A 179,240-nucleotide genomic window follows, 5' to 3' on the forward strand; every position below is an offset into this window, starting at 1 on the left:
CGAAACAGGCAAGCGAGGTTGCGTAGTCGTGAGCGGGCACATGGCGGGGAGGGGCTGCCTGCCGAAATCCCGCCGCAAGCCGGGCGGCTTCCTGAAACAGAGATGCAATTGCCGACATCGGATCCCCCTTGCTGCCGCCGATCCTGCGGGGCCTGCCCCCCTCGAAGCTGGTTGCCGCCGCTATCCAATCTAGCCGATATCGCCGGCGCTGTCTTGGCCGAGCCTCTCGCCAATGGGGCAGCCGGGAATAGCAGCCGCGACGCGCGGCGAGGCGTCGCGAGGCTGGCCGGCTTTCGGCCGCGCCTGACATCCGTGCCCAGGCCGCGCGCAGGGCCTTTGCATGGTCGGCATACTGGAGGATCTAAGTGACGGCGGTAGCCGCCATTGGCGCGTCTCGCCTTTGCCGGGATACTTAAGATAAATCGAGCAATGCGGGAGTTGTTTCCTGATTCCCTCCAATAACAACTTATAATCTGCTGCAGATTTCTAAAATTATTAACATATGCTTAAAATCTATTGCGTTTTCTCTAAGTATCGTTCAATGATGCGGAAATATCATTCGCGCCGCTGTCAAGGCCGGTCTGCCAATCAGCGAGGGATATGCACTGAAGTATTTTGTTCTCTACACGCTGGTGTGCTCTGTGGTCGGGATAGTTCTTCTCGTCGTTATCCATCAGGTTGCACCCTTCAAAATGGACGGGCCGAACGATCAAGCGACCAATTGGTCAGCCGATGAACCGGCGACCGGGTCAGCCGATAAATCGGCGACCGGGTCTCCCGATGAAACGGCGACCGGGTCTCCCGATGAAACGGCGACGGGATCAACCGATCAGCCGGATAATCTGGTCGTGCGGTCGACGCGCGAACTGAGTGAGCGACCGGGCGCCCAGCCGCCCGATCAATGGGACCTTCGGCCAACGAACCAACCGGGGGCCCAGCCATCCGATCAATCGGGCGTCCGCAAGGGCGGCCGGGTGGGAACTCCTGCTCAATAGTTGCAACGGAGCACCCGCCTCGTCCTTCGAGGTCCCCGCGGGGCGCCCCAGGATGAGGCTCTCTTGGCGCTGGCGCGATGTAGCCGGGAGCAAACCACGGCAATCCACCGCCTGTTATTGGCGCGGCATCTTCCAACGTCTCTCATCTTAAGGCGCGTAGCCCATAGGACGGCCTCGAAGGGCACGCCGCGGCGCTGCTTCTTGCATCTGGCTGCAGCCGGAGTATCCGCCTCGTCCTTCGAGGCCCCTGCGGAGCGCCTTAGGATGAGGCTCTCTTGGTGCTGGCACGAGCCGGTGGCGTAATCGTCGCCGCGCGCAAAACGCGGCAATCCACCGGCTGTCACTGGAGCTCGGCATCTTCCAACGTCCCTCATCCTGAGGCGCGTAGCCCATAGGGCGGAGCCTCGAAGGGCACGCCGCAGCGCTGCTTCTTGCGTCGGCCGGAGCTCTCTGCAATGACGATGGCTGAGATATCCCACGAGGTCCCCCGATGGATGCAGGCGGCGCGACGATCAGGCTTATCCAGGCAGATGAAGTGGAGGTTTTCCGGCGTATCCGTCTGGAAGCGCTGCGCGCCGAGCCGTCCTCTTTTGCAAGCCGCTATGAAGATTGGGAGGTTTTGTTCGACGAGGAGTGGGCCAATCGCCTGACCGAGCCGGTTTTCATTGCGTTCCAGGACGGCGAACCCGTCGGCATCATGGGACTGTTTCGCCAGCGGCCGAGCAAGATGGCCCATCGCGCCACGATCGTCATGGTCTATGTCCGTGCCAACCTGCGTGGAACGGGTCTTGCCGGGAAGCTGCTGGCGGCGGTTTCCGATCACGCGCGCGATATCGGCGTCCGGCAGCTGGAACTCTTCGTCAGCGCGGAGAACCCGGCGGCGATCCGGTTCTATCAGCGGCAGGGCTTTGCCGAGATCGGCAGAATCCCGGGCGGCGTCCTGGAGGAGGGCAGGGAGATAGACGACGTCATGATGGCGCGGCGTTTGAGCGGGTAGGATCATGGACGTCGGAGGATGCCTCACCCAACGAGGCGGTGGAGCCTGCCGTGCCCAAGGACGGAGGCGCATGAATTTACCCGACCTCTTGACCTCAAGCGGGGTTGGGGTTGCAGCATGTCCGGCACCAACTGGAGGTTCGGCGGTGACGAAAATTTTGCGCGACGAGGATCTTGGGGGCGGCGGGTTGATGGCGGTCGCGATCGATGCGCTCGAGACCGCTTTTCTCGCGCGAGCCGGCAATCGGCTGATCTCTCCGCCCCGGCATCATGTCTCGTTTCCCGATCGCGGCGATCTCGTCTTCACGGTCGGCGGCATCCTCGGCGACAAACCGCTCGCGGGCTTCCGGGTCTATGAAACATTCGAAGGGGCGGAGCATTCGCAGATCGTTGCGGTCTGGTCGGCCGATGACGCCAGGCTGAAGGGCATTGTGCTCGGAGAACGGCTCGGCAACCTCAGGACCGGCGCGATCGGAGGTCTCGCCATTCGACATCTCAGCGCGCCGGATGCCAGGATCGTCGGGGTTGTCGGCAGCGGAGCGCAAGCGCGAACTCAGCTTGCCGCGGCCGCCGCCGTTCGAAAACTGGACGGTGCCCGCGTCTACAGCCGCGACGAGAAAAATCGCATCGCCTTCGCAAGCGAGATGCAGCACGCCTTGGGCCTTGATATCGAGCTTGCCGACAGCGCTCGGGAAGCCGTTGCCGACGCCGACATCGTCATCTGCGCGACGACCAGCCAAACGCCGGTCGTCCACGCGCGTGATTTGAAGCCCGGCGTGCATGTCAACACCGTCGGCCCGAAAACGCTTCAGGGACACGAGCTCGGCCTGGACATCGCCGATGCCGCAGCCGTGATCGCGACGGATTCTCCCGAACAGGCGCATGCCTACGCTTCGCCCTTTTTCCTCGCCGGCTCCGGCAACGAAGTTCGCATGGCCGACCTTGCCGACATCATGGCCGGGAAAGCGGCCGGGCGGGGATCGCCCGAGGAGATCACTCTGTTTTGCTCCGTAGGCCTTGCCGGAACCGAAGTCATCGTTGCTTCTGCGGTCATCGATAAGTTGGGTGTGCCGGGTTAGATTTTGATTCAGGAGCGGGTTTCAAGTCCTTGTTTTCATCCAGGTCATCGCTGGGATTTCAGGTCGCAGGATTTGCGACGAGGGCAGGGAGATCGACGACGTAAATCGCAGGGGCGGCATCCACTTGGAATTTGAGTCAAGGACGCGCGTGAAGACTCTGTTCACTCGGTCTGTTCGCCCCTTCTGCCGACAGGCCCAGGACATCCCGCATGCCATATTCGCCGGGCGCGCGCCCTGCTATCCAGCGGGCGGCGGCAAGCGCGCCGCGGGCAAACATGCCGCGATCGAGCGCCGAATGCGAGAGCGTTACGACTTCCTCGGCGGCGGCAAAGAGCACGCTGTGTTCGCCGACAAGCCCGCCGGCGCGCAAGACGGCGAAGCCGATCTCGCCGGGCGGCCGCTCGCCGGTGATGCCGTCGCGCCCGCGCCGCTCGACGGATGAAAGGGAAACGCCACGGCCTCCGGCGGCTGCTTCGCCGAGCATCAGCGCCGTGCCGGACGGCGCGTCGATCTTCCTGTTGTGATGGGCCTCGAGGATTTCGATATCCCAGCCATGCGCAGGAAGGGCGCGGGCCGCCTGGGCGACGAGGCCGACCAGCATGTTGACGCCGATGGAGAAGTTGCCGGAGCGCAGGATCGGAATCCTCCGGGCAGCACCCGCGATCCGTTCCAGCTCATCCGGCTCGAAACCCGTCGCACCGATCACCAGCGCCGGCCCGCCGGCCGAAGCGCAGAAGCCGGCAAGTTCGGCGGCAGCGCTTCCCGTCGTGAAATCCAGGATCACGTCGGCCGCCGTGATCGCGGCCGAACGATCGATCAGTCCGGCACCCATGGAGCCCTCACGGCCGATGCCGCCGACGAAGACAAAAGCCGGATCGGCCGCCAGCAGCGGCAGGATGGCGCGACCCATGCGGCCGTTCGCGCCGGCGACGGCTATTTTGATTGGTGGGCTCACGGTCTTTCCTTGGCTCGCGATATTTTCGACGGGAGGGTTGTTTGCATCCGGCATTCACAGGAGAGGGAATTTGCAACTACCGCATTCGGCTCCTCGCGCAAAGCCGGATCTCTTCTGGCCGACTGGCGCTACCAGTTGCCGGGGTCAGCGGTGTGATCGATGCTGGCGAATTCATCGGCCTTTTGCCGATCCAGCTTCACCTCTGTGGTCGCCTTCGTCTCGTCGGTGACCGCGTAGCGGTCGGGGACCGGTCCCCTCGATAGTTCCTGATACAGGAGCAAGGCGGCTTCCTCGGCGGTGTCGGCCTCGATTTCCCGGGTGATGGTGACGGTGAACTTGTGCATGGCTTGGGGCCTTCTCGAGCGTCGCGCAGGCGTGTGTGCAGCTTGCCCAGTCTGCCACGAGTTTTGTGTCAAGGACACAAAAAGCGCGTCGCTTAGAATTTGATTCATGCGACGGTCGCAGGTCTTTGTTTTTATATAGGCCGTCGTGGCAGAACCGCTGCACCCGTTGGGTGAATTCGGCCGAGGAGGAGAGATCATGCGCCTGAACCAGGTGACCGTGACCATGCCTGACCTCGATGCAGGCTGGAACTTCTACTGCACCCTCGGTCTCAAGCCTGTCGTTGACGCCCGTCCGCGGTATGCGCGCTTCGTTTGCCCTGATGGGGACAGCACTTTCTCCCTGCATCAGGGCGAAAGTGGCGGTGGTGGGACCACAGTATACTTCGAGTGCGAAAGCCTGGACGAAACGGTCGGCAGTCTCGGCGAGGCCGGCCTTCACTTCGTAAGCGGCCCCGAGGACAAGAGTTGGCTCTGGCGCGAGGCAGAGCTCCTCGACCCCGGCGGTAACCGCGTCATCCTTTATTTTGCAGGATCGAACCGCGTCGATCCGCCGTGGCGGGTGGATCAAGGCCGCAGATCCGAGTAGGGACCTCGGCGCCCGCCGCGGCGCCAATGTAGTCGCAGGTGTCGATCTCCGACATCACGCTGCGCCACAAATCGGCAAAGACCTTAGCAGGCCGCTGCGGTCACCCGGACATAAACCCTTATTGTGGACTCAGGAGGGATATCGTATCGGCCGAAGCGCTTACCATACTGAATTCACGATCGCAAAGGCGATAGAATCCGTTTTGGGGAACGGGCAGTTCCAACATTTCCCGTTTTGAAAGGCGGAATATACACCGCGTACCAGTCTGCCAAACAGTCCGTGAGAAATCGCGACTGTCGGTCCACGTATTCCTGAAATCCAGTCCTTCGCCCGGGCACAGGCGTCGTCAAAGCTCTCCCCGTCGGGAGATTTGAAATACCAATCAAAAGCGTCGGACCCGTCCAGCATTCCCGGAAACTCGTTGTCGATCTCGAATTTGGTCATGCCGTCCCAAGAGCCGGTGGTCACCTCCATGAGCCGCGGTTCCGGACGAGCCGCCAGCGGCAATAGCCGGCCGATGCGGGCCGCAGTCTGCTGCGTTCTGCCGAGAGGGCTGAGGTGGAGCTGGAACGATTGTTCGCTGCCGGCAATTTCCTTCCTCAGAAGCTTCGCCATTTGTTCGGCCTGTTCGATACCGCGCTCTGTCAGTGGTGAATCTTTTTGACCCTGAAACCGACCTAAAGTGTTCCAAATGGTCTCGCCGTGGCGAAGCAGGTAAATCATTGGCGTTGTCCTTGATGAAACAATTGGCTGAACTGCCCGCCCGAGGCGCGGTTGTAGCAGCTAAGTGATGCGACAGGTCAGCGATGAGCGCAACTGATGCGACCCGATGAACCGGGTCTTCTGCTGTCGGCGAAAGAAGGTACTTCGACAACGCTCGGCAGTGGCCGCGTGAAATCGCTCGGACCGGACTGGAGAAAGACGGTTTGCCTCTTAGTTTCAGAACGGAAATGTAAGCGAAGAGCGAGAGAGGATCACGCAATGGCAAAGAACACGATCTGCGTATGGTACGACAAGGACGCTGAGGCTGCTGCCCGGTTCTATGCCGCGACGTTTCCCGACAGCGCGGTCGGCGCCGTCATTCGTGCGCCGGGAGACTATCCCGATGGGAAGCAGGGTGACGTGCTGGTTGTTGAATTCACCGTTGCGGGTATCCCCTGCATCGGCCTGAACGGCGGTCCCACGTTCAAACACAATGAGGCTTTCTCCTTTCAGATCGCAACCGACACTCAGGAAGAAACCGATCGTTACTGGAACGCCATCGTCGGCAATGGCGGCCAGGAAAGCGAGTGCGGCTGGTGCAAGGACAGGTGGGGTGTGTCGTGGCAAATTACGCCGCGCGTCCTCTCCGAAGCGCTGGCGGCGGGTGGCGCTCAGGCAAAGCGTGCTTTCGATGCGATGATGACCATGAGGAAGATCGACGTCGCGGCGATCGAGGCGGCGCGGCGCGGCTGAGGCGGCCTGACGCAGAACGATCTCCGACCAAAGCGTCGCATCTGGCGGGTGTCGATCTTCGCGGTCGCCGGACCCGTGGCAGGCTGTCAGAACCAGAGATCGCCTACACAGCGCCCTTTGGACGGAAGGTCCCCAAACGTCTCCAGGCCGTCGAAATGATCGATGGGCAGATCCCGGACGAGATCCGGCGGCGCAAGCCGCAGGTTGACGGCCATGCGCCGGCGACCATCCTTTTGAAGCCGCAAGCCGCGCCAACTCAAGACACAAGCGCAGGATGGACAAAACAATATTTCGAGAGACGACGTGTCCCTGCCGGTGCGGGTGTAGGAGGCGGTCTGCCCCGCGAGCGCGATACGCTCTTCTTCGTAATCATAGGCCCACAGAGCGCCGTAGCGCCGGCAGAGCGTGCAGTTGCAGGCGGTGATCGAGCCGGGATCACCTTTGAGCGTCCAACTCGCCTTGCCGCAATGACATGAGCCCGTCAGCATGACGTCCGTCCGATCCTGCTTCCTGTTCCATGACGGCATCCTGCCTCAACGGCGCGATGACCGCAATTGGGCGATCCGGGTGTGAAGATCGGCGGCGCAAGTGCCCGCTTTTGGCGGGGCTGTCCTACTTTTGCTGCGGGCGCCGGTTTTATGGATCGCGTTTATCCATGGATGCCTGCAGGAGTCTTGCGAGCCAGGCCCCGCCTTCGTCCCGCACGGCCGCCTTCGGCGTGGTTACGTTCATCGGACTGAAACGATCGGCTGAATGGGGTGCCTTGCTTCCTCGTGCTCGCGGACCGGGTTTCGCGACAACGTCTGTTGGGAAATTTCTGAAATTTCTAATTGAGATCACGGCCAGAAGGTGGTTTTCTGCGATCCAGCGTAGCTGAGTCCACGCCTCCTCCCGATCTTGATCCGAGTGGCCCATGTCGATCTCCGATGCGATCTATCGTCCCTTCGAAACCTTGATCCGTCCGCTCGACATTCCCTACCGGCCACTGCCGTCGAAGGGACCCGTGGCGGTTCTTTTGCATTTCATCGCGATGTTTCGAGGTGTTCTGATTGCGCTCGCGCTCGCCTCCATGGCGATCGAAGCCATCAATCTGACGATCGTCTGGGGGCTTTCTGTCATCGTCGACGGTGTGACTCAAAAGGGCGCGTCTACCTTCCTGCTCGACGAATGGCCGCTGCTTGCCTTCCTCGGCCTGCTGATCTTTCCAGGCATGCCGATCGCCTCGTTTCTGCTCAACACTTTCAACTCGCATACGCTCGGCGTCGGTATGCCAGCCGCCATCCAATGGCAGGGTCACAAGGCGGTGGAGCGGCAGGATCTTGCCTTTTTTCAGGATCTTTTTGCCGGACAGGTCGCCTCGCGCCTGTCGCAGGTCGCGTCCTCCGTCCAACAGCAGATCATAGTCGCCTTCCAGGCTGTCCCACGCTTCCTGCTGCAGATGGTCGGCTCAGTGATGCTGCTCATGAGCCTGTCCTGGCAGCTCGCCTTGCCTGTTATCGTCTGGATCGCGCTCAATGTGGCATTGGCCATCAGGATGGCGCCGACCTTTGCCGAACGTTCGCGTAGCACCGCCAAGCAGCGCAGCCTGGTGGCCGGCGCCATCACCGATCTCTACACCAACATGCAGATGATCAAGCAGTTTGCCGCCGAAGACAGCGAAGCGGGCGCTATCCGCCGCATCATTCAGAAATCCATGCAGACGCAGCACAGCGAGCAACGCATCTACCGCACGTCGGAATTGATCGTGGTGGCGCTCAACATGGCGCTCTGGCTGGCCATGCTTTCGATCGGTTTTTCGGGTCTCGTCCGCGGCTTTCTGACGGTTGGCGAGTTTGTGGGCGCGGTCTATATCCTCCAGCGGCTGTCCGGGCACACCTTCACCTTTCTGCAGATGGGTCAGCAGATCTTCCAGGCAATCGGTACGATCAAGGATGCCATGCCCGTCCTGACGACGCCGCCCACCATCACCGATCGGCTGGACGCGGAAAGCCTGATTGTCAGCCGTGGGGAGGTCCGTTTTGAAAACGTCGGCTTTGCCTACACGTCCGGCAAGCCTGTCATCGATCACCTTTCGCTGACGATCCGGCCCGGCGAAAAGGTGGGTCTGGTTGGCCTCTCCGGGGCCGGCAAGACGACGCTCGCAAACCTGCTGTTGCGCTTCTACGACATCGGCGACGGCGCGATCCTGATCGACGGGCAGGACATCCGCGCGGTCACGCAGGCAAGCCTTCGCCGCGCCATCGGCGTCATCGCGCAGGACGTCGCGCTGCTGCACCGTTCGGTCGGCGACAATATCCGCTACGGCCGGCCGGAGGCGACGCGGGACGAGATCGAAGCGGTGGCGAAGATGGCCAGTGCCGATGGCTTCATTGCCGATCTTGCCGATGGCGAGGGCCGCAAGGGTTATGACGCTTTCGTCGGCGACCGCGGCATCAAACTGTCAGGCGGCCAGCGGCAGCGTGTCGCCATCGCCCGCGTTCTCCTGAAGGATGCGCCGATCCTGGTGCTCGACGAGGCGACGTCAGCTCTCGACAGCGAATCCGAGGCCGTCATCCAGGAAAGGCTGAACCTCGTCATGGAGGGAAAGACGGTGATCGCCATTGCACACCGCCTGTCGACCATTGCCAGGATGGACAGGATCGTCGTGCTCGATCATGGACGCATCGTGGAGGAGGGCAGGCCGGAGGAACTGGTCGAACAGGATGGCTTGTTTGCCCGCCTGTGGAAACGCCAGACTGGCGGTTTCATTCCCGAAGAGATCGACGACGCCTTGCCGGGCTCGTCTGAGACCTGAGCGAATGGGGCTACGGCGCCATAGGCGCTTGTGCTACGGGCGCTGCCATCCATCTCCCTCATTCCTGTGCCCGTCACAGGAATCCAGCCACCGCGCGTCAGCGCGGTGAATGACTCAATGCGACGGTTGCAAAAGTCTCCCGCGCCCAAGGACTTGGGCGCACTGGATTCCTGTGACATTCCTCGGGCAAAGCCCGAGGAAGGGAATGAGGGAAGGGAGGAGACGTGATCAGCCCATCGTCCGCTCACCAAGACCCGTATCCCCCACGCCGGGATGACGTCAGCGGACCAAGAGCAGGCGGCCGCCGGCGATATGGCGCTGGCCACGCCAGGTGCCGCTGTCGTGGGCGATGGGGGCAACACCGACGAGGGCTGCGAGTTTCTTGTCGTCGATGTCGCCGAGTTCCGGCAGTTCGGCGATGAGCACGGCGGCGCTGACCTCGCCGATGCCCGGCACGGTCAGCAGCAGGTCGCGGCGTGCGGCCATGTCGGGCTCGGCCTCGATGGCGAGCGCGATGGCGGCATCGACGCGGGCGAGCTGGGCCTTGAGGGCGGCGAGGGTCTCGCCGATCAGGGCTGCGACGGCTTGCGGGGCATGTTCGAGGCGGTTCTTCTCGGCAACCGCCATGTCGATGAGCTGGCGGCGGCGAGCGACAAGGGCAGCAAGCGCGATGCGGCCGTCGTCGATATGGGGGATCTGTGCCGGCCGCATCGCTCGGGCGAAGTGGAGGGTGACGCGGGCGTCGACCTGATCGGACTTGGCCAGCCGCCCGCTGGCCCTGGCGAAATCGCGCACCTGGCGGGGATTGACGACGGCGACGGCAATGCCGGCGGCCATCAGCGTCCTGACGATCGCCATCTCGTAACCGCCGGTGGCCTCGACGACGACAAGCTCTGCGCCGGCCACCGCCGTTGCCAGCGCGGCCCGGCCTGGCACATCATTGTCGAAGCGGACAACGGTGCGTTTGCCCTCGACGGCAACGTCGAGATGGGCCTTCGAGACATCGATGCCGACCATGAAAGCTTGCGCGACATGCATGACTGCTCCTCCTTGCAACGCGGGCTCAAAGCCCAGACAACCGTTCGAGCCAAGACATGGCGACGGAGATGCTCGCTGAGGCACGAGTTCAAGACCCGAGGATGACACGCATCTCCGTCGCTCAGCCCCATTATACAGCAACGGCAACGTACAAGGATAAGGGATGTTGGAGGGTGCCGCGCTCAAGGATAGGGCGGCGGAGGAGGGATGTCTTCAATGTTGGTGCCCGCGGTGGCACTGTTCCATCTAACGGTTGCGCCAATGCCCAAGAGAGCCTCATCCTGAGGCGCCCCGGAGGGGCCTCGAAGGACGGGGCGGGTGCTCGGCGTGGCGGCAACATTGATGCAAGAAGCAGAGTTGCGGCGTGTCCTTCGAGACTCCGCCCTTTGGGCTGCTCGCTTCAGGATGAGGGCTGTGGAGGATGCCGCACCCTGATAGAAGCATTGGTGGATGCCGCGTTTCCAAATAAATGCATGGGGAATGCTGCGGTTCGCTTTCGCCTGCCGCGCTACTCGACAAGCCCGAAGATAGGGCCGTAGCCGCCGTGCCAGGACCAGTCGTTGAGGCCCATGTCAGGGTTGTAAAGCCCGACGCCGTGTCCGCCATCGAGAAACAAGGCATCGGGGCATTTCAAACGGTCGCGGAAGAGCCGTGCGAAATCGTGGAAATTGACCCCGTCTTCGCTGATTGCGAAGCGAATGGTGCGGCCCGTACAGACGCCGACGCCGCTCCGCCGGGTCCGGTCCGTCGAGCCGAGGATGAAGATCGGGTTCAGCGTGTTGGCGATAACCAGCATCGGGCCGGATTGGGTGGCGAACCGCGCCTTGGGCCGACGCTTCAAAAATTCAGCGGTCGGGAGTATCCCGGCGCTGGTCTCACCCAGAAAGAACACGCCGTTTGGCTTTTTGTAGAAATTCGGCACCTGACCGGCGGCGCTTTCGGCCTCCGTCGTATTGGCGGGCTGCAATTCCCTGGCGTTCTCGATATAAAGTCCCATCGGTGAAAAATCCGCCCGGTACATCCCCGCGTTGACGGCGAAAGCCAGCGTTTTCCCCTCGGCGCGAACGGCTTCGGCAAGGCTTGAAAAAGTCCGGTATGGCGCCCCGTCGGCGTTCTTCCAGAACAATCGCAGGTCGGCTTTATCAGGTTCCAGCGTGCAGACGACGTATTTCGCCTCTTCGAAGATTTGCTGCTCGCATGGTTGCGCATGCGCCTGATGCACGGATGTTATCGTTGCTGCCAGGATGATGGCTGCCGCAAGCACGCCGTGTCTGAGATAGGTCATCGGTGCCACGTCCGCTCTTTCATGTCGCCAATGAAGCGTTTATTTATGAGATTGCAATAGTTTGATGGAGCGGGATGTGGCTCCCGGCCCATTGCATCGCCCGACTATGCTGTATTCCAAGGCTGACGGGACAACACGAGGGAGAGCGGTAATGGTTGGGAAATTTCTGAAGCGCGGTGCGATCATCGACACGATAAAGAGCGAAGAGAAAATGAACGCTCTGCAAAAACGGACAGGGCAAAGCAGGTATCACGTTGATGTGGTGCCATGCGGGTGTCCCGATGATAATTGCGGCGCATTTCATGTTCTCAGGACAGAGCGTCCGCTTCCATCCGTTGAAAAGGCTGAACAAATTCTCCGATCACATCGACGGTAGAAGAAATTAGCTGAAAAACGATACGCCTATTCCGAACGTGGAAAAGGCGAAGGTTCATTCTGTTGATCTGCAAGCCTTTCGACGGCGAGCCGGCAAGCGCCGGAAACGGCTCGATGGTCGGTTTCATGGCCAAGACCCCGCCGGCTTCATCCATCTCCGGACGCGTTCAACCAGGATTGCTTCAATCCTGTTGCGGATAGAGATGCGGGGCCATCGATCCCTACCAGGCAGTACGGGCGGTGCCGAGTGCCGTCGTGTGAGAGGACGAGACGTGGGCGACGTAGGCCTTGAGCGAGACGACGCAGTTTCCCGGACAGCTGAGCTTGTGCAACGTCAAGTGTTTCAGCAAAGCCTCCGCGTCGCGCTCTTCGGTGAGCGGAAATGTCATAGTCATGCGGGTTCCTCCAGCGAATAGACCGAGCATCTGTAGAAGTAATGTCTAAATTCTTTTGCGCTGCAACAAGAAAATTTTAATGATAAAATTAAAATCGATTAACTCTGAAGTGGATTTTTTTAAAATCGTTTGAAATTAGCTGCGCCATTTCCATGGGAACCTGAGCTGTTTGAGCGCGAGGGAAAATCCGGAGTACGGCCCCAACGGGAGCGGAGCTGAAGCGCTCGAAACGACGGCTTTGATGTAGACGTCGACAAGGGGTGAGGAAGGTGCTTGATGGGTTGTGAGCATCAAGCACGCCGGCTGGCGGCAGGCGCTCATCGTCCGTTGCGGGCTGCCCAGCTCCTGAGCCGCAAGCCATTGAGCCTGATGAAGCCTTCGGCATCATGATGATCATAGGCGACGGCGCTTTCCTCGAAGGTGACGAGGTCGGCGGAATAGAGTGAGCAGGGTGAGGTGCGGGAAATGACCGAGGCGCTTCCCTTATAGAGCCTGACCGCTACTTCGCCGCTGACGAAGGTCTGGCTTCGGTCGATCAGCGCCTGCAGCATGTCCCGCTCGGGCGCAAACCAGAAACCGTTGTAGATCAGCTCGGCGTAGCGCGGCATGATCTCATCCTTCAGATGTCCGGCGGCACGATCGAGCGTGATCGATTCAATGCCGCGATGCGCGGCAAGCAGGATCGTGCCTCCAGGCGTCTCGTACACGCCCCTCGACTTCATGCCGATGAAGCGGTTTTCGACGAGATCGAGCCGTCCGACGCCATGCCGGCCGCCGCGGCCATTGAGTTCGGTGAGCAGTGTTGCCGGCGTCATCGCATGGCCGTTCAAAGAAGCCGGGTTGCCGCTTTCGAAGCCGATGGTGACGATCTCGGGGACATCGGGAGCGTCGAGGGGATCGACAGTGCGCTGATAGATATAATCGGGCGCGACTTCCGCCGGATCTTCGAGAATCTTGCCTTCGGTCGAGGTGTGCAGCAGGTTGGCGTCGGTCGAGAACGGCGCCTCGCCGCGCTTGTCGCTCGGCACCGGGATCTGGTGCTTCTCGGCATATTCGAGAAGCTGCGTGCGGGAGCGGATGTTCCATTGGCGCCAGGGAGCAATCACCTCAAGCGACGGATCGAGCGCATTGACAGCCAGCTCGAACCGGACCTGGTCATTGCCCTTGCCTGTCGCACCGTGGGCAACGGCATCCGCGCCAACCTCCCGGGCTATGGCGACCAGATGCTTGGCAATCAACGGCCGTGCGATGGAACTGCCGAGAAGATATTGTCCCTCATAGAGCGCGTTCGCCCGCAGCATCGGAAAGACGAAATCGCGGACGAATTCCTCCCGCAGATCGACGATGCGGATATCCTTGACCCCGGACATTGCCGCCTTTGCCCGCACCGGCCCGAGCTCCTCGCCTTGGCCGAGATCGGCGGTGAAGGTCACGACCTCGCATCCGTAAGTCTCCTGCAACCATTTGAGAATGATCGAGGTGTCCAGCCCGCCCGAATAAGCCAGCACGATTTTCTGTATGTTTTTCGCCACCAGTCCATCTCCGATTTAACGAGAAGAATGATAGGCCAGTTCACACGCAATGAGCTTGCAAAGCTTCTTCAAAATGACAGAAGTTTGGCATATTCTGCCATCATGGAAATAATTGGAGCTATGAAATGCCAACCACGTTGGACCCTATCGATGGCCATATCCTGCGGGTGCTTCAGCGTGACGGGCGTATTTCGAATGTCGAGCTGGCAAAGGAGGTGGGGCTCTCGCCTTCGCCCTGCCTGCGCCGCGTGCGCCTTTTGGAAGAGGCCGGGATCATCGATCGCTACGTTGCCGTGCTGGACCCGGCAAAGGTCGGGGCGGGGCTGACGGTTTTTGCCCGCGTGTGGTTCAAGACCCAAGATGCCGAGGTGACGCTCCGCTTCGGAGAAGCCGTGAGGCGGTTTCCCGAGGTGATGGAATGTTACCTGACGACGGGGGAATGCGATGCCGTGCTTCGGATCGTCACCGCCGATCTGCATAGCTACTGGCGTTTCCAGGCCGATCATCTGACGCGCATACCGAGCGTCCTCAGCGTCAAGACCGACGTGCCGATGGAAACACTGAAGCGGAGCTACGAACTGCCGTTGCGATAGGCGTCGTTCTTCAGCCTGCGGCCCCTTGGAGGCGTGGTGTGCCAACCGCAGGCACGCCGATCAGCCTTCATCCTGAGGCGTGGAGGCCCTTGGGTCGGAGCCTGAGGCTGGAGGGAGATGGCCGTTCGGCTTAGCGGCAAGGCACGCGGCTCCCTGGGGATATCGCTTGGGGCGACGGCAGCGGCGATTGCCGAACTTCCTTCATCATTGCATGGGTGCAGACGGCGGAAATCCGCCGTCTGCACCTTGCCCGCTGTTACGCCTTCAGCGCCGCGGCATAGTCGGCTGCGTAAGTCTTCAGCGAACGCGGCGCCTTGCCGGTCAGCGTCTCGACATCGCCGGTAACGACGGCCGTCCAGCCCTGGCGGACCGGATAGAAGATCGAAGCGAGGAAGCTCGCATAGTCGGCCGGCACGCCGGCGCCGGTGAGAATGCCGATGAAGGCTTCGTCCGTGATGGCGTTGTAAGCGATCGGCTTGCCGGTGGCTTCGGAGAGGATTGCCGCGGCTTGCGTATAGGAGAGGGCTTCCGGTCCGGTCAGATTGAACGCCTTGCCGTCGAAGGTGGTGGAGGTGAGGGCGGCGACGGCGCTTGCCGCGATGTCGCGGGCGTCGATGAAGCTCGACTTGCCGTCTGCGGCCGGAAGCGCGATCTGGCCATGGTCGATGCCGGGTTTCCAGAAGGTGTGGAAATTGTCGGCGAACCAGTTCGGGCGCAGGACGACGTAAGGTGTTCCTGATTTCTCCAGCGCGATCTCGACCTGGCGGTAGGGAATGGAGTCGTCGGCATCGACGCCGATCACGCTCTGGAACACCACCTTGACCTTGCGGCTGGCGGCCGCTTCGATGACGGGCAGCAGCAGGCCTTTGGCATCGACATAGCCGGAAGGCAGAAGCACATAGGCGCGGTCGACGCCCTCGAAGGCCGGGCCATGGGTTTCCGGCTTGCCATGGTCGAAGACGACGCCTTCGGCGCCGGCCACGGGCTTGCCGGTGCGGGAGGCGGCCTTGACGGTCTCGCCCTTGGCCAGAAGCCCATCCACCACATGCCTGCCGACTGTGCCCGTCGCGCCGAGAACGAGAATCTTGTTGCTCATGTCACTCTCCTAGGTATCTACTGGAAACTATCTTCCCGTGAGATAGATACAGGTAAATTCGGATTGGAAAAGAGAGCACTTTTTTGTCACCTGGTTTCCTCCTGGAAACCGGGCGGGAAGGAAAAGAGATGACGGCGATACAACAGGCTTACAATGTTTATGAGGATCGCTGCCCGACGCGGCTGGTGCTGGACCGGCTGGCGGATAAATGGGCGCTGCTCATTCTCGACCGGCTGGAAGGCGGGCCGGTGCGTTTCAATCACATCCGCCGCGACATCAAGGGCATATCGCAAAAAGTTCTTTCGCAGACGCTGCGGAAGCTGGAGCGCGACGGGTTGATCTCGCGCTCGATCTTCCCGACCGTGCCGGTGACCGTCGAATATGCGCTGATGCCGCTGGGCCGCACCCTGACGGATACCGTTTCCGCCCTTGCCCACTGGGCAGAGAAAAATATGGATGCCATCGTTGCGGCCCAACGTGCTTATGACCAAACCCATGCGGCTTGACGTTGGGTGCAACCCGGATTTTGGAAATGGCCTGTAGTGGCCGATGAGGTTTATTCGCCCGGGTGGGAAAGCAGATGATGGGCAGGCGTATCTCCCTTCCTTGCCGCTCGGCGTGGCAGGTGTTCCGGCTGTTGATGGATGCAAGCAGCGGCGCTGCCGTGTGTCCTTCAAGGCTTCGCCCTTTGGGCTGCGCGCCTCAGGATGAGGGACGTTGGAGGATGCCGCGCTTCCAATAGAGATGTTGGAGAATGCCGCACCAGGGCTGAAGGGGCCTCATTCCGAGGTGCGAACCGCTGAAGGGGCTCTCACCAAACTCTTCCGTAATGGCGGTAATGGTTGCATCCGCGTTTGGCGGACGCGCCACCGTTTCTAATGGGACCAGCGAGAGGATCACTCGACCTGGATATGAATATGGTCGTCGTGGCGGGCGGCGCGGCAGCCTTGGAAGCGGACATGGCTGTCGGTGATCCCAAGCGCATTCTTCAGATGCGGCTCGATGAAAATCTTCTGCAGGCCGAAGCGCGCGACGCCTTCGCTGGTCAGCCAGCGGACCGCGGCCGACGTCCGCTGCTCTTCGATCCGATAGGCCGGAAACAACGGCTGCAGCGCGTCGAAATCCCAGCGGGTGGTGAGCCAGTCGTGGCGGCCTTCGCAGGGTAATTCGTCGCCGGGCGCGGGTTCTTCGAAAGCGAAATAGCCGATCGGGGAGCGGGTGATGCCATTCAGGAAGGTGCCGTCCGCATCCTTGTAATAATAGGCGAAGTCGAGCTTCTTGCCATCGGCATGCGACAGATGCGGCAGCAGCGGAAAGCCGTTTAAGAAGGGGAAATTTGCATCCAACGCGATGGTGACGGTTCCGGGGAACTCCTCGTCCATGTGGGCGGCTAGCGCCTTTGCCAGGTCGCGCACGTCTGAGGTGACGTAGTTGCGGTTCAGCAGGCAATAGATCGGGGAGCGGACCACGAGCCTGTCGGTGGTGTTTGACACGCAGGAGAGGGGAACCCGCCCGAACATCGGAGCTGCGAGGCCTGCTGCGAACGACGCACTGCCATAGCAAAGCATGAAGATGGCGAGCTTCGCCAGAAAGCGCCGGATGCCCCAGGCGCGCGACGCGGCCAGCGCGATGAGATAGGCGAGGCCGCCGATCTGGGTGAGCAGCGTCAGGATGACGACGATCAGGGCGTGGAGGATAAAGCGAAGCACCGGGCAGCCTTGCGGTAGGGAAGTTGCATTGCCATAGGGGAGGGAGCGGGGTTGCGCAAGGTGGTCGGCGCGCCGGCCTCGTCCTTCGAGCCAATGGGGCATCCTCCAACGCCGCTCATGCTGAGGCGGTGGCCCCTCGAAGCACGCTCCGCAGCGCCGCTCCTTGCAAGTCCGCTTTTGGCGCTCTGAATTGACAGTGGAATTTATCTGACTTAAGTCAGATAATATGGTTTATGACCCCGTCTCTCGCGTCCGTCGCTTCAACCGTGCCGTCACCTCCGAAGTCGGTGCTCTCGATACGTCTTTCCTCGGACGCGGGCGTCCGCTGGGCGCAGCGCGCGTGCTCAACTCGATCGGCCGGGGACAATCGGATGTTGCGGTGATCCGCGATTACCTCGGCCTCGACTCGGGCTTGATGAGCCGTCTGCTGCGCAGCCTGGAAGAGGAGGGGCTCATCGAGACGGTGCCGAACCCTCAGGACGCGCGTCGCCGCGTCGCCGGATTGACCGAAGCCGGCCGGTCCGAGTTTCAGGCTTATGAAGCGCTTTCCGATGCGCAGGCGAAATCATTTCTGGCGCGACATCGCCACCCGGAAGAACTTCTGCGCGCCATGGATATCGTTGCTTCCTCGCTGAGACGCGACCAGATCGTGCTTGAGGAGAAGGATCCTCGCCACCAGGATGCCAGCTATTGCCTGAGCGAATATTACGGCGAACTTGCGCGCCGTTTCGAGAAAGGTTTCGATGTATCGCTTTCCCGCGATCCCGATGCCAGGGATATGGCCCGTCCGCGCGGTGCGTTCCTGGTGGCCATGTTGGATGAGCTCCCGATCGGCTGTGTCGGGTTGAAGGGCGACGGCGGCGACGTCGCGGAGATCAAAAGGCTGTGGGTCGCCCCATCCGCGCGTGGCCTCGGGCTCGCAAAACGCCTGATGACATCAGTCGAGAACATCGCCCGCGAGCTCCGCGTCAAGCGCCTGCGTCTGGATACGAATAGCGCGCTGGCCGAGGCGCAGAAGCTCTATCGCGGAACCGGCTGGAATGAGATCGACCGTTTCAACGACGATCCCTACCCGGACACGTTCTTCGAAAAGCGCCTTTAGCCAAGCGAGTTCGATCGGGCTGAGCGCCCGCCTCGCCCCTTCGCGCGGCATCCTCCACCGTCCCTCATCCTGAGGCGCGCAGCCCATAGGGCGAAGCCTCGAAGGACGTGCCGCAGCGCTGCTCCTTGCTCCCTCCGGGACGGGTTCAATGGATCGATGGTCCTACTGGTGGTTCAACTGCTTCGATAGCTCGGCAAAAAGCTTGTCGTGGTCCGTGTTCATCTGGACGAGATCGACGGCAATGGTGATGGCGCGGCGCCCTTCGATGCTGTCAATGTCGAGCTTCCTCTCGCAGCACCATTGCCGAACGGCATCGGTGACGACTGTTATTTCATCATCGTTGAGTGAGATGAGCGATAAAAGCATCGTCGTGCCCTCCATGAAGCGGCAAGAGCACCTATGGTCTCTCAAGCGGTCGTGCCGATGCCGATGGGCCGATGGCGCTGACTCTACGCTCATTCGCCAACAACACCACAGAATTTTGACACAGTTTGGCGCCGGCCTGGTGTCCGCGGGGCGGCGCGATCGGTGCCCCGTTCGTTCCTGAGGCAATCAGACCGGTACCTGCCAAGACTGCTTGATCTTCTGCATCGGGATTTCCGTCTTGATGTTGCGAACGCCTTCGATGCGGCCGAGATGCTCCATCTGGATTCGCCTGTAGCCTTCCAGATCGGGGGCACGACCCGGAGGATGAATCGCAATCTCCGGCCATCAGATGGCATTCGACGATCTGGGGCAGCTTATCTCACGCGCATCGGCGGCTATCTCTTCCTGTGCAACCGCACGCTCGGCCGCGCCTGCGTATCGTCATGGAGCGCGCTCCCGGCTGCGTGCTGATCACCGTCATCGCGCTCGACTTCGTGACCGGCCGGCGGATCTGGTTGCTCTCGGCGTGACGATGCTGGTGGCAGCCAAACTGCCGGTGCTTCCGACCGTCGTGATTGTCATAGAAGCAACCCGCTCGTCGGGGTTGCTTCTGCTCCGACCGCCGCCGTCGTCCCCTCTCGGGTCCTTCCTCGGTGCCGCCGCAGGCACCCTGCGGCGTGCGCTGGCGTGAAGGATACCGACCGGCGGCTGGTTATTTCGCCAGCACGATATGCGTGGCGTGTTCGGTCGCGACATGTTCGACGACGCGGAAGCCGAGGGCGGGCAAGTCGATGCCTGCGAACATCGCTTCGCCCTTGCCGAGGACGACGGGCGAGATCGCAAAATGCAATTCGTCGATCAGGCCGGCCTGCAGATATTGGCGGACGGTGCTGACGCCGCCGCCGATCTTGACGTCCTTGTCGCCTGCGGCCGCTTGCGCCTTGTCGAGTGCCTCCTGGATGCCACCAGTGATGAAGTGGAACGTCGTGCCGCCCTCCATCACGATCGGTTCGCGCGGGTGGTGCGTCAGAATAAAGGTCGGCGCGTGGTAGGGCGGGTTCGGCCCCCACCAGCCCTTCCAAGCCTCGTCAGGCCAATCGCCGCGAATGGGGCCGAACATGTTCCGTCCGAGGATGAAGGCGCCGAAATTGGCCATGCCGCGGGCGGCGTAATCCTCGTCGACACCTGACGAACCGTCGTCCTTTCCCATCATCGCCCGGAAGGTGCGGGTGTGGAAGAACCATTGGAACATTTCCGGCCCCCGCTTTCCCAGCGGATCGTTTATGCTCTGCTCCGGTCCGGCGCCGAAACCATCCACGGAAAGGGAAAACGCTGCAACACGCACCTTGGACATGCTTTCCTCCATCTGATTTCATATTGAAACTAGTTGCGTTGTCGCATAAGCGATCCTATATTGCAACCGGTTTTTATGGGAGAAAATTCGTGGATATCGAACTACGGTCGGGCTGCCCGATCAACCTGACGATGGAAGTGCTGGGCGACCGGTGGAGCCTCATCATCATCAGGGACATCATGTTTGGCAACCGCCGCCATTTCCGCGAGCTTCTGACCCATTCGGAGGAGGGGATCGCCTCCAACATTCTGGCCGCCAGGCTGAAGCGTCTGCTCTCGCTCGGGTTCATCAGCAAGCGGGACGATCCGAGCCACAGCCAGAAAGCAATCTACAGCCTGACCGAACCGGCGATCCAGCTCGTGCCCGTCTTCGCGATGATCGGCGCCTGGGGACGGCGCCATCTGCCGGTGAGCGAGGAGCTCAGCATCCGCGCTGAGCTTCTTGAAAAAGGCGGACCGCCGCTCTGGGGGGAGTTTATGGAGGATCTCCGGCAGATCCATGTCGTCGATCCGATCGGCGGCGCCAACGGCACCTGCACCTCGCCGGTGCTGACGAAGCTGACGGCGGCATTCCTCGAGGTCTGCGCGAGATCGTCGTCGCAGGCGTCCTGACGCCGGCTGGCCCGGTCAGCCGCCGGCGCCCTGATATTTGCCGGTGGCGTAGCGCCAGTGAGCGATAGCCAGCAAGACCCAGATCGGCCCGGCGGCAAGAGACACCGGCCCGGCCCAGTCCCCGAGGATCGGGATGGGCTTGCCGAGCAGGGCGCCGACCGGAACGGAACTGGTCAGCGCCAGCGGGACTGCGGTTATGAGGATGAGCTGTATGCCGCCAGGAAAAATATTGAGCGGGTAGCGGTTCAACTCCCAAAAGCCGAAGAAGATCGAGAACAAGTGGTTGGACCGCACCCAGATCAGCGCCGTGGCGCCGATCATGGTGATGAGCGCACCCGTCACGAGCGTCGCGCTGAGAAGTGCGGCAATGAAGAATGACGCGGACCAGACCGACCAAGCGAAGTCGACGGACAGAACTGCCCAAGCCATCAGCGCCACTGCGAGGATGATGTGGCCGGCATAGCTGATATTGAGGCCGGAAAAAACCAGATAGGCCCAAGGGCTGAAAGGTTTGACCAGTAGCGTGTCGTAAGTGCCGAGCCGCACCAGTTCTTCGAGCTCGCGCAGCTGCACGAAGCTCATCGCAGCGCCGAGCGAATAAGCCAGCAGTTGGAAGCTGAACAGCAGCGCAAGCTCTGGCCAGGTCCAGCCGCCGAGGGTGTCGAAGCGGGCAAGCAGGATGCCGATGGTGGCGAAGACGCTGCCATAGGAGAGGATCTGCGCAAAACGATCGAGCCAGAAAGCGCCGCGATATTCCATCTTGGAGCGGACGTGCATCCGAACCAGCAGCGGAAGGACGCGCAGATGATGCATGAGCATGATCAGCCTCCCTGCACGGTGATGCGGCCGGAGGCGCAGCGCCACAGCCAAAGGACCCCACAAAGGAACAAGGCGGCCCAGCCGAGACCCAGGCCGAGATGAAGCCAGATCTCGGCCGGAGAAAGCCGGCCGAGATAGACGGCATTGGGGTAATAGACGATCCAGGCGAAGGGCAGGTGGCGGGCAACCGTGGCCAGAGGTTCGGGGAAGAACCAGAAGGGCACCAGCAGGCCTGAGAACAGTTGCAGCAGGGCGCCGAGGATCCAGTCCAGCGAGAAGCTGGTCATCAGCCAGAAGGCCACGAGGCCGAAAAGCGCTGATATCAGGAACAGCAGCGTAAAGGACAGCGCCCAGAAGGCGACGAACATTACCGCATGGAACAGGCTTGCCGGCGGCAGCATGCCGTAAAACAAGGCGGTGAAGGCGACGGTCGGAATGACCTGTGTTGCCAGGCGGTAGAAAAAGCTGCCGCATTCGTTGGCGAAGAGATAGAGCGGATAGGACAGGGGCTTGAGCAGCCAGATCGCGACATCGCCGGTTTTGAGCGACCGGCCGATCTCGCCGATGATCCTTTCAGGGCGGGTCGCACCCATCACGGCGCCGCCGAGCAAGGCATAGGTCACCATCTGCTGCAGGGAGACCCCGTCGACCACGATTGCGCCGACGCCGGCATAGGCCGCCTGCCAGATGGCGACGCGCGCGAAGACCTGCACGAGTTTGCCGAAGATGTTGGCCCATACTTCGTTGCGGTAGGCGAGCTGCGAATGGAAGGCACTGCGCGCGAAGGCGAAATAGGCGCTCATGATGCCCGGGCCTTGGCATTGCTACGCTGGTCGGCGTTGCGGCGCTGGTAGAAGGTGCGGATGACCTCTTCGATGTCGGGCTCGTGCAGCGCCACATCCTTGAGGTCGCGCCCGCTACCCACCTCCGATAGGATTGCGACCAGCGAGATGTCTTCACGCTCGATGAGATAGTTTTTGCGCAAGCCTTCGTCGCTGACGAGGGTCGCGGTGCGCAACGACAGCGGTCCGGGGTCGCTGGCAAATTCGAGTGTCAGCCGCCGAGCCGAGCCCAATGCCGCGCGCAGGCTCTTCAACTCACCGTCGAAGATGAGCCTGCTATGATCGACCATGATCAGCCGCGGGCAGATGGTCTCGATGTCCTGCAGGTCATGGGTGGTGAGGATAATGGTGACGCCGCGCTCACGGTTGATCTCGGCGAGAAAACGCCGCACCGCATCCTTGGCGACCACATCAAGCCCGATGGTCGGCTCGTCCAGAAAGAGGATCTTGGGATCGTGCAGCAGCGACATCACGATCTCGGCGCGCATGCGCTGGCCGAGGCTGAGCTGGCGCACCGCGCGGTCGAGAAACGGCGTGAGATCGAGCAACTCGCTGAAGCGCCGGAGGTTGTCCGCATAGCGGGCAACGGGGATGTCATAGATGTGCTGGTGCAAGGTAAAACTGTCGACCAGCGGCAGGTCCCACCACAGCTGGCTGCGCTGGCCGAAAACGACGCCGATCTCGCGCGCATTGTCCATCCGCTTGAGATGCGGCGTCCGGCCGAGTACCGAGAGCGTGCCGGCGCTGGGCACCAGGATACCGGTCATCATTTTGATCATCGTCGATTTGCCGGCGCCATTGGGGCCGAGATAACCAACGGCTTCGCCCGCCGTGATGTCGAAACCGATATCGGAAACGGCCAGAACTTCGGTATATTCGTTGGTCACCAACGTCTTCAGGGCGCCGAGCAGGCCCGGAAATCTCTTGTGCTGCCGGAAGCGTTTGCTGACGCCCCGTGCCTCGATCAAAGCCGTCATATGCATTTCCCGCCGATTCGGCAGCTGTGAGGATTGGGAACCCAGGCTAACGCGGGGCTCGGCCAGTGCAAGCAAAAGTCGCTTTTGGCCATCACGCAATTGAGCAATTCAGAGTTCCGCGGCCGCTCTAGCCTTTTGCGTTGACAGCCATGATCAATCGATTCCTGTTAGGGGCCATGAAGATCCTCGCCATATCCGGCAGCGCCCGGCGCAATTCCACCAATACGGCAATGCTGCGGGCTGTTGGCGCCGTTGCGCCAGATGAAATCGAGATGGCGATCTTCGACGGCGTGGGCGGTTTGCCGGTATTCTCGCCTGATCTCGAGGGGGAATTTCTACCGGAGGCGGTGCGGGATTTCATTAAGGCGATCGCTCAGAGCGACGGGGTGATCATTGCCAGCCCGGAATATGTGCGATCCATCCCCGGCGGGCTGAAGAATGCGATCGACTGGCTCGTCTCGGGAGATGAGATCGTCCACAAGCCGATCGCGCTGCTGCACGCATCGCATCGGGGCGACGACATGCTGGCCGGTCTTCGCACCATCCTTGCGACCATCACCGACCGGTTCGCCGGCGATATCTTCCTCCGGCTTCCTCTGATGAAACTGGAACCGGCCGATGTGTCCATGACCGTCGAAACCGCGGAGAACCGCTCCAAGGTGCAGGCCTATCTTCAGGCCTTCTCGGCCTATTGCGTGGCAGGCAGCCAGACCGCCTGAGACTCACACTCCATCATCGCACCTCCCCGCAACCTACTGGAATGATGCGCGGCGGCGCCGATACCGGGACCAGCACTCAGCCCGCCCCAGGCTGACGGGACGGTGACGGAGCAAAGCAGGCAAGGCTTGTGCTCCGTCCGTCTGGAAATCCGCCACGCATTTCACGTCAGTCGGCGGCTCCGGGCTTCAACCAGAAATACAGTTTGATCTGATCGGGCCTATCGGAGGAATGCGGGCCGCGCATGAACAATTCGCCGCCATTGCGTTCGATCACGCGCCGCGAGGCGTGGTTGTAGTTACAGAGGATGGTGAGGCGGTCGAGACCTTCCTCTGCCGCCACGGCCAAAAGTAGAGTGAGGGCGGTCGTCGCGTGGCCATTGCGCTGTTTCCACGGCACGACGGAATATCCCAAATGGCCCGACACGTCGGGCGGCAGCTCCTCGGTGCCTGGTTGAAAACGCAGGCTGATGCTGCCGCAGAATTCGCCGTCCGAGATCCAGAACAGACGGGTGGTCAGCGGCGGCGATGCCGATCCGGCGCGCCGCCTGCCATCCGCAATGAGATCGTCGAGAAACCGCGATCTGTCCTGGCGCAGCCGCTGGAGCTCGCCGCGAATATAGGCTGCGTCGCCGGCGCGGCGCGGATCGGGAGACCAGCCGGCGGCGAGCGCCGCTTCGAAGCCCGACAGGTTTTCCTGATCCGGCGGCAGCAGGACGATGCGGCCGGCTGGTTTTGCTGGATCTCCAGATGTCATTTTGTGCCTGGAGCATTTCCGTTTTTCTTCGAATCACAAAAATGCTCTATCTCTTTGTTTTCGCGCAATTCCGGACGGAAAACCGCTTCACACTTTTCCTGGAATTGCTTTAGGTTTGTGCCGCCTAACCAATCAATCTTGGCCGCTCAGGCAAGCACGACCGGCCGGCGATTGGAAGCCGTGCAGGGGCTTTCGGCCATCAAAAAGCCCCGCATCTTCATGCGAGGCTTGCTCTGATGGATGGACCGGACTAGCGGCACTGGCGGCGCGGGCCGTAGTTCGGCTGGTAGGTGTTGTCATAGGCGCGGTAGGACCGATAGCGGCTGTAGCAATATTCGGCGTGCGAGCTGTAGCTACGTGAAGAATAGGCGCGCGGCTGCGAGGCGATGATGCCACCGATGATGGCGCCGGCGGCCAGGCCGCCGATGATGGCGCCGCTATTGTCATGACGGCGATATCGGCGATCGTAGCGGCGATCCCAGCCGTAACGATCATCTCGATAGTAGCGGTCACCTCGATAGTGGCGGTCACCTCGATAGTCGCGGTTGCCTCGATAGTGTCGGTCGCGGGAGTATCTGCGGGTGTCGCCATAGTTGGAGCAGACGATGGAGTATGGATTGCAGCCGACAGTCATGATCCGGGCATCGGTATTTCCTGGCCCGGGCTGGGCCGCTGATTGCACCGGGCTCGGCACGAAGGCCGGACCTGCCGAGGCCGGCATTCCGGAGAAGGCCGTCGCTATCGACAGAGCAATAATGGCCAATCTGTTCATTTCACTCACCTTGGGTAAACGGATGTATCGGAGGGATAACGCAGCGGAAGGGAATTGGTTTCATTTTGGGATGGATGGGGCGATGTATGTGCGCATCCGCTAACGGATGGGATAAGGCGGCGCTTTGGCCGACGCCCGTCGATGCAGAGGCGCGTCCCTGCCGGAGACTGGAGCAAATGCTAAATTTGAGCGTATGCGGATGGCGCGTTATCAGCCTCATCTTCCACCGGCCAGCAATCGAAGCTGGTTCTCGTCATGCACACCTTGCCGGTAAAGCTCGATGATGAGAGCGCCGAGGCGGTCGGCTTCCGCGCCTGATCTGTCGATATTGAGCCCGTTGCAGAGGGCTTCGTGGACACGCCTGCACACATCAAGGTCTTCGGATGCGAGCGGTTCGTCACGCGTACTGAACAGCTTGTCTGACATCGCGATCTGCCCCTTTTTCGATGCCGTGAATCGCTATCGAAAAAAAAGATAATTTCGCGATCTTGGCTCTGCAAGACGGGCGAAAGTCTGAAATACAAAAACAATTCGTGACGCGCGGGAAGATGCCGACAAGGGGGGCGGCATGGGTATCAGATCCATGGGCGCATCGGCGCGACAGGGGGAGATCTACTTGGTTGCGGGGTCCTTGCCGCTCTGCTGCGACAGGCGCAGCTCCTTCAGCCGCTTGGTTTTCTCCCGGCGAGCCCTCTGCTCCGCCTCGATAGTTTCCTTGGCGGCTCGCTCGGTGTTTTCGAAGCGATCCTGCCGATAAGCCTTTGATGAGGGTTCACGTTCTCTTGTCATGGCCGCTAAACGCAAATCGGCGAAAACGGTTTCATGGGAAAATGCGTAACTGGCCGTCAATCGATCGACGTGGCCCGTGTCAAAGCCATCGTGACAGCCGGGCGCCCTCGTGGCGCCCGGCAACATCACAGATCAACCCTTGATGAAGGCGAGGATGTCGGGATTGATGATGTCGGCATGGGTGGTGCACATGCCGTGCGGGAATTTCTCGTAGACCTTCAGCGTCGCGTTCTGCAGCAGCTTGGACGAGAGCAGGGCGGAGTCGGCGATCGGCACGATCTGGTCGTCGTCGCCGTGCATGACGAAGGTCGGCACGGTGATGATCTTCAGGTCTTCGGTGAAGTTGGTTTCCGAAAACGCCTTGATGCCGTCGTAATGCGCCTTGGCGCCGCCGATCATGCCTTGGCGCCACCAATTGTTGATGATTGGCTCCGACACTTTCGCGCCCGGCCGGTTGAAGCTGTAGAATGGACCGGCCGGCAGGTCGCGATAGAATTGGGCGCGGTTGGCGGCGAGCTGCCTGCGCAGGTCGTCGAAGACCTCGATCGGCAGGCCGCCGGGATTGGCATCCGTTTTCACCATGATCGGCGGCACGGCGCCGATGATGACGAGCTTGGCGACGCGACCCTGCGGCTGGCCATGGCGGGCGACATAATGGGTCGCTTCGCCGCCGCCGGTGGAGTGGCCGATATGGATGGTGTTCCTGAGATCGAGATGCTCGACGACGGCTGCGGCATCGGCGGCGTAATGATCCATGTCGTGACCGTCGCCCACCTGGGTGGAGCGGCCGTGGCCGCGCCGGTCATGGGCCACGACCCGGTAGCCCTTCTCGAGGAAGAACAGCATCTGAGCATCCCAGTCATCGGAGCAGAGCGGCCAGCCGTGATGGAACATGATCGGCTGGGCGGTCTTCGGCCCCCAATCCTTGTAGAAGATCTCGACGCCGTCCTTGGTGGTGACTGTGCTCATCTTTTGACTCCCTTGGTTGGGTTGGATTGGATGAAGGCGGGCTGAAATTTGCACCGTTGCCGGCAAAATTGACAAGGCCATAGGCACGGCTGCGCGGGGTGAGGTTGGAATATGCTGATGTTATCATCAAGCTATTCTTTATATTCAATTGACATAACAGAATTTTGTGTTGGACCGGGATACTTCGCTCAAGAGAGCCTCCCCGGAGGTGCGCAGGCCAAGGGCCGGAGCCTCGAAAGGCGAGGCGGGTGCTCGGCTGTCAGAGGCGATATGCGCGAAGCGGCGCTGCGCATGTCATAGGCTTCGCGCGCCTCATCAGGATGAAGGACGTTGGAGGATGCCGCATTGCAGGCAGCCCCCGGCGCTCACTTGAACGCGGATCGACGCCCAACCATCTAATCCTCACACAACAGCACCATGGCAAACCGTCGCAACCGCGACCGCTTCGCCGGCGGCGGAACGGCCGTTACTGCCGCCTGAGGATCAAACAATGGGTTACATGGACAAGGACATCGCGCCCCAGGATGACGGGGCGTTGATCGATGCCTATTCGCAATCGGTCGCAGCAGCAGTCGACATCGTCGGGCCGGCGGTCAGCCGGATCGAGAGGGTGGGTGGCCGGCAGGGGCATGGTTCGGGCTTCGCCATTTCGCCTGATGGCCTGATCATCACCAACAGCCACGTCGTCGACGACGCCAAGGCCGTTCGCATTACCACGCCCGATGGCTTCGTTACCGAGGGTCGGGTGCTCGGCCGCGATGTGGATACCGATATCGCCCTCATTCGCGCCAATACCAGCACCGGCGCCTGGGCGAAGCTCGGAGATTCCCAGCGCCTGCGCAGGGGCCATATCGCCATCGCGATCGGAAACCCGCTCGGCTTCGAATGGACGGTTACCGCCGGCATCGTCTCGGCGCTTGGACGGTCGATGCGGGCGGCCAGCGGCCGGCTGATGGAAGATGTCATCCAGACCGATGCGGCGCTCAATCCCGGCAATTCAGGCGGGCCGCTGGTGTCTTCCAGCGGCGAGGTCATCGGCGTCAACACCGCCATCATCCAGGGCGCGCAGAGCATCGCCTTTGCCGTGGCGTCGAATACCGCCAATTTCGTCGTTTCGGAGATTCTCCGCTACGGCCAGGTGCGGCGTGCCTTCATCGGTATATCAGGCGACACCATCGTGCTGCCGCGCCGGGTGGCGCTTGCCGCGGGCACGGCGCAGACGACCTCCGTTCGCATTCGGCGGGTCGAGCCGGAGGGGCCGGCGGCAAAGGGAGGGCTGCAGGAGGGCGACTATATCCTCGCCATCGACGGCAGCCCGGTCGGCGGCGTCGATGATATCGTCCGATTGATGGATGGCAGCCGGATCGGCAGGGAGACGGAGATCCTGGTGTTTTCGGTGGCGGGCCGGATCGAGAAGAAGATTTTGCTGCCGATGGCGCGCTCATGACGCCGCATCGGCGCCATGACAAAACACCACTTCGCGTCAGGCGCTGACTGCCTCCTGTTCCGTCCCTGAAAAATCCACCGCGGCAAAGGCTGCGGCCAGCACTTGCGGCCCGGCACCGCCTTTGGCCGCGTCGGTCGAGAGGATCTGGCGGTAGCGCCTGGCGCCGGGCAGGCCGGTGAAGAGGCCGACCATGTGGCGGGCCACGTGCTGCAGCCGACCGCCGCTGGCGATATGGCGTTCGGCATAGGCCATCATCCGGCCGCAGAGCGCCTCCCAGTCCGGTTCGGCTGCCGGCGCGCCAAAGAAGCGCTGGTCGATGTCGGCAAGGATGGCGGCATTCTGGTAGGCGGCACGGCCGAGCATGACGCCGTCGACATGTTCGAGGTGGGCTGCGGCTTCATCCAGCGTGCGGATGCCGCCATTGATGCCGATGAAGACATCGGGCCAGCGCTGTTTCATCCGGTAGACGATCTCATAATCGAGCGGCGGGATCTCGCGGTTCTCCTTGGGGCTCAGGCCCTTCAGCCAGGCCTTGCGCGCATGGATCCAGATCGCGTCGGCGCCGGCATCGAGGACGCGGGTGATCAGCTCGGGCAGCGCCTGTTCCGGCTCCTGCTCGTCGACGCCGATCCGGCATTTCACCGTCACCGGCACGGTCGCAACCCTCTTCATCGCGGCGATGCACTCGGCCACCGTTTCCGGCGTCAGCATCAGGCAGGCGCCGAAGGTGCCTGATTGCACGCGGTCGGAGGGGCAGCCGACATTGAGGTTGATCTCGTCATAGCCATAGGGCTCGGCGATCGTCACCGCCTCGGCAAGCTTTTTGGGGTCCGACCCGCCGAGCTGCAGCGCCAGCGGGTGCTCCGCGGCGTCATGGCCGAGCAGCCGGTCGCGCGGGCCGTGGATGATCGCATCGGCCACCACCATCTCGGTATAGAGCAGCGCCTGCCGGCTGATCTGGCGGTGGAAATAGCGGCAATGCCGATCCGTCCAGTCGATCATCGGGGCCACGGCGAAAATCGGCCTGCTATACGTCATCGACGTTCCATTGTTCCTTGGTTCGCATGGTGCCATTGCATCGCGCGGTCTACGCCCTACGGGCGGGATCATCCATCAGCGCGCATATAACACTTGGCCGTGCGATCGACAAATGACTGCCGGTCGACACGAAACAGAAACGGCGCCCCTTGCGGAGCGCCGTTCATGCCGCGTGAGCGGAAATCTGACTTACGAAGCCGAGATGTTGACGGCCTTCGGGCCCTTGCCCATACGGTCCGGCTCGGTGTCGAAGGTAACCTGCTGGCCTTCGCGCAGCGACTGGATGCCAGAAGCCTGCAGCGCAGAGATATGGACGAAAACGTCCTTAGCGCCGCCGTCCGGCGTGATGAAACCAAAACCCTTGTCCTGGTTGAAGAATTTTACGGTGCCCTTGGTGGCCATTGGGATCGTCCTTTTCCCTTAGTCTGTGTAGTATCCGCGCCCCCGAGAGGAAGCGGACGGCTTTAGCTTTCGCCCCGATTGATTGGGACGAAGGGTCAGTCGGAGAAGTCACGTACGGGGAAAGAACGTCTACGTAGGCGGGTAGTCCCGCGCCGCCTTCCAAACGGAAGGGATTACCACATCAGTCCAGTCACCGGCATGCAAATGCCCGAGTAGGTGAATTGGTGCCAGCTTTTCGGGCAAAAGGCAAGCGGGATTATTTTGGCATGCCTGCATCGATGGCGGGAAACGCCGAAGATTCAGATACTTGAGGAAGAGTTAGCGGATTCTTGCACGGCTGTGCCATATCGGGATTCTGTGCCGGAATGAGATGAGCGGCAGATTCGATAGCCGGGCATGGATTTTGCCGGGGCCTGTCGGGAATATAGAGGCACCGCGATCAGCCCTCATGGTGAGGGTGAGAAGCGATCCGCGAAGCGGAGCGATCGATCCAGTGAATCGATGAACGTAGGGTCTGTCTCGAACCACGAGGGCGGGTGTATGCCGATATCGGAGATGAGACGCAGGTGGCCGCCCCGTCCTTCGAGGCCCCTTACGGGGCACCTCAGGATGAGGCGGAGAGACGTGGCAGCAGACAGACGACCAGCTCTCATCAGCCCCTTACTGCGCATCCCCCAGCAACCCGCTCAGGCTCCACGGATTATCGCCCTTCTGGTTGGCGATGTCGTCCACCTTCCAGCCGCCGTGTTCGCGCACCAGGCTATAGAAGAGTGTGACCTCCTGGCCGTTTTCGAACTCCACTTCCACCTCGGCCTTGTCATCCAGCAGGATCGGCTGGCCGATCCTGACGTCGCTCGCCACGCCATCCTGGCCCGCGATGACAGGATCGAAATCGATGGCGCCGGCATCACCTTCCGGCGTGTTGTCGAGATCGGCCTGGAGGAGCCCGTTCAGATGGTCGGAGAAGAAGACCGAATAGGGCGAGGGCGCCTCGGCATCGCTGTTGTCGGTGTTGTAGCTGTAGAGCGCCTTGAGCAGCGCCTTCGGCGTCTTGTAGGTCTCCGCCGATGCGGGCAAGGCTGCGAGCGCCGACACGGCGAGGGCGAGAATGAATGTGGGCAGACGCATGCGGCTCTCCTCCGATGAGTGAGGAATCATAGCTGAAACGGGCGTCGAGGTGCAGCGGCATTTTGGAAAGGGGTTGCCCGGGAGCGGCTGGGCCTTGCCGTCTCCGGCTGGTATTTGTGGCGATCACCAGCAAGTTCGGCCGGTGGGACTCACCGCAAGGGAAGTCCCACCTTTTGTCGAGATCATCGGTGACGCATCTCTGCGTCCAACCGCCATCCCTCGGCGTTTAGATCAGCGCTTCATGCGACAGGGCCGAAACCGACGGCTCGAAGACGTCCTTCACCGCGAGCGTGAAATCGTGGCTGGTGACGTTGCCGGCCGCGTCATAGGCTTCGGCGGTGAAGGTCAGGCTGTGGGTGCTTTCGAAGTCGATCGCAGCCTTGGTCTGGATCTTGTTGCCGACGAGCTTGAAGATGCCGTCCGCATCATCGATCAGCCGCCACTTCACGGCGCTACCCTCAGGATCGATTGCCGAGAGAAGGCCGACCGAGGTGCCGATCGCGACATTCTCGGAGATCGAGCTGCGCGAGAAGGAGAGGTTGGTCGGCGCCTTGTTGACGGGGGCTTCGTTGACGTCGAGGACGTTGATCGTGATGTCCTTCTCGACCGTGACCTTGCCGTCCGAGACGGCGACCTTGATCGTGTGCGACTTGTCCGTCTCGTAGTCCAGTGCCTTCGAGGTGACGACGCGATTGCCCTTTATCCGGAAGTGATCGTCGGCGCCGTCAAGCAGTGTGTAGGTCAGGGTGTCGCCATCGGCGTCCTTGGCGCTGAGCAGGCCGACCGTCGTCCAGATCGGCGTGTCCTCGGACAGGGCGGTTTTTGAGAGCTGGATATTGGTCGGTGCGTTATTGGTGCTCGTGAAGGTTTGCGTGGTGAAGTCATAGACACCATCGGCAAAACGGGCGAATTCGACGTCGATCAACGTATCCTTGCCTTCCAGGGCGCTGGTCAGGATATGATCGCCGTTGTTCATCGCGAAGGAATAGTTGGCGAAATTGCCGGAGAAAACTGCCATGTCGAGGCCCGCGCCGCCGTCGAAAATGTCGTTGCCGTGGGTGCTCGTAAACTCGTCGTCTCCGCCGCCGGTCTTGACGTCAATGGCAGAGACATCGCCGGCAATAACAGCACCGAGATCCCCCAGTTCGTCGGAAAGATCGAGGTGGGCGCCGTCCGTTAATGACAACAAGACGGCATAGTTGTCGGTGGAATTGTTCGCAAAGACGATCTTGTCGAAGCTTTCGAACTGCGCGGACGAACCGGCGATCACGTAGCCATACGTTTCAAAGATTTCAACGTTCTTGATCATTAGGCCCGTTAGCGTAGGAGCACGCAGGATATCAATCCCGCTGCCGCCATCAATCGCTCCGGACAGCACGCCACCGGATGTCTGCACGATTATGGCGTCGTTACCCTCGCCCGCATCGATCTCTAAGACTTCCGGGTAAACGCCGAAAGATTCACCATCGAAGATCGAATCGTCGCCTGCTCCACCCCTTATGACATCCTTCCCGAAGCCGCCGTTGATTTGGTCGTTACCTTCACCGCCGGTCAGCGCGTCATCTCCACCATAGCCATTGAGGACGTCATCGCCGGCGCGGCCATCGAAAACATCATTGCCATCGGTACCTGATAATTGGTCATTGCCCGCATCCGTCGTAACATCGATGCTGGTAACCGCCGCATAGATTTGGACTCCGCTAGTACCTAATTTGCCGGAAAGGTCGGTATGTGCGCTGCCCGACAGCCTCAAGACGATGTCAGAGTTGCTGTTCTGGGCTACAATCTTATCGAAGTTGTCAAATTGTGCGGCCGATCCTGTAACTCCGAGTTCCCCAGCCTCGAGAACCTCAAAATTCTTGATCGTCAGACCAGTAAGAAAGCTGGCTCGCAGCGTGTCGGCACCGTCGCCGCCGTCGATGGTTCCGGACACGCTGGCGTTGATGCTGTTTGATAAACTCACGGTGTCATTGCCAACGCCCGCGTCAATGTCGAAGACCTCAGGGTTAACAGAATAATAAAAACCATCCTCTATCGTGTCGTCGCCCGCGCCGCCACGGATGATGTCGTCTCCAAGGTGGCCAAAGAGCTGGTCGCTACCCTCGCCACCAAAAAGGGCGTCATTTCCATCGCCACCGTCGATCAAATCGTCTCCGGCTCCACCACTCAGAGTGTCTGCGCCGGCACGACCGGAAATGGCGTCGTTGCCGCCGCCTGTTGTGATCGTATTGGCACTGTCCGAGCCGAACACGTCTGCCGAGACCGAACCCAACTCGTCAGCAAGGTCTGCCGTGCTGGAGTCGGAGACTGACAGAGCGATCCTTGCGAGGGGACTAGTGGCGGAGTAGCGGATGACGTCATACGCTTCAAATTCAGCGCCAGTCTTGGTAACAGGCCCGTCGTACACGTTCAGAATATTCAAAGCCATATTTTAACTTTCCAGAAGATGCATTGCGCTCTGTCAGAACGGTTGGTGTCTTTTCTTCCGTTCCCGGTAATGCTCGTTCAAACGGGTGCGCCGACGCTTTCTGTCGGCTTGCCTAATTTTTCCGAGCCGTTGCAGGAGGTAGATCTGTTTCGAGCAATGGCGGTGTTGCGGCTAAATCAACGCCTCATGCGACAAGTTCGAAACCGACAGCTCGAAGACGTCCTTCACGGCGAGCGTGAAATCGTGGCTGGTGACGTTTCCGGCCGCGTCATAGGCTTCGGCGGTGAAGGTCAGGCTATGGGTGCTTTCGAAGTCGATCGCAGCCTTGGTCTGGATCTTGTTGCCGACGAGCTTGAAGATGCCGTCCGCGTCATCCGTCAGCCGCCACTTCACGGCGCTACCCTCAGGATCGATTGCCGAGAGAAGGCCGACCGAGGTGCCGATCGAGACGTTCTCGGAGATCGAACTGCGCGAGAAGGAGAGGTTGGTCGGCGCCTTGTTGACCGGCGCTTCGTTGACGTCGAGCACGTTGATCGTGATGTCCTTCTCGACCGTGACCTTGCCGTCGGAAACGGCGACCTTGATCGTGTGCGACTTGTCCGTCTCGTAGTCCAGTGCCTTCGAGGTGACGATGCGATTGCCCTTTATCCGGAAGTGATCGTCGGCGCCGTCAAGCAGTGTGTAGGTCAGGGTGTCGCCATCGGCGTCCTTGGCGCTGAGCAGGCCGACCGTGGTCCAAATCGGCGTGTCCTCGGACAGGGCGGTTTTCGACAGCTGGATATTGGTCGGTGCGTGAATAATTGGCGAAATTACCTGAGAAGATCGCGGTATCGATGCCGGCGCCGCCATTGATGGTGTCGTTGCCGGCACCCCCGGTCAGTTTGTCATTGCCGGCCTCGCCATTGATGATGTCGTTGCCGCCGCTGCCGTCGAAAATGTCGTTGCCGTCGGTGCCAAAAAACTCATCGTCGCCGCCGCCGGTCTTGACATCAATACCGGAGGCATAGCCGTGGATGAAAGATCCGCGATCTCCCAACTCGTCGGAAAGATCGAGGTGGGCACTGTCCGTCAGTGCCAATGAGGGATTAAAATTGTGGACGGAATCGGTCGACCAGACGATCTTGTCAAAGCTTTCGAGCTGCGCGCTTGAACCGGCGACCCAAACGCCCGCCGTTTCAAGGATTTCGATGTTCTTAATCGTCAGGCCCAGCAGCGACGGGGCACGTAGCGTATCGATCCCGGCGCCGCCATCGATCGTTCCGGACAGTGAAACGAATGTATCCACGGTTATGGCATCGTTGCCGTCGCCCGCATCGATGTTATAGACCGCAGGGGTAAAGCTGAAGCGGTCATCATCGGAGATCGTATCGTTGCCTGCGCCGCCTCTGATGACGTCATTTCCGACGTCGCCCCAAAGCATGTCATTGCCATCCCCACCATTCAGCGCGTCATTGCCAACTCCGCCCTGGATCAGATCGTCTCCGGCGCCCGTCGTGATCGTGTTGTCACCGCTCGAGCCGGTCACATTCGCGGAAACCGAGCCCAATTCGTCGGCCAGATCTGCCACGCCGGAATCTGAGATGGCGAGGGTGACGGCGGCGAGGGGGCTGGCTTCAGAGTCGCGGATAACGTCGTAAGCTTCGAACTCAGCGCCGGTCTTGGTAACTGTGGCGCCGTTCGTGTCCAGAATATTCAAGGCCATATATGTCTTTCCCCAAAAGATGCGTTGTACTCGGCAATATGAGACATCCGCGAAAGAACTGTTTTATTGCTCAGCGGACGACAACCCCTCGGGGATCTATGCCGATCCCCGATTAAGTTTTCAATGCAAAATTGTGTCTTTTCATTGCCTTTTTATGAAAAATTAAGGATGAAACACTGTGGAAACAAATTTTAATTTGAGAACTCAAAGACATACTTTGGTCTCCTAAATGGCATTACCTTTCATTTTCGGGTAGGATGCTCTCGCGAAGATTGTGCTTTCAGCGAGGTCTTTGCCGGTGCCGTGCCGTACGACCATCCGCGTCACTATCGCAGGTTGGTTCTGGCTTCGACTTGTTCCGGCTTCCCACGCGGGAGACCTCACATGAGTTTGATGAGTCCTGCCTTCGTCGGCCTGAAACCGCAGGCGCGGTAGAAGCCGGTCAGGTGCGGCTCGAAATCGACATGCAGCCACTCGGCGCCGCGCTCCCGCGCAACCCTTGTCGCCTCCCGGACCAGCCGCGTGGCGATGCCTTGCCTTCGCATGTCGGGGTGGACCGATGTATCGAGGATGAAGGCATGGATGCCGCCATCCCAGGCGACGTTGATGAAGCCGACAAGCCTGTCGTCGTGGTAGGCGCCGATATGGGCGAGGCTGCGGGAGAGGATGGGCGTGAAGTCGCGCGGGGCCGGGGTGCCCCAGGCGGCGGACCAAAGGGTGTTGAGTTCGGCGGCGGAGGGGAAGGGGTCGATGCGGAGTTCTGGCATGGGCGTTCCGGTTCCTTCATCGAGAAACTCTCCGGGATTGCTTCTCCGCCAGTTTTGCCGGTTTCGCAATGGGTTGATTGTTGCGTCGAACCGGCTCTCTCTCAGCCTCGACATAAGGCCGCCAATTCTCCTCGGTCATTCCCGAGCTTGTCACAGGAATGCAGCCATTGTCCTTCTGTGCGGCGAATGGCTCTCAACGCAAAAGGATCTCGCGTCCGAGATCCGAGCGGCCAAGGGCATTGTTGAAGGAGCACAACTGACGCTTTGTTGACGATGGCCGGGCTGAGAACATAATCGGAACATCTAATATTCTCAGCCGGTAGAGAGAGCTTATGTGCGGACGCATCTTCGTCAAGACATCGCTTGAAGAACTGATCAGCAATTTCGCCCTTGCCGTCAAGGGCGGGGATATCGACGGGCTTGGAAACCGCTTTCCCCGTTGGAATGGCGCCCCGTCGCAAGATTATCCTATCATCATCAGGGACATCATCCGCGAACCCGATACGTCAGGCCCGATATTCGTGACTGCGCGCTGGGGTTTGATGCCTCCCTGGGCCAAGCCCGGCGGCAGGCCGCCGCCGGTCAATGTTCGATGCGAGACGATCGGCTCCAACGGCATGTCCCGTTCGGCATACCGGTCGCGCCGCTGCCTGGTGCCGATCAACGGCTTCTTCGAATGGAAGGACATTCACGGCACCGGCAAGAACAAGCAACCCTATGCCATCGCGATGAAGGACGGCTCTCCCTTTGCGCTCGCCGGGATCTGGGAGACGTGGAAGGACGACAATGCGGTGTCGATCCGCAACTTCGCCATCGTTACCTGCGAGCCGAACGAGATGATGGCGGCGATTCACGACCGCATGCCCGTCATTCTGCATCGCGAGGATTACGAGAGGTGGCTGTCAGCTGAGCCCGATCCCGGAGATCTCATGACACCGTTCCCGGCCGAGCTGATGACGATGTGGAAGATCGGCCGCGGCGTCGGCTCGCCGAGGAATGACGGGCCTGAGATCATCGAGGAAGTCGAGGACGATCCGGAACCGACGCTGATCTAAACAAATCAGGCAATGGCGCGTCGCAGTTTGCGTCCGCAATTGCTCTGACTCTCACTGGCTCGGGCGGGAGCCATTCACGAAACCATGCGGCAGAAAACATCCTCGCGAGGAGAGGACCACGCATGCAAGACGATATCGGAACGCTGTTAAGGTCGTTCCTCAACAATGTCCTTCGCCGCCAGACACAGCGCCGGATCCGGGATTTCGGCGGCTATGAGATCGGCAAGCGCCGGAAGCTTGATGTCATCGACGCGATTGCCGGCGACGCGGCCGATTTCCTCTGCACCTATCTCGACATCAAGGCGAACGGCCGGCCGGCCACCAGGGAAGGTGTCGCCTTGGCGATCGCACAGGCGTTGCGGAATGTGTCCGATGAACTCGCCTACAGGCTGACATCACGCCAGGACGAAGCGTGGAGTGTTGTCTGCGAGTCGGTCGCTGTCTTTCTGGAAGGCTGCATGGCGTTCGACCGGAAACCCTATGACGGCTCGCTGACGGCGCGATCGGACTATAACGGCTGGAAGAGCTGGGAAATGATCATCAGCGGCGAGCGGCCCAGGGGCAAATGGCGCCACGCGTGGAAGGAAAAGCCGGGCGACGATTTCATCGGCTTTGACGGCGATGCCTGCATGGGGCGGATTTTCAGGATCAATCTGACCGGATCCGACGAGCGCTGGTACTGGCTGATCGCGGCCGATGGCAGCCCACGGCTGGGATGGCCGGCGGCGGGCTATGAGGCGAGCGCCAGAAGTGCGGCCTGTCGGGTGGAGCGGATTTATTTTGCGCTGGTGGCTGGGGAGGGGAGGGTTTTGTCTGGGTGAGTGGGGGAAGAGCGAAGGCGGCGCTGGGATAGATGGAACTGTTGGCTCCCTGCTAGGTTGGCGGCAATGGCAACCACCTCTCCTCCGTCATTCCTGTGCTTGTCACAGGAATCCAGTGCGCCCCAGTCCTTGGGCGCGGGAGAAGCCTTGATCAAGTTAGAGTCATTCACCGCGCGGACGCGCGGTGGCTGGATTCCTGTGACGAGCACAGGAATGAGGGAGGAGAAGGCAGTGGCCGCCAATTACTCCGCATCATCCGGTAACGTACTCAAACTCCACGGGTCCTCGTCCTGCTGGTTGGCGATATCCTCCACCTTTCATGTTCCTTCACCAGCGTAAGGGAGTGTCGCCGCTTCATCGTTGCGGAGCTGAGAGGCAGTCACAAGAAGCGGAGCGGCGATAACCTAAACATGCGCCCATATTTTCCGCAGTGACACTCCAAGGCATTCAGTTATCTTCCGATCCTGTTCCTCGGTGGTATCTCCGATGCCTGGATTGTGGGCCTCGAGAGCAAAGCGGCCGAACGCGGCGGGCCAGATATACCGCAAGTCGTTCAATGATACGGTGGCGCCGCAGCAAGGAGCCACGGTGCTGAGGTCCTTAAACCCATCGGCAGAAGCGGTTTCCATCGCGTCTCCCCACCATTCCTCGGCATCCGCACCGCAGGCGCTGCACTCCACTCCAGACCAGTTTTCGCCGGGATCGTAGAACGTGACCTCATCCTCGAAGCTCGATTTTACTTCATTCGCCCCGGGGACGATTGTTTCCAGCAAGGAGACCGCCTTGGTGGCGTTTTCCGGAGAGGGTTGCCAATACGGGTCGGCGGGGACGTAGCGTAGGATGGTGTCGGACATTGTTGATTTCTTCTAGGTAATCCTGAGAGACCGCATTCAACCCAAATATTGGGTTTTAGATAGCTTTAACCTTCGCCAGCAATCGCGTCCCACCTTCGGTAGCTGCATTTGCGATAAATGCGTTGATTTTCAAGGATCTTGTTTTGGGGATATCCATTAAAGGGTATTTATCTGGTCTACAGAATGACTACCATCACACGAAGCGCCAGCACCTTTGCTCGCTGAAGGCTAAAATCATGAGAATTATAAATCAAGTCAGCCTGCGCTATTACAAGAGCATTGGTGCATGCGTTGTTGATCTGTCTGATTTAACCGTTTTGGTCGGTCCCAACGGTAGTGGGAAAAGCAATTTTATCGATTCGCTTAACTTCGTATCTGACGCTTTAAATTCGACGCTCGACTTCGCTATTCGTCAACGGTCGGGGTTATCGGCAGTGCGAAAGCGCTCTGGCGGACATCCCACAAATTTTGCGATTAAACTTCGGATATCGCTGCTTTCTGGCCGAAATGCCACCTATTCATTTCAGGTCGGCGCTGCGGCCGATGGATCGCATAAAGTGCAGAAAGAGTATTTATCGGTGTCTGACGAGGGGATCGGATTAACCGAGATCAAGTATGAAAATGGCCAGAAGATTTTCAGCTCGGAGAGTATTGCCCCGGAAAATTTGTCCGATGATAGGCTTTCTTTGCAGTTACTTTCAAGTATAAGGCCGGTCCGCGAGGTTTTCGATGCGCTGTCAACAATGCGATTCTACAATATTTATCCGGAGGATTTTAGGCTTCCGTTAGCTCACGACAGTGGGGAGTTTTTGCTCAGAACGGGAAAGAACATTGCCTCAGTCATCAGGAATATGGAGGCCAATTATCCTTACGAATTTGGAAGAATCCGTGAGTATATGAGCCAAATTGTAGAGCAATTAGAGGGCATACAGCATAAAAATCTGGGACCCTCCGAAACAATCGAATTCCTTCAGCGGGTGGTTGGTCAAAAAAATCCATGGCGATTCTTCGCCTCTCAGATGTCTGACGGGACACTTCGATCGCTGGGCATCCTCGTTGCCCTGTTTCAGCGTTCTTCAAGTAGCCACGGAAACATCTTGCTTGGCATTGAAGAGCCCGAGTCAACGATTCATCCGGCGGCATGCGCTGTAATCACGGATGCGATAGTGGAGGCATCTAAAAGTAAACAAATTCTTATAACCACGCACAGTCCAGATCTTATAGATCATCAAGCTGTAGGGATAGATAACATAAGAATTGTCCGGTCAAATGATGGGGACACGACAATATTGCCGGCTGACAGCGCAAGTAAAGAGGTAGTGAGAAGAAACTTAATGAGCCCGGGAGATTTGCTTCGAAAAAATCAGCTTGAGCCAGACCGAACGAAACCTGTTCAATTCAACTTCTGGAACAACTGATGCTCTACATATTTCCAATCGTCGAGGGTCAGGGGGATGAGCGGGCTATTCCGGTCCTAATACGGAATTTATTGAACAACCGATTTGAACATTATGAAGTTGAAGTTCTTCATCCTTACCGAATGCCTAAGGGGAAAATGAAGCAAGCCTCGGAATGGCTCCCAGTCTCTACGCTCGTTTTCAACCGACTGAGCGAAAGAGTGGCGGCACCGGCCGACAAGGGCTTAGTTTTGGTGATGTGTGACTCTGATGATGACTGCCCTGTCGAACTCAAGACGACAATACAGCAGAACGTCGCGGCCTCCCCGGATAAGATAGAATTGCATTTTGTGGCGCCATTACGGGAGTATGAAACTTGGTTCCTGTCGGCAGTTCAATCTTTTGCTGGTCACCAAGATTGCGTAGACCCGATCCCCAATGTTGACAACTTAGATCAAATTAGAGATGCGAAGGGTTATTTTGAGCGACATATTCTTAAACCGAAAAGGTTTTATTCAGAAACCGTCGATCAGGCTAAATTTAGCTCGATAATAGATTTTTCAATCTTCCCGGAGGATAACTGCCGCTCCTTAAAACGTTTTGTTGATATCTTCGCGAGAATTCTTCAGTGAGCATATCTGTATTTAATGCAGACTACGGGCCCCGCTCAAGCCATTACCGTCCCGGCCGCCCAGTCTTCCCCTTCGTCCGCCCCTTGCGCTTCTGTTCACCTGGGTCCTCATAGCTCCCCACGCCCGTCTTCCCGCGGACGACCGGCCGCACGTCATCGCGCTCCGGCTGGCCTTCCAGCAGCGGTGAAAACCGCTTGGTGCCCTTGGCGGCATCCGGCTTTTCCGGCACGTGGCCAATGACCGGCTTTTCTGTTCGGCCGACGGTCATTTCGTCTAGGTCGTTTTTGCGGAAGAGGCTCTTCCTGGCGGGTTCGGCGATGTCGCGGCCCATGTCGTCCAGGTCCGGCTTGCGGAAGAGGGGCGTGGTCATGTCGGTGCCTGGGCCCATGTCGTCGAGGCTGGGTCTTGAGAAGTAGGAGGTTCCACGCCCGCCCTCGTGGTTCGAGACGGCCCCCTGGGCCTCCTCAGCATGAGGGCTGCTGCTGGAGGCCGCCGCTTTGCCCTTGCCGTTGGCGCGGCCGCCTTTTCCTTCCATCGCCTTCGCTTCCTCGCGGGCCATCGGGTCGTCCATGGCGGCGAGTTCCACGGCCTTGAGGCGTTTGATTTCGTCGCGGAGGCGGGCGGCTTTTTCGAAGTCGAGGTCGGCGGCGGCGTCGCGCATGCTCTTTTCGAGCGCGTTGAGATGGGTCTGCAGGTTGTTGCCGACAAGGTTGCCGCCATCGGCGAAGCCCTTGCCCGAGACGCCCGAGATATCGGCGCGGACGTGGTCGCGCTCATAGACGGAGTCGAGGATGTCGGAGATCCTGGCCTTCACCGATTCCGGGGTGATGCCGTGTTCCTGGTTATAGATCATCTGCTTTTCGCGGCGGCGGCCGGTTTCCTCCATCGCCCGCTTCATCGAGCCGGTGACCTGGTCGGCATAGAGGATGACCTTGCCGTCGACGTTACGGGCGGCGCGGCCGATCGTCTGGATCAGCGAGGTTTCGGAGCGCAGGAAGCCTTCCTTGTCGGCGTCGAGGATGGCGACGAAGCCGCATTCGGGAATGTCGAGGCCTTCGCGCAAAAGGTTGATGCCAACCAGCACGTCGAAGGCGCCGAGGCGGAGATCGCGGAGGATTTCGATACGCTCCAGCGTGTCGATGTCGGAGTGCATGTAGCGCACGCGGACGCCCTGCTCATGCAGATATTCGGTCAGGTCCTCGGCCATGCGCTTGGTCAGCACGGTGCAGAGGGTGCGGTAGCCCTTGGCCGCGGTCTCGCGGATCTCGCCGAGCACGTCGTCGACCTGGCTGCGGGCCGAGCGAACCTCGACCGGCGGGTCGATCAGGCCGGTTGGGCGGATCACCTGCTCGGCGAAGACGCCGCCCGACTGCTCCATCTCCCAGCCGCCGGGAGTGGCCGAAACGGCGATGGTGTCGGGGCGCATGGCGTCCCATTCCTCGAAGCGCAGCGGCCGGTTGTCCATGCAGGAGGGCAGGCGGAAACCGTATTCGGCCAGCGTCGCCTTGCGCCTGAAGTCGCCCCGGTACATGCCGCCGATCTGTGGCACGGTGACATGGCTTTCGTCGATGAAGACGAGGGCGTTGTCGGGGATGTATTCGAACAGCGTCGGCGGGGGATCGCCGGGGTCGCGGCCGGTGAGGTAGCGCGAATAGTTCTCGATACCCTGGCAGGAGCCGGTGGCTTCGAGCATTTCGATATCGTAGCGGGTGCGCTGCTCCAGGCGCTGGGCCTCCAGCAGGCGGCCGGCCTTTTCCAGCTCGGCGAGGCGGAGCCTGAGCTCCTCCTTGATCGACTTGATGGCGCCATTCAGCGTCGGGCGGGGGGTGACATAGTGCGAATTGGCGTAGATCTTCACCGATTTGAGGTCGCCGACCTTCTGGCCGGTGAGCGGATCGAACTCGGTGATGGCGTCGATCTCGTCGCCGAACATCGAGATGCGCCAGGCGGCATCCTCAAGGTGGGCGGGGAAGAGTTCGATCGTGTCGCCGCGCACGCGAAAACTGCCGCGGGTGAAATCCATGTCGCGGCGCTTGTATTGCTGGGCGACGAGGTCGGCCAGCAGCTGGCGCTGGTCCAGCCGGTCGCCGACCGACATCTGGAAGGTCATCGCCGTATAGGTCTCGACCGAGCCGATACCATAGATGCAGGAGACCGAGGCGACGATGATGCAGTCGTCGCGCTCCAGCAGCGAGCGCGTCGCCGAGTGGCGCATGCGGTCGATCTGCTCGTTGATCGAGCTTTCCTTCTCGATATAGGTGTCGGAGCGCGGCACATAGGCTTCCGGCTGGTAATAGTCGTAATAGGAAACGAAATATTCCACCGCATTGTCGGGGAAGAAATTCTTGAATTCGGAATAGAGCTGGGCGGCCAGCGTCTTGTTGGGCGCCAGGATGACGGCGGGGCGCTGCGTCGCCTCGATCACCTTGGCCATGGTGAAGGTCTTGCCGGAGCCGGTGACGCCGAGCAGCACCTGGCTGCGGTCGCCATTCTCCAGCCCCTCGACGAGATCGCGGATGGCCGTGGGCTGGTCGCCGGCCGGCTCGTAGTCCGACTGCATGCGGATGGCGATGCCGCCTTCGGATTTTTCCGGCCGGGCAGGGCGGTGCGGTGTCCAGATCTTGCCGTTCTTGTGCAGCGGATTGCCGCTCTCGATCAGCGCAGACAGCGCCTCGACCGTGGCGGTGACGGCGGTGCCGGCCTGCAGCGACGAGGCCTCCTCCAGCGTCGTATCCATGCCGGAGACGGGATTGAGGCCGGCGGCCGCGCGCGTCTTCGGGTCGGTCGAGCCGCCCATCGAGGTGCCTCTCGCCGATTTCGAGGCGGCGATCTCCACCTTCTTGCGGTGCTTGCCGGCTTTCGAGGCGATCTGCCGCTGTGTCTCGACGCCCGAGGCCTCGGCATCGGCCTCCAGCTGCTTCACCCAATCGGCAACGGAGCCGGAGAGGGGCGCTCCTTCGAAGGACGATTGCGGAGCTTCCTCGAAGCCATTCGGGGCGGGGGATTTCTTCGGAGATTTGGCCATGGCGGGAATATGGAGAGAGTCAGCGCGAAAGTGAAGAGGGAAAGAGTACAAAAGGGAAACGAACTGTGTGTTCGGAAGTTGGAATAATTTGGGGGCGCTTAGCTCACGGCTTGGAGAAGATTACTGTACCTTTGCACCAATAGCGATCATGCCTTCTCAAGGCTTGGTTTCTGTCTTGCACTGCATGTTCGCATTGAAGAAATTGAGATGAATGCCAAGTTTTTCGTCAACACTGCTGAGCTGCACGTTGACGCTTTCCCCAGAGGATGAAGTGAATCTGACATCGATATTCGATATCCATGTCGGCCCAACCGGGAATGTCACAATGGTCGTTGCCGGCTCGCCATATTCTATTCGAAAGTCTTGCACGATCAATGCGAAGTCATGAAGTCCGCCATCGCGATGCTGTTGGATGGAGGCGACTTTGTCGTCGCATACGAAAAGACTGAGATTGGATCCTTCCACTAGCCAATTACCGGGAAGGAAAGAAGAAAGCTCCTTCAATTTCCAACCTTTTTCACTCGCATTCTGCTGGGCGTCGGCAAACGAGCTACCCAATTTGAAGTCGTGCAAGTCGTCCAGTGTTTGCGCGCAAGCTGCGCCGCTTGAGAGCGCCGTCAAGGCAATAGCAAAGCCGAAAATTAAACGCTGGCCATAGGGCATGAAGGCCATCCCCGTAAAGTGCTCGAACCACAGGCTATCAATTTTCGTAGCCTATCTTGTAAGTAGCTATCTTACCTGCAATTCCGCTTCTGGTAGAAATGTCTAGACTCATTCCCTCGAGAGATTGGCAATCGCTAAATGGCCATTCGATCTCAAAATCCAAAGGATCGAAGTTCATCACCGAATAGAAGTCTGCCCCAACGAGGTAAAGGCTGACATAGCTCATGCTCAAAGGGTCATCCAATTCGACGCCAGAGATCCGTTTTTTGTCGCGCACCCGATATGGTTGAGCTCCGCCTTCGGCGGAGTAACAAAGCGCGTCAAATCTATACTGGTTATTTTTCAAAATATCCCGAAACTTGAATTTTCCTTCACCATTGCTCCAAAGATGAAAATTCAGATAGTTTGGCTCCGCAAATGCATAATTCGGCCTATATGGGCCAGACGAGTGTTCGCCCCAAAGGAACGCGGTGACCAAAGCGAAGGCAAGCAATAAAATCCGAACAATATTTGCCAAATATTTTCTCCAGCGTGCTTTCGAAGCAAGATATATATTTTTATGTACTTAATCGCGAGCCGCGCAACATCAGGCGGCGTGCAACAGAAACGATCGGCAATCGCTCCAGAGAACTCCGTTGACTGGCCGCCCTAACCACCTAATCCACATCTGCCTCACAGAAATCAGCCACATCGTTATGCCGTTGAGCATGATCGAGATATTCAGGCGGAACGCGAGGTGTCAATCAGGCTGACAGTGCTGACCCCGGTTACCGGAATCGAATCCGCTTTCGGAAGTACCGACCCACAAATAAAAGTCTGTGGTTGAAAGCTGGGCCGCCTCCCGCAATGCGCGCGGCGATGTTACAGCTGCTGCGGGAATTGGGGACCGAAAATTTCATGAACAAGATCATCATTGCATTCGCAGCGACCGCGGCACTTGCCGGCTGCGCCAAACGTCCTGACGCCATCGTCCAGGTCGATATTCCGATGGCGGCCTATACAAATCTCAGTTGCCAGGCGCTCGGCGTGGAACTCAAGAAAGAGAAGGCCAAGCTCGACGACCTTTCCAAGCAGCAGATCAGCGCAGCGAACGGCGATGCTTTCGGCGTCTTCCTCGTTGGCGTCCCTATCGGCAGCGTCGCCGGAGGCGACAAGGAAGGGGAAATTGCTGCGTCCAAAGGCAAGGTCTCGGCCATGCAGTCCGCCGGCATGAGCAAGGGCTGCAAGCTGTCAGGTTGACAGCCGGTGCCCACCCGCATTGCCCTTCGAGGTCCCCGGCCTGGCACATCATTGTCGAAGCGGACAACGGTGCGTTTGCCCTCGACGGCAACGTCGAGATGGGCCTTCGAGACATCGATGCCGACCATGAAAGCTTGCGCGACATGCATGACTGCTCCTCCTTGCAACGCGGGCTCAAAGCCCAGACAACCGTTCGAGCCAAGACATGGCGACGGAGATGCTCGCTGAGGCACGAGTTCAAGACCCGAGGATGACACGCATCTCCGTCGCTCAGCCCCATTATACAGCAACGGCAACGTACAAGGATGAGGCTCTCTTGGGAGCGGGACAGTGGCCAACCTCCGCCTCGCACTGGAACGAGATCGGTTTTCCGCAGTTAGTTTCCTGTCAAATCAGCTACAGGTACCACTGCCATTAGCGACCATTCCGCCTTCTGGAAAAAACCGATCTCCATCGATCTCGATAGCGGCGAACGAATGGTTCTCCGCTCGCCGCAGGATGCGCTTTACGCACTCGTCTCCGACTGGCCGGTCAAGGGCGGCGTCCATCAGCAGCGGGCGGTCGATTTCTGCCGTGCCTGGCTTGCCGGCCGCATGCCGGCCGAGACGGTGCGGCAGGCCTTTATCCTGGCGGCGCTGGAAGCCGGGGTGGCGATCCACGATGATGATGAAGACGGGGCCGGAAGCTCTGTTTTGAATCCCTCAGTGTAGGCGCGCCGACACTGATATATCCGCGTCACGCGGCCGGCATCCTGCAGCCGCAATAATATTCCGATGATGTATTGCAAATATTATTCTCGCTGTGTTTGTAGGAATAGGCAGCGTTTATTTGCGCTCCGATTCTTTTAGGGATTCAGCTAAATGAAAATGAAAGTCCTTGTTTGCGCCGCGCTGCTGGCTCTCGCCGGCTGCAATTCGCCGGTGTCGCAATCCGTTGCGGATTCCCAGCGTCCTCCCTCGAGTGACGTCCGGCAGAATTTCATCAACATCGTGTTCAAGAGAACCTACCGGCACGAAGCGGGAGAAGTCGTATGGGCCCGTATCTCCAGCGTGGTTCTGCTCGATCCTGAAAAAAAGATCTATGCTTATTGCGTGCGGGTGGTGCCCAAGCGCAGCTGGGGAGACTGGGCCTATCTCGGCGTCTCCTTCACGGATGGCAAAATATTGGGCGCGACGGTGAATGATAATCGCTGCCGCGACAAGCGGCTGCGTTACTACCCGTTTCCTGAGATGAACGGCATGAAGACCTGACAGGGCGAGGGCTCCGGCCGCGTCGCCGTTCGAGGCTTTGTTGAGCGGCGGCGCGACATGCTTCCAGCATTGCGGGGGCGCGGCATTCTCCAACCTTCCTCATGCGGAGTGCTTAGCCGCAGGGCGGAGCCTCGAAGTACGGGATGTGACGTTGCTGCTTGCAGCCATCGCCTTTTGGAAAAGGCCGATCTATCGACGTCGAAATAGGAGATTCAACTGAATGAAGATCAAATTCATTGCTTACGCTGCCCTGCTGGCACTGGCCGGCTGCCAAACTCCTGCGCCGCAATCCGTTGCAGATTCCCAGCGTCCGCCCTCCAACGCGGTCCGACGCGAGTACGTCGATGCTCTGCGGGGAACCATTAAAGCGGGGAACTTCGTAAAGGCCGAGATTTCCAGCGTGGTTCTGCTTGATCCGCAAAAGCAGATATATGCTTATTGTACGCGGACGACGGAACGTGCCTACCCAAACTGGTCCTATATCGGCGTGGGCTTGCAGCACGACATGATATTGTACCTGAAAAAGGACGACTACCGCTGCCACGACAAGCGGCTGCGTTACTATGATTTTCCGGAACTGCGGAACATGAAGTACTGAGGCAGAGGCGGGGGTCTTTGCCAGCCTCGCCGGTCCCTTTCGGACGCCATCAAAACCAGAGATACCTCACGCAACGGCCATCGAAGGATGTCGTCTAATGTGTCGAGGCCATCGAAATGGTCGATCGGCAGTCGGCGGCGAGTTCCGGGGCCGCTGGTTGACGGCCGGGCAGAACAGTATTTCGAGCGACGGGTTTCTTGCCGGAGTGGGTGTAGGAGGCGGTCCCTAAGCGAACTGCGCATTGCGCAGTCCGCGAGGCACACTTTGCTCAAGCAAACACGGCTTCCCTGGAATGATCCGCCGTCGGCGCTTTGCAATACCACACCAGCACTGCAATCGTTCCGATGGGAGCTAATAGTCCGAGAAGCTGGTGCCATCCGCTCCGGTTGACGTCGTGAAGGCGTCGTGCCGCCATGGCGATCGACGGAAGAAACGTGGCCAGAGACCAGATCCGATTCAAGGTTTCGCTCCGATCGACGACATACAAAGCGATCCCGACGAGAAGGACGAAGAGCGTCGAATACCAGAACTCCGATCGGCTCGCTCTGCCGCTGAAGGTCACATAATTCTTGAAGTAGCTTGCGATCGCCTGGCCGAAACCCATGGCCTGCGGCAGGCCGCCGAAGCGGTTCGGCCCGGCCGGCGGTTTTCTGAAGATGAAGATCAATGGCACGCCGATCAGGATCAAGACGATCAACCAGTGAAACAGAGAAAAACTGCCCATGAGATACCCCAGCTGTTAGAACAGCTTAGAGATAAGCGATGTTTGTTTCCGGAGGATTAACTTGCTTGTGATCCGATGTGTTTCGCAATCACAGCTTGTGAAATTGCGGCTGACATGTTGACGGAGCGATGATGTTTTGAGCAGGCGGCAATCGCAATCGCAATCGCAGTCGCTCAGCGCTTGAGCAGCACGCTTGCCTGCACCGGCTGCTCGATGCCCTTCAGCGCCAGCATACGCGTTTCTGCGCCCGCCGCGAGGTCGGGAGCTTTGGCGGCCGTCTCGGCCGAGACTAGGATCTCCCCGGCTGCGGCCTGGGATTCCAGCCTTGCGGCCTGGTTGACGACGCCGCCGATCGCGGTGAAATCGCTGCGGAAGGTCGAGAATTCGCCGATCTGGACCTCGCCGGAATGGATGCCGACGCCGACGCCGAGGGTGCGGCCGGGCAATAGCTCGAGCGCCAGGCTGCTCAGCGCCGCGGCGCAGTTCCGCTGTATCTGCTGCCCGGCCAAGATCGCGGCGGCGGCGTGATCCTTGCTGACGATCGGGAAGTTGAAGATCGCCATCAGGCCGTCGCCCATCTGCTTGTTGACGATACCGTGATGCGCCCAGATCGCCTGGGCGCAGCGATCCTGGAACAGGCTGACGATTTCGCTGAGCTGCACCGCCTCGATGCGCTCGGAAAGATCGGTAAAGCCCCGGATATCGGCAAACAGGATAGTGGCGTCGACGGTGATCTGGCGCTGCTTCTTGACATATTGGAAGGAGCGCTCGCAGATCGTGCAGATATCGGGGTTCATCTTGCTGCGGGTGATGCCGAAGGCGCGGAAAGGCAAAGCCAGCGGGCCGCCGATCGGGATCGGCATATGCATCTGGTCCCAACAGCCGCGGCAGATTCTGGCGCTGCCGTGCCTGGCCGGCTCATTTGTTGAGGCTGTCGTCATATCGAACAATCCGTCGCCCAGAGCATGATGCCGAAACGTGAGAGCGGTTTTCTCATGACATCATGCTCTCACTCTCTAATGTGGAACAGGAAGACTTCAGGCCGACCCGACCTAAAATCATCTTGTTCTCGCCAAGGAACAAGCTTCCGCTACTCGCCTGCTTTTGGCAACTCTCCCGATCATCGAAGTCGACGAGGGCTCGAATTATTTCGTGCGGCGCCATTCTTATCGGGCAGATCACCGCTAGGTCGAATATCGCGCGACCCGGCGATAGCATCGTGATGGGACCTACTGTAGGATGTTGTTAACAATACATTCGCTCTCCAGGAAAGACCGGGGATGGAGCGCCGTCTTGCAGCAATCCTGATCGCCGATGTCGTCGGTTACAGTCGATTGAGCCAGATCGACGAGGAGGGCACGCGTGCGCGTTTCCAGGCGGATCAGGATGATGTCTTCGAGCCGGCGATCGAGCGACATCACGGCCGGCTGGTCAAAACCATGGGCGATGGTTTGCTGGTCGAATTCCAGAGTGTGGTCGATGCCTTGCGTTGCGCGGCGGCGGTTCAGCAACGGAAAGCCACCCGCAATGCCGCAGCCCTCCCGCAACACCGGCTCGAGTTCCGGATCGGCATCAATCTCGGCGATATCATCGTCGAGGGCTGGGATATCCAGGGCGACGGCGTCAATGTCGCCGATCGCGTGCAGGCGCTGGCGGAACCGGGCGGCATCGTCATATCGGGAACGACCTACGACCAGGTGAAATCGAAAGTCCCGGTCGGTTTCGCTTCGCTCGGCGAGCAGCGGTTGAAGGGCATCACCGAACCGGTCCGGGTCTATCGCGTCCTGCTCGATCCCGTCGCCGCCGGCAAAACGCTGAGAACCCGCCGGCGCCTGCCGATGCGGCCCCTCGTTGCAGGCATCGCGGCGGCCGTCATCCTCTCTCTCGCCGGAGCGGCGCTCTGGTGGCAGCCGTGGATCCCGGCAAGATCCCCGGGGCTCGGCGAACGTTTCGCCTATCCGCTGCCGGACAAGCCGTCGGTCGCAGTTCTGCCCTTTATCAATGTCAGCGGCGATACCGAGCACGACCATCTCGCCGAGGGATTGACGGATGATCTGATCACCGAATTGTCCAAAGTATCGGGCCTCTTCGTCATCGCCCGCCATTCGGTCTTCGCCCTCCAGGGCTCCGTCGGCAAGATCCAGGATGTGGCCGCCGAACTCGGCGTTCACTATGTGCTCGAAGGGACATTGCAGCGGGCCGGGCCGCAGCTGCGGATCAATGTCAAGCTGATCGATGCGGTCACCGGCCTGTCGCTCTGGGCGGAGCGCTACGACCGCCAGTATACCGATCTCTTTGCCGTTCAGGACGATGTGATCGGCAAGATCATTGCGGCGCTGTCGGTCAAGCTCAGTGCGCGCGAGCGCGACCAACTGGCTCGAATCCCGACTGAAAATCTCGAAGCCTATGATTATTACATGAGGGCCGAGCAGGAGGGCTTCATTTTCAGGGATGTCGATACCTATCGCCGTACGCTCTCCTTCTATCAGAAGGCGATCGATCTCGATCCGGGCTTTGCCAATGCCCATGCGGGAATTGCGCGCGTCGCCGTCGATGTCTGGCGCAACGACTACAACTACCTCTGGTCGGCCGCCGTTGCCCGCAAGATCGCCTATGACGCCGCCGGACAGGCGCTCAAGCTCGATCCCAACAATGCCAGGGCGCATACGGTCCTTGCCCTGCTGCAATGGGTGGATGGGCGCGAGACGGAGGCCAGGAATTCCGCCAATATGGCCGTCGCGATGCAGCCGAACGATGCCGAGGCCGCCGCCAATCTCGCGCTCATTCTGGTCCACACCGGAGATAGCGGCCAGGCCGTCACCGAGATGGAAAAGGCCTTGCGGCTCGACCCATCGCCGGCGTCGAGTTTTCAACTGCTGGCGGGGATCGTCTTTTATACCGCGGGCGACGACCAGCGGGCGATCTCGCTGATAGAGCCGACGCTCGGCAACCTGCCGAAGGTCGAGCCGGCGCGCGAATATCTGGCGGCTGCCTATGCGGATCAGGGCAATGACACCAGGGCCGCGACGGAGAGGGCAAAGCTGCTGGAGCTCTTCCCGGAAAGCAATCTGACCTATTACGGCTATCTCTATGATTATTGGCGGGACGGCGATCTGCAGCGTCATCTGGCTGGATTGCGAAAAGCCGGCATTCCCGAATGGCCTTTCGGTTTTACGGGCAATCAGGCCGACAGGCTTGGCGAGGCGGACCTGCGCACTCTCGTCGACGGCAAGAGCTGGACCGGCAAACACAAGAACGGCACGGATTTCATCCAGTATTTCGACAAGGATGGAAATACCGCCTATCGCAGCGCCAATACCAACATCACCGGCACGATCGAGGTGCGCGGCGACAGCCTCTGCGAAAAATTCGACGGCTATTTCCTCGACCGGATGGTGTGCGGATATGTTTACCGCAACACCACAGGCGAGCAGGGCGACAGGCCCTATATCCACGTCACGCCGCGCGCCCTGACGTTCTTTTCGTCAGCGCCCTGACGTGCCGGGCGATGCGGCTTCATTTCGTCGCCGGCTGCTGCCAGACGGTGTGCATCTTCTCCGAAATCAGTGTCTGCTGAACTTCGGACCAATGCTTCTTGGAGTCGGTCACTTTGGTGGGGTTTTTCTCCATGCCTTCCGCCGCGCCGGGATCATAGCTGAGATACAGCTTGCCATCGATGATCCGCCAGGCTTTCGGATCGATGTTGGTGGTCACCGTTCCAAAGGACACGCCATCGGCGCAATAGCCGCCATATTGCGGTGCGTATCTGGAAGGATCGCCCTTGAAGAGGTCGCGATTTTCAGCGCTGGAGAAATGCCAGGTGGCGCCAAGCCAGCGGTAGGAATATTCCTTGGACCCTTCGACGGCCTGGTTTTCGGTGAAATAGGCGACCGGGTCGTAGCCCTTGATTGCGATATCGCCGAAATAGCCGGTATTGACCAATTCTTCAGCCCCTGCGGGCCGCGTGAAGGAGAGCAGCATGACCGCAGCGCCCAGAGCCATTGCCGTCAGCATTCCGTATTTTTGCATATGGTAAGACATAAGATGCTCCGTTTCCGGATGCGGTCTTTTACTCCGGCGAAAGCCTATTGCCGTTTGGTGCATTCCTTGTAGAGCGGTTCGCCGACAAGCTCGGCTTTCTGGCAGACCGCTCCCGCTTCCATGAGTAATTTTGCCGTATCCCAATGCGCCCGCCACCCGGCTTGAGTGAGGGGCGTATAGCCGTTTCTTTCGGTCGCCTCGACGTCTGCATCCTTCGTCAACAGAAAGGCGACGACGTCGGCGTGGCCCTCCTCGGCGGCACCATGCAATGGCGACATCTGGTAGAAATTCTTGCTGTCGTTGACATCAGCCCCGTCTGCGACAAGCAGTTCCACCACCTTCAGATTTCCTGCATAGGCTGCAGCATGCAATGCAGTCAGGCCGCCTTTGTTGCGAGCTTCAATGTCGGCGCCGCGGTCCAGCAAAAGAGCCACGACATCGGCATGCCCCGCCAAAGAGGCTATGATCAGCGCCGGCTCACCCGCCTCATTGGACTCCGACACATCGGAGCCTTGGTCGAGCAACTGTTTGACGCGGACGACATCGCCGTCCTTGGCCGCTTCATCCAAAGGGCCAGCCGATGATGGCACGGCGCCGATGAGAAGCGCAGCCAAAGTCGCGATATGAATATTCACGGGCACGATCTCGGCTTGATTGGCGTTTGCATGCGCCGTTTTGTGGCGTTTTAGCACGCGTCCCATTCGTAAACAAGATTGTGCTAATGGATGCGCGCCCGGCCGACACCACTCATGCGCCGCGCGGCTGCGACCAACGGTTCCGGGGAATACGGTCACACTTGTTACTCCCCCTGTTCGATTTCCGATGCGAAACTATCTCAGACCAATGCGCGATGGACCGGCCTCCAAGCCCGGGAATTCGCCCCAATGAGGAGATCGAAGCCATGACTGCTTCAGCCGAGAATGGAAAAAGCGGACAACCCATGCACAAGCCACCGGTCGTGTCGCCGCAGGCCTGGGAAGCTGCCTGGAAGCAGATGCTCGTCAAGGAAAAGGCCCAGAGCCGCGCCCGGGACGCGCTTGCCGCCGAGCGCCGGCGGATGCCGTGGATGGCCGTGGAGAAGGATTACGCATTCGAGGGGCCGCAGGGCAGGCTCAGCCTGCGCGAGCTGTTTGAGGGGCGGCACCAGCTCATCCTCTACCGCGCCTTCTACGAGCCCGGCGTGTTCGGCTGGCCGGAGCATGCCTGCCGCGGCTGCTCGATGGTGGCCGACCAAGTCGCCCATGTCGCCCATCTCAACGCCCGCGACACCACCCTGGTTTTCGCCTCGCGCGCGCCGCAGGCCGATATTGCGCGGCTGAAAGCGCGGATGGGCTGGACGCATCCGTGGGTCACGATCACCGACAGCTTCGACAAGGACTTCGGCGTCGACGAATGGCACGGCACCAACGTGTTCTACCGCGACGGTGAACGCATCTTCCGCACCTATTTCGTCAATAATCGTGGCGACGAGCAGATGGGCGGCACCTGGAACTACCTCGACATCACGCCGCTCGGCCGCCAGGAGGTCTGGGAGGATTCGCCGGAGGGTTATCCGCAGACCCCGACCTACAAGTGGTGGAACTGGAACGACGCTTATGTCGCCGACGCCGAACCCGACAAGAAATGGGTTGAGGTATCGGATGCCGGGGAGGCGGCGTTTCGGGCTGAAAGTGGGAAATCATGAGCGTGCCTGTCGATCGCTCTGCGCAGTATGGCACGGGCGGGGGATAAGCGCCCATGCCGCCATCCGCATTTGCCCAGGCCGGTGGTCAGCCCATCGGCTGGCTCCCGCAAAGGGATCAGCAACGGGCGATCGGTGGCGGCACGGTGCAACGGACGATCAGGCGCAACGACGTTATTGAACGGTGGCACGTGACGCCGTGAAATAAATTCAATGCAAAGTGGAAACATTCGGCGGGAGGATGCGTTGTACCCGTTGCCGGCAGCTTGCCCGCAATGTTGATGAGGGAGGCTATATATGAACGTCCTGATCGTTGAAGATGAGAATATTATCGCGCTGGAACTCGAACGCATTGCGCAGGAGGCGGGGCACCAGACAATCGGGCCGGTCTCGACGATGGAGCAGGCTCTCGCCCACGCGCAAAGAAGCGATGTTGCCCTCGTCGATCTCAGTCTCTCCGATGGGATGACCGGCGCCCAGCTTGCACGCCGGCTGATCGACCGCCACCGGGTCGACGTCATCTTCGTGACCGGTCGTCCCGAGAATGTCGGTCACGGCATCGAAGGCGCGCTTGACGTGGTCTCCAAGCCCTTCACCGACGAGAGGATCGCCGGCGCACTCTCGCGGGCGGAGGCGGCCCGACGCAAAGATTTCGACAGCAGCAAGGCCGTGCTGTCATAGTGAAATCGGCCGCGCTCGGCGGCCGATGCCTTCTGGAGGAGATAGTTCTGTGAAGCACGTGCTCATGGCCGTTCTCTTCGCCCTTTCGGCCTGCGCCAGCTCAGGAAACCAGCAGCCTCTTCCGGGCAGCCTGACCTATGGCGGAAAAGTCGTCTCTTCGCCCTATCGCCCGGGAACGGTGGTCAAGAATACATTTCTTGGCGATTTCGGTTATCGCGTCTTCGAGACCTACGTCGTTCAGCCCGACGGGACGCTCAGGCTGACGTCCCAAAGCACGGGGCCGGACTTCCTTTGGCAGTGAGAGAGGATAGCGACATCCCGGCAGATGTCGGGGCTAAGGCGACACGATCACAAATTCGTCGTTCCCGCTGGTTCCCGCATTCAGCCGGCTGGCCGCAAGTTCGATGAAGGTCTTGACCAAAGGCGGCAGGTGCCGGCTGCTGGGATAAACGACGTACAGGCCGCCGACCGGGGTCGCGTAACCGTCGAGAACGCGGCACAGCCGGCCGTCCTTGATGCAGGCCTGGCCGACTCCGTAGGGCAGCTGGGCGATGCCGTAGCCGGCGATCGCGGCGGCCATGACCGCCTGCATTTCATTGGCGGCGAAACGTCCCGAGACCGTGACCGTCTCCCGGCCGTGCGGGCCTTCGAGCAGCCACGGCGTATGGGCAGATTGGCCGGCGATGACGCAGTCGTGGCGGGTGAGATCCGCCGGGTGGTCGGGCGTGCCGCAGCGGGCTACGTATTCGGGGCTGGCGCAGAGGATTCTGTGCGTCGAGCCGAGCTTGCGGGCGATCAGCGTCGAATCCTCGAGGATGCCGGTGCGGAAGGCGAGGTCTATGCCGTTTTCGACAAGGTTCAGCCTGTCGTCGGTCAGCCGCAGTTCGACCCTCGTCTTCGGGTAGGTCGAAAGAAAATCGAAGATCGCCTCCTGAAGGAAGTGACCGCCGAAGCCGACGGGTGCCGATATGCGGATGGTGCCGGCAGGCTCTGCCCGTGCTTCGGCGAGCCGCAGGTTGGCACCCTCGATCGTGCGCAGCGCCTGGCTGCTCTCTTCATAATAGAGGCGGCCAGCATCCGTCAGGTTGAGGCTGCGGGTGGTGCGTTGCAGCAGCCGGACGCCGAGTTCGCGCTCGAGGGCGGCGATGCGGCGGCTGACCGTCGTCTTCGGCATGCCGAGCAGGCGTGCGGCGGCCGTGAAGCTGCCGGCCTCGATGACGCGGGCGAAGATCATGATATCGTTGAGATCGAGCATTGTATCCTGAGATGGCACGATGTTTCTCAACTATAGACCATTATGGTTCAATGCGACAGGCCCTAACTTTGCTGCATCCGTCACAACAAGGAGCAGACAGATGAGCAACACACGAAACGTTCTGGTCACGGGCGCCACCGGCCAGCAGGGCGGCGCGGTCGTGCGCGCCCTGATCGCGCGGGGACACCGTGTCAAGGCGATCAGCCGCCGGCCGGACAGCGAAGGGGCCAAACGGCTGGCCGCGGCGGGAGTCGAGGTCATCGCCGGCGATCTCAACGACGGCGCATCCGTGGTAAAGGCCGCAAGCGGCGTCGACACGATCTTCCTGATGGGCAGCAGCTACGAGGCCGGGACGGAGGCGGAAACCCGCCAGGGCATCACGGTCGCGGATGCGGCAAAGGCCGCCGGCATCGGCCACCTGATCTATTCCTCCGTCGCCGATGCCGACAAGAAGACCGGCATTCCGCATTTCGACAGCAAGTATCTGGTCGAGAAGCACATCGCCGGCCTCGGCATTCCCTATACGATCAGCGCGCCCGTCGCCTTTATGGAGAATACTGTGGCGCCATGGGCGATCGACGGGCTGCGCCAGGGCGTCTACGCCGCCGCACTGCCGCCGACGCGCGTGCTGCAGCAGATTACCATCGATGACATCGGCGCTTTCGTCGCCGCACTGGCCGAGCGGCGCGAGCAGGTGTTCGGGAAGCGTTTTGATATTGCCGGCGACGAATTGTCGGGTCATGAGCAGGCGAAGATCCTGTCGGAGGTCCTCGGCCGTCCGATGCGCTACCAGGAACTGCCGATCGCCGTCATGCGGCAGCAGAGCGAGGATGCCGCGCTGATGTTCGAATGGTTCGACCGCACCGGCTACGATGCCGGCATCGCCGCCCTGCGCCGGGATTTTCCTGAGGTCGGCTGGCATAGCTATGCCGATTGGGCGAATGGGTTTGATTGGAGTGTGCTTGATAAGGCGGCTGGGTGAGGTTGCCTTGCATCGGAATGTCTCCGGCAGGTGATTTTCAATAGAAGCGGATCGACAGGGCTTCGCTTCACGGCCATTTTGAAAGAGAGGCGGCGCTTGGCGCCTCCTCCACCACAGGCGGGCGCCTGGGCGCCTAGCCTTGCCGCTGCCTCCTGGGAGACGTCCGCTTGCACAGTCGCCGGCGAATCCTATTGTTTGACGGCAAACCTGCGTCCTTGAAAGGGAGGCTTCGATGCCGTCGAGTTTCAATGTTGAAAGTGCGGATGGTTATGAACGGCTAATGGGGCGTTGGAGCAGGAGGCTGGCGCCGATGCTGATCGATTTCGCCGGCCTTGCGGACGGTGATCGTGAGCTCGATGTCGGCTGCGGCACCGGCAGCCTGACATTTACTTTGGCGGAAGCGTCTGGCCTGCGAGAGATCGTCGCCGTCGACTATTCGCCGGTTTTCGTCGAGGCGGCGACGCGGCGCAATAGCGATCCGCGGATCACCATTCGGCAGGCCGATGCCTGCGCGCTCCCTTTCGAGGACGGCCGCTTCGACCGGGCGATGTCGCTGCTCGTGCTGCATTTCGTGCCCGAAGCGGGAAAGGCGGTGTCCGAGATGGCCCGCGTCGTGCGCCCGGGCGGCCTGGTCGCGGCAGCCGTCTGGGATCATTACGGCGGCATGTCGGGAATGCGGATGATGTGGGACACGGCGGCGATGCTTGACGAGCATGCATTGCCGTTGCGGCGCAAATATTGTTTCCAGCCAATGATGCGGCCTGGGGAGATGAAGGAGAGCTTTGTTAGCCAGGGCCTTGTCGACGTCGAGGAGACGTCGCTGCTGATCCGGATGGAATACGGCTCCTTCGAGGACTATTGGGGGCCGATCGCCATAGGCGAGGGACCGCTTGGCAAGTATGTCTGGGGCCTCGAGTCAGCGAAGCGAAAAGCGCTCGGCGTTGCTATGAGAGCCGCATATGAAGCCGGCGAGCCGGATGGGCCGCGTTCGTTTGCGTCGGTGGCGTGGGCGTGCCGGGGCAGGGTGCCGGGCTAGAGCTAGGCATAGCGTTTTCGCTGGGCTGCCTTTGGTGCGTATGGCGGCAACATCCAAGAGAGCCTCATCCTGAGGCGCCCCGTGGGGGCCTCGAAGGACGAGGCGAGTGCTCCGACTTCAGAGGCGATGTGGATGCAGGGAGCGTTGCGGCGTGTCCTTCGAGGCTTCGCCCTATGGGCTACGCGCCTCAGGATGAGGGATGTTGGAGGGTGCCGCGCCCAAGGGCAGGGCGCTGGCCGGTCGTATGCCTGCGACAAGGGGCCGCGTGGGACGTCAGCCGATCACGCCAATCGTGATGGAACAGTGGCAGGATGGCTGACGTTGTTGCCCGCTGTCGCCGACGGTGAACGCTATCGTCGACTGCGTCACCCGCCCATTTCGGGCATCCCTTCCGACGGCATCCGGAATTGCCCGCCTCGCCGCCGCTTTCGGACGGAGGAATATCAGATGTCCGCTTTGGAAAGCCTGCGCCTGTTGACGCCGCAGCAGCGCAACACCGTCATCGCCAGCTATCTCGGCTGGACGCTCGACGCCTTCGATTTCTTCATTCTCGTCTTCGTTCTCAAATATATCGCCGAGGAATTTCATACCGACGTTCCCGCCGTCTCGGTGGCGATCCTTTTGACGCTCGCGATGCGGGCGCTCGGTGCGCTGATCTTTGGCCTTGCTGCCGACCGCTACGGGCGGCGCATCACGCTGATGGCCGACGTGCTGCTCTATTCGCTGTTCGAATTCATGACCGGCTTCTCCACCGGGCTCACCATGTTCCTGGTGCTCCGGGCGCTCTACGGCATCGCCATGGGCGGGGAATGGGGCGTCGGCGCCTCGCTCGTCATGGAGACGGTGCCGGAGCAGAGCCGCGGCATCGTCTTGGGCATCCTGCAGGCGGGTTATCCGTCGGGCTATCTGATCGCCTCCATCGTGTTCTTCCTGCTCTTTCCCGTCATCGGCTGGCGCGGCATGTTCTTCGTCGGCGCGCTGCCGGCGCTCTTGGTACTCTACATCAGACGCAATGTCGAGGAGAGCCCGGCCTTCCTGAAACGGCAGGCCGAGGGGCGGCGGCCATTCCTGACGGTCTTGCGCGAAAACATTCCGCTGTTTCTCTGGGCGGTGCTTTTGATGACGGCGTTCAACTTCTTCAGTCATGGCACGCAAGATATTTACCCGACCTTCCTGGAAACCCAGCGCAACTATTCGAGCTACACGGTCGGCGCCATCGCCATCGTCTACAATATCGGCGCGATCTGCGGCGGGCTGTTCTTCGGGGCGCTGTCGCAGCGGATCGGTCGCAAGCGGGCGATCGTCATCGCCGCGCTGATCGCCGTGCCGGTCGCGCCGCTCTGGGCCTATGCGCCGGGCCCCGTGCTGCTCGCCATCGGCGCCTTCCTGATGCAGTTCTTCGTCCAGGGCGCCTGGGGCATCGTGCCAGTGCATCTGAACGAGCTGTCGCCGGATGAGGTGCGCGGTACCTTTCCGGGCTTCGCCTACCAGCTCGGCAACCTGCTCGCCTCCGGCAATGCAACGCTGCAGGCTGGTCTCGCCGCTCGCTGGGACGGCGACTACGCCTATGCACTGCTGATCGTCGCGGCGGTGGTGGCGTTAATCGCCGCGGCTCTTGCCGGCTTCGGCTACGAAAAGAAGGATGTCCGCTTCGGCACGGAGGAGGCCGAGGAGCCGCATGGCGCGATGCGAATCTAGCGCTGCCGGCGGCTTAAGAGGCCGGTGGCTGATGTCGCCGGCCTTTCTTTGTGCCTTACTGCCCAGGCAACAGAGCCTTTCAACTCTTCACCACTTTGCAGGCGCAGATGCGATCGTAAAAGGTCTGTCCTCGCCAGAAGATGAGGGGCAAGAACCACCATATCAGGGCAGCTATACCCAGGATGATCTCGAACATTGCGGCACCATTGTCCAAAATTGTGTATCCGTCGCGGGACATATGGAGCAACGTGTCGAAGTCTTCCGTGGGAAAGACCGGAAACGCAAAAGCGGCAGCGATGAAAAGCAGATACGGGCTGAATTTCAGGATCTCTCGTCCAAACTCGATGCCAAGGCCGGGGTTTTTACCGTCGACGGATTGGACTCTCAGGCCTAGCAGCTTTTTTCCGATCGTGCGGCGGCCATTTGCGGAAAAATAGGCAAAAGCCAACGCAAGAAGTGCAATGTTGACGATGCCGGAGATCACGCTGGGGTATACGGATACGGTTCCGACCACCGGATTACCGTCCGCGTCGACAGGGACGGCCAGCCACTGGGCCGATGTCCCGTACTCCGTTTGGCGAGAGACGCCCGTCTGCAGGTATCTTTGCTTTTCCGAACCGATTTGGCTGACTTCGCAGATCTGATTGATGCGAACTTCCCCCGGTTTCAACGGCCATCCGACGTCAATTCGCTTTGCAAGCTGATCCGGCACCTCCACGCTGCACTGTGTGTAACTCCAGCCGGCAAAACGGAAGTCCAGGGGAATAACTGTTGAAATGCAGTAGACGGCTATGAGAATGACAGCCTGAAAGATGATGATGTCGACGATACAGGCCACGGCGCGTCGCCAGAAGTGGCGGGAAGGCAAAGTAGCGTATTGCGGCATCTGCGGTGTCGTGTCCATGTCGCCCCCTATGTATCCGCGCAACCTAGTCCGGCAGGTTGATTCGTTTCAACAAGAAGTGGAAAAATGCACGGTCTTTTTGAGAGAAACGCCGTGCTCACGCTAAAGTCCGGTTTCGGTGCAATTTCTGCGCTAGGAAGGCGAACCGCCGCAGGACCTCCGTGCCATCCGCATCGTGTCCGTGGCGTGAGGTCGCACCCGTTCCGGGGCTTGCCGCCGGGCGGGGGCATGCTAGGTAAGGCCCGCCGGTATCTCGCCGGATCAGTTTTCCTTCACAGCCCCGAGTTAGCCCATGTCGTTTTCTCCCGCCGCCGTCTGGCCCGTCGTCATGCTGTTTGCTTCCAACATCTTCATGACCTTTGCCTGGTACGGGCATCTCAAGCATAAAAGCAGCGCCATCTTCCTGGCCATCATCGTCAGCTGGGGGATCGCATTCTTCGAATATTGCCTGGCGGTGCCGGCCAACCGTATCGGCTCGGCGGTCTATACGACGGCACAGTTGAAGACGATGCAGGAGGTGATCACGCTGATCGTCTTTTCCGGCTTCTCGATCTTCTGGCTCGGCGAGAACCTGACCTGGAACCACGCGATCGGCTTCGCCCTGATCGCGATCGGAGCATCCTTCATCTTCCGTGCATAAACTTCAGCCTTTTCAACAGATTACAAATCGTCCATGTCGCGATATCGCCGCATTTCCTACAGATTGCGGTCGCAATCGGCTGGCAGCCTGTCACCTCAAGCTTTTTGTTTTGCGCAATTCCGGGCGCAAAACCGCTGTGCACTTTTGCTGGAATTGCTTCAGCAGTGATCAGGAGGTGAACTGCCATGAGCCTGTCTTTCCCGACGATGGCGGCGATCCGGTTCGGCTATGGCTTGCGGCCGGGTGAGGCGCCGCCTGACAGCAAGGACGAGCTCATCGGCCAGCTGCGCGAGGCGGCGGCTGTGATGCCGGACTTTCCTCTCGGCGGCGCCGATATGCGCCACCGGGCGATCCTCAGCCTGCAGGCCCAGCTGAAGCAGATCCGGGAAGACGCCAAGACGGTGACCGACGACACGACGCAGCGCGAGATGCGCAAGGGCGTGCAGCGTCAGGCGCAGCAGCAGTTCCAGCACGATTCGAACCTGCGGCTGATGCAGGCGGTGCTGTCGCCCTACGGTTTCTATGAGCGGCTGGCGACCTTCTGGACCGATCATTTCTCCACCAGCGCCAATAAGAGCCTGCCGATGCGTCTCATCGTGCCGCTCTACGAGGCCGAGGCGATCCGGCCGTTCATTTCGGGCAGGTTCGGCGATCTGCTGCGCAGCGCCACCGCTCATCCCGCCATGCTGATCTATCTCGACCAGGCGGATTCGCTCGGGCCGGATTCGGCCGGCGGCATCAAGCGCAACAAGGGGCTGAACGAAAATCTCGGCCGCGAGCTGCTGGAACTGCACACGCTCGGCGCCGGCAGCGGTTACACCCAGGCGGATGTCACGGCGGCGGCCATGGTGCTGACGGGGCTCACCATCGACCGCAAGGAAATGGACATCGCCTTCCGGCCGAATATATCGGAGCCCGGCACGCATGCGGTGCTCGGCGTCAGCTATGGCGGGCGCAGGCGCTCGCGCGACGATTATCTCGATATGCTCGACGATCTCGCCGTCCATCCGAAAACGGCGGCGCATATCAGCCGCAAACTGGCGGTGCATTTCGTCTCCGACCAGCCCGACGAGGGCATGGTGTCCGATATGGCTGCGGCCTGGAAGAAGACGGATGGCGATCTCACGGCCGTCTATACCGCCATGCTCGACCATCCCGCCGCCTGGCGCGACGAGGGCGCCAAGGCGCGCCAGCCCTTCGATTATGTCGTTGCGGGTCTCAGGGCGTTGAATGCGGGGCCGGTCAACGGCGTCGTCGGCAGCTTCCTGGCGGCCAACCAGCAGGGCACTGAAGAGGGCGACATGGCGGCGAATACGCCTGGCATGGCAGGGGCGCCGGTGACGACGGATCCCGCCGACGAGGCAAGAGACAAGCGCCTCAAGGCCTTCCGGACGGCACGGGCGCTGGGCCAGGGCGCGTTGAAGCGCATGGGCCAGCCGACCTGGCTGCCGCCGAGCCCGGCCGGCTTCGAGGAAGGCTTTTCGGCCTGGATCACCGGCAGCCAACTCGCCGAGCGGCTGGCCTGGGCAAGGCGGGCCGCAGCGCAGTTCGGCCGCGACGAAGATCCGCGCGAATTTCTGAAATCGACGCTTGCCGATGCGGCGCGCGACGAGACGATCCGCGTGGTGTCGCAGGCGCCGAACAAGATCAGCGGGCTGACGCTGGTGCTGGCATCCCCCGAATTCAATCGCCGATAGGAGCGTCTGCCCATGAGCCAGATCCTGCTTTCCCGCCGCGGCTTTCTGACGTCGGCCTGCTGTCTTGCCGCCGCCCCCGCCTTCACGCCGGTCACTTTCGCGGCGATGCCGGGTGACAACCGCTTCGTCACCATCGTGCTGCGCGGCGCGATGGACGGGCTGGACCTTGTGCAGCCCTATGGCGATGCCGGTTTTGCCGCGCTCAGGCCAACCCTGGCGCTGACGCCGGATACCGGGCTTCTCGATCTCGATGGGCATTTCGGCCTCAATCCCGCCGCCGCCGAACTGATGCCGCTGTGGAAGAGCCGGGAGCTCGCCTTCGTGCATGCGGTGTCGACGCCCTATCGCGACCAGCGCAGCCATTTCGACGGGCAGGACATGCTGGAGTCAGGCGGCGAGCATGTCGCCGAGGAAAAGACCGGCTGGCTGAACCGGGCGCTCGCCGTCATTCCACGCTCGGATGCGCGCAGGGCGATCGACGTCAACACTTCGACAGAGCTGATCCTTTCCGGGCCGAACAATGTCGATGTCTGGGCCTCGGATTCCAATCTGGAGCCGGCGCGCGACGAGATGCAGTTCCTGGCGCGGCTCTATGCCGGCGATCCGCCGTTTGCCGCAGCACTCGCCGAGGCGACGCGGGCCGACACCGCTTCGATGATGATCGGGCCGGATGGCCAGCACGGTGAGAAGACCGCCGATCTGGCGGCGCTCGCCGGCAATATGTTGAAGGGCGACTACCGCATCGCCAGCTTCTCGATATCAGGCTGGGACACGCATATCGGCCAGGCCGGCCAGTTCAAGCGGCCGGTGCAGGACCTTGCGCAGGCGATCAACACGCTGAAGACCACGCTCGGGCCGGAGATCTGGGCAAAGACGGTGGTGCTTGCCATGACCGAATTCGGCCGCACTGTCCGCCAGAACGGCTCAGCCGGCACCGACCACGGCACCGGCGGCTGTGCGCTGCTATCAGGCGGCGCCATCAACGGCGGCCGCATTCTCGGCCGCTGGCCCGGCGTCGGTGACGGCCAGCTGCTCGACGACCGCGACCTGATGCCGACGGCGGATGTGCGCGAGGTGGCGGCGGCGATGCTTTATCGGCAGTTCGATGTGAGTGCGGATGATTTGACGGGGAAGATTTTCCCGGGGCTGGGGTTTGATAAGGGGTCGCAGTTTTTGAAAGTGTGAGGGGTGGGAGCAATCAATCTAGGAGCGATTGTTGCGTCGAACGGCTTGAGCTGGCAAAGGGCCGTGGAGGCACAACCTCTCCTCCGTCATTCCTGTGCTTGTCACAGGAATCCAGTGCGCCCAAGTCTTTGGGCGCGAGAGACCTTCTACACGGATAACAGTTATTCACGGCGCAGACGCGCCGTGGCTGGATTCCTGTGACGAGCACAGGAATGAGGAGAGGTAAGTGTCTGCCGCTGCCTGGCCTTTCGCTTGCGCTCAAGGCGTTCGTCGCTAAAGCCGCGAATGCGCTGAGCGTTAGCGAAGGGCAGGTCAGCGGCATCGATCGAGTCGACCCTACCGGCCGGTCATCTTCAGCGCTGCCTCGGGAAGCCGCTCGCCCTGAACCTCGATGCTGGCCAGGGCTGCGTCGATTTCGGCGAGGTCGTCGGGCAGGAGGTCGATGTCGACAGCCCCGAGATTCTCTTCCAGCCGATGCTGCTTCGTCGTTCCCGGGATCGGGACGATCCATGGTTTTTGGGCCAGCAGCCAGGAGAGGGCGATCTGCGCGGGTGTTGCGCCCTTGCGGTCGCCAATCCGTTTGATCAGGTCGACGAGCGCAAAATTGGCCTTGCGCGCCTCCGGTGAGAAGCGCGGTACGCTGTTGCGGAAATCGCTCGCATCGAACTTGGTGTTTTCGTCGATCTTGCCGGTGAGGAAGCCGGCGCCGAGCGGGCTGAAGGGCACGAAGCCGATGCCGAGTTCCTGCAGGGCCGGCAGCAGTTCCGCCTCGGGGCCGCGCCAGAAGAGTGAATATTCGCTCTGGACGGCCGTCACCTTCTGGACGGCATGGGCGCGGCGGATCGTCTGAACGCCGGCTTCGGACAGGCCGAAATGTCTAACCTTGCCGGCTGCGATCAAGTCCTTGACGGCGCCGGCCACATCTTCGATCGGCACGTCGGGATCGACGCGGTGCTGGTAGAACAGGTCTATGCGATCCGTCTTCAGGCGGCGCAGACAAGCATCGGCGACCGCCTTGACGTGCTCGGGGCGACTGTTGGTGCCGCCGCGGCGTTTGCCGGTCTGCAGATCGATATCGAAGCCGAATTTGGTGGCGATGACCAGCTGGTCGCGGATCGGTGCAAGCGCCTTGCCGACAAGCTCTTCATTGACGAAAGGGCCATAGGCTTCGGCCGTGTCGAACAAGGTCACGCCCAGCTGATGGGCGGTGCGCATCAATCTGATCATCTCGCCTTCGTCGGCAGGCGGGCCGTAAGCTGAGCTCATGCTCATGCAGCCGAGACCGAGGGCTGAGACTTCGAGATCGCCGATATTGCGTGTTTTCATGGTCGTGTCCGTTCGTGGCTTTGTGTGAGGGTGAGGGCGCCGGCTCAGTATCGCCGGCCGGCCAGTCGAGTTGACGTGAACTTAATCCTCATGGCAGCTTTCGATAAGATGTTGTAATGCGCATAGACCTATAAGGCGGACTAATGAATGCCCCAGGACAACAACTTCAACGACCTCGTCGCCTTTCTCACGGTCGCCAGAGAACGTAGCTTCACCAAGGCGGCCGCCAAGCTCGGCGTATCGCAATCGGCGTTGAGCCAGACGGTGCGCGGCCTCGAAGAGAAGCTTGGGCTTCGCCTTTTGACCCGCACGACCAGAAGTGTGTCGCCGACACAGGCAGGAGAACGCCTGCTGGAACGGGTCGGGCCGAGATTTGAAGAAATCCAGTTCGAGATCGCCGCCTTAAGCGAAATGCGCGAGCGGCCGGCCGGCACCATTCGCATCACGGCAGGCGAGCATCCTGCGATTTCCGTTCTCGCCCCGGCATTGGCGCGGTTTCTTCCTCATAATCCTGATATCAAGGTCGAGGTGATCGTCGACTACGGCCTGACCGACATCGTCGCCGAGCGCTACGACGCCGGCATCCGGCTCGGCGAGCATCTGGCAAAGGACATGATCGCGGTCCGGATCGGTCCCGAAATATGCATGGCAGTTGTTGGAGCGCCCTCTTATTTCGAGCACCATCCGCGCCCTGATATCCCGCAGGATCTGACGGCTCACAACTGCATCAACATGCGGCTGCCGACACACGGATCGATATATCCCTGGGAATTCGAGAAGGATGGACGTGAACTGCGCGTCCGTGTCGAGGGCCAGACGGTGTTCAACAACATCGCCATGCGGATCGGCGCCGCGCTGGACGGGCTGGGACTGGCCTACATGCCTGAGGACCAGGTTCAGTCCTACATTGAAGACGGGCGGCTGATCCGGGTTCTCAAGGACTGGTGCCAGCCTTTCCCAGGATACCATCTCTACTATCCGAACAGGCGGCATGCATCTCCCGCCTTCACCCTGTTCGTCGATGCGCTACGCTATAGAGGAAAGTAGTGCCGATTTTATTCCATCACGGCTTATCAACAGCTTGTGATTAATTAGTCCGCCTAATAGACCCTAGCTGTCCGAGGCGTCTAATCCTTTCGGTCCGATGCCGTTACCTTCTCGCCATCTGAAACGAAGCGAGACGCCGACATGCGATATGGATTGTCCAACACCCTGGCCGCATTGCTGCTTGCCTCGGCGCAGCTTGCCGCGACATTGGCGACGGCTGCCGATGCGGTAAAGCCTGAGCCGTTGGTCATCCAGGAGCAAGGCAGTTTTGCCGTCGGGGGAACGAGTACGTCAGCGCCTGGAGCCTTCGATCCGCTGAAACCTCTCGATCCAGCAGGCCAGACCTATCACGGCGATCATGCCTTTGCCTTCTATCAGGTGCCGGTGAACCCGCGCCGCTACCCGATCGTGATGTGGCACGGTGCGGGGCAATTCTCCAAGACCTGGGAGACGACGCCCGACGGCCGCGAAGGCTTCCAGAACATCTTCCTGCGTCGAGGCTTCTCCACCTATCTCGTCGACCAGCCGCGCCGGGGCGGCGCCGGACGGAGCATGGCCGAGACGACAGTGAAGCCGACCCCGGACGAGCAGCTCTGGTTCAACCAGTTTCGCGTCGGCATCTGGCCGAGCTATTTCGACGGCGTGCAATTCTCCCGTGATCCGGAAGCGCTGAACCAGTATTTTCGGGCGATGACGCCGAATACCGGGCCGTTCGACATGGAGGTCGTGTCAAATGCGGTGGCAAAGCTGTTCGAAAAGATCGGCCCGGGCATCCTCTTCACCCACTCGCAGGGCGGCGGACCCGGCTGGCTGACGGCCATCAAGAGCGATAGGGTCAAGGCCATCGTCGCCTTCGAACCCGGCAGCGGCTTCGTGTTCCCGGCAGGCGAGGTCCCCGCCGACATGCCGAGCGCCTTCGATACGCTGAAGGGCGTGCCGGTGCCAATGGACGATTTTCTCAAGCTGACGAAGATTCCGATCGTCATCTATTACGGGACAACATTCCAGATCAGCCGACGACGATGCCGGCGCAAGACAGCTGGCGGGTGCGCCTGGCAATGGCTCGCCTGTGGCGGGACACGGTGAACAGGCATGGCGGCGATGTCACCGTCGTGCACCTGCCGGAGATCGGCATCCGCGGCAACACCCACTTCGCGTTCTCCGACCTGAACAACGTAGAGATCGCCGATCTGGTCTCGACGTTTCTCCGCGAGAAGAAGCTCGATTGATCCCCGCGAATTCTTCGCGGCATCCGCCTGATCCTGAAAATTATGAGGCGAAATCCATGAAACATCTGTTGGGAAACCTAATGCTGTCGGCCAGCATGGTGCTGGCCGCGCTGCCCGGCGTCGCCAACGCTCAGACACCGGCCGAAGGCGACGACAAGTCCAGCCGCTCGCGCGCCCAGCAGCTGATGGGCGCCACCGCGCCGAAGCTGGCCGAACTGACCGACGATGTGCTTTACGGCGATATATGGGAGCGCCCCCAGCTGTCGAAACGGGACCGCAGCCTCATCACCGTTGCCGCGCTGATCGCTATAAACCGGCCCGACCAACTCAGGTCCCATCTCAGCATCGCCCGCCAGAACGGCGTGACCGAGGACGAGCTGATCGAGACGATCACCCATCTTGCCTTCTATGCCGGCTGGCCGAATGCGGTCTCCGCCGTCGCCATCGCGAAAGACGTTTTCGCAAGTGAATGAGACGAGCGGCCTTCCGCTTCTGCCGGAGCCGCTCGCCCGAACATTTTTCGTACAAAAACAGGAAAGACATCCATGCGTCATCTCCTCCAACGCATTCCCATTCTCTTTGCCGTGGCCGGCACAGTTATTCTCGTCGGCTGGCAAGTCGACGCCGAGCCGAACCGGACGACGCTGCCCGAATTGGCAGGCCTCGTTCACTATGCGACCGTCAGGCGCGGCAACGTGACCGAGCACATCATGACGACGAACGAAGCTATCCAGGCCGTGAAGAACGGGCAGCCTGTTCCCGCGGGCACGCACTTCGTGCTGGTCGATTACCGCGACGGGGAAATCTATCGCACCTTCGTCATGGAAAAGGGTTCCGGCTGGGGCGGCGACTATGACGAAGACCGTCGTACCGGCGACTGGCAGTTCCAATGGTTCAAGCCGGATGGCAGCGTCAACATGGCCGAAAACACGGCGCGATGCCAGTCCTGTCATTCGTCCAGAGCTGACGAAGACTTCCTCTATACCCTCGATGCTCTCAAGGAATTTAACGGAGCCGTCATTGACTAGGCCGGATCGAATCTCCGGCGAGGGCGTCGCATCGTGAGTCCTTTTTTCGTGATCCGCCTCCTGCTCGACTTCACCGCCGCCGGGCTGCTTTTGGCCGCGCTCGCCTACTGGTGGCTCGACAATACCTCGCATGAGCTGATCGGCACCGGCATGTTCATCCTTCTCCTATCGCACAACGTCTTTAACAGGCGGTGGTGGGCGAGGCTTCTTAAGGCGGCGCGCGGCAAGCCGAGTTTTCTGACAATCGCGTCGAATATCTCGATTGCCCTGGCGATATCAGCTTTGCTGGTGACCAGCGTGCTGATTTCCCGCACCGCGTTTGCGTTCTTTCCCTTGAGCGGCGGGCCGACGGCGCGGGAAATTCACATCCTTGCGGCCTATTGGGCGTTCATCCTCGCAGCCGTCCATCTCGGCCTTCACTGGTCGATGATCATGGCTGTCATCGGCAGGCTTTTGCGGGTCGGTGGCCCGAACGCGATCAGGACCGCTGTCCTTCGAGGGATCGCAGGCGCGATAGTGGCGTGCGGTATCCACGGCATGCTCGTCATGGGAATCGGGGATAGGCTCGTGGGCCGGCCGTCGATCGATTTTTGGGACTTTCAGGAATCGACCGCGGGCTTCTTTTTGCATCACATCGCGATCCTCGGGGCGTGCGCGTGCGCTGCGCATTATGCAGCGGTGTGGCTTCGATGGGGGCGTGCGGCGCTCGGCCTTTTGTGACAGCACTGTACGAAGGGGTGGAAGGCGGGCACACGGACCAGCCTTCATGGTGAGGAGGCCCGAAGGGCCGTCTCGAACCACGGGGGCGGGTGGCTGGGCGCCACGCCGGCATCCGCATTTGCGAAGCGGGTGGCCAGCCCCGTCCTTCGACGCCCCTGCGGGGCTCCTCAGGATGAGGCTGGAGAGAGGGCGCGGGCTTGAGGTAAGGGTTTGTGGAGTTTGTGGCTGCCCGGCCCTTCGCTTGGGCTCAGGGCGTTCGTCGCTGCAATCGATTCACTGGATCGATTGCTCGGGCTTCGCCCGACCGCTCCTCACCCCAGCACATCATAAAGCCGGAAGATGAAACTCACCTGGTAGACCAGGTTGGCGATGATGAAGACCGTGTGGAAGCGGCGGTTGGGGGTCCAGGCGGCGATGGCGCAGAGGATGATGTAGACGATATTGCGGGCGGGATATTCCCAGCCGAGCGAGAGGATGCGCGCATGGCCCTTGATCGCCGTGTCGAGGATATCGATGGCGTAGGTGAGGCCGAGGACGCCGAAGAACCATTTGCGCCGCGAGATGAAATATTCCTCGTAGCCGCCATACTCGTCGAGGCTCGCCGGAAAGAGCAGGGCGCAGAGCAGGAAGAACAGGCTGCAGAAGCAGACGAGGAAGAGATAGATGCCGAAGCCGATCGCAGGTACAGCCTGCAGGCGGTATTCCCACCACCAGATATGGATGATGAACAGGAACAGCGACAGCGCCCAACCGAGATGGACGGGGTAGACCTTCGCCTTGCCGGGATGCTGGACGATGCCGGCAACGCCGGTCAGCAGCCTCGCCAGTGAGAGGCTGACGACCATGCCCATCACCACCTTGATGTGAAGAAAGACCTCCGGCGAGCTGACCGTTTCCATGCCGTCGATCCCCCCCCGCCTGTCACTCCTCGGGGACTTGCTTCGGTTTGCCCTCTTCGTCGAGCGCCACCATGATGAAGGTGCCGGCCGTGACCTTTTCCATCTTGGCGTAACGCGAGCGATGCGCCCAGGCTTCGACGATCAGCGTGATCGAGGTGCGGCCGACACGCTCGACATCGGTATAGACCGACAGCGTGTCGCCGATCTTGACCGGCAGTTCGAAGGCCATTTCCTTGACTGCGGCGGTGACGACGCGGCCTTTGGCGCGCTCGGCGGCGCGGATGCCGGAGGCAAGGTCCATCTGCGCCATGACCCAGCCGCCGAAGATATCGCCGGCCGGATTGGCATCGCCGGGCATGGCAAGCGTGCGCAGCGTCAGTTCGCCTCTCGGCTTGGCGGTGTCGGTCATGGAAGGTTCCCTCAATATCCGGATACGATTCTGCAGCCAAGGTTAGGCGAACTCCGTGTCCGCACCAATCCTTTTTGCTGATTGCCGGCGGCGGTGGAAATATGGCAGCTCACGCCGATTTAAATCTCCTTCAATTTCAGTCGGTTGAATTTTGCAGTCGTTGTCTCACCTAACGTTATGTGAGGTTGCTCTAATTTAACTTTACCGTCCGGTAATTCAGCTGTTCCAGTATGTGACGGATTGCAAATGTAAGAATCGCCGGGAAGCTCATGCGCAACGTCAAGATTTCCACCCGCCTTTACTGCCTCGTCGGCTTCACGCTTGCCGTGCTTGCGGCGACCATGGTCTTCTTTCTGAACTATTCCTATTCCGAGCTGCAAGCGGAGCGGAAGGCGGGGCTGGAGAAGATGGAGGCGACGGCGCTCGGTATCTTCGACAAATATTACAAGATGGAGCAGGCGGGCGTGATGACCCGCGAGCAGGCGCAGGCAGCGGCCAAGGACGTGATCGGTGCGATGCGCTATGGCACGGACGGTTACTTCTGGATCAACGACATGCGTCCCGCCATGGTGATGCACCCCATCAAGCCGCAGTTGAACGGCACCGACATCTCGCAGATGAAGGACCCGAACGGCAAGTTCCTGTTCGTCGAATTCGTCAACAAGGTCAAGAAGGACGGCAAGGGCTTCGTCGATTATTATTGGCCGAAGCCGGGCGCCGATGAGCCGGTTCTCAAATATTCCTATGTTGCCGGTTTCGAGCCCTGGGGCTGGATCGTCGGCACCGGCGTTTACGCCGATGACCTTGCCGCGCTCTATCGCCAGAATGCGATCTGGGCGGCGGTCCTCTGCCTGCTTGGCGCGGCCGCCACGGTTGCCATCGCATATGCCATCGTGCGCAGCGTGACGGCGCCGATCGCCCGGCTGAAGACGGCGATGAATGCGATTGCGGAAGAAGAAGCATCGGTGGAAATCGCCGGCAGCGAGTGCCGCGACGAGATCGGCCAGATGGCCAAGGCGCTGCTGGTGCTGCGCGATTCCGTCGACGAGCGCAGCGCGTTGCGCGGACGGGAAGACGAACGGCAGCAGCAGATCGAAGAAGAACGCCGCGGCAACGAGGCAAGCCTGCGTTCGGCTTCCGAGCGGCAGACCCGTGCGATGCAGGCGATCGGCGTCGGCCTGGAGAAGCTCGCAGGCGGCGACCTGACGGTTGCGATCGGCGATATCGGCGAGGATTACGCCAAGCTCAGGGGCGATTTCAACGCCGCCGTCGATGCGCTGAACGGCGTCATCCATGCAATCGCCGAATCGAGCCATGTCGTCAACGAAAGTGCTTCCGATATCAGCGAGGCGACCGGCAATCTGTCGAAGCGGACGGAACAGCAGGCGGCGGCTCTCGAAGAGACGGCGGCAGCGCTCGACGAGATCACCGCGACGGTCAAAACGGCATCCGAGCGGGCGAACGAGGCGCGCGAGATGGTGGCCGAAACCAAAGCGAGCGCCGGCCGCTCCGGCGATATCGTCCGCAATGCGGTAACGGCGATGGGCCGGATCGAGGAATCGTCGAGCCGCATCAACCAGATCATCTCGGTGATCGACGAGATCGCCTTCCAGACGAACCTGCTGGCGCTGAATGCCGGGGTCGAGGCGGCGCGGGCAGGTGAGGCGGGCCGCGGCTTTGCGGTCGTCGCCCAGGAAGTGCGCGAACTCGCCCAGCGTTCGGCCAATGCGGCCAAGGAGATCAAGGAACTGATCAGCCGCTCGGCGGCGGAAGTCGAGGGCGGGGTGGCACTGGTGCGCTCGACCGGCGACGCGCTGCTGGAGATCGAGTCGCTGGTCAATAAGGTCAACGACCACGTCGCCTCGATTGCGACGGCGGCGCGCGAACAGTCGACGGGGCTCAACGAGATCAATGGTTCCGTCAACCATATGGACCAGATGACGCAGCAGAATGCGGCCATGGTCGAGGAGACGACGGCGGCAAGCCGCACACTCGCCGATGAGAGCACCCAGCTGAAGACGCTGCTTTCGAACTTCCGCCTGCGTGGGGCAGGGCAATCGCTTGAAGCCCGATACACACGGGCAGCGTGAGTTAAAGACAGATGAAACGACAGATGAAAGGCCGCGGAAGCGGCCTTTTTCATTTCCGTCGCGTTCAGATTGTGCCGGTAAGTTTTCGTTCACCGTTTTTAATTAAAATTGGACCGAGTTTTTTTGGTCACTGCCGGCCTGCGGAAGCGATAAGAGTATGGCGTTTGTTTCCTTTCCTCGGCGATCCCTTTTGCCTGTGCTGCTTTCGGTGGCGCTGACGACCTGTTCGATCAGCGATGGGCTGGTGCCGCCGGCCAATGTCGACAGCGGCACCAGGGTCAGCTCGATCTCGCCGGCACGGGGGGCGGCGCGCATGGCGCCTTCCGTCCGGATGGCGCCGGTGGAGAGCCAGGCCTCCTATCCCGTTTCCAGCGCGCCTGTCGGCAATAGCCAGGGTTCCGTCGATTATCTCGATACGCCGAACCTTGCCGGCACCGGTCATGCAGCACCGGCGGCGCGCAGCGCGCCGGGGTCGGCGGGCGCACGGGGTGCGCGCGGACTGCCGATGATCGACAGCGACGAGGCGCTGGCTGCAGGCCAGCCGAGCGGCAACTGGGGCGGCACACAGAACCTTGCGATCCCTTCCGGCGGCGTCAACATGGATGACGAGCTCGGAGCCGAGCCGGTCGTCGGCCTGGCGCAGGAGCAACAGCAGCAGATCGCCGAGGGCAACGCCACCGAACCCGTCGTCGACGGCATCGGCACCGACAATCCGATGCAGCTGAACCAGCCCGCACCGCGGGCCCTGCGGCAACCCATGCCGCAGCCGGCGGCAGAAGCGCAGATGAGCCGGGCGCCTGCCTGGAGCGACGGCAGCCCGGTCGTGGCGCCGGCCCGTGTTCCCGAAGAGGATGAGAGCGAAGAGGTCGCGATGCTGCGGCCGAACAATCCGATGATGAGCGAACCGGCAGCACCCGTCGATCCCAGCGTCATGCCGGCCTCCGAGCTTGCCTGCCGGCGCGAGCTGAAGCGCATGGGCGTGCTCTTCGACGACAAGCCGCCGATCTCGCAAGGCCCGGCCTGCCAGGTTCCGTATCCGGTGTCGCTAAAGGGGCTTTCCGGCAATATCGGCGTGCAGCCGGCCGTGACGCTGAACTGCCAGGTAACGCTCGCCTTCGCCAAATGGGTGAAGAACGAGCTGGCGCCGTCGGCGCGCTATCGCTATTGGAGCGGCATCAGGACGATCCAGCCGCTCGGCGGCTATTCCTGCCGGCGCATGAACAACAGCCGGCAGCGATACAATCCGATGTCGGAACACGCGCGCGGCAACGCCATCGACGTCGGCAAGTTCGTGCTGAAGAACGGCCACGAGATCGACGTGCGCAAGAAGGGCTTGTTCTCGCTGCGCGAGGGCCGGCTGCTGAAGGCAGTGCGCACCGATAGCTGCCGCTATTTCAATACCGTGCTCGGGCCGGGCAGCAACCCGGAACACTGGAACCACTTCCACTTCGACCTGCGCTCCCGCAAGGGCGGCAAGGTCTATTGCGACTGATGCATTCGCCTTAAACCGTCGGCGCGGTGCGGCTGTTGTCGCGGCGGCTAGACCCGGCCGGGCCGGGCGCGGTATAGATCGGTGGGGCGGATTGCCGTTTGAGAGTTTGATCCATGAGCTATGATTTCCACGTCGGCCAGAAGGTCGTCTGCATCAACGATACCTTCAAGCATGTCAGCATCGACCAGCTCATCCGCAAGGGCGAGATCTATACGATCCGCTGGGTGGGCGAATATACCCATTATGTCGACGGCACCTTCATCGGGGTAAAGCTCGCCGAAATCCATCGCGGCAATGATGACGGGCCGGAAGGTTACGGTGCGGCCGACATGCCCTATCGCGCGACGCGCTTCCGACCGCTGGTGAAGGACAAGATCGCGTCGCTGCGCAAGCTTCTGGCCCCGACGCCCGATGCGCCGGTCGAGCCGAAGGAAAAGACCAGGAAAAAAGAGAAGGTTTGAGCCTCGCCCGGGGGCGCTAAAGCGTGTCGCGTTTTACCGGATGCGGAATGTGTCATGGGCAGCTGCATCCTGTCAGCCCGTCTATGGAGGACATCTCAATTCTCCGCCTTCCCAGTCAAATCTCAGGAGCCAAGGCGGAGCCTATAGAGGGCCTCGTTCCCAGGCAAGACAGCACTATCCGCGTCCTCGTTCGCGAGCGAACAAATCGTATCCGATTAAATCGGAATATTGTTGACATCGAATTCATCTCGGCATATTAAGGCGCATCCGATTTAAGCGGATACGTTATAAATTGATCAAGCCGAAAGGATACGACAATGACCGAGAAGCTTCTTTTCACCGGCAAGACCCACATCGCCGGCGGCCGCAACGGCTATGCACGCAGCAGCGACGGCACGCTCGACATCAAACTGCCGCAGCCGCATCCGGCGGCCGAAAACCTGTTCGGCGCCGCCTGGTCGGCCTGCTATATCGGCGCCATCGAGCTCGCCGCCGCGCAGCGGAAGATCGCGCTGCCGGCCGGTCCCGAGGTCGATGCCGAGATCTCTCTCCATGCCGATAACGGTTCTTTCTTCCTGCGCGCACGCCTTGATGTCAGCCTGCCGGGTATTGACCGCGCCATCGCTGAGGATCTGATCGAGGCAGCCCATGGCATTTGCCCCTATTCGAAGGCGACCCACGGCAATATCGACGTCGACACCAGGCTTGTCTGAACGGGAAGGGCGGCCTCGTCGCCGTCATCTTCAAGCGGGGGTCTGCCGAAAGGCGGCAGACCCGTTTCTGAGCCAGCAGCCAAAGCTGCCGATCCGGAGAACATGCCATGACCAACAGCCACGCGGAGCCGCGCCGGGCCTATGACGAGTTTTCGCTTGTGCTCGATCCCGATGTCTACGAGCCGCTGCCGAACGATTGGCTGATCGGCATCACCGACGTCGTCGGCTCGACCGCGGCGATCCGATCGGGGCGCTATGAAGACGTCAATTATGCCGGTGCATCGATCATCGCCGCACTCGGCAATGCCTGGGGTTCGTTCGATTTTCCCTTCGTCTTTCGCGGAGACGGAGCAGCCTTCGCCTTGCCGGCGAACGGCATCATGGCCGCGACATCGGCCTTGCGCGATGTCGCGGGCTTCGCCAAAACGGATCTTCATCTCGACCTGCGTGTCGGGCTCGTCACCGTCGGCGAAATCCGCGCGAACGGGCGCGACGTCAGGATCGCCCGCTATGCCGCGTCCGAGAGCGCGACCTATGCGATGTTTGCCGGAGGCGGGCTCAAATGGGCGGAGCAGCAGATCAAGATCGGCCGCTTTCTGGTCAAGCCCGGCCGTTATGCAATGAGGCCCGACCTCAGAGGCTTGAGCTGCGACTGGGCGCCGTTCCCGAGCCAACGCGGCGAGATCCTGTCGCTGCTGGTTGAGCCGCGAGACCATACGCGCCCGGAGGTCTTTGCCGCGCTGGCGAAACGCGTGCTTGCAGTCTTCGATGGCGCGCCGCGCCAGTCCCATCCGCTGCCCGGGGATGTCGCCGGTATCGGCGGGGGGCAGGTCGATGCGCAACGCTGGTCGGAGGTCGCCTCCAATTCGGATTTCCGCAAATTCGATGACGGCCTGCGCCTGACGCTGGATTGCACGGCGGACCAGATCGACAGCGTCGAAGCCATCCTTGTTGCGGCAAGGGCGCGCGGCGAAATCGATTTCGGGCTGCACCGCCAGTCGCATGCGCTGATGACCTGCCTCGTGCCATCCGGCCGGCCGGAGGCGCACCTGCATTTTCTCGACGGAATGGGCGGCGGTTATGCCAAGGCGGCCGAGATGATGGAGGAGGGCGCGCTTGCGGAGGTGGTCCGGCCGCGCGCGTTGTAGGCTGGGAGCGGCGCGTCGTCTCGGGCAGGCCTAATTCTGTGTCATCATGCCTGTTGGCTCGTTTCCGGCCTGAGCAGGTTCAGGAGCATTTCAACGAGCTGAGGTGGCGCCAGTTCGGTTTCGCATTCGATCTCGGCGGCGGTAAACCATCGCAGTGCGGTGTGTTCATCATCGACAAGCCTTGGGACACCATGCCATCGGTCGACGTGATAGACATGGAAGGTGGCGGATGCCCCGGGCGGGCTTTCTGAAATGAATTTTCCGGCAAACTGCCAGCGCTGCGGCGTCACGCCAAGCTCTTCCAGCAATTCCCGGCGCATTGCCGTCTCGGCATCTTCGCCGTCTTCGACATGGCCGCCCGGCAGGCTCCAACGATCCGGGTGCGTCCGGCGCTGCGAATTTCGTCTGGCGAGAAGGACGGCCCCATTCGCGATCAAGGCGCCGATTGCGATTTCGAGCATGTCACCAGGCGCCGACATGTGCCGCAATCATGATTTTGCCGGCTCGGCCTGCGCCCGCAACAGGTTGTCGCGCAGTCGCGTCACCGATTGCTGTACGACGGGAAAATCTTCGCCGAGACCGGTAGCGGTGATCAGGGTGGAGCTGGGATCGGTGTCGAGGAGATCGCGTCCCGCCGGCGTCAGGCTCACGCGCACCTGCCGTTCATCGGCGGGATCGCGATGGCGGGTGATAAAGCCGACCGACTCCAGCTTCTTCAGAATCGGCGTCAGCGTGTTGGATTCCAGGAACAGTTTTTCCCCCAGCATGCTGACCGTCTGGTCGTCCTCCTCGGAGAGGGCCACCATGGCGATATACTGAGTATAGGTCAGGCCGAGCGCGTCCAGGATCGGCTTATAGGCGCGGCCGAAGGCAAGATTGGCCGAATAGACCGCGAAGCACAGGAAGTTTGAAAGCTTCCGGCCGTCACCGTCATTCTTCGCAGAGGCTGATGCAGACTGGTTTGCGGTTTTAGACGTGGCCATCGGAATTTCCTGTCGGGCTTTCAATATCGCCATTATATATATCGCATCCGATTAGATCGCAATGGTGAGTTGGCGATTTTCACACGGGCGGCGGCCGACGCCTGTAGCAGCGTTGCGGGCGGCGGCCAGTCTTCTTCGATGGCTTAGCCGAATTTTTCCGTCGTATCGGCCTTGCCGAATACCCAGTAGCCGGATGCCTTGATCCAGCTCAGCGGGTAGCCTCGTTCAAGCAGATGGGCGCGAACAGCGCGTGTCACCGAGGCTTCCGCCGCGACCCAGACGAAGGTCTCCGGCTGGATATCGACCGCGCTCAACAGCGTCAGCAGTGCTGCGGCATCGGTTGCCTGTGAGAGAGGCCGGTGCGCCCAGCGGACATCAAGTTCGGCACGGGTGTCGAAGCTCTGCTCTTCCAGCGGGCCGGTGACGGCGGCGATGGTGGTGATGACGGTTCCGGCGCCGCTTTCCTCGATGCGGCGGCCGATCGCCGGCAGCGCCGTTTCGTCGCCGATCAACAGCCAGCGTTTGACCGTCGCCGAAACGACGGCGGAGCCCCTGGGGCCGCCGATCTCGAGCCTGTCGCCGGGGCGCGCGCCGATCGCCCATCGCGTCACCGGGCCTGCCTCGTGCAGGGCGAAGTCGATGGTCAACCTCCGCTCGGTATTGTCATAGCGGCGTGGGGTGTAGTCACGGCGTTCTTCGTCGCCATCGGCAGCGGGAACGAAGATTTTGATGTGGTCGTCGGGCGCCAGGCTGGTGAAATCGGCGAGATCGTCACCGTTCAGCGTGATGCGGCGCATGCCGGGGGTGATATCGACGATGCTTTCGACCGAGAGCATGCGCCGTCGGGTATCGTGGCGGACCCGTTCGATGCCGGGGGCGGGTGAAGCGAGTTCTTTGAGTTGATTGTTGTCCATGTATCCTTCCGGTGCTTGGAAGCTCGATCCGCAGGACACAGTCGCGCAGATCGAAGCCGCAAAGCCGTTCGATCATACGCGTTGAGTGACGTTAACGCTTACGTGGCCGGGTGACCCGACCATTGCGGTTTGATGTAACCGACGATGGCGGCATGTGCAACCGCGGGGGAACGGACAATGGCGATGATTGCCAAAGTTTAACTTTCCGGTGCGGTTTCGATCGGGCAATGATCGGCCGATCGACGGCCGGCACGAGTATTTGGCTCACCGCAGTTTCATCGAAGCCATGCCTGCGACGAAGGCCATGGTGCGCTCGGCATATTTTGCCAATTCCGTTGGTATCAACGCCTGTGTTCCAGTCGGAACGGCGGAAGCGATCGGCAATACGCTGTGTACATTCCTGGAAGAGAATCCCGGCATACGCGACGCCACCGGCGAGGAGCTGATGACAACGTTGATTGCCTATAAATACCGCTGCCCCGTGCCGTGAGAATTTTAAACTCACGCCAGCTTGCCGGCTTCGATGAAGCGGCTGAGCGAGGTGACTTTCTGCATATCGGGAATAGATATATCTCCAGCAGGCAGGCTTTCGCATAGGCAGGCCGCTTCAAATGCCGAATTGAAATTCGCATGGGAGCTCGCGTAACGCGACCGAGGCCAGCGCCTCGCGCCGGGTGGGATGAGCGGCCCGACACGGCGTCCTAGACCAACGGATTTTCAGCGGCGCCGGATCTCCGGCCCCAAGCCAGCATGCTTTCGATCCTTCAACGCTCACCACTCGGAAGGAAACCAGATCATGATGATCAACAGACGCGCTTTCTCGGCCGCCCTCGTTGCCGGCGCCGCCGCCTCTCTGCTTGCCGCCCGCGGCATGGCCGCGACATTAGCTCCCGTCAAAGCACGCAATATCGTGCTGGCGCATGGGCTGTTTGCCGACGGTTCGTGCTGGACCGAGGTGATCACGCGCCTGCAGGCGGCCGGGCTGAACGCCACGGCGGTGCAGAACCCGCTGACGACCTTGCCCGAGGCCGTCGCTTCGGTAAAGCGGGTGCTCGATCGGCAGGATGGCCCGACGGTTCTGGTCGGCCATTCGTTTTCCGGCATGATGGTCACGGAGGCTGGCGTGCACGCCAACGTTTCGGCGCTCGTCTATGTCGCTGCGCGGGCGCCGGATGCGGGTGAGGATTATACCGCTCTCGCCAAGACCTTCCCGACGCCGCCTGCTTCCGCCGGCATCGTCTTCGACGGCGACGAGGGGCGTCTGAGCGAAGCGGCTTTTCTGCGTGATTTCGCCGGCGACCTGCCGGAGGAAAGGGCGAAAGTGCTCTATGCCGTGCAGCAGCCGTTCCAGAAGGCGCTGCTGACCGGCAAGACCACTGCGGCCGCCTGGCGTTCGAAGCCGAGCTGGTATGCTGTCTCGACCGAGGACCGGACGATCGATCCCGATCTCGAACGCTTCATGGCCAAGCGCATGGGCGCAAAGACCATCGAGGTGAAGGCCAGCCACCTCTCACTGATCTCTCATCCCGACGAGATCACCCGGCTGATCCTGGAGGCTGCGGGGCAGAATACGGACTGACGCCGGGTCGGCGACGCGGCGATGACGTTCTCCGGCTCGCTTCGATGACGGACTGCCGACCAGTGCCAGAGGGATGCTCGGGTCTAGGCCGAGCAGGACGGAGGGTGGGCTGGCTGGTGCGGCAGGATGAACTGCTGACGGCAAGGTTTCGCCGCCGACGCAGGCAGAACCTTGCGTCGAGGGCGTTTTCACGGGACAAGCTTTGGATGAGCATTCCCAAGACACATCCTTTCGCCTTCGACCCGACCTACGGCATGCGGCTCGAAGAGCTTCTCACGATCGAGCCGCCGGAGGAGCCCGATGGTTTCGACGATTTCTGGGAGGCGCGGTATCGCAAGGCGCTTGATGTCGATCCGCGGCCAGCGCTTTCCCTGAGCAAGATCAGCCATCCCGACTGGCACGTGCTCGATATCGTCTACCTCTCGACCGCCATGTTCAAGATCGGCGGCTGGCTGCTGCTGCCGCGCGAGGGGCAAGTGAAGCGAGGTCTCGTCGTCGGGCATGGGTATGGCGGGCGAGATCAGCCTGACTTCAATCTGCCGATCAAGGAAACGGCGGTGATCTTCCCCTGCTGCCGCGGACTGTCGCTGAGCAGACATCCGCCGATTTCCGAGAACCCGTCCTGGCATGTGCTGCATGATATCGACAAGCCCGGCTCCTATATCATCGGCGGCTGCGTCGAGGATATCTGGCTTGCCGTCTCGACGCTGACGGCACTCTATCCCTGGCTTGAGGGACATATCGGCTATAGCGGCATCAGTTTCGGGGGCGGGGTCGGGGCGATGGCGATCGCCTACGATCCCCGCATCGATCGCGGCCATCTCGCACTGCCGAGCTTCGGGCATCAGCCGCTGCGGCTGAAGCTTCCGACCGTCGGCAGCGCGCAAGCCGTGCAGGAATATCAGGCGGAACATGGAAACGTGCTCGAGACGCTGCGCCTTTATGATGCGGCCACCGCTGCCCGCCGGATCAAGGTGCCGATGCTGACGGCCGTTGCGCTTTTCGATCCTTCGGTCGCGCCGCCCTGCCAGTTCGCTGTCGCCAATTCGATACCGAAATTTAATGAAATCTTCATCCTGGATGCCGGGCATTTCGACTACCCTGGAAGCGCTGAGCAAGAGGCGGTTCTCCGCGACAAGATCGGACAATTTTTCAGGGTGTCATGAACCGCGAATATCTCAGCTGGTATAGCCAGCGGCTGCATCGAGATATGGAGTTGCTGGTGTTCGGCCATGCCGGCGCCAAGGTTCTGGTCTTTCCGACGCGGGAAGGGCGTTTTTTCGAATATGAGCAGCTCGGCCTGGTCGCGAGCCTCGCCGACAAGCTGCAGGCCGGGCAGATCCAGCTCTATTGCATCGAGGGTCTGGCTGCCGAAAGCCTCTACGGTTTCCACCGCCATCCGGCCGAGCGCATCCGCCGGCACGCGGCCCTCGAGGATTATATCCTCCACGAGGTGCTGCCGCTGATGGCTTGGAAGAACCCGCATGACTGCACCATCGTGCATGGCTGCAGCCTCGGCGCCTTCCAGGCGGCAAGCCTGTTCTTTCGCCATCCGCATCTCTTCCGCAAGCTCGTCGCCTTTTCCGGCCGCTACGACCTGACGATGAAGGTGGAATCCTTCGGCGACCTGTTCGACGGCTATTACGACGACAGCGTCTATTTCCACACGCCGACGCATTTCCTGCCCAGCCTCGGCTCCGACTGGCGTGTCGACAGGCTGCGTGAGCGCGAGATCGTTCTGACCATCGGCGATGCCGACCCTTTCCTGGACAACAACCGCTATCTCAGCCGGCTGCTGGGAGAGAAGAACATTCGCCATCAGTTGCATGTCTGGGACGGCCGCGCCCACCGCGCCGGCGCCTGGCGCAAGATGGCGCCGCTCTACATTTGATGTGGGAAGGCGGTCACGGCCAGCGCAAAGCCGCCGTCGCCACCGGCGCGTCCCAGAGCGCGATCTCCTCGTCGGTCAGTAAGGCGAGGGTGACGGACAGTCCCTGCATGTCGAGCGAGGTGACGTAGGTTCCGACAAGCGAGCGCTCGATCGGGATGGCTTTCTCCTCGATGAAACGGCGGGCGCTGTTATAGGCAAGGTAGAGTTCGGCCGGTGGCGTGCCGCCCAGACCGTTGACGAAGAGCAGCGCTCGCGTGCCCGGTGTGACCGCGATGTCGCCGGCAATGGTCTCGCAGAGACGCCCGATGATGGCGTCGGCGGCGGCGAAGGGCTGCCTGGCATGGCCGGGCTCGCCATGGATTCCGACGCCCATTTCCATCTCGTCGGGTGCGAGCGAAAACGTCGTGCGCTCGGTCTGCGGCACTGTCACGCCGTTCAGCGCGACACCCATGGAGCGGATGCGTGTGTTTAGTCCCTCGCCAAGCTGTTTCAATTCGGCAAGCGGCATGCCGCGTTCGGCGGCAGCACCGAGGATCTTTTCGACGATCAGCGTTCCGGCGACACCGCGCCGGCCGCGGCCTTCGCCTGTTCTCGACGTCTCAATATCGTCGCTGACGACGACCGTGTCGAGGCTGTGGCGGTCGCCGGCCATCTCGATCGCCATTTCGAAATTCATCAGGTCGCCGTCGTAATTCTTGACCACGAGCAGGCAGCCGGCGCCGGTATCGGCCTCCTCGATCGCGGCAATGATCTGGCTTGGCGTCGGCGAGGTGAAGATATGGCCGACGCAGGCGGCATCCAGCATGCCCTGGCCGACGAAGCCGATATGCATCGGTTCATGGCCGGCGCCGCCGCCCGAGATGAGCGCCACCTTGCCCGACGTGAGATGGCGGCGGCGGATGCATTTGCGCTCGGCCCCGAACACCACGAAGGCCTCATGGGCGCGCACGAAGCCTTCGACGCTTTCGGCGACCATGGTTTCCGCGGTGTTCATGAACTTCTTCATTAAGCCCCTCCCAAGGCCAAAAACGTTACGTTACGTCAGCCGCTCACTCTTCACTGCTCGCTCGCCCCTGATATCGCGACGATCTTCTGCACCAGATCGGAGATCGCCTCTTCCAAGAGGCGGTTTTTCCTGTCGTCGCCGAAGTCGGGCACCATCAGCGACAGGTGCCGCAATTTCTCGGATTGGCCGAGGTCCGGCAGCTTTCCGGGATGGGCGGCCTGATAGGCTTCGAGAAAGCGCTCTTCTTCGGCGGCGCTGAAATGGCAGACGCGAACGATCGTCGCGAGGTGGCGCGCCGGCAGCGGCGTCGCATAGGTCGGGCTGGTGATCTGAGTGACGAAGCTGCGGTGTTTGCCAAGCGCCGTCGCCAGGCGCTGGCGCGTGCCCGATGGTCTGTTGTCGATGATCTGCGCCAGAATGGACTTGTAGGCGATAATGGCGTCTTCGGTGTCTTCGCGCGCCATTCTATTCTCCGGCTGCCTTTGTGCCATCGGCATTGAGACCTGTGATGGCCGATCTTATCGCGGGACGCCGGGCCGGCGCCACGGAAAAATGCCGGAGGCCGGCGGCGAGCAGCCCCGGCAGATAATGCGGGTCGCCGGCCATGTCGCCGCAGATGCTGACGGGCTTGCCGGCGGCAAGCTTCACCGCCTGGGAAATCAGCCGGAGCACGGCGGGCGCTGCCTTGCCGGCATCGGCGTCGATGTCGTCGCGGGTAGATGCGGCAAGATATTGTGTGAGATCGTTGGTCCCGAACGAGAAGAACGCCGCCGACCCGAAGGTATCGAGCATCAGCGCTGCAGCCGGCACCTCCACCATCATGCCGATCGGCGGCATCCGGTGGGGCAAGGCACGGCGGCCGAGCCTTTCGGCTTCCTCGCGGAACAGCTCACGCATTCTGTCGACTTCCTCGGGAAAGGTCACCATCGGCAGCATCACCGACAGCTTGCCGAAGACGGCGGCGCGCAGCAGGGCGCGGGCCTGGACGCGGGCGATTTCCGGCCGGGCAAGCAGCAGCCGGATGCCACGCAGGCCCGGGTCGAGTGCCGGCAGATCTTCGAGGCCGGCGAGCGGCTTGTCGCCGCCGATATCGAGCATTCTTATGATTACCGGCCTTTCGCCCGCCTGTTCCAGCACGCGGCGATAGATCGCCAGCTGCCGTTCCTCGTTGGCGGCATCGGCGAGCGAGGTGACCGAGAATTCCGAGCGCATCAGGCCGACGCCCACTGTGGCCGGATCGAACGCATCGATCTCGGCGGGATCGTTGATGTTGATGGAGATGAGGATCGGCACGCCATCGGCGGTGCGCAGTTCGCCGCTTTCGCTTTGCATGCCGCCGGCAGGCGCTTGCGCGGGCGCAAGCGGCGGGATCAGCATACCGCCCGCCTGCAGGATCACCGCACCGGCGTCGCCATCGACGCTGACAGGATCGCCCTCTGCGGCCGAAAAGCGGCCTGTGCCGACCACCATCGGCACGGATTTCGCCCGGGCAAGCAGGGCGACGTGGCCGGCGGTGCTGCCCGCAAACAGCGCGATGCCGCCGCCTTTGGACCAGTCATGGGCGAGAAAGCGGCTCGGCTCCATGTCCTTGCCGATGAAGACCGAGCCGGGCGGGAAATCGGCGATCGGGGTGCCGGCGAGAGCGCCGAGCACGCGGTTCTTGATGTCGAGAATATCGACGGCGCGCGCCCGCATCTGTTCCTCGTCGGCCGCTTCGAGTTCGCCGATATAGGCATCGAGGGTGGCGACCCAGGCAAAGACCACGTTCTCATCGGCCTGCATGCGGGCGCCCGTCGCCTCCGCGATCGTCGGATCGCGCAGCACCTCGATCTGGAAATCGATGATATCGCGGCTTTCGGCGTCGGCGCCCTCGGCCAGGCGTTCGAGTTCGCCGATCGAGATGTCGATCGCCTTTTCCAGCGCGCCGAATCCGTCGGCGGTTCTGGGCGCTGCGGCAGCGTCCCGCCGTTCGGCCAAAAAGGCCGGGCCGGATGCGATGCCGGGGGATGCGCTCTTTGCTTTCAGCCTAAGCGGTTCGGCCATGTTTCTTTTCCTCATCGAAGTTGCGCTCGATGAGTTCCTTCAGCGCGCGGATCGCCTCCTCGGCGAGAATGCCGTCGGCGCGGATCCGGAGGATCGACCCTTTGCGGATTCTCGCGCCCATGATCTTGATGATGCTCTTGCCGTTCAGCCAGATATCGCTGCCGTTGACGGCGACCTCGATCGAACAGGGAAAGGACTTGGCAAGCCGCGTGAAGGTGACGGAGGGGCGGGCATGCAGCCCGACGCCGTGCTTGACTTCCACCTCCGTCTGGCAATTCACGTGCAATGGATCGGGCTCCTGTTTTTCAATACGCAATCCGCTCGTCATCAGGGGGACAGTTCCTCGGCTGTGGCGACGACCTTGGCCAATGACGCGCCCCCCGACGCTTCAGCGGCAGCGATAACGGCGCCTTCGACCAGCGGCGCGTTGCAGATGGAGACGAGGCCTGAGCGGGGAAGGCCCAGCATTTCGATCGCCATCTCGCTGTTGGTTTCGGCGCCGCCGAGATCGACGAAGACGGCGACGCCGGCATCGGACCAGGCGGCTTCGATCGCCCTCAGGATGCCGCCGGCATCGGTGCCGAGTTCGCCGTGGACATTGCCGCCCGACCAGGCAAGCGGCACGCAGTCGCCAACCATCTGCCGCACCATGTCGGCGATGCCCCTTGCCACCAGCGGCGAGTGGGAGACGATCACGATACCCACATTTGCGGTCTTTGCATTCATGTCGGTCCTTGCATTCATTGGGGGCGATGCTCCCCGAGATAGCGGCAGATCGCCGTGGTCAGTAGCGCGCAGCTCGACGCGCCGGGATCGACATGGCCGATCGAACGGTCACCGAGATAGGCCGCGCGCCCGCGCATCGCCTTCATCGCGGCGGTGCGGCTGGCGGAGCGTTCGGCCTTGCGGGCGATGTCGCTGAGTGGTGACTGCTTCGCCAGCGCGGCATGGACGGGATAGAGCACGTCGAGCAGCGTCTTGTCGCCGGCATGCGCCCGGCCGCGTCTGGCTACGGCGTCGATCGCCTGTTTCAGCACCAGCGAAAAATCAGCCTTCTCCTCGCTTTTGCGAAGCTCGCGGCCGATCTCCATCAGCAGCGTGCCGTAGAGCGGGCCGGCGGCACCGCCGACATTCATCACCAGCGTCAGGCCGATCTTTTCCACGGCGTCGGGGAAGGGCAGGCTGGACAGGCTTTCGCCTTCGGCACTCACCGCCTCGCAGCCGCGCCGCATATTGGTTCCGTGATCGCCATCGCCGATGGCGCGATCGAGCGCGCAGAGATGATCGGTATTATCAGCGATCGTCGCGCGGCACACCTCGATCAATCCTGCCACCAGCATCGGTTCCGCCTGCACTGCCATCCTCCCTTTCGCCGCGTCTCCCGCGCGGCTCTCAACTTTACGCCGGTCAGGCGAGGCTTGCCGCCACGCCGAACGCGCCGGCAACCGCGACCGCACCGGGATCGGCGACGCCCGCCAGATCCCTTTCACCGACATAGGAGGCGCGCCCGGCTTTCGCCTTGGTCATCGCCTTCGTCGACTCCGCGCCTGCTGCCGCAGCCTTGGCCGCCGCGGCGACATCGCCGGATGCCAGCGCCTGCAAGGCAGGCGACAGCGCATCGACCATCGTCCGGTCGCCGACTGCGGCTCCGCCATAGAACGTCATCCTGTCGAGCCCGGCAAGAAGGGCTGCAGATATATCGGCTTTGTCGGCCATCGCCTTGGCCGCCGCGGTGAAGAAGATCGACAGCAGCACGCCGCTCGATCCGCCCATGCTGGTGCCGAGGATATCACCGAGCGAGGCAAGCGTTGCCGCCGGCCGGTCGAGCGGCAGCATGTCCAGGCGGGCCAGCACGCTGCGGGCGCCCGTCGCCACCGTCGAGCCGGTATCGCCGTCGCCGACACGGCCGTCCAGCCGGTTGAGTTCGCTTTCCTGCGCGATCAGATGCTCGCAGAGCGCCGTGATCAGGCGGCGGTTGCGGCTGTTCTCCCCGGCCACGGCCGTGCCGTTCAATCCAGCCGCTGTTCTCGGTGCGGCGATGATGTGGATCTCGTGGCGTTCGACCGCCGGCATCCAGGCATGCGGCTCGACCGCCGCCGTCAGCGCCGCCTCGCGAGCGTCGTCCAGCCGGATCAGCGACAGCGAGAAGCCGTTCATGTTGAGCGCGGTCATCATCGGCGCCGGGCCGATGATCAGGCGGATGCGGCGGCCAAGCGGCGAGGACAGCACGGCATTGGCAATCACGGTCATTTCGAGCGGCGGCACGGCGCCGAGATTGTTGATGAGAAGCGCATGGCTTCCGCCGTCGCGCAGCGTTGGCGACAGGCGCGCCACCATGGTGGCGATGATATCGGCGACCGGCTGCAGCGTGATCCGCTCGACGCCCGGCTCGCCATGGATGCCGAGGCCGAGTTCGCCTTCATCAGCGCCGAGGCGGTCCTCATGCGCCTGGCCGGGCACGCTGCAGGTGGAGAGAGACATGCCGAGCGAGACGATGTCGCCGGCAGCCGCGGCGGCATGGGCTGCGACCGTCTTCAGATCCTCGCCTCTTTCGGCGTGATATCCAGCGATCTTGTGGACGAACAGCGTGCCGGCGACGCCGCGCGGCTGGTTGATGCCGGGGATGGCGATGTCGTCGGCGACGATGACCATTTCGACGTCGAAGCCTTCGGCGCGCGCCTTTTCGGCGGCAAGGCCAAAATTCAGGCGATCGCCGGTATAGTTCTTGACGATCAGCAGGGCGCCCTTCGGGCCCGCAACCGCACGGATCGCCGTCAGCACCGCATCGACGCTCGGCGAGGCGAAGATTTCGCCGGAGACGGCCGCCGTCAGCATGCCCTTACCGACGAATCCGGCATGGGAAGGCTCATGGCCGGCACCTCCGCCCGAGATGATCGCCACCTCAGACTTGTCCCAGTCCGCGCGCAGGATCACCTTGATGTCGGGAAAGCTGTCAAGGCGGGCGAGACGACCGTCGGCGCTCGTCAGAAGCAGACCGTCCAGAGCTTCGGTAACGATGGTTTCCCTGCGGTTGAAAAAGTGTTTCATCGATTGAGACCCGTCTGTTTGTTTTTCATGCCGTCGTCATGTGTGTTTGCCGGTCAGGACAAGCGCTGTCCAGCCGCATCGAAATAAAGCGGATCGCGCAGCGTCAGGCTGATCCGGTCGCCCGGCGCGATCGCCAGATATGGATCTGCAAGTGTGACGAGCTTGTGATTGCCGGCTCTGATGTGCAGATGGTTCTGGTCGCCGAGATGCTCGATCCAGTCGATTTCGGCATTGGCATCCCGGCCGACGACGATATCGAGATGTTCGGTGCGGGCGCCGACCGTTTTCGTGCCGGCCGGCGGCTGGCCGCCTGGGAGAAGGTCCGCCGGCAGAAGGTTGATGTGCGGCTGGCCGAGTCGGGCGGCGACGTGCAGGTTGGCGGGATTGCCGTAGATTTCGCGCGGCGTTCCCACCTGCATCAGCCGGCCTTCGGCGACGATGCCGATGCGGTCGGCCATGGTCATGGCTTCCACCTGGTCGTGGGTGACATAGAGCAGCGTCGAGCCCAGCTCTTTCTGGATGCGCTTCAGTTCCAGGCGCAGTTCGGCGCGCAGCTTTGCGTCGAGCGAGGACAGCGGCTCGTCCATCAGGTAGATCGCCGGGCGGCGCACCAGTGCGCGGCCGATGGCGACACGCTGCATCTCGCCGCCGGAAAGCCTGGTCGAACGGTTCTCCAGCTTGTGGTCGATCCGGACCATGCGCGCGACCTCGCGCACGCGGCGGTCGATCTCCTCGGCGCTCAGCTTGCGAACCGGCGCCTTCAGCGGGAAGGCGAGGTTCTCGTAAACGGTCATGTGCGGATAGAGCGAATATTGCTGGAAGACGAAGGCGACGTCGCGTTCGGCGGGCGCCTCGGCTGCGACATTGCGGCCGCCGATCTCGATGCGGCCGCTATCCGGCCTTTCCAAGCCGGCAATCAGCCGCAGCGTCGTGGTCTTGCCGGCGCCTGTGGGGCCGAGCAGCACGACGAATTCGCCGTCGCGGATCGACAGATCGAGATCAGCAAGAGCCTGGGTGTCGCCGAAGCGCTTGGCGAGGTTCCTGAGGACGACATCAGCCATGCCGGATCTCCTGATAAAGCTGGGATGGCACCGCGCGGCCGGAGGTGCAGTCGAAGAGCGCGAGTTTCGCCGGGTTGAATTCCAGGCCGACGGTCTCGCCGATCCGGAAGCTGCGATTGGCGGGGACGCGGGCCTTGATCAAGCCGCCCTGGGTTTCCACGGCGACGACTTGGTTGGTGCCAAGATATTCGCTGCCGTAGACGGCGCCGCGAAGGGGCGATGCGTCGCTGAAGCGGATATGCTCCGGCCGTACGCCGAGCGCCAGCTCGCTTTCGGCCATATCCTGATGGATTTCGGGAACGGCAACATCGACGCCGTCGAGCAGGATGGAGCGGTCGCCGCTTTTCAGGCCCGAGGTGAAGCGCATGAAATTCATCGGCGGCGAGCCGATGAAGTCGGCGACATACATGGTCGCCGGCTTGGCATAGATCTCCTGCGGCGTGCCGAACTGCTCGATGACGCCATGGTTCATGACGGCGATCTTGTCGGCCATCGCCATCGCCTCGTGCTGGTCGTGGGTGACGTAGACGGTGGTCGCATGGATGCGATTGTGCAGTTCGCGCAGTTCGTGGACCATGACCTCGCGGAACTCGGCGTCGAGCGTGCCGAGCGGCTCGTCCATCAGGAAGCATTTCGGCCGCCTGACGATGGCGCGGCCGAGCGCCACACGCTGCCGATCGCCGCCGGCAAGGCCGGAGACCGAGCGGTTGAGAATATGATCGATCTGCAGCAGCCGGGCTGTCTCTTCCACGCGCTGACGGATTTCGGCCTTGGGCATGCCCTGCGACAGCAAGGGGAAGCCGATATTTTTGCGCACATTCATATGCGGATAGAGTGCGAAGAGCTGGAAGACGAAGGCGATGTCGCGGGCGCTGGCGCGGTTGAAGGTGACGTCCTCGCCATCGAGATAAATCTTGCCGCTGCTGGGCAACTCGAGGCCGGCGATCATGCGAAGCGTCGTCGTCTTGCCGCAGCCGGATGGACCGAGCAGCGCCAGGAACTCGCCGTCATGGACGGTGAAGCTCGAATCCTGAACGGCGACGAAGCTGCCGAATTCCTTGCGAAGATTTTCAATCCGGATATCGGCCATGGCTCACTCCGGGAATTTCGAAACGATGATGAACATGACGGTGCCTGCAAGCAGGGTGACCAGCGAATAAGTGTAGAGCACTAGCAGGAACGGCTGGAACAGCATCAGGAAACCGAGCCCGATCAACACGGTGGCGATGGCCTCCATCGGGCCGCGCCGCAGGAAGAACGGCCGCTTCGGGCGGGCAGGAGTGCGTGTTTCGATCAAATGGCTCATTTGCGGACGGCTCCGAAAGTGATGCCGCGCAGCAGCTGCTTGCGCAGGAGAATGGTGAAGACGAGGATCGGGATCAGGAAGATCGTCGTGCCGGCAGCAACGGCCGGCCAGTCCTGCCCGCCTTCGCCGATGATCGTGGGGATGAAGGGTGGCGCGGTCTGCGCCTCGCCCGAGGTCAGCAGGGCGGCGAAGGCATATTCGTTCCAGGCAAAGATCAGGCAGAAGATCGCGGTCGCGGCAATGCCGGTGGTTGCCTGCGGCAGCACGACCTTACGGAAGGCTTGCAGCCGGGTATAGCCGTCGATCATCGCCGCTTCCTCGTATTCGCGCGGGATCTCGTCGATGAAGCCCTTGAGCAGCCAGACGGCGAGCGAGACGTTGACGGCGGTGTAGAGCAGGATCATGCCCAAGGCCGTGTCCGACAGGCCGAGTTCGCGATACATCAGGTAGATCGGGATGGCGACGGCGATCGGCGGCATCATGCGCGTCGACAGGATGAAGAACAGCAGGTCGTCGGCGAGCGGCACCTTGAAGCGGGAAAAGCCATAGGCGGCAAGTGTGCCGAGGAAGACCGCGAGGAAGGTGGAGCCGAAGGCGATGACAAGCGAATTGACGAAGCGCGGCACGAAGTTCGACGGCCCTGCGATCACCATGTTGCGCTTGCGCGTCACCTCATCGCAGGTGCCGACCGGCGCCGGCAGCGAGGCGATATAATCCGGCGTCTGCCGGGTGCGCGTCGTGAACAGGTTGCAATAACCTTCGAGCGACGGCGTGAAGACGATCTTGGGGGGATAGCTGATCGAATCCGGCGGCGACTTGATGCTGGTCAGGAAGATCCAGACGAGCGGGATGAGGGTGATCAGCGCATAGAGCACGACGATCGTGCCGGCGATGCGCTTGCTGTTGAGGCTCGGTTCGACGACCGAATGGGCTGAGTTGGCGGCGCTCATCGTTGCTTCACCTTGTTCAATGCCTTGACGTAGATGTTGGCGAGGCCGAACACCGCGACGAAGAGGATGATGGCGAAGGCCGAGGCCCGGCCGGTCGCCCAGCTTTCGAAGGCGGCGCGCTTCAGCGTGATCGAGGCGACCTCGGTGACTGAGCCCGGCCCGCCGCCGGTCAGCAGCGTCACCATGTCGAACATCTTGAAATTCTCGATGCCGCGGAAGAGCACGGCGAGCATGATGAAGGGCAGGGCCATCGGCACGGTGATCGACCAGAACTGCCGCCACGGCGAAGCGCGGTCGACCTCGGCCGCTTCGTAGATATAGTCGGGGATCGAGCGCAGGCCGGCGAGGCAGATCAGCATCACATAGGGCGTCCACATCCAGGTATCGACGATGATGATCGCCCAGGGCGCCAGAGAGACGTTGCCGAGCATCTGGATATCCGATGTCGGAATGCCAGAGACCAGTGACACGGCATAGGCGAAGAGGCCGATCTGCGGTTCGTAGAGAAAGCGCCAGAAATTGCCGACCACGGCGGGCGACAGCATCATCGGGATCAGGATGATCGTCGTCCAGAAGGCATGGCCGCGAAACTTGCGGTCGATCAGGTAGGCGAGGGTAAAGCCGATCACCGTCTGCAGCAGGATCGTCCAGAAGACGAAATGTGCGGTGGTCTGCATCGCCTGCCAGATATCGGGATCGTTGAGGACGCGCTCATAATTTCCAAGGCCGACACCCTGGACCGGCGCATTCGGGCGGTTGGCGCGGTAATTGGTGAAGGAGAGATAGACCGCCCAGATGAGCGGGAAGATGTTGATCGCCAAAAGCAGGCTGATGGCGGGCGCAATGAACAGCCAGGCGATCGCCCTGTCGGAGAGGCCGCGGACGCGCCGGGCGACCGAGACCGGCGTTGCCCTTGCTGTCGCGTCGGCTGCCTTCTCGACGATGGAGGAATGGGAAATGGTCAAGTCTTCACCCGGTCTTTTAGGAAATGAGAGATCCGGCGGCCCGGCTCGTTTGCCGATCCGGGCCGCCATCCTGGCGAGGATGGCGCGCAGAGGGATGCCGCCCGTCCCGTCGTCCGGCACTAGATCTTGCCGTCGTCCTTGAAGACGTCGCTCCAGTCCTTCACCAGGCCGTCGAGCGCTTCCTTGGCGGTGCCGTTGCCGGCGACCACGTAGTTGTGGACGCGCTTCTGCATGGCCTGCAGCAGCGAAGCATAACTCGGCTCGGCCCAGAAGTCCTTGACGATCGCCATCGAGTCCAGGAAGGCCTGGGCATAGGGCTGGCTCTTGGCAAAATCCGGCGCGTTGACGACCGAATTCAGGCAGGAGAAGCCGCCGAGCTCCCACCATTTGGCCTGCACATCGGGTTGTGCGAACCATTTGATGTATTGCAGGGCGGCGTCGCGCTTGTCGGAGTAGGAGACCACCGAGATGCCCTGGCCGCCGAGCTGTGCGAAATGCGCCTTTTCAGCCGGATTGGGGAAGAAGCCGATCCTGTCGCCGCCGACCTTCTCGTCCTTGTAGAGGCCGGGCCAGGTGAAGGCGAAGTTCATCTGCATGGCGACCTGGCCGGATTTGAAGGCGTCGGCGGATTCGACCATGTAGACGTTGGAGCTGCCGGGCGGTGTGCAGCAATCGTAGAGCGACTTGTAGAATTCGAGACCCTTGACCGCGTCGGCCGAGTTGACGAAGCCTACCATCTCGTAGGGCTTCTTCGGGTTCTCGTATTGGAAGCCCCAGTCGTAGAGGACGTTGGTCACGCCCATGGTGATGCCTTCGGAGCCGCGCTCGGTATAGATCGAGGCGCCGTAGACGGTCTTGCCGTCGATCTCGCGCTTCTGGAAGAACTCGGCGATCTGCTTCAGTTCGTCATAGGTCTTCGGGGCTGCGAGATCGTGGCCGTATCTCGCCTTGAATTCCTTCTGCAGTTCCGGCTTCTCGAACCAGTCCTTGCGGTAGGTCCAGCCGACGACGTCGCCCATGGCGGGCAGCGCCCAGTAGTTCGGCGTGTTCTTCGGCCATTCCGAGTAGCCGACAACCGTCGCCGGCACGAAGTCATCCATCTTGATGCCTTCCTTGTCGAAGAAGTCGTTGAGCTTGACGTAATGGCCGTTCTCGGCCGAGCCGCCGATCCACTGGCTGTCGCCGATGATGAGATCGCAGAGCTTGCCGTGGGAATTCAGCTCGTTGAGGAAGCGGTCGGCATAACTCGTCCAGGGAACGAATTCGAACTTCATCTGCGTGCCAGTCTTGGTGGTGAAGTCCTTCGACAGCTCGACCAGCGCATTGGCGGGATCCCATGCGGCCCAGCACAGCGTCAGTTCATCGGCTTTGGCGAGATTGGGCAATGCCGACGACATGACGAATGCCGCAGCCAGCCCCAAAAGGGCTTTCGATGTTTTCTGCATAAGTTCCTCCCAGAACCAATGCCGGCTCCCCGCCGGCGTCGCATGTTCACCCATTTCAGAGAATGCTCACATGAACTCCTCAATCATCATGTTTAGCAGTATGTTTAGTGATAGAGGATTTTATAAACATTGCAAGTGATATTAGTTGCTGCGGCGCACAGGTGCTGCCGGCACTGTTTCGAGCGATCTCTCCGCTGACTCCTGAAAATTTCCGGCGCAGGCGTACCGATACGGGGCAATCTGACCTCGCTGCGGGAGGGCTTGCAGGATATGGACCTCGACACCGCTCCTGTTTTCCCGGGAGGGTTCAAACTTAGCCTCGCTTCGGCGGGGCTTTTTCTTAAGCGCCGACCGCCGGCCGCATCGGGAATCTTTCGTCCGACTGCAAGATTTAGCCTTTCCGGCCTGATGCAACGGGCGTATTCAGCCAATGCGCGGCCTCGTTCGCGCGCTTCCCGCGGCAGATCTTCCGATCGGCTCCTTCCCGTTTCCCTGCCGCGCCGACAATTCGCATTGTGAGATCGATGACCACGGCGGAGACGAGCGAGAACGGGCAAGAGGCGGCGAGCGGCCGCCAGGCGAAGATCGTGGCGCTGGTCGTTGCCGTCTCCTTCTTCATGCAGATCCTCGACGGCACGATCGTCGCCACCTCGCTGCCGCAGATGGCGGCGAGCTTCAACGTGCAGCCGGTGTCGATGAGCATCGGCATTACCGTCTACATGCTGACGATGGCCGCCTTCATTCCGCTGTCGGGCTGGCTCGGCGACCGGTTCGGAGCGCGGCGCGTCTTCCTGACGTCGATCGGCGTCTTCACGATCGCCTCGCTGTTCTGCGGGCTCTCCGGCAGCCTCACGGAATTCGTGCTGTGGCGTGCGCTGCAGGGGGCAGGCAGCGCTTTGATGACGCCGGTCGGGCGCATCATCGTGCTGAAGAACGCCCGCAAGTCCGAACTCGTGCAGGCGATTGCGCTGATCACATGGCCGGCGCTGACGGCACCTGTCATCGGCCCGGTGCTCGGCGGCTTCATCACCACCTATGCCAGCTGGCACTGGAACTTCCTGATCAACATCCCGATCGGCGTCCTCGGCATGGGGCTGGTGCTGCGCTTCGTGCCCGAGCAGCGCGAGTCCGATCCCGGCCGGCTGGATGTCCTCGGTTTCATCCTAAGTGCGGCAGGGCTGACCTTCCTGCTGACTGCCCTGGAACTCTCGGTCAAATGGGACGGCGGACTTCTGCCCGTCATGGCGATGCTGGCGGCGGGCATCGTACTCTCCTTCCTGGCGACGCGGCATTTCCTGGCTGTCGACAATCCGCTGCTTGATCTTTCAGCCTTCCGCGTCCAGACCTTCTCGATGTCGACGCTTTCGGCGGGCACGGCCTGCCGGACGGCGATCAATGCGACGCCGTTCCTGCTGCCACTGCTGTTCCAGCTCGGCTTCGGGCTGAGCTCGATTGCCGCCGGCGCCTATCTGCTCGTCTATTTCCTCGGCAATCTCGGCATGAAGACGGTGACGACGCCGCTCTTGCGCTTTTTCGGCTTCCGCACGGTGCTGGTGCTGAACGGGCTGATCGCCGCATTTTCGATCGTCGCCTGCGGTTTCCTTTCGCCTGACACGCCGCGGTTTTTCATCCATGCGCTGCTTTTTCTCGCCGGCCTGTCGCGGTCGATGGAATTCACGGCGCTGAATACCCTCGCCTTCGCCGATATCGGCCCGGCGCAGCGCAGTTCGGCCTCGACGCTGTCGAGCATGCTGCAGCAGGTGTCGATGCTGCTCGGCGTCGCGGTGGCGGCGGCCGTGCTCAATATCGCCTCGGCTCTCAGGGGCGCCGACAATCCCGTTCTCGCCGATTTCCGCTGGGCTTTCGTCGTGGTCGGCGTAATCGGCGTCGTCTCTTCGCTGCGCTTCCTGCAATTGCCGGCGGAGGCAGGGGCGGAAGTCTCAGGCCACAGGAAATTCCAAAGAAATTAGCTTCGCCGACGGAACCAATCGGGCGGCTCGGCGTTCATGCATCTCGTTTCAGCTTTTCGTTTTCCCCCTCCTTCAACCGCTTCCTTAGGAAACCCTCCCGGGCCTCGGGCACGTTCTGAAAATGCCGAATTTCCCCCATCCTTCATCCGCGCCGCCCGCGACAAGAGCGTGGAAGAGCCGCTGTTTACCTCAGGGGGGCAATGCAATACGACATTGCCATGCGGACGACTCGGACGCTTGCGGGCGGTCGTCGCTCAGAGAGAACGCCGGGAGGCGGAATGAGCAATTCTAGCGGCGATGCGGATGCCCTGTTCCGCATCCTCTATATCGACGATGACGAGGGGCTGGCCCTGCTAATGCAGAAGAACCTCAGCCGGCGCGGCTTTTCGGTCGAGTGGGCGCAGAATGGCGCTGCCGGCCTTGCCAGGCTCGGCGAAGGCGGCATCGATGCCGTCGTGCTCGACCATGTCCTGACTGAGGAGACCGGCCTCGAAATCCTGCCCTGCATCGCTGATATGCCGGATCATCCGCCGGTCATCTATGCGACGGGTTCGGACGATACCAGTATCGCGGTCGCGGCGCTGAAGGCCGGCGCCGACGACTACATGCTCAAGGGAATCTCGGCCGACTATTTCGACCTGCTGGCCGCTGCCCTCGAGCAGGCGCTGGAGCGGGCGCGTTTTCGCCGCGAGACGGCGCAGGCGCAGGAGGTGATCCGCCAGCAGCGCGACCTTGCCGAGATGCTGCTTGCCGAGGTCAATCACCGCATCGCCAACAGCCTCGGCCTGGTCGGCGCGCTGATCCGCATGCAATCCTCGATGACCAAGGACCAGGTGGCGATCGACGCGCTGCACGAAACGCAGATGCGCATCAACGCCATCGCCAGCGTCCACCGCCGCCTCTACACCAACCGGCAGGTCGGCTCGGTGCAGGTCGACGAATATTTAAACAGCCTGCTCACCGAACTCGAAGCCTCGATGCGCGACGACAAGCGGCCGCACCGCATCGTGTTGACCGCCGAGCCGGTCAATCTGGCGACCGACAAGGTGATCACGCTCGGCCTGATCGTCAGCGAACTCGTTACCAACGCCTTCAAATATGCCTATCCGGACAGCGTGTCGGGCGAGATCCGCGTTTTCGTGGACCAGGCGGACGAGGCGTTGAGGGTCATCGTCGAGGACGACGGCGCCGGTTTCGACCCGTCGAACCCGGCGAGGGGAACCGGCCTCGGCACGCGTATTTTGACGGCCATGGCAGCGAGCTTGAAATCGGATTTCGCCTATGACCCCGGGCATGACGGGACGAAGGCGACGCTGGTGTTTTCGATGCAGGAGGGGAAGTAGGGGTAGAGCGTTAGAGCCGGGGAGGCAAAAATGAAGGGTGTGCCGAATGGCCCCCTCATCCGGCTGCCGCCACCTTCTCCCCGCTGGGTAGAAGGGATTCGTGGCCACGTCTCGATTCCCGCTTCTCCCCAGCCGGGAGAAGGTGCCCGTAGGGCGGATGAGGGGGCCACCTGGCGCACACTTATCCTATTTGTACAACAGCTTACCGGAATAGCGTCAACAAACCTAACGCTAGGGGAGGAGCCATGACGACGATCCGCACACCTCTTGAAGTCTATGATTTCTGGTTCGTCCGATGCGGCCGGGAGCTGTGGTTCCGTCCACCGCCGGAACTCGATGTCGAGATCCGCGAAGGCTTCCGCGATACGCATCTGGCGCTTGCCGCAGGTGTCGGCGACGAATGGCGGGCCGACCCTGTCAGTCGGCTGGCGGCCGTCATCGTGCTCGACCAGTTTCCCCGCAACATCTATCGCGGCACGGCACTTGCCGTTGCGACCGACGGGCTGGCGCTTCGGGAGGCCAAGCTTGCGCTCGCAGCGGGCGCCGACCAGGCGGTCGAGCCGGCCTGCCGCACCTTCTTCTATTTGCCGTTCGAACATGCCGAGGATCTCGGCGAGCAGGATCGCTCGGTGGAATTGTTCACCGCCCTCGGCGACGAGGAATATCTCGATTATGCGATCCGCCATCGCGAGGTGATCGCGACCTATGGCCGTTTTCCGCACCGCAACGCCATGCTGGGGCGGGAGTCGACGACGGGGGAGCGCGACTATCTTTCCAAGCCCGGCGCCGGTTTCTAAGCGTTTCCCATGCGTGTCACTGAGGGTGCTAAGGACGAGATGAAGGCCCGAGCGTATCTTATGGAACAAGCTCGAGGCGAGCGCTTTCGGCCTCTTCCGCCTTTCTGTCGCCTTTCTTTGCAATGAAAAGCTGGCATTCTATCCCGACGACAACTTTCCGGAGGCGCTTTTGCGGCTGAGGTCCATCCTGCTTCGCACCATTCTTCTCGTGACGCTGGCGCTCGCCGGCGCGCATTTCGAGAGTGCCGCAGCCTTCGCGCAGGAACCGCAGACGCCGGCGGCCGCGCCGGCGCCGGTCGATACGCCGTTCGACCAGGCGGCAAAGGAAATTGAGAAGGCGAAGACCCAGCTCGCCGCATTTCAGGACAGCGTCAAGCAGAATGCCGACAACGACGATGCGCTGGTCGGGCTGGCGACCAAGGCTGACGAACTCAGCCGCGCCGTTATCACCATATCGGTCAATCTCCGGCCGCGATTGGACCAGATCAAGAACCGGCTTGCCGAGATCGGCGAGGCGCCGAAGGATGGGCAGCCGCCCGAGGCGCAGATCGTCACGGACGAGCGCAATGCGCTTGCCGCCGAGCGTGCGCAGATCAACGCGGTGACGGGCGATGCCGAAAACCTGTCGATTGCGGTGACCAAGCTTCTCAATGAGATCATCCAGATGCGGCGGCAGCTTTTTGCCGATACGCTTTTCAAGCGCACCGAGATCTCGGTCTCTGTCCTCGACGATGCCGCCAGCGCCTTCGTGCGGGAAACCGGCGAATTTGCGCAGGCTCTGTCGAGCTGGGCCGTCTTCGTCTGGAAATTCAAGCGGTTTCCGATGTTTGCCGCGATCTTCCTGTCGCTCGCCTCGGCGCTGATCCTGCTTTCCGGCAGCTACCGGCTATTCGGCTCATACCTGCGCCGAGACGAGGCGGTCGAAAACCCGTCCTATATCGGCCGGCTGTCGATCGCCTTCTGGTCGACGCTGATCCGCACGCTGGCGCTCTCGGTGCTGCTCGTCACCTCATTCTTCTTCCTCAACAGTTTCAACGTGTTGCGGCCGGATATAGCGCCTGTTATCGGCGCATTGTTCGGGGCGATCGGGCTCGTCTATTTCGTTGGCCGCTTCGTCAACGCCATCTTCGCGCCGAACGAACCGCATTGGCGGCTCGTTCGGCTTTCCAATCTTGGCGCGCGCTCGATCGGCTATTGCCTGCTGGCGATGGCCGTCGTCAACGCGCTCGACTATCTCTTCGGTACGATCGGCGAGGCGATGGGCTCGCCGCTGGTGCTGACCGTGGTCAGGAGCCTGATCGCGGCGCTGATCATCGGCATGATCCTGATCGTGGCCTCCTTCGGCAAACCGATGCTGGCGAAGAACGGCGATCCCGATGCGCCGGGCCGGCATTGGCCGCGCGGCATGGCGATCATACTGCGCGTGGTCGGCGCCGGCCTGATCGTCTCGGCGCTGACGGGTTACGTCGGGCTTGCCCGCTTCGTCGCCACGCAGCTCATCATCACCGGCGCTGTGGTCGCCACCATGTATGTCGGCCTGCTCTCGGGCAAGGCGATATCGCGGCAGGAAAGCTTCGGCGACACCTTCTTCGCACGCTTCCTGACCCGCCGCTTCAATCTCGGGCCGGTGGCGATAGACCAGGCGGGCCTGCTCGTCGGCCTTGCCATCTATGCAGTGGCGCTGCTTGTCGGCATTCCGCTGATCCTGCTGCTTTGGGGCTTCCATGTGCAGGACCTGCAGCTCATCGCCTACCGGCTGTTCACCGAGGTGAGACTCGGCGGCATCAGCATCTCGCTGCTCGGCATCTGCACCGGCATCCTGCTGTTTGCCGGCGTCTATCTGCTGACGCGCTGGCTGCAGCGCTGGCTCGACGGCAATGTGATGGCGCGAAGCCATGTCGATCTCGGCGTGCGCAATTCGGTCAAGACGGGTATCGGCTATCTCGGCGTCGGCATCGCGGCGATCATTGGCGTTTCGGCGGCCGGCATCGATCTGTCGAGCTTCGCGCTCGTCGCCTCGGCGCTTTCGGTTGGTATCGGTTTCGGTCTGCAGAACATCGTTTCCAACTTCGTCTCCGGCCTGATCCTGCTCGTCGAGCGGCCATTCAAGGTCGGCGATCATGTCGTCTCAGGCACGGCCGAAGGCATCGTCAAGCGCATCTCGGTGCGCGCTACCGAGATCGAGACCTTCCGCAAGCAGGCGATCATCGTGCCGAATTCGGAGCTGATCAACGGCCTCGTCGGCAACTGGACGCACCGCAACAAGATCGGCCGCTCGGAAATCCCGGTTTCCGTCGCCTATAACGCCGATCCGCAGCAGGTGATGGACATCCTGCTCGAACTGACGGCGAAGATACCGCTCGTCATGCGCAACCCGGAGCCACATGTCGAATTCCTGCGCTTCGGCCCTTATTCGCTGGATTTCGAGTTGCGCTTCTTCCTCGCCGACATGGGCGACGGCATGACGGTGCGCAACAATCTGAGGATCGAGATCCTCAAGCGCTTCAAGGCCGAGGGCATCGAGATCCCGCTGCCACAGACCGATCTTACCATCCATCGGGACGCTCGTCCGGCCCTTGCCGATGCGGGTAGGGATCGGCCGGACGGCCAGGAAATTCCAGGGGATAGGCCGATGGAGGAAGAGGAGCGGCCGGTGCGGCAGCTGCGCGGGCGCACGGCGGATGGCAGCTTGAAGAGCTGAACGGCTCATTCAGCCATCATTCACAGATCTATGTGCATCATCTCCACCATCGGGATCGCTGCCGAGGGCAGCACCGGTCGTTCGAGGGGAGGGCGCGTCCGCGCCGCCGCACATGATGGCAAGGTTTGCCGCCGTTCTGCTTGTCCCGCTGCTTGCCGCGCCCGCGGCCGAGGCGGCATCCATCACCAACACCGACCCCGCCGCCGTCGTGCTCGTTATCACCGAGAGCGGCCAGCGCGTCGAGGTCGTGGTCGATGCCGGCGCTTCGGAAAACCTCTGCCCTTCCGGCTGCTTTATGACGACGCCCGACGGCGACCGTATCGGCCTCGATGGTGGCGAGACGATCGACATCGTCAAGGGCTCGGCGGTCGTCAAGTAGCGCCTGCTGCGTTGACCGGGCTCACGCTTCTCCTGCGTTTGGAATAATTTCCGGCCGGGCAACCGGGCGCGTCAGCCGCATGATGGCGAGGAAGGTGGCGACGGCGATGCTGCCGAGCAGCGCTGCGACTGTGAGCGACCAAGACACGCCGATCGTTCCCATCATGAAGGCGAGCGCAAAAGGCGCCGTCGACGAGACGACGAGGCGGGTCGACAATACCTGTCCCTGGCGCCGGCCATAACCTTCACTTCCGAACAGCGCCAGGGGCAACGTGCCTTGCACGATGCTGCTGAGGCCCGAGCCGAGGCCGAAGACGACGGCGAAGACCAGCGCGCCCGGCACCGATGGGGCGGTTAAGACAAGCACGGCAAGGGCTGCCGGCAACAGCACGGCGGAAATGAGGGCGAGCACCAGCTGCGGCAGGCCACCGCCGAAGACCATGTTGATGAAGCGGCTCAGCACCTGCGACGGGCCGAAGAGGGTGCCGACCATCACCGCCATGGCGCCAAGACCGAGGGCCGACATGACGGGCACCATATGGATCAGAAGTGCGGCGTTGACGAAGCTTTCCAGGGCAAAGCCCGCGACCATCAGAATGAAGGCCGGCGTTCGGATCGAGGCGGGAAGGCTCGGCTCGATGCGCCTTGCCGCGCTGCCCGCCTCGCGTCTGCCGATGTCGCCGGTGCTGCGCGCCAGCCAGGCATGAATGGGAAGGCAGACCGCCAAGTTGAGGGCGGCGAAGACGAGATAGACGTTCTGCCAGGACAGCTGCGCGTGCAGCCCCGTGGTGATCGGCCAGAAGATCGTCGAGGCGAAGCCGGCGATCAGGGTCAGGTAGGTGATGCTGCGTTGGGCGACCCTCGGCCTGATCTGGACGAGCAGGGCGAAGGCGGCGGCATATTGCACGAGGTTCGAGGCCGTCTCGATGGCGATCAGGGCGGCGACGAAGGCAATCTTTCCCGGCGCGAAGGCGCAGGCGGCAAGGGCTGCGGCGGCAATCGCCGAGCCCGCCGTCATGATGCGGCCGGCGCCGAAACGATCGATCCATCTGCCCATCAGAGGGGCGGCCAGGCCGCCGATCAGAAGGGCGGCCGAGAGCGCGCCGAAGATCCACTCCGATGACCAGTCAAGACCACGGGCCATGTCGGGAGCGAGGATGCTGAAGCTGTAATAAAGCGTTCCATAGCCGATGATCTGCGTGAGGCCGAGCGCGGCGATGGCGGCTACCGGTGGCCTTTCGGTGCCGTTCGTCGTCATAGGGATTTGAGGCTCACGCGCTGTTCGAGTTTTTCGGCTTCTTCTTTCCGCTCGCTGTAGCGGTCGGTCAGGTAGTTCGAGGCATCGCGGGTCAGCAGCGTGAATTTTACCAGTTCCTCGCAGACGTCGACGACGCGGTCGTAGTAAGAGGAAGGCTTCATCCGGCCATTCGCGTCGAACTCCTGAAACGCTTTGGCGACGGAGGACTGATTGGGGATGGTGATCATCCGCATCCAGCGGCCAAGGATGCGGAGCTGGCTCACCGCGTTGAAGGACTGGGAACCGCCGGAAACCTGCATTACCGCCAGCGTCTTTCCTTGTGTCGGCCTGATCGAGCCGACCGACAGCGGAATCCAGTCAATCTGCGCTTTCAAGATGCCGCTCATCGCGCCATGCCGTTCGGGGCTGACCCACACCTGGCCTTCCGACCAAGCCGACAATTCACGCAGTTCCTGAACCTTCGGGTGGCTCGCCGGTTCCGCGTCGGGCAGCGGCAGACCTTCGGGATTGAAGATCCGCACTTCGCAGCCGAAATATTCGAGCAGCCGCCCGGCTTCCTGCGCGAGCAGGCGGCTGTAGGACACCGCTCGCAAGGAGCCGTAAAGGATCAGGATGCGCGGCTTGTGCGTCGAGAACGCCGGCCTGAGTGCATCCATATCCGGTTGCTGCAGATGCATAGGGGATGCTGCGGGCAAATCAGACAATGCGCTTGCCCTCTGCATCGAGCACCTTCTCGCCGTCTTCCTTGGCGAAAGCGCCCTTATGGGTTTCCGGCAGGATTTCCAGGACAAGTTCCGAAGGCCGCGACAGGCGTGTGCCGAGCGGTGTCACGACGAACGGCCGGTTGATCAGGATCGGCTGCGCCAGCATGGCGTCGAGAAGCTGGTCGTCGCTGAGCTTCGGATTGTCGAGGCCGAGTTCGCCGTAAGGCGTATCCTTCTGGCGAATGGCATCGCGCACGGTCAGGCCGGCATCGGCGATCATCTTGATCAGGTCCTGGCGTGACGGCGGGTTTTCGAGATAGTCGATGACATCAGGTTCGATGCCGGCATTGCGGATCATCGCCAGCGTATTGCGCGACGTGCCGCATGCCGGGTTGTGGTAGATGGTGACGTTCATAGTTTTGCCTCTGACGACAGGGTTGATGAAGCGCCCGGCTGCAGCAGCCAGGTGAAGAGGAGAAGGGCTGCGACCGCGCCTGTGATTTCGGCGATCCAGAAGCCGGGAAGATCGATCGGGCGGATGCCGGAGAAGGTGTCGGTCAGCGACCGGGCGAGGGCTACGGCCGGATTGGCGAAAGAAGTGGAGGCGGTGAACCAGTAGGCGGCGGTGATATAGAGCCCGACCAGCCACGGCACCGCCTTCTGCTCGAACCTGATGCCGGCGAGAATGATGGCCACCAGGCCGAAGGTCGCCACACCTTCGGAAAACCATTGCGCGCCGCCGGTGCGCACCTTGCTCGACATTTCGAGGATCGGCAGGGCGAACATCAGATGGGCGGTGATCGTCCCGGCGATGCCGCCGACGATCTGCGCGGCGACATAGCCGGCGAGATCGCGTTTCGCCAGCGAACGCGACATCGCAAAGACCAGCGAGACCGCGGGATTGAAGTGGGCGCCGGAGATCGGTCCGAGCACGGTGATCAGCACCACCAGCATGGCGCCGGTCGCCAGCGTATTGCCGAGCAGGGCAAGGGCAGTATCCGCAGTCAACGATGCCGCCATGATGCCGGAGCCGACGACGGTTGCGACCAGCATGGCGGTGCCGAGGGCCTCTGCGACCAGACGGCGCGACAGATCGAAGGACGCCATCAGCCGGCCGCCGCCGGTTTTGCGGTCGTGCCTTCCATGGCGCCGATCTGGCGCAGGTGCGATTCCAGGGCGAGCTTGTCGATAGAGGAGAGAGGCAGGCTCAAAAAGGCACTGATCCGGTTTTTAAGGAAGCGGGCCGCCTGCGCGAAAGCACGGCCCTTGTCGACTTCGCTGCCCTCGACGGCAGCGGGATCCTCGACGCCCCAATGGGCAGTCATCGGATGGCCGATCCAGACCGGGCAGGCTTCGCCATGGGCGCTGTCGCAGACGGTGAAGATGAAGTCCATCTCCGGAGCGCCAGGCTCGGCGAACTCGTCCCAGCTCTTCGAGCGGAAGCCGGCCGTGGGGTAACCCTGTGCCGCAAGCTCCTTCAGCGCATGGGGATTGACCTCGCCCTTCGGCTGGCTGCCGGCCGAATAGGCCTTGAATCGGCCTTTGCCTTCGGTCTCCAGGATGGATTCCGCCAGGATCGAGCGGGCTGAATTGCCCGTGCAGAGAAAGAGCACATTGTAAACGCGGTCTGTGGTCATTGCAGTTCCCCCTTGGTTGCAGGTGTACAGCATGCGGCGACGGCAGCAGCCGGAGCGCAGATCTCCGGATTTCCGCCGCAGCAATCTTCCATCAGGAAGCGGATCAGGCCGCCGAGGGCCTCGTAATTGGCGGTGTAGATGATCGAGCGGGATTCACGCTGCTGGGCGATCAGCCCCGACCGTTCCAGCTCCTTCAGGTGGAAGGAGACGTTGGACGGTGAAACCTCCGCCTTCTCAGCGATGGCGCCCGCCGCCATGCCATCGGGGCCTGAGACGACAAGCATGCGGATGATATGCAGGCGCGTTTCCTGTGACAGCGCGCTGAACGCGACGAGGGCTTGACGTTGATCCATATTTCAATGATCCTTGAATTATTGAAACGAGGATTAGCCGATATGAACGCGCTCGACAACGGGAAAATTCGAGAGGACGACATCAGTCTCGGTCTGCTGCTCGATACGCTCGCCGGAGAAAAGGATGCGCCGCTGGTTTTCTACTACGACGGCCAGCCGGTGAAGCCGGGCTGTCATATCACCGAGGTCAAGGCTGGCCAATTCACAGGCCTCGATTGCGGCGCCAATCCCGAGGCATGGGCGGAGATCTTCATCCAGCTCTTGGATGTCGCGGGGGGCGGCCGCACGCATATGCCGGCCGGCAAGTTCTATTCCATCATCCGCAAAGTGACGGAGCACGTGCAGCTCGACGGTTCGGCCAAGCTCACCTTTGAGGTCAGTGACGGCGTGCGGCCGATGCAGCTCTATTGTGCCGCGACACCGGTTCTCAGCGCTGGCGCCGTGCATGTCGAACTGTCGCCGCGGCTGGCAAGCTGCAAGCCGCGCGACCGCTGGCTGGCGGAGGAAAACAGCAAGGCCGCCGTTTGCTGCGGTCCGGCGGCAACGAGCGGCTGCTGCGCGTGATACGAGATTGCGCAGCAGATGCACAGGTGGCGGTCAGATCTTTTGGAAATCCGTTGACTGACCGCCAGTCAGTTGCCTAAATGGAGGCCGTCGGCTTGATGCCGGCGCCACCCGTTTACGCCCGGAGATCGCCATGAGCGCGCAGACGCTGTTGAACTCCCTGTTCCGATACAAAGCCAGCGTCGACGACGAGCTTCTCGACGCCTTGAAGGCGCTCGGCGCGGAGGCACGATCTGATAATTTTCACTCAGCCCTTCGCGTGCTCAATCACGCTCATCTCGTCGATCGCATCTTCGCCGCCAACCTGCAGCGGCTGGATCATTCCTATACGGCGAGCTGGAGCAGCGAAGCGCCGCCTTTGGCGCAGCTGTCGGCCGATATCCGGGATGCCGACCGTTGGTACATCGACTACACCTCGCGCGTAAGCCTTCAGGAGCTGGAGGAGGTCGTCGACTTCACCTTCACCGACGGCGGGCGCGGGCGTATGTCCCGTGAAGAGATGCTGGCCCATGTGGTGACGCATAGCGGCTATCATCGTGGGGAAGTCGGTCGCCTGCTGCCTGATATCGAGAGCACCGCAATGCGCGATGTGTTTACCGGCTACCTGCACAGGACCGATCCCGCGCGCCGTCAGTAAGAGGGGACCAGTCCTGCCGATGCCTGAGAACTCTGTTTCAAAACCGAGAACCAAGCCTCCCGAGGAGCGGCGCGACGAGCTCATGGCCGCGGCCGAGCGGCTGTTTCTGGAAAAGGGTGTGGAGCAGACCACGATCGAGGAGATCACGACGGGGGCAGGGGTCGCCAAGGGCACCTTCTACCTGCATTTTTCCTCGAAGGCCGATGTTCTCCAGGCCCTGCGCGCCCGCTTTGTGCAAGCTGTGCTGGATGGCATCGTCGCGGCCGTCGGGGGATGCCGGGAGGAGGACTGGCGCGGCAAGCTGGCCGCCTGGTCGACGGCATGCGCCACGGGTTATCTCGATGCGGCCGGGCTGCATCATTTCGCCTTCGTGGCGGCACCCCCCGCAACGCGGGAAGGGCTTTCACGCAACATCCTGATCGACCATCTGAGCGAACTCATCGCCGACGGGGCAGGCGAGAACGCCTGGTCGGCCGACGATCCCGGCTTCACGGCGGTGTTCTTGTTCAACGCCCTGCACGGCGTCGTCAATCAGCCCGGCATTGCCGAGACGACCTCGGCCCGTGCCGAATTGCTGCGCGCGATCGAGGCGCATTTCCTGCGCGTGCTGGGTTTGCGGTCAGGCATTGATTGAGGGCCGGTTCGCGGTTGCCGCGTCATTGCGAGAGCAAGGGATGATGGCGAAAGGCGCCTGCCAAATGCGGCTTGCACCCGGGCGGGTCGTGTTGAAAAGCCTGGCATCGACGGCGAAAGACCCACAAGCGGCAATGAAATTGGCTTTGGAAAGCAAGGTGGAAATCCTGTCGCAAGTCCGTCCAACCAGTAGAGACCTTATTATTATAGGAGGAACAACCTGCGGCATGGAAAATCGGCGCTGAAGCGGTAAGCGAAATCGAACCGCATGCGGCGGCCGGACTCCGCTCAGGATGGCGCGAAGCTGAAGATCAAGGTCCTCGGGTCGACCTACAATGCGGCGGTCGTCGGCGAAAGCCCGTTCGATGCGGAGAACGCGGCGCTTCGCGCCTGATTTCTTAATCATATCTGCAAGAAATCGGAGACGGCTCCATCGGGCCGCTTGTTCGTTTCATATCCAGGCAGCTGATTAATAATTATTCAAATCAATTGATGTACCAATTTGATCCGGGGACAGTTTTTACATCAAAGGTTTGCTATGGCGTTTCTAGGTATTTCGGGGATGCAATATTCCGGGGAAATGTTCGCCGGCGCGCGCATTATTGTCGCGGAAGATTCCAACGTATTCACCTCGATGATCAGCAAACGCCTCAAGGAGCTGTTCGACATTGATGTCGAGATCTGCCGCACTTTCGAGGATCTGCAGTTTTCCTACGACAAATCTTCCGACCCGATCACGCTGGCGATCTCGAACATCAACCTGCCCGGCGCCGAAAACGGCGAGGCGCTCGAATATCTGGTCGATCTCTCCATACCCACCATCGTTTTTACCGGCACCTTCCATGAAGGCATGCGCGACAAGCTGATGGCCAAGGATATCGTCGATTATATCCTCAAGGACAATATCTTCGCCGTCGACCTTCTGGCGGAATCGATCTGCCGGTTCCTGACCAATCATCGCCATCACGTGCTGATCGTCGACGATAGTGCGACGGCGCGCGCGTTGCTGTCGAGCCGGTTGAAACGCTACAATTTCCGTGTCAGCACCGCCGAGAACGGCGCCAAAGCGCTGGAGATCCTCAAGGCAAACCGCGATATCGGCCTGATGATTACCGATTACAACATGCCCGACATCGACGGCTTCGAGCTGACGCGGCGCATCCGCTCCAATATCGGCTCGCACGAGCTGCGCATCATCGGCGTGTCCTCCTCCTCGAACCGGCTGCTGTCGGCACGGTTCCTGAAGGCCGGCGGCAATGATTTCATGCTGCGTCCCTTCATCGACGAGGAATTCTACTGCCGCGTCAACCAGAACCTCGATACGCTGCTGCAGATCCAATCGATGCGCAAGGAGCGGGCGGTTGCCTGACGGCTGCTCCAGCATCGATATCGCCAGGCGCCCGGCGATGGCGGTCGGGAACAGTCGTCGAATTTTTGCAATTAGAGGTAATTCCGCCCTCATTTGTCCCCTTCACGTGCATAAGCCTCTCGGCTATCGTTCGCCCCGGGGAGAGGGCCGATTCGAGCCCGTCGGACGTATGGGGGAGTAGCGGCCGTGGCTTTTCAAGCGGATTTTCAGCGAGATGGCATCGGGCTGCGCTCGGGCGGGCTAAAAATACTTCTGGTTGAAGATTCCCGGATGTTTTCCGCCGTGCTCTGTCACCGGTTCCAGACCGAGCTCGGTCTTGCCGTCAAATCCTGCCCATCTCTGAAGGCTCTTCGCAAAGAGCTTGCCGACGACGGCCACGGCTACACCATGGCCGTCGTCGATCTCAACCTGCCGGATTCGCCCTATGGCGAAGCGCTCGACTGCACGATCGAGCACGATATCCCGGCGATCGTCTTCACCGCGACATTCGATCTCAACACGCGCAACAAGATCATGGAGCGCAATGTCATCGATTACGTGCTGAAGGACAATGAATTCGCGCTCGACAATCTGGTCGCCACCGTCCGGCGGGCGATCTCCAACCGCAAGACGCGGGTGCTCGTCGTCGACGATGTTGCTTCGGCGCGCCAGGTGCTGGTCGACCTGCTGAAGGCACAGCAATATCTCGTCGTCGAGGCAAGTTCGGGGCTCGAGGCGCTGGCAGCGCTCGAAGCCTACAGCGATATCGAGCTCGTCGTCACCGACCACCATATGCCCGATATGAGCGGCTACGAACTGACGCGGCGCATCCGCCATCGCTTCGGTTCGGACAGGCTGCGTGTCATCGGCGTTTCCGCCTCCAACGACCGCATGCTTTCGGCGAGTTTCCTCAAGGCCGGCGCCAGCGATTTCGTCTACCGGCCCTTCGTCGCCGAGGAGTTGCAATGCCGCATCGCCAACAATGCCGAGACGCTGGCGCAGATGCGGCAGCTGAGGGCGGCGGCGGCCTGCGATTATCTGACAGGTCTCTATAACCGCCGCTATTTCTATGACAACGGCCCGAAGCTGGTGAACGAGTGCCTGCGGTTGAAGGTGCCGAGTTCCGTTGCCATTCTCGATATCGACCATTTCAAGCGGCTGAACGATACCTATGGCCACGAGATCGGCGACAAGGTGCTGAAGGCTGTCGCAAACAGGCTGTTCACGATCTTCGACGGCAGCGACAATCTTCTTTCGCGCCTCGGGGGCGAGGAGTTCGCCATCCTCTTCCCGCAGATGGATTCCGCTGCCGCGACCAAGCTCTGCGACGAGATCCGCTCGGACATTTCGCGGCTGAAGGTGACGGCCGACGATGAGGAACTCGGTGTTACCATTTCGATCGGCATCGCCGAGATCGGCGGTTACGAGACCTTCGAGAATTACCTCAACGCCGCCGACCAGTTTCTCTACATGGCCAAACACCGCGGCCGCAACCAGGTCTATTCCGACGCCAGAATGACGGAAGAGGCGGCACAGTAAGGGCGCTTCACCTTGCTTATGCCTACAGCCGCCATTGCCTGGCGTCATCCTCGGCCTTGTGCCGAGGATCTGCGACGTTTCAAATGACGAAACGGCAGTAGATGCTCGGGACAGGCCCACGGCTGTCCGGTTTAAATTTGGTGGACAAGGTGCACGGTGTTGATTCTACTCGCATTCGAGCGTTTGGCGACGATCTCGGACACGAAAGAGGAACAACCCCGTGCGGCACAAGAATAGCGTCTTTCATGATCTTTTGAAGCGTATTCCCTGGTCGGCCTTCGACAGGCTTGTGGATGAACACGGTGCCGACAAGCATGTCCGGCGGTTGTCAACGAAAGACCAGTTCATTGCCCTTTTGTACGGACAACTGGCCGGGGCGGTGAGTTTACGCGAGATTACCGGCGGCCTGGAAAGCCATGCAGCACGTCTTTATCATCTCGGCGCGCGGCCGGTGTCGCGCGACGCTTGCCGACGCCAATGCCAAGCGGTCGAGCGCGGTATTTGCCGGACTGTTCGCCGACCTGACGGCAAGGGCAGGACGCGGGCTGCGCCGGGCGGTGGGCGAGGCGACCTACCTCATTGATCCCACGAGCATTCGGCTCAGCGGGGCCGGATCGCAATGGGCGCGGTTTTCCCATCAGGCCTGCGGTGCCAAGGTCCATGTCGTCTACGATGCCGATCATGACAGGCCGATCTATGCGGCCGTCACGCCGGCCAATGTCAACGACATCACCGCGGCCAAGGCCATGCCGATCGAACCCGGCGCCACCTATGTCTTCGATCTCGGCTATTACGATTTCGGCTGGTGGGCAAAGATGGACAAGGCCGGGTGCCGCATCGTCACCCGCTTCAAGTCGCATACGCCGCTTGCCGTGATGCGCGAGCAGGCGGTTGAAGACGCCGGCCCCATCCTGTCCGACCGCATCGGCCTTCTGCCTGCCCGCCAGGCGAAAAACCGCAAAAACCCGTTCAGCGACCCGGTTCGTGAGGTCACTGTCAGAATCGATACGGGAAAGGTGCTGCGTATCCTGTCCAACGATCTTGAGGCGTCGGCCCAGGAGATCGCCGATCTCTACAAGCGTCGCTGGGCGATCGAACTGTTCTTCCGTTGGGTCAAGCAGACCCTGAAGATCAAGCATTTCCTTGGCGTATCCGAAAATGCCGTACGCATCCAGATTGCCGTCGCCCTCATCGCCTTCCTGATCCTGCGCATGGCTCAGGCCGACCAGAACACCGTCCAAAGTCCACTCGCCTTCGCCCGCCTGGTCCGTGCCAACCTCATGCACCGAAGACGAACCGACGCTCTCCTCAAGCCTCCACCCGATGAAATAGCCACACAGCAACAACTCACGCTGAAATGGGCATGAATTTAAACCGGACAGCAGTGGGACAGGCCCGAGCATGACGGAAGAGAGGTCGTCAGATCTCAAAGGCTGCCGAGCAAACTGCCTCTCTCATTTTTTTCAACCGTCGACACCTCACGCCGCCACCGCCTGCCTTGCCGTCGCCATGGTCATCTTGCGCTCGGCGCGCTCCTGCTGCGGCGAGCGATGGTAGAGTTCGCGATAACACTTGGAGAAATGCGAGGCCGAGACGAAGCCGCAGGCGACGGCGACCTCGACGACAGGCATCGAGGACTGCACCAGCAGGTGGCGGGCGCGGTCGAGGCGGATTTCCAGATAGTAGCGGGCCGGCGAGCGGCCCATTTCCTGGCGGAACAGCCGCTCGATCTGACGGCGGGAGAGGCCGGCGCCGTCGGCGATCTCGATCAGCGACAGCGGCTCGGCGAGATTGCCTTCCATCAGCTCGATGATCGACAGCACCTTGGCATTCTGCACACCGAGGCGGGCGCGCAGCGGCAGACGCTGGCGGTCGTGCGGGTTGCGGACGCGATCGGTCAGGTGCTGCTCGCAGATGCGGTTGACAAGGCTTTCGCCGAAATCCTCGCCGACGAGGTTCAGCATCATGTCGAGCGAGGCGGTACCGCCGGCGCAGGTATAGAGATTGCCGTCGATCTCGTAGAGATCGGCATAGACTTCCGCCTGCGGGAAGGCTTCCGAAAAGCCCGGCAGGTTTTCCCAATGGATGGCGCAGCGCTTGCCATTCAGGAGACCGGCCTGGGCAAGCACATGCGCGCCCGTACAGAGGCTGCCGACGGCAACGCCGCGATTGTAGGATTCACGCAGCCAGGCATTGACCGATTTGTTGTTGAACTGCTCGACATCGATGCCCGAACAGACGAGCAGCATGCCCGGCCGGTTTTCGCCGCCGAGATGGCGCCGTTCCTCGGCGAGCGAGGAATTGGCTTCGACGCCGATGCCGCAGGAGGAGTAGACCTTCTCCCCGTCGAGAGAGGCGAGCCGCCAGGTGTAGGCCTGGTAGCCGAGCATGCGATTGGCGATACGCAAGGTGTCCACGGCCGCCGAAAAGGGCAGCATGGTGAATTGCGGTACCATAAAGAAGACCAGCGAACGCTTCTTGATCTGCATCCTGTTCATAGCGAAATCCATGCTCGAGGGACGATGACATATTCGTCGCGCGGAATGCGTCGCACGGATGTCCTGAAAGCGACACTGGCATGGATAAATGCGGCCGGGAAGAGCAAATATGCGACATCGTCGGCGGTTTGGCCGGTTAAACGACCGGAATGGCCGCGGATGGAGCAGATGACAGGCTGATAGGCGACGGAAACTCAAGACTGAAAAGGGCTTGGGAATGACGGTCAGACCACGAAAAAGGCGGCGTTGCGCAAGGCAAACGCCGCCTCTATCTTGGGAAGAATGTCGCATTCATTACATGGTCCGGTGTTTGCTGTCGTCCGTGGCCAGCCCGTCGTTGAAAATCTCGTCAAAAGGCGCGTGGGAGAAATGACAGCCGTTGCATGACACGCGCTAAGATGGTGCAGTGTTTCCAGCAAAGGCATTTCAGCCGCAGCTTCCACAACGACTCGTCCCGTTTGATCCCCAAAAGGCAGCAGTGAATGAAGGACCTCGCTTTCCAAGGCACGTGGCGAACATACCAGCAGAAGATACTCGATGATCTGGCAAATCTCATAGGCGAAGACGGATTGCATATCGTCGCAGCGCCCGGGTCAGGCAAGACGATTTTAGGCCTTGAAGTGATGCGCAGGCTCGGCGAGGCGACTTTGATCCTCGCACCTAGTAAGACCATCCGAGATCAATGGGCGCAGCGGATGCGGATGATGTTTCTGCCGGCGAACGTCGCCGAGCCGGACTGGATTTCCCATGATGTAAGAGCGCCGGGCACTGTCACGATCATAACCTACCAGGCGCTGCATGCGGCGTTCTCCGGGCACACATCCGACGAAGAGACCCTCGACAGTGAAGAGGAGGGCCGCGACGGGGCGCAGTCCGGTGAACTAGGCAAACCGGAGACAGAGAAGGCGAGAAGGAAAATCATCGCGAAGCTGCGTGAGGAGAAGGTTCGCACGCTTGTGCTCGATGAAGCGCACCATCTTAGAAACGAGTGGTGGAAGGCGCTGACGATGCTCAAGGAAGCATTGGGCAAGCCCACCGTCGTCGCGCTGACAGCCACGCCTCCATATGATGTCGATCCCCAGGAATGGGACCGCTATCAGGCGCTGTGCGGGCCGATCGATGGTGAAATTTCCGTGCCGGAACTCGTGTTGCAAGGCGACCTTTGCCCGCATCAGGATTATGTCCATTTCAGCCCGCCTAGCGCGCTGGAAGCACAGAAACTCGCGGAGTTTCGCGCTGAGATCGCTGACTTCATCGAAATGCTGCTCAAGAGCGCAGAATTCAAGCAGGCAATTCTGCGTCACCCATGGATCACGCAGCCGATCGAAAATGTGGAGCATATACTGGATGATGCGCGCTTTTTCTCCAGCATGCTGATCTTCCTGAATTCGCAATATGTCGAGCTACCGCGATCGACTCTCGACATTCTCGGCGTCGAGGCGCGCGAAATACCGGATCTGACGCTTGAATGGATAGAAGCGCTGCTAAACGGCGTTATCTACACCTATCGCGATGATTTCGAGGAAGCGGAGCAGACAGTTCGCTACCAGCAAGACAGGCTGAGGGAAATCAGGGCCGTGGAGCACAGCAGAGTGCGACTGACCGATCCACGATCGGTTCAGAAGCTGCTGGTGTCGAGCGTGAGCAAGCTCAACGCAATCGTCGATATCGCCCGGCTCGAAAGTGCGTCGATGCGCGACGAACTCCGTATGGTTATCCTTTCCGACTATATAAGGAAGGATACGCTGCCCACCGGCCCCGCGGACCTTCCGCCTATCGAGAGAATGGGCGTCGTGCCTATCTTCGAGACCCTGCGGCGGTCCGGACTTGATCTCAAGCTTGGAATTCTGACGGGGAGCCTGGTTCTCATTCCGGTGGGATCGAAAGGCATTCTCGATGAGATCGCAGACCATCTTGGCATTGGTGCGGAGCATATCCGCTATCAGCAGGCGGCGTTCGATGCCGGTTTCCTCAGCGTGGAACTCGCAGGCGAGCGGAGCCGCAATATCGTCCATATGATCACCGAACTGTTCGGTCGCGGCGGGATCACTGTTCTGGTCGGCACTCAGGCCTTGCTGGGCGAAGGATGGGACGCACCCTCCGTAAACACTTTGATCCTGGCAAGCACAGTGGGATCATATGTACTCTCCAATCAGATGCGGGGCCGTGCCATTCGCATTGACCCTCAAAAATCTCAGAAGGCTGCGAACGTCTGGCATCTGGCAGTCATAGACCCTGAAAAGCTCGGACAGAGAATCCCGCTGCGCTTCGGGAAGAAATCGACCGACAGAAAAGCGCCCGACCCGTTTGACACCATGACAATAGACCTGGGCAGCGACGTCGATGCGCTGAAACGCCGGTTCTATGCCTTTGAGGGCTTGTCCTTTGGCGAGCCTCCGCTGATTGAAAGCGGCTTTCAACGATTGATGCTGGGCTCAGCACGGTGGAACGCACATGGTGTCGATGACATCAACAAAATGATGGAACGGCGGGCCATCGACCGTAAATCACTGAAAGCCCGCTGGTATAGCGCGCTGCACAGCAAACGCGCCGTTGCCAGGATGCAGGAAACATTGGAGAGCAACTATGCCCCCAAGGGGCTGGTTAACTGGAACACGACAAAATTTCTGTTTGCACAGAGCGCCGCGATCGCCGGCATGATCTTGAACGGATTCTTGCACAGCTTCCGGGGTGCCCATATTCGATCGCTGCAACAACTGGAGCTGGTCCTATTCGTTGTCTTCGCATCGCTGGCCATCTTCTGTTTGCCGGGCGCGCTCAAAGCCGGCCGGTTGCTGTTGCGCAACGGCTCGCTGGAAGGGAGCATGAAGCAGGTGGGGACAACCGTTCTGGAGGCGCTGCATCATATGGGTGTCATAAAGACCGAGTTGGGAAAAATGAGCGTTGAGGCAACGCTCGACGAAAATGGCATAATTTACTGCCGGCTTGAGGGGGCGACCACAATCGAACGATCCCGCTTTCTCGATACCCTGCGAGAGGTGCTGGTTCCCCCACAGAATCCGCGCTACATCCTCGTGAGGCGGTCGACATTCTGGCGGCTGAAGCGGGTGGATTATCACGCAGTTCCTTCGCTCATCGGCCGGAAGAGAGAAGATGCCGTGTATTTCGCCACACTCTGGAATCGTTATGTCGGTGACTCCGATCTCATCTACACACGCAGCGTGCAGGGCCGGCTGATACTGCTCCAGTTCCGCGCGAAATCATTCGCTTCGGCATTTACCAGGAAAACCGATAGAGTCAGCCGTTGGGAGTGATTGGAAAAGCTGAAGAGCCGAGTACGCCGCAACCGACAGAGCGATCCTGCGGATCAGGCCACGAAAAAGGCGGCGTTGCGCAACGCAGACGCCGCCCCTATCTTGGGAAGAATGTCGCATTCATTACATGGTCCGGTGTTTGCTGTCGTCCGTGCTCGGCCAGCCGATATCCTTGCGGATGTCGAAGGGCATGGCTTCGATTTCGCGGGCCGTCCGCCAGCGTGTCCAGGCGAGCACGAGGCTGCGGGCATAATGTGCCAGATCGAAGCGGCTGTCGCTGGAGGTGAGAGTCTTGCCACCACCCCGATAGGTGAGCGTGGTCATTTTCCGGTTCCTTTCTTGGGTCAGGGACATGGTGATCGATGGGAGGTTCGTCCATGTCCATGAGGGTAATATGGGCCCGGAGCACTCATCATTCAAACGAATAGAGCTTATGGATAACATCAGAGTTATTGAATGATCGGACGGCGCCCGGCGGCCCTCGGTGACAGCTTTTCAATCTGTCACCGACCTTAATCCCAAGCTTTCCGCGCAGGAGGATCGCAGCCGAGCATCCGCATCTAATGCGCGGCGGTGGGGGTGATGATGCCGAGGTTGCCAAGCCCGGCGACGATCAGCTGGACTGCGACTGCGGTCAGCAGAATGCCGAAAACAACCTCCGAGACGATCATGGTGACGGGCTTCATACGCTTGGCGAGCTTGTCGATGTTGGTGAACACCAGATAGTCCAACGCGCCGACGATCAGGATCAGAGCGGTGACGAGTATCGCGCTGGCGATCGAGACGACTTCGCCGGAGGCGATGATGATCACTGTGATGCCGACAGGATTAAGGAGGTAAGGGACCGCCAGCGGAAAGATGGCCAGCTTATCCGGGTCGACGGGAGCCGCAAAGTCGTCGTGCGGCTTCTCCGTTGGTCCTGATGCCATCTTGATCGCGATGAGCGCAAGGATGATGCCGCCGGCGACGGCGACCGCGCCACCCGTAATGTGGAGAAGCCGCATCAGCAGAGCGCCGGTGGCGAAAAGGATCAGCGCCGTGACGACGGCGATCAGAACCATCTGGCGGCCGATGCGTGTCTTGGTCTCGGTATCGAAGGCGTGGGTCTTTTCCAGAAACGGCACCAGGGCGATCTTCGGCCCCATGCCGATCAGAAGCAGCAGCAGAAGTTTTCCGACGAGTGCGGCATCGATGACTGTGAAATCCATGGAACCTACCCTCTAAACTTTATGACACGAAAATCAGGGCCTTCCCCAGGTCGGGGAGGATAGTGACGAATAGAAGCAAACGCTCCGAAGTCTTTCTGCGAGCCGCTCAGCGCGGGCATACATCCCAGAAGCCCGTCGTTTTGGCGGGTGTAGTGTAGTACCAGCAGTAACCGGACTGAGGCGGCGTACCTGCCAAGGAGACGGCAGCAGCGCCGGCGACGAAGCCGATGGCGGCGCCTGCGGCAATGGCAGCCCCCGGACGCCAGTAGCGGCGAGGGGCGACGACCACGACGCCGCGCCGGACGGGCGGCCGAACGGCAGGGCGGTATGCCGGACTGGTACGTCCGACCGCAGCGCATCCGCGCGGCCCGCAGGCCGCAGCACCGCAGCCCCTCGGGCCGCAGGCCGCCACGCCACGACGGGCTTCGGCCGGCGCGGGAATGAGGACGGGTGCGCAGACCGTCATCAGTACGGCAAGTGTCGCAAGCATGTGCGTAGGAATGACCAGGATCTTCATTTCATTTCCTCCCATTGCTTTCGTGTCTTGTTTCATGGCCTGAAGAGTGCCGCCTTCACGCCGGGTTTGCGGCTGTGGCCGCGTTGTGCGCTGCGAGGGTCTGCTGGGCGGCGGCTGCAACAGCGTCATCCTTGCCGCCCGAGACCTGGACTGTGGGCACGGCGAGCTTGATGCCATTTTCGTTGAACGCCTCGTGGATCATCCGCAGAGCCCGCCGCTTCAGCGTGAATTGCTGGCCAGGTAGGGTCATGACCTTCATGCGCAGGAGCAGGCCGGAGTCGCCGAGGCTGTCGATCCCCTGCATCTTCAGCGGCTCGATCGTCGTCGGCTTGAATTCCGGATCCTCGAACAGCTCCAGGCCGATCTTCTTGATGATCTTGCGGGCCTTCTCGATGTCGGAACCGTAGGTGATGGTGATCGTCATCTTTTCGATCGCCCAGTCGCGGCTCATGTTCTGGACGGCCCCGAGCTCGCTGAAGGGCACGATGTAGACCGCGCCGCGTTGGTGCCGGAGCTTGATGGATCGCAAGCTGAAGGACTCGACGGTGCCCTTGTAGCTGCCGCTCTGGATATATTCGCCCACCCGGAAGGCGTCATCGAGCAGGTAGAACATCCCGCTGATGACATCCTTGACCACGGTCTGCGCCCCGAAGCCGATGGCGACGCCGACCACGCCGGCACCGGCGATCAACGGGCCGATTTCGACGCCGAGTGACGACAGCGCCATCATGATGGCGATGGCTGCGAAGAGGATCATCAGGAAATTACGAAGGATCGGCAGCAGGGTTCTGATACGCGTGCGCCGCCGCTCCCGTTCGCTGCCGATTTCAAGCACGGCTTCGGTGTCGCCGAGCTTGCGATCGATCAGCACTTTCACGATATTCCAGGCGAGATCGACGACCAGCAGAATGATCCCGGCGCTGAGCAGGCCGCGCACAAGGCGCAGAAGCGGCGAATCCTGCATCGTCATCTCAGTCAGCCTGACATCGAGGGCATCGGCAAGCAGAAGAATGGCGCCGACAATGAGCGCCGCCCTTATGCCGCGCTCTGTGATCACCGAGAGGACGGTGCTTCTTTGGAGGCCGTCCTCTTCCTCAGCGGAAGACCGCAGAATATTGTTGACCGACGCCTTGGTGAGGGCGATGGCGCCGGGCAGGGCGGCACAGACCACCGCGATCCAGAACAGCCGCATGGCGCCTACCACCCATAACAGCCAGACGGTAACGAAATAGACCGTCCAGAGCCAATTCCGCGCCCGCAGGCCGATCCGTCTGGCCTGGCCGGCAGACAATCGGGACGGACGTCTCCAGACGGCTTCGATGCCGATGACCAGCAGCACGAGGCCAAGCGAATAGGCGACGAGCTGCCGAGCCGGGATGGAAAAGCCGAGGGTGCCGAGCAGGCGGATGGTCACCCAGCCAAAGGCATACCAGCCGACGAGATAACCTAAGCGTTTCGCCCAGTGGCCGGCGGCATCCTTGGTGATCGGGACGACACGGAACCGACCCTCTTCCTCCGCCCGGGGCGCCAGAAGCACGTCGAAAAGTGCGCTTGCAAGGCGGAAGACGACGATTGCGAAGAGATAGCCGACGACGACCTCCCTGATGACAGGTGGCCATTGGAAAAGCAGGAAGAAGCCGATGCTGCCAAGCCCGAAGGAAAGGACGTAACATGCGGCCCACAGAAGCCGCGCGGCCAGTGCGACCACCCTTTCGCGAACCGTGACAAAGGGCGCGCGCGCCATCCATGAGCGCCAGCCGGCGCTGATCCACCAGAACAGCCATTGCGCGGCCAGCCCGACGGCGACGAAGGCCAGGACGAGGAAGATCGGCCGTGTCCCGCCATTTGCCTGAATGTCCCGTTCGAGCACGGTTCCGCCACGCATCGTCTCCAGGGGAAAGGACTGGATGGCGCCGAGAAGGCCGGAGGCGTGGGCACGGAATCGCATCGCGAATTCTGAGAATGAGGGGTCGCGGTTCGGCGTTTCCGGGGAGGGCTCCGTCACGGGTTTGGCTGCTTGCGACTGCTGCTGCAGAAAGCGCTGGACGTCGGGATCCGAAAGCATCCCGACAAAGCGCTGGACGCTTTCAGGCTGCGGGCTCGCAGGCGCCACGCTCTGCGCTACGGCAATGGTGGCACACAGGAGAACAGATACCAGGAAGGCCCCGGTGAAAAGCGGTCTGACCATGCGGATCCTGGAAACTAATAGCATCGTCTATCCTGATCTCTGTGAACCTGCTCGATCTGCCGGCTCCTGAAGCACTATTGCCTGCACGTCTCCTTCGACCGGCCCGCGGCAATGCAGTCGGGCGCTCGCGGCTGCGTGCCGACAGGACCTGTGAGGCCGCTGACCTGGCCGGCGTAATTATCTCTGGTGTCGGCATCGACGACGGCGACCGGGGCGGCAAGGATCAGGCCGGCTGCGCTGCCGGCCGCCGCGGCCGTGCTTGTCGTCGCGGCAAGAATCTTGTCCCCGAGTCCGACCTTGCTGTCGGTCAGCGTCTGGCCGTCGGAAATCCGTGCCCCGATCAGTTGGACGACCTCGGGCGATTCCGCGAACTTTCCGTGGTTCAGCCTGTCGCCGGCCTTGACCTTGGTAAGGTCGATCACCGTGATCTGGCTGTCGGCCAGTTCCTTCTTGAAGGGCGCCTGCTCGGGATCGATGGCGCCGAGTCTGGCGACGTCGCCCCATACCCTGCGGGATACTGCAAGCGCGCGGTCGTCTCGCGAAACGAACAGGGTGAACTTCGGATGCTGCTTGCCCATGTCGACGATCTGCTGGCGGAAGACATCGACATCCACATCGGGCGAGGCCAGCATCACGTTCTCGAACTTGGCGGGAAGGCGGCGGTTGCGGATCGCCATCTGGCGAAGCGCTTCCAGCGCCAGCCAGTTCCCCATGGAATGCGCCAGGATCGAGACTTCCTTCACCTCCGGGTCTTTGGCGAGATACTGGAAGAGCGTCTCCAATGCGTTGCGCGTGTAGTTCGTGCTCTCTCTGTCATATCCGTATGCCAGCAGACTGCCGCGCGACGGCCATGTCACCAGCACGGGCGTGCTATGGACGCCGGAATCCTTGACGATCTGGGCGAAGCGATAGACGGAGTCTTCGAAACGGTTGTTGAAGCCGTGGATGAACACCAGCACGCTGCCGTCGCGGCTCTTCCTGACCGAGGCGCTCAGCCATTTCCTGGCGTCGTCGCGGGTGATCTCGTCGGCTTTCAAGGTTGCGAAGTCGGTTGCCGGGTTGGATGGAAGCCTCCTCGGCCAGGCGACTTCGCCGACCTTGCGGACGTTCGCAGGCGGGATGGATACGGTGATGTCGGCAAAGGCCGGGGCGAGTGCCCGCTCGCCCGTGAACATCTCGCCTCGTATCGTTGAGCGGGTGCGCGTCGTAGTCACCAGCATCTCGACCTTGGTGGCGTTCGGCGCGCTATCGGCAACGGGGATGAGCACGTTCTTCGGGTGGCCGCCGCAACCGGCCAATGCGCAGAGCAGCAGGAGAGCCGAGATCCATTTCAGACCTGGGGAAGGGCTTGGTCGAATTCGGCCATCGCGACATTTTGTGCTCACTGCTGTTCCTCATCGACCTGTCAAGTTCAGGCAGGCCTCGACGCCGCGCGCCGCGGCGGTCGAAGTCGGCACTGGGCGAGACTATGCGAAGATGAGACGGCTTACCCGTATGATCGGGTATGTTACGGTCGAGGAGACAGTATCAGCGGGGTTGCAGATCCGAGGTGGCGGCGGTCGAAGCAATTGCGTCGGGATCGGGAACCGTCATCCCCGCCTTGCGAAGCCCCTCGATCAGCCGGTCGCGATCTTCACGTTGCATGTTGCGCATCGCGAGTTCCGTTACGACGTTCGGCAGGAAGTCAGGCCGCATGCCGACGAAGACCTGTCCTTCCCGGCGGGCGTCCTCCATCAGCCCTGCCTCGGCGTAGATGATGGCGGCGACGACATGGAAGAGAGGGAACTTCTGCATGTTCGCCTGCCGGATCTCCAGCACGGCGGTGTCGTTGTCGTGGAGCATGTAGGCGGCCAGCGCTCGCGTTCCGTGGTAGAAGCCGCCGCTGCCCGGATTGAGGGCGATGGCCTGGTCGAGAAGGGCTGCTCCGCGCTGCCATTGGCCAGCGATCGCAAGCCGCGTTCCGAACTCGCCCATCAGTTCGGTGTCGTTGGGATTGGTGGCAAGCGCCTGCTCGCCCACCCGCAGCGATTCAGCCAGTTGCCTGTCGAAGAACAGCGCCGTCATCAGCGCTTGCAGTCCGCGCGTATTGTTCGGATCGATCTGGGTTGCGCGCCTGGCGGCATCGAGGGCACGCTGTAGGGCTGCGCCCTGGCCTGGTGTCGGATTGAACTTGTAACGGTCCTCATCGAGATACACGATCGACAGCATTGCCCAGGCGGTCGCATAGCTCGGAAACCGCGCTAGCGCTGCCTCGAGGCAATCCCGGATGCGCGCATGCCCTGCAGCGCTCAGTTCCGAACGATAGGCATAGAAACGCAAAGTGCACTCATAGGCACCGAGATCATCAGGCGGCGGACTGGTGGAGTCGACCTGCGCCATGACCCCGTAAGGCTGGGCGATGGCGGTCGCGACCTTTCTGGCGACATCCGTCTGGATCGCAAACAGGTCCCCCGACGCGAGATCATTGTCATAGTTCTCCGACCAGAGGATCTCGCCGTCCGAGGTGTCGAGCAATCTTGCCGTCACACGAAGACGCTTGCCTGACGTGCGGACCCCGCCGGCAAGGAGATAACGTGCACCGAATTCGGCCCGGACCTCCGATGCGCCCACATCCGCGGGCAGGGACTTGGACGTCTCACGGCCGAAGACCTTGATCTCCTTGAACCGTGGCAGGATGGTCATGAGCTCTTCGGTCAGGCCGGCAGTGTAGAGCTGCGCCTCCGACCCTTCGCCGAGATTGGCAAAGGGGGCCACAACGAGGGCCGGGCGATCGGGCGACTGGCTGGCCACGCGGTCGAGCGACGGAGCGGGAGACCGCGTCCCGATCCAATAGAGCGAAACGGCAATTGCCGCGAGGGCGGCGGCACCCGACAACAGGACCCGCCTTGCGCGCCACCAGCGTCCGGAGCGGACCTTGGCGGGCGATACCTCGTCAGCTACTTCGTCTCCTCTGTCGACGGGCACCGGACAGGACCAGGCGAAGGTTGGGATATATCCGCCTTTGGGAATGTCGATCCTGACCGGATCATGCTGGCCGGCGACGAGATAATAACGCTCGAGCGACCGCCGCAGCCGCCCGGCCTCGATCCTGACCACCGGATCGTCCTGGGTAAAGCCGGCATCCCGGCCGAACACCTCGATCGCGATCGAATAGGCTTTGATCCGGTTGCCCCGACCCTCGAGGGTTTCCGAGACGACATAGCGAAGAAACGCTGCGGCGCGACCGACACCTGGAAATTCAGGGCTGGAGACGACGCGTTCCAGCTGCTCCCTGATATCGTCGGCTTGAGGCGCCGGCCTCAAAGAAATGGGTGCGGCAGACCCCTCTGCTGGTATCCACGTCTGCATGTCTGCCCCAATCCCCCGTTGAGTCACATCACTGCCAGACCGTATGTTACGGTAACATACTCCACGAACCCTCCGTCGTCCATGAAGATTGGCCGGGCACACGTTGCAGAGGCAACGTCCCAAGTGCCGCCAAGGAGTGAACCATGGACGAAAGCGTGACGGCAGTCCGTCGGCAATTTCCAGCCAGGATCAAGGCGATCGACGATCTCTCTGCCCGCAGTGAGGACTTTCGGGAAATCTGCAGGGACTTTGCCGACGCCCAATCGGCATTGCAAAAATGGAACGTCTCAACCGATCCAAAGCGCGGCGAGCGCGTCGTCGAATATCAGGAGCTGATCGCAGAACTCTCCAAAGAGATAGAGGGCGCGCTTGATGCCTCGCTACCGCCACCTCGCTGATATGCGCGTCCGACCCCCGGGTGCAAGCCATCGCGAGGCGTATGTTACGGTTACCTACTTGCGTTCCATCTCCCCGTAGCGACCATCGCGATAGACGTCCGGCGCTGAAACTTTGCGCTTCCACGAAACGAAACGCTTGCGAAGGATATTGCCGTGGTTTCCGAAAACTTGGACGAGCCTGCCATTTCCCCAGCGCCTCGGAATCCACTCCGCAGGGTAGCCCTTATCGTCGTCCTGCTGGCGCTCGTCCTGTTCGTCCTCTCCATCTTCATGGAGCGGCGCACGCCATCGACCTCGCAAGCTCAGGTCCAGGCCTATATCGTCGGCATCGCGCCCGAAGTCACCGGCCGGGTCGTGGAAGTCGGCGTCGCCGACAACTCGCGCGTCGAGGCCGATCAGGTTCTCTTTCGTATCGATCCCGAGCGCTACGAGCTCGCGGTCAATGAGGCCGAGGCGAGCCTTGCAAGTGTCGGCCAGTCGATGGGCGCGTCAACGGCTGCTGTCGATGCGGCGCAGGCAAAGCTCGTCACGGCCCAGGTCGATCGGGACAATCTTCGCGAACAAGCTGCGCGCGCCGAAGAGCTACAAAAGAGGGGCGTGTATTCCAAAGCGCGGGCTGATTCTACCAAATCGGCTTTCGGTCAGTCAGAGGCGGCCGTCACCGGTGCTGAGGCCGAGCTGGCAAAGGCCAAGGAGCAGCTCGGGCCGAGCGGAAATGACAATCCGCAGCTCCGGGCAGCTCTGGCAGCGCTCGAAAAGGCACGACTCGATCTGCTGCGGACCACCGTTCAGGCACCTTCGGCCGGGGTCGTGACCAACCTCCAACTTACAACCGGTAAGGTCGTGTCGGCTGGACAGTCAGCCATGACTTTCATCGATGCCGGCACGATCTGGATCACCGCCGCCTTCAAGGAGAACAGCCTCGAGAATGTAGCAGTCGGCAACCGGGCGGAAGTCCTTTTCGACGCGCTTCCCGGTCGGCTGTTTCCAGCGCAAGTCGAAAGCGTTGGTTTCGGCGTATCGCAGGGCAGCACGGACCCGAACACCGGATTGCCGACGATCCGGAGCGATAGCGGTTGGGTCCAGGAGCCGCAGCGGTTTCCAGTCCGGCTTATCATCGAGGAGGCGCAGCGGCCCAAGGGTGGTGTGCGCTACGGCTCGCAGGCGACCGTCGTCATCTACACCGGCGACAACCCGGTCACCAATGCCTGGGGATCGCTCTGGATCCGCATCATGTCGGTGCTGACCTATGTCCGCTGAGAGGAGCGCCGCGGTCGAGGAGCAGAAACGCAAGGGGTTGCGGGTTGCGTTCGCGGTCTCCATCGGCTTCACGCTGGCAGTGTATGCCGGGGCCATTGTGCCGTTCCTCGGTCCACTCTTTGCCGCCCAGTTTCTGCTCGGAAGTTCGCGGCCCATGCCGCTTGCGAAGACCGTCGGCGCGGCGATGGTTATTCTGATCGCCGGGATGGTGATGATGGTTCTGACCAACGTGCTCGGCGACCGTCCAGCGCCCTTCCTTCTGATCCTGGGGCTGACCTATTTTGCGTGCTTCGCCGCACAGTCCACGGGAAAGGGAGGACCGGCCGTCTTTCTCGTGCTCGTCGTTTCGATCATCGTGCCTCTGCTCGGCATCCTGAACAAGGAGCTCGCCAATTCCATCCTGTCGATCCTGGTCGCCGGGGTGTTGTCGGGGGCGGTTCTGATGTGGCTCGCCCATGCGGTCTTTCCCGAGCCGTTCTCCCCGGAGGTCGAGGCGGTGGCGATCGACGAGCGGCCGCCGGCCTTGCTTCGGGCGCTGGCAAACACGGTCATCCTCTTGGGCTCCGTTGTGATCTGCCTAACGAGCGACAACCTGACGGCCGCGGCCGTCATTCCGATAACAGTGGCGTCGCTGCTCGGGCAGCTCGACGTTGGCGCAAGCGGGCGGGCAGCGATGGGGCTCGTGCTCGTCAATCTGTTCGGTGGCGTGCTCGCCTCCGTCGCCTATGCCGTGCTGTCGCTGCGCCCCAATCTCCTCTCGATCTTCCTCATCGTTCTCGTCGTCGTCCTCCTGCTTGGAGGGCGCGCAGCCGCCCGGTCAAAAGACGCCCCGGTTTTTGCCGGCGCCCTGACGACATTCCTGATCCTCTTCGGCCTCGGGGTCTCGCCTCTGCCGGGGAGTGCAGCAGAATCCTTCGCCACCCGTATCGTCTACGTCGCGGTGGCGTTGATCTACGCGTTGCTGTTTGCCGCCATCCTGTGGCCGCGGGCCAGCGACGCGAAGAGGATATCAGTATGACGCACTTTGCTTCGGCAGCGGCCTGCAACCCTAGCCGCCGGTCTCAAAACCGGGGTAGAGCGTCATTCCGCCGTCGACGTAGATCGTTGATCCGACGATGTAATCGGTGAAATCGGACGCAAGCCACACCGCCGTCCGGCCGATCTCCTCGGCCTCGCCGATGCGTTTGTACGGAATGAGCTTCATCAGTTCAGCGTAGGCCTCCGAGGTTTGCCACGCGCTGGTATTGATCGGCGTGCGAATGGCGCCGGGGGCGATGCTGTTGACGCGGATGCGCTTTTCGGCGACCTCCTGGGCCAGGCTTTTCATAAGGAGCATCAGTCCGCCTTTCGACGCCGCATAGTTCACGTGTCCGGCCCAGGGAATGACTTCGTGAACCGAGCTGATGAACACGATCTTGCCGGCTGCCACGGAAACATCAGGCCGTACGCCCCGCCGGAGAAACTCCCGGACGGCCGCGCGCGAACATAAAAATGCGCCCTTGAGGTTGACGTTCATGACGGTGTCCCATTGAGCACTCGTCATCTCGTGAAAGGGGGCGTCCCTCTGAAGTCCTGCGTTGTTGACGAACACGTCGACCGTGCCGAACTCCGCGATGGCGGTCGCGAACATCGCCTCGACCTGCGTCTCATTGGAGACGTCGGCCGCGACCGCAAGCGCGCGCCCACCGCCCTGTTGGATCTCGTCGACGACCTGCGTGGCGTCCTCTGGCGCCGTGACGTAGTTGACGACCACGTTCGCTCCGGCCTTGCCGAGAGCAAGGGCGATCCCACGACCGATCCCGGAATTGGCACCGGTGACGAGGGCGGTTTGCCCCTTCAGCAGATGGACCGGTGGCAGGGTTGGAATCACCGGCTGAGGCAACTGCCGGTTCTCGTAGTAACTTTCCATGATGACCACTCCTCGTTTGCCGGAGCCGAGCTGTCCGGCGTGAATTCGATCGGCGCCGAGCATTTGCGCCCCAGAGCATTTCCGCTTTTCTTCGCCGCGAAAGCGCTCTATCTCGTTGTTTTCACGCAATTCCGAACGCAAACCGCTGCACTCTTGCGCTGAAGTTGCTCTACGAGGTCTTGGCGCGTTCAAGCCACGCCTCGGCGGACCCCGAGGCGAACAGGTGCATCCCCCGAGCGATGAACCCGGTCCAGCCCGTCTGGTGGTTCGCGCCAAGACCGGCGCCGTTGTCGCCGTGAAAATATTCATAGAACTGCAGGCAGTCGCGCCAGTACTGATCGTCCTGGAACCTGACTTGCCCGCCGAAGACGGGCCGCTTGCCGTCGTTCCCTCGCAGGAAGATGGCCGACAAGCGCTGGGTGAGTTCCTCGGCGACCTGATAGAGGTTCATCTGACGGCCGGAACCCGTGGGACATTCAACGGTGAAATCGTTGCCGTAGTAGCTGTAGTATTGCAGCAGCGCCCGGATGATCAGGCCGTTCATCGGCATCCATATCGGGCCGCGCCAATTCGAGTTTCCACCAAACATGCCGCTGTCGGATTCCGCCGGGAGATAGGCTACGCGGTGCTCATGATCGCCGACCTGGAAGATGTAGGGGTGTTCATCGTGGTAGCGCGACAGCGCCCTGATGCCGTAGGGACTGAGGAATTCTTTCTCGTCGAGCATCGTCGAAAGCACACGACGGAGCTTGCTCTCGTCCAGTATCGAGGCGAGCCGGCGATCGGCATGGCCCGGCTTGCGTGGGTCATGGATGAAGGTGATCAATTCCGGGCGCGTATCGAAGAAATGCTTCATCTGTCCGGTGACCTCGGGATACCGGTGGTAGATGTCGCCCTCGAACGCGGTGGCGGCGCAGAGCGGCAGCAGGCCGACCATCGAGCGGACCTTGAGACGCTGAGCCTGCCCATCCGGCAGGCGGAGCACGTCGTAGAAGAACCCGTCCTCCTCGTCCCACATTCCGACCTCGTCGCCTGCGTGGATCATCGCCGACGCTATCCATTGGAAATGCTGCGTGAACTTCAGCACCATCTCCTCGCCGCCGGCGCCCTTGAGAGCCAGTTCGGTGGCTATCTCCATCATGTTCTGGCAGTAGAGCGCCATCCATGCGGTGCCGTCTGCCTGCTCCAGGTAGCCCCCGGTCGGCAGCGGCGCGCTGCGGTCGAACACCCCGATATTGTCCAGCCCAAGGAAGCCGCCTTCGAAGACATTCTTGCCGGATCGGTCCTTGCGGTTGACCCACCAGGTGAAGTTCAGAAGCAGTTTCTGGAAGGATCTCTGAAGCCAGGCGACGTCGCCCTTGCCTGACCGCGCCTGCTCCAGGCGGTAGGTGAAGATCGTCGCCCAGGCGTGGACAGGCGGGTTGACGTCGCCGAAGTTCCACTCGTACGCCGGTATCTGCCCGTTCGGATGCATATAGGCTTCGCGCAGCATCAGATTGATCTGATCCTTGCCGAAGTCGGGATCGACCATCGTCAGAGCGATCACCTGGAATGCCAGATCCCAGGCCGCGTACCAGGGATATTCCCACTTGTCCGGCATGGAGATGATGTCGGCATTGTACATATGATGCCAGCCGACGTTGCGCTGTTCGACCCGGCGCTTCGGATCGAACGGATCGACGCCGTGTTCGTCCAGCCATCTGTTCACGTCGTATAGATAGAACTGCTTGCCCCACATCATGCCTGCCAGAGCCTGCCGCATGACATCGGCGGCGTCGGCCGTCATCGATGGCGGCGTGATCGAAGCGTAGAACTCGTCGGCTTCGCGCCGTCGCGCCAGCATCGCGTCGTCGAACGATCGATCGAACATTGGCCGGACATTCTTGGGTCCAGCAGCCGGCGGCACGTCGCAGAGCCGCAACCGCAAGGTCCGGGATTGCCCTGCATCCACGATGACGACGTAATGTGCCGCGGCCTTGGTTCCGATCTGCTGCGGGTTCACTGCGTCGGTGCGGGCATGCAGGACGAAGCTGTCGATCCCGTCCTTGACGAATGGAGTGGCACTCGGAACGCCGAACAGACGTTGCGTGTTCGTCTCATTCTCGGTGAACAGCAGTGCCGGCGAGCCGTCGCAATAGAGATATCGTGTCTCATCCGCTTCTGCCGGCTGCCCAGGTGCGGCTTTGGCCGCGATCACCACCGGAGCGTCATTCCGCTCCACACGTTCCAGCGTTGGCTTGTCAGCCTCTTCACCCCAGGACCATCTATTCCTGAACCATAATGTCGGCAGTACGTGCAGGGTGGCCGCTTCCGGCCCGCGATTGGCAATGGTGATCTCGACAAGAATATCCTCGGGTGCTGCCTTGGCATATTCGACGAAGACGTCGAAGTAGCGATCGGCGTCGAACACGCCGGTGTCGATCAGTTCGTATTCGAGTTCGCCTTTCCCACGCCGGCTATTGGTCTTCACCAGGTCGTCGTAGGGGTAGGCGGCTTGAGGATATTTGTAGAGATACTTCATGTACGAGTGGGTCGGCGTCGAATCTAGGTAGAAGTAGTACTCCTTCACATCCTCGCCGTGATTGCCCTCGCTGTTGGTGACGCCGAACAGCCGCTCCTTCAGGATGGGATCCTGTCCATTCCAGAGAGCCAGCGCAAAACACAGCCGCTGCTTGCTGTCGCTGATGCCCGCCAGACCGTCCTCACCCCAGCGATAGGCGCGCGATCGGGCTTGGTCGTGGGTGAAGTAATCCCACGCATCGCCACCCCCACTGTAATCCTCGCGAACGGTTCCCCACTGCCGTTCGGACAGGTAGGGACCCCATTTCTTCCAGTCGGCTTTTCCGTCTCGCGCCTCCCGGAGGCGCTGGGATTCAGCATTCATCACGCGCCCTCGCGGTCACTGATCATTGGCAATGCCATATCGCCTTCAAAGGAGGCAGTGGTCCCTGACCATGACTTCGTGATCAAGCGGCTGAACTGAAGGAGAGGTAGGTATGGCGGCCGCATTTACACTCCTCAGAACACAGAGGAGAGATCCTGCACACGGTCGAAGTTAGCCTGCGCGCTGAACTCCGCTTTTGTAAGTGTGTTACTGTAACATACGTCCGAGATCAGTCCCGCGACTACGCCTGGAGCTGTTTTTGCTATAAATTTGGAGCAAAAGACGGCTTGGCCGATGTTTAGCTATCAATCCTTCTCCACTCGGAGGAGTATGCGGCACCAGCGAAGATACAATAGTCGACAGCCTACACACCATGTCTGACCGCAAGGAGGATTTGAGATGGCTAGACCTCACGCTTTGTTACTCGCCACGGGCCTATTCCTGCCTTTTGCAGGGTTCCCGTTTTCTCCACATCTGGTGCTGACCGCCGCCGCGCAGGAGCCGGCCACTTCCAATCCCGTCACGGCGGAAGACGACGCGCCGGCGCCTCTGAGCGAGGACGAACTCGAAATCCTGGTGGCGCGGATCGCGCTGTATCCGGACGAACTGGTTGCGCTCGTCACGTCGGCCTCGCTCTATCCACTCCAGGTCGTGGAAGCAGCCCGGTTCCTCGAAACCTTGAAGAAGCAGCCGAAGCTCAAGCCGAAGACGACGTGGGACGGCAGCATCGTATCGCTGCTGAATTATCCTCAGATCGTGACGATGATGAGCGAAGACCTCGATTGGACGCAGTCTCTCGGAGAGGCGCTTTCCTACCAGCAGAAAGACGTTCTGATCGCCATACAGCAACTGCGCGATAAAGCGGTCGCCGATGGCATCATCAAGACCGATGACAAGATCAAGGTCAGCCAGGAGAACGACAACGTCGTGATCGTCTCCGCCAGTCCTGAGAAGATCTACGTTCCGCAATACGCGCCGGAGATGCTGTATGAACCGAACTATGTGGCCGAGCCGATCGGCTACTATTCCGAGCCGTATCCGAACTACTACTATCCCACAGCCACCTTTTTCGCGGGCGTGGTGACGGGAGCGGTGTGGGCCGCCGCCGTCGACTGGAACCGCTGGGGCGTGTGGGGCGGGCGCTGGAACGGCAATGTCGACATCGACTGCAACAACTGTTTGAACAACATCAACGGCAAGGTGAATATCAATGACGTCGACTGGAAGAACGTCGACCGCAGCAAGATCGGGTTCGACGGCGCGCAGTTCAACAAGATCGACCGCAGCTCCTTCAGGACCAGTATCGAGGCGAAAGCCAGCAACAGGGTCGGAGCAAGAGGCAACGATCGTGCGAACACGATCCGCGACCAGCCAGGCAAAGTCAGTATCAACGATGTCCGCAAGAGCAAGATCGATGCGGACAGGGTCAATGCTGCTCGCAACAAGGCAGCCAATACAGGCGCGGCTTCCGGGGGCGGGAAGGCAGCGCAGGCTGCGCAGAACCGCAGGCCCGACGCAAGAACGCCGAACAGGGCTGCCGAAAACGCAAGGCCCGGGGTCAACGCCAAACGCCCGGTCGCAAAGCCGAAGCCTGCGGCCCGGGTCGACAGCCGCCCCAGAAAGCCTTCGGCGCTCGGTCAGGTCGACAGCGGCAGGCGCGCTCAGATGCAGTCCAGCCGCGGCAGACAGGCCATGGCCAGCGGCAGTCGCGGTGGTGGCGGGAGAGAAATGCGCCGCGGCGGTGGTGGCGGCGGCCGTCGCCGATAACCGGAAGAAGGAGGAAAGTCATGACCAAGTCAGTCAGAAACATGCTTCTGGGTTCGGTGTTCGCTCTTGCGGCTCTCGCCACCAATCCGGTTCCGGCATCTGCAGCAGAGCCATCCGATGCGACCGTCATTTCGGGCTTCGCTTCGCAGAGCGATCCGCCCGTATTCGAGACGCCGGAACAAGCCGTTGACGCCTTCAAGGCGGCCCTGGCGGCAGATGATTTCGACAAGTTCGCGGCGCTGCTCGGTATTGATGCAGCGAAAGCGAAGGCAGGCGAAGGGGTGATGGACACCTATGCACAAATCCGGGAGGGCGCACAGAAGAAGGTCGTGGTGAAGGACGTCGATGACCGCAAGATCATCGAGATCGGCGACAAATTATGGTCTTTGCCATTTCCGATCGTGAAGGGCGACGATGGCAAATGGGGTTTCGACACCTATGCCGGGTTCGAGGAGATCATCAATCGTCGCGTCGGCGAGAACGAATTGCAGACCATCGACACGATGCAGGCCTATGTCGACGCCCAAAAGGAATATTCTTCCGCCGACCACGACGGTGACGGCGTCCTGGAATATGCCCAGAAACTAATCAGCAGCGACGGCAAAACCGATGGTCTCTACTGGTCGCCTGATCTGGGCGAGGGGGATAGCCCAGCGGGCAACGCGCTCGAAGATAATGCGGCGCTTGATAAGGCCAAGGCCGGTGAAGGCTATTACGGCTATCGCTACAGGATCATCGACAGCCAGGGACCGAACATCGCCGGCGGAGAGTTCGATTATGTGATCAATGGCAATATGATCGCGGGATTTGCCCTGATCGCCTGGCCGATCCGATATGGCGAAACTGGCGTGCACACCTTCGCGGTGAATGCCAACGGTACGATCTACCAGGCCGATCTCGGCCGCGAGACCGAAAAAATAGCTGCTGGCGTCAGGACCTTCAACCCGGGTGACAATTGGGACGTGACGGCCGATTGAACAGGGTCGCGCGTGTTTGGAACCAAGTCTGCTCCACCTCGTTGCCGCTACGTACCCGACAATGATGCAAAGGAGGAAACGATGATTTCCGCAGACCAGATCCATGAACATATGGAAGTACGGGCTGCCGACGGCACCCAGGTCGGCACAGTCGATCATCTCGATGGCCCGACGCGTATCAAACTGACGAAGCTCGATTCGGAAGACGGCAAACACCACTTGATCCCGATCGACTGGGTCGATCACGTGGATGCGCACGTCCATCTGTCGAAGAATGCCAGGGATGTCCGGATGCAATGGGCTACCATCAACTGACAGTCGGTCGGCTGCGGCTTACGGGCCGCAGCCTCCTTGAAACCGGATGATTTGAAGGAGCCGCCGTGTCGAAGCAATTGAAGAAGGGCGATGAGGTGAGCTGGAATACCAGCCAGGGAAAGGCCGAGGGCAGGGTGGTCAAAAAGCAGAGCAGTCCGACGAAGATCAAAGACCACAGCGTGAAAGCATCGAAAGCCGAACCGCAATATATCGTCGAGAGCGACAAGTCGGGAAAATGCGCCGCACACAAGCCTGACGAACTCAGGAAGCTTTGAGCCGGCGTTCGCTCGTTCGAGCAAAGGAGATCGATATGCCAGCCAAGTCCAAAGCCCAGCAGAAGGCGGCAGGCGCCGCCCTGTCGGCCAAACGCGGCGAGACGCCGAAGAGCGAACTCAAAGGCGCCTCGAAACAGATGGTCGAGTCCATGAGCGAAAAACAGCTCGAGGAGTTCGCCTCCACCAAGAGGAAGGGCAAGCCCGAGCACGTCTCGAAATAAAGGGATCTGGCCACCGCCATGCGGTGTCGGACTTTCCCGCCGCTCCCAAGCTACGGGGGCATGATTTTGAACGCGGCTGCCGATGAAGCAGGATTGGCGGTTCGTGCGCGGTCGATGTATGGTTTCGACAGAGAAGAGATTGGGGCAATTGCCCATCAGCTGGAAGAGCGCATCGCGCTAAATGGAGTCCGAGATTGGCCGTCGCCTTCACCAAGGAAGAGAGTTTCGAAACCGCTTCGGAAACCCTGCTGCCTGATCGTCCGGTTTCGCCGCACCCGAACCTTGTCACGGAAGCGGGGTTGAAGGCTTTGGAGCTGCAACTGCAGCAGGCCCGTGAGGCTTATGATGCGGCGAGCACCATCGAAGACGTGAACGAGCGGCGGCGGCAGGCGGCCAATCCCTTGCGTGATCTTCGCTACGTCAAGGCCAGACTTGGCACCGCTCAGATCATGCCACAGCCCACGTCAAACGACACCGTCGCTTTCGGCAGCACGGTGACCTTCCGCCGCGACGACGGGCGCGTGCAGACCTATCGCATCGTCGGGGAGGATGAAGCCGATCCCAAGGCCGGATCGATTTCCTACGTCTCGCCGGTGGCGCGGTTGCTGATGGGCAAGGCTGTCGGCGATGTGGTGGAGACGGGTGGCCAGGAGCTGGAAATCATCGCTATTGTATAGCCTTGCTCATTATTTTGGTACCGTTTGGTACTTTATTTATCGAAGCTTTACCATCTGCGATTAGAACGATGACATTCCACATCATCGAAAGTTATGCTCATGGTCAGCGCAATTTCCAGTTCTGCATCCACCATTTTGAGTTCCGCCGCCGCCAACTCGTCTTCCGGTTCGTCGGATCAGCTTGCCTCTCTCCAGGCCCAGCTTGCCGAAAAGAAGGCGGCTCTGGAGCAGACTGAGGACGAGCAAGAGAAGGCCACGATCGAAAAATCCATCGAGACGCTGGAAGCCAAGATCGCCAAGCTCGAAGCGAGCGAGAGCAGCCAAACTCAGGCGTCTGCTGCATCGAAGCCTGCCGGTGACGCTCCTGGAGAATTTTCCGGCGAAAGCGAGCGTATCGGCACGACGAATTTTGACGAGACCAGTGAGTTCGGCAGCCGCACGGCTTACGTCTGATAGAAGCGACCCGGTTTTGCTGCATTCTTGAGTGACGCGTCAAAGACGGCGCTTGGCCACCGTGACGACTTCGCGCGTCAGCTCCGCCAGGCGATCGGCGGCGAGGCGGTTTATCTGCCAGTAGAGCGGCACATCCAGCGGTGTGTCGGGCACCAGCTCCACCAGCCGTCCGGATGCGAGATGCTCGCGGGTCAGCTGGGTCGGGTTCATTCCCCAGCACATGCCCGAAAGGCTCGCCTCGACGAAACTTTGCGGCGAGGGCAGCCAGTGGGTGGGGTAATCGAGATCGCGCCCGAACATCTTGCGTATCCAGTTGCTCTGCAGCCGGTCTTTCTGGTTGAAGGTCAGGGCCGGAGCATTGCGGATTGCCTCAGATGTGACGCCATGCGGAAAGTGGCGGGCGACGAAGTCGGGCGTGGCGGTGGCGTGGTAGCGCAGGACGCCGAGCGCAAAACGCCGGCATCCGCGGACCGGCTTTTCCAAACTGGTGACGGCGGCGATCACCCGCCCGCGCTGCAGCCATTCGGCAGTATGGTCCTGGTCGTCGACGGCGATATTCAGCAGATAGGAAGAGCTCCTGGCGAAATTCGACATGGCCTCGACGAACCATGTGCCGAGGCTGTCGGCGTTCGTCGCGATTTGAAGCGTGACCCTTTGGCGTGGTTCGTCAGGATGGACGAGAGCCGGCAGTTGCCCGAAGAGTTCGGCTTCGAGCATGCCGACATTCTCCATATGGCGGCAGAGCCATTCTCCCTTTTCCGTTGCCGTGCACGGCGTGCCTCTGACGATGAGGACGACGCCGAGACGCTCTTCCAGCTGTTTCACGCGCTGCGAAATGGCCGAAGGGGTCACGTTCAGGACGGCCGCCGCTCTTTCGAAGCTGCCTGTCTGGACAATGGCTGCGACGGCGCGCAGGGCGGGATAATCGAGCACGGATTAGTTTCACTTAATCGGAGTAAGTTTGATTAACTAGTCTAATCCTCATAATCGCGATAGCCCAACCTCACCGAAAATGAGGGGCGTTGGCCGAAGCGATGAATTTTTCGATTTACATAACCGGCCTGATGATGGGCCTCAGCCTGATTGTCGCCATCGGCGCGCAGAATGCCTTCATCCTCCGCCAGGGCCTGCGCAACGAACATGTCTTCGCCGTCTGCTTCGCATGCGCGGTATCGGATGCCGCACTGATCGTGCTTGGCGTGACCAGCCTCCATCAAATCGCTGCGTTCATGCCCTGGCTCGATCCCGTCATGCGCTATGGCGGGGCGGCATTTCTGGCCTGGTACGGCGCCAAGAGCCTCTATTCCGCCTTGCGGTCATCCGCTACCCTCACGGCGGCGGAGGCCAAGACGGCGAGTTTCCGGCAGACGCTCATGACCTGCCTCGCGCTGACCTGGCTCAATCCGCATGTGTATCTCGATACGGTCGTGCTGCTCGGCACGATATCGACACGCTATCCCGGGCAGCAGACTTCGTTTGCCGCCGGCGCGGTGACGGGTTCCTTCCTGTTCTTCTTTTCGCTCGGATATGGCGCAACATGGCTGCGGCCGATCTTCTCGAAACCTTCGTCCTGGCGGATGCTGGAAACGCTCGTCGCTTTCACCATGTGGGTCATCGCCTTCAAGCTGCTGGGCGGCATGTGACCGCCGTTCGATCGTCGATCATCCGCTTCAGCGGCCGAGGTGAGGGTGCTCAACTCCATTTCGCGGTGACAATCCGCCAGCAGATGCGACGGAAAACGCTTTAACTGCCGGATTGCATACTCATGATTCGCATCCCTGCGCCTCTGCGACTTGAATGCGGAAAGGGCCTGTACGATATTCCAGATGCTTGATTGCGTCATGTCCGGCCTCCTTTGCTGGCATCATTGCTGCTGAGACTGAAGATAGGCGGTCGATTGACATTCAATCAAACAAAATGATATGGGGTTATAAATCAGAAAAATTGAAAGATGCGACGATGAGCATTCCCTTTCGCCGTCCCATTCCGCTGCTTGACAACGATGTGCTGCGTACCTTTGTTGCCATCGCCGAGACGGGCAATTTTTCGACCGCCGCAGAGGCGGTCTTCCGCACGCCATCGGCAGTGTCGATGCAGATCAAGAAGCTCGAGGAACAGCTCGGCGCGACGCTGTTTTTGCGCGACGCGCGCTCGGTATCCCTAACGCGCCATGGCGAGATGCTGCTATCCTACGCCCGCAACATCCTGGCGCTGTCGAACGAGGCGGTGTCGCGCTTCATCATGCCCGAACTCAGCGGCGTCGTGCGGCTCGGCGCGCCGGAGGATATCGGCGAACGGCTGTTGCCGAGCATCCTGAAGAGTTTCGCCGAAAGCTATCCCGGCATCATGGTCGACGTGACGATCGACATGAGCATCGGACTGAAGAAACGCATCGAAGAGCAACGGCTCGACCTGGCATTGATCAACTGCGCGACGCGACCGTTCCCGACCGGTGGCGAGGTGGTCTACCGCGAGCGACTGGTCTGGGCCGGCGCCAGGTGTGGTTCGGCGCATCGCCGCGATCCCCTGCCGATCTCGATCTGGGAGGACGGCTGCATCTGGCGCCAGGAGGCGCTCACCCAGCTTGAACGCAACAAGCGGCCCTATCGCGTCGCCTATCTCAGCGGCCACACGATGGCGCAGCGCGCCGCCGTTCTCTCCGATCTGGCCATCGCGCCTTTGCCGCTTTCCTATGTCAACGAGGACATGGCGCTGCTCGGCCCGAATGAAGGGCTGCCGGAACTCGGTGCCTTCGATATCCGCCTGCTGACCGCCTCGCAGATGTCGGGGCCGATCGAGACGGTGGCCGACAGCATTCGCAGCGCCTTTGCCGAGAGAGCGAAGGCGGTTGCCGCCTGACGATGTCTTTCAACCGTTGAACCTTTTCTTCCCTTGTGCGTTATCGGCGCGAACGGCATAAGTGCCGTTCGGGGTTGATTTCAAACAAGGATATTCGAAATGACCACAACGGCCAAAATTGCCGCAGCTTTTATGGTTCTTCTTGCCCTTTCCTCCTGTGGCAACACGATCCGTGGCATAGGAAAGGATACGGCAAACACAGTGAACGCCACCCAGGATGCCGGCCGCTCGGTCGATCGGGCTGCGAAGAAGTGATCGGCTGAGAGGTTTGCCGGCTTGACCGACCGTCATTTTGATGGCCGGGCCGGACTATCATAGATGGCCGGGTCCGGACCACCCTATCGGGTGACCGGGGCCTAACGGACGACCGGGTCGGACCATTATAAAATGGCCGAGGGATAAGCCTTTTCGAGGCCGCCGGATCGGCTGAGGCCGGTCCGGAAGGCTTGATAGGCGGGATGCTGGCTGGAGCGGGCAGTTTCCATCAGCCTGATCTGCAGACGGTCGGGCGCCTCTGTCCCCAACCACAGTCCGAGATTTTCGAGCTTCAGCGAGTTCAGCAACCGCGACCCGGCGGCAAAATCGAGATGGCGGCGCAGGCCTTCCAGCAGATTGTCGTCCTGAGCGGCGTTTTCCATGAGCAGCGCCAAGTATGACTTGTCAGCCTCCGCCAGCGTGGCAAGCTTTTCCGCAACGGTATCGCGGTCGGGAAAGGGAACGTTGCCAGTCATGTCGAATCGTCCGGTCGTTGATCGTCTCCCGACGTTATAAGCTCGCCTTGACCTTCTCGGCTACATCCGCCGGTACCCATTTCATCCACAGGCCCTCGTAGTTGCGCAGGAAATAGATCGCGGCATCCTCGTTGCTTTCGCGGTTTTCGTCTTGCCAGGCGAGCACCTGGTTGATCGTCCCATTGTCCCATTTGCGGGTTTTGAGATAGGTGGTGACAGGCCCGGCGCGGCTGGCGAAGGACCTGGTCATCAACGTGAACGCGCGCGAGACGGGGTAGGAATTGAGTTGGGGCCTGTTACAGCCGGCAACCGCCGTACAGCGGTCCCATTCGCTCTTGTCATGACCGACGCCGAAGCTCAGCCGCGTCATGTCGTATTTGCCGAGGACCGCAGTCGGTGCCCAGTAATAGCCGAGCCAGCCGACCTTTTTGTCGAAGGCGCGGGCAATCGAGGCATCGAGCTGTTCGGGGCTGCCGGTTTCCACAAGCTCGAAGCTCTTCTTGTCGGCCGCGAGCGCCTTGAACAGATTGGTGGTCGATATCTGGCAGCTCCAGTCGGCGGGGCAATTGTAGACTGCGCCCTTCGACGCATCGTCCTCGGCCGGGAAGAGTTCGGGATGTCTCAGCGCATCTTCGACCGAGCGGATATCGGGGTGAGCGTCGGCGATGAATTTCGGGATCCACCAGCCCTCGACGGCGCCATCGGCGAGAATCTCGGCTCCCTGCACCAACCGGCCGCTGTTGACGGCCTGATCGAGCAGGGCCCGGACGGAATTGATCCAATATTCCGAGGCGACGTCGGGGGTGCCTTTCTCGTTCATCGAGGCGAAGGTCGGCAGGGTGTCGCCGTCGACGATGGTAACGGAGCAGCCGTAGCCCTTTTCCAGGATGATTCTGTCGAAGTTTGCTGCGATACCTGCCGAGGCCCATTTCATCTCGGCGATCGAAACCTTGCCGCACTCGGCGGCTTCGGCCGGCGCGATGGTAGAAAGAGCCGCGGCAAAGACGGCCGTCATCAGATACGTCTTCATCGTCATTCCCCGAATTTTTAGGCGGACGCGCGGCCGGATTTGCAATCCACCGACAAGGCTGTCCGGCGGCTCGTCGCAGGCGATGGTCAACAATGGCGCATTTTGGCGAAGCCTACGCGTTCGCTCGCAGAAATCAACCGCCTTCTGCTCATGGTTGCGTATCTAAATAGTTGAATTCGAAGAATTTATGTCAATATCCCCAAAATGGCGCCCTCGGGCGAAACGCACGCTCTTCGCGATCTTCTGCAGAAATTTCGGCGAGAATGTCAAAAAACATCGAAATTAACTTTTGCGTAAGCCTTCAATAACTCTCCGGTAAGAATGTGCCGTTATCAGTTGGGTCGTGGCGGGAATGACCGCCGCTTCTCTGGTTCAGGTAGTGCGTACTGGGGAGAGCGAGCTTCGCCGTGTAGGGGCGAAGACGCCTGAGTTTTCGGCAAACCGCGCAGAGCCAAGGCGATGCGCGGTTTTCGCGTTTATGCGCGGAGCCGCAGCCGGGCCAAGCCTTGACCTGGTGTCGACGCCCATTGTAGGCCTCGCCTCAGCGAAAGGCGGCCACCATGGCAAGAGCGATCATGCTGCAGGGAACCGGCTCGGATGTCGGCAAGACGGTGCTGGTCGCGGGCCTCTGCCGGCTGGCGGCCAATCGCGGGCTTGCCGTCCGGCCGTTCAAGCCACAGAACATGTCGAACAATGCGGCTGTTGCCGACGATGGCGGTGAGATCGGCCGGGCGCAGTGGCTGCAGTCGCTGGCCGCGCGCACGCCATCCTCGGTGCACATGAACCCGGTGCTGCTCAAGCCGCAATCGGACAATGGCAGCCAGATCATCGTGCAGGGCAGGGTGTTCGGCCAAGCCAAGGGGCGCGACTACCAGCGGCTGAAGCCGCAGCTGCTCGGCGCCGTGCTCGAAAGCTTCGAGAAAGTGGCTGCGGGTGCCGATCTCGTTATCGTCGAAGGTGCGGGATCGCCGGCCGAGATCAATCTCAGGCCCGGCGATATCGCCAATATGGGCTTTGCGACACGGGCCGGCGTGCCTGTCGTGCTCGTCGGCGATATCGACCGCGGCGGCGTCATCGCCTCACTTGTGGGCACGCATGCGATCCTCGACGAGGGCGACCGGGCGATGATTGCGGGCTATATCATCAACAAGTTCCGCGGCGACATCTCGCTGTTTGACGACGGCATCCGCGCCATCGAAGGCTTTACCGGCTGGCCGTGTTTCGGCGTCGTGCCATGGCTGCAGGGCGCTGCGCGCCTGCCGGCCGAAGATTCGGTCGTGCTCGAACGGCTGGCGAAGGGCGGAGCGGGGGCGCTGAAGATCGCCGTGCCGGTGCTGCCGCGCATCGCCAATTTCGACGATCTCGACCCGCTGCGGACCGAGCCGGATGTCGAGCTCACCTTCGTGCGATCGGGCGAGCGGTTGCCTGCCGACGCAGGTCTCATCGTCCTTCCCGGCTCGAAATCGACGATATCGGATCTTGCCGATTTCAGGGCCGCGGGCTGGGACCGCGATCTCCAGGCGCATGTCAGGCGCGGCGGCCGGGTGATCGGCATTTGCGGCGGCTACCAAATGCTCGGGCGGACCGTGCATGATCCGCTTGGGCTCGAGGGCGGGACGCTGGAGACGCCGGGGCTTGCGCTTCTCGAGGTCGAGACCGAGATGGCGCCGGAGAAAACCGTGCGCAACAGCCAGGCCCGCTCGACCGAATACGATACGCCGCTTGCCGGCTACCAGATCCATCTCGGCATCACCCGCGGCCCGGATTGCATCAGGCCTTCGGCGATCGTCGACGGCGTGCCCGATGGGGCGCTGTCGGCCGACGGCCGGATCATGGGCACCTATCTGCACGGGCTTTTTGGCAGCGACACCTACCGCGCCCGGCTGCTTCAAAGCTTCGGGCTCTCGGGCGAAGGTGGCAACTACCGCGAAAGCGTCGACCGGGCACTCGACGAGATCGCGAGTGGCCTGGAGAAACATCTCGACCCGCGCTGGCTTGCAGGGCTGCTTGGATAGAGCAGGCCCGAGGCGCGAACCGGTTCTCGTCGGATTCTCGGCTATGTGTTTCGCCGCTCGTCGGGGTGGCAAGTGATGCGCTGAAGTCGCAACATCATTTCGCACGAGAGATATCGGCGGCCATGCCTTCTTGTCGACAGCCAATGACGCGTCGATTTCGATGGGCGAGCTTACACTGCTGACCCCGAGCATGCCCAGGACTATGGATACGGATCAATCTTGTACAAGAGTCACGTTGACCTCGTGCGACAAAATGGCTTCAGGGCCAAAAGGCATACGATATCACAGAGCCGTGATTTGACCGATAATTCTCTCCGATTAAACGTGAGGCACGCAAAACAAAATCACAGGTAGTCCTTTCTGACAAGAATGATTACCCCACCTCTAAGTTATGAAATAACCAACTGGCGTTGACGAGCGGGGGCTCGGAGTAACCAATTCTTCTGCGCGTAGGGTCGCGGCGGGATTAGTCAGAGCCGGTTGTTTTCGGAACCTTTGTCGAAGCCGAAGGTAACCGTTCCTTTACAAGAAGAAGCGAGCCCCACGATCAAATGAACCCCCCTCAAAACCAATCAAAGTAATAGTCAATATTCTTGTGCGAGCGAGAGCGCGCTTTTGGCGCGTTGCTTTCGCTCCACACTGGATTTTCACGCTATGTCATCAACCGAGAGCGTCGCGGGTCAAAGTATCTTTCGTCAGCCTGGGCCTGACGCCGAGCGCCGCGAACAGGATACTGGCGCTTCCGCCACAGGCGTCGCTGTTTGCGCGCGCAGAGCGCACACAGAACCTCGTCTTCGCGGTCACGCTGAAGCTCGAGCAAAGTGCGGTGAGGGCGGATGGCGCAGATGTCCCACTTCGCCTGGATGTCAGCGGCCGCCGAAGTCAGCACCGGTTCGAGGCGGATACGCGCCTATGTGTTTTCGCCTCTCGTTGACGTGGCAGCCGAAGCGATGAAGGAGCGGTGATTTGATAAATTCGCAGCAACCGAGGTGGTCGGTATTTTCCGTCGTCTCGTCATATTGATGGAGGACCCGAGCGTGAACGGAAATTTCCTGCCTGCAAGCCCGCTTCCCCCGATCGGGCCCGTCCCCATCCTCCTGTTTCCGATCTTCCTGTTCCTAATAGGTCGAATTCTACTTCGACGAAGCACTATTAGCCTAGACAGCGTTTTCGCCATTCTGATGGTCGCAGTGACTATTTCGTCTCTCGCATTATTTCGCCGATTTCGAGCCCCTGACTATGTGTTCATCTTCCTGACTGCGCAGATTGTAATCGCTTTGATCTTCTTCCCAATCGCCTGGCGCGCCGCGCAAAGGTTAGTGATGCGGGATTTTTTTACAGACTCGGCAAAATCCCAGTTGAAAATAATATGAATCAGGCATTTGTAGCGGCAGTAATCGAAATTTCAGCATGTTTCGTCATATACATCTCAGACTATAGATTGACGACGCCCTGCGACAATGCGAAATGCTATACAATAGACTTTTTGATAGGCTCTAGAGAGAGTGGATTTTTTAATCTTTATATGTCCAATACGATAACATCCATATTCTTTATTTCGTTCTTTGTGCATCTATACAACGTCTATGTGAAGACAATAAAAGATCGTGAGAACTCCTGATGAATACTCTCAGTGTCACATTCAATAGGTCGAATTCTACATCGACGAAGCACTATTAGCCGATGGGGCGACAACAGGCGCATGCTCGTATGTTTTGGATAATCAGAGAAAATCAACCTGCGCAACGCAATCAGGATGGGAGTGACAATCAAAGTCAGCCGCGTCACCAAGGGACAGACTTTAAAGTATATATAAGAGGATAATTGGATGACACGGAATTTAATAACCCTTTATGGGATCTCCGTTGGATTTATTCCGATAATATGCGCTGCAATATACATATTTTATCTAGGTGATACCTCAATTATTATTATAGTAATTGCGTATAGCATCTTTGTATACTTTCTGGATGGTGGCCGTTTTATAAACAATCTCCAGAAACGCAAGAATAAACGTGAGCGATAGGAGGTTAGGCTATGGAGGACAACCAAAGAGAATCGCAGATTGATCGGATCTCAAGACCGCGCTCGCATCCGTTCAGGCACAAGCCGCGCGTCGGCGTAAGGCGCTTGTTGCCACGGCTGCAGCAGGGGGGGGCACCCGGCGCAGTCAACTCACGAATATCTTGATGGATAACCGCGGAACTTAAAGAGCGAAAATTAGATGAAGAAGAAACGGGAGAATCCTAGTCGAATTTTCGACGGATAAAATTTAGAAGCAGCCCGTCTGCTCACTAAAACATCAAAACTATTGAAGCAATACGGAGAGTAATCTGGATAATGCTAATTTATAAAGCAAAAAGATTTTCCGTGTTATGTATAACAATAGGATTGATTTTGAGTATTTTTATTGGTCTGTATTGTCAGATGAATCCAAATGGAAGTATTGGAGAATATATTTTTTATGTTAACATTTTAGCAATATTCTGGTTTCTTATAGGTATTACAACTCGTAGATGGAAATTTGCAATCATTACATTCAGTCCGCTCCTAGTTTTTATTGTAGTTACAATTTCTGGCGTCTCTTCGAAAATAATTGAGATGGGATTTTTTGCAGCGCGGGCTCCGATCAGCGAATATGAGAAACGGTGCCGGACTCAATCGTTCGTTGCCGACGGCCACAGGATTGAGTTCTGTGAGAGAATGGAATCTTTCCAGGATACCAATGAGGACATCCTCCGAGACGAAGGGGGGAAGCCTTGGACACCCGAGTTTTTGCGTTCTGATACATTTCGCTCGGCACTTCAATTTCACGCCACGAACTCCACGAACAGCGAAGTGTACCAACTAGGCCAAATCATGGAGCTTTCGATTATCTCGGCAGCATACAGAAGTTTGGGCCGCGGCTTCTATACCGTTCACTATACTTACCGACATTGACCTTGACAGGTGGCATCCAGATGCTTCGAACGGAAATATGGTCGTGTGTCCCTTGGGGAATCTTTGACGGTCCCAGAGCGGCACGTGGTTGGTAGAAAGCATCAATGCGGACGTTAATTCGAGTTTCTTTTTGTGCCTTCGCATTAGTCGGGTTGCTGACGTCAATGCGGCTTGCGTGGACGTTCCACCGCTGGAGCCGCGGGTGTCGCCTGTCCTTCGAACCCCTGCTGGGGAGAAGCGGGAGCCAAGCCGGACCTCCTGATGTCAGAGGATCGTCTCGTTCGGCTATTGCCAAATTAGTTGACTGAGTCCATTAATTGTCGCGGCGGACTCGGTTGAGAGCGACGAAAATATGAGCGTATTGGACAGATTTTCACTGGCGGGTCAGGTGGCGCTGGTGACCGGCGGCGGGCGTGGTCTGGGCTTCGAGATGGCGCGTGCCCTTGCCGAGGCCGGCGCGCATGTCATCGTCAACGGGCGGACGGCGGCAACGCTGGACGATGCCGTCAGGACCATCCCGGCCGCGGGCGGGACGGCGGAGGCTGCTGTGTTCGACGTCGCCGACCGCGAGGCTCAGCGTGCTGTGATGGCCGATATCGACAAGATCCACGGCCGTCTCGATATCCTGATCAACAATGTCGGCGCCCGCGACCGGCGGCCGCTGGCTGAATTCGACGATGATGCGATCATCGAGCTGCTGCGCACCGATCTGGCGGCGGCGATCACGCTTTCGCGCGACGCGGCCGTGCTGATGAAGCGGCGCAATTACGGCCGCCTGATCGCGGTGACCTCGATCAGCGGCCATGTCGTCATGCCCGGCGACTGCGTCTATCCTGCCGCCAAGCAGGGACTGACCGGCCTGATGCGCGGCATGGCGGTCGAATTCGGCCCGTACGGGATCACCAGCAACGCAATTGCGCCCGGCTGGTTCGCCACCGAGACGAATGCGGCGATGGCGCAGAATGAGGAATTGATGCCTTTCGTGCGCCAGCGCATCCCGGTCCAACGCTGGGGACGCCCGGACGAGATTGCGAGCGCGGCGTTGTTTGTGGCAAGCGGCGCCGCCTCCTTCGTCAACGGCCACGTGTTGACCGTCGATGGCGGCATGACGGTCAGGATGTGAGCGGCTGGGGATCCCATGCCGAAGGACATCGCCGCGTGGCGAGGCGAGATCCCTTTTATCGCCTCCCAAGAGGCAAACTGCAGCAGGTTTCGCCAATCGCTTGGGAGACTGAGGCAATTTGTCATCCGTGACACCGGCGTTTGTCCCTCTCGAATTCCGCATGCCCCATTCGCCTGGGAGTAGTATCGCGACGCGAAGCAGGCTAATGAATGGCATGCGCGACATGGCTTTTTCAGCGCCTGTCCTGCGGTTCCCGGTGCCTGGCCTCGATCGTGAAAACGGCTTCTCCGGCTCTCGGCCCGATGCGGAGGTTTTAAAAATTAACGATCATATTCACTGGCTTATAGAGCAGGGAATCACCAGCGAGCATATTGGCGGCCTCGTCGCCGGGCTTTGCGACCGGCTGATCGCCGAGGGATTTCCGATCTGGCGGGCAAGCATCCGAATGCCGTCCATCCATCCCATGTATCGCGGCATCGCGGCCAATTTCGTCAGGGGCGGCGTCACGACCATCGAAATTGCCGAACACGGCATCGTGGGGGAGCGCCTCTTCGAGGAGACGCCGATATTCTATCTTTTGAACCGCGGCGAAAGAAGAGGGCGATGGAGCTTGGAGAGAGGCGAGGGTCTCGGCTATACCGAACTTCACGAATTCGCCCTTGCCGGAGGCACCGATCACGTGATCAGCCTTTGCGAATTCCCGAAAGAGGTGGCGCTGCGCGGGCTCGGTTTTTCGCTGACCAGCGACGCGCCGGGCGGGTTTTCCGACGATCAGTTGGCTGTTATCGAGGGGCTTCTCCCGGCGCTGGGGCTGGCGGCTTACCGCATTGCGGCGTCGAAGACCGCGACAGACATCCTCGCCGTCTATACCGGCGCCAGGACAAGCGCGCGCATCCTCGCCGGCGAGATCCAACGGGGAACGGGCGGCTCCATCAATGCCGCGATCCTGCTTGCGGATCTCAGGAATTTCACCGCCCTGACCGAAGTCTATCAGCCCGAAGAGATCGTCGGCTTTCTGAACGAGCATTTCGAGCTGATCGACCGGCATGTCGAGGAAAATTCCGGCGAGATCCTGAAATTCATGGGTGACAGCGTGCTGGCGATCTTTCCGACCGATGCGGATGATCCGCAACAGGCCTGCCTGGCGGCACTCGCTTCGGCACGGAACCTGCTGAAGGCGAACGAGGCGCTCAATCGCGAGCGGACGGGCAATGGCGGCCCCGATATCGGCGTCGACGTCGTTCTGCATCTCGGCGAGGTTTTCTACGGAAATGTCGGCGCCCATGGCAGGCTCGATTTCACGGTGATCGGCAGAGCGGTCAACGAGGCCTCGCGGCTAGAAAAGCTCTGCGGCACGCTCGATCAACCCCTGTTGATGTCGGAGAGCTTCGCGACGACCTGTGCGGCGCCTTGCCAATATCTCGGATCGTTCGAACTGCGCGGAGTTTCGAAGCGGGCTGATGTTTTCAGGATTGCCGACGCTGCTGAATAAATCAAAGTGCTGCAGTGCGGCGCTGTCGGTCGGAGCGGTTCAGATCTCGCCTGAGACTTCGCGGCGGCGGCGGTCGAGCTCTTCGCTGTAGCGGCGTAGCGTATAACTTTCGCTGAGCTGGCCGATCACCTTGCGTTCGATCAGGTTGTTGACGACGGCAAGCGCTTCGCTTTCGCTCTTGTCGAAGATTGCCGCCGCCTGCCTGGCATTCATCTGCGGCTGCAGGAAATCGTTGCGGTAATGGATGAAGTCGGCAAGCGTCTTGCCCTCATCCTGCGCGTCGGTCGGGTTGGCGTAGATCTCCGGCACCAGCACGAGGCCGGCATATTTGTCGCTCTCCTCGACGAGGATGACGCGCTGGGTCGAGCCGATCGGGAAGGCCTGCTTGAATTCCTCCAGCGAGATGCCTGATTTGGCTGTCTTGACGTCTGATCGCATCAGCTTGTCCACGGTCAGGTTGCGGATCCAGCCGACGTCATGGGCGCTGCGGATGCTTTCGCCGCGCAAGTGGAAGCGCCATGTGGCGAAGGAGTAGCCGAAGGTCGAGCGCACGACGAGCGACGAGGTGATGACGGCGGCAAGCACCAGTGCGGTGATCGGGAAATCGCCGGTGATTTCTAGCGCCAGGAAGGTCATCGTCAGCGGCCCGCCGATGACGGCGACGGCAAGCGAACTCATGCCGACCACGGCATAGATGACCGGCGTCAGCGTCGCATCGGCGAAATAGGGGCCGCAATAGGCAAAGAGCTTGCCGAGCAGGGCGCCCATGAACAGCGAGGCGAAGAAGAGGCCGCCTCTGAAGCCGGAGCCGATCGAGATCGCCGAGGCCAGCGATTTCAACAGGAAGAGGCCGATCAGCGTCGGGATTGCCACCTCACGGGAAAGGTTGAGATGCAGCGCGCCGTGGCCGGCAGAGAGTACCTGCGGCGAGATCATCGCCAACAGCCCGACGATGATGCCGCCGAGCGCCGGGCGGAAGGGCGGGGCGATCGAACTCTTACGCGCCAGCTCTTCGACAAAGGCGACGCCCTGCATGATCAGGATGCCGATGCCGGCGCAAAAGGCGCCGAGCAGCAGGGCGGGGATATAATCGGCCGGCACCACCGCGCCGAAGCTGCCGATGTCGATGGTGAAATCGCCATCGGTGAGCAGCCTTGCAATGAGAGTGGAGACAAGGGCCGAGACGACGACGGGGGTCAGCGAGACGATCGTATAAGTGCCGATGATCAGCTCGAAAGCATAAAAGGCGCCGGTCAGCGGCGCGTTGAAGGCGGCGGCGATGGCGCCGGCCGCACCGCAACCGACGAGCACGCGCAGGTCCGAACGGCGAAGCTGCAGCTTCAGTCCGAATTTCGAGGCGAGGCCGGCGGCAAGCTGGGTATAGCCGGCCTCCAGCCCGACCGAGGCGCCGAAACCGTTGGAGATCAGGTTCTGCACGGCAACGATGATGCTGTCGGTCAGGGACAGGCGGCCGCCATGCAGCGCATTGCCCTCGATCGGATCGACCATCGGCTTCTTGCGTCGTTTCGCCAAGATGAAAAGCAGCAGCCCAAGCAGGATACCGCCGACGACGGGGGCAGCGAGCAGCAGCAGCTTGTCGTCGATGTCAGACGAGCTCAGCCTTTCGTCGTCGGCGATGCCGAAGACCAGCTGGTGCAATTCATTGGAGACGAAGCTCATACCGGTGACGGCAAGCCCCGAGGCGATGCCGACGACGGCGCCCGCGAGCGACAGGCCGACCTCGCTGCGGCGGGTCAGCGCACGCAGCCGCCCCGGATCAAAGAAAACACGCAGCGCGCGCAGACGGCGCCGATCCAATTTCATAAGCATGGCTAGACAACTAGGCGGGGAGAGGCCCGGTCAAGGGCGGTGGCGCAGTCCGCTTGCAGTGCAATTGCGGCGAAAAGCCGGCGCGCGGGTCAAATATTTATGACGTAAGCCTATGATAAAAGACGATATTTCTGGTGGAGTAAGTCGTGTTTGGGTGAACGTGCCGCCTTGCCGGCGGTTGGCCGGCCGCCAAGGCCGGTTGACTTCATCCCCGGGCTTGCCTAACCATCCCTCAACGGATGGTCACCTGACCATCCTGATATAACGGATGGTTCCGGATCGGCGTAGCGCCCTTCCGGATGAAAAGGGAATGTGACAGGGCGGACCCAAGCCGGGCGCCTTCATCACAGCCGACCCCGCGACTGTAGAGCGGTCAGGGTCTTCCATCCGGCATCGAGCGCTTCCGGCCGGCGGCTTGCAATAAAGCAAGCGGGCGGGATGGGTGACATGCCGGAAAAGCCACTGGACATGCATGGTGATCAACCGGGGTCGGACGCCTCTCAATCTACGAATCGTCCACCTTTTCACCGATGCAGCCGGGAAGGCGAGGATGATCCGCCGGCACGATCAGGGCGACCGGTTTCCGGTCCGCCCCGATCGTGCCGATACCCGCGAGCCAGGAGACCTGCCATCCCGTGCCGGGCGAGAAGCCCAACCCTGGGCGCTATGCCCGCTGCCAGCACGGAGGTTGTCTTGGCTGAACGATTGAATTCAGCGCGGCCTGGTGCGGCGCGGCTTGGCGAGACCTTACAGGTGTCGGCGCCTTCCGTTGCGGCGTGTTTGGTGGGCACATTCCTCTCCTCCCTCATTCCTGTGCTCGTCACAGGAATCCAGTGCGCCCAAGTCGTTGGGCGCGGAGGACTCCCCTTTAACCCCTTTAACCGAGTCATTCACGGCGCGGACGCGCCGTGGCTGGATTCCTGTGACATCCCTCGGGCAAAGCCCGAGGAAGGGAATGAGGGAGGGTGGCGGAACGTCGCGTTTCCTCTGGCGACGGTCTGCATATGACAAGCGCCCCATCCAACACCGTCTTCATCCTCGGCGGCGCCCGCTCCGGCAAATCCCGCTTTGCCGAATCCCTCGTCACCGCAACCGGCCTCGACCGCCACTACGTCGCCACCGGCCGTGCCTGGGACGAGGAGATGCAGGCGCGCATCATCAAGCACAAGGCCGATCGCGGCCCGTCCTGGACGACGCATGAGGAGCCGCTTGATCTGGTCGGCAAGCTTGCCGCCATCGACGGCGAAGGGCGTATCGTGCTGATCGACTGCCTGACGCTCTGGGTCACCAATCTGATGATGGAGCAGCGTGACATGGCGGCGGAATTTGCCGCCCTTGCCGATGTCCTGCCTGACGCCAAAGCGCGGCTCGTTTTCGTTTCCAACGAGGTCGGCCTCGGCATCGTGCCCGACAATCGCATGGCGCGGGATTTTCGCGATCATGCCGGCCGGCTGCACCAATCGATCGCGGCGAGGGCCGCTGAAGTCTATTTCATCGCGGCAGGCCTGCCGCTGAAAATGAAGGGTTAAGTCCATGAACCAGCAGAAAATCCCCGCAACAGTCATCACCGGCTTCCTCGGCGCCGGCAAGACGACTGTCATCCGCAACCTGCTCACCAATGCCGGCGGCAAGAAGATCGCCCTCATCATCAACGAGTTCGGCGATCTCGGCGTCGACGGCGACGTGTTGAAGGGCTGCGGCGCGGAGAACTGCAGCGAGGACGACATCATCGAACTCACCAATGGCTGCATCTGCTGCACCGTCGCCGACGATTTCATTCCGACGATGACGAAGCTGCTCGAGCGCGAACAGCGGCCCGACCATATCGTCATCGAAACCTCGGGCCTCGCCTTGCCGCAGCCGCTGGTCGCGGCCTTCAACTGGCCCGATATCCGCACCCAGGTGACCGTCGACGGCGTCATTACGGTGGTCGACAGTGCGGCTGTGGCCGCCGGCCGTTTCGCCGACGACCATGATGCCGTCGATGCGCGCCGCGCCGAGGATGAATCGCTCGATCACGAAAGCCCGATCGAGGAGCTGTTCGAGGACCAGCTCACCTGCGCCGATCTCATCGTTCTCAACAAGACCGACCTGATCGACGTCGCCGGCCTTGGGCGCGTGCGCGAAGAAGTCGCCTCCCGCACCGTGCGCAAGCCTGTGATGGTCGAGGCGAAAAACGGCGAGGTGCCGGCCGGCATCCTGCTCGGCCTCGGCATCGGCACGGAGGATGATATCGCCAACCGCAAGTCGCATCACGAGCTGGAGCATGAGGACGGTGCGCCGCACGATCATGACGAATTCGACAGCTTCGTCGTCGAACTCGGACCCGTTGCCGATCCCGCCGGTTTCGTCGAGGCCCTGAAGATGATCATATCGACCCATGACGTGCTGCGCCTCAAGGGCTTCGTCGATGTTTCGGGCAAGCCGATGCGCCTGCAGCTCCAGGCGGTCGGCAGCCGCGTCGACCATTATTTCGACCGCGCATGGGGAGTGGGCGAGACACGCGCTACGCGCCTCGTGGTCATCGGCCTGCACGAAATGGATGAGGACGCTGTGAGGGCGGCGATCGAAGAACTGGCGTAAACCAATGCATCTGCTTCTGGCCCAGCAGGGAACGATCAGCGACGGCGAGGAGGCGATCGACCTCGGGCAGACGCCGGGCGAGATCCTGTTCCTGTCGGCTGCCGACAGCGAGCTTGCCGCGATCGCAGCCGCCCATCGCGAGTGCGGTGGGCCGCATTCGCTCAGGCTCGCCAGCCTGATGAGCCTCAAGCACCCGATGTCGGTCGATACCTATGTCGAGCGCACGGCGCGGCATGCCAAGCTGATCATCGTGCGGGCGCTCGGCGGCGCCAGCTATTTCCATTATGCGCTGGAGGCGCTGTATGCGGCAGCGTCCCGCGCCGGTGCGTTGATCGCGGTGCTGCCGGGCGATGCGAAGCCGGATGCGGGGCTGGTTCCTTTTTCCAATGTTGATCTCGACGATCTCAATGCGCTCTGGGCCTATCTGATCGAGGGCGGTGATGCTAATGCGCGGGCCTTTCTCGGCTATGCCGGGGCGATGTTGGCAGGCACGGAGAAGCCGACACCGGCGGCACCTTTGATGAAAGCCGGTATCTGGTGGCCTGGGCGCGGGCTGATCGGGGTTGAGGAGTGGCGGCGGGTTGTTGCTGCGGAGATGTCTTCGCGTGTGGCACCCCCCTCTGTCCTGCCGGACATCTCCCCCACAAGGGGGGAGATCGGGGATGAGCGGTCTCGCTCCATCTCTTCGGCCGAAGGTGCGGCATCCTCCAACGTTTCTTTTCTGGGAAACCCAAGCGGCTTGCCGATCTCCCCCCTTGTGGGGGAGATGTCCGGCAGGACAGAGGGGGGTGCCCTAAGCTCGACGGAGAACATGGGATTCGAACCTACATCTCCCATCGTCGCTATCAGCTTCTACCGCGCCCTCGTCCAGAGCGGCGAGACCGGGCCGATCGAGGCACTGGTCGAGACGCTGGCCGCACTCGGTCTCCGGCCGCTGCCGGTCTTTGCCTATAGCCTCAAGGATCCGGTTTCCACGGCTATTCTCGAAAGCGTGTTTTCGGCGCTGAAGCCCGATGTCGTCATCAACACCACCGGCTTCGCGGTCTCCACACCGGGTGCAGACCGGCAGCCGACGGTGCTGGAGGCGAATGGGGCGATCGTGCTGCAGGCGATCCTGTCGGCCTCGTCGAGGGAGGCGTGGCTTGCTTCCTCGCAAGGGCTGTCGGCGCGCGATCTCGGCATGAACGTGGCGCTGCCTGAAGTCGACGGGCGGGTGCTGGCGCGGGCTGTCTCCTTCAAGACGGCCGCCCGTTACGATGCGGTTGTCGAGACGAATATCGTCGCCAGCGAACCGGATGCCGGCCGGGTGCGCTATACCGCAGAGCTTGCCGCCAACTGGGCGCGGCTGCGGAAGGCGTCGGCCGGCGACCGGCGCATCGCGGTTGTTATGGCGAATTATCCGAACCGCGACGGTCGGCTCGGCAACGGCGTCGGTTTGGATACGCCGGCCGGCACCATCGAGGTGCTGAAGGCTATGCGGGTGGCGGGGTATCCGGTCGCCGAGATTCCGGCCGACGGCGATGCGCTGATCCGCCACCTGATGCAAGGGCCGACCAATTCCGGTTCCGACGGAAAGATCATCCGCGAGACGCTTTCCCTGAGTCTGTACAACAGCTTCCTGGAATCTCTTCCCAATAAGATTCAGGATGAGGTGCGAGCCCGCTGGGGCATTCCGCAAGACGATCCATATTTTCGCGAGGGCGCTTTCGCTCTGCCGTTCGCCCGTTTCGGCGACGTGCTCGTTGGTATCCAGCCGGCGCGGGGCTACAATATCGATCCGAAGGAAAGTTATCATTCGCCGGATCTCGTGCCGCCGCACGGTTATCTCGCCTTCTACGCCTTTCTGCGGCGCGAGTTTGGCGCCCATGCCGTCATCCACATGGGCAAACACGGCAATCTCGAATGGCTGCCGGGCAAGGCGCTGGCGCTATCGGAGACATGTTATCCCGAGGCGATCCTCGGGCCGCTGCCGCATCTCTATCCCTTCATCGTCAACGATCCGGGCGAGGGTACGCAGGCCAAGCGCCGCAGTGCTGCCGTCATCATTGACCACCTGACGCCGCCCTTGACCCGGGCCGAGAGCTACGGGCCACTGAAGGATCTGGAGGCGCTGGTCGACGAATATTACGAGGCCTCCGGCGGCGATCCACGCCGCATCCGCCTGCTCAGTCGGCAGATCCTCGATCTGGTGACCGACATCGGCCTCGACCGCGATGCGGGCATCGCAAAGGGTGAAAGCGAGGGTGAGGCGCTGAAGAAGCTGGATGCCTATCTCTGCGACCTCAAGGAAATGCAGATCCGCGACGGGTTGCATGTGTTTGGTGTGTCGCCTGAGGGGCGGCTGCTGACGGACTTGACCGTGGCGCTGGCGCGGGTGCCGCGCGGGCTCGGCGAGGGTGGCGATGCGAGTTTGCAGCGGGCGATTGCTGCTGATGCTGGATTGAGCGGCGTGCTGGAGATACCCCCCTCTGTCCTGCCGGACATCTCCCCCACAAGGGGGGAGATCGAGGATGAGAGTTCTTGCTCTATCTCCTCGGACGAAGGCGCGGCATCCGCCAAGGGTTCTTTTGTGGGAAGCCCAAGCGGCTTGCCGATCTCCCTCCTTGTGGGGGAGATGTCCGGCAGGACAGAGGGGGGTGCCTCCACCTTCGACCCTCTCGATTGTGACATGGCCGCCGTTTGGGCCGGTCCACGACCTGAGATTCTCGCCGATATCCTCGACACCCCCTGGCGCACCCACGGCGACACCGTCGAGCGCATCGAACTGCTCGCCGCAAAGTTCGTTTCCGGCGAAATGGCGTGCCCGCCGCTCTGGTCCCATACCAGATCGATGCTCGCCGAGATCGAAGCCCGCCTCAAACCTTCCATCCTCGCTTGCGGCCCCGCGGAGATCGAAGGGCTGCTCAAAGGCCTCGATGGCCGTTTCGTCTCACCCGGTCCCTCCGGCGCGCCGACGCGCGGGCGGCCCGATGTGCTGCCGACGGGCCGCAATTTCTATTCGGTCGACAGCCGCGCCGTGCCGACGCCGGCGGCCTACGAGCTCGGCAAGAAGTCCGCCGAGCTTTTGGTGCGCCGTTACGTGCAGGATCACGGCGAATGGCCCGTCTCCTTCGGCTTGACGGCCTGGGGCACCTCGAACATGCGCACCGGCGGCGATGATATCGCCCAGGCGCTGGCACTGATCGGCGTCAAGCCGCTCTGGGACATGAGTTCGCGCCGCGTCACCGGCTATGAGATCATCGCGCCGGCGATGCTCGGGCGGCCGCGCGTCGACGTGACGCTCCGGATCTCCGGTTTCTTCCGCGACGCTTTCCCCGAGCAGATCGCCCTGTTCGACAAGGCGGTCCGCGCCGTCGGCGCGCTCGAAGAGGACGAGACGGACAACCCGATCGCAGCGCGCATGCGCGGTGAGGCGGCAAGGCTTGCCGCCGCCGGTCTCGACGCCGCCTCAGCGAAACGCCGGGCGGGCTACCGGGTGTTCGGCTCGAAGCCCGGCGCCTATGGCGCCGGCCTGCAGGCGCTGATCGATGAAAAGGGCTGGGAGCGGCGCGCCGATCTCGCCGAGGCCTATCTCGTCTGGGGCAGTTATGCCTATGGCGCCGGCGAGCAGGGCAAGGCCGAACGCGGCCTGTTCGAGGAGCGGCTGCGCTCGGTGCAGGCGGTCATTCAGAACCAGGACAATCGCGAGCACGATCTGCTCGACAGTGACGATTATTACCAGTTCGAGGGCGGGATGGCGGCGGCGGCCGAACAACTCGCCGGCGTGCGGCCGTCGATCTATCACAATGACCATTCCAGACCGGAAAAGCCGGTGATCCGCTCGCTGGAGGAGGAGATCGGCCGTGTCGTGCGCGGGCGCGTCGTCAATCCAAAATGGATATCGGGCGTCATGCGCCACGGTTACAAGGGCGCGGCCGAGATCGCCGCGACCGTCGATTATCTCTTCGCCTTTTCGGCGACGACGGGCGCGGTCGGCGAACATCATTTCGAGGCCGTCTACCAGGCCTTCGTCGCCGATCCCACTGTGCGCAGCTTCATGATCGAGAAGAACCCGGCGGCATTCGACGAGATGAGGGAGCGGCTCAGCGAAGCGATCGACCGCAGCCTCTGGACGCCGCGCAGCAATTCGGCCCGGTTCGACCTGGCTGCCATGCAACGCAATGAGGTAAACTGATGAGCGGCGAGACCCCGGACAACGACGCGGGCGGCAAGGACGATGCGCGCCACGCCGAGAAAATGGCGAAGAAGAAGGCCGCGCGCGACAAGATCATGGCGACCAAGACCGACGGCAAGGGGCTGATCATCGTCCATACCGGCAAGGGCAAGGGCAAGTCCTCGTCTGCCTTTGGGATGATCTTCCGCCACATCGCCCATGGCAAGCCGTCAGCCGTTGTGCAGTTCATCAAGGGCGCGATGTGGACCGGCGAGCGCGACCTGATCGAGAAGCATTTCTCCGATCTCTGCCAGTTCCATACGATGGGCGAGGGTTTCACCTGGGAAACGCAGGACCGCGCCCGCGATGTTGCCGCAGCCTCGGCCGCCTGGGAAAAGGCCAAGGAGCTGATCCGCGACGAGCGCAATTCCATGGTGCTGCTCGATGAGATCAACATCGCGTTGCGCTACGACTATCTCGATATCAACGAGGTGGTGGAATTTTTAAAGACCGAAAAGCCCGCCATGACGCATGTCGTGCTGACCGGCCGCAACGCCAAAGAGGAGTTGATCGAGATCGCCGATCTGGTAACCGAGATGGAACTGATCAAACATCCCTTCCGCTCCGGCATCAAGGGCCAGCCGGGCGTCGAGTTCTGAGGCGATCAGTTGAGCGCGAGGCTGCGCAGGATGGCGGCCGTTTCCTCATCCGCCGGGAAGAAGGATTCGACCGCGATTTCCGACAAGGTGATGTCGACGGGCGTGCCGAAGACAGTCGTTGTCGAAATCAGGGAAAGCAAGCCGGCCTTGGTCGAAAGCTGAAGGGGAACGGCGATGCCGGCATAGTCGGTATGGACCTCGCCAGCAGTTTTAGGCGCTGGATAGGACAGTAACTCCTTCAAAAGCTTGTCCAACATTGGATCGCCCGAAGCCGAGAATTGTTGGCGCAGCCTGCCGATAAGGTGGGCGCGCCACTCGGAAAGGTTTTTGATATGGGGCGCCAATCCTTGTGGGTGCAGGCTGAGGCGCAGTACGTTGACGGGTGGCGTGAGCAGGGACTGGTCGGCGACGGCTGAGAGCAGCGGAGCGATGGCCGCATTGGCCGCAATGAGTATCCAATGGCGGTCGACGGCGATTGCTGGGAAGGGCTCGTGCCCCTTCAGCACCATGTCGATGGCGCGACGGGCCAGTTCCAGTGCGGGATCGTCGAGCGCGCGTTCGGCAAAAACAGGAGCGAAACCCGCCGCGAGCAGCAGCGGGTTCCGGTCGCGCAAGGGCACGCCGAGCCGTTCGGCAAGATGCAGCAGCATGTCGCGGCTCGGGGTCGAGCGCCCGCTCTCGATGAAGCTCAGATGCCGTTGCGAGATATCGGCTTCCAGCGCAAGGTCGAGCTGGCTCATGCGGCGGCGCTGCCGCCATTCGCGCAGATGATCTCCAACGGAGCGGGCGGTCGGCGTCATCAGGCGGCTTCCGGCAATTGGTCGATGAAGCCGCGGACGGATTTCAGTTTGCCGCCTTCGAGTTCGGCGAAATCCGTGCCCTTGATCAGCGCTTCGCCATTTTCAGGGCCGAGCCCCCAGGAAAAGCGTAGATTGTCGCCATAGCCGTCGGCCGCGCCGACCAGCTCGAAGCGGAAACCGGGGAATCGGCTCTGCACGGCTTCGACCAGCGAATTGATCTGCTCATGGCCTTCGCCGCGCATCAGCGGATCGATGTAGGTTGCGGCTTCGCTCCAGCACTCGGCGATGAGCGCGCGCCGGCGGACGGCATCCGTCTCGTTCCAGATGGCGAGGTAGCGTTCGGCGTTGGTCTTTGCGTCGTTCATCAGGTCGTCTCCTTTGATCGCCCGTCCATTCAGGCAGGACGATCATGCGGGAAGGTGGCGCACCCTATCAATTACGTCAGAGGTAATGGAAGGTGGTCTGGCTCAGATGCCGAGCCAGACCCGCAGCGGATTTGCCGGATCGGAGAGCAGCTTGACCGCAAGAGCGACGCAGACGATTACGAGCAGCGGCTTGATGAGCTTTGCGCCGATGCGCATGGCGAGCCGCGAACCCAGCTGTGCGCCGAGGAATTGGCAGACACCCATTAACAGGCCGATCTTCCAGAGAATCGCCCCGAAGCTTGCAAAGACGATCAGCGCCCCGAAGTTCGAGCCGAAATTGAGAAGTTTGGTGTGGGCGGTGGCCTTCAGCACGCCGAAGCCGGCGAGTGTGACGAAGGCGAGCATGAAGAAGGAGCCGGTGCCGGGGCCGAAAACGCCGTCATAGAAGCCGATGATCGGCACCAGCGTCAGGCCGAAGGCAAAGGGCGTAATCAGACGGTGGGTGTCGAGGTCGTTGAGATTAGGCTTGACGGCAAAGAAGATGGCGATCGCCAACAGCAGCACCGGCATGATCGCCTGCAGCACCTGTCCGGGCACGATCGTGGCGAGCGCGGCGCCGAGCGCCCCGCCCATGACGGCCATCAGTGCCATCGGCAACTGTTCATTGAGCTGCACGTGGCCCTTGCGGGCATAGGCGATCGTTGCCGAGGCGGCGCCGAAGATCGACTGCACCTTGTTGGTACCGAGCGTCTGCAGCGGCGGAATGCCGGCGATCAACATGGCGGGAACGGTGATCAGGCCGCCGCCGCCGGCAATGGCATCGACGAAACCGGCAAAGAAGGCGGCCACACAGAGCAGCAGCAGAAGATGGAGGGCTATGTCAGGCAAGGCGGTATTCCAAGAGGCTTTCTGGCGGCGTTGTTGCATTTGCCGACCCAAGCTGCAATGGCTGCGATGACACAGCAGGGCGTATTCAACGGCTTCCATGAGCGACATTCCCTTCGATAGGACCAGACGCCATGTGCTCGGGCTCGGATGCGAGCGCGGGACGCCGGCTGCCGAGGTGCTGGCGCTTGCCGTCGAGGCGTTGAGGGCGGCCGGCATCGGCGCGGCAGAGCTTGTGGCCATTGCCTCCATCGACAGCCGCAGGCAGGAGGCGGCGATCCTTGCCGTTGCCAGCCATTTTGCCGTGCCTGTCGTCTTCTTCGACGCGCCGAGGCTGGAAGAGGAAACGCCGCGGCTCAAAAATCCCTCCGAGATCGTCTTTGCCCGCGTTGGCTGCCACGGCGTGGCGGAATCGGCGGCACTTGCGGCGCTTGGCGTGGATGCGGAGCTGCTGCTCGGCAAGATCAAGTCCGCCCATGCGACAGCGGCGATTGCCGGCATCGGGTTGCAGAAAGCCTGACGGGCGTTATGGTGGCGGCATGTTGCGGCGCCGTCCGGCAGCCAGCGATTCATATCTAGAGGTATTCAATGCACAAGGTCATTTATGACACGGATCCGGGCGTCGACGACGCCATGGCGCTTCTTTTCCTGCACCGTCATCCCGAGATCGATCTGATCGGCATCACCACCGTTTTCGGCAATGCCTCGGTCGAGACGACGACGCGCAATGCGCTCTTCCTCAAGCGCGAATGGAATATCCCGGCACCGGTTGCCAAGGGCGCGAGTGTCACCATCGATCCCTCGCGCGCCGAGCGGGAATGGCCGGCCATGGTGCATGGCGACAACGGCCTCGGCGATATCGAGGTGCCCGGGACGATCGACCTGCCGCTCGATCCGCGCCCGGCGCATCGCTTTATCATCGACACCGTGCGCGCCAACCCGGGCGAAGTGCGGCTGGTCGCTGTCGGGCGGATGACCAATCTGGCGCGGGCGCTGAAGGAAGACCCGGAGATTGCGAGCCTGGTCAAGGACGTCGTCATCATGGGTGGCAATTTCTATGTGTCGGGCAATGTCTCGCCGGTTGCCGAAGCCAATATTCACGGCGACCCCGAGGCTGCCGACATCGTCATGACCGCGCCCTGGAAGGTGGCGGTCATCGGTCTCGACGTCACCTCGATCACGACGATGAGCCGCCGCTATCTCGGCGAGATGGCGGCCAGGGGAGACGGGGCGGTGAAGCTGCTCGACGCACTGTCGCAGTCCTACATCGATTTCTACAAGCATGCGGTCGAGGACGGCATGATGGTGCATGATAGCTGCGCTTCGGTCTATGTCGTGGCGCCCGAGCTGTTCACCACGATCACGGGCGCAGTGCGCGTCGTCTGCGGTGGCATCGCCGATGGTCAGACGGTCGTCAAGCCGGATAGCCGCCGTTTCCCGCCCGGTGACTGGGATGGTCTGCCGAGCCAGATCGTCTGCACCGGCATCGAATCGGAGAAGGTCCTCGACCTCATTCGCAACACGCTGCTTGCCGCTTGACGGCCTGGAAGGCCGGCTGCGCCGCGGCTGGCCTTTGTGATGATATTATAATGTATTCATATTGTTGGGTGGGTTTGTTGCCAAATCGAATCCGCCTCTTCGTGAAGTGAGTCATAGCAATCTTAGCAACTTCCAGTGAGGTGACGGGCGTGGCGTTGACCTTGCCCTTTGCTGGGCCTAGATCAGCAGGATGATCGATGCCGCATTCTCCCATCTTCCGGCGCTGGAGCCGGGCAGCGTCTGGCTCGTCGGAGCCGGTCCGGGCGATCCCGGGCTGCTGACGCTGCTTGCCGCCAAGGGGCTCGCCGAGGCCGATGTGATCGTCCACGACGCGTTGGTCAATGAGGAATGCCTGAAGCTCGCGCATCGCGGTGCCGAGTTGGAATATGCCGGGAAACGCGGCGGCAAGCCCTCGGCCAAGCAGCGGGATATTTCGTTGCGGCTGGTGGAACTGGCGCGGGCCGGCAAGCGGGTGCTGCGGCTGAAGGGCGGCGATCCCTTCGTCTTCGGCCGCGGTGGCGAAGAGGCGCTGACGCTGGTCGAGCACAATATTCCTTTCCGCATCGTGCCCGGCATCACTGCCGGAATCGGTGGGCTTGCCTATGCCGGCATTCCGGTGACACATCGCGACGTCAACCATGCCGTCACCTTCCTCACCGGCCATGATTCCTCCGGCATCGTGCCCGACAGGATCAACTGGGAGGCGATCGGCCGAGGTTCGCCCGTCATCGTCATGTATATGGCAATGAAACATATCGCCGAGATCAGCGCCAATCTCATCGCCGCCGGCCGGTCGCCATCCGAACCCGTCGCCTTCGTCTGCAATGCCGCCACCGGCCGGCAGCAGGTGCTGGAGACGACGCTCGGGGAGGCGATCGAGGCGGTCGCCGCCTCCGGGCTGGAGCCGCCGGCAGTGGTCGTCGTCGGCGAGGTGGTGCGGCTGCGGGCCTCGCTCGACTGGCTCGGCGCGCTCGGCGGGCGGCGCTTGCTGCCCGATCCATTCCGCCGGTCCGGCAAGGTGCTGGCATGAGCGGCCTCCTGATCGCAGCGCCGTCCTCCGGCGCCGGCAAGACGACGGTGACGCTCGGATTGCTCAGGGCGCTTCGCCGGCGCGGCATCGCGGTCGCGCCCGGCAAGGCAGGTCCTGATTATATCGACCCCGCCTTCCATGCGGCCGCAAGCGGCACGCCCTGTCTGAATTTCGATCCCTGGGCGATGCGCCCGGAACTGATCTCGGCCAATGCGGCTCTTCACCGCTCCGGCGACCGCATTCTCGTCATCGAGGCGATGATGGGGCTTTTCGACGGAGCGGCGGACGGAAAGGGAACGGCGGCCGATCTTGCTGCCCAGCTCGGCCTGTCGGTGGTGCTCGTCGTCGATGCCTCGCGCATGTCGCAGTCGGTGGCGCCGCTGGTTGCCGGTTTTGCCGGCTTTCGCGCCGATGTTCGCGTTGCCGGTGTCATCCTCAACAAGGTCGGCAGCGAACGGCACGAGGCGATGCTGCGCCGGGCCCTTGAAGCTATCCGTATGCCCGTTGTCGCCGTGATCGGCAGCGACAAGGCGCTTTCCCTGCCGGAGCGCCATCTCGGTCTCGTCCAGGCCGGTGAACATGCGACCCTTGAAAGCTTCATCGATCACGCGGCGGATGCGGTCTCCGAGGAGTGTAATTTCGAATTCCTGCTGCGCATCGCCAGGCAGGGGCTCAACCGGCCATCGGCCGCCAATATCGACCGGCTGATGCCGCTGGGCGCCCGTATCGCCGTGGCGCGCGATGTCGCCTTCGCCTTTTCCTATGAGCACATGCTGCTCGGCTGGCGGCGCCGGGGTGCTGCGATCTCCTTTTTCTCGCCGCTTGCCGACGAGGCGCCGGCCGGTGACGCCGATGCGATCTATCTGCCCGGCGGTTATCCCGAGCTGCATGCCGGGCGGCTCTCCGCGGCGCAGAATTTCCGCGCCGGCATGCGCGATGCGGCAGCACGCGACATCAGGATCTACGGCGAGTGCGGCGGCTACATGGTGCTCGGCGACGGGTTGATCGATGCGGGGGGAAAGCGCCACGAAATGCTCGGCCTGCTGCCCGTCGTCACCAGCTATGCCGAGCGCCGGCGCCATCTCGGCTATCGCCGTGTGACGCCACTCGACGGCGCTTTCTTTGCACGGACGATGACGGCGCATGAATTCCACTATTCCACCGTCGTTTCCGAGGGGGAGGGAAAGCGGCTGTTTGCCGTGCAAGACGCGCTCGGAACCGATCTCGGTGCTGCCGGGCTTCGGCGCGACCAGGTGGCAGGCTCCTACATGCACCTGATCGATCTGGCCGGAGCCGCCACATGAGCGCACCGATCGCCCATGGCGGCGGTATCACCGCCGCTGCCGCCACCTTCGGCGGCAGGCCGGAAGACTGGCTCGATCTTTCCACCGGCATCAATCCATGCCCTGTCGCCCTGCCTGACATTCCGGCAAGGGCCTGGCACCGCCTGCCGGACCGGCATCTCGTCGATGAGGCAAGGGTAGCTGCGCGTGATCATTATGGCAGCGGCGAGATCCTTCCGCTGCCGGTGCCCGGCACGCAATCGGTGATCCAGCTGCTGCCGCGCCTCATCGAGGCGGGCGGACGGGGAACCGTGGCGGACGACAGGGTCGCCGTGGTGTCGCCGACCTATGGCGAATATGCGCGCGCCTTTACTTCGGCCGGTTTTGCCGTCGATGCGGTGGGCGATGTCGCCGCAGTCCGGGCCGAGCATCGGCTGGCCGTCGTCGTCAATCCGAACAATCCAGACGGCAGGGCCTGGCCGGTTGAAACGTTGGTTGCCTTGCACGACAGGATGAAGGCCGCAAACGGGTTTCTCGTCATCGATGAGGCCTTCGGCGATACCGATCCGTGGCTCAGCCTCGCGAGCCGTGCGCAGCAGCTTTCCAACCTGATCATCTTCCGCTCCTTCGGCAAGTTCTTCGGGCTTGCCGGCCTGCGGCTCGGCTTTGCGATTGCGCGCGGCGATATTCTCGCACGTTTCGAGGATTGGCTCGGCCCCTGGGCAGTCTCCGGCCCGGCGCTGTCGATTGCCGCCTCGCTGCTGCGCTCGGACGCGTCTCCGATCCACAGCCGCATCGAGGAGCGCAGTATCGGTCTGGAGGCGGCGCTAGAGGGCGCCGGGTTGCGGATAGCGGGAGGAACGGCGCTTTTTGCCCTTGTCGCCGATGCGAGAGCCGGCGACATTTACACGCATCTCTGCCGCCATCATATTCTCGTCCGCAAGTTCGATTATGCGCCGGAGTGGCTGCGTTTCGGGCTGACGCCCGATCCGGCGGCGGATGGGCGGCTTGGCGAAGCCCTTCAGGGATTTGAGCGATGACGATCGACGAAAACCTTCTCGTTCTGCTTCTGGCGCTGCTGCTCGACCGGATCGCCGGCGATCCGCAATGGCTGTGGTCGCGGGTGCCGCATCCCGTCGTCATCTTCGGCGCGGCGATCTCCTATGCCGACCAACAGCTCAATCCCTCAAGCCTGACGGGTTCCCAACGCCGGATGAACGGCGTTGCCGCGATCCTGACACTGCTTCTGCTGTCGATCGCCGCAGGCTTTGTGTTCGATCGGTTCTTCGCGCTCTTCGGCCTTGCCGGCATTGTGCTGGAGGCCGGTCTGGTGGCGATCTTCCTGGCGCAGAAGAGCCTCGCCGATCATGTCGCGGCCGTGGCCACCGCTCTGCGCGACCACGGGCTTGCCGGCGGGCGAACCGCCGTTTCCCGCATCGTCGGGCGCGATCCGGAGACGCTGGACGAGCCGGCCGTCTGCCGTGCGGCGATCGAAAGCCTTGCCGAAAACTTCTCCGACGGCGTGGTGGCACCGGCGCTCTGGTATGCCGTCTTCGGCCTGCCGGGGCTGATTGCCTACAAAATGCTGAACACGGCGGATTCGATGATCGGCCACAGGTCGGAAAAATACATCGATTTCGGATGGGCCGCCGCCCGGCTCGACGACATCGCCAACTGGCCGGCCGCCCGGCTCTCCATCCTGCTGATCGCCGCCGGCGCCTGCATCCGGCGAGGCATTAATCCCTGCCGAGAGGCGATCCGGGTGGGGATGCGCGACGGTGGCCTGCATCGTTCGCCGAATTCCGGCCGGCCGGAGGCGGCAATGGCCGGCGCTCTCAACGTCCAGCTCGCCGGCCCCCGCATCTACGGCGGTGTCATCGTGACCGAGCCGATGATCAATGATGCCGGCCGGGACGTGGCAACCTTGGGTGACATCGAGGACGGCGTGTCGGTGTTCTATGCCAGCTGCATGGTGCTGGCTGGGCTGACGTTCGGGCTGTTTTTGTGTTTTCTGTAGGGCGTCACACGGCACGCCCCTGTGGACTCGCCGCACTCAAACGTTTATTCCGACCGCCTCAATCCAATCAGACCGGAAGCAAAGCAATGACAGTCCAGGTTGAACTACCGTGCCCGAAGTGCAAGAGCACCAAGATGAAGTTCGAGCGTGCCGAGATCCGCGAGACCGACATCATCACCTGTGCGGCCTGCGGCCATAATCTCGGCACGATGGCCTCGATCCGCCAGAAGATGAACAAGGCTTACCAGCAGCTCAAGCAGCCTTCGGCGGCACGCAAGCTTCAGTGAGTCAGGTGGCGCTGCCTTACTCGGGCAATCCCCGCCTTGGCTCGTTAGAATTGTGATTACCATTCGGGTTAAAGCTATATAGAAAGTATTTCCGTAGTCTCTCTGTCGTGAGGGCGCAGTTAAAACTGTGCGGGTGCGAAGAGGGGTTATCATGAAGACGATTTTGGCGGCTGCGGCCGCAAGTTTATTGCTGCAGTTTTCTCCGGTTGCCGCCGAGGCAGCAACCCTGGTTGCCAATATCAGCATCGGCAAGCAGACGATGACCGTCACCGAGAACGGTTGGGTGAAGTATCGCTGGAAGGTCTCGACCGCGCGCAACGGCTATGTCACGCCGACCGGTTCTTGGAGCGCCAAGTGGCTCTCGCGCGATCATCGTTCGCAGAAATACGACAATGCACCAATGCCCTACGCGGTGTTCTTCAACGGCGGTTATGCCGTTCACGCCACCTACGACCTGAAGCGCCTGGGCCGGCCTGCCTCGCATGGCTGTGTGCGCCTGCATCCCGACAATGCGGCCCAGTTCTTCTCGCTGGCGCGCCAGGTCGGCCTTGCCAATACCCGCGTGGTCATTACGCGCTAACCCGCGCTAACCAACGGTTATGCGCGCGCTAACCGCAAGGTTATGCGCCGCGCTAATTCCGGATAGGCGCTCCCGTTTACGCGCTGATTTTCTTTTCCAGCTCATCCATGTCGGGGACGATGATATGTCGGAAATTCTCGATGCGGATGACGCCGCTCTTGCGCAGCCTTGTCATCTGGCGGCTGACGGTTTCGATCGTCAGCCCGAGGAAATCTGCAATCTCGGCGCGCGATAGCGGCAGGTCGAAGGCGGTGCTCGTGGCCGTTTGCGGTTCGGCGTGGGTGGCGATGAGGTGGAGCAGGCTTGCGACCTTTTCCTCGGCGGTGCGCCGGCCGAGCGTCAGCATCCATTCGCGCGCGGCATCCAGTTCCTTCAGCGCCTGATCGTGCAGGCTACGCTGCAGCTCCGGCGTCTCCGATATCATGCGGTCGAGCAGGTTGCGGGGGAAGACGCAGATTTCGGCATCGGTCGCAGCCTCGGCCGACAGCGTGCTTTCGCGCACGAAAGGCCTGCCGACGAAATCGGGGGCGAATTGCAAGCCGACGATCTGCTGGCGCCCGTCCGGCATCACTTTGCAGAGCTTCACCACGCCGCGCATGATGTTCGAATAGAACGAGCTTTCCGACCCTTGAGCGACGATCTCGCAGCCGGCATCGACCTTGCGGCGTAGCGAGTGGCGGCCGAGTTCACGCAGCTGGGCGCTCGACAAGGCGCCGCAGACGACGCCATGCCGCGCCTGGCAGGATCGACAAGCGACGGGGATGCCAAGCTCGAGAACCTCACTCTGTGCGACGTCCATATCCTGATCCCTTCGAAATCCTGATGCACTCGGCCATGCCCGGTATGGCTGGCATGCCTGACATCTCCCCGACGATTACGCCGCGATCGCGGGTTCGGCTATCCCGATTTCTTCCCGCGCCGTTTGATCATTATCAATTTCACCGGGATCGCGATTTGATCCAGATCAACTGTCGGTGCTCGCGGCTCCTGCCGGGGAGGCGCTTGCGAGAGGCGAGGCCGTGCGCGGCTTTGATTCGGACGGTTTGTTCGCTCCGCCGGCACAGCGGGCTTCCCGCAGCGGCATCGCTGTAGCCCGGATGACGGCAACGGCCTGCATTCCATTGCTGTTTAGGCAACACCCGACCGGCAAATTGCCGCAACGCCCGGACGAAAGCATTGGCTTTTGAAATGGATTTGCCTATGAGGAGGTTTAAATCGTCATTTCATGAGGTACAGCGCGTGACCGCTACATTCGACAAAGTTGCCGACATTATTGCAGAAACCAGCGAGATCGACCGCGCGACGATCACGCCGGAGAGCCATACGATCGACGACCTCGGTATCGACAGCCTCGATTTCCTCGACATCGTCTTTGCGATCGACAAGGAATTCGGCATCAAGATTCCGCTCGAAAAGTGGACGCAGGAAGTCAACGAGGGCAAGGTTTCCACCGAAGAATATTTCGTGCTGAAGAACCTCTGCGCCAAGATCGACGAGCTCAAAGCAGCCAAGGCCTGAGCGAAATAACAGTCTTTATTTGAACGCCCTGCCGCTGTGAATATGGCGGCCGGGCGGTTTCGTTCCTAACTAGTGCACGCCGCCCAAAAGTGTGCAGCGGTTTTGGGATAACGGCAGGCACAAAACAAAGACCTGAAGTGCGACGCGCTTCAGGCGTCACCGGCGGGCGGATCTGGCCTGTCGGGTCGGAGGATCCGAATGCTGCTGGAATATTTCCAGATGATCGACCGCGTCGAAGCGGTGGACCTGAAGAAGGGCACGCTGAAGGCGCGATCCGTCGTGCCGGCCAAGAGCCCTGTCTTCGAGGGTCATTTTCCCGGCATGCCGCTGGTTCCCGGCGTGCTCCTGATCGAGACCATGGCGCAGGCCTCCGGCATGCTGGTGCTTGCCGTCACCAATTTCGCCGCCATGCCCTTTCTGATGACGGTCGACGGCGCCAAGATGCGCACTTTCGTCGAACCGGAAGCCGTGCTCGACATCGAGGCGGTGCTCGAGCACGATGGTTCGGGTTTTGCGGTCACCAAGGCTAAAATCACCAGCGGCGGCAAGAAGGTCTGCGATGCGCAGCTGAAGCTGCGCACCATGCCGTTTTCCGAGGTGCCGCTCGGCGATATCGTGAAGAAACGTGCCGGCGAGATCGGGCTTCTTGAAGCGATCGCGGCGCAGGGAGTGATTGGATGAGCAAGGCTGCAAACGATGTCGTCATCACAGGCATCGGCATCGTCACCTGTCAGGGCGTCGGCAAGGATGCGCATATCGCGCTGCTTTCGGCGGCAAGCGCGCCGAAGGCGATCGTCGAGACCGAGAAGTTCAAGCCCTATCCGGTGCATCCGCTGCCGGAGATCGACTGGTCGCAGCAGATCGCCAAGCGCGGCGACCAGCGCCAGATGGAGAACTGGCAGCGCATCGGCGTCTTCACCGCGGGCTTGGCACTCGACGATGCCGGCTTCAAGGACGATGCCGAAGCTTGCGGCACGATGGACATGATCGTGGCGGCCGGCGGCGGCGAGCGCGACATCAATGTCGATACGCTGATCGTCGACGAAGCGCTAAAGCGCAACGACCGCGAGCTGCTTTTGAACGAGAAGCTGACGACCGAACTCAGGCCGACGCTGTTCCTCGCCCAGCTTTCCAACCTGCTCGCCGGCAATATTTCGATCGTACACAAGGTCACCGGCTCGTCGCGCACCTTCATGGGCGAGGAAGCGGCCGGCATATCGGCCGTCGAAACCGCTTTCTACCGCATCAAATCGGGCGAATCCTCGCATGCGCTGGTTGGCGGCGCCTTTGCCGCCGAGCGGCCCGACATGATCCTGCTCACCGAAGCGATCGGCGCCCATGCGCGCGGCGACTGGGTGCCGCTCTGGTCACGCAGACCCAGCGACGGCGGCGGCATGATCACCGGTTCGGCAGGCGCCTTCCTAGTGCTCGAATCGCGCCAGCATGCTGAAGCCCGCGGCGCTCATATCTATGCCGTCATCGACGCGGTCGAGGGCGACCGCGGCAACCGCAATGCCGGCAATTTCGAAGTCCGGCTGGAGCGGCTTCTGGCGCCGGCCGCCGGGCTTGCTGCTGAGAGCACGGCGATCTTTTCCGGCTCGACCGGCATGCACGATCTTGCCGCCCGCGAGCGGGCAGTGCTCGAACATCGATTGCCCGACGTTGCAATCCGCGGCTTCGGCGGCGTCACCGGCCATACGATCGAGACGCAGTTCACGCTGGGTCTGGCGCTCGCGGCCCTTGCCGTCGACGGCAAGGCCAAGGTTCCGCCGTTCGATGCCGCCCATGAGGCGCCGATGCGGGCAGGCGCCACTGCCGCCATCGTGACCACGGTCGGCCACCAGCGCGGCGAGGGCGTTGCCGTTCTTTCCGCAGATGCGTGAGGAGTAAGGACATGACAGCTTCCGCTTACAGGGATCATCTCGGCCGTCCGATCGTTGCCGTCACGGGCATGGGCATCATCACCTCACTCGGCCAGGGTATCAGCGACAACTGGTCGGCCCTGACCTCCGGAACGTCGGGCATTCACGAGATCAACCGCTTCCCGACCGAGGGACTGTCGACGCGGATTGCCGGCACGGTCGATTTCATCGGCATCCCGGCGCCGAACGCCGTCGAGCGCTCCTATGCCTTCGCCCGCGAAACGACGATCGAGGCGCTTGCCAATGCCGGCCTTTCCGGCGATTTCAACGGGCCGCTGTTCCTCGCCGCCCCGCCGATCGAGCCGGAATGGAGCGCGCGTTTCGAACTTGCCGACCGCTCGCCGGCCTCCGACCATCCGGGGGATGCTTATGAGCGCTTCCTGACGGCGCTGCGCCAGCGGCCGGACCCGGCTTTCCACGAGGCGGCCCTGTTCGGCGCGATTTCCGAGCGGCTTGCCGACCGGTTCGGCACGCGCGGCCTTCCCGTGACGCTGTCGACCGCATGCGCTTCCGGCGTCACGGCGATCCAGCTCGGCATCGAGGCGATCCGCCAGGGCCGCACGACCCGGGCGCTGACGGTTGCGACCGACGGCTCGCTGAGCGCTGAAGCGCTGATCCGCTTCTCGCTGCTGTCTGCCCTTTCGACCCAGAACGATCCGCCAACCAAGGCTTCCAAGCCGTTCAGCAAGGATCGCGACGGCTTCGTCATCGCCGAAGGTGCGGCGACGCTGGTGCTGGAATCGCTGGAATCAGCGGTCGCCCGCGGCGCCAAGGTGCTCGGCATCATGAAGGGCGCCGGCGACAAGGCCGACAGCTTCCACCGCACCCGGTCGTCACCCGATGGCGGCCCGGCAATCGCGACGATCCGCGCGGCGCTTGCCGATGCCGGCATCGACGAGAGCGGCATCGGTTACATCAATGCGCATGGCACTTCGACGCCTGAGAATGACAAGATGGAATATGGGGCGATGTCGGCCGTGTTCGGCGAGCGGCTCGTCGGCATTCCGGTCTCGTCCAACAAGTCGATGATCGGCCATACGCTGACGGCAGCGGGCGCCGTCGAGGCGGTGTTCTCGCTGCAGACGATGTTGACCGGAACGCTGCCGCCGACGATCAACTACACCAACCCCGATCCGTCGATCGTTCTCGATGTCGTGCCGAACAAGAAGCGGGAAGCCCAGGTTTCGGCCGTGCTTTCCAACTCCTTCGGCTTCGGCGGGCAGAATGCCAGCCTTGTCATGGCGCTCGAACCGGCTTAAGCGGTTCCCGACAATTTCAGGATAAGAAGACCGCCTTGGAGGCGAGGGATTTTGCCATGCGCGCTTTGCAACTGATCGACGACCGCAAGCTTGAGATTACCGACCTGCCGGAACCCGACGCCCCTGGCGCAGGCGAGGTGACGCTGCGTGTCAAGGCAGTGGCGCTCAACCATATCGACGTCTGGGGCTGGCGCGGCATGGCATTCGCCAAGCGCAAGATGCCGCTCGTTATTGGTGCAGAGGCTTCCGGCGTCGTGGAAGCGATCGGGCCGGGCGTCGCCAACGTGCTGCCGGGCCAGTTGGTCTCGATCTACGGCGCACGCACCTGCGGCCTCTGCCGCCCCTGCCGCGAAGGCCGCGATAATCTCTGCGAACATGTCTCCGGCGTGCACGGTTTCCATCTCGACGGTTTCGCGCAGGAGAAGGTCAACCTTCCCTCGCGGCTGCTCGTTCCCGCGCCTCCCGGCGTCGACGCAATCGGTGCGGCGCTGGCGCCGGTCACCTTCGGCACGGTCGAACATATGTTGTTCGACAATGCCAAGCTCGAACCCGGCGAGACGATCCTCGTCCATGCCGGCGGCTCCGGCATCGGCACGGCGGCGATCCAGCTTGCCAAGAAGATCGGCTGCACCGTCATCACCACGGTCGGTTCCGACGACAAGATCGAAAAGGCCAAGGCGCTCGGCGCCGATCACGTCATCAACTACCGCACCGACCGCTTCGAGGGCGTGGTGCGCAAGCTCACCAAGAAGAAGGGTGTCGACGTCGTCTTCGAACATGTCGGCAAGGACACCTGGGCAGGCTCGATGCTCTGCATGAAGCGCGGCGGGCGGCTCGTCACCTGCGGCTCGACCTCGGGTGTTTCCACCGAGATGAACCTGATGATGCTGTTTCAGCAGCAATTGAAGCTCTTCGGCTCCTTCGGCTGCCGCATGGAGAACATGGCGGATGCGATGCAGAAAATGGGCCGTGGACTCGTCCATCCCGTCATCGACACCGAGGTCAGCTTCAGCGATATCGACCGGGCATTGGAACGGATGGAATCGCGCCAGATCTTCGGCAAGATCATCCTGAAGATGGATTGACCGCGTGAAGCTCTTCATCACCCGAATCGTTCTGGCGCTGAGGAATTTCCAGCAATGGCTGTTGGCGCAGGTGATGTTCGGTTTCCTGAATGTGCTGAAGCTGTTTCCGGCCGATGGCGCGATCCGCTTCGCCGACAGGCTGATGCGCCGCCTCGGCCGGCGGACCCGCCGCCACAGGCTGATGCTGACGAATCTGCGCAACGCCTTCCCCGAGAAGAGCGAGGCTGAGATCGAGGAGATCGCACTCGGCAGCTGGGGCAATATGGGTCGGCTGGCCGCCGAATATGTCTTCCTCGACCAGTTGTTCGATTTCGATCCCGAAAAGTTGGAGCCGGGCAGGGTGGAGGTGTCGGGCATCCCTGTCTTTCTCGACCTGCGTGACAATCCGCGGCCCTTCATCGTTTTCACCGGCCATACCGCCAACTTCGAACTGTTGCCGGTGGCGGGCGCTGCCTTCGGGCTTCATGTGACCGTGCTCTTCCGGCCGCCGAACAATCCTTATGTCGCCAAGAAGGTGTTCGACTTCAGGAGCGCGCGCATGGGCAAGCTGGTCCCCTCGCATGCCGGCTCCTCCTTCGCGCTCGCCCGGCAGCTGGAAGCAGGCCAGGGCGTGGGCGTGCTCGTCGACCAGAAATTCCGCAAGGGGCTGAAGGGCACCTTCTTCGGACGCGAGGTCAAGACCAATCCGCTGTTGCCGAAGCTGGTGCGCCAGTTCGATTGCGAGGTCTATCCGGCGCGCTGCATCCGGCTGCCCGGAAATCGCTACCGGCTGGAAATCGAGCCGCGGCTGGATATACCGCGCGACGCCAAGGGCAATCTCGACCTGCCGGCGGCCGCTCAGCTACTCAACGACAAGGTGGAAAGCTGGGTGCGGGAATATCCGGAACAGTGGCTCTGGTATCACGATCGCTGGCAAATCAAGCAGACGCTCGCGCCTTAGTAAGGGAGTCGCGTCGGGGCTGGAATCTGGAACCTGTTCCAAATGAAAAAGGTCCACCCTCATTTATCAGCGGTGAAAAGCGGCAGGTCCTGTCGGATTGAAACCGGGAACACTTCATGTTACCCGTCACCACTAAGGCGCGAATAATGTCTACTGCAGGGCGCATTTTAGAGGTGTAGCCAGGTCAGGTTTCGGACTCGTCTCTTGGGACAATGGGAGTTGGAGGCGTCTTGTTGGAGCTTTTTCGAGCTTTTTCCTTGCGTTGTACGCAAATCGAGGACGCCATACGCCTCGGCGACGATCAGCGCGTCACGGCGCTCGACCGCCATGTCGAGCCACTGGTCGAGGCCATCCTCGCCCACCGGGCGGTCAATCTGCTCGAAGTCTACATGCAACTGCAGTTTGTGACGTATCTCATCGGCCAGGACGCCGACGACAGCGCCAGCGTCACCGAGCACACGACGGTGCTTTCCTTCCTGCTCGACCGTTATTTCGGGACGCATGGGCCGGACTGGCGCGTGCCTTCGCCGCAGGACGTGCGCATCGAGCCGCCGGCGGCCTATGTACCGGATACCGATAACGGCCAGTTCCTCAACGCGGTGATCCTTGACAGCATGCCGGATCGGGTCGCGGTGCTGACAAGGGATTACCGCTACCTCTATTCCAATCCGGCCAACAACGCCCATCTCAACAAAAAGCCGATGGAGCTGATCGGCCGTCATCTTTCCGAATTCATCGGCGAGGAGCGGTTTGCCGAATGCGCCAAGCACAAGCTCGACACCTGTTTTGCCGGCGGCCAGATCGACTACACCTATGAGCGCTCGGCCGGCAGCGCCGGATCGCGGCAGGTGCGCTGTCGCATGTCGCCGCTGCGCGACGCAGGCGGCACGGTGATCGGCGCGCTGATCGTCATGGGAGATATCGATCAGCAGCCGCAGGCTGGCTGATCCGATCGGCTGCCTTCGGCAGCCTGATCATCGGCTGCCTCAGGCGGTCGCCCAGACGGCCAGTTCGTAACCGTCGCGGTCGAGGAAGTGGAAGCGGCGGCCGCCGGGAAAATCGGTGATCGGCCGGCAGATCGTGCCGCCGGCCCTTTCGACCGAGGTCAGCACCTCTTCCAGATCCTTGGCATAGACGACGACAAGCGGGCCGCCCGGCCGTACGGGGCCGAAATCGGTGAATCCGCCCTTCAGCCGGCCATCGTCGAATTCGCAATAGTTCGGGCCGTAATCGGTGAAACGCCAGCCGAAGGCCGAGCCGTAAAAGGCTTTGGCGGCGGCGATGTCGGCGACGTTGAATTCGACATAATCGATGCGGCGGTCGTGGTTTTCTGATTTGTCGGCCATCTATCTCTCCATCAGGGCTTTCAGCATGGCGAGATCCTTCTCGACATGGGCGGCATCGGCGGCAAATTGCGCGTCGGTCATGCCGGGCAGGCGCAACAGCGTGAACATGACCTCGCAGCCATCGCCGTTCGGCACGATGCGCAGCGCATTATAGACCCTGAGACCGGATTCGATCGTCACCGTATGGTCGATCACGCCGAATTCATTGGCTGGCACGAAGCTCACCTTGACGCTGCCAAGAGCGCCGTGAGCGATCCAGTCGGCACCGTGAGCCTCGAGGCCGGTCGCGAGGCCGGAGGCCCAGAGCGGCATATTCTCCGGCTTGCCGGCAAACTCATAGACGTCGCGCCAGTCGCGCTCAATCGACAGGTGGATGATTTTCGCGGGCATTGTCGACATGGCTTGCAGGTCCTTGGCATTTGGTTTCGGCAGAATAACAAACCGCCCGGCAGCGTCTTGAACAAAACGGTCAGTCAGGCCTTTCTCGTATGCCGAGCTGGCCAAGAATGGCGGCGGGCGTCAGCGTCGACAGTTCACCCACCTCGCGCGTCATATGGGGCTGGTCGGCAAAGCCCGCTTCGAGTGCAAGCCGGGCAAGCGGCATCGTCTCCGGCCTGCGGCAGAGGTCGAGGAAACGCTGGAACCGGCGGATGCGTTCCAACGTCTTGGCGCCATAGCCGAAATGGTGGTGGCAGCGGCGGCGCAGCTGCCTTTCGCTCATGCCGAGCCGATCGAGCAGACCGGACGCCGGGCGAGCGCTATCGGCGGCGGCGAAGATCACGGCGGCGTCACGGGCGGGTTCTGCCTCATCGCCGGTGGCTTTTTCGAGCAGGCGGCCAAACAGCGCCATGGCTGCCGAAGGATCGGGACAATCACCAAGCCGCGCCTCGAATTCGGCCGTGTCCTTCCGGCCGATGTCGCCGAGTGGTACCGAACAGCCGACCAGCGCCGAGAGCGGCGTCTTCAGCCAGGGTGCCGCGGCCCCCGGCGCAAAACGTGCGCCGATGACGGTCGCGGCAGGCTGGAGAACGGGAAAGGCCGCCGTCCTGTCGGGACCGGCGACGACCAGCCGGCCGCCGATCAAGAGGAGGTCGCAATAGCCGTCCGGCACGATCGCCACCATTGCCGGCGGTCCGTCATGCAGCGCATGCGACCAGAGCCGGCTGAAATGGCGTCTGAGCGGCGGTGGCGGCGCATACTCGCGGTAGCGGCCGGCGCGGGCCGCCAGCAGTGCCGTATCTTTCCGTCTTTCCGTTGCCAATGCGATATCTCCCGAAACGCCGATGATAACATCAGATAGGGTATTTAGGGCAGGTCGGGTGAAAACTTGCTGCCTGCCGATCAGCTTGCCGCCGGCCGGTTGTCGGACAAGTCGGCGATGCAAGCCTCATTTCATTGGCTTTTGCGAACCGATTAGACCCTTGGCAGACTTGCCGTTTGACCGAGACAGTGCCACAACACCGATCCAAATGACACATCGGAGGTTTGTCGTGGAAAAGGCAGAAATCGGACTGATCGGCCTTGCGGTCATGGGCTCCAACCTGGCGCTCAACATCGCGGAGAAAGGCAATAAAATCGCGGTGTTCAACCGCACGCCGGAGAAAACCGACGAATTCTACGAGAGCGCCGGCGATCTGAAGAAGCAGATCATTCCCTGCAAGACCATCGAAGAATTCGTCGATGCGATCCGGCCCCCGCGCCCGATCATTATCATGATCAAGGCGGGTGACGCCGTCGACCAGCAGATGGAGGCGCTGCGCCCGCATCTCTCCAAGGGCGACATCATGATCGACGCCGGCAACGCCAATTTCCGCGACACCGTCGCCCGCTTCGACCGCCTGAAGAATACCGATCTCACCTTTATCGGCATGGGTGTATCCGGCGGCGAGGAAGGTGCGCGTCACGGCCCGTCGATCATGGTCGGCGGCACCGAGGAATCCTGGAAGCGCGTCGAGAAGGTGTTGACCTCGATTGCCGCCCGCTACAATGACGAGCCCTGCGTCGCCTGGCTCGGCAATGACGGTGCCGGCCATTTCGTCAAGACCATCCACAACGGCATCGAATATGCCGACATGCAGATGATCGCCGAAATCTACGGCATCCTGCGCGACGGTCTCGGCAAGAGCGCCTCCGACATCTCCGGCATCTTCGGCGAGTGGAACAAGGGCCGGCTGAACTCCTACCTGATCGAGATCTCCGAGAAGGTGCTTGCCGCCAACGATCCGGTTTCCGGCGGGCCGATGGTCGACATGATCCTCGACAAGGCAGGCCAGAAGGGCACCGGCAAGTGGTCGGCGATCGAGGCGCAGAATATGGGCATTCCGGCAACGGCGATCGAAGCCGCAGTCGCTGCCCGCAGCCTCTCCTCGATGAAGTCTGAGCGCGAAGCCGCCGAAAAGATCTTCGGCGCCCAGGCCGTGTCCTTCCCGATCGCCTACGGTCCCGAACTCAACAAGGATCTGGAACTGGCGCTGTTTGCCGCCAAGATCGGCGCCTATGCACAGGGCTTCGCGGTGATGGCGGAAGCCTCGCGCGAGTTCAACTGGTCGCTGCCGATGCCGACGATCGCCCGTATCTGGCGCGCCGGCTGCATCATCCGCTCGCAGTTCCTCGACGAGATCACCTCGGCCTTCACCAAGGCTCCGGACGCTGCCAACCTGATCGTCACGCCCGCCTTCTCCGAGATGGTCAAGGAATCGATCCCGGCACTCCGCCGCGTCGTCGCTGCGGCGATTGCCGCCGGCCTGCCGGTGCCGGCGCTGACCTCGGCGCTGACCTATTTCGACGCCTATCGCCAGGGCAGGGGAACGGCAAACCTCATCCAGGCCCAGCGCGACTTCTTCGGCGCCCACGGCTTCGACCGCCTGGATGGCAAGGAATTCCACCACGGCCCCTGGGGCAGCGGCGCGTCAACCTTCTGAGGTTCGCCGAGAAGAGATCAAGGAAGAGCCCGGCCGTCGCGCCGGGCTTTTTCGTGGTTGCTGCCTCATGCTATCACCAGCAATCTTCGCTTGGGATCTACGGTACTTCGCTTCAATGGAATAAGACATTGTTTGCAAGCGACAACGTGGCCGAGGAATTGACCGAGATGCTGATCCGACACGAAACGCCTGATGATATCGACGCGATCCATGATCTGACCTCGACCGCGTTCAAGCCGATGTCCTACAGCGACGGTACGGAAGCGGAGATAGTCAGGAAGCTGCGCGCGGCAGGCGATCTGACGATATCGCTGATGGCAGAGCAGAACGGCGAGATCCTGGGGCATGTCGCGTTTTCGCCGGTGACGATCGACGGCGCACATGATGGCTGGTTCGGGCTGGGGCCGATATCCGTCAAGCCGGAAAGACAGCGGCAGGGGATCGGTAAAGCGCTGATTGCCAGGGGGCTCGAACTGTTGCAGGAGATGGGCGCCAGCGGATGCGCGCTAATCGGCAATCCCGATATCTATAGCCGCGTCGGGTTCAGCAGCGACGGGCAACTCAAGTATCTCGACATCGATACACGGCTGGTGCAGCGGATTGTGTTTCGCGGGTCGCCGCCAAGCGGGACGTTGCAATTCGCCTCGGCATTTGAACGCTAGAATAGTCCGTCCAACGGCCGAAACTCAAAAGCCGAGCTGACAGGGAAGGCGACGACATGTTCGAAACGGGCGCGATGACCATTGGAACTGAGCACCTCAGGCTTCGCATGCCTGATATCGACGATTTCGCCGCTTATGCGCAACTGATGGCGTCGCCGCGATCGGTCGGAATGGGCGGATCGTTCGACCTGCGTGCGGCGTGGGGGATGTTCTGTCACGACATCGCCCTGTGGCAGCTTTTCGGGCATGGAGCGCTGATGATCGAGCTTGGCGAGACCGGCGAATGCGTCGGTCAGGTGGGGATCAATCACGGACCGCTCTTTCCTGAGAAGGAGCTCGGCTGGTTCGTCTATGCGGAATATGAGGGCAAGGGCTATGCCACCGAAGCGGCCTCGGCGCTGCGCGACTGGGCCTTTGTGACGCTCAAGCTGCCGTCGCTCGTCAGCTACATCGCGCCCGGCAATGCCGCATCCGTTGCCGTTGCGGAGCGGCTGGGCGCACGCCTTGATCCCGCAGCAGCCCGAGACGATCCCAAGGATCTCGTCTACCGTCACCTGGCTTTCTGAAGCGCAGAACATGGTCGGTGGCGCCGTGCGATTGGTTGCAGGCGTCTCAGTTCTTATATGTTGATCGGCTCGGCAATCGGGCTTTGCAACAGATGGTGATATCGGATGTCAGGCGCGAAGCGGGAACACTGGGAAGATGTCTACCGTACGAAGGCTGCCGATAGCGTCAGTTGGTATCAGCCGACGCCAGGGCTCTCCTTGCGAGCGCTTGACGAGCTGCAACTGCCGGCCACGACCTCGCTGATCGATGTGGGTGGTGGCGCATCGAGCCTTGTCGACCGGCTTGTCGAGCGCGGGTGGTCCGATCTCACCGTTCTCGACATCGCCGCGCCGGCGCTCGAGGTCGCCAAGGCGCGGCTGCGGGAGGATGCCATCCGGGTTGCTTGGGTGGTGGAAGATGTCACCGTTTGGAGACCGGATCGCCATTACGATGTGTGGCACGACCGCGCCGTCTTTCACTTCCTCACCGAGCCCGAGCAGCGGCTGGCCTATCGCCGTGCGCTCGAAATCGGCACGGCGCCGGGTGGCTTCGTAATCATCGCGACCTTCGCGCCGGACGGGCCGGAGCGATGCAGCGGCTTGCCGGTCCAACGTTATGACGCGGCCGCCCTCGCGGCGGACTTCTCGCCCGCCTTCACGCTGGAGCACGACTGGCGCGAGGAGCACGCAACACCCGGCGGCGGCCGACAATCCTTCCAGTGGTGCGTCTTTAGGAGGCGCTGAACGCGCCGTCCCTTCAGCCGGCCCGGTCGGCGCGTGCCAGTCCGTGGTCCACCAACCTGTCGATGATCTCGGCGTAGCCGACGCCGCTTGCCGCCATCGCTTTGGAATACATGCTGATATCGGTGAAGCCGGGGATGGTGTTGATTTCATTGACGAGGAACCGCATGTCATCTGTCAGAAAGAAATCGACGCGGGCCATGCCGTCGCAGCCGACGGCCCGGAAGGCTCTGGCGGCCACGTCGCGCATGGCCGCCTCGACCTCTTGCGGCAGTTCGGCCGGGACTTTCAGCGCCGCTCCCTTCTCGTCGATATATTTGGCATCGTAACTGTAGAAGCCGTGGCTTTCCGCCGGCACGATCTCGCCCGGCCGGGAGACGAAGAGTTCTCCCGCCGCATCTTCCAGCACGCTGAATTCGATCTCGCGGCCGCGCACGAATTCCTCGGCAAGCAGGATGCGATCATGGCGGAAGGCCTCAGCAAGGGCGGGCGCGAATTCCTGGCTGGCATGGACCTTGGCGACGCCGACCGACGAGCCCTGCCGCGCCGGCTTGATGAAAAGCGGCAGGCCGAGCTCGGCTTCGAGGACTGTCAGCGAAGGGGCTGTGCCCTCATGGATCGTCACCGCACGCGCCACCGGCAGGCCCGCGGCCTTCAGCAGGCGTTTGGCGATGTCCTTGTCGAGTGCTGCGGCGGAGCCGAGGATGCCGCAGCCGGCGAGCGGAACGCGGGCCACCTCCGCCACACCCTGGACGGAGCCGTCTTCGCCATGCGGGCCGTGCAGCACGGGAAACAGGATGTCAATCCTTGCCAGCTCATGCGGCGCGCCATGGGCCGGCATCGCCAGCATCCGGCCCCGTCCGCCCGGCACGAGGCAGATTTCCGTTCCTGACGAAGGTGTCGCCAGCATGCCCCCCTCAAAACTGCTCAGCAGCCATTGTCCCTCTTTGGTGATGAAGATGGGGATGGCGTCGTATTTCTCGGGCTTGAGCGCGCCTATGACATTGGTTGCCGAGAGCACGGAGACGTCGTGCTCGGCCGAGCGGCCGCCGAAGAGCACGGCAATGCGCAGCCGGTTTGGGGAAGGGGTCATGAAAGCCTCCGAAACGATCTGGTGTTGAAAAGGTCAGGCACTGACCGAGATGCCGCGATTGGCGAAGAAGCGGTCGAAGACGGCAAGCGGCAGGGTGACATCGGCCTGGCTCGCCGCGTCGTGGCCGGAGGGATTGTGGAAGCGGATCGTTTCCTCGCTGGCGGCCGTCACCAGCACCAGATGCCCGCCCTTCGACGGCGGCGCGCGCTCCGGCCAGCGAATGCCCGAATGCACCGATGCGATGAAGAAGCGGCGCTTCGACAAAAGCTCCGGAATGGCCGATGCCTCGACATTGGTCATCGTCTCGGCGCCGAGCCCGAAATGGTCGGCGACGAAGCGGACGAAGGGCGCATAGATCAGCCCCTTGATCGAGGCATCGATCTCATTGACGACATAACCGCCATAACGAGTGCAGGCGCGGGCAAGCTCGAGAGTCGGATGGACCTCGCCGCGGGCGGCAAGGATCATCTTCAGGCAGGCCATGCCGCAGATGTTCACCGCCCAGCGCGCATATTCCTCGATCGTCGCCGCCCCCGATTGATGCCAGAGCGGATCGCCAAGCAGGGCCTGCGATCCCTCGGCAAGCACCGGTAGCGTCATGCCGGGTGTTTCCCATTGGCTGAAATAGGGCACGCCGCTCTGCTGCATTTTATCGATATCCCCCGTGATTCATCTCATGAGATGGCCGGCAATCTTGGCTTTTTCGAGCCGATGCCGTCTTGCGAATCCCAAGGTGGGGTGCGTTCCGGTCATTGCGCGAGCACTCAGGAGAGCCGCATCCTGAGGGGCATCGAAGGGTGTTCGGCGTGGCGGCGACATTGATGCAAGGAGGAGCGCTGCGGCATGTCCTTCGAGGCTCCGCCCTGCGGGCTGCGCGCCTCAGAGTATGTGAAGCTTTCGAATCTAATGCGTTTCAGGCCGTTGGTTGGCCGATGCCATCGCGCGTCAGAC

General features: G+C 61.4%; 176 protein-coding genes, 8 pseudogenes and 1 riboswitch (1 of these 185 only partly in view). Of the genes and pseudogenes, 98 read left to right on the forward strand and 86 right to left on the reverse strand.

All coding sequences use genetic code 11. The features are described from left to right. Positions 1 to 118: the start of an aspartate aminotransferase family protein gene (locus tag CO667_RS14645; RefSeq protein WP_097619054.1), read on the reverse strand. The gene continues 1,286 nt to the left of window position 1, outside the view; only the first 118 of its 1,404 coding nucleotides appear in the window; its start codon is at positions 116 to 118; its stop codon lies off the left edge, out of view. A 1,367-nt stretch (positions 119 to 1,485) separates the two neighbouring features. Here CO667_RS14645 and CO667_RS14655 point away from each other — a divergent pair. Together CO667_RS14655 and CO667_RS14660 are read left to right on the forward strand one after the other, a co-directional pair. Further along, positions 1,486 to 1,992 (forward strand): GNAT family N-acetyltransferase, encoded by a 507-nt coding sequence (locus CO667_RS14655; RefSeq protein ID WP_097619056.1) that lies wholly within the window; start codon positions 1,486 to 1,488, stop codon positions 1,990 to 1,992. Positions 1,993 to 2,137: 145 nt separating this feature from the next. Beyond that, complete coding sequence (locus CO667_RS14660) at positions 2,138 to 3,070, forward strand: ornithine cyclodeaminase family protein (protein ID WP_097619057.1); 933 nt, start codon at positions 2,138 to 2,140, stop codon at positions 3,068 to 3,070. Between the two features lie 136 nt (positions 3,071 to 3,206). On the opposite strand, the gene dapB is transcribed toward CO667_RS14660, so the two are convergent. Together dapB and CO667_RS14670 are read right to left on the reverse strand one after the other, a co-directional pair. Further along, on the reverse strand, positions 3,207 to 4,079 hold the full coding sequence (gene dapB, locus CO667_RS14665) for a 4-hydroxy-tetrahydrodipicolinate reductase (protein WP_097619058.1): 873 nt from the start codon (positions 4,077 to 4,079) through the stop codon (positions 3,207 to 3,209). A gap of 74 nt (positions 4,080 to 4,153) precedes the next feature. Continuing rightward, complete coding sequence (locus tag CO667_RS14670) at positions 4,154 to 4,369, reverse strand: hypothetical protein (protein ID WP_097619059.1); 216 nt, start codon at positions 4,367 to 4,369, stop codon at positions 4,154 to 4,156. A 196-nt stretch (positions 4,370 to 4,565) separates the two neighbouring features. Here CO667_RS14670 and CO667_RS14675 point away from each other — a divergent pair, with 196 nt between their 5' ends. Next, entirely contained in the window at positions 4,566 to 4,955 is a 390-nt protein-coding gene (locus tag CO667_RS14675; RefSeq protein WP_097619060.1) for a VOC family protein, read from the forward strand. Between the two features lie 118 nt (positions 4,956 to 5,073). On the opposite strand, the pseudogene CO667_RS14680 reads toward CO667_RS14675, so the two are convergent. Beyond that, positions 5,074 to 5,678: pseudogene (locus CO667_RS14680) on the reverse strand (histidine phosphatase family protein). A gap of 258 nt (positions 5,679 to 5,936) precedes the next feature. On the opposite strand from CO667_RS14680, the gene CO667_RS14685 reads away from it, so the two are divergent. Then, on the forward strand, positions 5,937 to 6,410 hold the full coding sequence (locus CO667_RS14685) for a VOC family protein (RefSeq protein WP_097619061.1): 474 nt from the start codon (positions 5,937 to 5,939) through the stop codon (positions 6,408 to 6,410). Positions 6,411 to 6,496: 86 nt separating this feature from the next. On the opposite strand, the gene CO667_RS14690 is transcribed toward CO667_RS14685, so the two are convergent. Then, positions 6,497 to 6,898: a GFA family protein gene (locus CO667_RS14690; RefSeq protein ID WP_097619062.1), complete on the reverse strand. Its 402-nt coding sequence runs from the start codon at positions 6,896 to 6,898 to the stop codon at positions 6,497 to 6,499. A gap of 425 nt (positions 6,899 to 7,323) precedes the next feature. On the opposite strand from CO667_RS14690, the gene CO667_RS14700 reads away from it, so the two are divergent. Beyond that, a complete protein-coding gene (locus CO667_RS14700; RefSeq protein ID WP_097619063.1) occupies positions 7,324 to 9,204 on the forward strand; it encodes an ABC transporter ATP-binding protein in 1,881 nt (626 codons plus the stop codon). Positions 9,205 to 9,501: 297 nt separating this feature from the next. Here the strand turns inward: CO667_RS14700 and CO667_RS14705 are convergent. Both CO667_RS14705 and CO667_RS14710 read right to left on the reverse strand, forming a co-directional pair. Next, positions 9,502 to 10,242: pseudogene (locus CO667_RS14705) on the reverse strand (IS110 family transposase); the annotation flags it as partial. A gap of 508 nt (positions 10,243 to 10,750) precedes the next feature. After that, complete coding sequence (locus CO667_RS14710) at positions 10,751 to 11,527, reverse strand: phosphodiester glycosidase family protein (protein ID WP_097619064.1); 777 nt, start codon at positions 11,525 to 11,527, stop codon at positions 10,751 to 10,753. A gap of 429 nt (positions 11,528 to 11,956) precedes the next feature. Here CO667_RS14710 and CO667_RS35890 point away from each other — a divergent pair. After that, positions 11,957 to 12,040: pseudogene (locus CO667_RS35890) on the forward strand (VOC family protein); the annotation flags it as partial. An 83-nt stretch (positions 12,041 to 12,123) separates the two neighbouring features. Here CO667_RS35890 and CO667_RS35395 read toward each other — a convergent pair. Next, positions 12,124 to 12,297: a hypothetical protein gene (locus CO667_RS35395; RefSeq protein ID WP_179874145.1), complete on the reverse strand. Its 174-nt coding sequence runs from the start codon at positions 12,295 to 12,297 to the stop codon at positions 12,124 to 12,126. A gap of 317 nt (positions 12,298 to 12,614) precedes the next feature. Continuing rightward, positions 12,615 to 13,829: an argininosuccinate synthase gene (locus CO667_RS14720; RefSeq protein WP_097619065.1), complete on the reverse strand. Its 1,215-nt coding sequence runs from the start codon at positions 13,827 to 13,829 to the stop codon at positions 12,615 to 12,617. Positions 13,830 to 13,954: 125 nt separating this feature from the next. Between CO667_RS14720 and CO667_RS14725 the strand changes: the two genes are divergently transcribed. Continuing rightward, positions 13,955 to 14,422, forward strand: a complete 468-nt coding sequence (locus CO667_RS14725) for an Lrp/AsnC family transcriptional regulator (protein WP_097619066.1) — start codon at positions 13,955 to 13,957, stop codon at positions 14,420 to 14,422. A 256-nt stretch (positions 14,423 to 14,678) separates the two neighbouring features. Here CO667_RS14725 and CO667_RS14730 read toward each other — a convergent pair whose 3' ends face one another. Next, positions 14,679 to 15,518 (reverse strand): SDR family oxidoreductase, encoded by an 840-nt coding sequence (locus CO667_RS14730; RefSeq protein ID WP_097619067.1) that lies wholly within the window; start codon positions 15,516 to 15,518, stop codon positions 14,679 to 14,681. A 128-nt stretch (positions 15,519 to 15,646) separates the two neighbouring features. Here CO667_RS14730 and CO667_RS14735 point away from each other — a divergent pair, with 128 nt between their 5' ends. Then, positions 15,647 to 16,024 carry a helix-turn-helix domain-containing protein gene (locus tag CO667_RS14735; RefSeq protein WP_097619068.1) on the forward strand — a complete coding sequence of 126 codons (378 nt, stop codon included), beginning with the start codon at positions 15,647 to 15,649 and terminating at the stop codon, positions 16,022 to 16,024. Positions 16,025 to 16,414: 390 nt separating this feature from the next. On the opposite strand, the gene CO667_RS14740 is transcribed toward CO667_RS14735, so the two are convergent. Further along, on the reverse strand, positions 16,415 to 17,227 hold the full coding sequence (locus CO667_RS14740) for a hypothetical protein (protein ID WP_097619069.1): 813 nt from the start codon (positions 17,225 to 17,227) through the stop codon (positions 16,415 to 16,417). 226 nt (positions 17,228 to 17,453) lie between these two features. Here CO667_RS14740 and CO667_RS14745 point away from each other — a divergent pair, with 226 nt between their 5' ends. Continuing rightward, positions 17,454 to 18,329: a helix-turn-helix domain-containing GNAT family N-acetyltransferase gene (locus CO667_RS14745; RefSeq protein WP_097619070.1), complete on the forward strand. Its 876-nt coding sequence runs from the start codon at positions 17,454 to 17,456 to the stop codon at positions 18,327 to 18,329. A 162-nt stretch (positions 18,330 to 18,491) separates the two neighbouring features. Here the strand turns inward: CO667_RS14745 and CO667_RS14750 are convergent, their stop codons facing one another. Continuing rightward, positions 18,492 to 18,695 carry a hypothetical protein gene (locus CO667_RS14750; protein WP_097619210.1) on the reverse strand — a complete coding sequence of 68 codons (204 nt, stop codon included), beginning with the start codon at positions 18,693 to 18,695 and terminating at the stop codon, positions 18,492 to 18,494. 407 nt (positions 18,696 to 19,102) lie between these two features. On the opposite strand from CO667_RS14750, the gene CO667_RS36240 reads away from it, so the two are divergent. Beyond that, a complete protein-coding gene (locus tag CO667_RS36240) occupies positions 19,103 to 19,225 on the forward strand; it encodes a hypothetical protein (protein WP_280953220.1) in 123 nt (40 codons plus the stop codon). Between the two features lie 182 nt (positions 19,226 to 19,407). Here the strand turns inward: CO667_RS36240 and CO667_RS14755 are convergent, their stop codons facing one another. After that, on the reverse strand, positions 19,408 to 20,049 hold the full coding sequence (locus CO667_RS14755) for a dihydrofolate reductase family protein (protein WP_097619211.1): 642 nt from the start codon (positions 20,047 to 20,049) through the stop codon (positions 19,408 to 19,410). 89 nt (positions 20,050 to 20,138) lie between these two features. Here CO667_RS14755 and CO667_RS14760 point away from each other — a divergent pair, with 89 nt between their 5' ends. Continuing rightward, positions 20,139 to 20,660, forward strand: coding sequence for a helix-turn-helix domain-containing protein (locus tag CO667_RS14760; RefSeq protein ID WP_097619071.1), 522 nt, complete (start codon positions 20,139 to 20,141; stop codon positions 20,658 to 20,660). A 15-nt stretch (positions 20,661 to 20,675) separates the two neighbouring features. Here CO667_RS14760 and CO667_RS14765 read toward each other — a convergent pair whose 3' ends face one another. Genes CO667_RS14765 through CO667_RS14775 form a run of 3 tightly spaced genes read right to left on the reverse strand, consistent with a single transcriptional unit; the run spans position 20,676 to position 23,298 of the window. Then, a complete protein-coding gene (locus CO667_RS14765) occupies positions 20,676 to 21,479 on the reverse strand; it encodes an ABC-2 family transporter protein (protein ID WP_097619072.1) in 804 nt (267 codons plus the stop codon). A gap of 2 nt (positions 21,480 to 21,481) precedes the next feature. Continuing rightward, entirely contained in the window at positions 21,482 to 22,282 is an 801-nt protein-coding gene (locus CO667_RS14770) for an ABC-2 family transporter protein (RefSeq protein WP_097619073.1), read from the reverse strand. Beyond that, positions 22,279 to 23,298, reverse strand: coding sequence for an ATP-binding cassette domain-containing protein (locus CO667_RS14775; RefSeq protein WP_097619074.1), 1,020 nt, complete (start codon positions 23,296 to 23,298; stop codon positions 22,279 to 22,281). Before CO667_RS14775 ends, CO667_RS14770 begins: the two co-directional genes overlap by 4 nt. A 176-nt stretch (positions 23,299 to 23,474) precedes the next feature. On the opposite strand from CO667_RS14775, the gene CO667_RS14780 reads away from it, so the two are divergent. Then, positions 23,475 to 24,017: an NADPH-dependent FMN reductase gene (locus CO667_RS14780; RefSeq protein WP_097619075.1), complete on the forward strand. Its 543-nt coding sequence runs from the start codon at positions 23,475 to 23,477 to the stop codon at positions 24,015 to 24,017. Positions 24,018 to 24,183: 166 nt separating this feature from the next. Here CO667_RS14780 and CO667_RS14785 read toward each other — a convergent pair whose 3' ends face one another. The 5 genes from CO667_RS14785 to CO667_RS14805 all read right to left on the reverse strand — a co-directional run bounded on the left by CO667_RS14785 (position 24,184) and on the right by CO667_RS14805 (position 27,301). Then, the gene (locus CO667_RS14785; RefSeq protein ID WP_097619076.1) at positions 24,184 to 24,771 is read right to left on the reverse strand and encodes a GNAT family N-acetyltransferase; all 588 of its coding nucleotides are present in this window, start codon (positions 24,769 to 24,771) and stop codon (positions 24,184 to 24,186) included. A gap of 250 nt (positions 24,772 to 25,021) precedes the next feature. Then, positions 25,022 to 25,543, reverse strand: coding sequence for a BA14K family protein (locus CO667_RS14790; RefSeq protein ID WP_097619077.1), 522 nt, complete (start codon positions 25,541 to 25,543; stop codon positions 25,022 to 25,024). A gap of 216 nt (positions 25,544 to 25,759) precedes the next feature. After that, entirely contained in the window at positions 25,760 to 25,969 is a 210-nt protein-coding gene (locus tag CO667_RS14795; RefSeq protein ID WP_003580016.1) for a hypothetical protein, read from the reverse strand. Positions 25,970 to 26,155: 186 nt separating this feature from the next. Next, entirely contained in the window at positions 26,156 to 26,392 is a 237-nt protein-coding gene (locus CO667_RS14800) for a hypothetical protein (RefSeq protein WP_179874152.1), read from the reverse strand. Between the two features lie 72 nt (positions 26,393 to 26,464). Then, on the reverse strand, positions 26,465 to 27,301 hold the full coding sequence (locus tag CO667_RS14805; RefSeq protein ID WP_097619079.1) for an alpha/beta hydrolase: 837 nt from the start codon (positions 27,299 to 27,301) through the stop codon (positions 26,465 to 26,467). Positions 27,302 to 27,791: 490 nt separating this feature from the next. Between CO667_RS14805 and CO667_RS14810 the strand changes: the two genes are divergently transcribed. Continuing rightward, a complete protein-coding gene (locus tag CO667_RS14810) occupies positions 27,792 to 28,748 on the forward strand; it encodes a trypsin-like peptidase domain-containing protein (protein WP_097619080.1) in 957 nt (318 codons plus the stop codon). Between the two features lie 36 nt (positions 28,749 to 28,784). Here CO667_RS14810 and dusA read toward each other — a convergent pair whose 3' ends face one another. The 6 genes and pseudogenes from dusA to CO667_RS14840 all read right to left on the reverse strand — a co-directional run bounded on the left by dusA (position 28,785) and on the right by CO667_RS14840 (position 36,213). Further along, positions 28,785 to 29,786: a tRNA dihydrouridine(20/20a) synthase DusA gene (gene dusA / locus CO667_RS14815; protein WP_097619081.1), complete on the reverse strand. Its 1,002-nt coding sequence runs from the start codon at positions 29,784 to 29,786 to the stop codon at positions 28,785 to 28,787. Between the two features lie 189 nt (positions 29,787 to 29,975). Next, positions 29,976 to 30,188, reverse strand: coding sequence for a cold-shock protein (locus CO667_RS14820; protein WP_003540801.1), 213 nt, complete (start codon positions 30,186 to 30,188; stop codon positions 29,976 to 29,978). Positions 30,189 to 30,848: 660 nt separating this feature from the next. Beyond that, positions 30,849 to 31,316, reverse strand: a complete 468-nt coding sequence (locus CO667_RS14825; RefSeq protein WP_097619082.1) for a DUF3828 domain-containing protein — start codon at positions 31,314 to 31,316, stop codon at positions 30,849 to 30,851. Positions 31,317 to 31,542: 226 nt separating this feature from the next. After that, positions 31,543 to 33,744, reverse strand: coding sequence for a cadherin domain-containing protein (locus CO667_RS14830; protein WP_097619083.1), 2,202 nt, complete (start codon positions 33,742 to 33,744; stop codon positions 31,543 to 31,545). Between the two features lie 171 nt (positions 33,745 to 33,915). Then, positions 33,916 to 35,446 (reverse strand): annotated as a pseudogene (locus CO667_RS14835) (cadherin domain-containing protein). 380 nt (positions 35,447 to 35,826) lie between these two features. Beyond that, positions 35,827 to 36,213 (reverse strand): GNAT family N-acetyltransferase, encoded by a 387-nt coding sequence (locus tag CO667_RS14840; RefSeq protein WP_097619084.1) that lies wholly within the window; start codon positions 36,211 to 36,213, stop codon positions 35,827 to 35,829. A gap of 332 nt (positions 36,214 to 36,545) precedes the next feature. Between CO667_RS14840 and CO667_RS14845 the strand changes: the two genes are divergently transcribed. Then, entirely contained in the window at positions 36,546 to 37,268 is a 723-nt protein-coding gene (locus CO667_RS14845) for an SOS response-associated peptidase (RefSeq protein WP_097619085.1), read from the forward strand. Between the two features lie 122 nt (positions 37,269 to 37,390). Further along, positions 37,391 to 38,089 (forward strand): hypothetical protein, encoded by a 699-nt coding sequence (locus tag CO667_RS14850; RefSeq protein WP_097619086.1) that lies wholly within the window; start codon positions 37,391 to 37,393, stop codon positions 38,087 to 38,089. A gap of 404 nt (positions 38,090 to 38,493) precedes the next feature. Here the strand turns inward: CO667_RS14850 and CO667_RS14860 are convergent, their stop codons facing one another. Further along, positions 38,494 to 38,943 (reverse strand): hypothetical protein, encoded by a 450-nt coding sequence (locus CO667_RS14860; protein WP_097619088.1) that lies wholly within the window; start codon positions 38,941 to 38,943, stop codon positions 38,494 to 38,496. Between the two features lie 122 nt (positions 38,944 to 39,065). Here CO667_RS14860 and CO667_RS14865 point away from each other — a divergent pair, with 122 nt between their 5' ends. Together CO667_RS14865 and CO667_RS14870 are read left to right on the forward strand one after the other, a co-directional pair. Next, a complete protein-coding gene (locus tag CO667_RS14865) occupies positions 39,066 to 40,361 on the forward strand; it encodes an AAA family ATPase (protein ID WP_097619089.1) in 1,296 nt (431 codons plus the stop codon). Continuing rightward, positions 40,361 to 40,972 (forward strand): DUF4276 family protein, encoded by a 612-nt coding sequence (locus CO667_RS14870; RefSeq protein ID WP_097619090.1) that lies wholly within the window; start codon positions 40,361 to 40,363, stop codon positions 40,970 to 40,972. Before CO667_RS14865 ends, CO667_RS14870 begins: the two co-directional genes overlap by 1 nt. Positions 40,973 to 41,015: 43 nt before the next feature. On the opposite strand, the gene uvrB is transcribed toward CO667_RS14870, so the two are convergent. The 3 genes from uvrB to CO667_RS14885 all read right to left on the reverse strand — a co-directional run bounded on the left by uvrB (position 41,016) and on the right by CO667_RS14885 (position 45,177). Further along, on the reverse strand, positions 41,016 to 43,997 hold the full coding sequence (gene uvrB, locus CO667_RS14875) for an excinuclease ABC subunit UvrB (RefSeq protein WP_097619091.1): 2,982 nt from the start codon (positions 43,995 to 43,997) through the stop codon (positions 41,016 to 41,018). A 156-nt stretch (positions 43,998 to 44,153) separates the two neighbouring features. Then, a complete protein-coding gene (locus CO667_RS14880; protein WP_097619212.1) occupies positions 44,154 to 44,660 on the reverse strand; it encodes a hypothetical protein in 507 nt (168 codons plus the stop codon). Between the two features lie 37 nt (positions 44,661 to 44,697). Next, complete coding sequence (locus tag CO667_RS14885; protein ID WP_097619092.1) at positions 44,698 to 45,177, reverse strand: hypothetical protein; 480 nt, start codon at positions 45,175 to 45,177, stop codon at positions 44,698 to 44,700. Between the two features lie 380 nt (positions 45,178 to 45,557). Between CO667_RS14885 and CO667_RS14890 the strand changes: the two genes are divergently transcribed. After that, on the forward strand, positions 45,558 to 45,899 hold the full coding sequence (locus CO667_RS14890; RefSeq protein ID WP_097619213.1) for a lipoprotein: 342 nt from the start codon (positions 45,558 to 45,560) through the stop codon (positions 45,897 to 45,899). 38 nt (positions 45,900 to 45,937) lie between these two features. On the opposite strand, the pseudogene CO667_RS36365 reads toward CO667_RS14890, so the two are convergent. Next, a pseudogene (locus CO667_RS36365) lies at positions 45,938 to 46,048 on the reverse strand (IS110 family transposase); the annotation flags it as partial. A gap of 327 nt (positions 46,049 to 46,375) precedes the next feature. On the opposite strand from CO667_RS36365, the gene CO667_RS14895 reads away from it, so the two are divergent. The 3 genes from CO667_RS14895 (at position 46,376) to CO667_RS14905 (ending at position 47,747) form a co-directional block, all read left to right on the forward strand. Further along, complete coding sequence (locus tag CO667_RS14895) at positions 46,376 to 46,609, forward strand: DUF982 domain-containing protein (RefSeq protein WP_245433135.1); 234 nt, start codon at positions 46,376 to 46,378, stop codon at positions 46,607 to 46,609. A gap of 150 nt (positions 46,610 to 46,759) precedes the next feature. Beyond that, positions 46,760 to 47,149, forward strand: coding sequence for a hypothetical protein (locus tag CO667_RS14900; RefSeq protein ID WP_097619094.1), 390 nt, complete (start codon positions 46,760 to 46,762; stop codon positions 47,147 to 47,149). Between the two features lie 220 nt (positions 47,150 to 47,369). Next, on the forward strand, positions 47,370 to 47,747 hold the full coding sequence (locus CO667_RS14905) for a hypothetical protein (protein ID WP_097619095.1): 378 nt from the start codon (positions 47,370 to 47,372) through the stop codon (positions 47,745 to 47,747). A 268-nt stretch (positions 47,748 to 48,015) separates the two neighbouring features. Here CO667_RS14905 and CO667_RS14910 read toward each other — a convergent pair whose 3' ends face one another. Continuing rightward, on the reverse strand, positions 48,016 to 48,471 hold the full coding sequence (locus tag CO667_RS14910) for a DUF805 domain-containing protein (protein WP_097619096.1): 456 nt from the start codon (positions 48,469 to 48,471) through the stop codon (positions 48,016 to 48,018). 173 nt (positions 48,472 to 48,644) lie between these two features. Further along, positions 48,645 to 49,412 (reverse strand): adenylate/guanylate cyclase domain-containing protein, encoded by a 768-nt coding sequence (locus tag CO667_RS14915; protein WP_097619214.1) that lies wholly within the window; start codon positions 49,410 to 49,412, stop codon positions 48,645 to 48,647. Between the two features lie 339 nt (positions 49,413 to 49,751). Between CO667_RS14915 and CO667_RS14920 the strand changes: the two genes are divergently transcribed. Beyond that, positions 49,752 to 51,968, forward strand: a complete 2,217-nt coding sequence (locus tag CO667_RS14920) for an adenylate/guanylate cyclase domain-containing protein (RefSeq protein ID WP_097619097.1) — start codon at positions 49,752 to 49,754, stop codon at positions 51,966 to 51,968. 19 nt (positions 51,969 to 51,987) lie between these two features. Here the strand turns inward: CO667_RS14920 and CO667_RS14925 are convergent, their stop codons facing one another. Beyond that, the gene (locus CO667_RS14925; protein ID WP_097619098.1) at positions 51,988 to 52,512 is read right to left on the reverse strand and encodes a YHS domain-containing (seleno)protein; all 525 of its coding nucleotides are present in this window, start codon (positions 52,510 to 52,512) and stop codon (positions 51,988 to 51,990) included. A 44-nt stretch (positions 52,513 to 52,556) separates the two neighbouring features. Next, positions 52,557 to 53,204 carry an ankyrin repeat domain-containing protein gene (locus tag CO667_RS14930; RefSeq protein ID WP_245433140.1) on the reverse strand — a complete coding sequence of 216 codons (648 nt, stop codon included), beginning with the start codon at positions 53,202 to 53,204 and terminating at the stop codon, positions 52,557 to 52,559. A gap of 209 nt (positions 53,205 to 53,413) precedes the next feature. Between CO667_RS14930 and CO667_RS14935 the strand changes: the two genes are divergently transcribed. The 3 genes from CO667_RS14935 (at position 53,414) to CO667_RS14945 (ending at position 55,175) form a co-directional block, all read left to right on the forward strand. Next, positions 53,414 to 54,196, forward strand: coding sequence for a DUF899 family protein (locus CO667_RS14935; RefSeq protein ID WP_097619100.1), 783 nt, complete (start codon positions 53,414 to 53,416; stop codon positions 54,194 to 54,196). A gap of 294 nt (positions 54,197 to 54,490) precedes the next feature. Further along, a complete protein-coding gene (locus CO667_RS14940) occupies positions 54,491 to 54,874 on the forward strand; it encodes a response regulator (protein ID WP_097619101.1) in 384 nt (127 codons plus the stop codon). A 49-nt stretch (positions 54,875 to 54,923) separates the two neighbouring features. Beyond that, the gene (locus CO667_RS14945; protein WP_097619102.1) at positions 54,924 to 55,175 is read left to right on the forward strand and encodes a hypothetical protein; all 252 of its coding nucleotides are present in this window, start codon (positions 54,924 to 54,926) and stop codon (positions 55,173 to 55,175) included. Positions 55,176 to 55,208: 33 nt separating this feature from the next. Here CO667_RS14945 and CO667_RS14950 read toward each other — a convergent pair whose 3' ends face one another. Next, positions 55,209 to 56,129, reverse strand: coding sequence for a LysR family transcriptional regulator (locus CO667_RS14950; protein WP_097619103.1), 921 nt, complete (start codon positions 56,127 to 56,129; stop codon positions 55,209 to 55,211). Between the two features lie 100 nt (positions 56,130 to 56,229). Between CO667_RS14950 and CO667_RS14955 the strand changes: the two genes are divergently transcribed. From CO667_RS14955 to CO667_RS14965, 3 genes are all read left to right on the forward strand, one after another. Then, positions 56,230 to 57,111, forward strand: a complete 882-nt coding sequence (locus tag CO667_RS14955) for an NmrA/HSCARG family protein (RefSeq protein WP_097619104.1) — start codon at positions 56,230 to 56,232, stop codon at positions 57,109 to 57,111. 232 nt (positions 57,112 to 57,343) lie between these two features. Next, the gene (locus CO667_RS14960) at positions 57,344 to 58,147 is read left to right on the forward strand and encodes a class I SAM-dependent methyltransferase (RefSeq protein WP_097619105.1); all 804 of its coding nucleotides are present in this window, start codon (positions 57,344 to 57,346) and stop codon (positions 58,145 to 58,147) included. A gap of 447 nt (positions 58,148 to 58,594) precedes the next feature. Next, on the forward strand, positions 58,595 to 59,845 hold the full coding sequence (locus CO667_RS14965; protein WP_097619106.1) for an MFS transporter: 1,251 nt from the start codon (positions 58,595 to 58,597) through the stop codon (positions 59,843 to 59,845). Positions 59,846 to 59,924: 79 nt separating this feature from the next. Here CO667_RS14965 and CO667_RS14970 read toward each other — a convergent pair whose 3' ends face one another. Next, complete coding sequence (locus CO667_RS14970) at positions 59,925 to 60,749, reverse strand: RDD family protein (RefSeq protein ID WP_097619107.1); 825 nt, start codon at positions 60,747 to 60,749, stop codon at positions 59,925 to 59,927. A 292-nt stretch (positions 60,750 to 61,041) separates the two neighbouring features. On the opposite strand from CO667_RS14970, the gene CO667_RS14975 reads away from it, so the two are divergent. Continuing rightward, positions 61,042 to 61,389, forward strand: a complete 348-nt coding sequence (locus CO667_RS14975; protein ID WP_003560330.1) for a DMT family protein — start codon at positions 61,042 to 61,044, stop codon at positions 61,387 to 61,389. Here the strand turns inward: CO667_RS14975 and CO667_RS35400 are convergent. Then, a complete protein-coding gene (locus CO667_RS35400; RefSeq protein WP_179874141.1) occupies positions 61,373 to 61,576 on the reverse strand; it encodes a hypothetical protein in 204 nt (67 codons plus the stop codon). The two genes, CO667_RS14975 and CO667_RS35400, sit on opposite strands and share 17 nt — an antisense overlap. On the opposite strand from CO667_RS35400, the gene CO667_RS14980 reads away from it, so the two are divergent. Together CO667_RS14980 and CO667_RS14985 are read left to right on the forward strand one after the other, a co-directional pair. Further along, complete coding sequence (locus CO667_RS14980; protein ID WP_097619108.1) at positions 61,575 to 63,086, forward strand: DUF1800 domain-containing protein; 1,512 nt, start codon at positions 61,575 to 61,577, stop codon at positions 63,084 to 63,086. The genes CO667_RS35400 and CO667_RS14980 overlap by 2 nt on opposite strands. Positions 63,087 to 63,098: 12 nt before the next feature. After that, complete coding sequence (locus CO667_RS14985) at positions 63,099 to 64,271, forward strand: DUF1501 domain-containing protein (protein ID WP_097619109.1); 1,173 nt, start codon at positions 63,099 to 63,101, stop codon at positions 64,269 to 64,271. A gap of 336 nt (positions 64,272 to 64,607) precedes the next feature. Here the strand turns inward: CO667_RS14985 and CO667_RS14995 are convergent, their stop codons facing one another. Beyond that, positions 64,608 to 65,597, reverse strand: a complete 990-nt coding sequence (locus CO667_RS14995) for an aldo/keto reductase (RefSeq protein ID WP_097619110.1) — start codon at positions 65,595 to 65,597, stop codon at positions 64,608 to 64,610. Positions 65,598 to 65,744: 147 nt separating this feature from the next. On the opposite strand from CO667_RS14995, the gene CO667_RS15000 reads away from it, so the two are divergent. The 5 genes and pseudogenes from CO667_RS15000 (at position 65,745) to CO667_RS15020 (ending at position 69,621) form a co-directional block, all read left to right on the forward strand. Continuing rightward, positions 65,745 to 66,644, forward strand: a complete 900-nt coding sequence (locus tag CO667_RS15000) for a LysR family transcriptional regulator (RefSeq protein WP_097619111.1) — start codon at positions 65,745 to 65,747, stop codon at positions 66,642 to 66,644. Between the two features lie 141 nt (positions 66,645 to 66,785). Continuing rightward, positions 66,786 to 67,873 (forward strand): annotated as a pseudogene (locus CO667_RS15005) (alpha/beta fold hydrolase). 56 nt (positions 67,874 to 67,929) lie between these two features. Continuing rightward, on the forward strand, positions 67,930 to 68,346 hold the full coding sequence (locus CO667_RS15010; protein ID WP_097619216.1) for a carboxymuconolactone decarboxylase family protein: 417 nt from the start codon (positions 67,930 to 67,932) through the stop codon (positions 68,344 to 68,346). Between the two features lie 72 nt (positions 68,347 to 68,418). Next, on the forward strand, positions 68,419 to 68,901 hold the full coding sequence (locus tag CO667_RS15015) for a cytochrome P460 family protein (protein WP_097619112.1): 483 nt from the start codon (positions 68,419 to 68,421) through the stop codon (positions 68,899 to 68,901). 33 nt (positions 68,902 to 68,934) lie between these two features. After that, a complete protein-coding gene (locus tag CO667_RS15020) occupies positions 68,935 to 69,621 on the forward strand; it encodes a DUF4405 domain-containing protein (protein ID WP_097619113.1) in 687 nt (228 codons plus the stop codon). Positions 69,622 to 69,932: 311 nt separating this feature from the next. Here CO667_RS15020 and CO667_RS15025 read toward each other — a convergent pair whose 3' ends face one another. After that, a complete protein-coding gene (locus CO667_RS15025) occupies positions 69,933 to 70,520 on the reverse strand; it encodes a hypothetical protein (protein WP_097619114.1) in 588 nt (195 codons plus the stop codon). A gap of 22 nt (positions 70,521 to 70,542) precedes the next feature. Next, a complete protein-coding gene (locus CO667_RS15030; protein WP_097615915.1) occupies positions 70,543 to 70,929 on the reverse strand; it encodes an acyl-CoA thioesterase in 387 nt (128 codons plus the stop codon). Between the two features lie 269 nt (positions 70,930 to 71,198). On the opposite strand from CO667_RS15030, the gene CO667_RS15035 reads away from it, so the two are divergent. The 5 genes from CO667_RS15035 (at position 71,199) to CO667_RS15055 (ending at position 76,833) form a co-directional block, all read left to right on the forward strand. Beyond that, positions 71,199 to 73,019, forward strand: a complete 1,821-nt coding sequence (locus tag CO667_RS15035) for a methyl-accepting chemotaxis protein (RefSeq protein ID WP_097619115.1) — start codon at positions 71,199 to 71,201, stop codon at positions 73,017 to 73,019. Positions 73,020 to 73,176: 157 nt separating this feature from the next. Beyond that, positions 73,177 to 74,511, forward strand: coding sequence for an extensin family protein (locus CO667_RS15040; RefSeq protein ID WP_097619116.1), 1,335 nt, complete (start codon positions 73,177 to 73,179; stop codon positions 74,509 to 74,511). A gap of 113 nt (positions 74,512 to 74,624) precedes the next feature. After that, positions 74,625 to 74,972, forward strand: coding sequence for a CAP-Gly domain protein (locus CO667_RS15045; protein ID WP_097619117.1), 348 nt, complete (start codon positions 74,625 to 74,627; stop codon positions 74,970 to 74,972). 317 nt (positions 74,973 to 75,289) lie between these two features. After that, a complete protein-coding gene (locus CO667_RS15050) occupies positions 75,290 to 75,685 on the forward strand; it encodes an Ohr family peroxiredoxin (protein ID WP_097619118.1) in 396 nt (131 codons plus the stop codon). A 107-nt stretch (positions 75,686 to 75,792) separates the two neighbouring features. Beyond that, on the forward strand, positions 75,793 to 76,833 hold the full coding sequence (locus CO667_RS15055) for a DUF3095 family protein (RefSeq protein WP_097619119.1): 1,041 nt from the start codon (positions 75,793 to 75,795) through the stop codon (positions 76,831 to 76,833). A gap of 44 nt (positions 76,834 to 76,877) precedes the next feature. Here the strand turns inward: CO667_RS15055 and CO667_RS15060 are convergent, their stop codons facing one another. The 3 genes from CO667_RS15060 to CO667_RS15070 all read right to left on the reverse strand — a co-directional run bounded on the left by CO667_RS15060 (position 76,878) and on the right by CO667_RS15070 (position 78,730). Further along, positions 76,878 to 77,294 (reverse strand): NUDIX domain-containing protein, encoded by a 417-nt coding sequence (locus CO667_RS15060; RefSeq protein ID WP_097619217.1) that lies wholly within the window; start codon positions 77,292 to 77,294, stop codon positions 76,878 to 76,880. A gap of 27 nt (positions 77,295 to 77,321) precedes the next feature. Continuing rightward, positions 77,322 to 77,816, reverse strand: a complete 495-nt coding sequence (locus CO667_RS15065) for a MarR family transcriptional regulator (RefSeq protein ID WP_097619120.1) — start codon at positions 77,814 to 77,816, stop codon at positions 77,322 to 77,324. Positions 77,817 to 77,959: 143 nt separating this feature from the next. Continuing rightward, entirely contained in the window at positions 77,960 to 78,730 is a 771-nt protein-coding gene (locus CO667_RS15070) for a siderophore-interacting protein (RefSeq protein WP_097619121.1), read from the reverse strand. A 247-nt stretch (positions 78,731 to 78,977) separates the two neighbouring features. Between CO667_RS15070 and CO667_RS15075 the strand changes: the two are divergent. From CO667_RS15075 to CO667_RS15090, 4 genes and pseudogenes are all read left to right on the forward strand, one after another. Beyond that, a pseudogene (locus CO667_RS15075) lies at positions 78,978 to 79,220 on the forward strand (hypothetical protein); the annotation flags it as partial. 306 nt (positions 79,221 to 79,526) lie between these two features. Further along, on the forward strand, positions 79,527 to 80,309 hold the full coding sequence (locus CO667_RS15080; RefSeq protein WP_097619122.1) for an alpha/beta hydrolase: 783 nt from the start codon (positions 79,527 to 79,529) through the stop codon (positions 80,307 to 80,309). 206 nt (positions 80,310 to 80,515) lie between these two features. Beyond that, positions 80,516 to 81,475: an acetylxylan esterase gene (locus tag CO667_RS15085; RefSeq protein ID WP_097619218.1), complete on the forward strand. Its 960-nt coding sequence runs from the start codon at positions 80,516 to 80,518 to the stop codon at positions 81,473 to 81,475. After that, a complete protein-coding gene (locus tag CO667_RS15090; RefSeq protein WP_097619123.1) occupies positions 81,472 to 82,200 on the forward strand; it encodes an alpha/beta hydrolase-fold protein in 729 nt (242 codons plus the stop codon). Before CO667_RS15085 ends, CO667_RS15090 begins: the two co-directional genes overlap by 4 nt. 13 nt (positions 82,201 to 82,213) lie before the next feature. Here the strand turns inward: CO667_RS15090 and dhaK are convergent, their stop codons facing one another. From dhaK to CO667_RS15155, 13 genes are all read right to left on the reverse strand, one after another. Continuing rightward, complete coding sequence (dhaK, locus tag CO667_RS15095) at positions 82,214 to 83,206, reverse strand: dihydroxyacetone kinase subunit DhaK (RefSeq protein WP_097619124.1); 993 nt, start codon at positions 83,204 to 83,206, stop codon at positions 82,214 to 82,216. Between the two features lie 50 nt (positions 83,207 to 83,256). Further along, on the reverse strand, positions 83,257 to 83,670 hold the full coding sequence (locus CO667_RS15100) for a hypothetical protein (protein ID WP_097619125.1): 414 nt from the start codon (positions 83,668 to 83,670) through the stop codon (positions 83,257 to 83,259). Between the two features lies 1 nt (position 83,671). Beyond that, positions 83,672 to 85,249 (reverse strand): putative PEP-binding protein, encoded by a 1,578-nt coding sequence (locus CO667_RS15105; protein ID WP_097619126.1) that lies wholly within the window; start codon positions 85,247 to 85,249, stop codon positions 83,672 to 83,674. Continuing rightward, positions 85,233 to 85,577: an HPr family phosphocarrier protein gene (locus CO667_RS15110; RefSeq protein ID WP_097619127.1), complete on the reverse strand. Its 345-nt coding sequence runs from the start codon at positions 85,575 to 85,577 to the stop codon at positions 85,233 to 85,235. Before CO667_RS15110 ends, CO667_RS15105 begins: the two co-directional genes overlap by 17 nt. Continuing rightward, positions 85,577 to 85,975 (reverse strand): dihydroxyacetone kinase phosphoryl donor subunit DhaM, encoded by a 399-nt coding sequence (gene dhaM / locus CO667_RS15115; protein WP_097619219.1) that lies wholly within the window; start codon positions 85,973 to 85,975, stop codon positions 85,577 to 85,579. The genes CO667_RS15110 and dhaM overlap by 1 nt, the downstream gene beginning before the upstream one ends. 14 nt (positions 85,976 to 85,989) lie before the next feature. After that, positions 85,990 to 86,610: a dihydroxyacetone kinase subunit DhaL gene (gene dhaL, locus CO667_RS15120; RefSeq protein ID WP_097619128.1), complete on the reverse strand. Its 621-nt coding sequence runs from the start codon at positions 86,608 to 86,610 to the stop codon at positions 85,990 to 85,992. 46 nt (positions 86,611 to 86,656) lie between these two features. Beyond that, positions 86,657 to 88,297, reverse strand: a complete 1,641-nt coding sequence (locus CO667_RS15125; protein ID WP_097619129.1) for a dihydroxyacetone kinase subunit DhaK — start codon at positions 88,295 to 88,297, stop codon at positions 86,657 to 86,659. 53 nt (positions 88,298 to 88,350) lie between these two features. After that, entirely contained in the window at positions 88,351 to 89,358 is a 1,008-nt protein-coding gene (locus tag CO667_RS15130) for an ABC transporter ATP-binding protein (protein WP_097619130.1), read from the reverse strand. Next, positions 89,351 to 90,448, reverse strand: coding sequence for an ABC transporter ATP-binding protein (locus CO667_RS15135; RefSeq protein ID WP_097619131.1), 1,098 nt, complete (start codon positions 90,446 to 90,448; stop codon positions 89,351 to 89,353). Before CO667_RS15135 ends, CO667_RS15130 begins: the two co-directional genes overlap by 8 nt. A gap of 3 nt (positions 90,449 to 90,451) precedes the next feature. Beyond that, positions 90,452 to 90,664: a hypothetical protein gene (locus tag CO667_RS15140; protein ID WP_097619132.1), complete on the reverse strand. Its 213-nt coding sequence runs from the start codon at positions 90,662 to 90,664 to the stop codon at positions 90,452 to 90,454. Then, complete coding sequence (locus tag CO667_RS15145) at positions 90,661 to 91,614, reverse strand: carbohydrate ABC transporter permease (RefSeq protein ID WP_097619133.1); 954 nt, start codon at positions 91,612 to 91,614, stop codon at positions 90,661 to 90,663. The genes CO667_RS15140 and CO667_RS15145 overlap by 4 nt, the downstream gene beginning before the upstream one ends. Further along, positions 91,611 to 92,579: a sugar ABC transporter permease gene (locus CO667_RS15150; protein WP_097619220.1), complete on the reverse strand. Its 969-nt coding sequence runs from the start codon at positions 92,577 to 92,579 to the stop codon at positions 91,611 to 91,613. The genes CO667_RS15145 and CO667_RS15150 overlap by 4 nt, the downstream gene beginning before the upstream one ends. Positions 92,580 to 92,698: 119 nt before the next feature. After that, positions 92,699 to 94,024: an ABC transporter substrate-binding protein gene (locus CO667_RS15155; protein WP_097619134.1), complete on the reverse strand. Its 1,326-nt coding sequence runs from the start codon at positions 94,022 to 94,024 to the stop codon at positions 92,699 to 92,701. Between the two features lie 524 nt (positions 94,025 to 94,548). Between CO667_RS15155 and CO667_RS15160 the strand changes: the two genes are divergently transcribed. From CO667_RS15160 to CO667_RS15180, 5 genes are all read left to right on the forward strand, one after another. Continuing rightward, positions 94,549 to 95,994 (forward strand): MFS transporter, encoded by a 1,446-nt coding sequence (locus tag CO667_RS15160; protein WP_097619135.1) that lies wholly within the window; start codon positions 94,549 to 94,551, stop codon positions 95,992 to 95,994. Positions 95,995 to 96,272: 278 nt separating this feature from the next. After that, positions 96,273 to 97,337: a histidine kinase dimerization/phosphoacceptor domain -containing protein gene (locus CO667_RS15165; protein WP_097619136.1), complete on the forward strand. Its 1,065-nt coding sequence runs from the start codon at positions 96,273 to 96,275 to the stop codon at positions 97,335 to 97,337. A 245-nt stretch (positions 97,338 to 97,582) separates the two neighbouring features. Further along, positions 97,583 to 98,134 (forward strand): DUF924 family protein, encoded by a 552-nt coding sequence (locus CO667_RS15170; RefSeq protein ID WP_097619137.1) that lies wholly within the window; start codon positions 97,583 to 97,585, stop codon positions 98,132 to 98,134. A 169-nt stretch (positions 98,135 to 98,303) separates the two neighbouring features. Continuing rightward, positions 98,304 to 100,835, forward strand: coding sequence for a mechanosensitive ion channel family protein (locus CO667_RS15175; RefSeq protein ID WP_097619138.1), 2,532 nt, complete (start codon positions 98,304 to 98,306; stop codon positions 100,833 to 100,835). A gap of 112 nt (positions 100,836 to 100,947) precedes the next feature. Beyond that, on the forward strand, positions 100,948 to 101,214 hold the full coding sequence (locus tag CO667_RS15180; RefSeq protein ID WP_097619139.1) for a hypothetical protein: 267 nt from the start codon (positions 100,948 to 100,950) through the stop codon (positions 101,212 to 101,214). A 21-nt stretch (positions 101,215 to 101,235) separates the two neighbouring features. On the opposite strand, the gene arsK is transcribed toward CO667_RS15180, so the two are convergent. From arsK to CO667_RS15210, 6 genes are read right to left on the reverse strand one after another with little or no spacing between them, the layout of a single operon-like run. Beyond that, positions 101,236 to 102,471 carry an arsenite efflux MFS transporter ArsK gene (arsK, locus tag CO667_RS15185; RefSeq protein ID WP_097619140.1) on the reverse strand — a complete coding sequence of 412 codons (1,236 nt, stop codon included), beginning with the start codon at positions 102,469 to 102,471 and terminating at the stop codon, positions 101,236 to 101,238. Further along, positions 102,468 to 103,193 (reverse strand): arsenical resistance protein ArsH, encoded by a 726-nt coding sequence (gene arsH, locus CO667_RS15190; RefSeq protein WP_179874146.1) that lies wholly within the window; start codon positions 103,191 to 103,193, stop codon positions 102,468 to 102,470. The genes arsK and arsH overlap by 4 nt, the downstream gene beginning before the upstream one ends. Then, entirely contained in the window at positions 103,168 to 103,590 is a 423-nt protein-coding gene (gene arsC, locus CO667_RS15195; protein ID WP_097619142.1) for an arsenate reductase (glutaredoxin), read from the reverse strand. Before arsC ends, arsH begins: the two co-directional genes overlap by 26 nt. After that, positions 103,587 to 104,282 carry an MIP/aquaporin family protein gene (locus CO667_RS15200; RefSeq protein ID WP_097619143.1) on the reverse strand — a complete coding sequence of 232 codons (696 nt, stop codon included), beginning with the start codon at positions 104,280 to 104,282 and terminating at the stop codon, positions 103,587 to 103,589. The genes arsC and CO667_RS15200 overlap by 4 nt, the downstream gene beginning before the upstream one ends. Next, complete coding sequence (locus CO667_RS15205; RefSeq protein ID WP_097619144.1) at positions 104,282 to 104,812, reverse strand: arsenate reductase ArsC; 531 nt, start codon at positions 104,810 to 104,812, stop codon at positions 104,282 to 104,284. The genes CO667_RS15200 and CO667_RS15205 overlap by 1 nt, the downstream gene beginning before the upstream one ends. Further along, entirely contained in the window at positions 104,809 to 105,165 is a 357-nt protein-coding gene (locus tag CO667_RS15210; RefSeq protein ID WP_097619145.1) for a metalloregulator ArsR/SmtB family transcription factor, read from the reverse strand. The genes CO667_RS15205 and CO667_RS15210 overlap by 4 nt, the downstream gene beginning before the upstream one ends. A 42-nt stretch (positions 105,166 to 105,207) precedes the next feature. Here CO667_RS15210 and CO667_RS15215 point away from each other — a divergent pair, with 42 nt between their 5' ends. The 8 genes and pseudogenes from CO667_RS15215 to CO667_RS15240 all read left to right on the forward strand — a co-directional run bounded on the left by CO667_RS15215 (position 105,208) and on the right by CO667_RS15240 (position 111,253). Continuing rightward, positions 105,208 to 105,729, forward strand: coding sequence for a DUF6428 family protein (locus CO667_RS15215; RefSeq protein WP_097619146.1), 522 nt, complete (start codon positions 105,208 to 105,210; stop codon positions 105,727 to 105,729). Between the two features lie 133 nt (positions 105,730 to 105,862). Continuing rightward, positions 105,863 to 106,366, forward strand: a complete 504-nt coding sequence (locus CO667_RS15220; protein ID WP_097619147.1) for a DinB family protein — start codon at positions 105,863 to 105,865, stop codon at positions 106,364 to 106,366. Between the two features lie 19 nt (positions 106,367 to 106,385). Next, positions 106,386 to 107,000: a TetR/AcrR family transcriptional regulator gene (locus tag CO667_RS15225; RefSeq protein WP_097619148.1), complete on the forward strand. Its 615-nt coding sequence runs from the start codon at positions 106,386 to 106,388 to the stop codon at positions 106,998 to 107,000. Positions 107,001 to 107,040: 40 nt separating this feature from the next. Beyond that, on the forward strand, positions 107,041 to 107,244 hold the full coding sequence (locus CO667_RS35405) for a hypothetical protein (RefSeq protein ID WP_179874147.1): 204 nt from the start codon (positions 107,041 to 107,043) through the stop codon (positions 107,242 to 107,244). A gap of 23 nt (positions 107,245 to 107,267) precedes the next feature. Then, on the forward strand, positions 107,268 to 107,393 hold the full coding sequence (locus CO667_RS36245) for a hypothetical protein (protein ID WP_280953221.1): 126 nt from the start codon (positions 107,268 to 107,270) through the stop codon (positions 107,391 to 107,393). Between the two features lie 144 nt (positions 107,394 to 107,537). Then, positions 107,538 to 108,368, forward strand: a complete 831-nt coding sequence (locus tag CO667_RS15230) for a response regulator (RefSeq protein ID WP_085737551.1) — start codon at positions 107,538 to 107,540, stop codon at positions 108,366 to 108,368. 186 nt (positions 108,369 to 108,554) lie between these two features. Next, positions 108,555 to 109,886 carry a diguanylate cyclase gene (locus CO667_RS15235; protein ID WP_097619149.1) on the forward strand — a complete coding sequence of 444 codons (1,332 nt, stop codon included), beginning with the start codon at positions 108,555 to 108,557 and terminating at the stop codon, positions 109,884 to 109,886. A gap of 220 nt (positions 109,887 to 110,106) precedes the next feature. Next, a pseudogene (locus tag CO667_RS15240) lies at positions 110,107 to 111,253 on the forward strand (IS4 family transposase). A 111-nt stretch (positions 111,254 to 111,364) separates the two neighbouring features. Here CO667_RS15240 and CO667_RS15245 read toward each other — a convergent pair. Next, positions 111,365 to 112,384, reverse strand: coding sequence for a GlxA family transcriptional regulator (locus CO667_RS15245; RefSeq protein WP_097619150.1), 1,020 nt, complete (start codon positions 112,382 to 112,384; stop codon positions 111,365 to 111,367). A 482-nt stretch (positions 112,385 to 112,866) separates the two neighbouring features. On the opposite strand from CO667_RS15245, the gene CO667_RS15250 reads away from it, so the two are divergent. Further along, entirely contained in the window at positions 112,867 to 115,659 is a 2,793-nt protein-coding gene (locus CO667_RS15250; RefSeq protein WP_097619151.1) for a DEAD/DEAH box helicase family protein, read from the forward strand. A 123-nt stretch (positions 115,660 to 115,782) separates the two neighbouring features. On the opposite strand, the gene CO667_RS15255 is transcribed toward CO667_RS15250, so the two are convergent. The 6 genes from CO667_RS15255 to CO667_RS15280 all read right to left on the reverse strand — a co-directional run bounded on the left by CO667_RS15255 (position 115,783) and on the right by CO667_RS15280 (position 122,920). Next, positions 115,783 to 115,983 carry a hypothetical protein gene (locus CO667_RS15255; protein WP_097619152.1) on the reverse strand — a complete coding sequence of 67 codons (201 nt, stop codon included), beginning with the start codon at positions 115,981 to 115,983 and terminating at the stop codon, positions 115,783 to 115,785. 236 nt (positions 115,984 to 116,219) lie between these two features. Then, positions 116,220 to 116,867, reverse strand: a complete 648-nt coding sequence (locus CO667_RS15260) for a MarC family protein (protein WP_097619153.1) — start codon at positions 116,865 to 116,867, stop codon at positions 116,220 to 116,222. Positions 116,868 to 116,973: 106 nt separating this feature from the next. Beyond that, complete coding sequence (locus CO667_RS15265) at positions 116,974 to 117,384, reverse strand: hypothetical protein (protein ID WP_097619154.1); 411 nt, start codon at positions 117,382 to 117,384, stop codon at positions 116,974 to 116,976. Positions 117,385 to 117,439: 55 nt separating this feature from the next. After that, complete coding sequence (locus tag CO667_RS15270) at positions 117,440 to 119,596, reverse strand: mechanosensitive ion channel family protein (protein ID WP_097619155.1); 2,157 nt, start codon at positions 119,594 to 119,596, stop codon at positions 117,440 to 117,442. Positions 119,597 to 119,646: 50 nt separating this feature from the next. After that, a complete protein-coding gene (locus CO667_RS15275) occupies positions 119,647 to 120,957 on the reverse strand; it encodes an alpha/beta hydrolase (RefSeq protein ID WP_097619156.1) in 1,311 nt (436 codons plus the stop codon). Positions 120,958 to 121,099: 142 nt separating this feature from the next. After that, complete coding sequence (locus CO667_RS15280) at positions 121,100 to 122,920, reverse strand: adenylate cyclase (protein ID WP_097619157.1); 1,821 nt, start codon at positions 122,918 to 122,920, stop codon at positions 121,100 to 121,102. 143 nt (positions 122,921 to 123,063) lie between these two features. Here CO667_RS15280 and CO667_RS15285 point away from each other — a divergent pair, with 143 nt between their 5' ends. The 3 genes from CO667_RS15285 (at position 123,064) to CO667_RS15295 (ending at position 125,596) form a co-directional block, all read left to right on the forward strand. Further along, positions 123,064 to 123,318, forward strand: a complete 255-nt coding sequence (locus CO667_RS15285; RefSeq protein WP_097619158.1) for a hypothetical protein — start codon at positions 123,064 to 123,066, stop codon at positions 123,316 to 123,318. Positions 123,319 to 123,471: 153 nt separating this feature from the next. Continuing rightward, positions 123,472 to 124,578: an HlyD family secretion protein gene (locus CO667_RS15290; RefSeq protein WP_097619159.1), complete on the forward strand. Its 1,107-nt coding sequence runs from the start codon at positions 123,472 to 123,474 to the stop codon at positions 124,576 to 124,578. Continuing rightward, positions 124,568 to 125,596: a DUF2955 domain-containing protein gene (locus CO667_RS15295; RefSeq protein WP_097619160.1), complete on the forward strand. Its 1,029-nt coding sequence runs from the start codon at positions 124,568 to 124,570 to the stop codon at positions 125,594 to 125,596. Before CO667_RS15290 ends, CO667_RS15295 begins: the two co-directional genes overlap by 11 nt. A gap of 30 nt (positions 125,597 to 125,626) precedes the next feature. On the opposite strand, the gene CO667_RS15300 is transcribed toward CO667_RS15295, so the two are convergent. Further along, positions 125,627 to 126,628, reverse strand: a complete 1,002-nt coding sequence (locus tag CO667_RS15300; RefSeq protein ID WP_348627812.1) for an SDR family oxidoreductase — start codon at positions 126,626 to 126,628, stop codon at positions 125,627 to 125,629. A gap of 28 nt (positions 126,629 to 126,656) precedes the next feature. After that, complete coding sequence (locus CO667_RS15305; protein ID WP_097619161.1) at positions 126,657 to 129,371, reverse strand: glucosidase; 2,715 nt, start codon at positions 129,369 to 129,371, stop codon at positions 126,657 to 126,659. 399 nt (positions 129,372 to 129,770) lie between these two features. Here CO667_RS15305 and CO667_RS15310 point away from each other — a divergent pair, with 399 nt between their 5' ends. The 7 genes from CO667_RS15310 (at position 129,771) to CO667_RS15340 (ending at position 134,056) form a co-directional block, all read left to right on the forward strand. Next, entirely contained in the window at positions 129,771 to 131,138 is a 1,368-nt protein-coding gene (locus tag CO667_RS15310; protein ID WP_097619162.1) for a DUF3300 domain-containing protein, read from the forward strand. Positions 131,139 to 131,158: 20 nt separating this feature from the next. Then, positions 131,159 to 132,115, forward strand: a complete 957-nt coding sequence (locus tag CO667_RS15315) for a DUF2950 family protein (protein WP_097619163.1) — start codon at positions 131,159 to 131,161, stop codon at positions 132,113 to 132,115. An 81-nt stretch (positions 132,116 to 132,196) separates the two neighbouring features. Next, entirely contained in the window at positions 132,197 to 132,430 is a 234-nt protein-coding gene (locus CO667_RS15320) for a DUF2171 domain-containing protein (RefSeq protein ID WP_047610307.1), read from the forward strand. A gap of 65 nt (positions 132,431 to 132,495) precedes the next feature. Next, the gene (locus tag CO667_RS15325; RefSeq protein ID WP_097619164.1) at positions 132,496 to 132,705 is read left to right on the forward strand and encodes a DUF2945 domain-containing protein; all 210 of its coding nucleotides are present in this window, start codon (positions 132,496 to 132,498) and stop codon (positions 132,703 to 132,705) included. A 35-nt stretch (positions 132,706 to 132,740) separates the two neighbouring features. Then, complete coding sequence (locus tag CO667_RS15330) at positions 132,741 to 132,926, forward strand: DUF3008 family protein (RefSeq protein ID WP_028756545.1); 186 nt, start codon at positions 132,741 to 132,743, stop codon at positions 132,924 to 132,926. A gap of 194 nt (positions 132,927 to 133,120) precedes the next feature. Beyond that, positions 133,121 to 133,603: a transcription elongation factor GreA gene (greA, locus tag CO667_RS15335; RefSeq protein ID WP_097619165.1), complete on the forward strand. Its 483-nt coding sequence runs from the start codon at positions 133,121 to 133,123 to the stop codon at positions 133,601 to 133,603. 93 nt (positions 133,604 to 133,696) lie between these two features. Beyond that, positions 133,697 to 134,056 (forward strand): hypothetical protein, encoded by a 360-nt coding sequence (locus CO667_RS15340; RefSeq protein ID WP_097619166.1) that lies wholly within the window; start codon positions 133,697 to 133,699, stop codon positions 134,054 to 134,056. A 39-nt stretch (positions 134,057 to 134,095) separates the two neighbouring features. Here CO667_RS15340 and CO667_RS15345 read toward each other — a convergent pair whose 3' ends face one another. Continuing rightward, the gene (locus tag CO667_RS15345; RefSeq protein ID WP_097619167.1) at positions 134,096 to 134,989 is read right to left on the reverse strand and encodes a LysR family transcriptional regulator ArgP; all 894 of its coding nucleotides are present in this window, start codon (positions 134,987 to 134,989) and stop codon (positions 134,096 to 134,098) included. Between the two features lie 101 nt (positions 134,990 to 135,090). On the opposite strand from CO667_RS15345, the gene CO667_RS15350 reads away from it, so the two are divergent. The 3 genes from CO667_RS15350 to CO667_RS15360 all read left to right on the forward strand — a co-directional run bounded on the left by CO667_RS15350 (position 135,091) and on the right by CO667_RS15360 (position 137,170). Next, on the forward strand, positions 135,091 to 135,699 hold the full coding sequence (locus CO667_RS15350; protein WP_097619222.1) for a LysE/ArgO family amino acid transporter: 609 nt from the start codon (positions 135,091 to 135,093) through the stop codon (positions 135,697 to 135,699). A 274-nt stretch (positions 135,700 to 135,973) separates the two neighbouring features. After that, the gene (locus CO667_RS15355) at positions 135,974 to 136,915 is read left to right on the forward strand and encodes a LysR family transcriptional regulator (RefSeq protein WP_179874148.1); all 942 of its coding nucleotides are present in this window, start codon (positions 135,974 to 135,976) and stop codon (positions 136,913 to 136,915) included. 99 nt (positions 136,916 to 137,014) lie between these two features. Next, a complete protein-coding gene (locus tag CO667_RS15360) occupies positions 137,015 to 137,170 on the forward strand; it encodes a hypothetical protein (RefSeq protein WP_003560194.1) in 156 nt (51 codons plus the stop codon). A gap of 125 nt (positions 137,171 to 137,295) precedes the next feature. On the opposite strand, the gene CO667_RS15365 is transcribed toward CO667_RS15360, so the two are convergent. Both CO667_RS15365 and CO667_RS15370 read right to left on the reverse strand, forming a co-directional pair. Further along, complete coding sequence (locus CO667_RS15365) at positions 137,296 to 137,646, reverse strand: hypothetical protein (protein ID WP_097619168.1); 351 nt, start codon at positions 137,644 to 137,646, stop codon at positions 137,296 to 137,298. A gap of 34 nt (positions 137,647 to 137,680) precedes the next feature. After that, complete coding sequence (locus CO667_RS15370; protein ID WP_179874149.1) at positions 137,681 to 138,682, reverse strand: glycine betaine ABC transporter substrate-binding protein; 1,002 nt, start codon at positions 138,680 to 138,682, stop codon at positions 137,681 to 137,683. A gap of 554 nt (positions 138,683 to 139,236) precedes the next feature. Between CO667_RS15370 and CO667_RS15375 the strand changes: the two genes are divergently transcribed. The 3 genes from CO667_RS15375 (at position 139,237) to CO667_RS15405 (ending at position 146,246) form a co-directional block, all read left to right on the forward strand. Then, positions 139,237 to 140,691 (forward strand): cobyric acid synthase, encoded by a 1,455-nt coding sequence (locus CO667_RS15375; RefSeq protein ID WP_097619170.1) that lies wholly within the window; start codon positions 139,237 to 139,239, stop codon positions 140,689 to 140,691. A 3,292-nt stretch (positions 140,692 to 143,983) separates the two neighbouring features. Continuing rightward, positions 143,984 to 144,754, forward strand: a complete 771-nt coding sequence (locus CO667_RS15400) for an SDR family oxidoreductase (protein ID WP_097619174.1) — start codon at positions 143,984 to 143,986, stop codon at positions 144,752 to 144,754. A gap of 205 nt (positions 144,755 to 144,959) precedes the next feature. Next, complete coding sequence (locus CO667_RS15405; protein WP_245433137.1) at positions 144,960 to 146,246, forward strand: adenylate/guanylate cyclase domain-containing protein; 1,287 nt, start codon at positions 144,960 to 144,962, stop codon at positions 146,244 to 146,246. 39 nt (positions 146,247 to 146,285) lie between these two features. On the opposite strand, the gene CO667_RS15410 is transcribed toward CO667_RS15405, so the two are convergent. After that, positions 146,286 to 148,076: a chloride channel protein gene (locus tag CO667_RS15410; RefSeq protein ID WP_097619175.1), complete on the reverse strand. Its 1,791-nt coding sequence runs from the start codon at positions 148,074 to 148,076 to the stop codon at positions 146,286 to 146,288. Positions 148,077 to 148,328: 252 nt separating this feature from the next. Continuing rightward, positions 148,329 to 148,724, forward strand: a riboswitch (cobalamin riboswitch). Positions 148,725 to 149,080: 356 nt separating this feature from the next. On the opposite strand from CO667_RS15410, the gene cobU reads away from it, so the two are divergent. From cobU to cobO, 4 genes are read left to right on the forward strand one after another with little or no spacing between them, the layout of a single operon-like run. After that, a complete protein-coding gene (cobU, locus tag CO667_RS15420; protein ID WP_097619176.1) occupies positions 149,081 to 149,605 on the forward strand; it encodes a bifunctional adenosylcobinamide kinase/adenosylcobinamide-phosphate guanylyltransferase in 525 nt (174 codons plus the stop codon). Between the two features lie 4 nt (positions 149,606 to 149,609). After that, entirely contained in the window at positions 149,610 to 150,659 is a 1,050-nt protein-coding gene (gene cobW / locus CO667_RS15425; RefSeq protein ID WP_097619177.1) for a cobalamin biosynthesis protein CobW, read from the forward strand. A gap of 4 nt (positions 150,660 to 150,663) precedes the next feature. After that, the gene (cobN, locus tag CO667_RS15430; RefSeq protein ID WP_097619178.1) at positions 150,664 to 154,833 is read left to right on the forward strand and encodes a cobaltochelatase subunit CobN; all 4,170 of its coding nucleotides are present in this window, start codon (positions 150,664 to 150,666) and stop codon (positions 154,831 to 154,833) included. After that, entirely contained in the window at positions 154,833 to 155,471 is a 639-nt protein-coding gene (gene cobO / locus CO667_RS15435) for a cob(I)yrinic acid a,c-diamide adenosyltransferase (RefSeq protein ID WP_097619179.1), read from the forward strand. The genes cobN and cobO overlap by 1 nt, the downstream gene beginning before the upstream one ends. Positions 155,472 to 155,476: 5 nt before the next feature. On the opposite strand, the gene CO667_RS15440 is transcribed toward cobO, so the two are convergent. The 3 genes from CO667_RS15440 to CO667_RS15450 form a co-directional block, all read right to left on the reverse strand. Continuing rightward, entirely contained in the window at positions 155,477 to 156,271 is a 795-nt protein-coding gene (locus CO667_RS15440) for a helix-turn-helix transcriptional regulator (protein ID WP_097619180.1), read from the reverse strand. After that, entirely contained in the window at positions 156,271 to 156,636 is a 366-nt protein-coding gene (locus tag CO667_RS15445) for a nuclear transport factor 2 family protein (protein WP_097619181.1), read from the reverse strand. Before CO667_RS15445 ends, CO667_RS15440 begins: the two co-directional genes overlap by 1 nt. Positions 156,637 to 156,738: 102 nt before the next feature. Beyond that, entirely contained in the window at positions 156,739 to 157,524 is a 786-nt protein-coding gene (locus CO667_RS15450) for a TSUP family transporter (protein WP_097619182.1), read from the reverse strand. A 97-nt stretch (positions 157,525 to 157,621) separates the two neighbouring features. On the opposite strand from CO667_RS15450, the gene CO667_RS15455 reads away from it, so the two are divergent. The 8 genes from CO667_RS15455 to CO667_RS15490 all read left to right on the forward strand — a co-directional run bounded on the left by CO667_RS15455 (position 157,622) and on the right by CO667_RS15490 (position 164,257). Continuing rightward, positions 157,622 to 158,041 (forward strand): cobalamin biosynthesis protein, encoded by a 420-nt coding sequence (locus CO667_RS15455; protein ID WP_097619183.1) that lies wholly within the window; start codon positions 157,622 to 157,624, stop codon positions 158,039 to 158,041. 68 nt (positions 158,042 to 158,109) lie between these two features. Then, the gene (locus tag CO667_RS15460; protein ID WP_097619184.1) at positions 158,110 to 159,060 is read left to right on the forward strand and encodes a nucleoside hydrolase; all 951 of its coding nucleotides are present in this window, start codon (positions 158,110 to 158,112) and stop codon (positions 159,058 to 159,060) included. Positions 159,061 to 159,250: 190 nt separating this feature from the next. After that, entirely contained in the window at positions 159,251 to 160,090 is an 840-nt protein-coding gene (cobA, locus tag CO667_RS15465; RefSeq protein WP_097619185.1) for a uroporphyrinogen-III C-methyltransferase, read from the forward strand. After that, positions 160,087 to 161,394 (forward strand): cobyrinate a,c-diamide synthase, encoded by a 1,308-nt coding sequence (locus CO667_RS15470; protein WP_097619186.1) that lies wholly within the window; start codon positions 160,087 to 160,089, stop codon positions 161,392 to 161,394. Before cobA ends, CO667_RS15470 begins: the two co-directional genes overlap by 4 nt. After that, positions 161,391 to 162,413 (forward strand): threonine-phosphate decarboxylase CobD, encoded by a 1,023-nt coding sequence (gene cobD / locus CO667_RS15475; RefSeq protein WP_097619187.1) that lies wholly within the window; start codon positions 161,391 to 161,393, stop codon positions 162,411 to 162,413. The genes CO667_RS15470 and cobD overlap by 4 nt, the downstream gene beginning before the upstream one ends. Next, complete coding sequence (gene cbiB / locus CO667_RS15480; protein ID WP_097619188.1) at positions 162,410 to 163,390, forward strand: adenosylcobinamide-phosphate synthase CbiB; 981 nt, start codon at positions 162,410 to 162,412, stop codon at positions 163,388 to 163,390. Before cobD ends, cbiB begins: the two co-directional genes overlap by 4 nt. Before the next feature lie 86 nt (positions 163,391 to 163,476). Further along, positions 163,477 to 163,677: a hypothetical protein gene (locus CO667_RS15485; RefSeq protein ID WP_097612989.1), complete on the forward strand. Its 201-nt coding sequence runs from the start codon at positions 163,477 to 163,479 to the stop codon at positions 163,675 to 163,677. A 151-nt stretch (positions 163,678 to 163,828) separates the two neighbouring features. Further along, complete coding sequence (locus CO667_RS15490) at positions 163,829 to 164,257, forward strand: L,D-transpeptidase (protein ID WP_097619189.1); 429 nt, start codon at positions 163,829 to 163,831, stop codon at positions 164,255 to 164,257. A 76-nt stretch (positions 164,258 to 164,333) separates the two neighbouring features. Here CO667_RS15490 and CO667_RS15495 read toward each other — a convergent pair whose 3' ends face one another. After that, positions 164,334 to 165,056 (reverse strand): Crp/Fnr family transcriptional regulator, encoded by a 723-nt coding sequence (locus CO667_RS15495; protein ID WP_097619190.1) that lies wholly within the window; start codon positions 165,054 to 165,056, stop codon positions 164,334 to 164,336. Between the two features lie 440 nt (positions 165,057 to 165,496). On the opposite strand from CO667_RS15495, the gene CO667_RS15500 reads away from it, so the two are divergent. From CO667_RS15500 to CO667_RS15530, 7 genes are all read left to right on the forward strand, one after another. Next, a complete protein-coding gene (locus CO667_RS15500; protein ID WP_003540486.1) occupies positions 165,497 to 165,775 on the forward strand; it encodes an acyl carrier protein in 279 nt (92 codons plus the stop codon). A gap of 198 nt (positions 165,776 to 165,973) precedes the next feature. After that, a complete protein-coding gene (locus tag CO667_RS15505) occupies positions 165,974 to 166,456 on the forward strand; it encodes a 3-hydroxyacyl-ACP dehydratase FabZ family protein (RefSeq protein ID WP_003540474.1) in 483 nt (160 codons plus the stop codon). After that, complete coding sequence (locus CO667_RS15510; RefSeq protein ID WP_097619191.1) at positions 166,453 to 167,658, forward strand: beta-ketoacyl-ACP synthase; 1,206 nt, start codon at positions 166,453 to 166,455, stop codon at positions 167,656 to 167,658. The genes CO667_RS15505 and CO667_RS15510 overlap by 4 nt, the downstream gene beginning before the upstream one ends. Before the next feature lie 11 nt (positions 167,659 to 167,669). Further along, complete coding sequence (locus CO667_RS15515; protein ID WP_097619192.1) at positions 167,670 to 168,956, forward strand: beta-ketoacyl-ACP synthase; 1,287 nt, start codon at positions 167,670 to 167,672, stop codon at positions 168,954 to 168,956. A 56-nt stretch (positions 168,957 to 169,012) separates the two neighbouring features. Further along, complete coding sequence (locus CO667_RS15520; RefSeq protein WP_097619193.1) at positions 169,013 to 170,041, forward strand: zinc-binding dehydrogenase; 1,029 nt, start codon at positions 169,013 to 169,015, stop codon at positions 170,039 to 170,041. 4 nt (positions 170,042 to 170,045) lie between these two features. Continuing rightward, positions 170,046 to 170,981, forward strand: coding sequence for a lipid A biosynthesis lauroyl acyltransferase (locus tag CO667_RS15525; protein WP_097619194.1), 936 nt, complete (start codon positions 170,046 to 170,048; stop codon positions 170,979 to 170,981). Between the two features lie 230 nt (positions 170,982 to 171,211). Further along, complete coding sequence (locus tag CO667_RS15530) at positions 171,212 to 171,928, forward strand: PAS domain-containing protein (protein WP_097619195.1); 717 nt, start codon at positions 171,212 to 171,214, stop codon at positions 171,926 to 171,928. 39 nt (positions 171,929 to 171,967) lie between these two features. On the opposite strand, the gene CO667_RS15535 is transcribed toward CO667_RS15530, so the two are convergent. The 3 genes from CO667_RS15535 to CO667_RS15545 form a co-directional block, all read right to left on the reverse strand. Continuing rightward, positions 171,968 to 172,327, reverse strand: a complete 360-nt coding sequence (locus CO667_RS15535; protein WP_097619196.1) for a VOC family protein — start codon at positions 172,325 to 172,327, stop codon at positions 171,968 to 171,970. After that, positions 172,328 to 172,726: a polyketide cyclase gene (locus CO667_RS15540; RefSeq protein ID WP_097619197.1), complete on the reverse strand. Its 399-nt coding sequence runs from the start codon at positions 172,724 to 172,726 to the stop codon at positions 172,328 to 172,330. A gap of 70 nt (positions 172,727 to 172,796) precedes the next feature. Continuing rightward, positions 172,797 to 173,588, reverse strand: coding sequence for a helix-turn-helix domain-containing protein (locus CO667_RS15545; RefSeq protein ID WP_097619198.1), 792 nt, complete (start codon positions 173,586 to 173,588; stop codon positions 172,797 to 172,799). Positions 173,589 to 173,796: 208 nt separating this feature from the next. Between CO667_RS15545 and gndA the strand changes: the two genes are divergently transcribed. The 4 genes from gndA to CO667_RS15565 all read left to right on the forward strand — a co-directional run bounded on the left by gndA (position 173,797) and on the right by CO667_RS15565 (position 177,199). Further along, a complete protein-coding gene (gene gndA / locus CO667_RS15550; protein WP_179874151.1) occupies positions 173,797 to 175,248 on the forward strand; it encodes an NADP-dependent phosphogluconate dehydrogenase in 1,452 nt (483 codons plus the stop codon). A gap of 167 nt (positions 175,249 to 175,415) precedes the next feature. Continuing rightward, positions 175,416 to 175,910: an N-acetyltransferase gene (locus tag CO667_RS15555; RefSeq protein ID WP_097619225.1), complete on the forward strand. Its 495-nt coding sequence runs from the start codon at positions 175,416 to 175,418 to the stop codon at positions 175,908 to 175,910. 56 nt (positions 175,911 to 175,966) lie between these two features. Beyond that, complete coding sequence (locus tag CO667_RS15560; protein WP_097619200.1) at positions 175,967 to 176,476, forward strand: GNAT family N-acetyltransferase; 510 nt, start codon at positions 175,967 to 175,969, stop codon at positions 176,474 to 176,476. A gap of 105 nt (positions 176,477 to 176,581) precedes the next feature. Then, positions 176,582 to 177,199 carry a class I SAM-dependent methyltransferase gene (locus tag CO667_RS15565; RefSeq protein WP_097619201.1) on the forward strand — a complete coding sequence of 206 codons (618 nt, stop codon included), beginning with the start codon at positions 176,582 to 176,584 and terminating at the stop codon, positions 177,197 to 177,199. A 13-nt stretch (positions 177,200 to 177,212) separates the two neighbouring features. On the opposite strand, the gene CO667_RS15570 is transcribed toward CO667_RS15565, so the two are convergent. Together CO667_RS15570 and CO667_RS15575 are read right to left on the reverse strand one after the other, a co-directional pair. Further along, entirely contained in the window at positions 177,213 to 178,289 is a 1,077-nt protein-coding gene (locus CO667_RS15570; RefSeq protein WP_097619202.1) for a D-alanine--D-alanine ligase family protein, read from the reverse strand. Between the two features lie 33 nt (positions 178,290 to 178,322). After that, positions 178,323 to 178,937: a C39 family peptidase gene (locus tag CO667_RS15575; RefSeq protein WP_097619203.1), complete on the reverse strand. Its 615-nt coding sequence runs from the start codon at positions 178,935 to 178,937 to the stop codon at positions 178,323 to 178,325. Positions 178,938 to 179,240 lie beyond the last annotated feature (303 nt).

This window comes from Rhizobium sp. L43 (genome assembly GCF_002531725.1).
In the GTDB taxonomy this organism is placed as follows: domain Bacteria; phylum Pseudomonadota; class Alphaproteobacteria; order Rhizobiales; family Rhizobiaceae; genus Rhizobium.

What these genes read in the sequence shown, in the direction of transcription:
- CO667_RS15090 (WP_097619123.1), top strand. Translation starts at nt 81,472, where the DNA reads ATGAACCGCGAATATCTCAGCTGGTATAGCCAGCGGCTGCATCGAGAT.
- CO667_RS15070 (WP_097619121.1), bottom strand. Translation starts at nt 78,730, where the DNA reads ATGGACAACAATCAACTCAAAGAACTCGCTTCACCCGCCCCCGGCATC.
- CO667_RS14950 (WP_097619103.1), bottom strand. Translation starts at nt 56,129, where the DNA reads ATGCTCGATCTCAACGATATCATGATCTTCGCCCGCGTCATCGAGGCC.
- CO667_RS36245 (WP_280953221.1), top strand. Translation starts at nt 107,268, where the DNA reads ATGCGGCGGCCGGACTCCGCTCAGGATGGCGCGAAGCTGAAGATCAAG.
- CO667_RS14980 (WP_097619108.1), top strand. Translation starts at nt 61,575, where the DNA reads ATGAGCCTGTCTTTCCCGACGATGGCGGCGATCCGGTTCGGCTATGGC.
- CO667_RS14955 (WP_097619104.1), top strand. Translation starts at nt 56,230, where the DNA reads ATGAGCAACACACGAAACGTTCTGGTCACGGGCGCCACCGGCCAGCAG.
- cobU (WP_097619176.1), top strand. Translation starts at nt 149,081, where the DNA reads ATGACAAGCGCCCCATCCAACACCGTCTTCATCCTCGGCGGCGCCCGC.
- CO667_RS15010 (WP_097619216.1), top strand. Translation starts at nt 67,930, where the DNA reads ATGAAACATCTGTTGGGAAACCTAATGCTGTCGGCCAGCATGGTGCTG.
- CO667_RS15160 (WP_097619135.1), top strand. Translation starts at nt 94,549, where the DNA reads ATGACCACGGCGGAGACGAGCGAGAACGGGCAAGAGGCGGCGAGCGGC.
- CO667_RS15505 (WP_003540474.1), top strand. Translation starts at nt 165,974, where the DNA reads ATGCTGCTGGAATATTTCCAGATGATCGACCGCGTCGAAGCGGTGGAC.
- CO667_RS15050 (WP_097619118.1), top strand. Translation starts at nt 75,290, where the DNA reads ATGACCGAGAAGCTTCTTTTCACCGGCAAGACCCACATCGCCGGCGGC.
- CO667_RS15485 (WP_097612989.1), top strand. Translation starts at nt 163,477, where the DNA reads ATGACAGTCCAGGTTGAACTACCGTGCCCGAAGTGCAAGAGCACCAAG.
- CO667_RS15040 (WP_097619116.1), top strand. Translation starts at nt 73,177, where the DNA reads ATGGCGTTTGTTTCCTTTCCTCGGCGATCCCTTTTGCCTGTGCTGCTT.
- uvrB (WP_097619091.1), bottom strand. Translation starts at nt 43,997, where the DNA reads ATGGCCAAATCTCCGAAGAAATCCCCCGCCCCGAATGGCTTCGAGGAA.
- CO667_RS14675 (WP_097619060.1), top strand. Translation starts at nt 4,566, where the DNA reads ATGCGCCTGAACCAGGTGACCGTGACCATGCCTGACCTCGATGCAGGC.
- dhaM (WP_097619219.1), bottom strand. Translation starts at nt 85,975, where the DNA reads ATGAATGCAAAGACCGCAAATGTGGGTATCGTGATCGTCTCCCACTCG.
- arsH (WP_179874146.1), bottom strand. Translation starts at nt 103,193, where the DNA reads ATGCAGAGGGCAAGCGCATTGTCTGATTTGCCCGCAGCATCCCCTATG.
- CO667_RS15575 (WP_097619203.1), bottom strand. Translation starts at nt 178,937, where the DNA reads ATGCAGCAGAGCGGCGTGCCCTATTTCAGCCAATGGGAAACACCCGGC.
- CO667_RS14850 (WP_097619086.1), top strand. Translation starts at nt 37,391, where the DNA reads ATGCAAGACGATATCGGAACGCTGTTAAGGTCGTTCCTCAACAATGTC.
- cobA (WP_097619185.1), top strand. Translation starts at nt 159,251, where the DNA reads ATGATCGATGCCGCATTCTCCCATCTTCCGGCGCTGGAGCCGGGCAGC.
- CO667_RS14820 (WP_003540801.1), bottom strand. Translation starts at nt 30,188, where the DNA reads ATGGCCACCAAGGGCACCGTAAAATTCTTCAACCAGGACAAGGGTTTT.
- CO667_RS14765 (WP_097619072.1), bottom strand. Translation starts at nt 21,479, where the DNA reads ATGCTCATGCATCATCTGCGCGTCCTTCCGCTGCTGGTTCGGATGCAC.
- CO667_RS15265 (WP_097619154.1), bottom strand. Translation starts at nt 117,384, where the DNA reads ATGAAGATCCTGGTCATTCCTACGCACATGCTTGCGACACTTGCCGTA.
- CO667_RS14670 (WP_097619059.1), bottom strand. Translation starts at nt 4,369, where the DNA reads ATGCACAAGTTCACCGTCACCATCACCCGGGAAATCGAGGCCGACACC.
- CO667_RS15245 (WP_097619150.1), bottom strand. Translation starts at nt 112,384, where the DNA reads ATGAACAGGATGCAGATCAAGAAGCGTTCGCTGGTCTTCTTTATGGTA.
- CO667_RS14685 (WP_097619061.1), top strand. Translation starts at nt 5,937, where the DNA reads ATGGCAAAGAACACGATCTGCGTATGGTACGACAAGGACGCTGAGGCT.
- CO667_RS35400 (WP_179874141.1), bottom strand. Translation starts at nt 61,576, where the DNA reads ATGGCAGTTCACCTCCTGATCACTGCTGAAGCAATTCCAGCAAAAGTG.
- CO667_RS14825 (WP_097619082.1), bottom strand. Translation starts at nt 31,316, where the DNA reads ATGCGTCTGCCCACATTCATTCTCGCCCTCGCCGTGTCGGCGCTCGCA.
- CO667_RS15280 (WP_097619157.1), bottom strand. Translation starts at nt 122,920, where the DNA reads ATGCAGACGTGGATACCAGCAGAGGGGTCTGCCGCACCCATTTCTTTG.
- CO667_RS15255 (WP_097619152.1), bottom strand. Translation starts at nt 115,983, where the DNA reads ATGACCACGCTCACCTATCGGGGTGGTGGCAAGACTCTCACCTCCAGC.
- CO667_RS14915 (WP_097619214.1), bottom strand. Translation starts at nt 49,412, where the DNA reads ATGACGACAGCCTCAACAAATGAGCCGGCCAGGCACGGCAGCGCCAGA.
- CO667_RS15230 (WP_085737551.1), top strand. Translation starts at nt 107,538, where the DNA reads ATGGCGTTTCTAGGTATTTCGGGGATGCAATATTCCGGGGAAATGTTC.
- CO667_RS14960 (WP_097619105.1), top strand. Translation starts at nt 57,344, where the DNA reads ATGCCGTCGAGTTTCAATGTTGAAAGTGCGGATGGTTATGAACGGCTA.
- CO667_RS14725 (WP_097619066.1), top strand. Translation starts at nt 13,955, where the DNA reads ATGCCAACCACGTTGGACCCTATCGATGGCCATATCCTGCGGGTGCTT.
- CO667_RS15365 (WP_097619168.1), bottom strand. Translation starts at nt 137,646, where the DNA reads ATGACTGGCAACGTTCCCTTTCCCGACCGCGATACCGTTGCGGAAAAG.
- CO667_RS14775 (WP_097619074.1), bottom strand. Translation starts at nt 23,298, where the DNA reads ATGACGGCTTTGATCGAGGCACGGGGCGTCAGCAAACGCTTCCGGCAG.
- CO667_RS15540 (WP_097619197.1), bottom strand. Translation starts at nt 172,726, where the DNA reads ATGTCGACAATGCCCGCGAAAATCATCCACCTGTCGATTGAGCGCGAC.
- CO667_RS14985 (WP_097619109.1), top strand. Translation starts at nt 63,099, where the DNA reads ATGAGCCAGATCCTGCTTTCCCGCCGCGGCTTTCTGACGTCGGCCTGC.
- CO667_RS15535 (WP_097619196.1), bottom strand. Translation starts at nt 172,327, where the DNA reads ATGGCCGACAAATCAGAAAACCACGACCGCCGCATCGATTATGTCGAA.
- CO667_RS35395 (WP_179874145.1), bottom strand. Translation starts at nt 12,297, where the DNA reads ATGACTATGACATTTCCGCTCACCGAAGAGCGCGACGCGGAGGCTTTG.
- CO667_RS14735 (WP_097619068.1), top strand. Translation starts at nt 15,647, where the DNA reads ATGACGGCGATACAACAGGCTTACAATGTTTATGAGGATCGCTGCCCG.
- CO667_RS15220 (WP_097619147.1), top strand. Translation starts at nt 105,863, where the DNA reads ATGAGCGCGCAGACGCTGTTGAACTCCCTGTTCCGATACAAAGCCAGC.
- CO667_RS15405 (WP_245433137.1), top strand. Translation starts at nt 144,960, where the DNA reads ATGAATGGCATGCGCGACATGGCTTTTTCAGCGCCTGTCCTGCGGTTC.
- CO667_RS15055 (WP_097619119.1), top strand. Translation starts at nt 75,793, where the DNA reads ATGACCAACAGCCACGCGGAGCCGCGCCGGGCCTATGACGAGTTTTCG.
- CO667_RS15320 (WP_047610307.1), top strand. Translation starts at nt 132,197, where the DNA reads ATGATTTCCGCAGACCAGATCCATGAACATATGGAAGTACGGGCTGCC.
- CO667_RS15130 (WP_097619130.1), bottom strand. Translation starts at nt 89,358, where the DNA reads ATGGCTGATGTCGTCCTCAGGAACCTCGCCAAGCGCTTCGGCGACACC.
- CO667_RS14710 (WP_097619064.1), bottom strand. Translation starts at nt 11,527, where the DNA reads ATGACCTATCTCAGACACGGCGTGCTTGCGGCAGCCATCATCCTGGCA.
- CO667_RS14920 (WP_097619097.1), top strand. Translation starts at nt 49,752, where the DNA reads ATGGAGCGCCGTCTTGCAGCAATCCTGATCGCCGATGTCGTCGGTTAC.
- CO667_RS15260 (WP_097619153.1), bottom strand. Translation starts at nt 116,867, where the DNA reads ATGGATTTCACAGTCATCGATGCCGCACTCGTCGGAAAACTTCTGCTG.
- CO667_RS15570 (WP_097619202.1), bottom strand. Translation starts at nt 178,289, where the DNA reads ATGACCCCTTCCCCAAACCGGCTGCGCATTGCCGTGCTCTTCGGCGGC.
- CO667_RS15000 (WP_097619111.1), top strand. Translation starts at nt 65,745, where the DNA reads ATGCCCCAGGACAACAACTTCAACGACCTCGTCGCCTTTCTCACGGTC.
- CO667_RS15400 (WP_097619174.1), top strand. Translation starts at nt 143,984, where the DNA reads ATGAGCGTATTGGACAGATTTTCACTGGCGGGTCAGGTGGCGCTGGTG.
- CO667_RS15060 (WP_097619217.1), bottom strand. Translation starts at nt 77,294, where the DNA reads ATGCTCGAAATCGCAATCGGCGCCTTGATCGCGAATGGGGCCGTCCTT.
- CO667_RS14795 (WP_003580016.1), bottom strand. Translation starts at nt 25,969, where the DNA reads ATGTCAGACAAGCTGTTCAGTACGCGTGACGAACCGCTCGCATCCGAA.
- dhaL (WP_097619128.1), bottom strand. Translation starts at nt 86,610, where the DNA reads ATGGCAGTGCAGGCGGAACCGATGCTGGTGGCAGGATTGATCGAGGTG.
- CO667_RS14810 (WP_097619080.1), top strand. Translation starts at nt 27,792, where the DNA reads ATGGGTTACATGGACAAGGACATCGCGCCCCAGGATGACGGGGCGTTG.
- CO667_RS14900 (WP_097619094.1), top strand. Translation starts at nt 46,760, where the DNA reads ATGAAAATGAAAGTCCTTGTTTGCGCCGCGCTGCTGGCTCTCGCCGGC.
- dhaK (WP_097619124.1), bottom strand. Translation starts at nt 83,206, where the DNA reads ATGAAGAAGTTCATGAACACCGCGGAAACCATGGTCGCCGAAAGCGTC.
- CO667_RS14690 (WP_097619062.1), bottom strand. Translation starts at nt 6,898, where the DNA reads ATGCTGACGGGCTCATGTCATTGCGGCAAGGCGAGTTGGACGCTCAAA.
- CO667_RS14700 (WP_097619063.1), top strand. Translation starts at nt 7,324, where the DNA reads ATGTCGATCTCCGATGCGATCTATCGTCCCTTCGAAACCTTGATCCGT.
- CO667_RS15215 (WP_097619146.1), top strand. Translation starts at nt 105,208, where the DNA reads ATGAACGCGCTCGACAACGGGAAAATTCGAGAGGACGACATCAGTCTC.
- CO667_RS15065 (WP_097619120.1), bottom strand. Translation starts at nt 77,816, where the DNA reads ATGGCCACGTCTAAAACCGCAAACCAGTCTGCATCAGCCTCTGCGAAG.
- CO667_RS14975 (WP_003560330.1), top strand. Translation starts at nt 61,042, where the DNA reads ATGTCGTTTTCTCCCGCCGCCGTCTGGCCCGTCGTCATGCTGTTTGCT.
- CO667_RS15015 (WP_097619112.1), top strand. Translation starts at nt 68,419, where the DNA reads ATGCGTCATCTCCTCCAACGCATTCCCATTCTCTTTGCCGTGGCCGGC.
- CO667_RS14970 (WP_097619107.1), bottom strand. Translation starts at nt 60,749, where the DNA reads ATGGACACGACACCGCAGATGCCGCAATACGCTACTTTGCCTTCCCGC.
- CO667_RS15035 (WP_097619115.1), top strand. Translation starts at nt 71,199, where the DNA reads ATGCGCAACGTCAAGATTTCCACCCGCCTTTACTGCCTCGTCGGCTTC.
- CO667_RS35405 (WP_179874147.1), top strand. Translation starts at nt 107,041, where the DNA reads ATGATGGCGAAAGGCGCCTGCCAAATGCGGCTTGCACCCGGGCGGGTC.
- CO667_RS15105 (WP_097619126.1), bottom strand. Translation starts at nt 85,249, where the DNA reads ATGGCCGAACCGCTTAGGCTGAAAGCAAAGAGCGCATCCCCCGGCATC.
- CO667_RS15410 (WP_097619175.1), bottom strand. Translation starts at nt 148,076, where the DNA reads ATGCTTATGAAATTGGATCGGCGCCGTCTGCGCGCGCTGCGTGTTTTC.
- CO667_RS14870 (WP_097619090.1), top strand. Translation starts at nt 40,361, where the DNA reads ATGCTCTACATATTTCCAATCGTCGAGGGTCAGGGGGATGAGCGGGCT.
- CO667_RS15155 (WP_097619134.1), bottom strand. Translation starts at nt 94,024, where the DNA reads ATGCAGAAAACATCGAAAGCCCTTTTGGGGCTGGCTGCGGCATTCGTC.
- CO667_RS14995 (WP_097619110.1), bottom strand. Translation starts at nt 65,597, where the DNA reads ATGAAAACACGCAATATCGGCGATCTCGAAGTCTCAGCCCTCGGTCTC.
- CO667_RS15125 (WP_097619129.1), bottom strand. Translation starts at nt 88,297, where the DNA reads ATGAAACACTTTTTCAACCGCAGGGAAACCATCGTTACCGAAGCTCTG.
- CO667_RS15250 (WP_097619151.1), top strand. Translation starts at nt 112,867, where the DNA reads ATGAAGGACCTCGCTTTCCAAGGCACGTGGCGAACATACCAGCAGAAG.
- CO667_RS14730 (WP_097619067.1), bottom strand. Translation starts at nt 15,518, where the DNA reads ATGAGCAACAAGATTCTCGTTCTCGGCGCGACGGGCACAGTCGGCAGG.
- CO667_RS15330 (WP_028756545.1), top strand. Translation starts at nt 132,741, where the DNA reads ATGCCAGCCAAGTCCAAAGCCCAGCAGAAGGCGGCAGGCGCCGCCCTG.
- CO667_RS14750 (WP_097619210.1), bottom strand. Translation starts at nt 18,695, where the DNA reads ATGCTTTTATCGCTCATCTCACTCAACGATGATGAAATAACAGTCGTC.
- CO667_RS14940 (WP_097619101.1), top strand. Translation starts at nt 54,491, where the DNA reads ATGAACGTCCTGATCGTTGAAGATGAGAATATTATCGCGCTGGAACTC.
- CO667_RS15085 (WP_097619218.1), top strand. Translation starts at nt 80,516, where the DNA reads ATGAGCATTCCCAAGACACATCCTTTCGCCTTCGACCCGACCTACGGC.
- CO667_RS15490 (WP_097619189.1), top strand. Translation starts at nt 163,829, where the DNA reads ATGAAGACGATTTTGGCGGCTGCGGCCGCAAGTTTATTGCTGCAGTTT.
- CO667_RS15370 (WP_179874149.1), bottom strand. Translation starts at nt 138,682, where the DNA reads ATGACGATGAAGACGTATCTGATGACGGCCGTCTTTGCCGCGGCTCTT.
- CO667_RS15375 (WP_097619170.1), top strand. Translation starts at nt 139,237, where the DNA reads ATGGCAAGAGCGATCATGCTGCAGGGAACCGGCTCGGATGTCGGCAAG.
- CO667_RS15145 (WP_097619133.1), bottom strand. Translation starts at nt 91,614, where the DNA reads ATGAGCGCCGCCAACTCAGCCCATTCGGTCGTCGAACCGAGCCTCAAC.
- CO667_RS14845 (WP_097619085.1), top strand. Translation starts at nt 36,546, where the DNA reads ATGTGCGGACGCATCTTCGTCAAGACATCGCTTGAAGAACTGATCAGC.
- CO667_RS15025 (WP_097619114.1), bottom strand. Translation starts at nt 70,520, where the DNA reads ATGGAAACGGTCAGCTCGCCGGAGGTCTTTCTTCACATCAAGGTGGTG.
- CO667_RS14840 (WP_097619084.1), bottom strand. Translation starts at nt 36,213, where the DNA reads ATGCCAGAACTCCGCATCGACCCCTTCCCCTCCGCCGCCGAACTCAAC.
- CO667_RS15560 (WP_097619200.1), top strand. Translation starts at nt 175,967, where the DNA reads ATGTTCGAAACGGGCGCGATGACCATTGGAACTGAGCACCTCAGGCTT.
- CO667_RS15285 (WP_097619158.1), top strand. Translation starts at nt 123,064, where the DNA reads ATGGACGAAAGCGTGACGGCAGTCCGTCGGCAATTTCCAGCCAGGATC.
- CO667_RS14805 (WP_097619079.1), bottom strand. Translation starts at nt 27,301, where the DNA reads ATGAGCACAGTCACCACCAAGGACGGCGTCGAGATCTTCTACAAGGAT.
- CO667_RS15470 (WP_097619186.1), top strand. Translation starts at nt 160,087, where the DNA reads ATGAGCGGCCTCCTGATCGCAGCGCCGTCCTCCGGCGCCGGCAAGACG.
- cobW (WP_097619177.1), top strand. Translation starts at nt 149,610, where the DNA reads ATGAACCAGCAGAAAATCCCCGCAACAGTCATCACCGGCTTCCTCGGC.
- CO667_RS15310 (WP_097619162.1), top strand. Translation starts at nt 129,771, where the DNA reads ATGGCTAGACCTCACGCTTTGTTACTCGCCACGGGCCTATTCCTGCCT.
- CO667_RS15225 (WP_097619148.1), top strand. Translation starts at nt 106,386, where the DNA reads ATGCCTGAGAACTCTGTTTCAAAACCGAGAACCAAGCCTCCCGAGGAG.
- dusA (WP_097619081.1), bottom strand. Translation starts at nt 29,786, where the DNA reads ATGACGTATAGCAGGCCGATTTTCGCCGTGGCCCCGATGATCGACTGG.
- dapB (WP_097619058.1), bottom strand. Translation starts at nt 4,079, where the DNA reads ATGCCGGATGCAAACAACCCTCCCGTCGAAAATATCGCGAGCCAAGGA.
- CO667_RS14785 (WP_097619076.1), bottom strand. Translation starts at nt 24,771, where the DNA reads ATGACATCTGGAGATCCAGCAAAACCAGCCGGCCGCATCGTCCTGCTG.
- CO667_RS15510 (WP_097619191.1), top strand. Translation starts at nt 166,453, where the DNA reads ATGAGCAAGGCTGCAAACGATGTCGTCATCACAGGCATCGGCATCGTC.
- CO667_RS15515 (WP_097619192.1), top strand. Translation starts at nt 167,670, where the DNA reads ATGACAGCTTCCGCTTACAGGGATCATCTCGGCCGTCCGATCGTTGCC.
- CO667_RS14925 (WP_097619098.1), bottom strand. Translation starts at nt 52,512, where the DNA reads ATGTCTTACCATATGCAAAAATACGGAATGCTGACGGCAATGGCTCTG.
- CO667_RS15555 (WP_097619225.1), top strand. Translation starts at nt 175,416, where the DNA reads ATGCTGATCCGACACGAAACGCCTGATGATATCGACGCGATCCATGAT.
- CO667_RS15460 (WP_097619184.1), top strand. Translation starts at nt 158,110, where the DNA reads ATGCACAAGGTCATTTATGACACGGATCCGGGCGTCGACGACGCCATG.
- CO667_RS15140 (WP_097619132.1), bottom strand. Translation starts at nt 90,664, where the DNA reads ATGAGCCATTTGATCGAAACACGCACTCCTGCCCGCCCGAAGCGGCCG.
- cbiB (WP_097619188.1), top strand. Translation starts at nt 162,410, where the DNA reads ATGACGATCGACGAAAACCTTCTCGTTCTGCTTCTGGCGCTGCTGCTC.
- CO667_RS15045 (WP_097619117.1), top strand. Translation starts at nt 74,625, where the DNA reads ATGAGCTATGATTTCCACGTCGGCCAGAAGGTCGTCTGCATCAACGAT.
- CO667_RS15340 (WP_097619166.1), top strand. Translation starts at nt 133,697, where the DNA reads ATGCTCATGGTCAGCGCAATTTCCAGTTCTGCATCCACCATTTTGAGT.
- CO667_RS14905 (WP_097619095.1), top strand. Translation starts at nt 47,370, where the DNA reads ATGAAGATCAAATTCATTGCTTACGCTGCCCTGCTGGCACTGGCCGGC.
- CO667_RS15170 (WP_097619137.1), top strand. Translation starts at nt 97,583, where the DNA reads ATGACGACGATCCGCACACCTCTTGAAGTCTATGATTTCTGGTTCGTC.
- cobO (WP_097619179.1), top strand. Translation starts at nt 154,833, where the DNA reads ATGAGCGGCGAGACCCCGGACAACGACGCGGGCGGCAAGGACGATGCG.
- CO667_RS14830 (WP_097619083.1), bottom strand. Translation starts at nt 33,744, where the DNA reads ATGGCTTTGAATATTCTGAACGTGTACGACGGGCCTGTTACCAAGACT.
- CO667_RS15440 (WP_097619180.1), bottom strand. Translation starts at nt 156,271, where the DNA reads ATGACGCCGACCGCCCGCTCCGTTGGAGATCATCTGCGCGAATGGCGG.
- gndA (WP_179874151.1), top strand. Translation starts at nt 173,797, where the DNA reads ATGACACATCGGAGGTTTGTCGTGGAAAAGGCAGAAATCGGACTGATC.
- cobN (WP_097619178.1), top strand. Translation starts at nt 150,664, where the DNA reads ATGCATCTGCTTCTGGCCCAGCAGGGAACGATCAGCGACGGCGAGGAG.
- CO667_RS15350 (WP_097619222.1), top strand. Translation starts at nt 135,091, where the DNA reads ATGAATTTTTCGATTTACATAACCGGCCTGATGATGGGCCTCAGCCTG.
- CO667_RS14880 (WP_097619212.1), bottom strand. Translation starts at nt 44,660, where the DNA reads ATGCCCTATGGCCAGCGTTTAATTTTCGGCTTTGCTATTGCCTTGACG.
- CO667_RS14755 (WP_097619211.1), bottom strand. Translation starts at nt 20,049, where the DNA reads ATGTCCAAGGTGCGTGTTGCAGCGTTTTCCCTTTCCGTGGATGGTTTC.
- CO667_RS14895 (WP_245433135.1), top strand. Translation starts at nt 46,376, where the DNA reads ATGGTTCTCCGCTCGCCGCAGGATGCGCTTTACGCACTCGTCTCCGAC.
- arsC (WP_097619142.1), bottom strand. Translation starts at nt 103,590, where the DNA reads ATGAACGTCACCATCTACCACAACCCGGCATGCGGCACGTCGCGCAAT.
- CO667_RS15080 (WP_097619122.1), top strand. Translation starts at nt 79,527, where the DNA reads ATGATGATCAACAGACGCGCTTTCTCGGCCGCCCTCGTTGCCGGCGCC.
- CO667_RS15165 (WP_097619136.1), top strand. Translation starts at nt 96,273, where the DNA reads ATGAGCAATTCTAGCGGCGATGCGGATGCCCTGTTCCGCATCCTCTAT.
- CO667_RS14965 (WP_097619106.1), top strand. Translation starts at nt 58,595, where the DNA reads ATGTCCGCTTTGGAAAGCCTGCGCCTGTTGACGCCGCAGCAGCGCAAC.
- CO667_RS15135 (WP_097619131.1), bottom strand. Translation starts at nt 90,448, where the DNA reads ATGGCCGATATCCGGATTGAAAATCTTCGCAAGGAATTCGGCAGCTTC.
- CO667_RS14780 (WP_097619075.1), top strand. Translation starts at nt 23,475, where the DNA reads ATGAAGATCCTCGCCATATCCGGCAGCGCCCGGCGCAATTCCACCAAT.
- CO667_RS15305 (WP_097619161.1), bottom strand. Translation starts at nt 129,371, where the DNA reads ATGAATGCTGAATCCCAGCGCCTCCGGGAGGCGCGAGACGGAAAAGCC.
- arsK (WP_097619140.1), bottom strand. Translation starts at nt 102,471, where the DNA reads ATGACGACGAACGGCACCGAAAGGCCACCGGTAGCCGCCATCGCCGCG.
- CO667_RS15100 (WP_097619125.1), bottom strand. Translation starts at nt 83,670, where the DNA reads ATGGCGCGCGAAGACACCGAAGACGCCATTATCGCCTACAAGTCCATT.
- CO667_RS15355 (WP_179874148.1), top strand. Translation starts at nt 135,974, where the DNA reads ATGATATGGGGTTATAAATCAGAAAAATTGAAAGATGCGACGATGAGC.
- CO667_RS14770 (WP_097619073.1), bottom strand. Translation starts at nt 22,282, where the DNA reads ATGAGCGCCTATTTCGCCTTCGCGCGCAGTGCCTTCCATTCGCAGCTC.
- CO667_RS14745 (WP_097619070.1), top strand. Translation starts at nt 17,454, where the DNA reads ATGGTTTATGACCCCGTCTCTCGCGTCCGTCGCTTCAACCGTGCCGTC.
- CO667_RS15180 (WP_097619139.1), top strand. Translation starts at nt 100,948, where the DNA reads ATGATGGCAAGGTTTGCCGCCGTTCTGCTTGTCCCGCTGCTTGCCGCG.
- CO667_RS15295 (WP_097619160.1), top strand. Translation starts at nt 124,568, where the DNA reads ATGTCCGCTGAGAGGAGCGCCGCGGTCGAGGAGCAGAAACGCAAGGGG.
- CO667_RS15565 (WP_097619201.1), top strand. Translation starts at nt 176,582, where the DNA reads ATGTCAGGCGCGAAGCGGGAACACTGGGAAGATGTCTACCGTACGAAG.
- CO667_RS15360 (WP_003560194.1), top strand. Translation starts at nt 137,015, where the DNA reads ATGACCACAACGGCCAAAATTGCCGCAGCTTTTATGGTTCTTCTTGCC.
- CO667_RS15030 (WP_097615915.1), bottom strand. Translation starts at nt 70,929, where the DNA reads ATGACCGACACCGCCAAGCCGAGAGGCGAACTGACGCTGCGCACGCTT.
- CO667_RS14890 (WP_097619213.1), top strand. Translation starts at nt 45,558, where the DNA reads ATGAACAAGATCATCATTGCATTCGCAGCGACCGCGGCACTTGCCGGC.
- CO667_RS14790 (WP_097619077.1), bottom strand. Translation starts at nt 25,543, where the DNA reads ATGAACAGATTGGCCATTATTGCTCTGTCGATAGCGACGGCCTTCTCC.
- CO667_RS15200 (WP_097619143.1), bottom strand. Translation starts at nt 104,282, where the DNA reads ATGGCGTCCTTCGATCTGTCGCGCCGTCTGGTCGCAGAGGCCCTCGGC.
- CO667_RS14910 (WP_097619096.1), bottom strand. Translation starts at nt 48,471, where the DNA reads ATGGGCAGTTTTTCTCTGTTTCACTGGTTGATCGTCTTGATCCTGATC.
- CO667_RS15445 (WP_097619181.1), bottom strand. Translation starts at nt 156,636, where the DNA reads ATGAACGACGCAAAGACCAACGCCGAACGCTACCTCGCCATCTGGAAC.
- CO667_RS14655 (WP_097619056.1), top strand. Translation starts at nt 1,486, where the DNA reads ATGGATGCAGGCGGCGCGACGATCAGGCTTATCCAGGCAGATGAAGTG.
- CO667_RS14860 (WP_097619088.1), bottom strand. Translation starts at nt 38,943, where the DNA reads ATGTCCGACACCATCCTACGCTACGTCCCCGCCGACCCGTATTGGCAA.
- CO667_RS15315 (WP_097619163.1), top strand. Translation starts at nt 131,159, where the DNA reads ATGACCAAGTCAGTCAGAAACATGCTTCTGGGTTCGGTGTTCGCTCTT.
- CO667_RS15495 (WP_097619190.1), bottom strand. Translation starts at nt 165,056, where the DNA reads ATGGACGTCGCACAGAGTGAGGTTCTCGAGCTTGGCATCCCCGTCGCT.
- CO667_RS15210 (WP_097619145.1), bottom strand. Translation starts at nt 105,165, where the DNA reads ATGGATCAACGTCAAGCCCTCGTCGCGTTCAGCGCGCTGTCACAGGAA.
- CO667_RS15455 (WP_097619183.1), top strand. Translation starts at nt 157,622, where the DNA reads ATGAGCGACATTCCCTTCGATAGGACCAGACGCCATGTGCTCGGGCTC.
- CO667_RS15270 (WP_097619155.1), bottom strand. Translation starts at nt 119,596, where the DNA reads ATGCTATTAGTTTCCAGGATCCGCATGGTCAGACCGCTTTTCACCGGG.
- CO667_RS15110 (WP_097619127.1), bottom strand. Translation starts at nt 85,577, where the DNA reads ATGACGAGCGGATTGCGTATTGAAAAACAGGAGCCCGATCCATTGCAC.
- CO667_RS15205 (WP_097619144.1), bottom strand. Translation starts at nt 104,812, where the DNA reads ATGACCACAGACCGCGTTTACAATGTGCTCTTTCTCTGCACGGGCAAT.
- cobD (WP_097619187.1), top strand. Translation starts at nt 161,391, where the DNA reads ATGAGCGCACCGATCGCCCATGGCGGCGGTATCACCGCCGCTGCCGCC.
- CO667_RS14935 (WP_097619100.1), top strand. Translation starts at nt 53,414, where the DNA reads ATGACTGCTTCAGCCGAGAATGGAAAAAGCGGACAACCCATGCACAAG.
- CO667_RS15520 (WP_097619193.1), top strand. Translation starts at nt 169,013, where the DNA reads ATGCGCGCTTTGCAACTGATCGACGACCGCAAGCTTGAGATTACCGAC.